This window comes from Syntrophomonas curvata (assembly GCF_052976825.1).
In genome coordinates this window covers 1,730,142-1,960,827 of sequence record NZ_CM129641.1, presented here as the reverse complement: position 1 = coordinate 1,960,827, position 230,686 = coordinate 1,730,142, and the positions used below count along the sequence as shown (strand labels likewise).

The following is a 230,686-nucleotide window of genomic DNA, read 5'->3' as shown; positions in this document are numbered from 1 at the left end:
GTTGATAAATGCTCTGGTGGTCATACTGGCTCCTATTCTGGCCTATACCAGTGAGGAGATTTATAGCCATCTGCGTAAGGAAAGCGGTCCGGTGAGCGTACAATTACTAGATTGGCCCGCATACCGGGAAGAGTATATTGACGAGGCTATTGGAACTCGCATAACCAGAGTGCTGGAAGTCAGGGAAGCCGTCACCAAATCCCTGGAAGAAGCTCGAACCAGGAAGGCAATTGGGCATTCCCTGGGCGCCAAGGTTACCATTTATGCCGACCCGGAATGGCTGAGCCTGCTTAAAACGATCGATGATTTGGAAAAGGTGTTTATTGTCTCCCAGGTCGAACTCAAAAACGAGAGTGAGCGTACCCGGAATGCTGTTTACCTCGAAGAATTACCGGGCATATGGGTAGACGTAGCCGCCGCCGCCGGTGAAAAATGCGAGCGCTGCTGGATCATTGAACCATCAGTCGGCGGCCATGACGGGCATACCAACCTCTGTGAGCGCTGCTCGCAGGTAGTGGCAAGATTATAAATAAAAGGCCGCTTAGGTGGCAGTATTGCAGCGGGGGCAATCCCGCTGCTTTATAAATGCAAATGATTAATAATTCTGCCATTTGGGATAATATATATAAGTTGAGGAGGGGATTGCAAACAGGAATAAGAGGTGTTGTTTTATGAACCCGTACAATCGTTTACTGGCCCGAAAACATGAACTCGAGGAGATGACCGCCACTCTGCAGGAGAGATTGATGACCCCCCTGGCGGAAACAACGGATGAACTCTCCCTTTATGACCAGCATCCCGGTGACATAGGTTCGGAAGTATATGAAAGGGAGAAAGATACCGGGATATTGGAATTGCTGGAGCTGGAAATGGAAAAGGTGAATGATGCTCTGCACCAATACCAGCAGGGTAAATACGGCATCTGCGAGGTTTGCGGACAGCCGATCGAACCAGCCCGACTGGAGAGAACCGTTAACACCACCCTCTGCGCCCACTGTGCTCAGGAGCGCCGGGACCGTTACCGCCGCCCGGCAGAGGAAGAGGCGCTTAGTGCCGGCGCCATGTCCGACCGGGGTGAGACCTTCCAGGTAGCCGGATACGAGTACTTTGAAACGGGCGACGGTTCATCGTCAGGCTAAAAGCGGATTTAAAAAATGACTGACTGAGACTGATGAATATAACTGCCTATAATGATTTGACAGGTTAAAACAAACCGGATAGAGGGAATCTGCCGGGTCTTGATAAACAGATTATTAAAGTATATATTGAATCTTAAGAATCGGAGAAAGCGAACTGCTAGTAACATAAAGGAGGGCAGCCGCAGTGAAAATAGGAATTTTCACGGATAGCTTCAAACCATACACCAGCGGTGTTGTCACTTCCATATGCACATTCAGGGAAGAACTTGAACGACGGGGGCATGATATCTACATCTTTGCTCCCAGTTATCCGGGCTATAATGAGAATGAAGATGGCGTATACCGGTATTACTCGGTTCCTTCCCCGACCAACCCTGATTATACTCTGGCCTTGCCTATTTTCCCGGGGATGAACAACCTGCTCAAAAGACTCGACTTGGATATCATTCATGTTCATTCTCCTTTTACCATGGGCAGAGTTGGCTTACATTATGCCCGCCGTTATGATATACCCATAGTGTTTACCTATCATACGCTTTATGACCAGTATGTGCATTACGTTCCCGTTGCTCAGGATCTGGCCCGTGACGTTACTATCAAATACAGCAAGCACTTTTGTAACCAATGTGACCATATAATTGTTCCCAGCCGGGAAGTGGAAGTCATTCTGGGCAACTACGACATCAAAACCGCACGCTCGGTTATACCTACCGGTGTTCCCATCGAAAAATTTAATAACGGTGATAATAAATGGCTGCGGAGCCACTATGACATCCCGGAACAAAACCGGATTCTGCTGTTTGTAGGCCGGCTGACCAAAGAAAAGAACCTTGATTTCCTGCTCAATGCCTTCAAAAACATACATGATGAGGCGCCGGATACCACCCTGGTTCTGACCGCGCAGGGACCGCTGGAGGGAGAGCTTAAAAAGCAGGCGCAGAACCTGGGCTTTTCCCTGGAGCAGGATGTGATTTTCACCGGCGCCCTGCCGTTTGATACCCTGGTAAACGTTTATTATTCGGCCGACCTTTTTGTTTTTTCGTCGGTAACCGAAACCCAGGGATTGGTTCTGATTGAAGCCATGGCGGCCGGTCTGCCGGTGGTGGCAGTAAAGGCTTACGGCGTTCGGGACATGGTTGACGACGGCATCAATGGCTATCTTGCTTCCTGCGATATTGAGCAGTTTGCAGCCGCTGTTTGCCGCTTGCTGCAGGACGAAAACACCCTGCGGAGATTCAGCCGCAATGCTCTACTGAAGGCCGATAGCCTATCATCCCACAACATGGCTAAACGGCTGGAAGAGGTCTACCTGCAGCTGGATATCAGACGCCGGCGCCGTCGTAACCGCATGAAAGAACTGATGAGCTGGTTTGGTTCTTAACCCCTGCCCATCAAAGGCCTGTCGCGGACAGGCCTAATATTTTTTCTGGGCTTATTACAATCATTGAGCTGTGGTAAATTATACTTATGCAAACCAACAGAGGAGAAATAAGATGAATAAACTACGCTTTATACTGGCAATTGCAATCGGCAAAATCCTGATACTGTTCAGCCGCTGGATAGGAAATCAGGGCAGCAACTTTCCCGGTAAAATGGCCCGCCGCGTTTATCCCGGCATATTGAGGGAACTGGCCGCCAGGATTACCGGCAGAATAATAATAGTAACCGGGACCAACGGAAAAACCACTACCAGCAATATGCTGGCCCAGATTATAAACCAGACTGGCGCCAGCCTGGTGCATAATCAGGCCGGAGCCAATATGATCCCCGGCATAACCACTGCATTTATTGCAGCCACCGGCATTACGGGTCAAAAACAGTTTGATTATGCCCTGCTGGAAACTGATGAGGCCAACGTTCCTTTATTATTAAAAGAAGTCAAGGCAGGACTTATCCTCATTACCAATTTCTTTCGCGACCAGCTTGACCGCTATGGTGAACTGGACTACACCGTTCAGGTTATCAGAGAGGCAGTAAAGGGCAGAGGAATAGATCTGATACTTAACGCTGATGACCCCCTGAGCGCACATTTTCAAGGCCTTACCGCAGTGCACTGCTGGTACTACGGCTTTGCTCCGGGCAGTTATGACAGTTATGAGAGCCGGGAGAGCCGGGAAGGAAGGTATTGTGTTATCTGTGGACAGGAATTGCAATATCAGCGTTACCATTATGCCCAATTGGGAAAATACTCCTGTCCGGGCTGCGGCAATCACAACCCCAGTCCGGATTTTACCGGCCATGGCCTGGTAATGCACCCCGCTATTGAGCTTATGGTAGATGATATGTTGCTGAGCAGTCCCTATCAGGGGTTTTATAATGCTTACAACATAGTTGCGGCCGTGTCTGCGGCCCGGCTCCTGGGTATTGAACCCCGGTATATTCAGAAAGCTATAGCCGATTTTAAACCCCGGGCCGGGCGCATGGAAAGCTTCACCGTCAATGGCCGGCCCAATATTTTAATTCTGGTCAAAAACCCGACCGGGCTGAACCAAAGCCTGGCTGCCGTAATGGAGAATCCCGCAGTTAAGCACCTGTTCTTTGCTCTTAACGACCAAGTCGCCGACGGAAGAGATATCTCCTGGATATGGGATGCCGACATCGAAGCCATAGAAACCGACCGTAAAATAAAGCAGATTGTTTGTTCAGGCATACGCAGCGGTGATATTGCCTTACGGATGAAATATGCGGGCTACCCTGCTGATCAGCTTATAATCAAGTCGAACCTAAAAGAGGGCATCGAGTACGTCACCAGCCTTGAAGGCGACGTCAGCTACATTCTGAGTACCTATACCGCCTTGTTTGAATGCCGCAAGATACTGCTGAGCCTGCAGAAACGCTCCGGAGCACCGGCGGGAAAAGTTCCCGTACGGGGATAGAACCAACCACAGGGAGGATAAAAATCATGGCCGATTATAAAATAGCTCATATGTATCCCGATTTGATGAACCTTTATGGTGACCAGGGCAACCTAACATGCCTGAAAAGGCGTTTGCAATGGTATGGTCACCGCTGTGTAATAAGTGATATTCCACTCAATGGACAACTGGACTACCAGGATATAGATATGCTCTTTATGGGAGGGGGCTCGGACCGGGAACAGGGATTGGTGTACCGGGATTTGTTCCGCCAAGCGGAGCGCCTGCAACAGGAAATTGAAAACGGACTGCCGGTATTATTCATCTGCGGCGCCTACCAGTTGCTGGGCAAGTCCTATATCGGAGCGGACGGAGAAACAATGGACGGCCTGGGGTTTTTCGATTTTTACACCCGGGGGGCGAAAGACCGGCTGATTGGCAATATAGTGATCAACAGCGCCATAACCGGCGAAGAAATCAGTATAGTAGGTTTTGAAAACCATGGGGGGCGTACTTATTTTCAGGATACCGAGCTCCGGCCGCTGGGCCGGGTGGTAAAAGGCTTTGGCAACAATGGGGAAGACGGATGCGAAGGCATCAGTTATAAGAATCTTATAGGCACCTACCTGCATGGGCCTTTACTGCCTAAAAACCCGTCTGTGGCGGACTTTTTCATTCAGGCGATGGCCAAGCGTAAAGGAATGGTTATTGACACTATCCTGGATGACGCCATAGAAAACTATGCCCACCGCCAAGTAAAAAAACAAATCCTCGGAGGATAGCGGCCTCCGCCTTTCCTATCTCAGCATGAATCGGCTATGGCAGGTATATATAGTATCCGTATGGGTAAATTATTAGGTATTAAGGGTTTAAAAGGAGTGTTTGCCATAAAAGCGGATACTTTAGCTGGTGCGGCAGCTTTTCCCGCCGAGAAGGTGACTGAGCGTCTGCAGGAAGTCCTATATTGCGGCAGCCCTGAGGTTGACCGGATTTTAAGCTACCTGCTGGATAACAGCGGTAAAATGCTGCGGCCCCGGATGGTTTATCTCAGCGGGTCATTATATCCCAACGATGGCGAAAGTCTTACGGACATTGCGGCAGCCGTTGAACTTATTCATATGGCTTCACTGGTTCACGACGATATTATTGATAATTCCCAGCTGCGCCGGGGCAAGCCCAGTGCCAACCAGCGCTGGGGCAACCAGGTCAGCGTATTGACCGGCGACTTCCTTTTTGCATCCGCCTTCAACCTAATCAGCCGGTGCCGCCAGCCCCTGATAATGGATAATCTGACCGATACCATAAAAATCATGTGTTCCGGTGAAATCAAGCAAATGGGGATGCTTTTCGACCTTAATCTCAGTGAAAACGATTACTATGATAAAACCTACCGCAAAACCGCCTGCCTTTTTGCTTCCAGTTGCAAGGTAGGGGCTATGCTCAGCCAGGCTTCGGAGAAGGAGATCATGACGCTGGAGCAATTCGGGCTGAACTTGGGCTATGCTTATCAGATAATCGACGACGTACTGGATTTCGTATCTGACAGCAGCCTTCTAGGCAAACCGGTGGCCAGTGATTTAAGGCAGGGGAATATTACCCTGCCGGTTATCCTGGCTCTAAAAGACGGCAGATATGGCGAAAAGTTAAGGGCGCTGCTGCAAAACAGCGTCAGCAGTCCCCGCAATCTCAAAGAGATGCAGGCAATATTCGAAGCGACCGGCGTCCTGCAGGAGTCGGTTCATCTATCCCGCCGCTATCTGGAATTGGGCTTGAATCTGCTGGAAGAATTTCCGCTCAATCCAGTAACAGAAGAAATAAAGCGTCTCAGCCGTTATCTGCTGGATGGATATTATCAAAAGCTTAATATGTCTGCGGCCCAACCCGTGCTGCTGGCATCGGCAGAAGACAGCCTATTTTCCAGCCTGCAATAATAAGCACTCTTAATGCCGTAAAGGGGGGGAGCCGCCTCCCGGCTTCCAAGAGGAGGTTAATGAATGGAAATACCGTACAGGCTTGGAACGGAGGATAATATCACAAATACTCCTCCGTCTTATTGCGGCAGACCTTCGGGTATTCTTTTCAACTACATCGTCCATACCCTGCCCCGGGTAAAAAAACTGCTGCATCGCTGGGAAACTGAAGCTTGCCGTTGCGAAGACCCCGAACTCAGGAAACAGGCCCTGGCCAGCCTGCAGCACAAGGCCTTCCATTGCCAGGGGGGAGCCGTATATTCGGTAAGCTGCGGGCAGCTAAAGGATACTACCCTGCGGCTCATAATTGCCTACCAGACCATTTGCGACTACCTGGATAACCTCTGTGACCGGGCTGGAAGTACCGACGAAAAGGCCTTTGAGCGCCTGCACCGTTCTCTATTTGATGCCCTTGCTCCAGGAAGCGAAAGCGGTGATTACTATGCCTTTTACCCCTACCGGGGCGATGGCGGATACCTTTTGAAATTGGTAAATGAATGCCGCTTTTGCATAGAACAGCTTCCCGCATATTCCGCGGTGTATCCTGAATTGATAACGCTGGCTCAATGGTATGCTGACTTACAGGTAAAAAAGCACCTGGCTCTTGACTGCCGCGAACAGGTGCTGCGGGAATGGGCCGAACAGAATCTGACTGCTTACCCGGGAGTGCTATGGCAGGAATTTGCCGCTGCCAGCGGTTCGACCCTGGCGGTTTTTGCACTCTTTGCCCTGGCAGCCAATGGGATTGCTGACCGGAAATCGAGGGATCAGATTTTGCAGGCTTATTTTCCATGGATTTGCGGGCTGCATATTCTACTCGACTACTACATTGACCAGGAGGAGGACCGCCGGGGAGGCGACCTCAACTTCACCTTCTACTACGCCAGCCGGGATGAGATGCTGAACCGTTTCCGGATATTTATAAACCAGTCCTGTGCGGCCGCCGCGCTCCTGCCATCAGCCGTCTTTGACGGTACGGTAGTCCAGGGTCTGCTGGCCATGTATCTGTCCGATAAAAAGGTTGAGGAACAGGGCCTGCAGCAGCAGGTCAACCTGCTGGTAAACGAAGCCGGGGCAGGTACCCGAAAGGTCCTCAACCTCTGTCGGCTGGTAAGAAGGACATTCCTGATCAGTTAGAGGGCAGGAGCGGCTGTGATATTTAAAAAACCGCCTTATTTTCCCTTCAGCTTTGTGTATACACCGTCAAGTCTGTTAAATTCCCTTTACAACCCCTATAATGATATATATCTAGCCCGGTCGCAGACTATAAAATTGAAATAATAGTAAAATATAGGCCGTGAAGCTACTGGGATCTATACTTAACCTCACTTTGCAATGGCTGCGGCAAAATAAGGGAGGGGTGTTTTATGGGATGCTGCTCTCAGGGATACCTGGAGAAAAATACTGAAGACGAACAGGCAGATTTAACGCTGCTGGACCGGGTCCTTAAAGAATATAAAAATCAGGCCGGCAGTTTGGTAACGGTTCTGCAGAAGACCCAGGAAATCTATGGCTACCTGCCTTTGTCGGCATTACGCCAAATTGCTTGTTACCTGCAGGTTAAACCAGCCCGGGTATATGGAGTAGCCACTTTCTATACCCAGTTTCGCCTTAACCCGGTGGGCAAACACCTTATATTGCTTTGCCAAGGGACCGCCTGCCATGTTAACGGCTCGGAACGGATAGAGACCGCGCTTTCCCGGGAACTTAAGATAAAACCCGGTGAGACCACTGCCGACGGACTGTTTACCTTGAGCAATGTGGCCTGTCTGGGCTGCTGCAGTCTGGCCCCGGTAATGATGATAGACGGGCAGGCCTATGGCCCCCTGACCACTGACCGGGCCGTAAGCGTTATAAAAGATATCAGGGCCCGGGAGCAGGAATCCGGAGAGGAGGGCGCAAAGGCATGAAGCTGCGTATAGGTCTGGGAAGCTGTGGTATAGCGGCAGGAGCTCTAAATGTAACCGATAGCCTGGAAGCCGAACTTGCTGCCCGGAGTATTAATATAGACATTCAGGCAACTGGTTGTATAGGCATGTGCCACAATGAGCCCTTGCTGGAAATCATTGAGGATGACGGTCAGATATTTACCTATGGTCACGTCAACCAGGAGAGCGTCAAGGAAATAGTGGCTGAGCATATCGCAGGCGGTACGCCGGTGGCAAAGTTGCTGGTACACAGCAGTGCTGAGCCCAACGGGTTTTTAAACGGGCAGTTAAGGGTAGCCTTGAGAAACTGTGGAATCATCAACCCTGAAAACATTGACGACTATGTAGAGCGCGGAGGATATCGGGCGCTGGATAAGGCAAAAGGCATGAGCCCGGAAGAGGTGATAGAGGAGGTAAAACAATCCGGGCTCAGAGGCCGGGGAGGAGCAGGTTTTCCCACCTGGTTCAAATGGGACGCGGCCAGGAACAATCCGGGAGAGGTCAAATACGTTATTTGCAATGCAGATGAAGGCGACCCCGGCGCCTTTATGGACCGCAGTCTGCTGGAAAGCGACCCCCACTCGGTGCTGGAAGGAATGGCTATCGCCGCTTACGCCATTGGCGCAACGGAAGGGATCGTCTATTGCCGGGCGGAATATCCGCTGGCTATCCACCGTCTGGATATAGCCATAAACCAGGCCCGGGAAAAAGGGTTGCTGGGCGAGTTCAATGTAAGTATTAAACAGGGCGCCGGGGCTTTTGTCTGCGGCGAAGAGACCGCCCTTATTGCCTCCCTGGAAGGGGAAAGGGGAATGCCCCGCCTGAAACCCCCCTTTCCGGCCGAATCCGGCTATTGGGGGCAGCCCAGCAATATAAACAATGTCGAGACCCTGGCCAATATTCCCTGGATTATGGCCCGCGGGGGCAAAGCCTTTGCCGCCTATGGAAGTGATAAAAGCAAAGGCACCAAGGTATTTGCCCTGGCCGGCAAAATAAAAAAAGGCGGTTTGGTTGAAGTACCTATGGGGCTTAGTTTAAGAGATGTGATTTATAAGATCGGCGGCGGTATCAAAGAGAACCGTGCCTTTAAAGCGGTGCAGCTGGGGGGGCCCTCGGGGGGATGTATCCCTGCCGGTTTACTGGACACCCCGGTAGATTATGAATCAATAACCGCCACCGGAGCTATCATGGGTTCAGGCGGCATGGTGGTAATGGACGAGAGCACCTGCATGGTGGACGTTGCCCGTTTCTTTCTGGATTTCACCCGTAAAGAAACCTGCGGCAAGTGCGTACAGTGCCGTATTGGCACCAAACGCATGCTGGAGGTGCTGGAACGCATTTGTAATGGCCGAGGGCGCCCGGGCGACCTGGAGCTCCTGGAGGATATTGCGCTGCAGGTTAAAGAAGGTTCATTATGCGGTCTGGGGCAGAGCGCCCCTAATCCGGTTCTGACCACCATAAAATATTTCCGGGATGAATACGAGGCTCATATTTATGATAAAAAATGTCCGGCTAAGCAATGTAAAGCCCTTATCGTTTATCGCATCGATTCTGACAAATGCAAGAGCTGCAGCCTCTGCGCCCAAAAATGCCCGGTCAACTGTATCAGCGGGGAGAAAAAACAGCCTTATGTAATTGACCGGGAGAGGTGCATAAAGTGCGGCAACTGTATGGAGGTATGCCCGGCCAGGTTCAGTGCGGTGGTACTGGAAAGTGGAGGAGTGAAACCGGCATGATAAGGATAAATATAGACGGCCGGGAAGTAAAGGCCCAAAAAGGCCGGACAATACTGGAAGCGGCGAGATCGCATGGCATTCATATACCTACCCTTTGTTATGATGAAAGGGTAAAAACCTATGGCGCTTGCGGCCTCTGTCTGGTTGAGATTGAAGGCAGCCCCAGACTCCTGAGGGCCTGTGCCACTGAGATCAGCTCCGGCATGATAATTAAGACCGATACCACCAGGATACGGGATTCACGCCGAATGACCCTGGAATTTCTTCTGTCTGACCACACCGGAGACTGCCAGGGGCCATGTCTCAAAGCCTGCCCGGCACATACCGATGTCCAGGGATATGTAGGCTTGATCGCCAACCGGCAGTACGAGGAAGCACTCAAACTGATTAAGGAGAAAATACCGCTGCCGGCCAGCATTGGCCGCGTGTGTCCCCACCCCTGTGAAACCGCCTGCCGTCGGCAACTGGTGGAAGAACCTATTGCCATCGCCGCCCTGAAATATTTTGCCGCCGATATTGACCTCAAAAGAAAAAATCCCTTTATTCCTGAAATTAAACCGGCCACCGGCAAAAAAGTCGCCGTAGTGGGCGCAGGCCCGGCGGGGCTGACAGCGGCCTACTATCTGGCTATAGAGGGCCACCAAATAAAAGTATATGACGCCATGCCCCAGGGTGGCGGCATGCTGCGGTACGGCATACCTGAATACCGTCTGCCCAAAGCTGTACTGGACCGGGAAATTGACCTTATTGGGCGGATGGGGGTAGACTTTGTTTACAATACTCGTATAGGAACTGATATCAGCCTGGAAGAGCTGGTCAAACGTAATGATGCAGTATTTCTAGGCATTGGGGCCTGGTCAAGCTCCGAGATGCGGGCTAAAGGTGAAGACCTGCCCGGCATTCTCGGAGGCATTGACTTTCTGCGGGAAGTTGCCCTTCATGGAGAAGTTCAAATCGGGGAAACGGTAGCTGTTGTCGGCGGCGGCAACACCGCTATGGATGCTGCCCGAACCGCGTCAAGGCTGGGGGCCCGAAAGGTGATGGTTCTCTACCGGCGTACCCGGGCAGAAATGCCCGCCGAGGAGATTGAAATAAAAGAGGCCGAAGAAGAGGGCATCGAACTCCGGTTCCTGGTCGCGCCGCTGGAGATACTGGCCCGGGACGGAAAAGCTTCCGCCATACGCCTGCAGAAGATGGAACTGGGTGAACCCGACGCTTCCGGGCGGCGCAGCCCGGTACCGGTACCCGGGGCTGAGGAAATAATAGAAGCAGACGCCATAATCAGCGCCATCGGCCAAAAGGTTAATCCTGAGGGACTAACCGGGCTGACCCTTAGCCGATGGGGGAGCATAGAAGTTGAACAAGACACCCTGGCTACTGATATTCCTGGTGTATTTGCCGGAGGCGATGGGGTTACCGGCCCTCAGATAGCCATAGACGCCGTTGCCCAGGGAGGCCGGGCCGCCCGGTCAATCAACCGCTACCTGAGCGGCAGCCTGGAGGTGCTTAAGGATAAATACACGGTGGAGCAGAAGGGATTGACACCGGCCGACTTTGCCGCCTGTCCCCGAGCGGCACGCGCCCCGATGGCGCATCTTGACCCGGAGGAGCGCCGCCGCAACTTCCGGGAGGTCAACCTGGGATTCAAGGAGGCGGAAGCTGCGGCTGAAGCCGGACGCTGCCTGGAATGCGGCTGCCAGGATTATTTTGAATGCCGCCTGTTGAAATACGCTGGCGATTACGAGGCAGAACCCCGGCGGATTGAAGGTGAGAAGCGCCCGGGCAAGCTTAAGGATACACATCCGTTTATCGGGCGAAACGCTGAAAAGTGCATACTATGCGGCCTTTGTGTAAGGGTATGTGATGAATTTATGGGGGTAACTGCTCTAGGACTGGTGCACCGGGGATTTGAAACCGTGATCCGGCCCGAATTCGATCTCCCCCTGCAGGAAACCTCGTGCATAAGCTGCGGCCAGTGTGTAGCTGTTTGCCCCACCGGAGCCTTAATGGAATCTTTCCCGGTTCCCAAAAAACCACCTTTGCAAATGCAGGAGACGTACAGTACCTGTTCATTCTGCAGTATGGGCTGTGAAGCGCAATTCTATAGCCGGGGCGATATCATATACAAGGCGCGACCTCCGATAGACGGCCTGCTTTGCCGCCAGGGACGTTTTGCCTTTGCGGCTTTCGCCCGAAACCGGATTGATAAACCGATGATAAAAGCAGACGGAAGGTTGTCAGAAACCACCTGGTCTGAAGCCTTAACGAAGGCCGCTCACCATAGCGGCCGTATAAAATACGGATATTCAGCTTCAGCCCTGGCAGTGTACGTTTCTCCAGCCTTCACTATGGAGGAAGCCGCTGCAGCTGCTGACTTTGCCCGCCTGGCTTTGGGGACGGACAAATTGGGCAGCACTACTCCGTACGCCCCACGGGGATTGGCCCGCATGCTGAACGGAAGAATTCTTACCGGCAACCTGGACGAATTGGCAGATACCGGGGTGATATTGTTAGTCGGTTCATTAAATCACAGTCAGGTGGGCGCGGTTAAAATCAGAGCCGCAGTTAAAGGAGGAGCCCGGCTGATGGTGATAAGCCCGGAACCAACCATGGTGGATGACCTGGCCGCAGTTATCATCAGGGAGACTGCAGAATATGATTTGCTAATTGATATTCTGGCCGCGGTGGTTAAAAATAATTTGGCGGCGGAGGACTTCATTGCCGGTTTTGTGGAGGGATACGACTGGTTCAAAAAGGGCCTGGTTACCAGAGAACCTGGAACCCGGGCGCAAGAAGCGGCAGAAGCTTTTGCCCGGGCCAAGAAAGCCATGATAGTGGTTGACGGCAGTGAGGTAAACGAGGCGGGAGTCGAACTGCTTGCAGACCTGGCTCTTATTACCGGCCGGATAGGCTCTCCCCACAGCGGCATGATCGCGATTACCCCGGGCAGCAACCATCTGGGCCTATGGAACCTGGGTGTCACCGGTTCCGCTGCTGAACTCGAAACTGGCCTGAAAGAGGGGGCTGTAAAGGGGCTCTTTATTTTGAATGAAGACCCGGTGGGGGCAGGTATAGTGGATAAAGAAGAGCTGAAACGGCTGGAATTGCTGGTGGTCGCAACTCCGTATATGAATCCAACCGCGGAGGCGGCTGATATAATACTTCCTTCCTCTGTTCCGGTGGAAAATGAGGGTACCTATATAAGTGCGGATGGAAAAATTAAAAGCCTGAATCGGGCCGTCAGCTTCCGATCAGGGCTCAGCAATCAGGAGATTATAAGGAACCTGGCAGCCAGCATGAAAACGATCCCGGATATTTCCCGGCAAAAGGAGATTGTCCGGGCGGTAACGAAATCCCAGAAAACACTGGAGCTAAGCGGGCCCAAGGCACTGCTGTCAATTCCCGCCCCAAAAAGTATTTTCGCCAAGGCTCCCGTCCCTGACCCCGCGCTAAGAGAGTTTTACGCAAGTTTGAATAAATAGGTAATTCAAGGGTCGATAGCAAAATCTTCCGAGTAAAATCTCCACTCCTTGTGATAAAATTTTAAGAAAACAAAGGAGGTTCACTATGGCCGATGTAATCGACTATCAAATCTTCGGGGATGACATGCAGATCGTGGAGATCGAATTGGACCCCGGTGAAGGGGTCAGGGCTGAAGCTGGCGCCATGATGTACATGGAGCAGGGTATTCAGATGCAAACCGGAACCGGGGGCGGAATGTTCAGAGGATTTAAGCGTATGATAAGCGGCGAGAGCTTTTTTATCACTACGTTTTTAAATAACGCCAACCGCAAACAAAAAGTGGCTTTTGGCGCACCCTACCCGGGTAAAGTTATTCCCCTGGATTTGCAAAAAATGGGGGGCGGCTTTATATGTCAAAAGGACTCGTTCCTCTGTGCCGCCCGGGGTACGGAAATAGAAATAGCCTTTTCCAAACGTATCGGTGCGGGCCTGTTCGGAGGTGAAGGCTTCATCCTGCAGAGACTGGAAGGCGATGGCATGACCTTCATCCACGCCGGCGGCACCCTAATCGAGAAGAACCTTTCCCATGGAGAGGTCCTTCGGGTGGATACCGGCTGTCTGGCTGCTTTTGCCCCCAGCGTCGACTATGATATTCAGTTTATCGGCGGATTCAAAAACGCTCTCTTCGGTGGCGAAGGATTGTTTATGGCCACCCTGACCGGTCCTGGCCTGGTCTATCTGGAAAGCCTTCCCTTATCCCGTCTGGCGGACCGCATCATTGCCGCCAGTGGTATCAGCAATACCGGCGAATCCCGCGGCGTAGGCGGAATAGGAGGCCGCATACTGGGCGATTTGCTAAGCGGAGATTAGAAATCACAAGAAGAGCGTTACCTGTTTATCCCCCGGCTGTTTGGTTGCCGGGGTTTTTTATTTGAACCAAGTTGTAATCATGATGTCACTATTACACAAAAGACGAACAAAGAGGTTACAAAACCATTACATATATTTATGCCCGGTCAATTATAAGAAAAATTTACTCCCTCCATGCCCGGTCGACCTTTGTACCGGTTCTGACGTGCTGCAACCAAAAGTTGGCACGTTTATTGCTTCAAAAATGTAGCAGAAGTTCTTTGAAAAAATATCTCCGAGGCTGTTGACCTAAGGCAAAAGCTATGGATAACAGGACGTTAAGGTTTATTTGGAAACGAATAAGCCTCCCGTTGCGGAAAGGGGAATTAGTTATAACAATAATGGCGAACTGTACTCTTTAGTCAGTCGCCTTCCAACCGGAGCTGAACTATGCCCTGCGCTGGTTTAGCTTCTTTCATAATGCTGGACTACGCCTTTCCGCTGGTGCAGCATTTTTTATTTCCTCATTAATCAGTTCCTATAACCTCAGTAATAAGTCCTCAAGGAGGTGGTATCAGATTCAGGATAATTACCGGGGTAAATATCTGTATTAAAGCAAAAGAGGATTAGAGAATTTGGAGGTGCATTATTGATGAAAAAAGTATGGGATGACAGCTACAAACTATTCATCGATGGAAAATGGATTGACGGTTCGGAAGGTAAGACCTTTAAGGCTTATTGCCCTGCCAATGGCGAATTCTTGGCCACCTGCGTAGACGCCGGCAAGGAAGATGTGGATATGGCGGTAAACGCGGCCTGGAAAGCATTTGCCGGCTGGAAGGATGTCAGCCCGCAAGAAAAATCTACAATCCTGTTAAAAATTGCCGACCTGATAGATGAGAACAAAGAAAAACTGGCTATGGTAGAGACCATGGATAATGGCAAACCCATCCGGGAGACCTTGAACATAGACGTACCTCTGGCATCTGACCACTTCCGTTACTTTGCCGGCGCCATCAGAACCGAAGAGGGCGAAGCGGTTATGATTGACAAGGACCATATGAGCATCATTCTGCGCGAACCTATCGGTGTGGTGGGACAAATCATCCCCTGGAACTTCCCCTTCCTGATGGCTGCCTGGAAAATAGCTCCGGCTCTGGCGGCAGGCGACTGTGTAGTAATCAAGCCGTCCTCAACCACTTCCCTCAGCATCCTCGAATTTGCCAAACTGCTGGAACAAGTCCTGCCTCCGGGTGTGGTAAATGTAGTAACCGGTAGAGGCTCCACCACCGGCAATTATATGCTGGAGCATCAGGGCTTTACCAAGCTGGCTTTTACCGGCTCTACCGAAGTAGGTTATCAAATTGCCGATGCGGCTGCCAAAAAGCTTATTCCGGCTACCCTGGAACTGGGCGGCAAATCAGCTAACATCTATTTCCCCGACTGCCCGTGGGACAAGGGCATTGAAGGCGTAGCCATGGGCATCCTCTTTAACCAGGGCCAGGTTTGCTGTGCCGGCTCCCGGGTATTTGTCCATGAAGACATTTACGACCGCTTCCTTGCCGATATGATTTCACTGTTCAGTAAAGTCAAGGTCGGCCTTCCCTGGGAACAGGATAGCATGATGGGATGTCAGGTTAACGAAGACCAGTTGCAAAAGATACTTAACTATGTTGAAATCGGTAAAAAAGAAGGTGCCCGCCTGGCCTACGGCGGAAAGAAATTAAACGACAATGGCCTGGACAAAGGCTGCTTCATGATGCCTACCATCCTGGCCGACGTTACCAACGACATGAGAGTGGCCCAGGAAGAAATATTCGGGCCGGTAGTATGCGTAATCAAGTTCAAAGACGAAGACGAAGTCATCAAGATGGCCAATGACAGCGAATATGGATTAGGCGGTGCAGTTTGGACCAAAGACATCAACCGGGCCCTGCGGGTAGCCCGAGCAGTACAAACCGGCCGTATGTGGGTAAACAACTACAATAACCTGCCGGCCCATGCTCCCTTTGGCGGATACAAAAAATCCGGAATTGGCCGCGAAACCCATAAGATGATGCTGGAACACTACAGCCAGAAAAAGAACATCTTCATAAGCCTCAGTGAAGCTAAACTAGGCCTGTACTAAAAAACCGGTCATCCCGGCTGGCTTTTCTTAAGTCAGCCGGGATAAATCCCCTGAACGGGTTGAATCAGGCAACGCGGAAAATTAAGGGGCTGTATATAATGAAGGTTATAATTGCAAGTAAAGACGACATGCGAGCCCGTGCCATGGCGGTTGAGTTGAACCGGCGTCTGGCGATCTATGGGGTGAAATCGGAACTCATAGAGAAACCCCTTTCTGCAGCTATCAAGCATGCCGATTTGGCTATCGTGCTGGGCGGAGATGGAACCATACTGAGAGTCGCCCATTGGCTGGCCGGGAAGGAAATTCCCATTCTGGGGGTAAATTTCGGCCGGGTAGGCTTTTTGAGCAGTATAGAACCGGAACAGTTATGGCCGGCTCTTGAATTATTAATTAAAGGCCGATACCAGGTAGAAGCAAGAACTATGCTTGCGGTCAGCGTTCAAAAAGGCAAGGACGTCCGCTTAATGGAACCGGCGCTGAATGACATGGTAATCAAGGTGATCAGCCCCCAGGTGATGGAAATAGAATTACGGATTAACAACAGCCCTGCGAAACACCTGCGGGGGGATGGAATAATATGTGCTACTCCAACCGGATCTACTGCCTATTCACTATCAGCCGGGGGGCCGGTAGTAGATGCAAGCCTCCCTGCGCTGCTGATAACCCCGATATGTACCCAGTTAAAATTATTGCCTCCCGTGGTGGTAAATGCAGACGCGCAGATTAATTGCAAAATTATCAGCCCTCATCCCGCCTGCCTGGCCGTCGACGGGGAAGTGAAAACAACCCTGGATAGAGGAGACAGAGTCAGAATATGCCAGGCTTCTGAAGCAGCACATATTATTCACATTGACCTGCAGCCGATAAGCAAGGATACTGGTAGTAACCTTGAAAATGTAGATAGCCTGCCTTCGCTATCGATTATATAAACAGGTCTTATCCCGCAACTGAAGAGGAAAGGGGAGGGTTAGCATAAATATGCTATGCAATTGTCACGACAAAAACCGGCTCCAGGATACAATAACCGATGATTCGGTTGATTTGAGCAAATCAGCTGACGTGCTGGGTACATACCGTGACCAGGCCGGCAGTCTGGTTACCGTCCTGCAAAAAGCGCAGGACATCTACGGGTACCTGCCGCTTACCGTACTACGCCATATAGCCCGGGAAATGAACCTGAAACCGGCCCGGGTGTACGGTGTAGCTACCTTCTACACCCAGTTTCGTTTAACCCCGGTAGGAAAATATGTAATCCTCTTGTGCCAGGGCACCGCCTGCCATGTAAACGGGTCGGAGAGGATAGAAGCCGCCCTGTGCCGGGAACTTAAAATAAAGCCGGGGGAAACCACCCCGGACGGATTATTTACCCTTACCAATGTAGCTTGTTTAGGGTGCTGCAGCCTTGCTCCGGTAATGATGATAAACGGGCAGGCCTACGGCCCGTTAACCCCGGATAAAGCTTTAAGCATAATAAAAGACCTGTATGCCGGTGAGAAACAGGTTGACCAGGGAGGCGAGCAATGATGAAAATACGCGTAGGTTTAGGCAGTTGCGGTATAGCCGCAGGAGCCCTGAAAACATTGGAGAGCCTTAAAGCGGAGCTTGCCCGCCATAACTTATCGGCAGATATACAGCAGACCGGCTGTATAGGTATGTGCCATAACGAACCGCTGGTTGACATAATCGATGACCAGGGACAAATATTTACCTATGGCAAAGTCGATGAGAAAAACATCAAAGAAATAATAACACAGCATGTTCAGGGAGGAACACCGGTAGAAAAATACCTGGTTAGCAGCCGGGAAAAACCCAATGACTTCCTGTCTGAACAGGTCAGAGTAGCCTTGAGAAACTGCGGCCTCATCGACCCGGAACAAATCGAGCACTACATGGAACGGGGAGGCTATAAAGCTCTGAATAAAGCCATAACCGCAATGAGCCCCGAAGAAATAACAGCAGAAATAAAAACATCAGGTTTAAGAGGCCGGGGAGGGGCAGGATTTCCCACCTGGTTCAAATGGAACGCTGCCCGCAACAACCCCGGGAAAATCAAATATATAGTCTGCAATGCCGACGAAGGCGACCCCGGAGCCTTTATGGACCGCAGCGTACTGGAGAGCGACCCGCATTCAGTTCTGGAAGGGATGACCATAGCCGGGTACGCCATCGGCGCAGCCGAAGGCATAATCTACTGCCGGGCTGAATACCCCCTGGCTATCCGGAGATTGGAAACCGCGATTGAACAGGCCCAAAATAAAGGATTGCTGGGTACCAAAATACTGGGCAGCGAATTCTCCTTCGACATCAGGATAAAACAGGGTGCCGGAGCATTTGTTTGCGGTGAAGAAACCGCTCTTATCGCCTCACTGGAGGGTGAGCGGGGAATGCCCCGGTTAAAACCCCCGTTCCCGGCCCAGTCCGGCTACTGGGGAAAACCTACCAATATCAACAACGTTGAGACCTTCGCCAATGTACCCTGGATAATAGCCGAAGGGGGTAAAGCCTTTGCCGCCATGGGAAGTGAAGCAAGCAAAGGGACCAAAGTATTTGCCCTGGCGGGAAAAATCAAAAGAGGCGGCCTGGTCGAAGTACCCATGGGACTAAGCCTGAGAGACGTAATATATAAAATCGGCGGCGGCATCAAAGAAGACCGCAGCTTTAAAGCCGTACAACTCGGGGGACCCTCCGGGGGCTGCATACCGGCGGCTTTACTTGATACCCCGGTAGAATATGAATCCATCACCCGCACCGGAGCCATAATGGGTTCGGGCGGCATGGTGGTAATGGATGAAACCACCTGTATGGTGGATGTGGCCCGGTTCTTTTTGGACTTCACCCAGAAGGAATCCTGCGGCAAATGCGTACAGTGCAGAATCGGTACCAAGCGCATGCTGGAAATACTGGAACGCATCTGTAACGGTGAGGGACAGCCGGGAGATATTGAGCTCTTACAGGAAATCGCCTTGAAAGTAGGGGAAGGCTCTCTCTGCGGCCTGGGCCAAAGCGCCCCCAACCCGGTGCTTACCACCATACGCTACTTCCGGGAGGAATATGAAGCCCATATTAATGATAAGAAATGCCCGGCCAAACAATGCAAAGCCCTCATAACTTACCGTATCGACCCCGAAAAATGCAAAAGCTGCAGCCTGTGCGCCAAAAAATGCCCGGTCAGCTGCATCAAGGGCGAAAAGAAAAAACCCTATGTCATTGACCAGGAGCAGTGCATAAAATGCGGCAACTGCATGGAAGTATGCCCAACTAAATTCAATGCGGTAACAGTTGAATAGGTGGGGAGGAGGGAGAAAAAAATGATAAACATAAACATTGACGGAAAAGAGATAAAGGGTTTTAAAGGGCAAACCATACTGGATGTAGCCCGGGCAAACAACATTGATATACCTACCCTGTGCTATGACGAACGGGTAAAAATATATGGCGGCTGCGGTTTGTGCGTAGTAGAAGCCGAAGGCAACCCTAAACTCCTACGGGCCTGCGCTGCCGAAATCGTTCCGGGCATGGTCATTAGCACCAATAACGAACGCATCCGGTCATCCCGCAAGATGACCTTGGAACTGCTGCTATCAGACCATATCGGAGACTGCCGCGGCCCCTGCATCAACGCCTGCCCGGCCCATACCGACTGCCAGGGCTATGTGGGCTTAATAGCCAATAAACAGTATCGGGAAGCAGTTAAACTAATTAAAGAGAAACTACCCCTTCCCGCCAGCCTGGGAAGAGTATGCCCTCACCCCTGTGAAACGGCCTGCCGCCGGCAGCTGGTAGAAGACCCGGTAGCTATTGCGGCCTTAAAATACTGGGTTGCCGACATAGACCTGAAGAGCGCTGATCCTTATATGCCGGAGATAAAACCGGCCACCGGCAAAAAAACAGCCATAGTAGGAGCCGGTCCGGCCGGGCTGACCGCCGCCTATTTTCTGGCTCAGGCCGGGCATAAAGTAAAAATATATGACGCTATGCCAGCAGGGGGAGGAATGCTGCGCTACGGCATCCCCGAATACCGTTTGCCCAAAGCCATACTGGACAAAGAAATAGAACTAATTGAACAGATGGGAGTAAAATTCAAATACAATACCCGCATCGGTACCGACATCAGCCTGGATTATTTAATGCAAAAAAACGATGCCGTCTTCGTAGGCATAGGTGCCTGGTTAAGCTCCGACATGCGGGCTAAAGGCGAAGACCTGCCCGGAGTACTGGGAGGCATAGATTTCTTAAGAGAAGTAGCCCGGCATGGCACGGTGGAAATAGGGGACACCGTAGCCGTAGTCGGCGGCGGCAACACCGCCATGGACGCTGCCCGCACCGCCGTAAGGCTGGGAGCTAAAAAGGTAATGGTCCTTTATCGCAGGACCCGAGCCGAAATGCCGGCGGAAGATATAGAGATAATCGAAGCCGAAGAAGAAGGCGTAGAATTCAGGTTCCTGGTAGCACCGATAGAGATACTGGATAGAGGCGGCAAAGCCGGAGCCATCCGCCTGCAGAAAATGCAGTTAGGCGAACCTGACTCCTCCGGCCGAAGAAGCCCGGTCCCCATCCCCGGAGCTGAAGAAACTATTGAAGCAGATACCATCATAAGCGCCATTGGCCAGAAAGTAGACCCCCGGGGCATGGAAAAACTGGGACTGAGCAAATGGGGTACCATTGACGTGGATGAAGACACCCTGGCTACCGACATCCCCAAAGTATTTGCCGGGGGAGACGGGGTAACCGGCCCGAAAATAGCCATTGATGCCGTGGCTCAGGGCGGAAAAGCCGCCCAGTCCATCATCCGCTACCTCAACGGAGAACCGATCAAGGTAAAAGAAAAATACCTGGCCGAGCAAAGCAACCTTACGGAAGAAGACTTTGCCTGTTATGAAAAAATTACCCGTATGCAGGTACCTCGCCTGGACCCTGAAGTAAGGCGCAGCAACTTCAGAGAAGTAAACCTTAAAATAGCCGAGGAAGACGTGGCGGCCGAAGCTAACCGCTGCCTGGAATGCGGCTGCAAAGACTACTTTGAATGCCGCTTGCTGAAATATGCCGGCAACTACGACGTAAGACCACAACGTATAAAAGGCGAACAACGCCGGAATAAACTGCAGGAAAAACATCCTTATATAGAAAGAAACTCCGAAAAATGCATACTCTGCGGACTATGTGCACGAATCTGTGATGAAGTCATGGGAGTAACCGCCCTGGGACTGGTTCATCGGGGCTTTGAGAGCATGGTTGCTCCGGAGTTCACCCTGCCCCTTGACCAGACCCCCTGCATCAGTTGCGGGCAGTGTGTAAGCGTATGTCCCACCGGAGCCCTGATGGAACACTACCCCATAACCAAGAATTTACCCATGGAATTAAAAGAAACCGAAAGCGTCTGCTCCTTCTGCAGTACCGGTTGTGAACCGGTAATTAACAGCAAAGGCAGTCTCATAGTGAGAAACGTACCTAAAAACGACGGTTTGCTCTGCCGCCAGGGCCGTTTCGGCTTTGAAGCCTTCAGTAAAGACCGCATCGACAAACCGATGGTGCGCCGCAACGGCACATTGGTAGAAGTAAGCTTCGAGGACGCTATAAAGATGGCGGCCAAAACGGCCCAGAGCATAAAAACCAGGCATTCCGGTTCATCACTGGCGGTATCGGTATCTCCGACTTATACCTTGGAAGAAGCCGCTGCCGCGGCAGGCTTCGCTAAACTGGCCCTGGACAGCAGAAACCTGGGCAGCTTTGCCCCTTATTCCACCCGCGGTCTGGCAAAGGTAATGGGAGGCCAAATCCCAGCCGCCGGTTTTGAGGAGATGGCTTCCACATCACTAATCCTGGCTGTCGGTTCATTTAATAACAGTCCCATAGCAGCGGTAAAAATCCGTCAGGCCGTACAGGCCGGAGCCCGGCTGATAGCCATAAGCTCCCGGGATACCCTGTATGGCAACCTGGCTGAACTTACAGTTAACCCGGGAAGCGGTACGGCTGTCTTAAAAGAAATACTGGCAGCAGCCGTCAACCATGGCCTGATCGCCGAAAACTCCAACCAGGAGCTGATTGCGGGCTATGACGACTTAAAGCAGGATTTAGCATCAAGTCAACCGGGAGAAGAAGCCGGAAGAATTGCTGAGCTGTTCATTTCGGCCCCAAAAGCCATGATTATGCTAGATGGCAGCGAGGTAACCGAGGCCGGTGCCCAATTATTGGCTGACCTGGCCCTGATTGCGGGTAAGATTGGGTCGCCTCGTAATGGTGTTATTATGGTAACACCGGGGGCAAACCACCTGGGATTATGGGAGGCAGGAATAACTGCCTCTGGTTATAAGCAGAAAGAAGCCTGGCAGCAGGGCGAGTTCAAAGGCCTGTTTATCTTTGGCGAAGATCCGGCAGGCACGGGTGCCATTACTTATGACGAACTGAAGCAACTGGAACTATTGGTTGTGACCAGTCCTTATATGACTAAAACGGCTCAACTGGCCGATGTAGTATTCCCCGGGTCCACCCCGGCGGAAGTGAATGGAGCCTATATCAGTGCCGACCATAAAATCAAAAAACTAGCGAAAGTCATCGACCCGTTATCAGGCTTAAACAATGAAGATATAATATTAAGCCTGGCCCAGGCTATGCAGGTAGATCTCAATACCCATATGCAAGAAACAGTTCACACTGCCATACAGAACCGCAAACAGGGACTTGACCTGGGGCGGGTAAGGCTTTCCCTGCCAGCCGGCAGCGAGTTCTTTAAACCCGTTTTAGAATAGAACCCGGTAAATTATATCCTGCCTCCGGCTTTTCATCATCGCCGGCGGCGGGTATAATCAGAAATGAACTATGGATTATATGGAGGTGGTACGGTGTCCCCCAATGCAGCAGAATCGGATTTATATCAGTCATGGAAAAAGTTTATTGAAAGCGGGGAGACCGGCGGTATCAACCCCGACATAGCCAAAGCCTGGAAAAGATGCGCTGCCTTCAGGGTAAATCCTTACGCCGGGCGTAGTGAATTTGTCCTGGAAAAGAGCAAATTGCGGGAAGTGCTGGAAAGCCACCATGAACTAATAGATTTGGCGCGTCCATTCATGAACAACCTGTATAAATTTGTGGCTGGCTCCGGTTTCATAGTTTTACTTTGCGATGAGCACGGATATATTATGGACACGGTAGGAGACCGGGATGTAAACGGTAATACCGACGAGCTCAATTTTAATATCGGTGCGCTCTGGACCGAGGAAGAGATAGGCAATAACGGAGTGGGCACTTCCCTGGTGCTGAGAAAACCCTTTCAGGTCTCCGGTGCTGAACACTACTGCCGAAAACACCATAAATGGACTTGCTCCGGCAGCCCCATCTTCAATGAGAATAATGAAATGATTGGTATCCTGGAAATGTCCGGACCGGTAGAAAAGACCCATCTGCATACCCTGGGCATGGTGGTGGCAGCAGCCGAAGCTATCGAGCACCAGATACAAGTGCATCGCCAAAACCGGGAACTGACCCTGCTCAACAATCGCATGAACAACATTATAAACAACGTGAGCGACGGGGTTGTAATCATTGATATCTTTGGCGAAATAACCCAAACCAATCCCGCCCTGGAACGCATATTGGACCGGAGCTTGGATTTATGCGGCAAAACCATAGAAAACCTATTTGAAAACACCTTGATAATACGTGACATGCTGGTGAGTGGAAAAGGATTTAAAGACGTGGAATTAACCATCCGTAACGGCATTACCTTGCCCTGTTTAGTTACCGGAGAAGTATTACGGGATGAGCAGGGGCATATAACCGGCGCTTCCATATTTATAGATACGATAAAGAATGTCCATAATTTAGTCAACCGTTTCAGCGGGGCGCAAGCAACCTTCCAATTCGAAGATATAATCGGAGACAGCAAGGAATTGATGGAAGCCATACGCCTTGGAACCCGGGCTGCCGTCTCCAACAGCAACGTATTACTGCAGGGTGACAGCGGGACCGGCAAAGAACTATTTGCCCAGGCCATTCACAACCGCAGTTCCCGGGCTAATTATCCCTTTGTCGCCATCAACTGCGGCGCTATACCCAGAGAACTTCTGGATAGCGAACTGTTTGGCTATGTTGAAGGCGCCTTCACCGGGGCCAAAAAAGGAGGACGCCCGGGAAAATTTGAAATGGCCTCCGGGGGAACATTGTTTCTTGATGAAATTGCCGACCTCCCCCTGGCCAAACAGGTGGCTCTGCTAAGAGTGCTGCAGGAGCGTAAAATAATGCGCATTGGAGGAGAGCGGGTAATACAGGTGGATGTACGTATTATCTGCGCCACCAATAAAAACCTGTTTGAAGAAGTCAAAAAAGGCCACTTCCGGCAGGATCTTTATTACCGCCTGAACGTTATATCTATAATCTTACCGCCCTTGAAAAACCGGCGGGGGGACATCCTCCTCCTACTCAACCATTTCCTGCACTCCTACAGCAAACGTATGGGCGTCCCGGCACCCGATGTTGACCAGCAGGTAATTCGTTGTCTGCAAAACTACAACTGGCCGGGTAATGTTCGTGAATTACAAAACGTGGTCGAGCGGATGCTGAATATTTCCGGCGGCGAAAAACTGACCCTGGAATATCTGCCTATGGAAGTAAGGCCACAGCCGGGTTATGCCAACCCGGTACCCAAGCATACTCCGGGACCGACCCTGGAAAAAGAACGAAAACGCATAAAAGAATTACAAGCGCAGCAGGAAACCGAAGAAATCGTGGCGCTGCTGGCTGAGTGCGGTGGAAACGTCAGCGAAGTAGCTCGTAAAATCGGTATATCACGCAATACCCTGTATCGGAAAATGCGTCAGTATAACATCATGCGCTAAAATCTTTTCCCCTAGAGCTCGGGGTCAGCCATATTATCGGAAAGTGCTCTCCCCAGCCATTTCTTCCGGCGGTAGACCACAACAAAGGACAACCCCCGCAGCAGCCAATCGCTCACAAAAAGCATCCACACGTAAGTTATGGGCACGTGCCAGATACGAATAAAAAGGTACATTACCGGCAAGCGATAGAGCCAGGTGAACACCGTACTTATTACCATAGGGGTGCGGGTATTGCCTGCTCCCTTCAAAATACCTCCAATTACTGAAGCCAGCGCTATTCCCGCCTGCTCGACAGCCGCGATGCGAATAAGTGAACCTGCTATAGCAATGATATCCTGGTCATTGGTGAAAAGCATAGCTATCTGGTAAGGCAGCAGGGCAAAGGCCAGGGCGAAAACCCCCATGAAGATAAGTGCAAACTCCACACTGCCCCGGGCCGCCTTCTGCAAAGCCACTTTATCCCGGGCTCCCACCGCCTGCCCTACCAGTGCCGTAGCTGCCACGGCAATACCAAATCCCGGCATAAATGAAATCGACTCCACCGTTATAGCCAACTCGTGCGAGGCGAAAGCCAGGGTACCGACATAGACAATCAAAAACATTGACACCAGATTAGCAGTAGTATAAAAAAACTGCTCGGCCAGGCTGGGTATGCCGAGGTGAAGGATACCGCGGTAGGTGGCAAAATTCACCTTAAAGACCGAAGCCAGATTGACCCGTAAACCGCTATTTCCCCGAAAAAGAAAAAACATTGCCAGGATAAACCCTACCCCGTGAGCCAGGGATGTAGCTACAGCGGCACCGGCTATCTCCATGCGGGGGAACCCCCACAGGCCATAGACCAGTGCAAAGTCTCCCGCCACATTGACCACATTTACCACCAGGGCAATGATCATAGGAATATCAGTCCGCCCCAGCCCCCGGAAAATCGAATGAGCCATATACAGCCCCAGAGCCAGGGGGGATATGGTAAAGACGATCACAAGGTAATCAAGAGCCTGGCGATAGACATCGGCTTCCACAGAAAAAAGCCCCAACATGGCAGGAGCGTACCTTAAACCCATGAAGGCCACAACAATCCCCATAACAATCGACAATAAAAAAGTATGCCCCGCCACTTCACTGGCATCTTCCATTCTCCCGGCGCCCTTCGCCTGAGCCACCAGGATAGCCGACCCGATCGCCAGCGCCTCCAGGAACAATATGATGGAAAAGAAAATCTCCGCTCCCAGCCCCACCGCCGCCAGCGGCGCAGCCCCCAGCCGGCCCACCACGGCAATATCCACCAGCCCGATCACCATATACATGATCATCTCAATCATAGCCGGCCCGGCGGTTTTAAAGATCCGGATCCGCAGCATGCGGTCTTTCAGAATCAGCATAATAGTACTCCTATAAATCAACAATTATCCCTATATTTTAGCCTATTTTGGTGAGGAGGGGAAGGAAGTGGAGTACATGGTTTTTTTATCGTAAAATCCGGATTAACGTATTTAGCCAAGCACTTTAATGCCACTGGCATTTACCAAGTTAAAAGCAGGATTATATGGAAAAATAACGAAGAGAGATATAAACGAAAAATTTGGCAAAAGAGAGTGAATAATGAGAATTTCATTGGTTTTTAATGCTGAAAAAGAAATAGTGCTGCCGATTCAGTATAATCATATAGTTCAGGGTTTCCTCTATAATAGCCTGTCTGACAAAAGCTACAGTAATTTTTTGCATCATACCGGTTATGAAATCGATAATAAAGTCTTTCGGCTTTTTACATTCTCACGTATTTTAGGGTCATTTCGAATAAACCGCACCACGGAAAAGATATCTTTTCTTCCCCCTGTACATATTGTTGTAGCCTCCCCCCTGGAACAATTTATTACCGACGTGGCCGAAACGCTTATAAAATCCGAGACCCTTTTTTTGGGGCAGAACATCCTGGAAATCGCCGGCATAAGCGTACACCGCGATATTCCTTTTTCCGACAGAATGCAGATTAAAATGCTGTCCCCCATGGTGGCGTATTCCACAGTTATGAAAGATGGTAAAAAGAGAACCGAATACTATTCACCATGGAACTCCGGATTTACTGCCATAGCCCGCCAAAATCTTCTGTTCAAATATCAGGTTTTATATGGAGAGCTTCCCAAAAATCAGGACTTTAAAATCATCCCCAACGGCAACCAGGAAAGAAAATTCAAAGTAGTGGCCAATTACAAGGGCACCATAATCGAAGGCTACAACGGGATCTACTGGCTTAAAGGCAACCCGGAACTGATACGGGTGGCTTACGAGACCGGTCTGGGAAGTAAGAACTCCCAGGGCTTCGGGTGCTGGGAGGTGGTGGGGTAGGAATCTGACGTATCAAAATTAGACAGGTGCTTTAAATTTGTTGGCATTAGTAATAAATTTTCATCATATTATTTAATTGCCTCAATTAAGGAATTGAAACTTATAAAAGGTAGTTGCTTTATTTACCACTCTAGTTTACCTTTTGAGGTTTACTTAGCACCTGTTTGAAAACAGGTGCTTTTTTACACATGCTGATACACCTAAATAAGGATTGTTAACAAAATTATCTGCTTCTCTTTTATCACAAATCGCTAACTAGGCGAATACTTTAGTACTAAAATCGCTTAAAACCTAACTACCTTATATAACAAAACACATGGAGAGGGAGAGAGCAGAGGTTAATGTTTATATTTATTGTGCATCGTGCTCGTGCACCGCCGCAGATATTACTGAAAAAGATAGGAGGTGATGAAATGCTTTCTTATAACCTTATTCGGATGGGTTCTATAGTGAGGCAGTCAAGTTTGGAGCCGGCAGAGTTTATAAAACTCATAAGTGATTGCGCCAATCCCAAGGCGAGGAATTTCCTGGCCAATGTGATAATCGTTGAAATTGATCAAACTGGCACGGAATCGAATATAGCTGTCTGGCCTTTTGAAGAATGCGGTGAGTATGTCGCAGGCGTAAAAAACAAACAGGTGTTTATGCCGGATGTAGTGAGAGCCTTGGCTTTTCCGTTTATTCTGCCCAGTGGCGGGAATCCGCTAAAGCCGCAGGGCAGGTATCCGGTGCCTAGTTATCTTGTCTATGATGCCCAGTTTAAGGATTTTGAAAAGAGTCCGGAAGCGATCGCGAAGTTCATTAACGGCAGGATATCCAGAACAATGGAAATAAACTTGGCGGAGAAAGAAATAACCAGCATTGCTTCATCATTGAATGCCATTCTCAAACAGAAGGATTTTTCTTCACAAGGGAAAAAGCTAGGTCTACTGGTATTAGCTGTTATTGACGCTAAAGGGAGTCCATATATTTATGTAAAAAAGGGCTATGAGATCAATGCTTTATTACCTATAGGCAGAAGCAGACTGTATGCGGACAAGGATATTGTTGCCGATGCGGAAAGGATACTACAATACTACTGGAGTTCCACTTTCCAGGAAGGCGCTGTGTGTGGCAAAAAAAACCAAGGAATATGCAGTATTTGCCATAGCTCAACAGAGGTAGTATCCGGATACAATAAGTCTTTATCCTGGCTGCCTACGACCTGGGGAGGTCCGCTGTCATTCGGCAATGACCAAAAACTGGTTGAAAGCATATCCCTGTGCAAAGAATGTTATGGCGATTTAACCGTGGGGGCAAGTTTATTCGGCAGATTATCCAAACTGGTGGATGCGAGTTTGTTGAAAGAAATCTTTTCGCCGGTAATATCAACATCAGCTAAAAATAAGAGCAGGAAAATTCAAGACAATATATATGGTAGCATGATAGCTCTGCCCTTATGGGATGAAATCCTGAAAGATGAAGATTCTAGAGATGATTGGGTAAGCGTCCTATACGAGTCATTAGATGAAAGCAGGTCTATAGGGAAAAAGAAATCCCACGCGTTTCTGCATATAAAAAATCTGACCGGGTTTATTGCTAAGGTTCCGGAGGAATGGATAAGTGAAGATTTCCGTCTGAATCTCCTATACTACTCCGGTGATCCTGGAAAATTGGATATTCACCTTCGAGCGATAATAGAGGATATACTTCCCTCCACTGCCCAAGAGCTCCAGGATTATCTTGAAAATATTGCTGGAGAGGCAGATGATGTGATGGCTGAATATACATTTTTAGGGGAACAGACCATCCAGTGGGAAAAGGAAAAGTTGCAGAGCCTGCCCTATATGCTTGCTTCCGCCTTTGGAGCGTCTTATGTTTGGACGAGCATGCAAAAGGCATTTAAACGGCAATATATCGACGACCGGCCGTTTGTGAAAAACTATGCTATTAGAATGAACCGGGAAGCCAAATTATTGCCAGACTCGATTTTTAATTTGCAGAAGGAGGGTGTGGAATATTACGCGATCAAAAGTTTTTTGCACAGGTATAATTCTGAATTGGCCGGGCAAAGGAGTGAAAATGACATGAAGAACGTTAAGGAACTAATTGCTTTAACCTGGGATGTGCCCGTAGAAGAATTGGCTTTTGATAATATTGATGAATTAGGATTCGCGGCAGGACAGGTGACAAAACATTTTGGTAACATTTACTATTACCACTATAACAAAAATAATAAAGATAAAACAAAAGAAAGCAGTATGGACAAAGATTTTATTAAACATCGTGTAATGACCTTTGGAAGCACCTTAACCCCTGATGTAATAAGGTACAGAGCATTGAGTAAAATGGAAGAATATAATAAAAAATTAAATTTAAAGGTACCGGACGATACTCTTGGAAGAGCCGCAGTCATATCTATGAACTTTATGAATTTTGATAATGAAATCAAACGAAATCGGGATAGATTTATGGCCGCTTTTTGGGCCGGGTATTCCCTAAGAAAGAAACCTAAAAAGGATAGCGATACTAATGATAAGCAAACAGAAAGTGAAGGAGGTAATATAAATGAATAGTGGAGAAGTGGTATTTGTTAAAAGCGTTAAAGATGGGATACCTAACCGTGACCCTTTGAATGATTCCGATGCGCGGCGTATTTTTGGCGAGGAAGATGGTCGGATATCTCTTTCGGATGTGAGTATCAAACGAGATATAAGAGATTATGTTATCGTAAAATATCCGGATGGAGGCGGTAATAAATTTATCTTTGTAAGAGAGGAAAGAACCCAAGAGGGCAAGTTGCTGAGTAGATCAAGCCTGGCCGAAAAAATCAAAGAGAGATCGGGAAGTAAGGCAGCTAAGATGCAGGAAGTGTTGACGGAGAAGGCTTTTGATGTCAGAACTTTCGGTATAGTATACAGCGTAAAAAAGGAGACCTTTAAACTGACCGGTCCGGTACAATTCGGCTGGGCCCACTCTCTTCACCCGGTAGCAACCCAATATGTGCAGGGTACGGTGATAATGCCTTCCAAAGATGCCAAAAATGTTGCTGAAGGGCAGGAGGCTGAGGAGGCCGGGCAGGGAACCATATGGACCAGTTATATTGTGCCTTTCGCCGTATTTGCGGTACCGGCTGTCATCAATGCCAATATAGCCAAAGAAACAAAGATGGATGAAGATGATGTGGAGCTTCTGCTGGAAGGTTTGTGGAACGGAACCAAACAGAGACAAGCTAGAGGCAGAGGTCTTCAGCAACCGCTGTTTTTGCTCCATGTTGAATATAAAGATCCGATGTTCAGGATAGGCTATTTGGAAGAAAGCATAAAACTTATGCCTTTGGCCGAAGATAGAGCGCCCAATAAACTGGAAGAGGTGACTCTGGATATAAGCGGGTTAACCGAATTACTGAAAAATCATGAGGAAATGATTAAGCGAGTGCGATATTGGGCTGACCCCAGGTTGAGTATAAAAGGGAGCCTGTATGGAGTAAAGGGCGGCGGTTGGTAGAAACTCTGGGCCGGAAAGAGGTGAGGATATGCAAGTATTAGTCTTTGACATACGCGGCTCGATGGCTCATTTTCGTATGCCGGATACTACTAATACCCATGCCAGTTATCCGTTCATACCGCCTACTACCGTAAGGGGGTTGGCGGGTTCGATATTAGGTTTACCCGATTTTACAGGGACGGCGTTGGTGGGGATAAGAATAATGAAGCCGGTAAAATCAACCATGCAGCAGATGTCGATGCTGGGTAAAGGCTGGTTGGGCAGCGACGTTTCATTCAACCGCCCTACCACGATTGAGTTGTTAGTTAACCCTCATTACAGAATATATTGGTCAGGCGATTATTTTAAAGAATTGAAAGAATGTTTGCAGGAAGGGAAAAGTTATTATCATACTTACCTGGGCAGTGCCTTTGCTTTAACTTTCCCCCAATATATAGGAACCTTCCTGTGTGAATCGATAGAAGATCAGCCAGAGATTGAGTGCAGCAGTATTGTTCCGATTAATAGCATTAAACGCTTGATAACTGTTCCTGGCAACCAGTATTCACGTATTGGTGGGGTGCATTACGAGTATCTGGGCGATCGTAATTTTGGCAGGACTTGTAGCGTGCTTTATGAACCATTAGGGCAAAGTATTTTACTCGACGCCAATACGGAATTGACCAATATAGAATCAAAATTCTGCCGATTGGAATCAGGTGAGAGCGTATGCCTGTGGTAGAATTCAGCCGATGCCGGGCCCGACCAGATATAGAAGGCCAAGTATGTCTGCTCAGTGACCATTTGGAGCAGGTAGCCGGAGCTTGGGGAAACAATGAGGATTCCTATAGCGAGAGGCTGTATTTCCTGGGCGGTCTTTGCCATGATGCTGTCAAGGCGAGAAAGCTATGGCAGGATAATATTACTGGTGAAGCCAGGCCGGTTCATGCTGTTCCAAGCGCGGTTATTTTCTCCTATTACGCTTTCCTGCTGCTGGAAAAATGGGAAGGAAAAATATACAGAGATGATAAAACTATACTGCATACTATTATTTTGCGGATAATCAGAGATATTTGCGATCATCATTCCAAACTTCGTGATATTGAACCGGATTGCCCCTGGCATGCTACTCCTAACAGTGAAATAGTTTTTAAAGACATGGATATAGAGGGCTTTCACCGATTCTTATGCCATTATTATACCGAATTTGTGGCTCAACCGGCCCCTTCCAGCGAACAACTACTTGAATGGAAAGAGGATTTTAAGAAGATATGGCATGGGTGGCAATCGAGCGCAATGTCGTTAAATGCCAAAAAACTAGCCAAATTAATGAACATTGATAAGGAGGCTGCCCAACGTTTACTGAGTTTTAGGGATAAAACGGCCTCTTTTATAACCGGAGACCGTTACGACGCAGGAAGAATCGGCATATCCGAAATTAATAAAGCAATGGCACAAAAAGCCATAACGGTTTTAGAGCAATACTGCCTAGAAACTGGTGAAAGGCAGATAAAAAAGAACCCTGATGCTCGGGAGATGGTTGAAAAACGGCAGGAAGCGCAAGCACAATCTTTGCAACAGTACAGAAATAATACTGATAAAAACCTATTTTCTTTGGCATTGGCAACCGGATTGGGAAAAACGCTTACCTCAATGCGTATTGCTCTGGAAGCATGCCGCAATGGTAAGTCTGCCAGAATAATTTATGTGGCTCCTTATATATCGATTTTATCGCAGGCAACCAACGAAATAATCGACTCTACAGAGTTGGAAGTGCTCCAGCATCACCATCTGTCAGTCCTGAATGCGGGTCAATTAAAGGATAATTTTGATGATAGAGACCTCTTGATTATGGAATCATGGCAGGCTCTGGTTGTTACCACTACCTTTAACCAGTTATTCAAAGCCCTGTTCCCTGAAAAAGCCCAGAATTTAATTCGGTTGCCGGCTATGCAGGACGCTTTTATAATCATTGATGAGCCACAGATTATCGACAGTCAGGTTTGGAACTTGTTTCTTGCGCAATTAGAGACAGCAGTGACCAAATACAATTGCAATGTTTTATTCATTTCAGCAACCTTGCCCCCGTTTGAATTCGGATTGCAGGAATTGCCCTATCCTCTATCGGTAAAAGTAGAGACGCCGGCTCGTTATATTATGAATTATTCAGACAATGTGTTTGATGAACAGGATGTAGCGCATTGCTTGGTTAATTCTGATAAGCAAAAAGTAGCTACGGTGTTAAACACGGTCAGAGATACCTGTGAGGTGTTTAAAAATGTCAAAGGCTTATTCGAAGAAAAAGGCGCTAAAATAGTTTTGCTGAATTCTTGGCTGGAAGCTATTAATGACCAGGATCTGGTTGATTCGGTATTTTTGGTAGTTTTAAACGGCTATATGACGCCTTTGCATAAGGAGTTTATAATCAATGCAGTAAATCATGCGCTTGATAATTATAAAAGTGTAGGAAGAATCATTGTTATTTCCACCCAGGTAATCGAAGCTGGAGTGAATATGAGCTTTGAAGAGGCCTTGCGGGCATTAGGAATTATGCCTTCGCATATACAGTTTGCCGGGCGTGTAAATCGTCATGGGGAAATGACGGATGTTATTGGCAAGATTAATATTGTCAATTTTAAACGGGGCGGGGAAACTGATTCGAGAAAATGGGTTTATTTATCTGAAAATGCCCGGGAAGAGACCGATAAATTAATGGAAAGATGTCATCCGTGGGATGAAAAAACATGTATAGGCTATTTAAAGGAATATTACATAAATACCTTTGACCGCAACCGAGAACAAGCACTGCTTGGCTATTACGAGCCGGTAGCTCGGGGAGAGTGGTCTTTATTTGCAGGTATTGAGCCTTTTGGCAAATCATATCAAACTTATCCTATTTTTATTCCCTGGCCGGATAAAGCAACAATGCTGAATACATTGGATTATTATGAAGCAAATCAGATTAGAAACAGTTCCATACAACGCATCTTATCGGTGATGGAATATTTTCAACTAGAGGATGTTGAGGATATATACGATATGTACTTAATGAAAGAGAAGATGGCAAAGCTTAATTTTGTTGAAAGGAAACAATTTATGGCCTTGATGGAACAGTTTGAGGTTCAAGTCGGAGAAAATCTAATACGGTTAGGGCAAGCAACAGGAAATAGTCCAATTACGAGATTATTGTATAAGGATTTGTATAGTTTAGAAACCGGGCTGGGACACCACGTTGGCGATGAAGATAGAGAATTAGATTTTTAAAAGGCTTAGCGGCCGCTTTTGCTGGAATTGGTATTGTTGTTTCATGATTTCCTGGACTTATTTGGGGGAGCACGTTATGGATTTTCAAGTTATCGGTACCTTCATCTGGTACTACTACATATGCAAAAGAGAAGTTTGGCTCATGGCTCATCAATTGGAGCCGGATCAGGATGACGAGAATATACGTATGGGTAAAATAATCGGGGAAAAGACTTATCCGCGCGATAAAAAGGAAATTGATCTGGGTAATGCCAAACTTGATTTAATGAGAACCGAAAAAGGAGAATTGATAGTGGGGGAGGTCAAGAAAAGCTCGCGTTTTAAAGAAAGCGCCACCAGGCAATTGCAGTTCTATTTATTGCAATTAAAAGAGATGGGTATAGAAGCCAAAGGAGAGCTGCTTTTTCCAGAAGAAAGAAATAAGCTGGAAGTATTGCTTGATGAGACTGCCGAAATAGAAATCCGGCGGATCATGAAAGATATACAAGCTATTGTGGCTTCGGACAGGCCGCCGGAAGTGGTCAAAATAAAGCATTGCCGTAAATGTGCGTATAGCGAATTTTGTTGGTCGTAAGAGGGTGATGTTTTGAAGAAGACTATTTATGTTTTTAATGATGGTGAGTTAAAACGAAAAGATAACACCCTGTTTTTTGAAACCGAAGCAGGCAAAAAGTATATCCCGGTAGAGGATACCAAGGAAATCGTGATATTCGGTGAAGTGACTTTAAACAAGCGTTTTTTGGAATTCATTACCCAGAAAGAGATAATACTACACTTCCTTAACAATTATGGCTATTACATCGGCTCCTACTATCCGAGGGAACACCTTAATTCCGGTTATATGATCCTAAGACAGGCAGAGCACTATGGCGATGAGGGAAAGAGGCTGGTGTTGGCTAAATGCTTTGTCCGGGGGGCGGCTGCCAATATGCTGGAGGTGCTCCGCTATTATGTTAATCGGGGAAAAGAACTGCAAAACCGGGTAGAATCTATCTCGAATCTCATGGACAAGATTGAGGATAGTAAAAATGTTGAAGAATTAATGGCTATAGAAGGCAATATTCGCGATCATTACTATCAAAGCTTTAACGCGATTATAGGCAAAGCTGAGTTCACATTTCAGGGCCGCAACCGGCGTCCGCCGCAGGATCGGATTAATGCCCTCATTAGTTATGGCAACACCATGGCGTATATAACCGTACTCAGCGAAATTTATAAGACTCATTTGGACCCGCGGATAGGCTATCTGCATACCACTAACTTTCGCAGGTTTACCCTTAACCTGGACGTAGCGGAAATATTTAAGCCTATTCTGGTGGATAGGGTTATTTTTACCATGCTGGCGCGAAACATGTTGCGTAGCACCCATTTTGAAAGTAAAGCCAATGGAATCTTGATGAATGAAAAAGGCAGGAGAATATTTGTAGAAGAATGGGAGAATAAGCTGCGTACTACCATAAAGCATCGTCAGTTAGGGCGAGAAGTATCGTATCGTCGCCTGATTCGCATGGAACTGTATAAGCTCGAAAAACATTTGATGGGGGAAAAAGAATTTGAACCATTTACTTCCCGCTGGTAGGAGGTGAGATTATGTTCGTAATCCTTGTCTATGATGTTGGAGAGAAAAGGGTAGGTAAGGTCTTGAAAACCGCACGAAAGCATTTGTATTGGGTGCAAAACTCGGTGCTGGAAGGGAATATAAACGAAAGTAGTTTTAAGCAATTAAAGATAGAACTGAATAAGATTATTGATGCAGATTATGATTCGGTTATATTTTATACTTTTCGAACTACTAAATATTCTGATCGTGAAATAATAGGGGTTAAAAAAGGCGGTGAAGATAACTTCTTCTAATAGAAAAAAGTGTCGTCTACCTACAGTAACGTCAAAAATCCCGGGCGGCGACGACATTGTAAATGAGGGCAACTTTGGTATTTATCCTGTTTTAGCATTTGAGTATAATACAAATAGGCAGATGGTATTTAGGCAGGCAATACCGATTTTTTTAGACCCAAACGGGTTTTTAGCGTACCTCTCAGGAATTGAAATGGTGAAGGGGGGCAATACGGGCAAGGTTCAGCTGGGGTTTTTAGCGTACCTCTCAGGAATTGAAATTTCCATGACCGAGCGTCTATTGGTTGACCAGCGTTGTTTTTAGCGTACCTCTCAGGAATTGAAATTGTCCATATCCAGTCTGATGTTTTTAGGTATTACTAGTTTTTAGCGTACCTCTCAGGAATTGAAATACTCTTTCTTTCCGGATGCCTCTTTCGCCGGTGGCGTTTTTAGCGTACCTCTCAGGAATTGAAATTCAAACTTGCCGCCATCTAAAAAATTACTCACCATGTTTTTAGCGTACCTCTCAGGAATTGAAATGTCCTCTTGTTGAGGGCTTTCTTTTTCTGTCGGTGGGTTTTTAGCGTACCTCTCAGGAATTGAAATTTTTGCTACCTGGTTGAAAATCTTCCGGCCGTATTGTTTTTAGCGTACCTCTCAGGAATTGAAATTTACTCATTACCCCTCACCCCCATATCCAGCGGCGGGTTTTTAGCGTACCTCTCAGGAATTGAAATTCATATCGCCGTATTTTTTTTCGAGCCCGGCCAGAGTTTTTAGCGTACCTCTCAGGAATTGAAATGTAACATCCGAAAGCCTTTGAGTAGCCGCTAGGATGTTTTTAGCGTACCTCTCAGGAATTGAAATATAAGTCTCTTACCTATATCGGGTCAAAACCATCCCTGTTTTTAGCGTACCTCTCAGGAATTGAAATTACTGCGGGGGTTGAAGGTCATGTACACACCATTCGTTTTTAGCGTACCTCTCAGGAATTGAAATCTAAAAACATAAAGCACAACCATAACGCAAAACAGTGTTTTTAGCGTACCTCTTAGGAATTGAAATCCCTGTTCCGGCCGGATTTCGGATACCCGCCGGCGGTTTTTAGCGTACCTCTCAGGAATTGAAATAGCCGACTGCAACGTGGATAGGGGAAAGCAAACCTTCGTTTTTAGCGTACCTCTCAGGAATTGAAATTGGAGTGAAACGACTTCCCAGAGCCGGGAGTTCCTGGTTTTTAGCGTACCTCTCAGGAATTGAAATTACGCGGGTAGCCTGGCCTCTGCCGGCCGAGGAGCTTGTTTTTAGCGTACCTCTCAGGAATTGAAATGCGTGCGCACTAAAGGGACTGTCTGCCCTTATCCCCGCCGTTTTTAGCGTACCTCTCAGGAATTGAAATGCGCGGTAAAGGAATTTGGGTGGCGTCCTACGCCAGGTTTTTAGCGTACCTCTCAGGAATTGAAATGATAAGGATATAGTTTTAGTTCGCAGACAACCAATAGTTTTTAGCGTACCTCCCAGGAATTGAAACTGAGGAGGCCAGCCCGGAGACCCTTGTGAAATGGAAAGGTTTTTAGCGTACCTATGAAGGATTGAAACTTTTTTCTATACCGTCTTGAAGAACACGAGAAAGTCTGCCCGAGCTGTAGGGGTGCCATGCATGAGATGAGTACTCAGGTCAGGCAAGAACTCAAGATTGTAGAAGGACGAATCCGTCACCTTCCCAGAGCAGCGCCTTCATACGGTCACGTTTCTTTCCACAGAAGAGGAAGAGACTTGCTGCGAAGGGATCCATTCCGAAGGTTTCTTTTACGATTGCAGCCAGACCGTCAATGGACTTTCGCATATCTGTATAGCCACAAACTATGTATATGTCCTGGGCCCTGGCAATATCGCCTAACATATGTTTTGCAGAGACTTTAATACGGCTTCTATGGTTGCTTGTGAGGTTCCTTCTGCAATGTCAATTGACGCAGAGCCTAGATGTATGGTTACTGCCGGATGAGCAGAACTTAAGCATTGCTGAAGATGAAGCTGCAAAGGTACAATCTCCTGTCTTATTGCAGGAGCTTTGCATTCGATGGGTTGGCAAGCTTTTAAACGAATTTTTCTCAGCCAGTAGTAGTATGATTTTATGTTAATGTTATTGTGGCTGCACCAGGCTTTGACTGTCATATTACTGGCCTGGCAGTCCTGAATGATTTTTGTCCACTGTATAAGACGGAATTCTGCTTTGCTCTCTGATACTATATCCATCTTGGGATTCCTCCTTAGTCTTTTTAGACTTTGTCGAATAACTCTAATAAGTCTAAAGACCTGCTGGGAGTATTATCCCATAGTGTAATCTAGGATAACAGGCACCTTGTTATTGAGCGCTTACCTATTACTAGCGTAAGAAAGGCAAATTCGGGGAGAGGAAATAGTATTCTCCAGAGGGGGGAGCTAAAGCCTGCTGTATGGAAATCCCGGCGATATCTGAAACTAGCGGAATAAAAATCATTTCAGCAAAACTGACACAGAGAAAACCCAGTACAATACTGACCATTGAAAGCCACAACGGCAGCTTACATATTAGAAAAAGCAGAATTACTATAACCGGAATAATGTAATTGAACGGCGCAACTGTGGTCGGAATAATTTGAACTTATCAAGTACAGGATTCATTCAGTTCTTTTAGACTTAATGCTCTCAAATAATTTGTTATCCACCAGACTTAGCCAATTCTTTAACTCGGTGGTATCCATACTGTAATAATCAGATAAAACGGCTATTGTGAGAGGTTTCCCATTTTCCAGACCAAATCTTTGTATAATGAGCTTTTGCTCCGATTCCTCCAAGGTGTTTAACACTTGAGTAAGGTCATTATTCGACAGGGATTTTATCAAAGTCAAAGTCACTTTAAAATCCCCGTCCTTTTCCTTATATAATGAAAACAGCATAGAAAGCAAAATAGAGGTCAATGTTGCTATTAAAACTATCTTTAAATTTGAACCTTCGGTTACAGCATAAGAATACGCCGTTACAATAATAATAAAAGGAGAAAAAATTAATAAGACGGTTTTGTTAATATACCACTTACCTAAATTATTAGCTTGTTTTGTAAATTTACACCATAAATAAGCAACCGGCAAGACTATAAGGTAATATATGGAAAATCTAAATCTCAAACCCGATAATTTCGTTAAGGTTACAAATATAAAAAGCAATGATATTACTATGAAGTTGAGTAACTTATTAGCCATAAAGCATATACCCTATTTGCATAGCAAAGATGAACTGGATAGCCTGTTTGCAATTCGCTGTGGTACTTGCTCTGACCGGAAAACCATTCGCATCCAGCCAGATGCATCTTTGAATTAAGTCCCCTTTTGTGCGCTCCATATCTTGATTGCCGCCTTTGATGAATGAACCCAACCACATCCACCAACAACTCCAATAGTTTTTCCCATATGCCCTTGTCCTGCCAGCTTCTAAATCGTTGAGCACAGTTCCCCGCCTGCCGTACTCTGGCGGCAAATCCTGCCACGGAGCACTGTACGCAAACCAAAAACAGCGTAAACATCGGATTATCTTTCACTATCCCCCATTGACCTTCTTGCTCCGACAAATGCAGTACTATCAGTACTTACCTGCATCAGATATATCATGTCGATGTAACAACTACTACATAATCATGGTGCTAAATAATATTGCCTCAGTATATGCGATTTACCATTGGTCAACTCGCACATTTAAGACCGATTCCCTAATTATTATACTAAATAATATGTTTATTTATAGTAATGTTACTTCTACTGATATAGTAATGTTACTTCTACTGAAGTAAAGTCAACGCCTTCTCCACCACTTGCTCCATTAGCGCTATCATCGTACATATCCGCAGTTGCCCAGGTAAATACGTCATACCAAGCCATTTCTGATTCAGTATAAGCAGTTATAGCGAAATAATAGGTCTTGCCAGCATATAAAGTTGGCATTAAAGTTTCTGATATATCACCACCAAAACTATTAGGCAAAACCGATAGTACATAGCCATTAGAATATATATTTGAGGTTGCCACCAATGAAACAAGTTGTCCTGTTGAGGGATTAACTTCATAGATATCAACATCAACAGATGTGTACGCATGAGTGTTAAGATTTCCAGATGTCATACCCGCTACTTGCATATAGCCATTATAGATGCCTTGAATGTTGACTAAAGCCTTGCTTGAACCAGAACCAGTAACTGGAACTACTAGACCGATTGAACTTATTGCATAACCTGAACCAATTCCACCGGGACATTGGTAATCACTTTTAGCATCTGCCCAACCCGTGCCATCCGTACCAAAATTTGCTTTGGTTCGGTTTGAAATATCAGAGGCGATAGAAAATCCCGCATTTGCACGAGTAAATATTTGGCTTGTACTAAATGTTTTGTTTGTACCAATATTTAAAGATTCCACTTTAGATTGCTTATCAAGTTGTATTTGTTTTCTCGAAATTAATTCTCCTATATTAGATTCCTTTTGCTTTGTTGCTTTTTGCATTTGAGCATCGGTAAGTGGTATCTCTAGGACTGCATCCGGATTTCTGTTAATATAATCAGATACTATCTCGTCCTTAAGTCTTTGCAGTTCAGCCTCACTAAGCTTTTGTATTATATCCGTACGTAGTTCATTGTAGTTTATAACGTGGTTTTCATCTGCAACTAATAACTCGTCCAGGTCAATGGTCTGATCCTCCATGGCTTGCGTTACCGGTGCTATCATAAGTGATAACATCAATACTAGTGCGAATAAAAAAGATACTTTGCTTTTTCTCACAGCTTTCACTCTCCTTTTCATTTTGGATTTAAAATGCTATTCTGTGATACTATGCTGAGAAAGAAAGTATTAACACAATCACCATATAAAGTCCTCATTCTGCATAGATGATTTATGTTCTACATCCTTCCTAAGTTTTCAGGTTACTAAAAACACCCTAAGTTACTCCGGTAGCTTCGGCTGATACCAGTGAAATAAGCATGCAGGCTGTACACCAGCGCTGGCTACGAATAATAAAAAGACAGACAGTACATTTAATATCTTTGATTTCATCATAATTTCCACCTCCTTCCAATATGTGATGATTACTTGTGATATATATACTAGACCGGAGATGAAAGTCAAGCCTTTTAAGCCGAATGGGTCGAAACCGGGTTCGAATGGGTTTTGTTACGATAATAGATTATCCAGAAACAAAAAAATAACCGGGGAAAACCCCGATTCTAGTAGCACTTTGTGGTAGTTTTTGTTGCTAACAATATTGATGTCTTAGCCGAATTTATTTATGCCTTTTTGGTTCACATGGAGAGATCAGATCCCGCGCAAGCGGAGGAGGCAGCTACATGAGAAAAGCCAGACAGACAACGCCTGAAGAACGCCTTGTAATCGTACAGGAATGCCTTTCTAATGATAAGAACTATGGGGCAATAGCATTAAAGTACAATTGTTCTGGAGGAAGCTGATGAATATTGCAGAGTCTTTGTGCCATACGGTACTCCACCAACATTTAGAGGAAAAGTGGAAAAAAATGCAATCAGTTATGACACCAGTCTATTTGCAAACGCAAATCAGGCAGTTCTTGACAATGTAAGCGCCTATAATGACATAAACGGCAGTGAAATCGGAATAAAGAATGGTGGTGGAACAATTAATGAAAGAAATGATGGATGGGCTCTCGTTACTTTACCTGGTGGCGAATCCGCTTTCTGGGTAAAAGAGAGCGCTTTATCGTTTGATTTTGACATGCAAATTGAGGACGTTGATCCTTACTAAGCTTAATATGGAAAAACTTTGAAAGGAATTAAGGATTATTAAAAAGAAATCATATGGACCCAGTGCAATAGTGGTATGAGTACTGGCGGCAGAGTCGGAAATATAAACACTTCAACATCTGGGCATGTGCTAATATTTATCCCTTGATTGCTCTGGATATGTTAGGGATTTAACGACTCATCATGGCACAGGTCAATTTGCCAATATTTCAACAGCCAAACTTAATCGATGGATACAATGGTTTTGGAACCTCCCCTAACGGAGACTAGCCAAAAATTTTGCTTGGCAGGTAATTCAAATTTTGTTATGATTCATTTTAAGCAAAGGGGAGTAACTGCAATAGACAGAGTCAACAGCACTGGTCGTAAGACCTGGCTCTGTCAGCCAATTCAAGGCTTAGTGAGACCTTTGCCTCTTATTTGGAGGCAAAGGTCTTTGTTGTTTACAATTAAATTTACTTCTAGGTGAATAAATTGGATTGGAGGATAAAGAGGGGTTTGGCTTTAGGTGGGATGAGAAATAAGGAAATGGGGGTAGTGCTGTTTGAGTTTTGCAGAGATATTTGTTGCGTTGTTCAGTATAGTAATTATTGATATTGTTCTGGGCGGCGATAACGCCATTCTCATTGCGCTGGCGAGTAAAAATCTGCCGGGAGAATTGCGCAAGAAGGCAATGTTTTGGGGTGTCGCAGGTGCGGTGGCGATTCGCGCACTCCTGGCTGCCGTAGCGCTGTATATACTGAAAATACCGCTGCTGCAATTAGCCGGGGGGGTATTGCTGGTCTGGATTGCTGTTAAGCTTCTGGTTGAGAAGCGAGAGGTGGAGTGTGATACTGCAAACAGCCTGATGGAGGCCATTAAAATTATTATCATGGCTGATGTAGTGATGGGGATTGATAATGTGCTGGCGATTGCTGGTGCCGCGCATGGCAGTGTATGGATGGTTATAATGGGCTTGCTCATTAGTGTACCCATCATTGTATGGGGCAGTAGTCTGCTGTTGAAATTTATGGATCGCTACCCGGCGATTATTTACTTAGGTGCGGCCGTATTAGCCTGGACCGCCGGAAAAATGATGGTCAGCGATAAAATCATAGCGGTAAAGCTGGCTGCGTTTATACCATACTACAGCATCACTATTCCTGTTCTTGTACTGGCAGGGGTGCTGGTTTTGGGGTATTTTAAGAACCGGATCAATCAGAATTCCTGTTAGATCACCACGCAGAATGCCAAGCGTGCCGCATACTTCAATTCCTGATAGGTAGGCTAAAAAACAGGTGTATGAAGAGATTGCGGCTTCATATATGAAATCCAGCCCCGAGAACAGTTAGGCAGATTATGCATATTATACTTATAAATCTATGAAGAGTGGTGTAGTATGTGAAAACCAAAAACGAATGGCGATGGAGAAATCCGTTGCCCCAAGGTAATACTTTACGCTCTGTAGCTTATGGTGATGGGCTTTTTGTGGCGGTGGGGCAGTTCGGAACGGTTATGAATTCCAGAGACGGAAGCAATTGGGTAAGCGCTACAACTTTCAGCACCAGTTACTTTACTGGTGTTTGCTTTGGAATCGGGCTTTTTGTAGCCGTGGGGGCAGAGGGCAGCATAATGACCTCGACCGACGGCAAGGTCTGGGAGGAGAGCAAATCGGGTACTTCAGCCTGGATTGATGCCATTACTTTTGGGGATGAAAAATTCGTAGCAGTAGGTCAGAGCGGGACCATACTGATTTCATCTGATGGAGTAAACTGGGCCGGCACATCGGTGGGGCAATACTGGATCAGTGCTGTAGCTTATGGCAACGGGATTTTTGTTGCTATTGCCAGCGGCAATACGGTTTTTACCTCCACTGATGGTCTGGAATGGGCTAGACAGGGGGCTCCGAGCTCCAGCCAACTTAATGCCATTGCTTATGGAGCCGGACTTTTTGTCGCAGTCGGCAGCAACGGAACCATTGTTACATCCGTGGATGGTAAGAAGTGGACGAATCGGGAAGCTCCTACCGGAGCTGCTCTGGAGGCTGTAACTTTTGGTTCAGAAAAGTTCGTGGCTGTAGGACACGGTACCCTTAAACCGGGAGTATATATAACATCACCGGACGGAATCAATTGGGCCGGAGGGCCTGATGCCGATTTGCAGAATGTATTGGCATTGGGTGCCGGTGACGAATTATTGGTAGCGGTTGGTAAAGGTGGAATCATTTTGACCTCTGGCAATGGGGAAGCCTGGTCGCTGCAAACCTCGGGAGATTATCATGATCTGAAGGCGGTTGGCTATGGCAACGGTGTCTTTGTAAGCGTCGGGAACGAAGGCAGCATCTTCAGTTCCCCTGATGGTGTTACCTGGAAAAGCAGAGCATCTGGAACTGACCAGGCGTTGTTTGGAGTACAATATGCTGCTGACCGGTTTATAGCTGTAGGTAATCAGGGCACCCTTCTGAGTTCGAAGGATGGGACTCAATGGACTCAACAAGAACTCCCGTTTACCAACCGGTTGTTTGCGGTTGCTTATGCCGGCGGTATTTTTGTTGTTGCTGGTGAAAAAGGGTTGATCCTCATTTCTGCCGATGGGATTGAATGGCAGGCGGTCAGTACCCCAACGGTAAACGACCTTTTCGGTATCACCTTCGGGAACGGAATTTTTGTGGCAGTCGGAAATTCAGGCACCGTACTGACCTCTCCGGATGGAAGGGAATGGACCCAGCAAGTGACTGCGGTTCCGGCCAACAGCATTCAAAGCATCAGCTATGGTCAGGGCCTTTTTGTTGCCGTTGGCAGCCTGGGCCTGATCCTGAATTCCGAAGATGGCAGGACCTGGAATGATGTTTCCTTATCCCTGCCCTTCGGATTGCAGTCCGTAATCTTTGTAGAACCTGATTTTCTGGCGGTAGGCAAAGAAGGTACTATATTGAATTCCTATGACGGGTGGCATTGGATTCCCGAGTATTCAGATACCCAGAATGACTTGTATGGCGTAGCTTATGGCGGCTCCTACGTGGCGTGCGGCGACTATGGCACTATACTGCAGACCTCCTGATAAGAGGGGAAGAAGCGAAGGGGCACAGGGGGACGGTTCAACCGTCCCCCTGTGCCTATGCGATTTTTCCACGCTTTTTTTGTCTCTCGCTTGATGACTTTTCACATACTCTGACGTACCCTGATTGCCCCTATCTTTTATTTACCATTTATGCTATTATTTCCTTGAAGGCGGAAGGGAGCTTTGGTATGCCTATACCGTTAGCTATTATAGTTTTATTACTACTTTTCGTTTCTTTCTTTTTTACAGGGCGCTTGTACGTGTTTGTTCTTCTATTCGTATATCATGCCTATGCTCACTTATCAAAACAAATAAAAAGCCCGGGGAAATGGCAAATAGACACCGCCATGTTACCGGTATATTTAATGGCTATTGCGTTCTTGGCATTCGTTTTACTGTTCTTCCCTTTTTTCCCACATAACTTTTCCAATATGATAAAGTTTTCATTATTCATGTTGGCGGTATGCGGCTACTTCTTTATTCTGTCTTTAAAAAAATCATAAAGGAGGGTGTAGAAGATGAAAAGAAAAATTTTTTCTATCTTAAATAGTACCTTGATCGGTATTTATCGTCTGGTGTCAAAAAAATTGACACCAGATTTTTAGTTATGGGACACCTGAGTCAGGGGACGGCAGCAGAGTGTGTGAAAAGTTATCAAGCGAGAAGCTTTTAAATCCTTATAGGATACTTAGCGGGTAGGGTAGAATTACGTATCTGTTGGATAATACACTTCTTGTATCTCTGTTTGGGGAAAGGCTTCGTTTATGGCTTCTGTAAAGCCTGTAAGGCCACCCCCCTGTGCCTCGGCAGAGCCCTTTGATTGGTTTGAATTGAGCCTCATGCTTACCGCTTTACCTCTGTACTATCTCTTAATACTTCCCACATGCCTTCATTTAGTAACCCTAATCTCCACAAGGCGATACCATTGAGATTGTAGCGCTTGGCTATCCCTATTTTAGTAGCGATGCTGGCATCAGTTTCGCTGGGGGCGGAAATGCCCAGTATTAATTTCTGAGCCGGGACTGAGGCGGCCGCCATTTTTACCGCCTGCTCTACCTGGTTTATGGGTTCGGGCTTAGAGCCGTAATCGTAGGCCATTATAATTATGCGGTCAGCGATCTTGCCCAAGGCCTGGTAGTCATAACCGGGATAAGCGCTGTTGGGGGCATGCAGGGTAAGAGTAAGCCGGCTGCCGCTTACCTTGAGTTCCTGGGAGAGCAGATTGATAAAGCTGGTAAATCGCTGCCGCACCTGTTTCAGCTGCTCCCCGCTGTCGTTGTAGCCCAGTCCCTCGAAATCAAGATTTACTCCGCGGTACTGCCGGGCTTCATCGCTTATAGCTTTAACTGCCCGGGACATAGCGTCGGGATTGCTGAGCAGATTCGAGATACTATTATCGGCATCAGTGACGTGGATCACCATTTCTGTTTGCAGGTTGTATTGCCGGGCCGCTTCCATTACTTTTTCCCACCCCTCCGGCTTTTGCCAGCCGGTTCTGCTTTGGGTGAGCAGATTCCCGTCTTGATCCAGGCTATACCATCCCAAGGCCAGTTCCGATAGGGCATCGGTATTACCGGGAGCCGAGGTAGGATAGGATTGCCCGAAGAGGTTGGTCCAACTGCTGGTTTCATTGTCACCCAGGGCATAAAAGCCTATTACCGTCATGGATTTAGAGGGCGAGATAATACTTACTTTTCTAAGCCCGGGGTTCCAATCGATCTGGCAATTGAAGGCTTCGCTGAAGAAGCGCAGAGGAATAAGGGTGCGTCCGGCCGTTATTTGTGGTGCCGCATCCAAAACGGTGGGAGTGTTGTTAAGATAGGCGGTTTGGTTGTCGACCTGCATGCGAACAGCATTTTTGCCGTCGCTGGCATTTACCGTACGGCTTTGATTATCCCATTCCACTGTTATGTTCATAGCTTCCGCTATCGCCCGGAAAGGAACCAGGGTGCGGTCGTTCTGAATCACCGGGCTGACATCAAGGTTTAAGGGCAAGCCGTCTATCAATACGGCGATGGTTTCCTGTCCTTGAACCGGAGCGGTCAAGGGTTGGCCGGCAATCAGGATAAATGCCAGGAACAGGGTGGAGAAGAGTCGTTTCATTATGTAAATACCTCCTGCCTTAGTTTTGCGTTGGATATGTGCATGCCTTGCGGTTGTTCTGTGTGGATGGGCTTGGGGAACCATATTTAGCATATCACGAATTGCCGGTTAAGGGGAGGGCTTTGACCTTTCTTGTGTTCTCTTCTTTTCTGACGTAAAATAGAACAGACTTTATGATTACCGAGGAGGTCTCCATGCGGTTTTGGTTGACAATGCTTCTGGTTTTAGTGATTGACCAATTGTCAAAACTATGGATAGTACATAGCTTTAATCCGGGGGAGAGCAGGGCAGTGTGGGATCAGGTCTTTTATCTGACTTATGTGCAGAACCAGGGAGCGGCTTTTGGCATGTTGCCGGGAAGGTCATGGTTATTCCTGATTGGCGCTCTGCTGGTTATTGTGGTTTTAATTATTTTTAACAGCAGATACCGCCAGCCGAATAGGATGCAGATTATTACCGGGCTTATTGTTGCCGGAGCCGTAGGCAACCTGCTGGATCGGGTGCGCCTGAATTATGTGGTGGATTTTTTTGACCTGGGCTGGTGGCCGGTATTCAATATTGCCGATATGGCTATTGTCTGCGGAGCCATATTGCTGGTTATAATGATGTTTCGTGATGAAAAAGGTGAGTTGATTGGCAGAGGTTGAGCTGATTATTGTTGAGGAAGAGATGGACGGGGAGCGGCTCGATGCTTTGGTAGCGGATCGGGTGGAGCAGCTGTCGCGTTCGGTGGTTAAGAATCTCATTGGTGAGGGTAAAGTGCTGGTGGACGGGGCTTCGCGCAAGGCCAGTTATCGCGTGCGCGAAGGTGAGGAAATCAGTGTCGAAATCCCGGAACCGCAGGTATTAAGAATCGAACCCCGGGACATCCCTCTGGAAATCATATACCAGGATGATGATCTGGCCGTCATAAATAAGCCCAAGGGACTGGTGGTGCATCCGGCGCACGGCAACTGGGACTATACCCTGGTAAATGCCCTTATGCACCATATCAGGGATTTGTCCGGCATAAACGGCCAGATCAGGCCTGGTATCGTGCATCGTCTGGACAAGGATACTTCCGGGGTAATGGTGGTGGCTAAGAATGATAGGGCCCACCGCAGCCTGGCTGAACAAATCAAGGAACACAGCATCAAAAGGGAGTACATTGCTTTAGTGCACGGTATGCTGAAAGAAAACCTGGGCACTATTGACGCACCCGTTGGCAGGAGCAGGACGGATCGCAAGAAGATGGCGGTAGTGGCCGACGGCCGGCCGGCTGTAAGTAGATATCAGGTGCTGGAACGTTTTAATAATTACAGCCTGGTAAAGGTTGAGCTTTTAACCGGCCGTACCCATCAGATCAGGGTGCATTTTGCCTACATCAAGCACCCGGTGGTGGGGGACCCCCTCTACGGTTCGGGAAAGAAGCATTTCCATCTGGATTCCCAGGCTCTGCATGCCCATCTGCTGGGTTTCATTCATCCCCGCAGCGGTGAGTATATGGAGTTTAGCACGCCGTTTCCCGAGTATTACAGCGAGATATTGGCTTACCTGCGTCAGCAGTCGAAAAGCTGTTAAAGCTTCAGGATCATATACAATATTTCTCCAACCGTTTACTTTTTGCAGGAATTAATAGTGCCGGGGTGTTTATGATAACGTGAAAACAGGCGCAATTTATAATATCCCGGCCTAATTTGTATACATTGAGTCCTGATTGACATCTCCCCTGAGATTGTTTAAAATCTACTGAGACCTTTAAGTTGGCCCCGAGAGGCTGGCAAGGATGAAACTTGACGTTTAGCCTGCTCTGGTTCGAAGGCCTGTGGCAGGCTTTTTTGCACCTGGTGTTAGGAGGATGGCTGTGCAGTTACGCGACAAGAATGTGATTATGGATGAGATGGCCATGAAGAGAGCCCTTACCCGCATAGCCCATGAGATTATCGAGAGAAATAAGGGTGTGGATAATGTCGCGGTAGTAGGCATCCGTCGGCGGGGAGGCCCTCTGGCCCAGAGACTGGCAGCCCGCATTCAGGAAATCGAGGGCGTAAACGTTCCCGTAGGCATACTTGACATTACCCTTTACCGGGACGATCTGACCACCCTCTCATCCCAGCCCCAGGTCCGCCGCACAGAAGTGGATTTTGATGTCAGCGGTATGAATGTAGTCCTGGTCGATGATGTTTTATACACCGGCCGCACTATACGAGCGGCCCTGGATGCGCTAATAGACCTGGGACGGCCGAAGTCAATTCAACTGGCTGTACTTATAGATAGAGGGCACCGGGAGTTGCCCATCAAGGCCGATTTTATCGGCAAGAATGTACCCACCTCACGTCAGGAAGTAATATCGGTCCAGGTTAAGGAGATTGATACCAAGGACGAGGTGGTCATACAAGAGATAATAGATACCTGATAGCAACCCTTTAATCCGGTCCCGTGAGGCTGGCAAGGGATAAGCTACCTGAAGCAGGCACGCCTTCCTTGCTGGATGCAAGGAAGGCTTTTTTAGTTTTAGTTTGAATCAGGGGGAGGCTTTATAGTGGGATTTGAACAAAAGAAGGATTTGCTGGGACTGCGGGAATTGAGCCGGGAAGATATTGAGCTCATCCTGGGTACGGCAATGCCCATGAAGGACATTATTAAGCGTGATATCAAGAAGGTTCCCACTCTGCGCGGAAAGGCCATGGTTACTGTTTTCTATGAGCCCAGTACTCGAACCCGCACCTCTTTTGAGATAGCCGGGAAATATCTCAGCGCCGATACGGTTAATCTGGCGGTAACTACCAGCAGTGTACAAAAAGGCGAAAGCCTGCGGGACACTATCAAGACCATCGAGGTTATGGGCTTTGACCTGATGGTGATGCGCCACGCTATGAGCGGCACTCCTCATTATGTAGCCCGCAATACCCGCATGAGAGTGATAAATGCCGGCGATGGGGCTAATGAGCATCCTACCCAGGCTCTGTTGGACATGTTCAGCATCAAGGAGAAAAAGGGCACCCTGGATAACCTGAAGGTTGCCATAGTGGGAGACATACTGCATAGCCGGGTGGCCCGTTCCAACATATATGGGCTCAGTAAATTTGGCTGCGAGGTACGGGTAGTGGGGCCGTCAACTCTGATACCGCCCGAGATAGAGAAAATGGGAGTAAAAAGCTATTACAGCCTGGATGAAGCTTTGCAAGGTGTGGATGTGATAAATGTGCTGCGTATTCAGAGAGAACGCCAGCAAGTCGGACTTTTTCCCTCTTTGGACGAATATGCCAACCTGTACATGCTGACTCCCCGGCATCTTTTGCGCGCCCGGGATGATGTTGTGGTGCTGCATCCCGGCCCTATGAACCGGGGCGTGGAGATTTCCAGCGATATAGCCGATGGTAATACGGCGGTCATAAATGAGCAGGTTACCAATGGGGTTGCGGTACGCATGGCGCTTCTGTTCTTGATGATGGGAGGTTCAAAAGATGAGATTGCTGATTAAGGGGGGCAGGGTGATAGACCCGGCCAACGGCCTGAATGCCGTTACGGATATCCTGGTGGAAGAGGGCCGGATTGCAGCGGCGGAAAAGGGGCTGGCTGACAGCGAAGCCCAGGTTATAAACGCCAAGAACAAGCTGGTTTGTCCGGGCTTTATTGATATGCACGTACATCTGCGGGAACCGGGCCAGGAGTACAAAGAGGATATAACCTCGGGTTCAAAGGCTGCCGCCGCCGGTGGTTTTACCACCGTCTGCTGCATGCCCAACACCGAGCCTGCCATCGATAATGCGGCCGTAGCCAGCTTTATTCGAGAAAGGGCCCGAAAGACCGGCCTGGTCAATGTTTTCCCCATCGGTGCTGTTACCCGGGGCCGGGAGGGCAATGAATTGAGCGAGATGGCCGAGCTGGTTGCAGCCGGATGTGTGGCGGTTTCCGACGATGGCAGGCCGGTCATGCGGGCGGATGTCATGCGTAATGCCCTGGAGTATGCCAAGATGTTCGGACTGCCGGTTCTGGCCCACAGTGAAGACTTGAACCTGTCAAGGGAAGGACAGATGCATGAAGGCTATTATTCCATAGTATACGGTCTTAAAGGGATACCTGCCGCTGCGGAGGAGGTCATGATCGCGCGCGATATAATGCTTGCCGATTTGACCGGCGGGCATCTGCATATCTGTCATATATCCACCCGGGGAGCGGTGGAACTGATCCGGGAAGCAAAGGAAAAGGGCATCGGGGTTACCTGTGAGGTTACTCCCCACCATCTGATCTTAAGTGACGAGGCGGTGGGCGGTTATGATGCCGATACCAAGGTGAGCCCGCCCCTGCGCTCGGAGGAGCATATTATGGCCTTAAGGGAGGCCCTGCAGGAAGGGGTTATTGACTGTATCGCCACTGATCACGCTCCCCACCACCGGGAGAGCAAGGATTGTGAATATGCCTTGGCTGCTCCCGGCATATCCGGACTGGAGACAGCGGTAGCTTTGATAATGGATAAACTGGTTGGGCCGGGAATACTTGATATAGAGCAGATGGTACGCCTGTATACCACCGGACCGGCGGAAATACTGGGGCTTGACCGGGGTACCTTGAGTCCGGGCAAGGTTGCGGACATAACCATTCTCGACCCCAGGGCGGTTAAGACGGTTGAACCAAATAAATTCTACAGCAAGGGCAAAAATACTCCGTTTAAAGGGATGCAGCTTAAAGGATGGCCCTGGATGACTATTCGGGGAGGGACGGTTGTAGCCCGCGAAGGCGAAATTTTTGGTAATACACCTTAGGAGATGATGGCAATGAGAGGCTATTTAGTTCTTGAAAACGGCAGGGTGTTTGGCGGCAAATTGCTGAACGACTGCCGCATGGCGAGCGGGGAAGTGGTCTTCAGCACCGCGATGATAAGCTACCAGGATATTATCACCGATCCTTCATATTATGGCCAGATAGTGGTAATGACCTATCCCCTGGTGGGAAATGTGGGATTCAATGAGAAAAGTTTTGCTTCCCAGACGGCTGCGGTTAAGGGCCTGGTACTGCGGGAAGCGACTGATTTTCCCAGTCATTATGAAATGGAATTTGACCTTATAACCTTCCTGAATAAGAGCGAGATTGCAGTGCTTACCGAAGTTGATACCCGGGCTCTGACCAGGGTTATACGTAATGAGGGAGCTATGGGGGGAGTTATTACCGATTGCTTGGATAAAAAGAAATGGCTGGTGAAAAAGGCACAAATGGCTGCAGAGGAATTGAAGGGTGATCTGGTTCGCTATGTGACCCGTCGCAATATCATGAAATTCGGCCGGGGCGGTAAAAAGGTGGTCATGATAGATTTGGGCACCAAAAGGGGGGTAATCGATTCCCTGGTCAGAAGAGGGTGTGAGGTTATGGCAGTGCCGGCTAAAGCAACGGCAGAAGAGATTCTGTATCTGAAGCCGGACGGAGTCCTGATCTCCGATGGTCCCGGAGATCCCCAGGCGATCCCTTACGCGGTGGAGACCTGCCGCTCCTTGCTGGACAAGAAACCGGTTTTCGGCATCGGGCTGGGCCATCAGGTAATTGCCCTGGCTCTGGGGGCCCGTGTTGACCGGCTGGACTTCGGGCATCGGGGAACCAATCATCCGGTCCGCCATTTTGATAACCGCCGGATATATATCACTACCCAGAACCACGGTTTCAGCATAGATGAAGCTTCGCTTGACAGTAATCTGGTTCAGATTACCATGAGAAGCCTTAATGACAATAGCATTGAAGGTATCAGACATCGTGAACTGCCGGTGTTTTCAGTGCAGTTTGACCCGGAAGGCTATCCCGGTTACAGTGAAACCGGATTTTTCCTCGATGATTTCGTGAATATGCTGCCATAAGGGTGTTCATATTAGCCGGATAAGAACAGGCCGGTTTAGAATTGAGTGCGTTACGGAGGAGATATTATGCCGTTGAACACGAGTTTGAAGAAGGTACTGGTTATCGGGTCGGGCCCGATTATCATCGGCCAGGCGGCTGAGTTTGATTATGCGGGTACCCAGGCCTGCCGGGCCATTAAGGATGAAGGCATTGAAGTAGTACTGCTGAACAGCAACCCGGCGACCATCATGACTGATATTAACATAGCCGACCATGTTTATATGGAACCGATAACGGTTGATGTGGTAAGAAAGATACTGGCCAGGGAAAAGCCGGATGGGATTATCGCCAACCTGGGCGGCCAGGTTGGGCTCAATATGGCCCTGGCCCTTAATCGGGAGGGAGTCTTGCAGGAAACCGGGATACCGGTGCTGGGCATGCCCCTGGAAGCTATTCACAAGGCTGAAGACCGGGAGGCTTTTAAAACCACCATGCAGCAATTGGGGCAGCCTATTCCAGAAAGCGATATAGTTCATTCGGTGGATGAAGCCCTGCGCTTTGCCGCTCAGGTGGGCTATCCCCTGATTGTAAGACCGGCCTATACCCTGGGTGGTACCGGCGGCGGCAATGCCGGCAGCGAAGAAGAACTGATAAGAATTGTTACCAAGGGCCTGAAGAGCAGCCCCATAAGGCAGGCCTTGATTGAGAGAAGTGTGGCGGGATACAAGGAAATAGAATTCGAGGTTATGCGTGACGCCAGTGACAATTGTATAACCATATGCAGCATGGAGAATATCGACCCGGTCGGCATTCATACCGGGGACAGCATAGTGGTGGCGCCGGCCCAAACCTTGACCGATGAGGAGTACCAGATGCTGCGTTCGGCTTCGATCAAGATTATCAGGGCTTTAAAGATTGCCGGGGGCTGTAATGTCCAGTTTGCCCTGGACCCTTTCAGCAAGAAGTACTATGTAATAGAAGTAAACCCGCGGGTAAGCCGCTCCAGCGCTCTGGCCTCCAAGGCCACCGGCTATCCTATCGCCAAGGTTACCACCAAGATTGCCCTGGGCTACGATCTGGACGAAATCCCCAATGCGGTCACCGGCAAAACCACGGCCTGCTTTGAGCCGGCTATTGATTATGTGGTGCTTAAGGTTCCGCGCTGGCCTTTTGACAAATTTGTTTTCGGGGATCGCCGCCTGGGGACCCAGATGAAGGCTACCGGCGAAGTAATGGCTATTGACCGCAGCTTTGAAGCGGCGTTTTTAAAATCGATCCGCTCTCTGGAGATTGGCCTTTTGGGATTGCGCTTGCCGGAATTATTGAGCTGCAGTGACCGGTCCCTGCGCGAACGCCTCAAGGAAGCTGATGACGAACGCATTTTTATAGTGGCCGAAGCCTTCAGCAGAGGCTTCTCCATTGAGGAGATATGGGATATTACCCGTATTGACCGCTATTTCCTGAAGAAAATCAAAAATATTATCGACTTTTCTTTAAGCCTTAAGTCCCGGGAACTGAACGGAGAAACATTGAAGGAAGCCAAAAAACTGGGATTTTCGGATAGCGAGATTGCTGTCATCAGAGGCTTAAAAGAGCAGGACATCCGCGAGCTCAGAAAAGACATGGGGATATTGCCGACCTACAAGCTGGTGGATACCTGTGCCGCTGAGTTTGATGCGGATACCCCGTATTTTTACTCCTGCTACGAAGAAGAGAATGAAGCGATGCATGACCCGCTGGCCCGCAAGGCCCTGGTTATCGGTTCAGGCCCGATCCGCATCGGCCAGGGAGTAGAGTTTGATTACTGTTCCGTTCACTGTGTTTGGGCACTTCGGGACGCAGGGATAAAAGCTATTATCGTAAACAATAATCCCGAAACCGTCAGCACTGACTTTGATACCTCCGATCGCCTCTATTTTGAGCCTCTGGTTTATGAAGATGTTATGAACATTATCGAAGAGGAGCAGCCGGAAGGGGTAATCGTCCAGTTTGGCGGGCAGACGGCCATAAATCTGGCCAACCCTTTAAATAAAGCGGGAGTCAATATTGTGGGAACTTCCAACGATAGTATCGACCAGGCCGAAGACCGGGAGCGTTTTGACTCCATGGTGGAGAAGCTTGGCATACCTCGCCCGCCGGGAAAGAGCGTATTTTCGGTTGAGGATGCGGTTGCCGCCGCTGCCGGTATCGGCTATCCGGTACTGGTGCGTCCCTCCTACGTGCTGGGAGGCCGGGCCATGGAGATTGTTTACAACGAGGAAGAAATCAGGCAATATATGAAGATGGCAGTCAAGATCAACCGGGACCACCCGGTGCTGGTGGATAAATACCTGCTGGGCAAGGAGATTGAAGTGGATGCCGTCTGTGATGGTCACGAGGTGCTGATACCTGGTATCATGCAGCACATCGAGAGGGCGGGGGTACACTCGGGAGACAGTATGGCAGTCTTCCCGGCCTATGATTTGAGCCGGACGATAAGGGATAAGGTTATCGACTATACCACCAGGCTGGCGCTGAAGCTGAAGGTTAAGGGATTAATAAATATCCAGTTTGTAGAATATGATAACGAGCTCTATGTGATAGAAGTAAACCCCCGCTCCAGCCGCACCATACCCTTTATCAGCAAGGTCACCGGTATCCCGATGGTTAAGCTGGCAACAGAAATAATATTAGGCCACAGTCTGGCCGATCATGGCTACCGGGGCGGTCTGCAGCCCCAGCCTGATTATTATGCGGTCAAGGTGCCGGTGTTCTCGTTTAACAAATTGGAACAGGTGGACATTACCCTGGGGCCGGAAATGAAATCCACCGGTGAAGTCATGGGTATTGACCGGTCTTTGAAAACCGCCCTCTATAAAGGACTTCTGGCAGCAGGGGTAGAAGTACCGGTAGAGGGTACCATCGTGGCAACTATTGCCGATAAGGACAAAGAAGAAGCCATACCCATTTTGAAGGCATTTGCCGGTATGGGATTTAAGCTGCTGGCAACGGAAGGAACTGCAGCCGCCCTCAGTAAGGCCGGGGTAGAAGTAGAGAGGGTAAACAAGTTCAAGGAAGGACACCCCAATATTGTTGACCTGATTCGCGACGGCAAGGTGGACTTTGTAGTCAACACCCTGACTCATGGCCGCAAACCCTTCAGTGATGGTTTTCATATCCGCCGGGCGGCGGTAGAGTTAAACGTACCTTGCCTGACTTCACTGGATACCTTGAAGGTTATGCAGGAAGTGATCCGGGAAGGGGAGCACATGGCTGCTATGGAGGTTAAATCTCTGCAGGACTACCTGGCAGAGTTCAAGGCCGCCAGATAAGTATGAATAGATTCAAGATCGGAGGATACTCATGCCTTTTGTAGAAAACGGACTGGTTGTGAGGCACATTCAGGTAAGCCGCAGTATGTACGAACTGGAGTTTATCGCACCTGCCATTGCACCGGATTGTGTACCGGGCCAATTTGTTCATATCCGCTCGGCGCTGGATAATAATCCGCTTTTGCGCAGACCGCTAAGTCTCTATGATGTGGATAAAAAGCTGGGCAGCATTACTCTGCTTTATAAAGTGGTTGGTAAAGGGACGAGTCTTTTGACCCGGATCCGCCCCAAGGAATATGTGGATGCCATGGGGCCTCTGGGACGCGGTTTTTCCCTGCTCTCTCCCCGTAGAACCGCTTTGCTGGTCGGGGGAGGGGTGGGTATAGCTCCTTTGGTTTACCTGGCCCGGGTTCTGCAGCAGCAGGGATCCAAGGTCAAGGTTATCCATGGGGTCGAGAGTCGCAGGGAACTGGTGGCTCTGGGAAAACTACGGGAAATCGGAGTCGAGTTTCTGCCTTCTACCATGGACGGCAGTGCCGGCTACAAGGGACTGGTTACCGATTTGCTGCTGAAAAAGGTCAACCCGGCTGATATTGATTTTGTTTACTGCTGCGGCCCGGAAAAAATGATGGCCCGGGTGAGCGAGATTGCCCGGCAGAATGGCATCGCCGGCGAAGTTTCGCTGGAGGAGTATATGGCCTGCGGGGTCGGCGCCTGCCTGGGCTGTGCCCGCAAGCTGAAAAGCAGTGATGCCCAGTATAAGAAGATATGCAAAGACGGGCCGGTCTTCGGGATGGAAGAAATTGAGTTTTAAAAAGCAAAAGAATGACCCCCGAGGCCATTCTTTTGTACGGTAAATTGCCTTAAATTTTTGCCAACATTATCAGTATAAACTACACTTTTTAACCCAGGGTTAGGGTTGTGTAAAGTTTTAGTTAAATCTAATGGAGGGGTTCTTTTGCGTAAGGAAGTGTTTATTCCTGATGAGGAACTGGATTTGTCGGTCAACCTGGGGGGCATCATGATGAAGAACCCGGTAGCGGTAGCTTCCGGCACTTTTGGCTACGGCAGCGAGTACGAGGGGTTTATTGATATAGCGGATATTGGTGCGGTTATCGTTAAGGGCACTACTTTGGAACCGCGCTGCGGCAATCTTCCGCCCCGCATATTTGAGACTCCCGCCGGAATGTTAAATGCCATCGGTCTGGAGAATCCCGGGGTAGAGGTTTTCCTGCAAGAATACCTGCCTTGTCTGCGGGATCTGGGAGTTACGGTTATTGCCAATATCGCCGGCAATACTATGGAAGAATACGCTCGTATGGCGGCGATGTTGGAGGGCAGCCAGGGGATAGCAGGTGTGGAAATGAATATTTCCTGTCCCAATGTGAAAGAGGGAGGACTGCAGTTTGGGGTAGATCCGGATATGGTTTATCAGGTGGTAAAAGCGGTCAAAGAAGAGACTTCCATTCCGGTTATGCCCAAGCTTTCGCCTAATGTAAGTGATATAGTGGCCATAGCCCAGGCCGCAGAAGCCGGAGGTGCCGACGTTCTGTCCATGATTAACACCTTGATGGGGATGGCCGTGGATGTAGAGAGAAGGAAACCGGTTCTGGGCAACATCTTCGGAGGTCTGTCGGGCCCGGCTATCAAGCCGGTCGCCCTGCGCATGATTTACCAGGTCTATAAGGCAGTTAAGCTGCCTATTCTGGGCGGAGGCGGAATAATGAATTATATAGATGCCCTGGAGTTCATTATGGTTGGGGCATCGGCGGTGTCAATCGGCACCGGCAATTTTGTTAACCCCTGCCTGGCCCGTGATTTGGTTCAGGATTTAAAAAGATATTTTATTGAACACAATATAAAAAGTATTGATGAACTGCGTGGAGCCGCGGCTCAATAATTGACAGTTGATTTTTTACCATATTAAGGACTAATATTGTTTTATGCGGCTTTTATAATCAATGCTAGGAGGAGGAAGAATAATTGCAGGCAAAGGATCGTATTATTCTGGCTCTGGACGTGGATAGCGAAGCCGAAGCGCTGGGATTTGTGCGTGAACTGACTCCCTATGTCGGCGCCTTCAAGGTGGGCATGCAGCTTTTTAACAGCAGTGGTCCTTCTATCGTAAGCAAAATTAATGACCTGGGAGGCAGGGTATTTGTTGACCTGAAGTTTCACGACATTCCCAACACGGTAGCGGCGGCCGGGCGGGTTATGACCAGGTTGAACTGCTATATGTTCAATGTCCATGCCGCTGGCGGCAGGGCAATGCTTGAAAGTGTCGCCGGCAGTGTGCAAGACGAAGCAGAACGCCTGGGCAGTCAAGCCCCTATTTTGCTGGCGGTTACAGTACTTACCAGCATTGGTCAGCAGGAACTGGAAGAGGAAATGTTCATTTCCGGGTCAAAAATTGAAGAAGTAGTAGTAAAATGGGCGCTTATGGCTAAGAATGCCGGAATTAATGGCGTGGTCTGTTCGCCCCGGGAAATAGAGGCCATAAGAGCCGCCTGCGGCAGTGATTTTAAGATTGTTACTCCCGGAATTCGTCCCGCTTGGTCGGAAAAGAACGACCAGGTAAGGGTAACCACCCCTGCTGACGCCCTTAGAATGGGGGCGGATTATATGGTGATCGGCCGACCTATCCTGAAGGCTGCTGATCCAATTGAGGCGGCTCAGATGATAATCGAAGAAATGGAGGCGTTATAATTTGCTTAAACCTGAAGAAGTGGTAAAAGTATTCTATGATTCGGGCGCTTTGATGGAAGGTCATTTTCTCCTTACTTCCGGCCTGCATAGCGACCAGTATATGCAGTGCGCCAAGGTATTGCAGTATCCCCGGTATACGGAAAAACTGGCCCGGGAGATGGCGGATAAATTCCGCGATGATAATATAGAACTGGTTATCGGCCCCGCCATGGGCGGAATAATTGTTGCTTATGAAGTAGCCCGGCAGCTTGATGTACCGGCCATATTTACCGAAAGACTGGACGGGGAAATGGTATTGAGAAGAGGCTTTCTGATGGATGCAGGACAGCGGGTTTTGGTGGTTGAGGATGTAGTGACCACCGGTGGTTCGGTCAGGGAAGTAATGAATGTGGTGGAGAAATTCGGCGCCCAGGTGGTAGGGGTCGGCGTACTGGTGGATAGAAGCAACGGTACGGTGGATTTTGGGGTGAAGCAGGAAGCGGTTCTGACCATGGATATTCGTGCCTGGGCAGCCGACGATTGCCCCCTTTGCGCTCGGGGCAAACTTCCGGTAGTCAAGCCTGGCAGCCGCGGTTAGGAGAGGGGTATGGCGTTGCGGGTCTTTCTGAATGGACAGGAGATGCAATTTGCCGAGGGCGGTTATGAATATGTTTTTTTAAAACCCTATACGCGTCACCGGCATGAAGTTATTAAACGGGAAAACGGGGAACTGACCATTCAACTATATGATAACGGGGTGCAGATCCGCACTCTGGTGACCCGGGAAGAAGCCGCCACCCTGATTAACCGGGATATTGCCATAGATACGGTAAACCACAAGGTTTACATATTGGAAAGCGACACTAAAGTCCGGAAAAACCCGGACGGTTCAGTAGAAATCCTATAGCGCCTGAGGGGTTATGGCCATGCCTTAAAAGAAGCAGCCATAACCCCTTCCTTTATTCAATTTTGGCCTCTCCCGGATTGGCCATGACGGTCCAGTAATTGTCGTAAATGACCATACCCGGTTTGGCGCCGGAGGGTTTGCGTACATGGGCCCGGAAGGTGTAATCAACCGCTACCTTGCTTGAGTTCTGGGCCTTGCTGAAATAGGCGGCCAGATTGGCGGCTTCCTCCAGGGTGCGGTCGGGGACCTGGCTTATGGATGAACAGGTTGAAGGCAATTTAACGATAACGTGGGTTCCCGGTATAGCTTGAGCATGCAGCCACAGGTCGTTTCCCCGGGCTTGTTTTAAGGTCAGGTTATCGTTCTGGCGGTTGTTTCTCCCCACCATAATCTCCAGGCCGTCGGAAGACATATATAGACGGGGCTCGCTGCGATACGGGCGCGTCTTGTCGCGGGACGGCTGCTTGATATAATTTTCCCTGGTCAGCTCCTCCAGCACCTCGTCCAATTCCATGGTACTTTCGGCCTCTCTTATTGCTACCAGAACCGATTCCAGGTAGTCGATTTCCTGCTGGTTCCTGGTCATCAAATCCTCCAGGTGCTTTAGGGCGGAGCGGCTTTTATTGTAGATCTTGAAATATCTCTGGGCATTCTGGATGGGGGTGTAGCGCGGATCCAGCTCTATAGCGACGGGTTCTCCGCTATAGAAATCTGCCAATACCGCTTTTTTATCTCCTTTTTTGAACTGGTAGGCATAAGAGGTCAGAAGTTCACCCCAGGTTTTGTACTTTTCGTTGTCATGGGCCCGGTTCAAGTCACCTTCCTGAAGCAACCTTTTACGATAAGCGCGGTCAAGATAAGATTTAATGATGCGGTTGATATTAGCCTTGCTGGATTCAAGCCGAATGGTATCCAGGCGTTGCTGGTAATAGGCGTCAACTCCATTATTAACCGACGGGTAAACCATGGTGCTGGGGTGGGCTGGCGGCAGGAAGGGCAGAGCTATTATAAATTCCCAGGGCTGCTGCTTCTTAAGGAGTATCCCTACTTCAGCCTGACCGCTGTCTACGGCATCAAGAATACGTTCGATCTGCTTGAAAACGGTGCTGAATTCATATTCTCCGCATTCTTCCACCGGCATATCGGGATTAATACCGCCAGTCATGCATAGCTCCCGGGCGGTAAAGGGGCTGATACCGCTGAGAACACTGAATAAGCAAGATGACAGGGAAGATTCGTTATCCTGCTGCCACATGCGCTGTACATATTCATCGTAGGAACAGATAAGCGGGTTGAGCTTGCCTTGGTCGGGCGGGCTGACATAGGTTTTGCCGGGCAAGACTTCCCGGTATGAACTAAGGTCGCTGCCGTATTTTTTAATGGCGTCAAGGATAACATTGTTTTCAGGATTGACCAGGATTATGTTGGAATGACGCCCCATAAACTCGCAGATTAAAACCCGGGTCTTCCATTCCCGAAAGTCATCCAGAGCTTCGATATATATATGTACTATGCGCTCAAAATCAAGCTGCTTGATTGCTTTGATTTTTCCGCCCTCCAGGTATTTGCGCAGCAGCATGCAAAAGGCCGGAGGGTGAGTGGGATTAGCTTTTTTCCGCTCACAGGTATGCATGCGGGCCCAGCGGGCATTGGCGGATATCAGCAAACGCAGGGCTTTACTGCCCGGAGCCCGTATGGAAAACATTATCTCGTCCTTTTCCGGTTGATATACCTTGTCTATGCGGGCGTCAGACAACTCGTGGTTTAATTCCTGGCATACGGCCCGGATAGCAAATCCGTCAAAAGGCATAAACGCACCTCCCTGAAAACGGCCCTGAAAGAGTAACAGCAAAAGTATAGCATTAGAACTCTGTCATGACAAACAGTACCAACGCCGGGGTAATTAAAATATATCAATTTTCCATGTTGCTCACATAATTAACGTTTGAAAAGTTAAAATAGGGGTAGACGTTTGGGGTGATTTATTAATGAATGGAAATGGCAGAGACGATAATGACAGTGTAAGCGGACTTTATAGGGGTGTTATCCAACAGGTGCTGGTTATTGAGAACTGCAAAAAGGAACTGGCATCCAAGATTCTGATGATTCGGGGTGACAGACGCTGGCAGTTGATTCAGGAATTTCTCCGGTATGATCTGGAAAAACATCTGCTGCTGGAACAGGCAGCGGTTATTGTTATTAATAATGGGGCTACAGAAATGATAGAGGATTTGGAAAAGCTATATCAGTTCAGCAGCGGGGAAGATCTGATCAGCAAGATAAGGCAGGAAGGGGCCCATATAGAGAATTTCATTAAAATAATTGAACGGGGAAGAAAGCATAAGAACTGGTTGAGCTTCACCGAGCGCCGGGTAATGCAGGAAATCGATAAATATGTCATCGAACAGGCCCGGGAATACAATAAGCTCTGACTGCAGCTATGTTGACTGTAATTGAAAAATATATAAACTATCATTTAGGAGATAAAGGGGAGGCAAAGTTTATGGCAGAAAAGATCAGAGTTATTATAACCGGTGCGCTGGGCAGGATGGGATTGGAAACGGCAAAAGCGATAGCCGGCGATGAGGATATGCAGTTGGTTGGTTTGGTAGACATAAGGGCCAAGGGGGAAAAGCTTTCCCAGTTGAGCGAGTTAAAAGAGTTGGATGTAAAGATTGAGAACGACCTGGATCGGGTGATTGAAAAAACCAGGCCCCAGGCTATGATTGACTTTACCAACCCCCAGGCGGTTTTTAATAACGCCCGTACCGCCCTCAAAAACAAAATCACCTGCGTTATAGGCACCACCGGGCTTAACGAAGTTGAACTGCGGCAGTTGGAGAAACTGGCCGTAGATAACCGGACTGGGCTGGCTATAATACCGAATTTTGCTATTGGCGCGGTTTTAATGATGAAATTTGCCCGGGAAGCGGCCCAGTATTTCCCTGACGTTGAGATAATTGAGCTGCATCATGACCAGAAAATGGACGCTCCTTCAGGAACAGCCATCAAGACGGCCGAACTGATTAACGAAAGTCGGAGCAGCCGGGCTCCGCGTAATATTAGGGAGTATGAAAAGATAGCCGGCTGCCGGGGCGGTAATGTTGACCAGGTAAGAATCCATAGTATCCGTCTGCCCGGTTTGATTGCCCATCAGGAAGTTATATTCGGCGGGGCCGGGCAGACCCTTAAAATCAGACATGACTCGATGGACCGGGCCGGTTTTATGCCCGGAGTGGTAATGGTGGTTAAAAAGATGATGAACCGGCCGGGATTGGTTTACGGCATGGAAAATCTGCTGTAATTTATCTCGGTTGGGGATGCCTGCCAGGAGACGGGGTTAGAGGTTGTCAAGGGACGGGGGTGACAGCCTCTAACCCCGTCTCCTATCATAAGATGCTGATAGCAACCCTTTCAGACAAGCACCACATTAATACCATGTACATATAATGCTATTAATTGTGGCCATAGTTTTTTTACAAGGAGGAATGAGGGGTGAGTTCTGCGCTTTCTGGAATAAAAATCGCGGTATTGGGAGGCGATGACCGGGAACTGATTTTAACCAATGAATTGGTCAAAATGGGGGCCACAGTAGTTGTAGCAGGATTCCCAAAAGATAAGGTAGGGCCCGGTGCGTTTGTGGTTTATACCGTGGAAGAGGCCTGCAAGGATGCCGAGGTAGTAATTTTGCCTCTGCCTGGAACCAGTACTGATGGCGTAATCAGAGCGGTGTATGCTGAAGGGAGCCTTAAGCTCACTGAAAAAGCCGTAGCCGGTATTGCCCAAAATGCTCTGGTGTTGATTGGCTCAGCCCGGCCGTTTCTGAAGGAGTGGGCTCTTACCTATGGGTTTAATCTCATCGAGGTTATTGATATGGATGAGATAGCCGTCTTAAACTCCATTCCCACTGCTGAAGGCGCGATTCAGATAGCAATGGAAGAAACCCGGATAACCATTCATGGAAGCCGAAGCTGTGTAGTCGGTTTTGGACGGGTAGGCATTACCCTGGCCCGAATATTAAAAGCTATGGGCTCGGATGTCACGGTAGTAGCCCGCAATCAGGGACAGTTGGCCCGGGCCTATGAAATGGGCTGTAAAAGAGCTGACTTTTCCGGCCTGCGTGAAATAATGAATGATGCTGATATTGTATTTAATACGGTTCCGGCCATGGTTATCGACAGGGAAACATTAAAATATGCGAACTCCAATGTTCTTATAATTGACCTGGCCAGTCAGCCGGGGGGAACTGATTTTGAGGCTGCCAACGATTATGGTCTTAAGGCCATACTTGCCCCGGGGTTGCCGGGCAAGGTTGCCCCGGTATATGCCGGCAAGATTTTAGCCGATGTTATTCCGCGCCTGATTATAAGTGAATTAACCCGGCTGGACACAGGCTTGCTTTTTGCTTGAAGGGAGGTGTATAGTTTGCAGGAAATTAAAAGCCGGTTAAGGGGTGTCAAGGTCGGGGTTGTACTTACCGGCTCCCACTGTACAGTGGATGCAGTTATTCCCCAGATAAGGGGCCTTAAAAGCGAGGGGGCGGAGATATTGCCGGTGCTCTCCTTTACCGTCAATGAAACTGATAACCGTTTTTATCAGGTTAGCGACCTCAAAAACGAGATTAATGGAATATGTGACAAACCAATAATCAGCACCATTGTTGGGGCTGAGCCCATCGGCCCGCAAAAGCTTTTGGATGTGGTAGTGGTTGCTCCGGCTACCGGAAACACTATAGCCAAACTGGCTACGGGAATAGTTGATACGCCGGCATTGATGGCTATCAAAGCCCATCTGCGCAATCAAAGACCGGTGGTCATAGCCATTTCCACTAATGATGCTCTGGGTATTAACGCAAGAAACATCGGACTTTTAATTAATATGAAACATATATACTTTGTTCCCTTCAGACAGGACGATCCGGTCAATAAAGCCAATTCCCTGGTAGCCTGTATGGATAAATTGCTGGATACGGTAGTTTGCGCTCTGCAGGGGAAACAACTGCAGCCGGTGCTGTTAGGGCCGGCCTGAAAAGCAGTCCCCGGGTCGACTCGCCTTTGTGGCGGCTGCATTATTAAATCCCTGGTTTCTTGAGTATTAAAAGGGCTAGTGCTAAAATAAAGACCAGATATTTTTACAGGAGGTAGTAGCTGTGGCAGAGGGAGTAAAGTTAGCGATAGTTGGGGCGACCGGTGCTGTTGGCCAGGAGATGTTAAAAGTTCTGGAGGAACGCCGGCTTAAAATAAAGGAATTACTGTGTTTGGCCGATCCCCGTGAAGCAGGAACTAAAGTTAAATTTGCCGGGGATGAACTGACGGTCAGGGCTGCCGATGATAAAGCGTTTAAATGGGCCGATGTGGCCATGTTTGCGGTTGGAACTGATGTCAGCCGACAGTTGATCCCGCAGGCGGTAAAAAATAATTGTGTTGCTATAGACAACAGCTATGCTTTTCGTCTGGAAAAGGATGTGCCTCTGGTAGTGCCCGAGGTTAATCCGGAAGATGTAAAGTGGCACCAGGGCATCATTGCCAATCCCAATTGCTCTACCATAATTATGGTAGTAGCAATTAACCCTATTCATCAGGCGGCAGGTTTAAAACGGGTAATAGTATCAACCTACCAAGCTGTTTCCGGAGCGGGAAAAGCGGGACTGGATGAGCTGGATCAGCACATAAATGCCCATATGAATGGCTTGGAGCCTAAAATGAACGTCTTTCAGCATCCGATAGCGTTTAACCTCATACCGCACATAGATGTATTTGTGGATGAAAACTATACCCGCGAGGAAATGAAGATGGTCTGGGAAACCCAGAAAATAATGCATGCCCCCCAACTCAGAATTGCAGCTACGGCAGTGAGAGTGCCGGTATACAGAAGCCATTCCGAAGCGATAAACCTGGAAACGGAAAAACCCCTGTCAGTGGCGGAAGCCCGTGAGATTCTATCCCGTGCTCCGGGGGTTGTTATACAGGATGACCCGCAGAACAACAGTTATCCCATGCCTCTCTATTCATCCCACCGGGATGAGGTATTTGTAGGCAGAATACGCCGTGATATATCGACCGGCAATGGCCTGATCATATGGGTGGCAGCCGACCAGATCAGAAAGGGCGCGGCTACCAATGCTGTTCAGATCGCCCAGCTCATTACTGAGAAAAACCTTTACTGAGAAGGTGTATATATATTGAAGATAGCGGTACAGAAGTTCGGGGGAACTTCTCTTACCACCCCGGAGTTAAGGTCAAAGGTCTGCAATATCATTAACTCCGCCATCACTTCAGGGCAAAAGGTAGTAGTTGTGGTATCGGCTATCGGCAGGGAAAACGACCCCTATGCGACCGACACCTTTATAAATCTGGTCAAGGAAACTAACCCGCAGCCAATGGCTCGGGAAATGGACTTGATTATGTCCTGCGGTGAGATAATATCGGGAGTATTATTAGCCAATCAGCTCTCGGCTGCGGGTTTGCCTTCCAGGTTTCTTACCGGCGAACAGGCGGGGGTGGTGACCGACGGAAATTTCGGCAATGCCCATGTTTTATACGTAAATTCCCGCAATATCACAGACTGTCTCGAGAAGGGCATTACCCCGGTGGTCGCCGGCTTCCAGGGAGTAAGCGAAAATGGGGAACTAACTACGCTGGGGCGGGGAGGAAGTGATACCACTGCCAGTGCCCTGGGGGTAGCGCTGAATGCAGAGATCATTGATATTTTTACCGATGTGGAAGGTATTATGACCGCAGACCCCCGCATAGTAAACAATGCCCGCCTGCTTGACGCCATAAGCTATAATGAGATATGCCAGTTGGCTCGGGAAGGCGCCAAGGTGGTTCATCCCCGGGCAATAGAAATTGCCATGCAGGGAAATGTGCCCCTTAGGGTAAGGTCTACCTGGCTGGATAGCCCGGGCACCCTGATCAGCAACCAGGTCTATGACAATGGGAATGGTATGCGGATGATTAAAGACCAGCTGATAACAGGTATCAGCTATACTTCCAGCTTGACGCAGATTAAAATAGAAGGTAACGCTAATAATGGCATCGCCCAGTTGGAGCTGAAGGTTTTTGAGAGCCTGGCCCATGCCGGTATAAGTGTTGATTTTATAAATGTGCAGCTGGACCGTATTCTTTTTACGATTCAAAGTGACCAGGCAGATAAGGCCATGCAGGTTCTCACCGGGATTGGCATAAAACCGCAAATGGAAATGAATTGCGCCAAGGTTGCCGTGGTGGGGGCGGCTATGACTGGAATTCCGGGTGTTATGGCCAGCGTAGTGGCAGCCCTTAACCAGCAGGAGATCGTGATATTGCAATCTGGAGACTCATACACCAATATCTGGTGTCTGATTCAGCAGCAAGATTTAAATCGGGCGGTAAATGCTCTCCATGAGAAGTTTGGACTGGGTAGATAGGATTTAATAAAATGAAGTGGCGGTGATAAAATGACGGTTCCCAGGCTGTTGACGGCGATGATAACTCCCTATGACGGAGATTTGCAGGTAGATTACGCCAAAGCGGCGGAATTGGCCGAATATCTGGTGAATAATGGCACCCAGGGCATTGTGGTCAGTGGGACTACCGGTGAAGCCCCGGCCTTATCCGATGAGGAAAAACTGCGTCTTTTTGCAGCCGTAAAAGGAAAAATGGGAAAGCGTGTTCCGGTATGGGCCGGGACCGGCTCCAATGATACCAGGCATACCGTCGAGCTAAGCCGTGAGGCGGAAAGAACAGGCGTAGACGGCATCATGCTGGTATGCCCTTATTACAACAAACCCAGCCAGGAAGGCTTATATCGGCATTTCAGGCAGATCGCGGAAGCAGTTGCCTTACCCATACTGCTGTACAACATCCCGGGCCGGACCGGCATAAACTTGCTGCCGGAGACGGTAGTCCGGTTGGCTGAGATAGACAACATTGCGGCTATTAAAGAGGCTAGCGGTAATTTGGATCAGGTATCCGCCTTGATCAATATGCTCCCGGACGACATGCTGGTATACTCCGGTGATGATTCTCTCACCTTGCCTATGATGGCTTTGGGGGCACAAGGGATAGTAAGCATTGCCTCTCATTTAATAGGCAAGCAGATGCGGGAAATGATCGATGCCTTTTTAAATGGCGACGTCAAGCGAGCCGCCGACCTACATAAACAGTTTTTTCCCATATTTAAGGGGTTGTTTATCACATCCAATCCTGTGCCCCTGAAAGAGGCTTTGAACCAGCTGGGGCTGAATGTAGGCGGTTTAAGGCTGCCGCTGGCTGATGCCGACGCAAGTGAGAAAAAAATTATCAGGGAATTATTGCTGGCGGCAAAACTGTTGCCGGAAGCATAATTATAAAATGTAATCAAGGATAGGTCAGCAAGCCTATCCTTGATTATTTACATAATCGGCCCGCATGCCGCAATTAGATAAAGTTGTATATAAGTTCTGTATCGGCTATAATAAGCGAAGTGGTTGTGTTCGGACGTTATAAAAACTGAATAAAGGAGGTGTTAGGGTGTCGGATGCTGATTCCCGTATTCAGATTATTTCCCTGGGCGGCTTAGGGGAAATAGGAAAGAACATGACGGTTATCCGATATCAGGATTGTATTCTGGTCATTGACGCTGGCTTGATGTTTCCTGAAGAGGAATTACTGGGAATAGATGTCGTTATTCCTGATATTACGTATCTATTTGAAAACAAGGATAAAGTTAAAGCAGTACTATTGACTCACGGGCATGAAGATCATGTCGGCGCCCTTCCTTATCTGTTGAAAGAGATGGATGTTCCCGTATATGGGAGCAGACTGACTCTGGGTATTGTGGAAGGCAAATTGAAGGAACATGACCTCAGCGATAAGAATTTGCATATTGTTAAACCCCGGGACATCCTGAAACTCGGCCCGTTTGAAGTGGAGTTTCTAAGGGTAAGCCATAGCATTCCGGATGCTATGGGTATAGCAGTCCACAGCCCCTTGGGAATAATTCTGCACACCGGGGATATTAAGCTGGATCAAACCCCGGTCGACGGGCAGGTAGTGGATTTCAGAAAACTGGCCGAGATCGGGGAAAAAGGCGTTTTAGTAATGATGGGCGACAGCACCAATGCTGATAAGCCTGGTTTCACCATGTCGGAAAGGGTGGTAGGTAACACCTTTGACGACCTTTTTGGCAAATGCGAAGGCAGAATAATCGTTACCACCTTTGCTTCCAACGTTCACCGGATTCAGCAGGTTATTTGCACCGCCCAGAAATATGGGCGCAAAGTATCGGTAGTTGGCCGCAGTATGGTAAATAATGTGAAGATATCAAGCGAGCTGGGATATATGGATATCCCCGAAGGGATACTCATCGATATGGAGGACATCAACCATTATCCACCGGATCAGGTGGTCATTGTCACCACCGGTTCCCAGGGTGAACCCATGTCGGCTTTGACCCGCATGGCTACTGCCGACCATCGCTGGGTGGGCATTGAGCCGGGGGACACGGTCATAATCTCTGCCACTCCTATTCCGGGCAATGAAAAACTGGTGGCCAAAACGGTCGATCTCTTGTTCCGCCAGGGGGCGGAGGTTATTTACGAAAAAACCATGGGAGTCCATGTGTCGGGCCATGCTTCCCAGGAAGAGCTTAAGATACTTCTTAATTTGATCAAGCCCAGATATTTTATTCCGGTACACGGAGAGTATCGCCATCTGATGAAGCATGCCAAATTGGCGGAGAGCCTGGGAATACCGCGTTCCCGGATATTTGTCGCCGAGAATGGGCAAATAATCGAGGTGGGTAAAAAGAAGGCCAGTATATCCGGTAAGGTAACGGCCGGCAAGATTCTGGTTGATGGCCTGGGGGTCGGAGATGTGGGCAATATAGTGCTCCGCGACCGTAAACAGTTATCCCAGGATGGCATTATGATTGTAGTGGTGACCATCAACAAGGATGGCGGAGACGTAGTTGCCGGCCCGGATATAGTCACCCGGGGATTTGTTTACGTGAGGGAGTCCGAGCAATTGATTGAGGATGCCAAGGATAAAGTGCGGGAAGCCCTGGATGTTTGCGCTAAAAAGCATATAACCGAGTGGGCGGTTATAAAAGCTCAGATAAGAGAGCGGCTGGGAAAGCATCTGTTTGAAAAAACCGGCCGCAGACCGATGATATTACCGATAATTATGGAAGTCTAGCCTTAAAGGATCGCGCCACCCGGTTAAAAACCGGGTGGTTTTTTAATGGCTTGCCGTATTTATTTTCCCGGCCAGGGTAATTCTAAATAAAAAGAACGGAAGGGAGCGGCATTATTATGACGCAGGATAATAGCGGGGAAGCAAACCAGGAACAGAAATTAGACAATATTAAAGAATTGGGGCAGACCGACCTGCCTTCTTTTAAAAGCGATATCCATTGCCTCACTATTGCAGGGCAGGTTGAAGGCCACATGGTCCTGCCTCCGCAGAATAAAACCACCAAGTATGAGCATATCATACCGCAGCTATTGGCGGTGGAGGAGAACCCCCAGATAAAAGGCTTGCTGGTGGTGCTGAATACGGTTGGCGGAGATGTGGAGGCGGGCCTGGCACTGGCGGAGATGATCTCCAGCTTATCCAAGCCTACGGTGTCGATAGTACTGGGCGGCGGCCATTCCATTGGCTCCAGTATAGCCGTTAGTACCGATTTCAGCTTTATTGCGCCTTCGGCGACCATGACGATTCACCCGATACGCCTCACTGGCCTGGTGATCGGCGTTCCCCAGACTTATGAATACTTGGATAAAATGCAGGATCGGGTGGTTAAATTCGTAGTTGAGCATTCGCGGGTAACCGAGCAGAAATTTCGGGAATTGATGTTTAGAACCGGAGACCTGGCCCGGGATATTGGAACCGTACTGGTAGGCAAGGATGCGGTTGATTGCGGCCTGATTGATGCTGTCGGTGGACTCAGGGATGCGGTTAATAAGATTCATGAATTAAAAGACAACAAAGGGGGATTGATGCAATGATCGTATATGTGCCCGACCCTCTGGAAGCTTTCACCCCAAAAGAAACCCTGCCCCGGATACGAATCAAGCTGGAATCAGGCGGGCATCTGAACGCCGAATGTCTGGGATTTGACCAAGTGAGGGTATTAAGCCTGGACAGCACCGATCCTATGGACTTTGTAAACCGGCAATATCAGCCGGGCAGCATAATCGAGCTAAAACCCGGCTTATAGCGTTAGAACAAGGATCGCGTGATGATTCCGACCATATGTCACAGTGAACAAGGTTGTTGAACCGCTTTTACAGATGTCTTCAGCCCTTCCGTCACTGTGGCATATGCGTTTGTTAATAGGTATGTTTCAGCGGTCCTATGCTATAATTTAGAAAGTACTTTTGGGGAGATGAGATATTTGACGTTATTTCATTCTGTATTGTTGGGTGCGGTTCAAGGCCTCACTGAATTTCTGCCGGTAAGCAGTTCCGGTCATCTGGTTATTTTTCAGCACATTCTGGGGGTTCAGGAATCCCCCCTAACCTTTGACGTGATGCTTCACATGGGCACCCTGCTGGCGGTATTCGTAGCCTTCTGGGATGATATTGTGGAAATCCTGAAAAGGCCTTTTACCCGTCTGACTTATTTAATAATAGTCGGCTGCATTCCCGCCGCCCTGGCCGGTTATCTGGTGGCGCCACTGATTGAAAAGGCCTTCGAATCACTGTTGGTGGTTGGATTGGGGCTGATCTTTACCGGATTTGTGCTCCGCTTTTCCGAAAAATGGTCCCGGCAAAGCATCGGCTTAAAGGATATACCTAATACCAGCTACAAAGATGCTATTTTCATAGGCTTGTTGCAGGCCCTGGCTATCATACCGGGTATTTCCCGTTCCGGCTCCACTATCGCTGCCGGGCTTTTCGCCGGTATGGAACGGGAATTGGCGGCACGTTTTTCCTTTTTATTATCTATACCGGTTATAATAGGAGCAGGTATTTTTGAATTGTCTGACGTCAGTGCCGGCAGTCTGGGGCAAAATCTGCCGTCCTACCTGGGAGGCACCCTGGTTGCTGCGTTGTTCGGCTATCTGGCTATTAAAATTGTTTTAAGGCTGGTACGCCATGGCCGGTTATCCGTATTTTCCTATTATTGCTGGGCTGCAGCCCTGCTTACCCTGGGCTATAATTTTCTTATCTAAATCATTGACCATTTATTCACAAACAGGATGAAGGAATATATGGATGACGGGCGAAGTAATGTTTATGTGAAAAATGTAATTCATTTCCTGTAATAATAGATAGAGAGGTAGATAGTTTGGGGAATAAGAAAAATCCCGTTGCCAAAAAGGTTAACTCCAATAAGAGGGACAAACCCCACCCCTCCAGTGCCGGTAATAAAAAAGACGCCGGCTCGTCAAAAGCGCAGGATAAATTCTCCGGCCTTAAAGCGGAGATTGTTTCAATTGTTTTATTCATGCTGGCCTTGTTTACATATATCTGCGTCAGTCGAGGTGCGGGCTTACCAGGGAATGAGCAATTTATCGGGCTATTGGGTGCAGGCATTATGAAGGGGCTGGAGTGGCTGCTGGGAGATGCGGCCTTGATTGCTTCATTCTTCCTGCTGCTTTGGTCCATACATATTGGAGTCTTAAAACAATACTGGTCTTCCCGTATGTGGGGAGTCAGCTTACTGGCCCTGGCAGCCTTGGTGGGGATCAGCGCCTATCATATTCCGGAAGGGCTTAATGCCCTGGAAGCTGGTTCCAAGGGTATGGGCGGAGGATATGTGGGCGGAGGCCTGGCTTATGTTTTAATCAGGCTGCTGGGAAAGGTCGGCGCCGTAATTTTCATGGTTCTTGGCGTTATAGTCGCCCTGGTTCAGATTATCAATAAGCCGGTGGGAGAGATTATCAGCATTGCGGCTATGGGATCAAAAAGGATCTGGGAAAAGGCCTATCCGTTATTCTTTGAAGAAGAGGAAGCCGAACCGATTAAATCTTCCCTCAAGCGTGAACCGGTAATAATAAGCAGCCATGAAGAAGCCCGTCTGCCATTTGAAGAGGTATATCTGGAACCGGATGTTTTGTCAGAAACGGCGGCAGTGAAAGAGGAGGTCAAGCAGGAGGCAAAGCCTGAGGAGAAAAAAAGCGGCTTAAGGCTGGTAATCACACCTGAGGAGGACAATGAACCCGAGTACCAGAAACCTCCGCTGGACATACTCAGCAATGTCAGCAGCGAGAGAAATATTGACAAGAAGAATATCAAGGAGAGCATATCGGTACTGGAGGAGACATTTTCTAATTTCGGTATCGGGGTCAAGGTTAATCAAGTAAGCTGCGGCCCGTCGGTGACCAGGTATGAATTGTCCCCGGCACCGGGAGTGAAAATCAGCCGAATCATAAGCCTGGCTGATGATCTGCAGTTAAATCTGGCCGCTCCCGGTATCAGAATGGAAGCCCCCATTCCCGGCAAGTCAGCTATCGGTATAGAAGTTCCTAACGGCAAAATCCTGAGTGTGGGTTTAAAGAACCTTATATCCTCGTCTGCATTTACCAGGCTTAACAGCCCTCTGGCCTTCGCGCTGGGTGAAGACATTGCCGGTAATACCGTGGTGGCCCGTCTAAATGATATGCCTCATTTATTAATTGCCGGGTCTACGGGCTCGGGAAAGAGTGTATGCCTGAACAGTATTATTATGAGCTTTTTATATAATACGACACCTTCAGAGATGAAAATGGTATTTATAGACCCCAAGATGGTTGAACTGACCGTATATAACGGAATTCCTCACCTGCTTACCCCGGTAGTCACTGACCCGCGCAAGGCTTCAGTCGTATTGCGCTGGATGGTCAGCGAGATGGAGAAGCGCTACAAGCTTTTCGCTGAAAGCGGGGTGCGGGATATTCAGAGATATAATCAGTCATCCCGGGAGAAATTACCCTTCATTGTGATCGTTATTGACGAATTGGCTGATCTGATGATGGTGGCGCCGGTGGAAGTGGAGGATTCCATCTGCCGTCTGGCTCAGATGGCGCGGGCCGCCGGCATGCATCTGATTGTAGCCACCCAGCGCCCATCGGTGGATGTAGTTACGGGAGTTATCAAGGCCAATATACCGTCCCGGATTGCTTTTGCGGTATCGTCCCAGGCTGACTCGAGAACCATCCTGGATGGAGCCGGGGCGGAAAAACTGCTGGGAAAAGGCGACATGCTGTTTTTCCCGGTGGGGGCAGTAAAACCATATCGTATCCAGGGAGCATTCGTATCCGATAACGATATTGAAGCTACAGTTAATTTTATCAAGCAGCAGTACATTGGCTGCGAACAGCAGGAGCCCCCGCACGATCTGGAAATTTCTTTGCAGGAAGCGGAGCAGGATTGGGGCGATGACCTGTTCTGGGAAGCGGTGGCGGTATTTGTAGACAGTAAAAAGGCTTCAGTCTCCCTGTTGCAGCGGAGATTGCGGATTGGTTATGCCCGGGCGGCACGTCTGGTAGATTTAATGGAAGAACGAGGTATTGTATCCGAACTGGACAATAACAAAAGAGAAATTCTTATAAACAGCGAGCAGTTGGAAAAGCTATACGCTAAAAATAAACTATGTTAGTATGATCATGTATACTGAATTCAGGTGCACGCCTTATTTTCACCTTATGTAATCAGGGTAAGTGCATAAATTAAGGGAGAAACCAATGAGGCTTACCTTACGGGAAAAGGAATTATATGAGGTTTTGAAGAGAGAGCCTTTGATATCTCAGGATGAACTGTCCAGGCGGTTTGGGATTACCCGCTCTTCAGTTGCCGTACATATATCCAATCTGATGAAAAAAGGCGTGATACTAGGCAAGGGTTATGTTTTTAATGAAGCGGCATCGGCCGTAGTTATTGGTGAAAGCTGTATTAATATAGAAGTGCGGGGGGAAAATGAGAAAACTGCTATAGATATTATTTATGGCGGTTTTGCTCTCGAATTCAGTAGAGCCTTGGCTAACTATGGCGTTAATGTTAAAGTAATAACTGTAACTGGCAATGATGATATAGGCAATGAAATAATTAGCAGGCTCAGGGAAAGGGAGATAGATACCGGCAGTATTTATCGCCATTTGAAGCTGAGGAGTTGCCGGCGGGTATCATTGAACCATGTTTTGGCATATGAGGAGACCTATACCTGGAAAGAGTATGAGAAGGCTTTGGCTCTAAAGGAATGGATAGCAGTCAATTGTGAATGGTTATGCATTGATCCGCTATTTCAGAAAAACATTTTAAGCCACCTGACAGGTAAGGATGAAGAAAAACTTCCGTATTTATCTACATACAGGGTCATGCAATACCCGGAGGAAGTACCCGAATTCCTGCGGGATTATTCCATTCTGGTTCTGGGTGCGGGCACTGATCAACTTGAGTATTATGTCGATAAAATTAGATCCTGGGTGTCCAATCAAAACTGGGTTATAACTGACGGTGTTAGCCGGGTAGTATTTTTTCAAAATCAGAAAGCAATAGACGTATTATTGCTGCCCAACCAAAGCTTTAATATTGGGGATCGGCTACCGTTTTTACTGGCAGGTTTAATTTATGGGCTATCCAGCGGTTACCCGTTAAGACAAGCAATCAGGATGGGCATTGGCGCAGCAGCTGGTGAGTGAATATTATAATGGCTTGAAGGGTTGGGAAAGAAATGGACTTCGGTCAAAAACTTAAAGAAACCCGGAATATGAAAGGCTATTCCCTGGACTATATAGAAGAAGAAACCAAGATTCGCAAGCTGTATATTAACGCTCTGGAGCAGGAGAATTTCAAGATACTCCCTCCCAAGGTATATGCTACCGGCTTTGTTCGCAGGTATTCAAAATTTCTGGATTTGGATTCCGATGCCATGGTGGAAGAATTTCAAAGTCTGGCTTATGCAGACGAGCCGCTTATAGAGGAACCGGAATTAAAGAAAAGGGAAGTAAAGGTTGATTTTCATATACCTTATCGCAATATTCTGGCAGGGATCGTTTTTTTAATTATTGCTATCTGGGCAGGTAAATTCGTACTGGGTTATATCAATCAGCAGGCCAGGGTTCCGGAGCCGCAGGGACCTACTCCCCCGCGGGTGGAAGAGCCGGTGAAAGGAAATCGGCCAGATAAACCGGAGCCGGAAATAAAACCGGAAAAGGCAGTGCTTTTAATCCAAGCCCGTCAGGATTGCTGGCTTACGGTTGCCGTCGACGGCGAATCAGTTTTTACCAGAACTCTTAAAGCCGGAGAAAGCCAGGAGTTTGAAGGCAAGGAATCGATTTATATTAAGGCCGGTAATGCCGGAGGCATAGATATTACCTATAACGGTAAAAAAGTAGAGCCGATAGGTCGAAACTGGGAAGTTAAAGAAAAAGAATTTAGAGTTAAGTCATAGCTGGAATAGGGGTAGTACCAGTGAATGTGGGATTTATAAGTCTGGGATGCTGCAAAAACCGGGTGGATACAGAGATTATGATGGCGCTGGTGAGCAGCGCGGGGCACAAAATAGTCAATATTTTGGAACGAGCTGATGCGGTAATCATAAATACCTGTGGCTTTATTCAATCGGCTAATGAGGAGAGTATTCAGACTATACTGAAGACGGCTGAATTAAAAAGCGGGGGAATGCTTAAGTACCTTGTGGCTGCGGGATGCCTGGCTCAGAGGTACGGCCAAGCATTATTCGACGAGATGCCTGAACTGGATGCGGTTATAGGCATCTCCTCTTTTGCCGCCATAAATGATGTCCTGGCTGCACTGGAAAACGGCGAACGCTGCTTAAACGTTGGTCCGCCACCGGAAACCTTTGTGGAAAAGGGTCCCCGGATTATTTCCACCCCGCCAGGTTCGGCTTACTTAAAGATAGTTGAAGGATGCAACAATCACTGCAGCTACTGTGCTATACCTTCCATCAGGGGCAAACTTCGATCCCGGCCAATACCCGAAGTGGTAGGGGAAGCTGCTCTGCTGGCAGAACAGGGGAGCAAGGAACTGGTTCTGGTAGCCCAGGATACGGCGAACTACGGCTATGATTTGGACGGGCAGTTCCTGTTGCCCCAGCTCCTCAAAGAACTGCACGACATTGATGGCATTGCTTGGATAAGGTTGTTGTACTTGCATCCTGCCCATATAAATGATGCTGTCATTGATAGCATAGCATCGTTGGACAGGGTGGTCCCTTATCTTGATATACCTATTCAGCACGCTTCCTCTTCAGTACTGAAAAGAATGAACCGTAAGCATGACTATGAGTATCTGGAGCGGCTTATAAATAAATTAAGGCAGCGAATAGAGGGGTTGGTTCTGAGGACTACAGTTATGCTGGGATTCCCCGGTGAGACCGAGGAGGAGTTTGGGGAACTCTATCATTATGTGGAAAAAAGTGAGTTTGACTGGCTGGGCGCTTTCAGCTTTGCCCCGGAAGAGGGAACTGTGGCGGCAAGCCTGCCGGCACAGATAGATGAAGACCTCAAGAACTACAGGCTGAATGCCATACTGGGGCTGCAGAAAAAAATAACCCGCCAGAAGAATATCGCCCGCATTGGCCGTAATGAAAAAATACTGGTATCAGGGCAGTTATCTTCCAACCTTTATACTGGAAGAGGTTATTTTCAAGCCCCGGAGGTGGACGGCATCACCCTTATTAAGAGCCGCAAAAAACTGCCCAAGGGGGAATTCGCCCCGGTCAGGCTGGCCGGAGTTAGAAATTATGATATGATTGGAGAACTCATTGATGAACCTGCCCAATAAGCTTACCGTTCTGAGGATAATACTGATACCCGTATTTGTGGTTTTACTTTTAGTCAATATACCTTATGGGGATTACCTGGCTGCAGCCATATTTATCACCGCGGCGCTTACAGATAGCCTGGACGGCTATCTGGCCCGGCGCTGGAAGCAGGTAACCCGGCTCGGCATAATACTGGACCCTTTGGCTGATAAGCTGTTGATTACCGCAGCTTTGATCAGCCTGGTAGAGTTGGGAAGAATCCCGGGCTGGATAGCTATTGTTATACTGGGGCGTGAATTTGCGGTTTCCGGGTTAAGAGCAGTAAAGGCCGGAGACGGGATCGTTATACCAGCCAGCATATTGGGCAAGCTTAAAACCTTAACCCAGGTAATAGCCGTATTATTCATAATTCTTGAAAACGCCTACCGCTCTGTAACTACCCTGCCGGTTGGGCGCTGGGCAATGTATATTGCGGTTCTGATCACAATCGTATCCGGAGTAGAGTACTTTTATCGTTTCCGTACCGAATTCGGTTAATTACCCCGGACTTTTAAAGGGTTTTAGTTCTGCTTGCCTGTAGGGCCTGTGGCTTTAAAGGCGATGACGGGTTGGAAAAAGCCCGGAAAGAGCCGGGGGTCATTGCAGACCCCCGTAATTATGTTTAGGCTGATATCGGACAGGGAGGTTTTTTATGTGACCTTATGCTTACAACATTGACCATAAGCTTCCGCAGTTCTTCATTATAATCTTCCAGCGAGAGACGATAGTCGGTTTCGACAGTACCATGAATACTGTCGAATCCTTCCAGGTAGGCTGTGATCCAATCATAGCTTATCGCTTCCCGTTGTTCCTGACAAAAAAGATTTTGCCATTCTTCATTGGTTTCCTCCAGAGACAGAGGCTCAACCATAGAATCCAGTTCGAGGTAGTCCAGATAACGCTTGAACCAATCTGAATAGACATCATTCATGTTAGCGGCTCCGTTCATGTTATCACCTCTCTTCCTTTGTGAATGAAACAACAATCACATATTCTTATGTACTATTATAGCAGCTGTTACAGACAAATAAAGATTAATTATGACAAACATCGGTTTTTAGTGTCAAATTACCAAATTTTATTCGCAGTCTGCTACCTGGTCCTATGATATAATGACCGGGAGGAGGTTGTAGAAATATGATGAAAAACAATGAAATTAAAATATTACGCCTGATAATCACCATAATCGTTGCTTTGGGCATCCTCCTGGGCGGCTACAACCTTTACCAGAAATATATGGTAGAAAAGCCATTGAATGAAAAATTGTTGCATATGGAAGAAGTAAACAAGGTAGACGTCAATAAAGTTAATAAGTTATATTCCATCCAAGTCCGTCTGGGCAAGGTAGAGAATATCCAGAAAAGCTATGCCGACATAGATTCGATTATAGACAGCAGTATTAAGGGCAATTACGCCATTGAGATCAAGGATGGCAGAAACCAGAGACTGGGCAAGTTTTTTGATGATTTGCAGCCTGCGCTTTACCAGGGTCTGGCCCAAAAAGAGTTTTTATGGCTGGCTGAACAATTGGAGCAGCGGAGCCAGAGCCAGAATATAAAATCACAGTTGCGGGTTGATAATAAGCGGGTATATTTACAGCTGGAGGATGGTGATTCTTATCTTTACAGCATAATCGAACATACGGCTGGAGCGGAGCAGGAGCCAGGAAGGGGTAGGGATAATTGATTGAGGTTGTTTTAGGTTTGGGTCTGGCATCATTAATATTTTTAATCATAATCGGAGTTAATGTGATACCTCTGGTGTTAGTTGCGATGCTGCTGGCTTTCTTTTATTTTTTTATGCAGAACCAGGGTTATGTTAAATTCACGGAATTGGGCAAGGGCGCCACTCAAAATTCCCGGGTTGGCTTTGATGACATCGGGGGGCAGGAAACGGCTGTAAACGAGCTTAAGGAAGCCCTGCAGTTCATTGTAAAGCCGGAAGAGATATTTCATATGGGGATTAGACCGCTGCGAGGAGTATTGCTGGTCGGCCCCCCGGGAACGGGCAAAACGCTAATGGCCAAAGCTGCGGCCAGTTATACCGGTTCAGCTTTTATGGCTGCCTCCGGCAGCGAGTTTATTGAAGTCTATGCCGGCGTAGGTGCCAAACGGATACGGAAATTGTTTAGTGACGCCAGAAAAAGAGCGCAAAACGAAAAAAAACGCAGTGCTATTATATTTATTGACGAGCTGGATATCCTGGGTGCTAAAAGGGGTTCTCACAGCAGCCATATGGAATATGACCAGACCCTTAATCAATTACTGGTAGAGATGGATGGGATAAGCAGCGGCAGTGAGCCCTATGTGCTGCTGGTAGGCGCCACCAACCGGGCTGACATGCTGGATCCGGCTCTGCTGCGTCCGGGTCGGTTCGACCGGCAGGTACAGGTGGGTTTGCCCGATAAAGTGGGGCGCAAAAAAATACTGGAGATTCATACCCGTAATAAACCAGTGAATGATATAGCGATATTGGATGAAATTGCCCGGGCGACCTTTGGCTTTTCCGGAGCTCATCTGGAAAGTCTGGCCAACGAAGCAGCCATACTGGCGCTGCGGGAAGAGGCTACCAAGATTGATAGCCGGCATTTTAGAGAAGCCATTGATAAAGTGATCATGGGTGAAAAATTAGACCGCAGGCCTTCGCCGGAGGAAATGGAAAGGGTCAGCATCCATGAAAGCGGGCATGCTCTGGTCAGTGAAATGCTGGAACCGGGTTCGGTCTCTTCACTGACCATCATTCCCAGGGGGAAAGCGCTGGGATTTATGCGCAAATCCCCTCAGGATGACCAGTATTTATACACCCGGGAACAGATGGAAAAACAGATAATGGTTATGCTGGCCGGGGCCGTGGCGGAGGAAATAAAGTTTGGCAATCGCAGTACCGGAGCCAGAAGTGATTTTAACCAGGCCTGGAAATTGTCCCGGGAAATTGTAGAGGCCGGATTGTCTTCACTGGGTATTATAAGCGGTGATGATGTTCCCGGTGAAACCCTTTACCGGGAATGCCATAAAATTATCAGCAATTTGGAGGAAGCTACCCTGGAGCTGTTAGGCAAAATGGAAAGGTCTCTCCTGAATCTGGCCCGATCCATGGTGGAGGAGGAGACTATTGACCGGGAACGTTTCCTGCAGTTTGTCTGTAAGCCAAAACCACAGGCTATACAGATTTGCACTCTCTATGGGGCACGCCCTTAGATTACAGTTAAACGCTCACATAGTCCGCAGTTCTAGCTTTTAACTATATATAAACCTTGTTGATCTATTTTCTTATGTGATTGCGGACTGTAAATATCTATAAAGCGAGGCCGGGCATTGCCGATGCCCGGCCTTTTTGTCGGGGCTGAACCTGAACCCGGACGCTTCTTCTGTCACACGCCTCAAGATATGAATAAAAATGCAGCAAGTTTCGATATATAGATGAAGGAAATGCTTATACTAAAAGGGTAAGGAGATGAAAGAAGTGTATAAGGCATGTATAATATCAACGGGAACTGAGCTGTTGCTGGGCTCAACCGTAGACAGCAACTCCCTTTTCCTATCGCAGAAGCTAAGCGATCTGGGGCTTCGGGTTATTTCCCGGTATACGGTCGGCGATAATCGGGAACAGATTCATAATGCCTTTAAAAATGGCCTGGAAATGGCCGATCTGGTCATTGCCAGCGGAGGCTTGGGGCCCACTTTGGATGATTTGACTAAAGAAGTGGCCTGTGAGGTTGCAGGCTGCGAAATGCAGCTGGTAGAGGAAGAAGTCCTGCGCTTGAAGGAATTTTTTGCCCGGCGCAGACGGGATATGCCCCAGGAAAATTTAAAGCAGGCCATGTTTCCGCCGGAGGCCGTAATCCTAAGGAATTTAAGAGGAACCGCGCCGGGGATGTATCTCAGGAAAGACGCCAAGGTGCTGGTTTTGTTGCCCGGTCCGCCCCGGGAAATGCAGGCCATGTACCTGGACGAAGTAGAATCCTTGCTTAAGCAGGATCTGGCTCTGGACGAAAAGCTTTCGGCCAGCAGGACCATAAAGGTTATTGGTCCCGGTGAATCCCAGGCAGATGAAATGCTGGCTGATGTTATAAATGATCCCCGGGGCTGCAGCCTGGCTTTGCTGGCCCAAGACGGGGAGGTTCACATCAAGGTCACGGCTGAAGGCGAGAATGCCCAACACAGCCGGCAGATATTAAAAGCAATAACCCATCGGATTGAAGCTAAAATGGGTAAATATGTTTTTGGTTATGATGAAGATACTTTGACCGGGGTAGTAGGGGAATTACTGGCCGGCTCGGGTAAGGCCCTGGCTCTGGCCGAATCCTGTACCGGCGGGCTATTGGCCGGGATGATTACGGAAATACCGGGGAGTTCGGGCTATTTTTGGGGTTCAGTGACTTCCTACAGTAATGAAGCCAAAGTAAAACTACTGGGGGTGAAACCGGATACGCTTGACCGCTACGGAGCAGTCAGCCGGGAAACGGCCGAAGAGATGGCCCGGGGAATACTTGAACTGTCGGGGGCGGATTACAGTTTGGCTGTTACCGGTATTGCCGGGCCTGATGGCGGAAACCAGGATAAACCGGTGGGTCTGGTATATATAGCTCTGGCTGATAAAAACCGTGTTACAGTTAAAGAAATGCATTTTACCGGTGCCCGGGAAGCTATTCGCAGCCTATCAGCCAGAACCGCCCTGGATTTGTTAAGAAGGCAATTACAGATATAATATTCGGAGGCAGCATATGAGAGTTTTTATTGCTATAACCGTACCTGAAGAAATTAAACAGCAAGCACTGCAGGTTAAGGAGGAACTGGTTAAGTTCAGACCCGATATCAAGTGGGTTGAATATGGAAATTACCATATTACGCTTAAATTTTTGGGCGAGGTCGATAGTCAGCTTAATGATATCAAGGCCAGACTGTTTCAGGCAGCTCAGGCCTGCCCGCCGTTTAAGCTCGTCACTTCTGAAATCGGATTCTTCCCTGGCCGCAGCCGGCCCCGGGTTGTATGGATGGGGGTTAAGGGGGAACTGGAAAAGGCTCGATTTTTAGGGGAGCGAGTTGATACATACCTTAACGAACTGGGTTTTGAAGCTGAGAGGAAACGCAGTTTTCACCTTACTCTGGGAAGAATACGTTCGGAAAAGGAAATAGAGAAAATTCTAGCCCAAACGGGCATCATCAACAACCGGCTGAAGAGATATGACTTCACCATAAGCGAGTTCAGCTTGATGGAAAGCCGCCTCTCCTCCACTGGCCCGGAATATTCGGTTTTGGAAAAATACAGACTGGAAGGATAATGGCTAAGAGGGCAGGTTTACTGCTTTGGCAAGCTTGTTTTTGCTTGCTAAATTATGGATAATAATGATTGACATTTAGAAAGGGTATATATTATCATAGATTCTAAAGAGGCGAACATATGTTTGAGGAGGGGCAAAATGGATAATAATCAGCTGAACCAGGGCAGGATAGACGCTTTAAATAACGCTATCAAGGGTATTGAAAGGCAATTTGGCAAGGGATCGATAATGAAATTGGGCGAAGCGGCGGCCATGAATGTTGAGGTCATATCTACCGGTTGTCTTTCCCTTGACCTGGCTCTGGGAGTAGGTGGTTTGCCCCGGGGCAGAGTCATAGAGATATTTGGACCGGAATCATCCGGTAAAACTACGGTAGCTCTGCATGCCATAGCCCAGGCTCAGAGTGAAGGGGGCATGGCAGCCTTTATTGATGCGGAACATGCCTTGGATCCGCTCTATGCCCGTAAGCTTGGGGTGGATATTAATAATTTGCTGGTATCCCAGCCGGATTCCGGTGAGCAGGCCCTGGAGATTGCAGAGGCCCTGGTCAGAAGCGGGGCCATAGATGTTATAGTAATCGACTCGGTGGCAGCATTGGTTCCCAGAGCTGAGCTGGAGGGGGATATGGGCGACGTCCATGTGGGACTGCAGGCGCGCTTGATGTCCCAGGCTTTACGGAAGTTAACCGCCCATATCAGTAAATCCCGGGCCTGCACCATATTCATCAACCAGATCCGTGAGAAGGTGGGCGTAGTATATGGTAATCCGGAAACCACGACGGGGGGACGGGCCTTAAAATTTTACTCATCGGTGAGAATAGAAGTAAAAAAAGCCGATGCTATAAAACAGGGAACAGATATTATCGGTAACCGCACCCGGGCCAAGGTGGTTAAGAATAAGGTAGCGCCACCGTTTAAAACGGCAGAGTTTGATATTATGTATGGCTACGGTATTTCCCGCGAAGGAGATTTGCTGGATATAGCGGCTGAGAAGGAAATTATTCAGAAGAGCGGCTCGTGGTATTCCTATGAAGGGGAGAGAATGGGACAGGGCCGGGAAAATGCCAAAGAATACCTGAAAAACAACGGTGAATTCACCCGTATGCTGGAAAACAGGATCAAGGAAATGGAAAAGGCCAGGCTGCTGGCTGCCAACCATACGGAGGAATCTTGACACTATTAGGTAAAGTAACTAAAATTGATATATAACTCTGTTAAAGAAGTAATCCTGGTGATTGAACCATATAGACTACTGTTAGTGTTTTTCCAGTGAATGGATAATGCGATAGTGGGGATATATGCAAAAAGCATATACTCTTTCATTTGGAGATATACGTTGGTTGTCTGTTGGGTTAAGGTGAGCAAGTAGACTTACCGTGTGTTGCGAGCGATTTAATAATGCTCAAAAAATGTGGCAATAGAAGATTTTGCCACACTAAAAGCGGCATGCTTCATTACAGGATTCTTCTTAAAAACCGGGTTTGTACTCGGTTTTTTTTGTTTATGGTATTCACGACATAAAATAATTTAGTGAGAAGGGGGTGAAAACATCACACTTGGAAGTTTCATAATTATAACGCTTTCTTTGGCTGTGGGTCTGGCGGCAGGGTATTATGGCCGCAGGCTTATTGCCGAAAGCAGAATCGGCGCTGCTGAAGAAGAGGCGTCACGTCTGGTCGAAGAAGCCTCCAAAGAAGCCGAAGCCCGGAAAAAGGAAATTCTTCTGGAAGGAAAGGAAGAAATTCACCGCAATCGGCAGGATGCGGAAAAGGATATCCGTGATCGCCGTCGGGAACTGGATCGTGTTGAAAGACGCATAATTCAAAAGGAAGAGATGCTGGACAAGAAGTCGGAAAACATGGAGAGAAAAGAACAGGCTCTGCATGATAAAGAAAGGGATTTGGAGAAGACTCAGCAGGATCTGCAGCTTATTCTCACCCAGCAACTCAAGGAATTAGAACGGTTATCCGGTTTAACTTCAGAGGAAGCCAAAGAATTGTTGTTATATAATGTTGAGCAACAAATCCGCAAAGAAACCGCAGTAATGATAAAGAGTATAGAGACGGAAGCGAAAGAAGAGGCTAATAAACGAGCCAAAAACATTGTTTCACTGGCGATTCAAAAATGCGCTGCCGATGTAGTTTCTGAAACCACGGTTTCGGTAGTGGCATTACCCAATGATGAGATGAAGGGAAGAATAATCGGCCGGGAGGGCCGTAACATTCGCACATTCGAAACCTTAACCGGTGTAGATCTGATAATTGATGACACACCTGAAGCGGTAATTCTTTCATCTTTTGACCCTATACGCCGGGAGGTGGCCAGAGTTGCACTGGGCAATCTGGTATCGGACGGGCGTATCCACCCTGCTCGTATTGAGGAGATGGTTGAGAAGGCTCAGAAGGAGATTGAGCAGGAGATAAGGGAAGTGGGAGAACAGGCGGCTTTTGAGGTGGGAGTACACGGGCTGCATCCGGAATTGATAAAGTTGCTGGGAAGGCTCAAATACCGTACCAGCTATGGGCAAAACGTACTCAGACATTCGGTGGAAGTGGCTCACCTGGCTGGAGTTATGGCATCAGAGCTTGATGTAGACGTAGCCTTGGCCAAAAGGGGCGGTCTGCTCCATGACATAGGCAAAGCGGTTGACCATGAGGTGTCAGGTCCGCATATAGAGATTGGTGTAGATCTGGCTAAAAAGTATCGTGAAAGCAAGGAAGTAATAAATGCCATAGCTGCCCACCATGGAGATATTGAGCCGGAGCACATCGAGTCCGTGCTGGTGCAGGCGGCCGATGCCATTTCAGCTTCGCGCCCGGGAGCTCGACGGGAGACTTTGGAAGCCTATATTAAGCGTCTGGAGAAGCTGGAAGCGATTGCTGATTCCTTTGACGGAGTAGAAAAGTCGTTTGCTATTCAGGCCGGCAGGGAAGTCAGAATAATTGTAAAACCTGAAGAGATTGACGACCTGCATTCGATCAATTTGGCCCGTGATATTGCCCGCAGAGTAGAGGACGACCTTGATTATCCGGGACAGATTAAAGTGGTGGTTATCCGCGAAATGCGGTCAGTTGAATTCGCTAAATAATGAATAGTATTAAAAAGCAGGGCAGCAGCCCTGCTTTTGCTTTTGGGTGTTAATTTTTGCATATCGGGCACAGGAGGAATTTGGGCCTGGCTTGAAGAAATGTTTATTATTGATTTTTTAAGGGGAAGATGCTTAATGAATGAAACCGGCCTGGAAATATTTTTGAATGTATCCGTCAACTTTCCCGAAATTAACATTGTCAAATACGAATATAATAACGATTTACTTATTATTGAAGTAGTATTGACCAGGGAAATTGACAGTACTCAGAAGGAAAGCTTTATCAGCAAAGCCCAGCAACATATCAATGCATTACATACACTAAACCGAAGTAAACCCGAAACTTTAAGTATCAGATTTAAAAGTGTGGGCGGACTGACCTTTTTGCGCCTTTACCGGGATGCTCAAACCCTGGGCGGAAAAGAAATTAATTTGTTTATGACTTTATTGGGAGAAGAGTTTTATGATTGCTTGCTGGATGAAGGCAATAGTACAGCCAGGCCTTCTTTCCGAAGGCAGGTCGAAAAGGATTTGCTGAAAAAGCTGGGTGCCAGTTCAAACACGGATTATCTTTTTGCTTATCGGGATCACGGTAAGCTATGTATGTTTAACAGGTAAATTGGAGGACATTGGCTTTGAATATACTAATAATTGCCGATATCGTAGGCAGGCCGGGCAGAAAGGCGATAAAGACCTTATTACCCCAACTGCAAAAGGAAAATAACATAGATTTCATTATTGCCAATGCGGAGAATGCTGCCGGCGGAAGAGGCTTAAACCGTCAGGTGATGAACGAGCTGCTGGGGAGCGGCATCGATGTCTTAACTATGGGCAACCATGTCTGGGATAATAAAGATATCTACGGCTTTATCGACGATGAATTTCGCCTGATAAGGCCGCTCAACTTTCCTCCCTATTGTCCGGGCCAGGGATATCATATTTACACCGGCGGCATCGGTAAAAAAATAGCAGTTATAAATGCGATGGGCCGTGTCTTTCTGCCGGCTCTGGATTGCCCTTTCCGAACCGTGGAAGAGGTGTTGAAGGAAATCCGGGAAGAATGTGATATTATAATAATAGATATTCATGCCGAGGCAACTTCGGAGAAATTAGCCCTGGCTTATTATTTTGACGGCAAAGTTACGGCAGTGGTCGGAACCCATACCCACATCCAGACTGCGGATGAGCGGATTATGCCCGGCGGCACCGCCTATATTACCGATTTGGGCATGACCGGTCCCACAGAATCCATTTTAGGTATGGATAAAGATATGGTTATAAAAAAGATAATCTATCAGCGGCCGGTGCGGCTGGAAGTTGCCGGCGGCTCAGCCCAGCTGCAGGGGGTTGTCTTAAAAATAGATGAGGCAACCAATAAAGTTCTAAGAATCAATCGGGTCAGCCTGTCGACAGATGCTTAAAGTGCTGTCGAACCGGCCGGGAGATTTCCTCAAGATTGGCATTTTCCAAAAAATATGAAAAATTATCCAAAAGAGTTTACCAAAAAGAAGGAATTACCATATCAACTTAGAATATACATTTAGGAGAGCAGCCGATCTAATAATAATCTAATCTTGAGGGAGGTTATTTTATGGAGGTATTAAAGGTTTCAGCCAAGTCCAGTCCAAATTCAGTTGCAGGAGCACTTGCAGGTGTTCTTAGGGAAAAAGGAGCTGCAGAAATACAAGCTATAGGTGCGGGCGCAATTAATCAGGCCATTAAAGCAATCGCTATTGCCCGAGGATTTGTTGCTCCCAGCGGGATGGATCTGATATGTATACCGGCTTTTACGGATATAATTATAGATGGAGAGGAAAGGACAGCCATCAAGTTAATCATTGAGCCCCGTTAAAGTTTGGGCTGGCAGCGGAAAACCTTTGTTGGAGTATAAAAACCTGCTTGGTGTAAAAGCAGGTTTTTTTATGGAGGCAGATATGAGAATAGTTGATCTTCATTGTGATACCATTTCGTCCATCCAAAAAAGCGGTGAGACATTGCTGCGTAATAGCCGCCACTTTGATGCTGCGCGTGCCCGGCAGGCAGGAGTCGGGCTGCAGTTTTTTGCGCTCTTTGCCCCGCCCGCCGGCATGAATGAAGCATTGCGGCAGATACTAAAACAGGTATATAAGTATCATGATGAAATGAGCCGGCACCAGGAGCTTTTACATCCGGTATTATGCTATGAGGATATAATCCGGGCTGATGAGAGCAATAAGATTGGCTGTCTGCTGCACTTGGAAGGTGCGGATGCGCTGGGAGCCGATGTGGAAATCCTTTATCTCCTGCAGCGATTGGGATTGCGCAGCCTGGGCCTTACCTGGAACAACCGCAATCTTCTGGCGGATGGGGTAGGGGAAGACCCCGGAGCCGGAGGAATCAGTAAAAAAGGCCGGGAAGTAATCCGTTTGCTGGATCAGCTGGGAATAATTCTGGACTTGTCCCATGTATCCATGCGCAGCTTTTACGATGCCCTGGAGATTTACCCCCAACCGGTACTGGTCAGCCATGCCAATGCCCGGGCTCTCTGTAACCACCCCAGAAATCTGGATGATAAACAGTTAAAAGCACTGGCTGACAACGGAGGAGTAGTTGGCGTCAACCAGGTACCCGATTTTATTAAAGCAGACTCAAATCCCAGTATGGGTGATCTTCTTGACCATCTGGCATATATAGCCGGGCTGATTGGGGCAGAACATGTGGCGCTGGGGTCAGATTTCGATGGTGATGACGCTCTACTGATGCAAGGGGTGGAGGAGTACGGCAGATGGCCTGATTTACTGGCATCCAGGGGCTTCACCGGCAGCGAAATCGCCATGATTCTGCGGGAAAATGCCTTAAGGGTCATCAGGGCGGTATTGTAAGGGTTAATATTTAAACAGGAAAGCTTACGGCGGAAAGGCAATATATGATTGACGGATACGATCTGCATGTTCATACTACGGCTTCGGACGGCGCCTTAACCCCCTATGAGGTGATAGACGCAGCAAGCAGTATCGGACTCAAAGGCATAGCCCTGACCGACCATGATACGGCAGCCGGCCTGGAGCCGGCCCGGAGGTATTTGGAACGTAACCCTGGTTTAAGGTTGGAACTTATCCCCGGCATTGAATTAAACACTGAAGCCGGAGATGAGGAAGTCCATATTCTGGGGTATTTTATCGACCCTGAAAATGCAGCTTTAAATCAACATTTACGGGATATTCGAACATCACGGCATGACCGGGCCTTAAAAATAGTAGACCGTCTGCAGCAGGCCGGGCTGGCAATCAGCTTTGACCAGGTACAAAAGCTGACCCGGGGAGAGTCTATGGGAAGGCCGCATATCGCCCGGGCCTTGATTGAAAACGGTTATGTCAATTCTATTGAAGAAGCATTTGATAAATATATCGGGCGAGGAAGACCTGGTTTCGTTCCCCGCTATAAATTTTTACCGGCAGAAGCGGTAGAATTGATAAAAGGTGCCGGCGGTATTGCCGTACTGGCTCATCCGGGGTTGCTTAAAGTGCCGGAAAAGATTATTGAAATAATAAAACTGGGAATAGAAGGGCTGGAGGTATATTACCCGGAGCATAGCGGGGAGCAGCAGCAGGAATTGGCAATTTTGGCCGGGCAATACAAGCTTTTGATAACCGGCGGTTCTGACTTCCATGGACCGGCCAGTCAAGAAAGCCGGGCCGGTTTGGGTTCCAGCATTATTTCCAGCGAACTGCTGGCGTGCATGCGTTTGCATCTAAGCTCAAGGCCAAAATTTAATCGAGCTGTCCCGGGAACCTGATTATCCCTGTAAGCTGCACCCTTAAATAACGACCCGAGAGAACAACAGTTTCCTCATAAAGAGTTATTATCCCATAATAATCAAAAAAATATTAAGCCTTGAGAAGGATTTCTCCTTAACTTTGTAGAACATACCAATTATTTGGTAAAGTTTTGCGGAGGGTAGGGAGATAATGAAGAAAATTGTTGCGGTAATGTTTTTGGCTTTTTTATTTCTGCAAACCACCAGTAGCGATCTTATGGCCCAGGAACTCCAATATCAGGTTAAAGCGGGCGACTGCTTATGGACTATAGCTCAAAGTCATGGTATTAGTATAGACTATCTCAGGAAAGTCAATAATCTGCAGTCTGATTCCATTCAAATCGGCGACATGCTAAACGTAGGAAACGGTAATCCCGCCATGGCGACTCCCTCCCGGGGAACGGAAACTGGTCTGGAGGCTGGCTGTTATACGGTTAAAGCCGGCGACAGCCTTTATCAAATTGCTTTAAACCATGGAATTACAGTGGAGATGCTGAAACAAACCAATAATTTATCTTCAACTATGATATACCCGGGTCAGAAACTATTAATCAGTATCAGGCAAGCCGTACCTTCAAGGGCCGGAACCATTGTCAGCGCGGACCTGGTGCTGGCCAAAGCGGCCGAGCACCTGGGTACGCCCTATAAATATGGCGGGCAAGGGCCGGGAGGTTTTGATTGCTCCGGGTTTGTCAGTTACATATTCGGCCAGTTTGGCTATAAACTGCCCCATAACGCAGCGGGCCAGGCAAATCTGGGCATTGCGGTAAATAAGGATGAGCTTTTGCCCGGAGACCTGGTATTTTTCGACGGTAATACCTCTCACATTAATCATGTCGGTATCTATTCGGGCAACGCACAATTTATTCATTCCAGTTCACCCCGAAGCGGGGGAGTCATATATTCATCACTCAATGAAGCATACTATGCAAGCGGATATGTATCCGCCCGCAGAATCATACGCTAACTCAATTGGGGGTATAAAGGTGGAAGACAATTTTTTTGGCATTCCCTCTACCGTTTTTGGCAGCCAAGAGTGGATGGAACTAGAAAAAAATGAATTCGAGCTTGGTCCCGAACAGTTGCTGCAAGCAATAACCAGCAAGAAAACTTGGTCCAACCAGGAAATATTGTGGGTCTTAAAGCGGTTGATCTATTACTACGGGAAAAAGGACGCGCTCTTGAAAAAGGCTCCGCCCGAGCGGTTGATGCTCAATATGGTGGATGTACTGAGGGCCTTTTATGTTATTTTCGATATATCCGATCCGGAACTGGATGAAAACCTGCGCAGTTATGTCTGTACCAAACTTACTGATGCTGCTTGGGGAATTAGCTCCCCCACCCGGGAGTACCTGTACAAAATAAAATAAATTGGCCACTTCTCTGGAATACCATTATAAAAAGAAATTGCCTGAGGAGGAATTTAAAAGCAGGTGTCGAAACTATAGGGGGGGGAGTGTACTTTCCAGTAGTGTTGGGGGGATATGATGGTGACAACAGGCAGCCGTGAACAGAATATCCGTCGCGTTATTGAGATGGAAGACAGGATATGCCAATGCCTACGGTGCCCATCACTGGTAAGGTGTCTAAGGAAGCCATCCATGGGAAAAGGTGAACTGGAACCCGAGGGGATGCTGATTTTTGAGTACGATAATAACTTTACCAGGGATATCAACAAGGTGATTACCTTGCGGAATTTGATTAAAGCCGAACTGAAATTGGATAAGGTCTATCACACCTTTATGGTCAGATGCCAGCCCAAAGCCTGTGCCTCGCGCCAGAGTGTCAACTGCTATGGTGAAGGCAAATGGATTACCAAGGATTATGTCTGCCTGCTCAGTGGAAGAAACTGTGATGGCATCCCTGTAAAACCAGGCACCGGAGAAATAATCTCCTGCTTGCCTTTCTTACTGGAGGAAATCGAAATTCTTCACCCCGGCTATTTAATTTTATTTGGAGAACGGGTAGCAGAATTTGTCCTCAAAGCATACGGCATTTATAATAGCATTGAAGTAAAGCAGTGCTATCAATATGAACAGATGACATTCCTCACTACTGTCGAAGAGGGTAATTTTCGGCAGGAACACTGCAAGGATCTCGCTAGCTTTTTAAGCAAATAACCATGCCACATCATATGAAGCGCTAATCTCATCTAATTTTACACTAACGACATATCCTGCTGTTTCCCTGATTTCATAGAAGCCTTTGGGAATTTTATTTCATTACCGAATTAACCGAGTAAGAGAGTTATTGCTTTACTTTCGTTACTGCCTATTTCCTGAATTGTAGATAAATCTGGATAAAAAGTGTTTATATGCAATATGGATAAGAATATCCGGACGGGGGGTGATGCAACCAGTCTGCACTTTGGATAACAATTGGGGAAAGGAGTGAGCTTGATGAGTAATGACAATCTTAACAAAACGTTTGCCATGCTGGAAAGTTCCACTGAAAAACTATGGGATATGTGGTTGGTGACATTGGGCAGTATGTCATGGTCGCAGGAACAAATCGAGAATATGGGGCGCAAATACCTGGAGCAGCGTCAGATGGCCAGAGAAGAGGCCAACAAGGTAATCGAGGAGCTAACTAATCAGGCTAAAAAGAATCAGCAGCAAATGCAGAAAATGATACAGGAAGCAGTAAGCAATGCATTTGATAACATTGAGATTCCTACTTTTAATTATATAGACCAACTATCCCAAAAAGTGGATGAGTTGTCTAAAAAGGTAGATAATCTTTAGATGCTCAAGGAACGACGGTAGCGGTTATGGCCCCCGGGGGTCATAACCGCGTTGTATTATAAAAGTCTCGATAGGAGGGTGCAAGGATAATGCCGGAAGACAGCAAGGCCAAACGGAAACAGGCAGATGCAGGGGAAAGAATAAGCATGCCGGATTTTGTCGAACTATGGAAGGAATTATATTTTCAAGCCGAGGAATCATGGGCCAACGCCACTAAAGAGTTTATAGGAAGCAAAAATTTCATCGGGATTCTGGATGAAATCAGGGATCAGTACCTGTCTTTCCATAAAATATCCCAGCAGAATACCGATCAGTATTTTGAAGCCAATCCGCTTCCCTCCAAAAAAGATATTGCCAGGATAGCTGAATTAATTATTGGGCTTGAAGATAAAGTGGATGATTTCGATCTGCATTTCTCCAATAATATTACCATGATAACCAACAGCCTGGTAAAGCTGGTGGATTATCAGGAGGTTCTGAAACAGGAGATAGCAGCATTAAAACGGGAAAATTCCAGTCTCAATAAAAAACTGGAGACCGTAAATAAAAGGCTGAACACTTTGGTTAAGTCACAGATTGGTGTGAAAGAAGCTGCCGCCGCAGAGGATAAAAAGCCGAAAACCCCTGGCAGGAGCAAGAAAAAAGACAGCTTGGATTAATTGTATGTGGGGGTGGTTTAATGATAGAGCATATTTATAGCGAACTGAAAATTGGAGACAAGGGTTACATCGAGAAAACCATTACCGAAACCGATGTCTATCTTTATGCCGGAATAACCGGTGATTTTAGCTGGCTTCATGTCAATGAGGTCAGGGCCAAGAGAGGGCATTTTAAAACCCGGGTGGTACACGGCATGCTGCTGATCGGCCTTATTTCCAACGTGGTAGGCAACCGTATGCCCGGTGCCGGTACCATTTATGAAACTCAGAATATTGACTTTTTAAGAGCCTGTTACATCAATGACACCATCAGAGCTCAGACCGAGGTTATTGAAAAGCTGCCCCGGGGGAGAGTGAAGCTAAGAACCTGTTGCTACAACCAGTATGATGAGGTGATTCTGGATGGAAGAGCTATTGTAATTCCACCACGCGAACATATTATTGAACAGACCTTAAAACAAATCAGTGAGGGGTAAAAAAATGAGGAAAAAATCTCTTTTATTAAGTGGCAGTGCCGATGAATTGGGAGAGCAGTTGCAGGAAAGCTATGACCGCATTATGGAAAGCACCCGCCGATGGGCGGAAATAATCAGTTTCGACCCTGATCCCCAAACCGGGATGACTCCCAAGGATATAGTCTGGCGGAAGAATAAATCCACCCTCTACCGCTACTGCAGCAGCAATCCCATCAGGCGCCGAACCCCGGTATTAATTTTGTATGCATTGATTAACAAGGCCTATATACTGGATCTTACTCCGGGTATGAGCCTGGTTGAACATCTGGTCGATGCCGGTTTTGACGTATATATGCTCGAATGGGGGGATTTTGAATGGGAGGATCGCCATTTAACTTTTGCGGATTTAGTATTCGATTACATAGCCCATGCGGTTCATAAGGTTTGCCAGTTTTCGCGCTGTGACGAACTGAGCCTTGTCGGCTACTGTATGGGTGGAACTATGGCAGCTATGTACGCCTCGCTGTTCAAGTTCCCCCGGATTAGAAACATGATTTTTCTGGCTGCCCCCTTTGATTTTGAAGATGCCGGCATATCGTCCCGGTGGCTTAAATCAGGTCATTTTGATGCCGATAAAATAGCGGATACCTTTGAACTGGTTCCCCGGGATTTTATTGATTACGGAGTCAAACTCCTGAATCCGGTAAACAATTTCTGGGGTACCTACACCAGGTTGTGGAAGGTAATAGATGAGGGAATGTCAGTAAAATCATGGAAGGTGCTGAACAAATGGGTGAACGACAACACCAACTTTCCGGGAGGGGCCTACCGGCAGTGGATTCGGGACATGTATCAGGAGAACCTGCTGGTCAAGGGAGGCATCAACCTTCGGGGCCAGAAAGTGGATTTAGGGGATGTTGAGTCGGCCATACTGGTACTGGCGGGAGAAAAGGACCATATTGTATTACCTCACCAGGCGAGAGCGGCTGTGGACTGTATGGGCTCCCAGGATAAGAGCTATTATGAATTTCCCATAGGGCATGGAGGGTTGGTTTTCGGCGGCATTGCCAAAAACCGTGTGTTCCCCCTTATCAGCCAATGGTTGGGCGATAGATCCTGACCGAAAGGAATAAGTTGACAGAGAACAGGGGATGGGCTTTGGCCTGTCCCCTGTTCTTTTAACGCTGCTAATTGAATAAAGATGGTCAAAAAGGGCAAGTGGAGGCTGTAAAATGATCAACCCCCTTTGGTATCAAAAAAGCCAGGCTGAGATTCTGGAGCAGCTTAATACCAGTGCGGAAAACGGTCTCAACAGCAAAACCGTACAGCAAAGAAGCGGCGAACCCCCCAATGTGATTGAGGAAGGTCCCGGAACCAGTCCTTTGTCAATATTCTTCAAACAGTTTACCGATACCATGGTGATCGTTCTTCTTGGTGCCACTGTTGTTTCCGGAATAATTGGAGCGATGGCTGATGCCATTACTATAATGGCGATTGTAATACTTAATGCCGTTCTGGGTTTCATCCAGGAATACCGGGCGGAACGTTCCCTGGAAGAAATAAAAAAACTGGCTTCCCCTTTTGCCCGGGTACTCAGAAATGGGAAAAAGCTTAGTATTCCCACCCGGGAACTGCTGACCGGAGATATCGTCTTAATCGAAGCCGGGGATAGGATACCGGCAGATTTAAGGTTATTGGAAAGCAGCAGCCTGGAAATTGATGAAGCATCCCTGACCGGTGAATCCGTTCCCATAACCAAAGACCCATGGGCTGCGCTTTCCGGGGAAACACCTCTGGCGGAAGTTGCCAATATGGCCTTTATGGGAACCGGCGTAACCCGAGGGCGGGGGAAGGCCGTGGTGGTTGCCACCGGTATGGATACCGTCATGGGGGAAATAGCCCGCATGATGAAAAATGAGAAAGAGGATCTGACTCCCCTGCAGGTTAAGCTGGGTCAACTGGGCAAATACCTGGTCATAGTCTGTCTCCTGGTCTGCACTCTGGTTACCCTTATGGGCATATACCGGGGAGAACAGGTACTGACTATGTTTTTAGCGGGTATAAGTCTGGCGGTGGCAGCCATACCTGAAGGCCTGCCTGCTATTGTGACTATTGTTTTGGCTCTGGGAGTACAGCGGATGGCACAGCGAAACGCTATTATCCGCAGATTGCCGGCGGTTGAGACCCTGGGCTGCACTACGGTTATCTGTTCGGATAAAACCGGAACCCTCACCCAGAACAAAATGACGGTGAAAAAGATGGCGACCCTGGATCATACCATAATGGTGGAAGGTGAGGGCTATAATCCGACCGGACGATTTATCCTGGGCAAAAAGGATATTGATCCGGGAGAAGATAAGGCTGCCGGCATTTTGCTGGAAGTTGCCGCTAATTGCAATAATTCCAGCCTGGAGAAGCAAAAGGGAGGGTACCGGATAAGCGGCGACCCTACTGAAGGAGCTCTTCGGGTTTTAGCCGCCAAAGCCGGATTTAACCCGGAGTATGCCCGCCTGCACGAAATACCGTTTGATTCCGAGCGTAAGCTGATGAGTGTCGTTATTGACAGGCACGGTGAACCGGTTCTGTTGGTCAAAGGCGCCCTGGAAGTGATTATTGCCCGGTGCACCAGTGTCATGGAGGGCGGCAAAGTAACCGTTTTTACGTCCCGGCACCGCAATTACCTTAATCAACTGCAAGAGGAATGGGCTAACCAGGCATTGCGGGTACTGGGCTTTGCCTGTAAAAAATTATCAAGCAGTGAGCTTGCCGCTCCCGATGAAGGGAAATGGGAAAACAAACTGGTTTTGGTAGGGATTTGCGGTATGATTGACCCTCCAAGGACCGGAGTCAAAGATTCGGTTCGGGTTTCCCGCCAAGCTGGAATCGTACCTCTGATGATTACCGGCGACCATCCGGTGACCGCCAGGGCCATCGCGGCCGAGATCGGCATTGCGCCGGAAGAACAGGTAATTGCCGGGCCCGAGATTGATCAGATGAGCGACGAGGAGCTTTATCGCGGGGCAATAAAAAAACGGGTGTTCGCCCGGGTATCGCCCCAGCACAAGAATCGAATCGTGAAGGTATTGAAGAAGCATGGTCACGTTGTGGCTATGACCGGTGACGGGGTTAATGACGCACCGGCATTAAAGGCGGCTGATATTGGTGTAGCTATGGGCATTACCGGCACTGAAGTCAGTCGTGAGGCATCAGCCATGATTTTGGCCGATGACAATTTTTCCACCATCGTCAATGCAGTTTATGAAGGCCGGGCGATATATGATAATATAAGGAAGTTCATTCGCTATTTGCTGGGATGCAACATTGGTGAAGTTTTGGTAATGTTTACGGCATCATTGCTGGGTATGCCGCTTCCGTTGCTGCCGATTCAGATTCTATGGATTAACCTGGTTACCGATGGCCTGCCGGCCATGGCTCTGGGGCTGGAACCGCCGGAGCCGGGCATAATGCAAAGAAAACCGCGGCCTCGGGATGAGGACATATTTGCCCGGGGACTGGGAAGAATCATACTGGGACGGGGAATATATATCGCCTTTGTTGCCCTGCTGGCTTTTGCAGTTGGCATGACGGTCAGCCGCATGAACGGAGTGCAGGATCTCGGCATGGCTCGAACCATGGCTTTAACTACCCTGGTATTGGCACAGCTGTTCTATGTTTTCGAGTGCCGTTCCGAAAGGTTTTCACCATTTGAGTTGGGTTTTTTCACCAATCGTTTTCTGGTAGGGGCGGTGCTCTGCTCAGTTTTTATGCAGGTCTTGACCATATACTGGCCGGTTTTGCAAAATATTTTCAAGACCGTGCCCCTTGACGGCTGGCAGTGGTTATTGATTCTGTTTATAAGCGGTTTTCGGCTGCTGGGAAAATTTATTCTGTATACCTGGCAGAGGCTTTTCCTTTCAGGTTTTGAATATGGTAAAATTAATGCTTAGCAGGACTTTTAGTTTATTACCACTATAATCAGGGGCAAACCGCCAAAGCAATGGTTACGCCAAGCATAGGGAAGTATTATTAGAATAGCCTTAAGTTTGAATGATAAGGCTAAACCCAGTAGAGGCTGTAAAATAAATAGGCATGAAGAAAGGTAGAGTTCAACCATGGTAAAGAGTATGACCGGTTTTGGCCGGGGTCAGGTGAATGCGATGGGCTACCAGGTTAATTGCGAAATCAAGGGTGTCAATCATCGCTATTTTGACCCATTTATTCGGATATCCAGGCGTTATAGCTCACTGGAAGAGCGCATTAAAGAAGAATTGAGAAAGTATGTCAGCCGGGGCAGGTTGGAAATCAACATTAATATTGAGAAAACCGGAGAATCGAGAAGGAATATCAAGGTTGACAAAGATTTGGCGATAGCTTATTATAACTATTTGAAAGAAATAGCAGAAAAACTAAATATTTCGCAGGAAATCCGCATAATTGACGTTTTCCGTTTGCCCGAGGTGTTCGGCCTGGAAGACGAAGAGGAAAATTTGGAAACAGTCTGGGCAGTTCTTAAGCAATCGGTGGATCAGGCGGTAGAATGTCTGGTGGATATGCGGATAAAGGAAGGTATTAACCTTGCTGAGGATATCCGGACCCGGAACCGGATGATTTCAGGGATGGTTGAACGGCTGGAGGCCCGGTCACCGGAAGTCAGCCGCGAATATGGCGAACGCCTGAGATGCCGGATAGCAGAGTTTATGGAGCAGGATGGGATAGATGAACAGAGGCTGCTGCAGGAGATAGCCATATTTGCCGATAAATCCAGTGTAACCGAAGAGATCGTAAGACTAAAAAGTCACACCGATCACTTGGAAGAATTGATGCAAGCCCAAGATTCGGTTGGACGCAAATCTGATTTCCTGGTGCAGGAGATGTTTCGCGAGATTAATACGATAGCCTCCAAGGCCAATGATCTGGAAATGAATCGGATAGTTGTCGATGCTAAGGCTGAGTTGGAGAAAATAAGGGAGCAATTACAAAATATTGAGTAACAGGAGGTGAACCCGGTTTATCCGGTATATCTATGGACATTAAATTAGTGAATATTGGTTTTGGGAATATAGTCGCTGCCAACCGGATAGTTGCTATTGTTAGTCCGGAATCGGCGCCAATCAAAAGGATCATTCAGGAAGCCAGGGAAAAAGGAGTATTGATAGACGCTACCTATGGGCGCAGAACCCGGGCCGTTATTATATCGGACAGCGCTCATGTAATTTTGTCTGCAGTTCAACCCGAAACCGTAGCCAATCGTTTAACCTCAAAAGATTCTAGTGATGACGTCTAATTACGAAAGCTGGTAATCCGATGACCCGCAAAGGTATCCTTTTTGTAATATCGGGTCCCTCCGGAGTAGGAAAAGGGACCATAAAAGATGCTGTGCTCAGGAAAATAAATGATGTGCAATTATCAATTTCAGCTACCACCCGGGAACCACGTACAGGAGAAGTAGACGGCAGGGATTATTTTTTTATAGGTTCATCCGCTTTTAAGCAGTTGATAGACCAAGACTTATTATTGGAATGGGCTAATGTATATAATAATCTCTATGGTACCCCGCGTCAGTTTGTAGACCGGAATATTAACCAAGGCAGAGATGTAATGCTCGAAATTGATATTCAGGGAGCCCTTCAGGTAAAGGAGAAGATGCCGGAAGGGGTATTTATATTTATAGCTCCTCCAAGCTTGGAAGAACTTGCCTGCCGGCTTATAACCCGGGGAAAAGATGCCGCCGATAGTATAGAATTGCGTTTGGCCGCCTGTAAATGGGAAATGGAACAGGTAAAACATTATGATTACCGGGTATTAAATCAGGACTTGGACACTGCGGTAGATATGGTGAGTTCTATTATTATTGCAGAACGCTGTAAAATCAAGAATTTAAATATGGGGTGTGATATGATTGATTCCTCCTTCAACCAAGGATTTAATGGGAGTGGCCAATAGCAAATATGCAGTAGTAGTTGCAGTTGCCCGCAGGGCCCGAAAGCTTTCCGAAGACAAGAAAAATAACGAGAACTACCGCCTTTCTACGGTGGTTACCTCAGCCCTGGATGAGATTATGAGCGGCAAAATCGTAATTGTGGAGGGCACAGAAAAACCAGAGGAGGTTTAATATGGCTAAGACCGTTGGTATAGGAATAACGGGAGGTATTGCCGCCTATAAAATTGCCGAACTGGTAAGCATGCTAAAAAAAGACGACCTCGATGTTATAGTTATAATGACGGCAGCAGCTACCGAATTCATAACCCCCTTAACCTTCAGAACCCTTTCCGGACGTGAAGTGCTGGTAGACCTCTGGGATGATTCCCGGGAATGGAAAGTTCAACATATAGGGGTTGCAGAACAGCTGGATATGTTGGTTGTTGCCCCGGCTACCGCCAACTTTATTGCCAAAGCCGCCCATGGCATTGCCGATGATCTCCTTTCTACGGTTGTCTTGGCCAATACCTCGCCTTTGCTGGTAGTCCCTGCCATGAACCATAATATGTATAAGAATCAGGCGGTTCAGGATAACATCAGAACATTGAAAGAATACGGCTATAAAGTCATGGAGCCGGACAGCGGCGCTCTGGCCTGTGGTGTAAGCGGCCAGGGAAGGCTGCCGGAGATAGGCAGTATATATAATGAAATCAAGAAAATGCTGTATCCCCTGCAGGATTTACGCGGCAAACGTATCATGGTCAATGCCGGAACAACCTGTGAGGATATTGACCCGGTACGATTTATTGCCAACCGCGGGACGGGGAAAATGGGCATAGCCATAGCCGAAAATGCGGTTGACCGCGGTGCTGACGTTATCCTGGTATGCGGCAATTCCCCGTTGGAAACGCCGGCGGGAGTCAAATTCGTCCCCGTCTGGGGGGCCGAGGAAATGTGCGAGGCCATGCTGAAATATCAGCCGGCCTGCGATATTATAATTGGAGCAGCAGCCGTAGGTGATTTCCGGATTAAGGATATGGCCGAGCAGAAGTTAAAGAAGTCGGACAATCAATCCGAAGAATTAACCCTTACTCTGGTGGGGACCCCGGATATTTTAAAAACCCTGGGTAAGAATAAACCGGGCAATCAAATTATGGTCGGTTTTGCCGCCGAAACCGAAAATATAATAGCCAATGCGCAAAAGAAATTAGAGAGTAAAAACCTGGATTTTATTGTTGCCAATGACGTTACTATGGAAGGCGCCGGTTTCGCCAGCGACACCAATATAGTAACCTTTATCAGCCGCAGCGGCGAGATAGAATCTCTACCCAAGATGAGCAAGCAGGATGTGGCCGCAGCCATATTGGACAAGGTGGTCAAACTGCTGTAAATAAAATATGAGGAGTTGAGGGAAATGGCAAGAAACCTGTTCACCTCGGAGTCGGTTACTGAAGGCCATCCGGACAAGATAGCCGATCAGATTTCTGATTCAGTGCTCGACGCTATTCTGGAACAAGACCCTATGGGTAGGGTAGCCTGTGAAACTATGGTAACTACCGGCTTAGTTCTGGTTTCAGGCGAGATAACTACCAACTGCTATGTAGATATACCGCGCATCGTGCGTAATACTATAAAAGAAATCGGCTATACCAGGGCTAAATACGGCTTTGATTGTGAAACCTGTGCGGTCATTACCTCATTGGACGAACAATCCGGTGACATTGCCATGGGTGTCAACCAGGCTTACGAAGCTAAAAAAGGAGAAATGTCGGAGGCGGAATTGCAAGCCATAGGGGCTGGTGACCAGGGAATGATGTTCGGGTATGCCAGCAATGAAACCGATACCCTGATGCCTATGCCCATATATCTGGCTCACAAAATGGCATATCGCCTGGCTCAAGTGCGTAAAAGCGCGCTTGTTGATTATCTTCGTCCTGACGGCAAGACTCAGGTTACCATAGAGTATGAGAATAACAAGCCTTTAAGAGTAGATACCGTAGTCGTTTCCACCCAGCATCATCCCGATATCGACCGGGCCACGCTGGAACGGGACATAATCGAGCAGGTTATCAAAGCCAGTATCCCCGAGAATATGCTCGACAGCTCGACCCGTTATTTCATCAATCCTACCGGCAGGTTTGTGGTGGGCGGCCCCCAGGGAGACTGCGGCTTAACCGGCAGAAAGATTATTGTCGATACATATGGCGGTATGGCCCGGCATGGCGGGGGAGCCTTTTCCGGCAAAGACCCCACCAAAGTCGATCGTTCGGCATCATACGCCGCCCGCTACGTAGCTAAAAACCTGGTAGCTGCAGGGGTTGCCGACCGTTGTGAAATTCAGGTAGCCTATGCCATCGGGGTAGCCAAGCCTCTTTCAATCCGGGTGGACACCTTTGGTACCGGTAAACTGAGCGATGACAAAATCATTGCGTTGATTAACCGTAATTTTGATCTGCGTCCCGCAGCCATTATCAGGGATCTTGATTTAAGAAGGCCGATATACAGGAAAACTGCGGCCTACGGACATTTTGGCCGTCAGGATCCTGGGTTCAGTTGGGAAAAAACCGATCGGGCTGAGCAAATACGGATGCAGGCAGGATTATAGCTGACATAGTCTGTAAAACGGGGAGACAGGGAAAAAAACGGGATTAAAATCCACATATCATGAAACGATTAAAGGCGGGATATCCCGCCTTTATGTCCTGGTTAAAGCAAAGCTGTATGAGGGGAGAGAGAAAAGTGAGATATGCCCGGGTCCTGGTCAATAGGCCGGCAAGATCTCTGGATAACTATTTTACTTATCATATACCCCAAAGGTTGAACGATGAAATAGAATTCGGCAAACGAGTGCTGGTGGAACTGGGGAGAAAAAAAGTAGAAGGATTCATAATTGATGAAGATGCCCCGGCGCCGGATATGGATACTAAACCTATTTTATCGGTATTGGATCGTGAAGCGGTGCTTAATCCGGATCTTTATGAACTGGCCCGCTGGCTGGCAGAAACCTGCATGTGTCCGCTATCCCTTGCCATCAACGCTATGATCCCACGCAAGCTCAGTAAAAAGAGCGGCCGGGTCGTGGTTGCGCAGATGGACGGGGAGAGCTGGTCCCAATACCTGGCCGGGGACAATGGCAATAATCATGCGGTATTGCTGGAAACCTTATTTGAACGTGGTGACATGGATTACCGGGAAGCTTTAAAATATGCTTCGGCTGATGAACTGGCGGTTTTGCATGAAAAAGGGCTGCTCCATATAAGCGGGGCTTACATCGATTACCGGAAAAGCAGGGATGAGCATACATATGTACTTGGCGATGCTTTCAATGAAAAACAATTAGAAATTTTAAAACGCAGGGCTCCCCGTCAGGCACAAGCAATGCAATTATTGCTGGAGCAGCAATCGGTCTCCAGCCGGCAGCTTGCTGAAATAGCTCCGGCTTCCAGCATCAAATCGCTCTTGAGCCGGGGATATATAAAGAGAGAACGATTGTGCCCAGTAAAAGAGGTCCGGGCGCCTCGCTTAAACCAGGAACAGAGGCAGGTGCTGGCCGCCATTGACCATGCCCTGGCTTTGGCCCCGGAACAGGAGATACTCCTTTACGGAGTTACCGGAAGCGGAAAAACCGAGGTATATATAAGAGCGGCCTTAAGCTGTATAGAGCGGGGCAGAAAAGTGATAATGCTCATACCTGAGATCGCATTGACCCGTCACCTGCTGGAACTGTTCACCGATCGCATACCGGAAATGGCCGTTCTGCACAGTAAAATGTCGCCCGGGGAAAGATATGAAGAATGGAAACGTATAAAAAACGGGCAGGTAAATCTGGTAATGGGTACCCGCTCAGCTATTTTTGCCCCCCTGGATAATATCGGCCTGATTATTATGGATGAAGAGCAGGAATATACTTATAAGCAGGAACAGCAGCCGCGTTATCATTCCCGTGATGTTGCCCGGGAGAGAGTGCGCAGGAGCGGGGCCCTTTTGCTGCTGGGAAGTGCTACTCCGGCGGTGGAAACCTATTACCGCTCTGAATGTGGTGAGAGCACCAGGTTGGATATATCAGGCCGCGCTGGCGATGCGACGTTGCCCCGGATATACATTGAAGACATGAGAAAGGCGGCTAGAAAAGCCGGGAGTCCCATTGTCTCCCCCTTACTGGAAGAAAAAATAAAAAACACCCTGGAGCGGAAGGAACAATCCATACTGTTCCTTAACCGCAGAGGCTTTTCCCCCTATACCATCTGCAGAAGCTGCGGGCATACTCTGGCCTGTCCTAATTGTTCCGTAGGGTTAAATTATCATAAAGACCAAAATACTTATCTATGTCATTACTGCGGCATAAATATTGATAAGCCGGAAGCGTGCCCGGCCTGCGGCAGCAGTTATATGCAACAAACGGGTTACGGCACCCAGAAGGTGGAAGAAGATGTCAGGTTACTGTTCCCTGGGGCTCGGATTGCCCGCTTGGATCTGGACAGTTCCAGCAACAAAGGGGTTCAGGACCGGATCCTGCAGGCCATGAAAAAAAATGAGATCGACATTCTGATCGGCACCCAGATGGTAGCCAAAGGGCTCGATTTTGCGGGGGTTTCCCTGGTAGGAGTGCTCGATGCCGACGGTATGCTGAATCTGCCTGATTTTCGCTCCGGGGAAAGGTGCTTTCAACTGATTGTTCAGGCAGCAGGCAGAGCAGGGCGTGGGGCTGTGGGCGGGGAAGTAGTAATTCAGACTTATAATCCTGATAACCAGCTGATTGCAGTAGCGGCCCGGCAGGATTACAATCAGTTTTACCGTGAAGAAATAAAATGGCGCCAGCTCCTCAACTACCCGCCGTTTAGCCATATATTACGTATAGTCAGCGTTTCTGCAGAAGAATCGCTTGCCCGCAGGCTGGCCGATATGATAATGTTATATATTAATGAAATAACCGACGCCCAGGAAGATAACATCATGGTTTTAGGCCCGGCGCCGTGTCCTTTGTACCGTATCCGGAACCGCATACGCTATCAGCTTATAGTTAAGTCGGAAAATATGTTATTATTAAATAGCATTGGCACTAATATTGCTAGTAAGGAATGGCATAAACAAGTGAGGCTGGAAATAGACCTCAATCCTTTGATCAGTATGTAAGGAGGACCTAAATGGCAGTATATCAGGTTTTAACCACTCCGAACGAAGTGCTGCGGACTAAAGCGGCGCCGATTAAGACTGTTAATGCCGGCGTAATAAGGCTTATGGATAACATGCGCGATACCCTCTATGCGTTTGATGGAGTAGGCCTTGCCGCCCCCCAGATAGGAGTCTCGAAACGGATTATAGTGGTTGACACCGGGGATAATCTTATTGAACTCATCAATCCGGAAATAGTGTCTCAGGAGGGGGAGCAGACCGGCAGCGAGGGTTGTCTCAGTATTCCGGGGACCGTAGGTTTAGTTAAACGCTATAACCAGGTTACGGTTAAAGGCCTTAACCGGGAAGGCAAAGAAATCTTCTATGAGGGAGAAAAGCTGCTGGCTCGGGCCCTGCAGCACGAAATAGACCATCTGGATGGAATCTTGTTTATAGACCGGGCCAGTGAAGTGAGAAAAGAGGATTCCGGTCGGAGGGACAGAGTTTGAACATAGTATTTATGGGAACTTCTGATTTTGCCGTTCCGTCCTTGGAGCGTTTAATAGCATCGCCTCACCACGTAGCAGGGGTAATAACCCAGCCTGACCGCGTAAGGGGCCGGGGTAAAAAGATAGGGTTTTCACCGGTAAAGGAAGTGGCTTTAAAACACGGTATTGCCGTCAGTCAGCCGGAGAAGATAAAGGCCGATTCCGCTATTGAGCAGGTTAAAGCCTGGCAGCCGGATATGATTGCGGTCGTATCCTATGGGCAGATAATTCCTCGCCGGCTTATTGATTATCCCCGGTATGGCTGTGTTAATGTCCATGCTTCCCTATTGCCCAGATATCGCGGGGCAGCTCCGATCCAACGGTCATTGATGAATGGGGAAAATCTAAGCGGAGTTACTACCATGTATATGGATGAAGGTCTGGATACCGGGGATATAATTTTGCAGCTGCCGGTTTCTATCGAGGACAGCTATGACCATGGTCAGCTCAAGGCGATACTGGCTGCCAAGGGGGCCGGCCTGCTGATGGAAACCATCGAGCAAATTGCCTGCGGCACTGCTCCCAGGTTAAGCCAGGATAATAACCAGGCTGACTATGCCCAGCGAATCAAGGCGGAGGATGAAATAATCGACTGGTCCCATCCTGCCGTTGCCATACACCACCAGATACGGGCTTTAAGTCCGACTCCCGGTGCATGGTTTTGGATGGACGGATATAAAGTGAAAGTTTTTAAAAGCCGGGTAACAGATGCCGTGGAAAGCGGGGTGGTTGCCCAGGTAGTGGCGCTTGACGGCGATGGTTTCAGGGTGCAGTGCGGCAAGGGGATATTGGAAATACTGGAAGTCCAAAAGGAAGGGAAAAAACGCATAGCGGCCCGCGATTTTCTGCGCGGCTATAAACTCAAGCCCGGTACCGTGCTTGCTCATCCGGAGGGATGATATTTGAACACCAAGAAAAGAATATACATAGGCCTTCTGGCAGCCAGTCTTATGATAATACTGCTTATAGCGATTCTAGTATATTATCTGATGAGCAACAAAGACATAATCCTCAGCCAAGTATTATTGATCAGTCTTACGGTAATGGCTGCTATTTTGTTTACGATATTGCTGTTCGGTATTATATCAATTGTAATAATTATAATCAGGGCGAGAACCATACCGTCCTTGGAAACCCTGGGCCAAAGGGTGAACGAACTGCTGTTTCCCCTGGCTTTGTTTACCGGCCGGCTGTTTGGTATCAGCCGAGAAAAAATACTGCAATCATATATAGCCGTAAATAACCATCTGGTAGGATTGAAGGAGCTTCGCCTCCAGGGGGATCAGATATTAATTCTCGCTCCCCACTGTTTGCAGGATGCAGAGTGTCCTCATAAGATAACCATGGATATAAGGAACTGTAAAGGCTGCGGAAAATGCGACATTGCCAGCCTAAAAAAACTGGCTGAAGACAATCACGCAGTACTGAGGGTGGCAACCGGCGGTACTCTGGCCCGCAAAGTTGTAATCGACACCCGGCCCCGGGGGGTGATAGCCATAGCCTGTGAAAGGGATTTATCGCTGGGGATTCATGATATGGGGAGCATACCCGTATTAGGGGTTTTGAATTGCCGCCCCAATGGCCCCTGTTTTAATACCGGGGTAAACCTGGAAGAGGTTGAAAACGCTCTGCTGAGCATTACGAAGGAGGATGGAAAAGATGCTTAGTTATTTGCTCTTTGTTTTACCGGCACTGATATTGTCAATTTATGCGCAGTTCAAGGTCAAATCCACGTTCAATCGCTTTTCCCAGGTGAGGTCAGCCCGCGGTATCAGCGGCGCTGAAGTAGCCAACACCTTATTGCGCAGAAACGGGATGAGCGCCAGCGTCAATGTTGAACCTGTAAGCGGCAGCCTTTCCGATCACTACGACCCGACCACCCGCAAAGTAAGGCTGTCGGAAACAGTTTATGGGAACAACTCCATTGCTGCCATTGGGGTAGCCGCTCACGAAGTAGGCCATGCCATTCAGCACCATCAGAGATATGGACCTTTGGAATTAAGGCATAAGATTGTTCCTGTAACCAATTTTGCCTCCAATGCCTCTTTCCCGATACTGTTGCTGGGTTTTTTCCTGCAAAGCGTCGACCTGATAATGGTAGGGGTACTGCTGTTTTCCGCTGTGGTTCTTTTTCACATAGTCACCCTGCCGGTGGAGTTAAACGCTTCCCGCCGAGCGGTAGTCCAATTGAGCGAATCGGGATTGATCAGCAGCGGCGAAGTGCCCATGGTAAAGAAGGTGCTGGGAGCGGCTGCTTTTACCTATCTGGCAGCAACATTGTCGGCTATTGCGACCCTGCTTTATTACCTGACCATGTTTGCCGGCGGTGATGAATAAACAGCGGGAGGATTTGCATGGGCAAGAAAGACACTGCCGGAGAGATTAATCCGACCAGAAATCTGGCAGTACAACTTGTATATGAGGTAACGGAAAATAAAGCCTTTGCTAATCTGGCATTAAACAAAGCCCTGCGCCGTTCCGGATTATCGGCTGCAGACCGGAGCCTGTTGACCGAGCTGGTTAATGGCACCGTACGCATGCTGAAGCACCTGGACTGGGTGTTAAATCTCTTTTTAAGACAAGAACTGGCCCGGCAGAACCCTTGGCTGAGAACCATATTGCGGGTTTCCGCCTACCAGATTCTGTTTATGAACCGGATTCCCCATTTTGCCCTGGTCAACGATGCGGTGGAAATCACACGCAAGCGTTGCAATGACGGGTTGGCCCGGGTGGCTAACGCTGTACTCCGCAACCTGATCAGACAAAGGAACGGTATAAAATATCCACCTGCAGACAGCCGGGAATACCTGGCTGTTTATTACTCCCATCCCCAGGAAATGGTGAGCTACCTGCTGGAACATTTTACCCGGGAAGAAACGGTCCGGATATTGTCTTATAACAACCGACCGGCCCGACTGGATCTAAGGGTGAACCGGCTTAAAACGGAGCGGGATCTGCTGCTCAAGGAACTGGAAAAAGAAGGCCTGGCGGGTCGGGCCAGCCCCAATCTGCCCCGGAGTATCAGAGTTGACTCGGTGGAAAGGCCGCTGGAAGAATTGCCGGCCTACAAAGAGGGCTGTTTTTATGTCCAGAACGAAGCCGCTATGCTGGCCGCCATTATTTTGAATCCGCAACCGGACGAAACCGTTCTTGACCTCTGCTGCGGGGTGGGGGGGAAGACCACCCATCTGGGCGAGTTAATGGGGAACAGCGGCTCGATCAGGGCCTATGACAGCTATGCCCGCAAGATAAACATTCTGAAAGAAAACTGTGCCCGGCTGGGTATTGACATAGTAGAGGCGCAAGCTCAGGATATAATGGCGATAGACTCCGGTATCAAGGGGCAGAAGATTTTGCTGGATGCACCCTGCTCCGGAACCGGGGTTCTGAACCGGCGCTCTGATGCCAGGTGGAACAAAGACCGCAGCCAAATGGAGATGCTTAACCGGATACAATATGCGTTGCTGACCAGAGCGGCTGCTTTACTAAACCCGGGAGGTCATTTACTCTATTCAACCTGCTCCATCCGCAGGGAGGAAAACGAAAGATTGATTGAGGCGTTTTTGGAGCAAGCTGATGATTTTGCTTTAGAAGGCTTTAACCAGCAATTATCATTTTTCCCGCTGGATGAATCGGATAAGGAGAAGGCAGCACGGGGGATGCTGACCCTTATACCGGGCAAGTACGATGTTGATGGTATGTTTTACGCTCTACTGAGGAGGAAATAAATTACCGGTCATGAACATGAAAGAAAAAACCGAACTTTTGGGTATGGGAATAAGCGAATTGGAAGAGTTTATGGCTGCCATTGGCGAACCTGGATTCCGCGGCCGCCAGATCTACAAATGGATTTATACCAAAGCGGTAAACTCTTTTTATGAAATGAGTGACTTATCCCGTGATTTGCGCAATCGCTTGGATGATATAGCCCAGGTATCGATTCCACGGGTATTGAAACAACGGGTAGCGACCGACGGCACCCGTAAATTTCTAATGGAGCTGGAGGATAAAAAACGCATAGAAAGTGTTGTCATTCCGCATAACCAGAAAAAGGACAGCAAATATACCTTGTGTATATCTACCCAAGTTGGCTGTCCGGTAGGTTGTGCATTCTGTGCTACGGGAAATTCCGGCTTCCAGCGCAACCTTAAGGCTTACGAAATGGTCGGGCAGGTTCTGGGTTCAGAGCGGGAATTGGGCAAAAGGCTCAAATCCAGGGAAGGCGGCCTGATAAGCAACGTGGTTTATATGGGGATGGGCGAGCCTATGTTAAACTACGATGAAGTAATAAAGTCTATCCGCATTCTGAATGACCCTAAAGGCATCAATATCGGTCAAAGACACATTACCGTCTCCACCTCCGGAGATATAAAGGGCATCAGCCGGCTGGCGCAGGAAAACCTGCAGGTTACGCTGGCGGTTTCATTACATGCCTGCAATAATGAACTGCGTGACCGGCTTGTACCCCTGAACCGTAGATATCCCCTGGAAAAGCTCCGCCTGGCTCTGGAACAGTATCAACGGCTTACCAATCGTCGGGTTACTTTTGAATATCTGCTGCTGCAAGGGGTGAATGACAGCGCGGAAGATGCGCGAAGTTTGGTTAAATTGGTTAAACCTTTACTAGTCAATATAAACCTAATTCCCTATAATGAAGTTGAGGGTTTGCCCTTCTCCAAGCCTTCTCCGGAAAGGGTTATCCAGTTTTATAATTATCTTGTCGAGGCGGGGGTTAATGTCACCGTCAGGGAAGAAAAAGGTGCGGATATTGAAGCTGCCTGCGGGCAGTTGCGGGCCGAATATAAGCGCTAGCGCAGATTGTCATTCTCAAAGGATTCAAGCGTTAAGCTTATTTATTGCAACTTAGTTATTCTAGTGTTAGAGGGGTCTATATGGAATTTGCTGTTATTTCGGATACGGGTCTGTTAAGAAAGCAGAATGAGGATCACTACCTGGCAATGGAGCCGTACGGCCTTTTTGCTGTTTGTGACGGCATGGGCGGACATAAAGGCGGAGAGATAGCCTCCAGGCTGGCGGTTGATTGTATAAGGCAATACATGGTAAACGAGGTCGGTGATAATGACATCGATAGCCCTATAGCGGTAATAAATTCTGCCATCCATAAAGCCAACCGTCTGATATGGTCGGAAGGCCAGGATAATCAGGAATGGCACGAAATGGGTACTACTATTACCGCTGCGCTGGTCGGGAAAAAACAGCTGTCCGTTGCCAATGTGGGTGACAGCAGCCTATATATATGCCGCAAGGGAGAACTGAAAAAGCTGACCCGCGACCATACCTTGGCCGAACAGATGGTCAGTGACGGACTGATCAAGCAGGAAGAAAAAAGAAACAGTGCCTATAATCATATACTGACCAGAGCCCTGGGTGTACAGCAGGAAGTACAGATAGACAACTTTGAATCCAGGTTATATACCGGTGATATTATTTTGCTGTGCAGCGACGGCCTGAGCGATATGCTGGATGAGAATGAAATTGCAGCTATACTGCAGCCCGACGGCAGCGTACAGAAAGTAGCCCGCCAACTCCTGGACGCTGCTCTGGGAAAAGGCGGGTTTGACAATATTACTATCATACTTCTGCGCATTAATTAGGAGGTAAGTAATTTGGAGGCAACGGTTTTAAGTGATCGTTACGAATTACTGGAGAAGATTGGCGAAGGCGGCATGTCTTATGTTTATAGGGCCCGCTGCCGGATATTGGATCGTATAGTTGCTATTAAAATATTAAAGGAAGAGTTTTCCGGTGATCTTGCTTTCGTGGGTAAATTTAAAACCGAGGCGATGGCCGCCGCTCGTCTCTCGCATCCCAATATAGTCAATATCTACGATGTAGGTCAGCACGATGATATATATTACATTGTTATGGAATATGTGGAAGGCAAGACCCTGAAACAGATCATTGCCGAACAGGCTCCGCTGGGAGTTGAACGGGCTGTTGACATAGCGGTAATGATCTGCGACGGTATCGGGCACGCCCATGAAAAAGGTATAATTCACCGGGATATCAAGCCTCATAACATACTTATTACCAAAAGCGGGATGGTAAAGGTAGCCGACTTTGGCATAGCCCAGGCAATAAGCAAAAAAACCATAACCTTCGGGGGCAATATAGTAGGTTCAGTTCACTATATATCACCTGAACAAGCCAAGGGGGAACCGATTTCTCCGGCTACCGATATATATTCCCTCGGATGTGTGCTATATGAAATGCTTACCGGTAAAATACCTTTCGATGCTGAGAGCCCGGTAACGGTCGCCCTTAAGCATATTCACGACGAAGCCGTTCCTCCCCGGCAGATTAACGACAAGGTTCCGGCGGGACTGGAGGCAATAATATGCCAGGCGATGGAAAAATTACCGGCCAGAAGATTTCAATCGGCGGAGCAGTTGCGTAACTCTCTTTTAAATATGGGCGGTGGTTATTCCAGCTACAAGGCGGGGAATCCTAGGAAAAGCGACACTATAGTAATGCCGCCGATTTCCGGCGAAGGGACGGATGGAAACTTGAAGAAGAGGAAAATGCGAAAAACCGGTGTTATCATAATTGCCATTGCATTATTGGGACTGTTCTCAGGCATGGTATTTATGGTGGGAGGAAATCTTTTCGGTAAGGAAGTCGTGGTTCCTGACCTCGTGGGCAAGAATATAAACGAAGCCAATGAAGAGCTGACTAGGATGAAATTGAGCCTGAGCGTGAAAGAGGAGAAGCAATTCAGCGATACCTATGAAAAGGATGAGGTAATGTACCAGGAGCCGGGTAAAGGGGAAAAAGTAAAAGAAGGCCGTAAAATATATGTCATCTTGAGCAAAGGCTCGGAAAAGATAGTAGTCCCCCAGGTCGAGAACCGGAAACTGAGCGAGGCGGAAATAATCTTACGCAATGAAGGTTTTGAGATTGGGAGCGTCGAGCCGATTTTTGACGATAAGTTCGAAGAAGGATATATTATTTCGCAAGATCCTGAAGGGGGAAGCAAGGTCCCTAAAAACAGCAAGATTAATCTCATGGTGAGCAAGGGTAAAACTCCAGCCAAGATAGCCATGCCTGATTTACTGGGCCGAACTCTGGAAGAGGCGCAGAAAATACTTCAGGATAGCAAACTCGTGCTGGGAGATACCAAAAGACAGGACAGCAACGAGTATTACAGCAATCAGGTTATGGAGCAGGATACCGCTGAAGGGGTCATGGTTGAGGAAGGAACCACGGTCAAACTGGTGATAAGCAAGGGGCCGGGTCCGCTGCCCCAGACCAGAGTGGTCGACTTTACCCTGCCTCAGGAAAGCGATTACTACAAAGTGGAAGTCATATTGCGTGACGCCAAAGGGGAAAGAAGGATTTATAATGAGTTCCATCAGGCAGGAGAGACAGTTAACATCGGGGTCAACTATTTTGGCAGCGCCAGTGTGGAAATACAGCTTAACGGCAAACCCTTTAGGGTCAAAAAATTATAAAGGGCTGGAGGAAGTGAATGAAGGATGAAAGGGTAGGAGGCCTGGTTCTAAAGAACTATGGCGGCTTCTACTATGTGCAGGATAGCCAAAAAGTAGTCTATGAGTGCAAACTGCGCGGAAAAGTAAAAAAACAGGTACTGAGCGGAGATAGAGTCCTCATTACCTCACTTGGCAACCAATGCGGGATACTGGAAAGTATTTTACCGCGTCGCAATGAATTAGTTCGTCCGCGGGTGGCTAATGCCGACCTTCTGCTTATTGTCATGGCTAATGACAAACCTGCGCCCAGCTTGGTTCTGCTGGACGGTTTGCTGGTAAACGCTTATTTTAATAATCTCATCCCTTATATTATCATCAATAAAAAAGATCTGCCGGAAGATTCCCGGGCCGCTATGATCGGACAATACTATCCCCGCAGCGGATTTAACGTTATTCGCACGTCGGTTCATACCGGATGTGGCATCGACGAACTGAGAGCGGTGATAAAGGAGCGTATTGCGGTTATGGCCGGTCCCTCAGGCAGCGGAAAATCGAGCCTTCTAAATAGCCTGGTGGCTGGTGCCGGTATCAGGACCCAGGAGGTCAGCAACAAGATTGGCAGGGGAAGGCATACCACCAGGCATGTAGAACTGTACCCCCTGGGCAGTGGGGGATGGATTGCTGACACGCCGGGATTCAGTGTCTTGAATACACCTGACATGGAGAGCCACAGACTGGCTGACTATTATCCGGATTTCCAGAACTATACCTGCGGATGCAAATTCGGGGATTGTCTGCACTACCGGGAAACTGACTGCGGCGTAAAAGACGCCGTTACCGATGGGCGTGTAGCTCAGTTCCGATATCAGAACTATATAGCTATACTGGAAAAGTTAATTCAAAATGAGAGGTGCTACAGTTGACTTTAATTGCCCCGTCTATCCTTTCCGCTAATTTTGCCCGGCTGGGGGCAGAGATCAAGACAGTCGAAAAGGCGGGTGCCGATTGGCTGCATATCGACGTAATGGATGGCCATTTTGTACCTAATATTACTATCGGCCCCCAGGTGGTGGCAGATATCCGGCCGGAGAGCAGCCTGCTGCTGGATGTGCATCTGATGATAGAACATCCGGAGATATTAATACCCGAGTTTGCCAAAGCCGGTGCGGATATTGTAACGGTTCACGCCGAAGCCTGCACCCATCTGCATCGGGTAGTTCATCAGATCAAAGAATTGGGGGTTAAGGCTGGAGTAGCATTAAATCCGGCTACATCATTAACCTGGGTGGAAGATGTCATAAGTGACATAGACCTTCTGCTCCTAATGACTGTTAATCCAGGTTTTGGAGGACAGAAATTTATTCCCTCGACTATAAAAAAGATTTATCGCGCCCGGCAACTGCTGGACGAAAACAGGCATTCGGCTTACCTGCAGGTGGATGGGGGAATAAACGCAGAAAGTGCTGAAGACGTGGTAAATGCGGGAGCCGAAGTGCTTGTAGCCGGCTCCTATATATTCAAATCGGGCGTCCCCGAAGCTGCAGTTGCAACCCTGAAGGGCATCGGCGCCGGTCTTGACCGATAGCGCGACTAGTGCTACTATAATAAAAAATCAATAAGGTTTTAGCTTTCTTCGGGGGATGGGTGAAATTCCCTATCGGCGGTAGAGCCCGCAAGCCGTAAAGGCATGATCCGGTGAAACTCCGGGGCCGACAGTAAAAGTCTGGATGGGAGAAGATAAGCTGTAATGTACTGTGCTATTATACAGTATATTGCTGCCGTTCGCCCTAACCCGATAACTTATCGGGTTATTTCATTTTTATCGGGGTAGGAAATTTACTATGAATAACGTTCGAGACATAAAGTACATGCAAAGAGCCTTGGATCTTGCCGCCCGGGCCCAGGGCAGAACCAGTCCCAACCCGATGGTAGGCGCCGTAGTAGTAAAAGGCGATGAGATCATAGGTGAAGGCTACCACCACAAGGCCGGTACCGCCCACGCTGAAGTCATTGCCCTCAATGCGGCAGGAGAAGATGCCAGAGGTGCAACGTTATATGTAACCCTGGAGCCCTGCAGCCATTATGGGAGAACTCCACCCTGTGCCGACGCTGTTGCAGCGGCAGGAATCAAAAGAGCGGTAATTGCTTGCTTGGACCCTAACCCGCTGGTTTCCGGGAAGGGGTTAAAGATTATGGAGGAAGCAGGCATTGAAACCATCAACGGGGTGCTGCAGGAACCAGCCGAGCGGCTGAATGAAGCGTTTTTTAAATATATCCGGTTTAAAACGCCTTTTATTATCCTTAAAGTGGCCATGACCCTGGATGGTAAAATTGCTACCGGCGCCGGTGATTCCCGCTGGATTAGTTCAGAGGCATCACGTCATTACGTGCATCAATTGCGCAACACCTGTGATGCAATCATGGTTGGCATAGGTACGGTCTTAAAGGACGACCCCATGCTCAACACCCGGTTGGATGAACCAGATGCCAAAGACCCTGTCCGGGTTATAATCGACAGCCGGCTGGATTTGCCTTTGCAGAGCAAAATTGTCAGGAGTGCCAAAGAGCAGCGAACTATTGTATTCTGCCACCAGCAGGCTGATCGGGATAAAACGGAACTGCTGAAGCAAAACTCCATAGAAATAATTCCGATAGCAGGGAACAGGGAAAAACTCTGCCTGGAAGAAGCCTTTAAGGCATTGGGGGAAATAGGTATTATGAGCCTCCTGGCGGAAGGTGGAGGCGAAATCAACGGTTATCTGGTTGAAAAAGGCCTGATTGACAAACTGTATTGCTTTATAGCCCCCAAATTGGTGGGCGGCAGGGAAGCCCCCACTCCGGTGGGGGGGAAAGGGATACCGGTACTGAATAATGCCTTGCCCGTAAAATCAATGGAGATTACGCGCCTTGAAGACGACATCCTGATTACCGGCTATCTTTAAATAGAAAATTGTTGTTAGCGATCTGCTGGCGGTCAACATTTATAAAACAGAAGGTGATATTATCTTTACCGGAATAGTTGAAGAAATGGGAAGCGTGAAGGGCGTCAAGCGTGGTGCGCGGTCTTTTCAAATCAGTGTAAACGCCCGGCGGGTTCTGGATGATGTTAAACTGGGCGACAGTATCGCGGTTAATGGGGTATGCCTGACCGTAACCGCTTACGACGGGCAACATTTCACCGCCGACGTTATGCCGGAGACCATGGACAAAACCGCTTTGAAGCATCTGAAAGCCGGTGAACCCGTCAATCTGGAACGGGCTTTAAGGTTGGGCGACCGTATGGGCGGCCATATTGTACAGGGGCACGTTGATGCCGTGGGAGCGATAAAGGGTAAGGAAAAAAGAGATATTGCCATAGTTTACGCCATCAAGGCGCCGGTGGAAGTATTACGCTACACTGTACCCAAAGGTTCGATTACCGTTGATGGTGTCAGTCTGACCGTTATAGATGTTCTGGCCGACAGCTTTACTGTTTCTTTAATACCCCACACTGCCGGACAGACCGTATTGGGTTTAAAAGAGCCCGGTGATTATGTCAACCTGGAAAGCGATATTCTGGGGAGGTATATAGAAAAACTGTTAAAGACTGATGGCGCCGGCGCAAAAAGCAATCTTGATATGGGTTTCCTGGCCGAAAATGGATTCATATAGGGAGGTAGTTGCAATGTTTAATACTATTGAAGAAGCAATTAAAGACATCCAGAAAGGCAAAATGATAATCATAGTAGATGATGAAGACCGGGAAAATGAAGGGGATGTGGTAGTAGCAGCAGAAAAGGCTAATCCTGAGATTATAAACTTTATGGCTACCCATGCCAAAGGCCTTATATGTATGCCTATGACCGGTGAAAGACTCGACCAGCTCGAAATTCAGCCCATGGTACAGAAAAATACCGACAATCATGAAACCGCTTTTACGGTATCGGTTGACCATAAATCGACCAGCACCGGGATTTCAGCCTTTGAGCGGGCGGCTACGGTAGCTGCTCTGATAGCCCCAACCAGCGAACCGGCCGATTTCAGGCGGCCCGGGCATATCTTCCCCCTGCGCTACAAGGAAGGGGGAGTTCTAAGGAGAACCGGCCATACTGAGGGCTCGATAGACCTGGCCAAGCTGGCCGGACTGTATCCGGCGTCGGTAATCTGTGAAATCATGAATGAAGACGGCTCCATGGCCCGGGTTCCCCAACTGATGGAGTTTGCCGACAAACATGGGATCAAGATTATAACCATTGCCGACCTTATTGAGTATCGGCGCCGTGCTGAAAAACTGGTGGTCCGGGTGGACGATGCCCGCTTGCCCACTATGTATGGAGACTTCACGGCCGTGGCCTATGAATCCATGTTGGATGGCAAAGGGCACATAGCCCTGGTAAAAGGGGTATGGGAGCCGGACGAACCTATTCTGGTACGGGTGCATTCCGAATGCCTTACCGGTGATGTTTTCGGCTCCAGTCGCTGTGACTGCGGTGAACAACTGGCCGCTGCCATGAGCATGATTGAAAAGGAAGGTAAGGGAGTCCTCCTCTACATGCGCCAGGAAGGCAGAGGTATCGGCCTGGTTAACAAGATCAGAGCCTATAAGCTGCAAGACAACGGGCGGGATACGGTGGAAGCCAATATCGAGCTGGGCTTTCCGGCCGATTTGCGGGATTACGGGATAGGCGCCCAGATACTGGTTGACCTCGGGATCAAGAAAATGCGGCTGATGACCAATAACCCGAAAAAAATCCGGGGACTGGAAGGCTACGGACTGGAAGTGACGGAAAGGGTGCCTATTGAGATAGACAGCAAGGCTGAAAACCGCAGATATTTAACCACCAAAAAGGAAAAAATGGGGCATTTGCTGGCTCATTTATAATCAATACGGGTTGAATTATTTATGGAGGTGCAGATAATGAGTAAAGTATATGAAGGCAAGCTATTAGGAGACAATCAACGGTTTGCCATAGTTGTTTCGCGTTTCAATGAGTTTATAACCCATAAGCTGCTATCCGGCTGTATCGATACCCTTACCCGTCATAACGTAAACCCCGATAACATTGAAGTAGCCTGGGTGCCAGGGGCTTTTGAAATGCCCCTGGCAGCTCAGAAAATGACTGCCCGGGGTCATGATGCCGTCATCTGTCTGGGCGCCGTAATCCGTGGTGCAACTCCCCATTTTGAATATGTCTCGGCTGAGGTGACCAAGGGGATTGCCCAGGTGGGTTTAAGCAGCGGAATACCTGTTGTTTACGGAGTGATAACGGCCGATACCATAGAGCAGGCGATTGAAAGAGCCGGCACCAAGGCTGGCAACAAGGGGACGGATGCAGCCCTGACCGCAATCGAAATGGTAAACCTCTTAAGACAGCTGGACAACAAATAGATGCAGATGCGGGAAATAGCCTGAAAAAATTTAAAATAGCTGCCTGTTATGCCAGGCAGCTATTTTAGTATGGCCGTTATTAGAATGCAAGTACGCAGGCGGGATAATTGTCTTTCAGGAATTTGGCTATTTCCTCACTCTGCAGGGCTTTACCCAGTTTTCCGATGCGGGGATCATTCTTGTCTTCCGGTCTTACCACCAGGATATTGGCAAAAGGAGAATCTCCTGGCTCTACAAACAATGCTCCCATGGGATCGAGACCGGCATCCAGAGCATAGTTGGTGTTAATGCAGCAGACAGCAGCATCTTCAAGCACCCGGGGAAGGGTGGCGGCATCGGCCATGGTTATTTTCAACTCTTTTGGATTTTCCAGAATATCCTGCTGGGTAGCGGTAACACCGGCACCTTCCTTTAGTTTAATCAGGCCGGCTGACTGCAGTACCATCAATGCCCGTCCACTGTTGCTGGGGTCGTTGGGGATACCTACTTGAGCCTTATTGGGGAGTTTATCCAGACTGTCCAATTTCTTGGAATAAATACGCATGGGTTCGGTGTGTATCTTAACCGTCCAGGTTAAATCAGAACCAGTTTCTTTATTGTAATCCTCCAGATAGGGTATGTGCTGGAAGAAGTTGGCATCGATCTGTCCGTCTTTTAAGGCCGGGTTAAGCTGAGAGTATTCGGTAAAGTCCTTAATAACCATATCTACTCCCTGCTCCGCCAGTTTGGTTTTCACCATCTTGAGCATAGCCGTATGCGGTTCGCCGATAGCCCCCACCACCAGTTTATCAGCAGCAGCTTTATCGCCATTTTGAGCCGGCGCTTTGGTCTGTTCCTTACCGCACCCCGCGGCCAGGCCCAGGGCCAGAATTAAGCATGATATCAAAATCAGGGAAAAAATCTTCTTCATCTATACTACCTCCTTTTAGCAACTACTCGGTTTGATAGCCTGGTACCCAGCATTTGAATCAGCTGGACCAGTATAATAAGTACAATAACGGTTATCCACATAACCCCGGTCTTGTAACGCATGAAACCATGATAATAAGCCAGGGTCCCCAATCCACCTCCTCCCAGTACTCCTGCCATGGCGGAATACCCTACCAGATTAATGGCAGTTATGGCTACCCCCAGGACGACAGACGGAATTGCCTCGGGGATAAGAACCTTGCGGATAATCTGCCAGGTGTTGGCTCCCATGGACAGGGCAGCTTCTATTAAACCCCAATCAATCTCTTTCAGAGAGGTTTCAACCAGCCGGGCAACAAAAGGAATAGCGGCAATCGACAGAGGTACGATGGAGGCAACGGTGCCGATGGACGTTCCCACAATAATCCGGGTCAGGGGTATAACCAGAATAAGCAGGATAATAAAGGGAATGGAACGAAATGCGTTTACTATAGTTCCCAATGTCTCATTCAGTCTTTGATTTTCCAGGATATGTCCCTTCTCCGTGGTAACCAAAATAACAGCTAGAGGCAGGCCAACAATATAGCTGACCGCCGTGGAGATCAGCACCATGTATATGGTCTCCCAGGTAGCAAGCAGCAATGCTCCCGGTACCCAGGCATTCTCCCCCAGAGTTGAATCCAAAAATGCATTTATATCAACGACCATAATAGCCTCAATCATTTTGCAACACCTCAATTTCCAAACCATTTTGCTTCAAGAAATCCATAGCCTGGTTGACGAGCTCCTGGGCTCCGATTAATTCCAGGGTAAGGTTGCCAAAAGGAGTGTCCTTGACCCGGTCTATATTACCATAAAGGATATTGGCCTTGATATTAAATTTCTGCAGCATAGCAGACATCACCGGTTCACCGGCTGAAGCCCCGATAAAAGATACCCGGATAAGCCGGCTGACGGTCTGACCGTTGTCGATAAAGGAACGATGGAGGATTTCTTCGGGTATCTCTTTATTGATAATGGTATTGATGAAACTTCGCGATGTGGGGGTGCCGGGATTGGAAAAGATGCTCAGGACATCTCCCACTTCCACGATCCTGCTATTATCGATTACTGCCACCCGGTCACAGGCTTCTTTAATAACATTCATATCGTGGGTTATGAGCAGGATGGTAAGCCCCAGCTGACGATTGATGTCCTTCAGCAGCTTCAGTATGGAACGGGTAGTCTGGGGATCCAGAGCTGAAGTGGCTTCATCCGATAATAAAAGAATAGGATCATTGGCCAGGGCACGAGCTATCCCTACCCGTTGTTTTTGTCCGCCGCTGAGCTGTTCCGGGTAAACCCGGGCTTTGTCCGCCAGGCCGACCAGCTCCAGCAGTTCTTTTACCTTTTTACGGGCTTCTTCCTGGGAAACGCCGGCAATTTCCAGGGGGAACATGATATTGTCAAAAACGTTACGGGAGGAAAGAAGATTAAAATGTTGAAATATCATGCCGATTTTCTGCCGCAGCAGGCGCAGTTCCTGCCGGTTCATAGCGGTCACATCACGGCCGTCAATAAGAATGGCGCCTGCGGTAGGTTCCTCCAATTTGTTAATGCAGCGAATGAGAGTACTCTTTCCGGCACCGCTCAGACCGATGATACCAAAAATTTCACCTTTCTTAACCGACAGGGTGACATCTTTCAGGGCTAGAACTTCATTGCCGCCTCCACTATATACTTTGCTAAGGTTACTGATTTGAATCAAGTTAACTGGCCTCCCTGTATAAAATAAAAAGCCTCTTTGTCCGGTACAAAGAGGCAAGATAATCCTGTTTATCTTCCTCTTATCTGCCAGATAAAATATCTGCAGGAATTAGCACCTCGCCCTGAAGGCAGGTTGCCGGGCTTCATCGGGCCAGTCCCTCAGCCGCTCTGGATAAGAGATATTAGACTAAACTAGAGATATTTTACACCCCCGCTCTAATAAGGTCAACCGCAGCAGGAGCGTAAAAACAGGCTACTGTACTTCTCTTTGTATTATTATGCGATCAACTTTATTATGGCGGATTTTAAAGGTCACGCTGTTTTCCCGGTTTTTTCCGTAAACCATATCAAAATAATTACTGCCGTCGGTATTTTTGATCAAGGTGTAGTCTTTGCCATACTGGGCTTCGACCAGCTTATAGTCGTCCCCGGCAGCCGCTCCCCGGGGACTTGGCAGTTCCGGACCGTCTATATGCAATTTAATCAATATATTTTCGTCTTCGCTGAAGGTCAGCAGGCAATCGGGATTGTCGGGTCTGAATATAGTACTCATACCCAGGCTTTTTCCCCGGGGGTATATCCGGACGGCCTCATCCCAGGTGGATCTGCCTAAGGTCAATATCCCATTCCCGGTATTAACTTTATAATCCTCTTCCGATAGCAAGGTGTCCCGCTCAGGACAGATTATCTCCACCCGGGGATGGCGGCCGGATACATAAAAGCCAAAAGCAAAAACTATAAGAACAATTGCAATAACACAAACAGTGCCCTTTTTAGCCACCTTCACCCTTCTCCCGCAGTTAATTGCACTCTTCTTTATTGTAGTGTTTAAAGTGCAGACATGCAATTAGTGCAGATGTAAAAGTAAGTTTATCGTCGATTCTGGTAAGTATTATAATAAGTGTGCCGGGAGCTGTCGGGTTTGCTTGAAGCTGATGCATAACAGGGATTTCCGGCTGCCAGAATGGAGGTGCAAATGGAGGGGCAAATTTTTTGGGGGGACAAGCGTTACCATAGTCTTAATTACCACCTGCAGCATAAATTGGGAGGGAAGGTTTTTAAGATACCGCTGGATGCCGGCTTCACATGTCCCAATCGGGACGGCAGGCTGTCCCGCAACGGCTGTTTATTTTGCAGCGCCCAAGGGTCGGGAGATTTTGCCGGGCGGCGAGGGCAGCAGTTGACGGAGCAGTTTAACGAGGTTAAACCGGCAATGCATGCCAAATGGCCCCGGGGTAAGTATATTGCCTACTTTCAAGCCTTTACCAATACCTATGCGCCGGTAGAGCGGTTACGGGATTTATACTATAGCGCCCTGGGGCAGGAGGGGGTAGTGGGGTTGGCTATAGCCACCCGTCCTGATTGTCTGCCGGATGCAGTCCTGGATTTGCTGCAGGAAATAAATGAGAAGACCTATCTTTGGGTGGAACTGGGGCTGCAGTCGATTCATGCCCGGAGTATGCAAATGCTAAACCTTCAGTACACTTATAAAGATTTTTGCAAGGCTCTGCTGCGGTTGCAGCGGCGGGGGATAGAAACCTGTGCCCACATTATACTTGGGCTCCCTTATGAGAGCGAGCCCGAAATGACGATGACCGGAAGAACCATTGCCGACTTGCCCCTGCAGGGAGTGAAGCTTCACCTGCTGCATATTATGAAGGGGACCCCGCTGGCTGCTATTTATCAGCAGAATCCTTTCCCGGTCATGGAAAAGGAACAATATATTGATCTGGTGGTCGATATTTTGGAAATTCTTCCCCCGGAAATGATAATCCATCGCCTTACCGGGGACAGTCCCAGAGCTTTGCTGATAGCACCCCAGTGGAGCCTGAAGAAGTGGGAAGTGCTCAATGGCATAGACCATTGCCTGCAGGAACGCAATACCTGGCAGGGAAAATATTACATCGGCAATAAAAGCACTAAAAACCGGTAGCCATGTTACATACATTTTTCTCAAATGTCCTTGACAGCGGTAATAAACATATATATAATAATTCTTGCTGAGAGCAATAAACCTAGAAAATGCGGTAGTGGCGGAATCGGCAGACGCGCTAGATTCAGGTTCTAGTCTGTGTACGCAGGTGGAGGTTCAAGTCCTCTCTACCGCACCATAGTTAACGACAGGGAGTTTAAAAGAACTCCCTTTTTCAATTTCTGCCCATCTTAACCGAGGTTTCATGGCTCTGGGCAACAGGTATTCAATCATGGTACAATACCCTATATCTTGAATAATATTAGGAGGGTGCATGATGGGAAAGTATAAGCTGAGCCGTGAGGATTCGGTATTAGTCATTATTGACTTGCAGGAAAAGCTTATGAGTGCCATGAAGGATAAAGATAAGGTATATAAAAACACCAATCTTCTGCTCAGTACGGCCAGGGAGTTTGGCATACCGGTAGTATTGAGTGAGCAGTATCCCCGCGGTCTGGGGCCAACAGTTGCTGAAATCAAAGAAAATTTACCCCAAGATTATATTTACCTGGAAAAGCAGAGTTTTTCTTTGTGCGGGGCGGGCATGTATGAGATAATGACCAGGCTGCAGAAAAAATCGGTCATGGTCTGCGGCAGCGAAACCCACATTTGCGTTTTTCAAACCGCCAGGGACCTGGTGGAAGCAGGTTATGATGTTCATCTGGTCAGGGATGCGGTGTGTTCCCGCTTTGACGAAAATTATAACAACAGTCTGGCCCTGATGGCGGAGCTGGGAGCTGTGGTTACCAATACGGAGACGGTTGTGTTTGATTTACTGGAGTGTGCAGGAACGCCGCATTTTAAGGCCATATCACCTTTAATAAAATAGATAGCCAATCCCCGGCCATATCCCTTATAATAAATATTAGCAGAGATGTAAAATAGTACCGGGCGGAACCCGGGATTACGGGGGGAGATATAATGGCATATGGTGATTGGCTATTATTAAAGCGGGAAGACAATATCGCCACCATCACACTGAATCATCCGCAGACATTGAATCTGGTAAACTGGCAATTACTGGAGGAATTGGATGAAATCCAGGGAGTAATTGAAAAGGACGAATCAACACGGGCGGTTATAATTAATGCCAATGGCGACCATTTCTCTGCAGGCATCGACCTTAAGGTTCTACTGGATGTAAACTCCCAGTTTGTTATGAAAAACCTTACCTGGCTGCAGAAGGTCTATAGCCGCTGGCAGGAGTGGCCTGTTCCGGTTATCGCAGCGATACATGGTCTTTGCTATGGTTCGGCGGTTGAACTGATTCTGGGATGTGACATTCGCATTGCCGCCGAAGACTGCCGGTTAGCCATTCCGGAAGTACGTTTTGGCCTTTCCCCGGATATGGGCGGAACTACCCGTTTGACCAAATTAATAGGGGCAGGGCAGGCTAAAAGGTTGATTATGGGCTGTGAAGAAGTAGGTGCGCGGGAGGCTTGCCGGATTGGCCTGGTGGAAATAGTGGTTAAAAGAGAAGAACTGATGGAAAGAGCCCTTAAATTGGCCCGAAGAATGACGAATCTGCCTCCAGCGGCTATGGCTCTGGCTAAAAAAGGGATTAACCTGGCGGCCGATAGCAGTGTTGCTGCCGGCCTGCTGTTTGAACAGGCACAGTCCGCCTTCTGTTGCGGAACTGTGGATCAAAATGAAGCCATTGCCGCCTTCTTTGAGAAACGAAAACCGGAATTTAAGGGTTATTGATTTAAAAGCGAAAAGCGGGAATGCTTCCCGCTTTTCGCTTTTATTGCAGTCTATTTGGTTGACGACAGTTGCAGATTCGTTGATATCAGGCTCAGTTCTTCGGGCGGAAGTTTGGCGCTTATGGTCAGCAGGAACTTCTGATTGTTAAATTCAAGTTCATAAGAAATGGTGTTGGTTGCTGCCAGTGCGGCAGCATTACTTTGGGATTTTGCCTGTTCCCCGGTCTGGACGCCAAAGCCTCCCGCCGGTTGTTCTTCCATAGGCAGAGTGGCGCCTTTCCCTGATTCTAATCCGGATTTATCGGCGGCCGCGGGCGCTACCTCATCCCTTATATAGCCCCGGCTGTAGGTGGATGCGACCGGCTGCCGCAGCGGCAACTGGGCGATATTGATAATAAGCTGCTCTTCGTTCTTTGCGCTGCCGAAGGTATAGGTAGAGGAACCGGCAGCATCAATCCTGTTTAATAACACATAAGAAGCAGGGAGGTTGACCGGTTGTACTGGTATTACCTCTAGTGCTGCAGTTGTATCTGCCTTTATCAAGTTTAAATCCTGAGTTTGGCTATCTTCACTGTTGGAAACAGTAACTGAATGGGTTCCGTAATTACTATTGATTTTACCGGTAGGGGAGGAAGAAGATTCCTCTTGTTCATTTTTTAAGCTGGCATCGTTAGCTGCTTCTTTGCTTGCTTCTCCTGACCATCGTGCTCCTGCAGGCAACTTCAGATTTTCATTGCCTAATTTGCCTGAAATAATAGTCTCGTGGGTAGCTTGGGGAGGCGCCTGTTTCCGGTCAGCTATCTGCATAAAATCACTATTTTTAACCATGGCGGGGACATAAAGCACTAATAAAAGAATCGCTCCCATAGCTGCCAAGCCAATTAACCGCCGCGACCACCTGTTGCGGTTTGGGGAATGAGGATAAACCGTACCCGGATTAGCCTGAATAGCAGCACAGGCAATCTGGTTCATGACCCGATCTGTGAAATCATCGGGCAACCCAGGGATTTCCCACTGTTCATGCAAAATACTGCTTTCCAGCAGACTCTCATCCACGATTTTACTGCACACCGGGCATTCAACGAGATGCTCTTCGATTTGAGCTTGCTGTTCGGGGTTAAGAATATTGTCACAATAGTCATAAAGATATTTATCTACTTGCCGGCAGTTCATATTCCAACCCCCTTTCATTCCAGCGCTTTTCTACAATTTTACGCAAAGCCTTGCGTGCCCGGTGAACCTTGACTTCGATGTTTTCTTTGCTTACTCCCAGTACTTCGGCAATTTCCTGATTATTCAAATCCATCTGGTAGCGCAATATCACAACCGCCCGATAGCTTTCCGGCAGTTCATTGATAGCCTCAAAGATAAAGTGTTTCAACTCTTCTCTTTCGAACACCAGCTGGGGGTCACCTGTATGCGCCGTATAGTAATCCTCATAGGCTTTGCCATAGGCTTCGTCGAAATCAAGAGTCACTACTTTCTTCTTTTTGCGCAGGGCACTAATACTGGCGTTGGTAGCTATACGATAAATCCAGGGAGCAAATTTTTTGTTACTGTCAAACTGGTATAGTTTTTGATAAACATTAACAAACACGTCTTGCGTGATATCCTCTGCTTCCTGATACTGACCAATCATCCGGTATACTATACTAAAAACTGGCTTTTTATAACGATTAACCAATTCCTCAAAAGCTGATATATCCCCACCCAGACTTTGAAGGGCAAGCGATTCGTCGCTTATCAACTTTAATCAGCTCCCCACTGCTGTCACTATTAATTACGTAAACAGCTTAAATTACCTTTCACCTATCCCTTGATAGTATGATCCCCTCTTATGTCTACACATAATATAACAGATGAAAGGGATTTGTGGTAGCCGGTTGCAGTTTACCACGCTGTTCATAAGAAAAGGTATTCAGGTGAACATCCTGGCGATTTTTGAAAGCAGGCTTGATATTAAGATATCAAAAATGTATATAATAAGCTTAATCATTAGAGTATGGAAAGGAGAGACATCATGTCTGATCAATGCAAGACCTGTTCTTCCAGTGCAGGCTGTTCCATTGACCCCGCCGATTGCGGTACCGCGGCAGAAAAAAGCTTACTGGGATCGCTCAATGATATAAAGAATGTCATTGTAGTTATGAGCGGTAAAGGAGGGGTTGGGAAATCATCGGTTACCGGCCTGATTGCTTCCAGTCTGGCTAAACAGGGGAAAAAAGTAGGGGTACTGGATGCCGATATAACTGGTCCCAGCCAACCAAAAGCATTTGGCATAAAAGACTACCGATTGACCGGATCAGATTTTGGCATCATACCAGCTACCAGCAAGCTGGGCATAAAAATAATTTCTATTAATTTCTTTCTCCCCAATGAAGACGACCCGGTTATATGGAGGGGGCCTATGCTGGCAGGGGCCGTTAAACAATTCTGGGAAGAAGTAGACTGGCGTGACCTGGATTATCTGGTAGTCGACCTGCCTCCGGGAACCGGCGACGTACCTCTCACTGTGATGCAGACCCTCCCGGTAAATGGCATCGTAATTGTATCTTCACCGCAGGAACTGGCTTTTATGGTGGTTAAAAAGACCATAAAGATGACCCGGAAGATGAATATTCCAATTTTGGGCCTGGTAGAGAACATGAGCTGTGCCCTGTGTCCGCAATGCGGAGAAAAAGTCGAGTTGTTTGGTAAAAGTCAGGGCGAAAAGGTGTCTGCAGAAAGTGGTATAGAATTTTTGGGAGGCTTGCCCTGGGACATAGAACTCAACACGCTGGTTGATGAGGGTAAAATAGAAGAGTATGCTGCTCCTGCTATGGAACAAATAGTAAAAAAAATCACCGGGCAGCTTGATTAAATCCAAGCCAAGCGGGGATTGCCGGAAGGCAGTACGGGTTTAAATTAATCCCGTACCACAGTTTTTCCAATAGCTCCGTGTTTACCAACCGTCATATGCTGCCTTTAGTAAAATATAGAAAGCATTACAAAAAGGGCTGCGAAATAATAAAAATATTGTATATAATGTATATAGACTAAAAAACCATATTTGCGGGATGGTTTTCACGGCGGAGATTGGAGGTATGATAAGCAATGGCAACTAAACTATTCATGGAAATAAAGAATTTACTCGCTGATCTGGCTTCAACCTTGATTCTAGGAAAGAATAAAGATGCCGCAAATCTGGCCTTGATATTATCAGAAAAGAGCAAAGCGCTGGCAGAAGAACTGGCCAAGTAAAGCTGGAAAACACAAAAAGATGCACTGAGCGAATCTTAGTGCATCTTTTTTGTTCCGGCTTTGAGAGGCTCCGTTTGCGGCTGATATCCTGCGGCTATTATTGAAAAACCCTGGCTTCAACCTCATTAGGCTCCTGTCCCATATGATGCAGCCTGTTTATAGCAGGCCCTTCGATAATATCGCCCTCATAAGTGAAACGGGAACCGTGGCAGGGGCAGTCCCAGGATCTTTCCCCGTCATTCCACTGCAATTCGCAGCCCAAATGGGTGCATGTGGTGTCTATGATGTGCTGCTTATTCTGCTCATCACTGTAGACGCCTATCCTCTCTCCTGCTTCTCCTATAATCTGAGCTTCTCCGGCTTTGACTTTTATTTCCTCGGGCATGCTGAAGCCTTCAAGTTTACCGGCTGCGAAGCTTTTGGCCACACCAACATTCTGCCAGACAAAGGTTTTAAGACCGGAAAGGCTTAACCTGAACGGGTTATAGACCTGTGCCCAGGGGCTGTGGCCTTGGGTGATTAAATCCTTAAGTATCATAGCGGCCGCAGTCCCCCCGGAGATACCCCATTTACCGAATCCGGTTGCCAGATAGAGGTTAGGGCTGCGAGGGGTCAAGTTGCCTATATAAGGTACTCCGTCAATGGTCATGCAGTCTTGAGTGGACCAGCGATAAAGGATATCCTGCACTTCAAAGGTGCTTCTGCCGAAGTCAATCAGGTTCTGATAGTGTACATTGGTATCGTTTCCATAGCCGGTCTTGTGGTGCTCGCCGGCCAGCAGCACCATTTCACCGCCTTCATGGTTCTGGGAGCGCAGTGAACGGGCAGGTTCCTCAGCATTTATATACATGCCTTCCGGAAATTTTTCCTTGATTTTTACCGCCACAATATATGACTTTTCTTGATAAATACGGGAAAAATACAGACCTCCGCCGTCAAAGAAGGGATAGTGTGAAGCGATGATTATTTTTTCGGCCTTGACTTTATTACCGTTTCGGGTAATGACCAGAGGCGAACCGTTATCATCCGTATTTGCAGCCTCAGTCTGTTCGAATATATGGCTGCCTTGGCCGGGAATTCTCTCGGCCAAGGCCTTCAGGTACTTAAGGGGATGAAACTGGGCTTGATTATCAAAGCGCTCAGCCGCCCTGATTTGGAAGGGCAGGGGCGTTTTCTCCAGATAGGAGACTTTGATGCCCAAGGATGAGGCAGCTTCCACTTCATCCTGAATATCCTGCACGTACCTTTCCGACTGGGTATAGACATAAGCCGGACGCCAGCCGAAATCACAGTCAATATTAGCTTCTTTTACGGTATCGGCAATCAATTGGATAGCCTTTTGGTTTGATTCAGCATACTGCCCAGACAGCTCCTCGCCCAGTTGTTTTTTCAAGCGGGCGTAGATTAAACCATGCTGGGAAGTAATCTTAGCCGTACTGTGACCGGTCGTACCTTGCAATATCCTGTCGGCTTCGATAACCGCCACTTTTACCCCTTGGTTTTTCAATAGATAGGCTGAGGTTATGCCTACAATACCGCCCCCGATTATTGCTACATCTGTCTCCACGTCTTCTTTCAGCTCAGGAAAATTGGTCTGAGCTGTAGATTCGATCCAGTAAGGACTGGGCGCTTCTTTAAATTCCTGCTTATTGTTCAAACATCCACCTGCTTTCGCTTTAAACCTTTACAGCTTTATTATGTGCAGTCCCAGCGCCGACTATATTCCCATTTATAGCCAGATGAACCCGAATCTGTGCTTTGTTCCGGCTTTTGCATGTCAATCAGCCGTGCAGCGTTATCTGCAAGAGTTGTGACTTCTGTTTTTATATTGACAGTAAAACAGGCCCCGCTATAATTAACAGTAGACAAGTAAACTACTAAATTAGTAAAGACGGAGGATCAATTATGAAAATACCAACCGCGTTAAAGCATAAGCCGGTTATAGTATCTGAAAATTATGAGAATGTTGACGGCAGGTATGCCTATAATACCGACGCCAAGGGTCTTTCATTAGGGTTGGCGCAGTGGAATGACCGGGGCAAGGTCGATATATCCGCCAAAGTTTGGAGATATACCGGTGAAAAATGGTCGCGGCAGTCTGAAGAACTGCCATTGCACCGCGTACTCGATCTGGCTATCCTGGTTTGCAGGGCGAAACTGCATTTTCAAGAAGCTTACCGTTATGAAAATTTATATGATGAGGAAAAGCCGGTTATAGACCGGGTAGGTTTACAGGGGGACGCCATGACCGTAGCCGTATGTACCGACAATGAGAAAATCAACGAGGATATACAGTTATTCCGTCAGGCGCTCAGTAATGATGATGAACTGATAGGGGAGCGTCTGCGTACTTTAGCCAGGATTTTAAGAGAGATGGGGTATTAATGTATTATGGATGCAAGTCGAAAAAAAGAACTGATAGCACAGTATAAACTGACCAAAAAACCGATGGGATTATTTATTATCCGCTGCAAAGTAAACGGCAAGTGCTATATTGAAGGAACCCAGGATCTAAGAGGCAGGATTAATGGTACTAAAGCCAGGCTGGCAGGTGGTTTCCACCCTAATCGCGAGTTGCAGAAGGAATGGCAGGATTTTGGCTCTGAGAATTTCACCCTCGAAATTCTGGATTATCTTGAATATGACAAGGATGAAACTAAGACCGACTATAAAGATGATCTGGATTTATTAAAAATGATTTGGGAAGAAAGGCTGTCCAAGGAAGATATGCGGTTTTACAAAAAACGATTATGATGGTCAATACAGGATCACCCGGCGCCGGACTCAAGCCCCGGCTTAATTTATTAGCTGTCAGTTGATTTTAAATAAAAATGAAGGCATTATAAGATAGAACGGCGAAGTAATAAACGGCCAATTCTAAAGTTGTGATAATTTCGGTTTGTGATTCCAGTAATTTTTACCGTATTATATTTGAAGCAGGAGACAGCATATGCAAACTAAGAAAGTATTCTGGGGAGAACTGGCTCTTATAGCGGGTATAACCATAGTGAGCATGGGTATTACTCTGATGATTAAAAGCGATTTTGGCATAACTCCAGTCGCCTCATTACCCTTTGTTTTGAGCAAGATTATTACCTTGCTTTCTTTCGGTACGTGGAATTATTTATTGCAGATAGTAGCGATAATATTGCTGGTGGTCTTAACCAGAAATATCAAAACAGGCTATTATGTATCTGTATTCATTGTAATAGGCTTCGGCTATATGCTGGATCTTTTTGAATACCTGTCGGGATATCTTCCCGTTACTTTGCCATTGCAGGTAGTCTATTATATTCTGGGATTTCTAGGCATAGCCTTTGGCGTAGGCATGCTGATCAAAAGCTGCATGCCGATTTTGCCCTTTGAAGCGTTTGTCCGGGATGTTTCCAGCCACTTTGACCTTTCCGTAAAATTAGTGAAAACCAGTTTTGATTTATTCTGCGTCATCATGGCGATAATATTGGGAATGACATTTCTAGGCAATATAGAAGGCATTGGACTTGGTACGTTAATATGTGCCTTATTAACTGGAAAATTCGTTGCTCTGTTTGGTCAGCGCCTGGACAGCAGGTATTGCTTCCGACCGGCAATAAAGCTGTCGGGACATTCGTAAAATCATTACGGCTTCCGCGGAAGCTTAATCCCGGAGTAGATTCAGCTTGAGAGCTTTGGCAAGCCGGCCAGCAGTACGGCATATAACCAATCTTCGGCACAATCCGGATTCCGTCTGCTGGAATCAAGGTACCGCTGGACCTTCCTGTAGAATTTACCGATTAAGAACTTAAAACTATGTGTATTATATGAAAGCACGCAGAGGCTAAACATGTTTCCCTAACCGGGACCAGTTGCGTGCCGCCGCAAAGAAAGGGAGATGAGGCTATGGCTGCAAATATATTGGTGGTTGATGACGAGCAGGCCATTGCGGATCTGGTAGACCTCTACCTGAAAAATGAAGATTATAACGTTTTCAAATTTTATAATGGTCAGGACGCTCTAAACTGTATCGAAAAAGAAAAAATAGATCTGGCTATTTTAGATGTAATGCTTCCCGATGGAGACGGTTTTTCCATCTGCCAGCGCATCCGCGAAAAGCATACCTTCCCGGTTATTATGCTGACCGCCAAGGAGGAAGAGATCGATAAGATCACCGGGCTTACGTTAGGCGCGGATGACTATGTCACCAAGCCTTTCCGTCCATTGGAGCTGGTTGCCCGGGTAAAGGCGCAGCTGCGGAGGTTTACCCGGTACAACTCTGCGGAGCCGCCCCAGGAAGAACGGCTGATTGCGTTTTCCGGTCTGATCCTGGACCGGGACAGTCATGAATGTATGCTCAACGAAAAACCCTTATCCCTTACCCCCACGGAATTTTCTCTTCTCTGGGTGCTGGCTTCCAACCGGGGGCGGGTAGTCAGTTCCGAGGAGTTATTCCGCGAAGTTTGGGGCGATAAATACTTTAGCAACAGCAATAATACGGTAATGGTCCATATCCGGCATTTGCGGGAAAAGATGCACGATTCCGCCGAACATCCCAAATATATCAAAACCGTATGGGGAGTTGGCTATAAAATTGAAAAAAACTGATAAAAAATTCGGAAGAAAATTGACTGCGAGTATTCTGGCACAGTTTGTTATAACGGTTCTGATATTTACCGCCGCCTTAACTGTAGCGGTATTGATGGCGTTTACCATTGGTCACAGCATTGTATGGTATGAAGGACCGGTGTACTGGTTTGCCAAAACGATTGCTGAATGGTTGTATGTTATTGTTCCCCTTGTCTGGATTGCGGGGGTTATATTTATTCTGTATCATTACTGGAGCAAAACCATCGGTTATATTGAAAAAGTAGTGGAGGAAAGCGGAACTCTTACGCGGCCGGGTGAAGATCTCATCCAGCTTCCCGCCGCTTTAAAGGAAGTCGAGGACAGGATGAACCAGATAAAATACGATATTTTGCGCAGTGAGCGGGTGGCCGAAGCGGCGGAACAAAGGAAGAACGATCTGATCGTGTATCTTGCCCATGATCTGAAAACGCCGCTGACCTCCGTTATCGGTTACCTGAGCCTATTGGATGAGGCGCCGGACATGCCCCCGGAGCAGAAAGCAAAATACATCGGGATAACTCTGGAAAAGGCTTACCGGTTAGAGCAGCTTATCAATGAATTTTTTGAAATCACCAGATTTAATCTTCAGACCATCGTTTTGAATAAGGAAAAAATTAATTTACCGTATATGCTCCGGCAGATGGCCGATGAATTCTATCCCATGCTAACACCGCAAGGGAAACGGGTGGTTGTCAATGCCCCGTATGGCCTCACTTTATGGGGGGATGCAGACAAGCTGGCCCGTGTGTTTAATAACATACTTAAGAATGCGATAGCCTACAGCTATGACGACAGCGTCATTGACATTTCCGCAAACCAGCAGGAAGAAAATGTGGCCATCACTTTTACTAATCAGGGCAACCCCATTCCTCCTCAAAAGCTGGACACCATCTTTGACAAGTTCTATCGCCTGGACATTTCCCGCTCCAGTAAAACCGGCGGGGTGGGACTGGGACTGGCGATAGCCAAAGAAATTGTCACCGCCCACAATGGCAGCATTTCAGTTCACAGTGACAATGCTCAGACTGTTTTTACGGTCATCCTGCCGCCATCACCATAAGGAAATCTTAAGTTTTTGATAAACGGGAATTAAAACACCACCCCTGCTTTTGTGGTTTATTAAAGCATAAAAGGAGGAGGATCTTATGCGCTCGAAAAGGAAGCCCAGATACGGAAGAATCTGTATCCTGGTTCTGTCAATAGCGCTGCTGGCAACCGGTGCCTGCAGAACTATTGGTCATCTGCAAACTCTTATTATGGGCAGACCGTCCGTTGGCATCACCCCGTTATCGGGTTTGGAGTCCTTGCCGCCGGATATCGAGGAACCAATTTGCCTGGATGTCTCAAGTGGAGAGCTTTATAGTCCGTATGTTATATTGATTCGTCTGCAGGATCAAAGAATTGCTTTTGAAACCCGGAGCGAGGAAAGAATCTATCCGGCTTCACTTACCAAAATCATGGCGGCAATAGTAGCAATTGAAAATATTTCTGACCTGCAAAAGCCGGTTGTTATGCCGGAAAAGATATTTCCGGACTTATATGCCGTCGGCGCTTCAATGGCCGGATTTTTACCTGGTGAAGAAGTTCCTGCCATTGATCTGCTGTATGGAGCGATTTTGCCTTCCGGAGCTGATGCTGCCATCGGACTTGCCCTTGGCATCTCGGATTCGGAAAGTGATTTTGTGAAGCTGATGAACGAAAAGGCAAAGCAGCTGGGCATGAAAGATACTCATTTTACCAATGTATGCGGACTCCACGATACCGATCATTATAGCACAGTAAAAGATATGGCCGCGTTGCTTCAGTATGCTTTGAAAAATGATACTTTCCGCCAGGTTTTCACTTCTGTGCGCCATTCCACTGCCCCTACCAACCTGCACCCCGATGGAATCACTTTTTATAGCACTATGGTCAGAGAAATGGATTCCCTGGAATTTGACGGAGGAACGATCCTCGGAGGCAAAACCGGCTATACCGGCGAATCCGGGCTGTGCCTGGCCAGCCTGGCTGATAAAAACGGAACCGAATACATCCTGGTTACCGCCGGAGCCGCCGGCAATCACAAGACGAAACCGTATCATATTATTGATGCATTGAGGATTTATGGCAAGTATTTAAAGAAATAAGACATCCTTAATGAAACCTTAAGATATTAATAAGCAGGTATTAAAACCAGGCCTATCCTGTTTCGGTAGAATGAAAAAGCCGGAATCGGATAGGCTTTAATATTTTCAGAAAAGAGGTTGCGGGCATGGAAAACAAAAAAGTGGCGGTTCTGTTTGGCGGCTGTTCCAGCGAGTATAATATTTCTCTTCAATCCGCCTATTCTGTTATCACCCATCTGAATACGGAACTCTACGACATTATTCCAGTCGGAATCACCCGGCAGGGGAACTGGCTGAGATATTATGGCTCCCCGGAGAAAATTCCGGACAATACCTGGACGGATAGCGGCGAGTGTATTGCGGCTGTCATTTCACCCGACCGCAGTACTCATGGGCTGCTGGAGTTTCATGATGACAAGGTTATTACCACCAGAATTGATGTGGCATTCCCCGTCCTGCATGGAAAAAACGGCGAGGACGGAACCCTGCAGGGCTTGTTGACCATGGCCGGCATCCCTTTTGTGGGATGCGGCGCCTTAAGCTCGGCCATGTGCATGGACAAGGATATCGCCCATAAAATGGCGGGACTGGCCGGAATAAAAACACCGGCGTCTATCGTTTTGGATCAAAAAACGGCGGAGGAAGAACTGCTGCCCCTTACCGGCGGGCTTAACTGTCCGTTATTTGTAAAGCCGGTCAATGCCGGTTCTTCTTTGGGCATTACCAAGGTAATGAGTAAAAAGGAACTGCCGGATGCGGTCAGGACTGCTTTGGACCATGACCGCAGAGTCATTGTTGAGGAAGCCGTTGAGGGGTTTGAGGTCGGGTGTGCAATTTTAGGCAACGAAAGCCTGACCATCGGGGAGGTCGATGAGATTGAACTAAACCGGGGCTTCTTCGATTATACCGAAAAATATACCCTGAAAACCTCTGCCATTCATATGCCGGCCCGTATTGACCGGGATACCGCCCAACGCATAAAGCAAACCGCGGCGGTGATCTACAAAGCCCTGCACTGTTCCGGCTGCGCCCGGGTTGATATGTTTCTGACCCCGGAGCAGGAAATCATTTTCAATGAGGTCAACACCATCCCCGGTTTTACTTCCCATAGCCGCTACCCCAGTATGCTGAAGGGCATCGGGCTTACCTTCGAACAGATTGTGGACAGGTTAATAAGGCTGGCGATGGAACCATGAAAACACTGACGTTGGATGCGAAAGACATCGGCAAAGGCAATCTGATCCTTGTGAACCCCTCCCATCCCGTCCGGAATGCGCCTGGGAAGGAGACGCTGGTACCTGTCCATTCCGGTTATCGGGATGTTTTACTGGAACAACAGACGGCCAAGATGCTGGCAGAGGTGTTCAGTTTATTGGACTGTTATCATCAAATTATTCCGGTCAGCGGGTATCGCACCCTGCAGGAGCAAGAAAGCATATATGCCGACTCCATAAGGGCAAACGGTGAAGATTTCACCCTGCAGTTCGTTGCCGCTCCTGATTGCAGCGAACACCAGACCGGACTGGCCGTTGACCTGGCGGAAAACAAGCCGGATATCGACTTTATTCGTCCGCACTTTCCCTATACCGGCATTTGCCAGACCTTCAGAGAAAAGGCAATCCGGTACGGCTTTATTGAGCGCTATAAATCCGGTCGGGAGGCCATCACCAAAATCGCGCATGAGCCCTGGCATTTCCGCTATATCGGTTATCCCCATTCCGAACTGGTCGAAAAAGTTGATTTAACCCTGGAGGAATACATTGCCTGGCTAAAACAATTTCCCTATGCGGGGCCGCACCTTCAAGGACGGTTTCGCGGCCGGGATATCGAAATCTTCTATGTTCCGGCAACGCATTCCGGGCCTGCCGCGATTGCGATCCCTGATCAGGCCCCCTATCAGGTATCCGGCAATAACGAGGACGGTTTTATTGTCACCCTATGGAGGAAGCTATGAAGCCAAAGGCAAGAAATGCCGGTATCGATTATTTTCGCTTAATCGCCGCCTTCCTGGTGGTAGCGGTTCATACCTCGCCGCTGACCTCCGTCGATGGAACGGCAGATTTCGTTCTTACCCGGATTGTCGCCCGGGTTGCGGTGCCATTCTTTTTTATGGTCTCGGGTTTTTTCCTTTTGCCCGGATATATGAATGGACAGGATACGGGGCCGGGCAAATTATATAAATTTTTGCAAAAGACCGCTATGCTCTACGGAATCACGATTTTACTATATCTGCCCATCAATTTGTACGCCGGATATTTTCAGACGCAATTGCTGCTGCCCAATCTGATAAAGGATATTGTCTTTGACGGCACCTTTTATCACCTGTGGTATTTCCCTGCGGCGATAACGGGAGCAACGCTTGTCTGTTTGCTGCTTAAAAAGTTTAGATACGAGCATGTATTTCAGATTACTTTGCTTCTCTATTTAATCGGATTATTTGGCGACAGCTACTATGGGATTACAGAACAAATATACTTCCTTAAATCCTTCTACGACGTAATTTTCCTGTTCTGCGACTACACCCGCAACGGCCTGTTCTTTGCCCCCGTTTTCTTTATGCTGGGCGGGATAATCGCGGGGCAAAGTCGTCCTTATCCGGCTAAGGAATGCTGGCTGGGCTTATCGGTATCATTGGCCTTGATGCTGGCCGAAGGTTTATGCCTGCATGGCTTTGACCTGCAGCGCCATGACAGCATGTATTTTATGCTTTTGCCCTGTATGTTCTTTCTCTTTCAGAGCCTGCTTTTGTGGAAGAGTCAGGGCAATAAGAGCCTGCGGGATATTTCGGTGATTATCTATCTGATTCACCCGTTCATGATTGTGCTGGTTCGCGGTTTGGCGAAAGCAATACAATTACAGGAAATTATGGTGGGCAACAGTGTGGTTCATTATCTGGCGGTGGCAGTTTGCTCCGCTATAGCCGCTATTGTAATTACCGTGGCTTTAGAAAGAAAGGGGCAAGGGGAATGGCTCTGAATCAGACCCGGAGGGAAAGAGCATGGGCCGAAATTAATTTAACCAACTTAAGGCATAATGTGAGAGCCTTGGGCGAGATACTTCCGGCCGGGTGTGAACTGATGGCGGTTGTGAAGGCCGATGCCTATGGACATGGTGATGTGGAGGTAGCAGCCAGCCTGAATCAAATCGGGGTCAGCTCCTTCGCGGTTGCCACTATAGACGAAGGTATCCGCTTGCGCACCCATGGAATAAAAGGCGACATACTGATTTTAGGTTATACCCTGCCGGAGAGAGCCGCGGAACTGGTCCGTCATCATTTGACCCAGACGCTAATCGATTATGACCATGCCCGACAACTCAATGCCTTCGGAAAACCAATACCGGTTCACATCAAAATCGATACCGGCATGCATCGCCTGGGTGAAAGCTGCAACAAGACGGCCGAGATTGATAAAATCCTGCGATCACCCAATTTAGAGGTCCGCGGTATTTTTACCCATCTATGTGCGGCAGACAGCGCCCAAACGGATGATATCGAATTCACTAAAAAACAAATCCATAAATTTTACGCACTCCTGGATCAGCTCCGGCAGCTTGGACATACTTTGCCCAAAGTCCATATCCAAAGCAGCTATGGGGTTTTAAACTATCCCGAACTGCAATGTGATTATGCCAGGATTGGAATTGCACTGTATGGCGCCTTAAGCTCGCCGGATGATAGAACCAAACTACAGCTGGATTTACGCCCGGTTTTGGCTTTGAAAGCGAAGGTGACGCTCATCAGGACAATTACCGCCGGAGAAAGTGTCGGTTATGGCCGTCGGTTTACAGCACTAAGGGATACGCGCGTTGCCGCAATCTCCATCGGCTATGCGGATGGACTGCCCCGAAACCTCTCCTGTGAAAAGGCCTGCGTCCTGATCCGCGGTTGCCGGGCGCCAATCATTGGCCGGATTTGCATGGATCAGCTTACGGTTGATATCACCGATATCCCGATGGCGGAACGGGGTGACATTGCCACCTTGATTGGTAAAGATGGCTGCGAGATAATTACCGCAGAACAGGCAGCGGCAAACGCCGGAACCATTGCCAATGAACTGCTGAGCCGGTTAGGCGACCGCTTAGAAAGAATAATTCTCTAAACCTGTTGACAAAAGAGTATAGCATATATACACTAATTATATGCTGATTAAAGATGGTGAAAATAAAAACAGAATAAGCTATACGCTTTTGCGGGTAGTATGGAAGCTTTTCGAGGTTGACAAGAAGACCCGCAATTATGGTACTGACGAACAGCTGTTTGAAGCGGAGATTCACATGATTAAATCCATTAAGGAGAATGAGGGCGTTCATGTAACCGGCCTCGCCGAATTACTTGAGGTGACGAAGGGGGCGGTTTCCCAGATCGTAATGAGGCTTGAGAAAAAAGGAATGGTTATAAAGGACAAAGATGACAACAACCAATCAAGGCTTGTTTTGAGATTAACCCCTAAGGGCGAAACAGCTTACGTTAATCACGAAAAGCTTCATCAGGAATTCGACGACCTTGTCAGCGCAATCTTAAAGGAGGCGTCTCGGGAAAACATAGCGTTCCTTACCGATTTTTTAGACTTGCTTGAAGATAAGATTGATGATTATAAAAAAGGTTAAGGGGAATGTATTTTTTTGCCCAGAGTGTATAGATGCTAAACACTACGCCGCTTCTATGCTTGACCGATATTTTTTTTACGATAAGAGTATAGCATCTATACATAACGATAATTTCCCTACAAGGGGGCAATGGAATGAATAATGATGGGAAAATAAAAATGATGGGAGATGAAAAAATCCCCAAGGTGCTGCTGAATTTAGGATTGCCCACTATGATAGGCATGATGGTCAGCGCCTTCTATAATATAGTTGATGCGTATTTTGTCGGGGGGCTTGGAACCAGTCAAATGGGTGCGGTATCCGTTACCTTCCCGATAGGTCAGATTATTGTCGGATTGGGCATGACTTTTGGAAGCGGGGCAGCTTCCTACATATCCCGCCTTTTGGGAGAAGGAGACGAAAAACAGGCTGATAAGACTGCTTCAACAGCACTGTTTAGCAGTTTGTTGGCAGGAGTAATTACAATCATTACGGTAGTGTGCTTCCTTGACAGCATATTGCTTTATCTCGGCGCCACCGAAACAATACTTCCCTATGCCAGAGCGTATGCGATGATCTACATTGCCGGCTCCATCTTGACTGTCTTCAATGTCGCAATGAACAACATTATAACCTCCGAGGGCGCGGCCAAGTTTACCATGGTTTCAATGCTGATCGGCGGAGGCCTGAACGTAATTTTGGCTCCAGCTTTCATTTATGCTCTGGGGTGGGGAATACGGGGCGCCGCTGTTGCTACGGTTGTAGCCCAAGCTTCTACCTCGCTTTTCTATGCATGGTATATTTCAGCCGGGAAGGGATATTTAAGGTTTTCTCTCCGCGATTTTTCCGTTGACAAAACGATCTATTCACAAATATTCAAAGTGGGGATTCCGATTCTCGCTTTTCAACTATTGGCTAGCGCCTCAATAGGATTGACCAATACGGCAGCCAGCAACTATGGCGATCCGGCTGTAGCAGCCATGGGAATCGTAATCCGCATATCGGCTCTGGGGACATTTGTTGTGTTCGGCTATATGAAAGGATTCCAGCCAGTCGCCGGATATAATTATGGAGCGAAAAACTACGACAGATTAAATGAAGCAACCCGGGTTTCTCTCAAATGGGCAACGTGGTTTTGCGGCGTCATGGCACTGGTGATGATTATGTTTCCCGGCGCCATTGTTTCACTGTTCAGCAAAAATGATGCTATGGTGATTGACGTTGGCAGCAGGGCTTTGAGAGCCAACGGAATAATGTTTGTTTCCTTTGGCTTTCAGATGGTGTACGGAACACTTTTTTTAGCCCTCGGCAAAGCAAAAGAAGGAGGAATACTCAGTATAAGCCGGCAGGGAATATTCTTTATTCCGGCTATTCTTATTCTTCCCCACATAGTCGGCCTGAATGGGGTTGTCTACTCCCAAGCGATTGCCGATCTGCTTACGGTTATCCTTACGGCAGTATTGGCCGTAAAGCTTAAGAAAGAACTTATAGGCGCTGCAGGGCTGACAGCATGAGATGGAAAGCATGGAAACTATGCTTAAGACTATATTTCGTCAACTGCAAAATCTGCATTACATAAAGCGACAGAGCAAAAAGCTCCTAATTATGACACGATTTTCCTCCGGGTTGGGTTATTATAACAGTAGCAGCCAAATATCGCGAGGAAAAAAGGTAATTAGCTTGATGAACGATCATATTGAGTCGAACCCAATCAAAGCACCTGGCCTAAAAACAGGAAAAGCACAGCCGGTATCGGGCGAAGGAGAACGAATACGGGTTATGGCAAAGGCCATGGAAAACTCGCCCCATCCCTTTTTGATCGGAGACAGCGATGGGCGGATTATTCATTTTAATCAGGCATTATGCCAGTTGACCGGATTTAGTGAAACTGAACTGCGCTCGATGAATTGGTATGCCGACCTGATCCCCATGGAACGGGGAGACCAGCCGGCGACAATGATAAAGCAGGCGGATAGAGGCGAAAAAGCCTGGCGGCGCTGTGAACGAGAATATTGTTGCCGCAACGGTTCCAGGGTACCGGGAGAAATATGCCTTTCCCCCTATCAGGACCAGGACGGGGTGGTTTCATATTATATATTTATAAATGATTTGAGTGATAAAAGCCTGGCCCTGCAGCGATTGCGTCAAAGTGAAATCGCCCTGCGCCAGATGTCTGAGCACATGTTGGATATGTACAAGAAAGTAGATGCCAATGGACTTATACAATATATGAGCCCCTCTCACAAGAATATTCTGGGCTATGACCCGGACAGCCTGTTGGGAACCCTGGTTTTCGACTTGGTGCACCCGGAAGACAGGGCCTGGATAGCCGCCCTGTTTTACGAGCATTTGCAAAAGCGTCTGCCGGCCCGGGCCGAGTATCGCTGCCGGCATGCCGAGGGGCATTACCTCTACCTGGAAACCATCGGCAACTGGCTTTGGGAAGGGGATGAGGTTACGGCCATGATAATGGTCAGCCGTGACGTCAGCGATCGCAAACAGGCCGAGCGGGCCCTGCTCCAGTCGGAAGATAAATTTTCCAAGGTTTTTTTGTACAACCCGGATATGATCAGCATCTGTAGCTTGAAAGAAGGCAGGTACATCGACGTGAACCCGGCTTATACGCTGCTCACCGGTTATGAAAGCGACGAGGTTATCGGGCGTACGGTGACGGACTTGGGAATCTGGGTGGATATCCCTGAAAGAGAACGCCTGATTCAGGTATTAAGAGAGCATGGGTGTGTACGCGGGGTTGAAGCCAAATTCAGAATAAAGTCCGGAGAAATAATTACCGGCCTCGTTTCCATGGCGATAATCGAAATGCAGGGACAGGAAAATCTGCTGATTATAGTAAAGAATATCACCGAACGCAAATGCTTTGAGGAAGCATTGCGTTTATCCGAAGAACGTTTTTTTAAAGCCTTTAACGCCAACCCCTTGCTGATGATCATCAGTTCTTTCGAAGATGGGCGGATCATTGACGTAAACCAGAGCTTTTGCCGGATTTCCGGCTATAGCCGGGATGAAGTGCTGGGGCGCAGCGCTCTGGAAATGGGCATATGGCAGGACCCGCGGGACAGGATGAGAATGAAGCAGACCATCAGCGAACAGGGATCGGCTATTGAACAGGAATGCCGCTTCGTCACCAAATCGGGAGAACTGTTTCTGGGGCTATATTCGGCAGAAAGGATCGAAATCAGGGGGGAAACCTGCCTGCTCAGCATAGTGACGGATTTAGGAGAACGCAGGCGAATAGAAAGGGAAATAACCCGCCTGGACCGTATGAATCTGGTAGGACAAATGGCTGCCAGCATCGGTCATGAAATCAGAAATCCGATGACTACGGTACGGGGTTTTCTGCAGTTGTTGATGGACAAGGCCGACTACGGCGCAGATCGGGAAATATTTGAATTGATGATAGGAGAAATGGACAGGGCCAATCTGATAATCAAAGAATACCTGTCTCTGGCCAAAGACAAGCTTATTCAGCCGGAACTCAGAAACATCAACGCCATAATATCCAATATGTATCCCCTATTCCAGGCTGACGCCATGGCCCAGGACAAAAATATTGACATCAGGTTGGAAAAGGTGCCCGATCTGCTTCTGGATGACAAAGAAATCCGTCAGCTAATGCTGAACCTGGTTCGGAACGGTCTGGAAGCCATGGAAGCGGGCGGAAACCTGACTATCAAGACCTTTTTCCATGACCAGTACGTTGTGCTGTCGATCCGGGACCAGGGGCAGGGCATGAGCGGCGTGGTACTGGAAAAGCTGGGCACTCCCTTCTTTACCACCAAGGAAGACGGAACTGGTCTGGGCCTGGCGGTTTGTTACGGCATAGCCAGGCGGCATGGAGCGGAAATTGAAATAGATACCAGCCCATCAGGCACCAGCTTCAACATCAAGTTTTTATTGCCCTGCATGACAACAGCAAATCAAATGGCTTTTTAGCGAGGTCTACCGGTTATCGTTAGGGCGCTGGGCGATAAAAAGGGGTTTTAAGAAAAATAAAATCTGACAAAGGAGTTGTTCCCTTATGTTTATGCGAACCGATGCCGATTTCTACTCGCAAAAAACCAGATGCGCCGCCTGGCTGTACCGGCCGGAAGGAGTGGATAACCCCCCCGTTATTATTATGGCGCATGGCTTTGCGGCTGAAAGGGCCTTCCGTCTGCCGGCATTTGCCGAATACTTCGCCGGTCACGGGCTGGCTGTGCTTTTGTTTGATTACCGTTGTTTCGGTGACAGCGACGGCACACCCCGCAATCTGGTGTCATGCCGCCGCCACTTGCAGGATTGGCAGGCTGCCATCGATCATGTCAGTGAACTGGAAGGGGTCGACAGGCAGCGTATTGCCCTATGGGGCAGTTCTTTCAGCGGAGGTCATGTTCTTGTTGCTGCGGCCAATAATCCGGAAATTTCCGCAGTGGTCTCCCAGGTTCCTTTTGTGGATGGAGTTTCTTCAACCATGAGCCGGGGGCCGGGTTTTATGTTGCGGGCCAGCGGGCATGGCTTAAGGGATTTTATCCGTTGCCTCTTCGGAAGGCCGCCGCACTATGTTCCGGTAGTGGGCGAGCCCGGCACTTTTGCCGTAATGAATACACCCGAATCAATGCCCGGCTATACGCGTATGAAGCCGCCGGGTTCAAACTGGCAAAACCGTTGCCCGGCCCGGATATTGCCTCTGTCCATGTTTTACCGGCCGATAACCAGGGCCGCCGGGGTGAAGTGTCCCGTGCTTCTGATCATGGCGGAACAGGACTCGCTGATTCCCCGCCGCAAGGTTGAACAAACGGCGTCCCGGCTGTCTTCGGCGGAATTGCTTAGATTAACCGGCGGCCACTTTGAGGTCTATTTTGACCAGTGCTTCGAATATGCGGTGGAGAAGGAACTTGCTTTTCTAACCGAGCACCTGGGGGCGCAATAGAAAAGACACTGTATCGAAGCTGCAGGCAGCAGTGTATGCGGAGAGGTCACGAGCGGCAAACCTAGCAAAAAACGTAATTTAAACCGCTCCCGGTTGTGCCCTGGTTGCAGGCCGGCTTATTGGGACAAGCGGCCAAAAGCTAATACCGAAATTATATGGCATTGTTTTTGACATGCTTGTCTGCTTGATATAACTGACCGAATGCAGTGCCAATCAATATCAAGAGCGCTCCCACTAATTGGATTGCCATTAATTTTTCGTTTAGGAGTACTGCGGAAAATAATAAAGCGGAAACCGGGTCAATATAGCTTAATAAGGCAATTGTCTGTCCGGAAAGTTCTTGCAGGGAAGAAAAGTATAAATAGCAAGCTATTCCGGTATGAAACAGTCCTACTGTTACCAGCAAAAACATGTCTGACCTGCTTATAAAACCCCCTATGCCTTCATGGGTAAGCAAAACATAGATCGTCATGACCAATGCCGCTATAACCAACTGAGATAATGTGCTTTCCAACCCGGATAAATTTCTAATAAATTTGTTTAGCATCATCAATGCGGCATATAGGAAGGCAGAAACGATTCCGCAGGTCAGGCCGAGAGCGGGGTTGGCGCCTCCGATTCCCATGCCGTTCACTATAACCATTCCCAGGACAGCAGCACCAATTCCTGCCGTCTTACCCAATGTCAGTTTCTCTTTCAATACTATTGGCGAGAGCAGAAGCACAACAATAGGCGCACAATAATATATCAGCGTAGCGGCACTGACCGTTGTGTATTGATATGCTTCAAATAAAAACGCCCAGCTACCGCCTAAAACAAAACCAGACGCTGCAAGTATAGGCAGATTTGGCAGTATGTTTTTTATATTAATCGGTTGCTGGCGTAGCAACAGGACTGCAAAAAGAAATAGACTACCGATTACGGTACGTATTAATACGATGACGGCACTGGGCAGGCTAATGGCTTTTATGAACAAACCGATACTGCCAAATATGAGCATCGCTATAATAAACATTAGTTGTGCTTTCCCTTTAACCATAGCTGTTCCTTCCCACATGAATCCATCAATTATATAAATTATTGGATGAAAGAACAAGGGGTGCTGGTAAAAAAATGTCGTTAATCAGTGATAATGTCATGGTATAACTCTTCAGGGAAAATGTCATCCCCCAGAAAAGATATAATGGGAGGATGAAATTAGAAATGAGCAAACAAGAAGCAAGAAAAATAACTATCATCGAAGAACTGTTGGCAGGCCGGTTTACAAATAAGCAGGCTGCAGAGCTTTTAGACCTCAGTGTAAGACAAGTACAGCGGATGAAAGCGGAGGCATCCGCAAATGGGGTTATAAGTATTTTGCATAAGAATAGAGGACGGAAACCGGCTAATGCATTGGATCCTGAAGTTGCTGAAAAAATCTGCCGAATTTATCAAACGGAGTTGTCCGGATATAATTTTTGTCATGCTACCGATGTGCTTGCTGAAGATAAAGATATTTTTGTTTCGGTAAGCACTGTCTCAAGGTATCTTAGGGCCAGTGGTATTCGCTCTCCAAAGGCCAAGCGCAGACCCAAGAAACATCGTTCCAGAAATGCCCGGGAGCGCGAGGGTGAAATGATTCAGATGGATGCTTCCAGCTTTGATTGGCTTGGCAATGGTTCCTACTTGCACCTGCACGGTGCGGTTGACGATGCCACTGGTCGTATCCTGGCTCTTCATTTCGAAAAGGAAGAAACCTTTGAAGGTTATTGTGAACTGATGTTTCAGATGAATCAGAATGGGCACCTGCCAAGAGAAATCTACACTGATGGCAGAACCGTTTTTGTTTATAACAGCAAAAAGAAAAAGGAATTAACCCTTGAAGAAGAATTGGCCGGCAAAGTGGAAAAGCAGACTAACTTTGCCAGAGCCCTTAAAGAACTCAACATCCTGTTAATCATTGCCCGGTCTGCTCAGGCTAAAGGTGGTATTGAAAGGCTCTGGGAGACTTTACAGGACCGTTTGGCGAAAGATATGCAGCGTAAAGGAATTTCTTCTATCGAACAGGCTAATGATTTCCTAAAGCATTATATTCCCTACTACAACCGTAAATTCGCCGTCCAGGCTGCCAGCCCGGAAAAGGCCTATTTGCCTAAGCAAGATATGTCTGCATTGCAGTTGATTTTTGCCAAGCATGTAACAAGAAAAATCGATTCAGGGCTTTCCTTTTCCTTTGAGAACCATAAATACCGTCTGCCTGCCAAGGTGGAAAATATAAAAGTCCCTGCATCCCCTCATGATACGATTACTGTAGCAACCAGTAAGCATATCGGAATGCAGGTCCTTTACAAAGGCCTCGTTATTAAACCCGAATTGCTCAAAACTCAGCCCAAGGAAAGTATAGTACAAATACCTCAGCAGGACAATTCCTTGAATAGCCTGCCGGCTCAGCCCAAAATCAAGCCAAAGAACAAATCACCTTGGTTCGCATATAGTGAAATCTTCTATTCTAAGAGCCGCAGCAGGGATGACATTTCTGCTGCTGAGTTATCTAGGTAAAGGGGTGACATTTTCCCTGACCATTGACAGGGGTGCTGGTAAAAAACCTTATATGAAGGCAGGTGAGGAACACACGGCAAAAAGACCGGGGCTCAATCAGAAGAAAAACCGTTACGTGAATCCGTGGCTCACTTTCCCAGCAGGCGCTGCAGTATGCGCTTAAATAGTGGCTTACGGATCGTAGTTTTTTGAACCTGTATGGTTTCTGGGATTATAGGTTTAGCAATTACCGGGGCTGGGCTGGTCTGCTCGACAGGATGCAGAGTATTGGCCTTTTTGGCCGGTTGATAATCCCTTTTTGCCTGGTTCGGACGATTTCTATGCTCGTTATGATGCTGCTGGGGCTTGGCGTGGGAATGTTTTCTTTGACTTCCTCCTGCATATGGAGGCGGATTTGGCACCCGCGGCTTGCTCGCCAGGGCATTCGCCTTTATCCATATATCAATTGCAGCACGGTTTTCGCTGAAAAAGGCCTCCGATGGGAATTCAGCTTCAGCAATCAGAGATCCGATGTGCTCTTCTATCTCATATAAGCTCATAATGTCTTCACCGGTAACCAAGGTAATAGCACGGCCTACGTTCCCGGCCCTGCCGGTACGTCCGATTCTATGTACGTAGCCGTCTTTCTCCAATGGTACGTCATAATTGATAACCAGGGCCAAGCCGTCTATTTGAATACCACGGGCTGCCACATCTGTAGCTACCAGCAAATGAAAGTCGCCCTGCTTGAATTGCTGTATGGTTCTCAGCCGTTTAGCCTGGGGAATATCGCCATGCAGCGCCTGGGATGCATACCCCTTTCGGTATAAAAAGCCCTGAACCTTATTGACTGTGCTTCGTTTGTTGCAGAAAATCAAACAGCTTTCCGGCCGTTCCATCATCAGCAGGCGGTTCAGCTTCATATTTTTTTCGTTATTTGCTACCCGGTAGTATAGTTGCTGGGTGGTATCCACTGTCTTGGTCGGTGATGCAATCTCAATCGTCTGGGGATGCTTCATATATTGCCGGCATACCTTATGGATTTCATCAGGTATGGTTGCGGAACAAAGGAGAGTCACTCTGTCTTGGGGCAGGTTACGGATAATTCGCACCACCTGGTCAAGAAAACCCATGTCCAGCATCCTGTCCGCTTCATCCAATACTAAAAAGCGTACGTATCTGGTATCCAGATTTTTGTGGCAGATATGATCATATACCCGGCCGGGTGTACCGGTCACAATAGAGGCGCCCTTATTCAGAGCCGAGATTTCGGCATTGATATTATGTTGCCCGAATACCGCCGTTGTCCTGTGCCGGAGGTGTTTTGCCATCTGTTTAAGATCATTGTCCACCTGGACGGCCAATTCGCGGGTTGGTGTGAGAATCAGACCCTGGGGACCAGGCGCCTGGGGATTTATCAGTTGCAGCATAGGAACGCCAAAAACTGCGGTCTTGCCGCTGCCGGTTTTAGACATTATGATTAAATCTTCCTGTTGCAAAATATGGGGAATTGCCCTGCTTTGAACCTCTGTAGGTGTCTCGAAGCCCATTTCTGCTATGGCCCTTAAAATGGGAGGGGAAATACCCAGATCACTAAATGTGCTTTTCATTATTATCTTCTTTCATTAATTGCAAGTATACCAATTATATCATTTTTTCAGATTAATTTGTACACGAGAGAAATTCCGGGAAGCTGCCGTAGCTTGAACAGGGGAATAAAGCGGTTGAGCCTGATAGCGCTTTGCCAGGCCGGATCAAAGCCCGCCGCTTTATGCACCCTCCGCATACTGTATAATTAAAAGGTGATTTTTATCCTGCTTTAAAGACAAAATGTAAGAATTTCTTAAGAAATGCATCCGGTTTTTTGTTAGAAGCCTGGCTTAAAGTATGCTCTAGGCTGAAGGGTTAACCGAATATTCAGACAGGAGGTGGTGGATATGGGAAAACAGCGGGTACTGGTGGCGGATGATGACCGTGAGATCGTCAATGCGATTGCCATAAACCTGCAAAATGAGGGATATGAGGCGGTTTGCGCTTATGATGGGCTGCAGGCTCTGGAGATTATCGGCAGCCAGGTGATCCATCTGATCATACTGGATGTTATGATGCCCCGGCTGGACGGTCTTTCTACTACCCTGAAAATCCGGGATGAAAAAAATATACCTATTATTATTTTATCGGCCAAATCCGAAGATACCGATAAAATACTGGGTTTGTCGATGGGGGCCGATGACTACGTTGCCAAGCCGTTCAATAATATGGAGCTTATGGCCCGGGTAAAATCACATTTGAGGCGCTATCTGACCCTGGGGGATTTTAACCTGCAGGCCAAACCGAACCTCTTGATAGCAGGCGGGCTGTGTTTCGACCCGGAAAGTCATACCCTGACCCTTGACGGCGAGCCGGTAAAGCTTACGGCGACGGAGACCAAGATCATTGAGCTTTTGATGCGCTCACCCGGGCGCATCTTTCCCGCCGAGGAGATTTATGAACGGGTTTGGGAAGAGACGGCCTACGGGGTGGAAAATACGGTTATGGTTCACATACGCCGCATCCGGGAAAAGATTGAGATTAACCCGAAAGAGCCGAAATACTTAAAGGTGGTATGGGGAATTGGATATAAAATTGAAAAAATCTAGACCTTTTGCGGCTTGGCTCTGTTTCTTCCTGGGGGTAAACCTGGCTATGCTGCTGATCTTTACCGGCCTGGCCGCGGTAATAGGCAACAGCGAGAATTTCGAGAATTTAAAAGCTCCTTATGTTGACTATCAGGATACGGTATTTTTCAAAGAGAAGACGGAAAACTATTTTAACAGCCTGTTCGGACTGGTAACCGACCCCGGCCAGGATGAAAGCCTTTTTGGAGAAACCGCAGATTCCCGGCTGGCCCGTGAAGGCAACAATCTTAAGTATTATGCGGCTGATATGAATACCGGCCGGAAGGTCCAAAATATCGGCGAGCTTTCTCTCTCTGACTCCGGCATGCCGAACTTGCCTGAAGGCTACCCATACGTCTGGTATTATGACGGGCAAAAGGTTCGGGTTTTTGAAGACGGCCAGCCGCTTGATATCTGGCGCCTGGACAGCGGTTACCAAAGTATAGTTCCCAGACTCAGGGGATTTCCGGAGTCACCATCCACCCGGATAGTCCTGGCGGTAAGGGAAACTTTGCAGCCCAACCCCTACAGCTATTCCTCCTACTATACCGAGAAACAATTCCTCCGCATTATGGGCTGGGTCTATGCGGTTCTGGGAGTGCTGAGCCTGGCATTTTTAGCCTACGCCATTATAAAACGCCGGGACAAGCGTGAATTTGACAAGCTTTTGGCCTCCTGGTCGGGTCGGCTCTGGCTGGAAATAAAGATATTGTTATCCGCTCCGGCCCTGGCTATAATGCTGTTTGGCCTCGGCGGTTCTTGCATTAACCGCTCTTTGAATTGGAGTTATGTCCCCCAAACGGTATTGACCATTACTGCCTTGAGCGGTGTTTTCCTCTTGGGATGCTGGTGGTTTTACCTTATGCTCCTTGACTTTAAAAATAACCGGAGCGGGTTTTTTTCCCGCAACTTAATAAATTACGTGATCCGACGGTATCAGCAATATGGAAGCAAGTATTCCTGGCAAAAGTCGATGATAAAAAGGGTTTACCTGCTGGTGGCAGCGGAAGCGGTTATGGCGCTTATGTCAGTATTCTTCCTGTTGATCGCTGTCAGCGGCGATGGAGGAGCATTTTTGATCGCCTTGCTGATAGCGGCAGCGGGCATCTATCTGATTTATCGCTATCTGCAACGCTATACCCGGACCATAAACGATTGGGGAAAGCTTACCGATCATATCGAGCAAATGAAAAACGGGGATATGGCTGCCCGGCTGGAACTTGAGCCGACTGATGACATGTACCGTACGGCTCAGAATCTAAATTCCATTCAGGAGGGAATGAGTACGGCGGTTGCTGAGAAGATGAAATCGGAGCGCATGAAAATTGAGCTGATTACCAATGTGTCTCACGACTTAAAGACTCCTCTGACCTCGATTATCAGCTATGTTGATTTACTGACCAAAGAGGAGGGGCTGCCCGGGCATGTCAACGATTATGTGAAAATCCTGGCCCAGAAATCGGAACGTCTGAAAAACCTGATCCAGGATTTGTTCGACCTGTCCAAGGCAAGCAGTGACAACATTTCTCTGGATATGGAGCAGATCGATTTAACCCGGCTGCTCAATCAGACCCTGGCGGACATGGAAGAGCAGATTGATGCCTCCGGTCTTACTTTCCGCACCAATATACCTGATGAACCTGTAAATATTCTGGGTGACGGCCAGAAGCTATACCGGGTTTGGGAAAACCTGATTACCAACACCTTGAAATATTCTCTGCCCGGTTCCCGGGTTTTCATTGATATTGCTGCAAATGATAAAGACGTGCGGGCAACCATAAAAAACACGGCCAATTATGAAATGAACTTCACTGCAGAAGAAATCCTGCAGCGCTTTGTCAGGGGCGATGAATCCCGCACTACGGAGGGGTCGGGGTTAGGATTGGCAATCGCCCGGAGTTTCACCCAGATTAGCGGAGGTCAGTTTCAGATCATGATTGATGGCGACTTGTTCAAGGTGGAGCTAAGCTTCCAAACCGTTTAAAACTGTCGTGGGAGAGCAAGGTACCGCCTTTGCGAAGACCTGATATAATTAATCTGCATAATTGAATAGTATTTATGCTATTATTATACTGCGTTGCAAAAATGAGTGGATTCAATCTAGAGAAGGTAACTCATCAATGAAAAAATATTTTCTCTATATAGTTCTCACCAGAACTAACACCGTAATTTCCAAAGCTATCCAATGGGTTAAGAAGGATGAGTATACTCATGCGGCTATTGCTTTGGATGAAGAACTCAATTATATGTACAGCTTTGGCAGAAAGTACAGCTATTTTCCGTTTATCGGCAGATTTAAACAGGAAAACTTCAATACCGGGCTGTATAAGTTCAATAAAGGTTTACCGGTTATGATAATGGAACTGGAAGTGTCGGGGCAGCAGTATGAGGATGCCAAACGTCTGCTGGACCAATTCATTGCCAATAGCCGGTTATATAAATATAACTACAAGGGATTGCTGCATTGTTTGTTCAATAAGTCGGCCAGTTGCGATCATAGATTCCTATGCTCCGAGTTTGTGTATTATATTCTGAAGGAAAGCGGTGTCATTGATCTTGAAATTCCTGGAAATCTGGTTAGACCGCAAAGCTTGCTGAAATTGGAGAGCAGAATAGTCTATAAAGGAACTATCAGGAATCTGCATTATCAGAAAAGGCATGCTCCTTACGGTTTGGAGGATGACTATGACAATACCGGTTAAAGGCTTTAGCTTTTGCCAGCTATAAAATGGCTGCAATGATTTCAATGATTTAATAATGGTGCAAATCCAATATGAACTAGGGAGGGGCTGATTTCCTCCCTTTTATTTTGACCTTATGCTAAAGGGAAGGAAAGCGGACGTAAATGAATACGTACTTATCTAAAGAAGCTTAAAAAACGATGCAGAATTATTAAGGCTGGTTTTGGAGAAAAGTCTACAGCTAAAAAGGAGGCAGCATGAGTCCGAGATTAAAAAAGCAAGTGCTATGTCTAACGGTGGTCCTGATGCTGGCACTGATGTCCGGCTGCCAGGGAACCGCCGGGACCCCAAACAACAACCCCGAACCTCAACCGCCCGTTGACCGGGATAAGAATGGTCCCCCAACCGGCGACCATAATAACCCGGATGGGGAGAATGACGGAAAGGGCCGGGAAAGCGAAAGCGCAAGGCTGCTGCAGCAGATAAGGCAATTGGCTGCAGCGGGAAAGGTCCCCGGTTGTGATTACGCGGTTAAAACCAACTGTATTGAAGATGTGGAACAGGAGTGGGGCAAACCCGTCCAAACCGACTATGTTGCTGAAGCCAAGGGCAGTTTTGCCAGTTATCCCAATCACGATGTAGTATTTGGTTTTAATAAAGGGGCCCAGATTTTTGACATCAGATCCTACGATAAACAATTGAAGGCCATCCGGCTGTCTGATTTGAAGAAGCTCTATGGAAAACCGGATTTGTCCCGCAGCTATAAGGGAGAGGACATTATTGGCTATGTAGTCAGTGAGGAATTCAAGATCAGATTTGTTTTTCCTGCCGCCAATAAGCAGAATCCCGACCCGCAACTGGATCACATTTCGGTGTTCTATCCCCGCGGTACGGTCAATGAAATGGCGGATGATCCGGGTGTGGAATGGTAGACTATATCGGACATGCCCTGGGTGTACGCCTTTAGTATGGAGGGCTGGCCGGATGATCAAGTTGCGGGAAACTGGAAGCGCCGGCTGCCGCTGCAGAGGTTATGAGCCCTTAGCTGTTTAGAAGTGACCGGTCAAGTAAGCTTTACGGGCAAGATAAAGGCATGGGGATTATCCTCATGCCTTTTTTACAAGGGTAAATGGTTAACCACAAAAATCAGGTAAAAAACAAATGTTGACCGGATAAATATAACTACGGGGTTATTCTGACAATTTTGCCTGCCCCCGCTTGAGCTGGCCATGATTCCAGAACAATGCCCGGATAAGATATCCATATCTGTAGTTCGTCCCCTGCTTTCAGGTCGCTTTCCGCCAGCAGCTTGTTCTTTGCGTCGGTAATTATGGTCGCCGGTGTTACAGCAAAATAAAACTTGCCCGGTTGGTTCGAATAACCGCCTAAAATGCCTTCTGCCAGTATGGAACCGGGATCGCTGCTGATAATTGTGGCTGTCCCGAAAGGCTTTAGGAAATATTCTACTGTATCCATTCTGCTTCCGTCTTTGGGGCTGGTCGTAAAGACTCTTATTGCTTCAGCCTCGCTTAAATCAGCGTCAACCGAGAAAGTGAAATCACCCCACTGCGGGGCTCCGGCGGAGGCGGTGGCAAAACCGTCAAACAATACCCGGTTGTTGTTATCGATCACTTCATAATTCAAAGTCGCTTCCCATACCCTGGCTTTTCCGGCAACAGTCAAACGCTGGGGTGACCATATAAAATTGTTTATCTTAATATTGGCAGCGCCGGGCTCAACTGACCGGTCAATTTCCACCGATATTTTTCTTTCGGCCGGTAACCAGTTGACCTCAGCGTTAAGGGATTCTCCTATGAACCTTAGAGGCACCAAGGTACGGTTCCCAATAATGCGGGCTGGTGCTTCCAGTTCCGCTTTTTGCCCATTGACATAGGCTTCCGGTTCACCGATGGTAAGCTTGATATGGCAATCATTTTTACTGACTATTACCTGGTTTTGCTGTTCCAGCCACTCAACCTCCGCCCCCAGGCTCTCGGCCAGAGCCCGAAGCGGTACCATGGTTCTGTCCTTTTCGATCACTGGCGCCACATCATATTCGATTTTTTCCCCATTGACCAATATAGTTAGGTCTGACCCCCCGGCTGCCTGCGCTTGTTCGGGTGACGGCCGGTCAGTCGGCAATGCTCCCAAGGTTGCGCCGGCCAGGGCAAAGGTTAAGCAAAGGGCCAGGATAAGGATTTTGACGGGCTTGATTTTTTTCATGAACATGACCTCCTTCATTTCTTGAATTAACACTATTACGCCTGTAACCGATTTTTCTTGCTTGCCGCCGCAGGACGAGGGAGCATGTTTGGCCTTATATCTTTCGTTCGGCTTAAGCAGGAATAATGATGTTTTTATAGAATATAACTGAGTAACCTAGTTGACGGGGGGTCTGCGTTTGAGAAAAGATTTTCGGATTCCCAAGGCGATATTGAGGTTACGCAATTTAGTCGATAAACAAGCCGATGTCTTATTCACCCTGGACGCTAGCGGTAAATTTACTTATGCTAATAAATGTTGCTGCCAGGTTTTCGGCTGTACCGCCGCCGAGCTCAAGCAGATGAGTATTTATGACCTGCTGCATATCAGAAGCCAAAAAACCTTTCAGCATAATCTGGCCAGGCACTTTGCCGGAGAGATGATCCTGCCTTATGAAATCAGCGTCGTCAGCCGTGACGGTGAAGTAATCCCTCTGGAGTTTAACGCAGCCAAAACCGAATATACCGATGGCTATCAGGAAATTATTGTTACCGCCCGTGATATAAGCGAGAAAATAAAAGTGCGCAACCAGCTTCGCTACATCAGTGAGCATGATGTTCTGAGCGGTTTATATAACCGCGGCTTTTTTGAACGGGAAATCATGCGCGTGGATTCGGAAGGAATAGTTCCGGTTGGCGTTATCATATGTGATGTGAACGGTTTGAAGCTTATTAACGATACCCTGGGACATGCTCAGGGCGACCGCCTGATCCAATACCTGGGTTTAGTCTTAAAAGCAGTTTCAAACCCCAACTGTACGGCAGCCAGAATCGGCGGAGACGAATTTGCCCTCATCATGCCGGGGGCAGACGAAGGCCTGGTTGAATCCAATAAAAAAACCATCAGGAACATGATTGCCCAAATCAATAAAAACGAAGAGGGATTGTATCTCAGCGTAGCCGTAGGAAGCTACATTCGCTATTCAGGCGAGCAGCCTATGGACATTGCGATTCGCAATGCCGATAACGCTATGTACCGAACCAAGCTTTTCGAGCAGATGAGCGCCCGCCACAACATCCTGCGCACACTTGAATCAACCTTAAGTGTAAGGGATCATATGACTGAAGAACATGCCGAGCGCATGAAGGAGATGGCTATAGGGTTTGGAAGGTTGATAGATGTAGGCGCCGATGATTTGGAAGTATTGGCTTTGCTGGCGGTTACGCATGATATTGGGAAAATCGGGGTCCCCGACGAGGTTCTGTTCAAGCGCGGACCTTTGGATGATTATGAATGGGAAGTCATGCGCAGTCACAGCGAAATCGGTTATCGCATCGCCCTGGAATCAAAAGTACTTGCCAGTGTTGCCGATTATATACTGCACCACCATGAACACTGGGACGGTAACGGCTATCCCCTGCAGCTGAAGGGCAATGATATTCCCCTGGTATGCAGAATACTGGCCATCGTTGACGCCTACGACGCCATGATTAATGATCGCCCGTATCGCCATGCCTTATCGCCGGATCAAGCTGTGCGGGAATTGATTAACGACCGGGGAAAGAGATTCCAGCCGCTATTGGTAGACAAATTTATCATGTACCTGGAGTTGATGCAGGGCCTGGACATAAGCGGCGGAAAAATAATGTAGAGCAAAAGTATAACCAGGGAAGAACAAGGTAATATTACAATAGTGAACTTAGGGAGCAGGATAAATAACTATTGATTATATTATAATTTGTTGTTATTATCCTACTATGCTGGAATGCTGACATGGGGTATACGTATATATAAGGAGGATTCGAAAAAATGGCAAATGATGCCCGGGTTATGGTGGAAATTTTACAGGGTACGCATGCTCCCACCGGCGGCGGTTGAAGCGGGTGTGCTTCGGCGGGTAGTTGTGGATCAACTACAGATTACGCAGACCTGAGTGAAAAGCTGGCGGATGAGCTTAAGGCTGATTATGGAGATAAGGTTGCGGTAAAATACATTGACATTGATAAGACCGGCCTTAAAGACTATCCCGTTGTAAACCAGGTTCTGCAAATGGGCTATCCTTATCCCATCACCCTTATCAATGGAGAGCCCAAGTTTGCCGGGGGGATTATGACGCCTGAAATCAAGACTGTTATCGACGAACTTCTGAAATAGGGAAGTTTAAATAGGGTATAAGAGAGGAGGGCTTAGGCTCTCCTCTTTCTATACTTAAAGGAAAAAAGATATAATATATACACCATACACCAAGGGAGGCGGAGCGATGCAAGCAGACTGCGATGACTGCAACCAATATTTCATCATCACCTACGGCTGTCAAATGAATGTCCGGGACTCGGAAATTATCGCCGGTTTACTTGAAGGTATGGGTTATACGGCTGCGCAATCATTGGATGATGCTGGTATAATAGTATTCAACACCTGCAGTGTACGTCACTCGGCCGAGAACAAAGTCTACGGCAAACTGGGCGAGGTATTGGCAGTGAAGCGGAAACGGCCGGAAACCCTGGTCGCTTTCGGGGGCTGCATGGCACAACTGCCGGAGGTGCGGCAGAAGCTTAAGAAATCCGGGGTGGACGTGGTTTTCGGAACCCATAATATACACGAACTGCCTTACCTGGTGGAACAGGCCCGGAATGGCCGCAAGGAAGTTATTCAGGTATGGGAGCAGGAAGGAGTGGTGGTGGAACCCCTTCCGTCACAGCGTCATTCCGGCTTGAGTGCCTTTGTCAATATTATGTACGGCTGCAATAATTTCTGCACCTATTGCATAGTTCCTTATACCCGGGGCCGGGAACGGAGCCGGAGACCGGAGGATATCATAGAGGAGATCAAGGAAATAGCAGACCAGGGCTACCGGGAAGTAACCCTGCTGGGCCAGAATGTTAACTCCTACGGAAAAGGCCTGGAACAGGAGGTCGATTTTGCCGACCTGCTGGAAATGACTTCGGCTGTGGCCGGTATTGAACGGATACGTTTTACCACCTCTCACCCCAAGGATATGTCAGACAAGCTTATTGACAGTATAGCGGGAACAGCCAAAGTTTGCGAGCACGTGCACGTGCCGCTGCAGGCTGGCAGCAATGATGTCCTGCGTCGCATGAATCGGCGCTACACCAGGGAACGTTATCTGGAACTGACTTCGAAAATCCGCCGGCGCATACCCGGGGCAGCAATCACCAGCGACTTGATCGTAGGCTTTCCGGGTGAAAGCGAGAGGGATTTTCTGGATACCCTGGATATGGTGGAAAGAGTACGTTTTGAGGCGGCCTTTACCTTTATGTACTCGGTGCGCAGCGGTACCCGGGCGGCGGATTTACCTGACCAGGTAAGCCAGGATATAAAAAAGGAGCGGCTGCAGCGTTTGAATGCAGTCCAGTATCAGATCGCCCGGGAGATAAACCAGACCATGGAGGGGACTATTAAGGAGGTGCTGGTGGAGGGGCCAAGCAAAACCAATCCGGATAAACTTGCTTCCCGTACCAGAAGTAATCATATCGTTATATTTTCTGGTTCAAAAGGCTTAATCGGGCAGTTAATAAATGTTAGAATAACAGAAGCAAAAACTTTCTCTTTATTAGGGGAAACGGTTTAAAAACAAGGCAGGGGGATATTGATTTGAATACTGAAGAAATAATTAAAATTGCCTTTGAGTTAGGGAATGCCATTGCCCAATCCGCAGAAATGATTAATCTGAAGAATCAACAGGCGGGATTGATGGGCAAAAAGGAAGCCTATGAGCTAATCATGCGTTACCAGGAGGCCAAGACCCAGATAGATCACAAGTTGATGGATGGTCTCATGGTAACCCAGCAGGAAGAGAACCACCTGGATATAATGGAGCAACAAATCAGCAGCCATCCCGACATTCAAAACCTGCTGGCGGCCCAGGAGCAACTGGAGAATCTGATGCAGGCCGTATACTTTGCTATAAACCAGGCCGTAAGCGGTGATTGCTCATCCGGCTGTGATTCCTGCGGAGGACATTGCCAGATGTAAACGACACGGTAAAATATATGCTCTTTGGGAAGGCTTGCGATGACAAGTCTTTCTTTTTAGCCGGTGCAATTACTAGGAAGACTAGGGGGAGTTGCGGTCTTGTCTCAATATACGCCTATGATACAACAATATCTGGATGTTAAGCGGCAGCACCAGGATGCTATTCTTTTCTTTCGCCTGGGCGACTTCTACGAAATGTTTTTCCAGGACGCCGAGCTGGCCTCCCGTGAGCTGGACATAGTATTGACCGCCCGTGATGGGGGAAACGAGAAAGTACCGATGTGCGGTATACCTTATCATGCGGTGAACAACTACCTCTCCCGTCTGATTAACCGGGGCTACAAAGTAGCCATCTGTGAACAGGTGGAAGATCCGCGGGATGCCAAAGGAATTGTGAAAAGGGAAGTCATTCGCATCGTAACCCCGGGTACGGTCATAGAAGATACCATGCTGGAAGAAAATAAAAACAATTATCTGGCGGCTATCGTAGAAGAGAGAGAACTGACCGGGTTTGCCTATATCGACATCTCCACCGGGGAATTCAAAGTCTGCGAGATCAGCCAGCCGGGAGTTGCCAACCGTTTGGAGAATGAGCTGCAGCGCCTGGCTCCGGCCGAATGTCTGCTGGCCGAGTATGACAGCTTTACCCGGGAATACCTGGACAACCCCAACGGAAGCAATATGGCGATAAGCGCTATTAATGAAAAGGCCCTGCGGCTGGACAGCGCCCTGGAGATACTTTTGGAGCATTTCCAGGCAAGCTCGCTGCAGGGGTTTGGCCTAACCGGCTATTCCGCCGGCATCAAAGCCGCCGCCGCCATAATAGTTTTTCTCCGGGATACCCAGAAGGGAGTGCTTAAACATATTCGTACCCTGGGGGTATACAGTAACGACAATTATATGGAAATGGATCATACCACCCGGCGCAATCTGGAACTGAGCGCTACTATGCGGGAAGGGCGCCGGGAAGGGTCGTTGCTCGGGGTGTTGGACCGGTGCCATACGGCCATGGGCAAGAGGAGTTTAAAAAAATGGCTGGAACAGCCTTTGAAAAACATAGATGAAATCAATGCGCGGCTGGATGCGGTACAGGAACTTAGGGACAATCTGGCCCTAAGGGGCGAATTAAAGGAGGTCTTAGCGGGAATATATGATATGGAAAGGCTGGCTGCCAGAATCGGTGGCGGAATTGCCAGTCCCCGTGATTTGCTGGCCCTGAAATACTCCATTAAAGCGCTTAACCAAATCAAGGACCTGGATTTATCCGGTTCGGCACTCCTGGTCCAAATCGCCGCACTGGATTATCTCAGCGATATTTACACCATTATTGAGCAGTCTATTGACGAAGAAGCGTCGGCGGCAATAAGGGAAGGCAACATAATTAAAAAAGGTTTCCGTCAGGAAATAGATGAATTGAAGCAATTATCCCGGGACGGTTCCCAATGGTTAATAGACTTCGAAAGCAGGGAAAAGCAGAGGACAGGGATAAAATATTTAAAGGTGGGCTACAACAAGGTTTTCGGTTATTACATAGAAATCACCCGGCCTAACCTGCACCTGGTTCCACCCGAGTATGTGCGCAAGCAGACCCTGGTCAATACCGAAAGGTTCATCAGCGACGATTTAAAGCAGTACGAGGAAAAGATACTGGGGGCCCGGGAGAGGCTGTTTGCTTTGGAACAGCAGGTTTTCATCGAGATACGGGACAGGCTGAGCCAGCACCTGGAAAGAATCCAGCAAAGCGCCGCAGCTATTGCGGGGCTTGATGTACTGGTATCGCTGGCCGAAGTGGCCTATCTTAACAACTACCAGCGCCCCCTGGTGGATGACAGCAGGGTAATTGAAATCAAAGCGGGACGGCATCCGGTGGTGGAAAAAAGCCTTAAGGATACCCGCTTTATACCCAACGATCTGAAGCTGAACGGCAGTGATAAACGTTTTGCCATCATTACCGGGCCCAACATGGGGGGCAAAAGCACCTATATGCGGCAGGCGGCCCTGTTGGTTATCATGGCCCAGATGGGTTCCTTCGTACCTGCCGACCATGCCCATATCGGTATAGCGGACAAGGTCTTCACCCGGGTAGGGGCTTCTGATGATCTGGCTGCGGGGCACAGCACCTTTATGGTGGAAATGGTGGAAGTGGCTAATATTTTAAACAATGCCGGCGCCAACAGCCTCGTTGTCCTGGATGAGATTGGCCGTGGCACCAGCACCTATGACGGGCTCAGCATTGCCCGGGCGGTAAGTGAGTTTATCCATGAGAAAATTGGTGCCCGAACCCTCTTCGCCACTCATTATCATGAGTTGACTACGTTAAGCGACGAGTTTGAAGGCATCTTCAACCTTTCCGTTTCCGTTATGGAAAGCGGTGAAAGGGTGGTATTCTTAAAAAAGGTGCTTCCGGGCAAGGCCGACCGCAGTTACGGAGTACATGTGGCAGCATTGGCCGGGGTTCCCGAGGCGGTCATAAAAAGAGCGCAAGTAGTTTTAGCCGGTCTGGAAAGGACACCGCCGGGCAAGCCGGAATCCATGGTGCAGCTGCAGTTGTTTGAAGAGGAAAACCCGCTGCAGGCGGAGCTGCAGCAACTGGATTTGGACAGCTTAAGCCCGCGGGAAGCCTTGGCATTACTTTACCGCTGGAAAGCCCGTGTAGTTTAAGGATTCAAGGATATGGGCTTTTTGCTCACTTTGACTCATTACTTTGGAGGTGAGGAAGCATGTTGATTGGAATTGATGTGGGTGGCACGTATACCGACGGGGTGGTGTTTGACCGGGGGGAGATTATTGCCGTCACCAAAGTTCCCACCGATGACAGGGATATCAAAGCCAGCGTCCTGCAGGTGCTGGACCGGCTTTTGGAACAGCAGCCGGCGGATGAGATTTCCCGCATAGTGCTGAGCACAACCGTAGTAACCAATTTACTGGCCACCGGAAGCGGGGAAAGAACGGCCGTACTGCTTATACCCGGCTATGGACTTCCGGCTGACGCCTATGGCATAAGTGAGGATACCTTTTTCCTTAAAGGCGCTACCGATTTCCGGGGCCGGGAGATAGAACCGATCGATAAAGGAGAACTGGCCGAGGCGGGCCGGCAAATAAGCTCAGCCGGGATAAAACGGGTGGCCGTTGCCGCTAAATTCAGCAATCGCAATGACAGCCTGGAAGCAAAGACTGCAGCCTATTTAAAAGAGAATTTTCCTGAAATAGATGTTTTTTTGGGCTCTAAAACATCAGGCAAGCTGAATTTCCCCCGGCGGGCAACTACTGCCTATTATACCGCTTTAACCAGCCGGGAATGGAATGGCTTTGTGGATGCGACCGAGGAGGCTCTGGCGGAAAGAGGCCTGCAGTGCGAGGTTCACATCCTCAAGGCGGACGGAGGTACGCTGTCACTGGATGTATCCCGCAGTATGCCCTGTGAAACGGTTTTTTCCGGGCCGGCAGCCAGTACTATGGGGGCTCTGGCAGTCAGCGGGGATAAAGCAAACTCAGTTGTGCTGGATATCGGCGGTACTACTACCGATATTGCCCTTATAATAGATGGGCTGCCTCTCTACGCCTCCAAGGGCGCCAGCATCAATCGACGCTACACCCATATTGATGCTTTTGCGGTTCGTTCAATAGCCTTGGGCGGCGATAGCAGCATCAAAGCAAATAGCGGCCGGGTGGAGGTGGAATCCTCCCGCCGGGACGCAGCCGCCTGTTTTGGCGGTGCTGCGGCCACCGTCACCGACGCCTTCAACTGTAAATTTAATCTGCATATAGGCGACCCCAGCCTATCGGCAGGCGCCCTCCGGGAACTGGCTGACCGGGCCGGGATGGATCCGGAAGAGCTGGGGGCGGCGGTAGTAGATACCGTGATCGGGCGTTTGCGTGATTCTATTCAGGCTATGTTTAAGGAATGGGAAAACGAACCGGCTTATAAAGTCTGGGAGGTAATCAATAAACGTAAGTTTACCCTGGATAAAATTATCGGCATCGGGGCGGCATCCCGGGCCATTGTACCCGAACTGGCTCGGGTTATGAAGATAGAGCCCTATATCCACCGCTATTCCGATGTTGCCAATGCTCTGGGGGCGGCGGTGGCCCGGCCGACCTTGAGCGTGAGCTTGCATGCCGATACCCAGACCCGGCAGTATAACCTGGATCCCGGCGGGGTGAAAGGCAGCCTGGATAATGCCGGAAAGTTTCAAATGGAAGATGCCCGGCAAATGGCCCGCAGATACCTGGAACAAATCGGATCGGAGCGCGGCATGAGTAGTTATGTTAAAGAGACAAGCTTTTTCATGGAAGAGCAATTCAACATGATCAGGGGCTGGGACGGCACCGGCAAGCTGTTTGATGTGGGGATACAGGTTGCTCCTGGTTTTGTTGAGGAATTCAAGGGGGTGAAAGCATGAAACCGACCGGGATTTTATTCTTTCCGGCTTTTGATTGGGCCATAACCCCAACCCATCCGGAAAGGGAAGAGCGTCTGCTTTATACCCGGGATCAGATTTTCGAAGAAGGGATAATGGATTTGCCCCAGATTAAGGAGTACCAGCCCGGATTGGCTGCGCACAGGGATATTGCCCGGGTGCATTTCTGTATACCCGATGTTGCCGCCCAGATAACCGAAGCTCATTTGGTGTCTGCCGGCTCAGCCCTGGTACTGGCCGATGCCTTTATGCAGGGCGAAATTAAGAATGGGTTTGCCATTGTTCGTCCCCCGGGGCATCATTCCATGAGTGTCAGCCACGGCAACCGGGGATTTTGCAATATCAATAACGAAGCCATCATGATAGAATACCTGCGCCGGAAATACGGGATCAGGAGGGTGGCCATCGTTGACACCGATGTCCATCACGGCGACGGCACCCAGGAGATTTACTATAATGACCCGGATGTCCTGTTTGTTTCCTTCCATCAGGATGGCCGCACCCTGTATCCGGGGTCCGGTTTTATGGAAGAACTGGGTGGGCCTCTGGCTTACGGTACTACCATAAATCTGCCCCTGGCGCCGCGTACCACCGATACCGGCATACTATACGCCCTGGATAACTTGATCATGCCGCTGCTGGAAGAATTTAAACCGGATTTAATAGTAAATTCAGCCGGCCAGGACAATCACTACAGCGACCCGCTGGCCGACATGCGCTTCAGTGCCCAGGGTTATGCCCGTTTAAATTCCAGGCTGGCTCCGGACATAGCTGTTCTGGAAGGGGGCTATTCCGTGGAAACGGCTTTACCCTATGTTAATATGGGCCTGATTATGGCTATGGCCGGAATAGATTTCACCAATTTACGCGAACCTGATTATGTCCCGGAAAGGATGAAAGAACCGCCGGGCAATCTGGAATACATTCAAAAGATGGTTAAACAGCAGCTGGCCGCTTTTCGCCGGCGGGAGGAAGTAATAGCCCGCAACCGCGGAACTAAAGAGCGTTTCCAAAGTATTCACAAACAGATATTTTATGATACCGATTATATTCATGAGGAACAGAGTATAAAGCTGCGTTTATGTTCTGACTGCGCCGGCTTCAGGTTGATCGAGTCTACCGCCCAGCACCGCAACGGCCGGTATTATCGGGTATACTGCATATCCATACCGATAAATGCCTGCCCCGCTTGTCATGCCGAAGCCCGTTCCTGCTACGGAGATTTATCCGGCAATGACCGTTATGATTTTGTCTATTTACAGGATCGCATCAATGATGAATATCGCAGCATTGATAATAATAAAGACCTGGAGAAGGTATTATAAATGACGATAAAGGCCCTGGATGAGAACCTTATCAATAAGATAGCCGCCGGCGAAGTTATTGAACGGCCGGCCTCAGTGGTTAAGGAATTGATTGAAAATTCCATTGATGCCGGAGCGACAGCGATTATCGTTAATATCGGCCAAGGCGGAACTGATAAAATTGAAGTTGAGGATAACGGAGAAGGCTTGAGCCGGGAGGATGTGCCGCTGGCGTTTCAACGCCATGCCACCAGTAAAATCGAATGCGACGAGGATCTTTTCAACATATCCACCATGGGCTTTCGGGGGGAAGCCTTGCCCAGTATTGCTTCGGTATCCCGAATTGAGCTTTTCAGTAAAAAGAAGGCCGGTGAAGGGGTTTTTGCCCGTCTGGAAGGGGGAAGCTTCCTTAAACTGGAGAACCGTGCCAGTCCCGACGGCACCAGGATAATTGTCAGGGATTTATTCTTCAATACTCCAGCCCGGCGCAATTTTCTAAAATCCCCGGTCAGCGAGGGCGGGCATATTTACGAACTGCTCTGCAAATATGCCTTGGCCCGTCCTGATATATCCTTCAGCTTCAGCAATGATAAAAAAAGCTTTTTTAAAACCCCGGGCAACGGCAGCCTGAAAGATGCGGTTATGACCATCTACGGCCGGGATTTTACCCGCTATATGATAGAAGCAGACTACAGTGGAGAGGAGTACGGTGTCCAGGGGCTGATATCCACCCCCGAGCTCAGGCGCTTGAACCGGAAAAACCAGATATTCTTTATCAATCACCGCCCGGTGCGCAGTGTGCTGCTTTTTAAAGCCATAGACCAGGCTTATCAGGGACGTTTGCTTTCCCGGGAGCAGCCGGCGGTCATATTGTCCATAACCGTACCTGCGGCCAGCGTAGACGTAAATGTCCATCCCCAGAAAAACGAAGTACGCTTTAAGGACGAAAAAACCGTGTTTCGCACCGTCCATGCCGTAGTGAAAGATTGTCTGGAACAGGTGGATTATCGGCCTTTAAACAATTACCCGTTTTCAGACCGGAGCGGATCAAGCGGTTTCCTCCAAAAATCTGGGCCGCGGGAGTGGCAGGAAAGTGCAATGGAGTTTAAATATACTGAAACGCCGGTCAACCATTCAGGACCGCCCCAGGTTGACATTAAGCCGGCAGCGGCCCCAAGAGCCTTTCAGCCGGAAGCAGGGGAATGCAAGATTATTGGTCAGTGCCTCGATTCGTATATTTTGCTGGAAAAGGATGGCGCACTCTATCTGGTCGATCAGCATGCAGCCCATGAGAGGATTATTTACAACCGGTTGAAAGAAGCTTACGCTGCCGGTAAGGAAATCGCCCAGGTGCTGGCAGTGCCGTTGCCGATTGAGCTTTCCGGCCGCCAGATAAGCATGATTGAGCAGAATAAGGAATACTTTTTGCAATTGGGATTGGATCTGGATGTCATTGCCCCTGATTCTGTGCTGTTGCGGTCGGCTCCGCCCTGGATGATAGGACAGGAGCTGGAAATCATTAACGAACTGCTGGAGATCGGGCAGGATAGTTCCCTGCCTGATCTAAAAGACGAATTAATCAAGACCATGGCCTGTAAAAAGGCGGTCAAAGCCGGAGATGGATTATTAGTGCAAGAAATGGAAACAATTATAAAAGACTTGTTCAGTACCGAACCTTATAAAAACTGCCCTCATGGCAGACCAACCCTGATAAGGATGAGCCATACTGAGCTGGATCGGTTATTCAAGAGGTAAAGATGCATATAATCGCTACTACAGCCCAGTCGGGAATAAAAGATTTCAGTTATTTTAACGAGTTTCTGCAGGACAGCGGCTTCCCTTTGGTGGCAAGGGGGAAACAAAGCTTGGATGATTTAATCCGCACCCATCATGCTGATGCGGTGGTAGTGTGCTACTGCCAAGGACCGGTATTATACCATGATAAGGAAAAGTTTTTCTTTCACCCCAGCATGGCTAAAAACCGTTTGGCTGCCTACCGTAAAAACGGAACTGCTGATCCTTTTGCCAGCGCCTGCCGGCTTAAAGCGGATGATGAGGTGCTGGATTGCACCCTGGGCCTGGGTGCGGACGCCATTGTAGCTGCTTATTTTACCCCCGCCGGCAGGGTGGTTGGGGTGGAATCCTCCCCCGCTATCGCCCAGGTGGTGAAATGGGGTATGAAACATTATGACTCATCCATGAGCTGGCTGAATGAAGCCATAGAACGGATCGAAGTCGTTAATAGCGAGCATTATGAATATTTACAGGGGCTGGACAGCGGAAGCTTTGACATAGTCTATTTTGACCCCATGTTCAGGAGACCGCTGTTAAAAAGCCAGGCTATATCGCCTTTACGGGCCTTGGCCGATCACCGGCCCCTGGATAAAGCCGCGGTCAAAGAAGCCTGCCGGGTAGCCCGTAAACGAGTGGTGATAAAGGAACTGGCTGCAGGCACCGAACTGCAGCGCCTGGGTTGTGAAGCCGTTATCGGCGGCAAGCACCGTAAAATAGCTTTCGGGGTAATTGAACACAGATTAAGATAGATTTAAAAAACCACTACGTTATAACTATCAAGGTTTTTTACTTAACTATTAAGCTGAATTTTTGGAGTTGATGGCTTGGATAAGCTGGTAGCTATAGTCGGGCCCACGGCGGTGGGAAAAACAAAGATTGCGTTTGAGCTGGCGCAAAGGTTTAAGGCCGAGATTATTTCCTGTGATTCCATGCAGATTTACCGGGGGATGGATATTGGAACGGCTAAAGCCGGCGCAGAGGAACGGCAGGCGGTGGTTCATCATCTGATTGATGTGGTCGATCCGGATGAAGATTTCAGTGTGGCACAGTTTCAAGAACAGGCCCAGGAAATAATAATAAAGCTGAATCAGCAGGACCGTTTACCTTTTCTGGTAGGAGGAACCGGTCTCTATTACCAGTCCGTAGTTGATGATTATACTTTCTATCCCATGGAATCACGGCAGGAGATCAGGCAGCAGTGGCAGGCCATTATTGAAGATAAAGGATTGGATTACGCCTACGCCTATTTGCAGTCTATTGACCCCCGGTATGCCGACTTGATCAGTGCCCACGACAAAAAGCGTATAGTACGGGCGATTGAAGTATACCAGCTTACGGGCCAAGCATTTTCTGCCCTGCAGGGCAAATCCCTGCAGGCCTATGACCTGACTGCGGTGGGCTTATATCTGGAACGGGAAGAACTATACCGCCGCATCGATCTCAGAGTAGATGAGATGCTGGCCCATGGTCTGGTAGATGAGGTTATGGCGCTAAAAGAAAAGGGATACGGGCTGCATTATAACTCCATGCAAGCCTTGGGCTACAAACAGGTATTATACTATCTGGATGGTTTCCTGAGCAGAAGGGAAATGGTAAATGAGATTAAGAAAGAGACCCGCCGCTATGCCAAAAGGCAGTATACCTGGTTTAAGAGGGACAGCCGGATACAATGGATAAATATCAGCGATTACAGCGATAAGACGCACCTGTTTGAAAAAATTTCATCTCTTATTGAAGGAAGATTATCAGCAGTGTAGAATCATATTTAGTAACTTGCATATTAATCGAATGGAGGTTTAAACCTTAATGAGCAAGAATCAAATGAATTTGCAGGATGCTTTTCTAAATCAGGTCAGAAAGGAGAAGACTCCCGTGACCATTTTTCTGGTTAACGGGTTTCAGATAAAAGGTATGGTAAAGGGATTCGATAATTTTACGGTTATAGTGGAGTTGGATCAAAAACAGCAACTGGTATACAAGCATGCTATTTCTACGGTAGCGCCGCTTAAACCTATCGGTATGCTTAATCTGGATACCCGCAGCGAGGACGATTAGACCGGCAGATGTTTATAGATTTATATGGATATCACCACTTTTGTCTGTTTATCATATAATAGTCAAGAACAGATGGGAGTGGTTATTTTATGCAGATATCCATGCGTTTTTCACCCCCGGAAAACAGCACCGCACCAGCCAAGTCAGAGATAAGACCCGCAGTGTTCCCGGCAACTGATGCATTCAAAGAATTGGAGAAGTTGATAGGCCTCCAGGAAGTAAAAAAAACCCTGGCTGAAGTAGCAGCCTTTACTCTGATCCAGGAGAAACGCAAACAACAACAACTCAAGGCAGATGGCACCATGCTGCATATGGTGTTTAAAGGCAATCCCGGAACCGGAAAAACCACCGTAGCCCGAATCCTGGGCCGGGTATTTAATGAAATGGGCGTACTCAGCCGGGGACATCTGATGGAAGTGGAGAGAGCCGACCTGGTAGGAGAATATATCGGCCATACCGCCATGAAGACCAAGGAGATGCTGAAAAAGGCCATGGGAGGCATCCTCTTTGTAGACGAAGCCTACACCCTTTCCCAGGGAGGGGATAAGGACTTCGGCAAGGAAGCGGTAGCAACCCTGGTAAAAGCGATGGAGGACTCCCGGGATAATCTGGTGGTAATACTGGCCGGGTACTCCCTGGAGATGGAGCGCTTCTTAACCTCCAATCCCGGCTTGCGTTCCCGCTTTCCCATTCAGATAGATTTTGCCGATTATGATTGCGAGGAACTTTTCCAGATCGCATTGCAGATATACGGCCGGCGCGACTATGAGCTCAGCAGCCGGGCCCGTTGGAAGCTGCGGGAAAGGTTGGCTCAATTTGCCCGCAACCACCACCCCCATAGCGGAAATGCCCGCTATGTCCGTAATCTGGTGGAAAAATCGATTCGCTTGCAGGCCCTGCGGATTATTGATAAAGAACCGATAACCCGGCGGGATTTGGTTACCATTGAGGATGATGACTTGCCGGAACCAGCTTTATTAAGGAATTAAGGCGGCCGCCTTAATGAAATTGCCGGGCAAATATATTATAATGCTTAAGTGGGAACGCAGGGAAGCGACAGGTGGCGGTTCTCTTGTCGTCCGAGCCGCCCCCCGCTGATACCCATATTCATTTGAAAGCGGTGGAATATTGCAATCTATACGTATTATACGGGAAGCGGAAAAGAAGCTGGCGGAGCGTTTTCGGGAATTGGAGGAAATCGCCTACCTTAATCAGATTAAAGTGGTACAAGCCTTTAGAAAACATCACATACGCGACAGCCATTTCAGCCCTTCTTCCGGTTATGGCTACGGCGACGTCGGGCGCGAACGACTGGAAAACATATTCGCCGAGGCCTTTAAGGGGGAGGATGCCCTGGTACGGCCCCAGATCGTTTCCGGCACCCATGCCATTGCCTCTTGCCTGTTCGGACTGCTTAAACCCGGCAACAGCTTGATTTCCCTCAGTGGCCGGCCCTATGATACCATGGCCAATATCATCGGGCGGGATACCGGTACCCGGGGCAGTCTGGTTGACCGGGGCGTTAATTACCGGGAAATAGCCCTTAATGACAATGGCAGCCCAGATTATGAGGCCATCGCCCGGGCGGTTGATCAAAAAACCACCATGGCGTTTATCCAACGCTCGCGGGGCTATAGCCTGCGGCCGGCCTTACCGATGGAGCAAATAGATAAAATGGTACGATTGGTGAAAGATAAATGCCCGACCGCCATAGTTATGATTGACAATTGTTACGGGGAGTTTGTGGAATCAAGCGAACCTTTGGAACATGGCGCCGATATCATAGCCGGGTCATTGATAAAAAATCCGGGCGGGGGACTTGCCCCTGCCGGCGGATATATCACGGGGCGAAAAGATCTGGTGGAGATGATCGCCTGCCACCTGACCGCGCCTGGCCTGGGCAAGGAAATGGGAGCCGGGCTGGTTAATAAACGCAGCTTCTTTCAAGGCTTTTTCCTGGCTCCCCATGTAGTTTTGCAGGCGCTTAAATCAGCTGTACTGCTGGCTTTTGTTTTTGAACAGTACGGTTATGAAGTGTCTCCCCGCTGGGATGAGCCCCGGGCAGATATCGTCCAGGCTGTTCTGTTGCAGGACCCGGACGAAGTTTTGCGTTTCTGCCAGCTGGTACAGAACTATTCTCCGGTGGACAGCGACCTTAGCCTGGAGTACGGTGAAATGCCGGGTTACAGTGATAAAATAGTCATGGCGGCAGGTACCTTTATTCAAGGTTCCTCCATTGAACTGTCCTGTGATGCACCATTGCGCAAACCTTACGGTATTTACCTGCAGGGGGGATTAAGCTATGAGCACTGTCGTTTTGTAATCCAAAATCTGATTGATAATCTTCTGCTCTAAGCCGATTTTAATTTATCCTGTTTATGCTTTATACTTATACTAATCTTTATAAGAGGGTGGTTTTTTTGAGCGCCGATACGATTGCTCTGATTCTGGCTTTGATTTTTATTCTTCTGGGTCTGGCCGGAACCGTAATACCTTTGCTGCCGGGTATTCCGCTGATATTTATCACTATTGCCGCCTACGGCTGGCATGAGGGGTTTCAGGTAATTAATGCCCGGTTCCTGGTTGTCATGGCAGCCCTTACCATACTCTCGTTGCTGGTGGATTACCTTTCTACCGCTCTTGGCGCCAGCTATTTCGGCTCCAGCAAAAGCGGGGTTTGGGGGGCAATAATCGGCACCTTCCTGGGATTGCTGATATTTGCGCCGGTCGGAATATTCCTGGGTCCCTGGCTGGGAGCCAGTATAGGAGAATATATTGCCTGCCAGGATCTCAACAAGGCGATGAAAAGTGGAATTGGTACCGTTATCGGCCTGTTCTCGGGAATTGTATTCAACCTGATCCTGGCACTGGTTATGCTGGTTACCTTCCTGATCAAGGTTTTTTAAGGTTGGGCAAAGGATGAATAGTGAGGTAATAATTTCAGAGCTGTTGCTGCTCTGGACGGAGGTTAAATGATGGATAAAGACTCGATTATGCTTAAGGTCAGGGAAGAAGACGTAAGGATTATCAGGCTGCAGTTTACCGACATCCTGGGGGTTATGAAAAGTATTTCCATAACCGCCGATCAACTGGAAAAGGCGCTGGATGGGGAATTGATGTTTGACGGTTCGTCTATAGAGGGCTTTGTCAGGATTGAAGAATCCGACATGTACCTTAAGCCGGACCCGGAAACCTTTCTCATCCTTCCCTGGGCCAATCCCAGCTTCAGGGGTAAAACTGCCCGGATAATATGCGATATATTCGATTCCAATAACCAACCCTTTATCGGCTCACCCCGCTATGCTCTGAAAAAAGTGCTGGCCGAGGCGGCTGAAATGGGTTTTTCCATGTTTGTCGGGCCGGAACCGGAATTTTTCCTGTTCCATATGGATGAAAACGGGCAGCCCACCCTGCAGACCCATGATAAGGCGAGTTATTTTGATTTGCCCCCGGTGGATAAAGGAGAAGAGGCCCGCCGGGATATGGTGGAAACCCTGCAGAGTATCGGCTTTGAAATCGAAGCGGCTCACCACGAGGTGGCGCCGGGACAGCATGAGATCGATTTTAAATATAAGGACGCCTTGAAGACGGCCGACAGTATAATGACCTTTCGCATAGTGGTTCGGACCGTAGCCCAGAAACACGGGCTGCATGCCACATTTATGCCCAAACCGATATATGGAATCGCCGGCTCGGGCATGCATTTGCACATATCTCTTTTTAAAGACTCCCAAAATATTTTTTCTGACCCCCAGAGCCCGGACGGTCTCAGCTTGGTATGCAAACAATTCATAGCCGGGGTGCTGAAACATTCCCGGGCTATTTCCGCCATTACCAGCCCCACGGTTAATTCCTATAAGCGCCTGGTGCCAGGTTACGAAGCCCCGGTATATATCGCCTGGTCCCACCGCAACCGCAGTCCGCTGATTCGTATTCCCTCCCGTCGGGGTATAGGCAGCCGTGTGGAAATCCGCAATCCCGACCCCAGCTGCAACCCTTATCTGGGGCTGGCGGTTATACTGAAGGCGGGCCTGGAGGGCATAAAAAACGGGCTGCAGCCACCGGCGCCGGTAGAACAGAATATCTACGAAATGGATTTGGCTACCCGCAAGCAGAATCATATTGAATCCCTGCCGGAAAATCTTTATGAGGCCGTGAATGAGTTGGAAAAGGATGAGGTAATAAAGGAAGCTTTGGGAGAACATATCTGCTCCCGCTTCGTTCTGGCCAAGATACGGGAGTGGGAGAGTTATAGTTCCCGGGTATACGACTGGGAAATAGAGCACTACCTGGAAAAATTCTAAGATATCCTGGGCTGCTTCTTATCCTTGCTGAATCGAGGAGGGGAGATACTCAAGCTCTTTGTCCTCGCAGTCCATAAAAAAGGCTGCCCTGTTAAAACGAAACCCGGTAAAAGATGAAATATTGACCTACCAGGTAAATGTTATAGGATTTACTCGGTAGGTCGGAATGGAGTAAATGAGGAGCGATCAGCTTTGCGCTGCCGCCCGCAGGGCAATATTGAAAGTATCCCGTAAATCAGCATTATTGAAAATGACGTACAAGGGGCGGATATAGGTCATGGACTCAATGGCGTAGATATTATCGAGACGGTTATTGGCCATTATATATTCTTTAACTCCCCGGTCAAAAACCCCTAAATCAACCTCATCCCTGCTGATGGCCGTTAATAAAGCCTCGGCGTTAGGGTAGGTTTTTTTGATTTCCCCCTTAAGGGCGTCAATTTCCGCACCGTTGGTATAGCCCTCAATTACGCCGAGGCTTAATCCTGATTCCTCTATTTCGCCATAGCTGTTGATCTTCAAGGCGGGATGGGAAGTGACCACTTCCGTTACGGCATTGCGAAAAAGGTCGGAAAAATAAAAACGCTTTTTGCGTTCAGGGGTATCCTGAACCTGAAATGCCGCTTCCAGTTCACCCTTATCCAACTCCGATAGTATTACTTCCCAATCCTTGATTACTACGTCAGCCGTCAATCCGATACCCTGGAACAGGGTTGTGATTTTTTCATAATCCTGGCCGGTTATAGTTCCATCGGGTAAATAATATTGATAAGGGGGAAAAGGATCTGCTCCGACCCTGATTCTATTCGGCTCCATTATATGCCCCTCCTCGCTGATAGATGCCCGGCGTATGCCCTTTAAGGGCATACGCCGGATCATGACTGCTATTTGCCTAATTTCGCGGCCAAAGCTTTCAAGGTCGGTTCGATAAAGACTCCCTGATCGAGAATCTTCACATCGTCCAGGAACACGGTGCATTCCATGCAGATCCCGTCAATGTGGCTCTTGGCCTCCCGCGGAGCCCCTCCCGAATAGTTGGAACCCTGATGGCCAAACCCCCACTCGGTGCTTCCCCAAACCCGTTCGTCTTCAGTGGTGGTGCCTTCCAGTTTGGCATTGGGGTTGCATCCGTAGCAGACGTGGGCGGCTATATACATATTGGGATCATCTAATTTCTTATAGTATGCCCTAAGAATATCGGCCTGTTTGCCCCCTTGGATTTCCTGGATTCCGCCCTTTTCCACCACATATATTACCGGTTCGGTTAAAAAGCCCAACTCGGCATCACCGCCGCCGCTGATGGTTCCGTCGAAAGCGATAACCCCGTTAATGCTCTCCTCCACCGGTGCCCATCCGATCTGTCCCAGCAGGAAATGCGCGCCCGGCTGGTCATATATGATTTCATTGTTTACCGGCCGCTGGGGATCCATCAGGAAGCTGACATCGGTACCGGCGGCATTGGTGATTCTTACCTTTATCGCCTTTTTGGTCATAGCGGTAAGGGTATCCTGGAATTCTTTCTGGGCATCGATATCCACCTGACCGATACAACGCACAATCCGGTCTATTCCCAAGCCTCCCAGCATTATCTGCCTGGTTCGGCCGTTATTAACCGCCTTATCCCAAATGGGGGAGTAAAGCAGCCACTGGTCATTCATTTCGATCCAGACATCGGTTTTATCGGCACAGGCAATCAGCGGTTCCGGTAAATAAGGCATAGTCAGGGCGCCGTATCCTTTGGGGGTGGAGTGCCAGGCCAGCATAACCTTGGCTCCGAGCATTTCGGATACTTTGGCAATTTCTTCAGCCACCCGGAAATCCGCCTTGGAATCAATGGTAATCAGAACACTTTCACCTTTCCTTACCTTGACCTGATCGTGCATCAGTTTGTAAGCCGCTTGTGACAGTTCCAGATCTAAATAACTGGGCATTTGTAATCTACCTCCTTATAATTTTCATAATCTGAACATTTAGCGATTCTTCTGCCCATAAAATAGGCTTGCTTGACCCCGACCGGAATTCCATTCAATTTAAACACAGACCCGGCGCTGCCTGAACCGATAACTTTACTCGAAAGTAGCGGCTTTTTTAAACTCGACAACGGGGGTTTTGGTAACTGCTCCGTATAGCTTCATGCCCAAATAATATACGATGCCGGCCACCAGCAAAGAATTTATGGAAGGAATACCGGTCTGGACAAAATAACCGACCAGAAAACCGCAAACCCAGCTAAAAATGGCGATGGGATTCCATATTTCGGTTTCGGGCGGCAACCCGTTGTCATTCATCCGGCTTGCATCCAATTCTCTGCGGTTACGTTTTAATATAAAATAATCAATGACCATGATCCCAACCACCGGCGGTATGGCTACTCCCAACAAAACCAGGAAGCCGATGAACTTGTCCACAATGCCGATAGCGGAGAGAAAAGACCCGAGCAGTCCCAGCACAATTGTCATCCATACCCGGCTTACTCGCTTCCCGGATACGATATTGAGAGCGTTAGTCAGTCCCAAACTGGATGAGTATAGATTAATATCATTGATCTTAAGGGTGGAGAAAATTACGATAGCAGCGCCCAGCCAGCCGGATAAGGTGATCATGATAGTGATGATATCCGAAGATTTTGCCGCATGAGCCATCAATATGGCTATCAGGCAGATACCTAATTCGCCGACAAAAGTGCTGATCATCGTCATCCAGAACACATCCATGCCTTTGTTTAGGAATCTGGCAATATCGGGCGTAGTCGCAACGCCTACTACAAAACCGCCCGTTACCATAGTGGTAGCGACTCCGAAAGGCAGGAGAGGACCAGGCGCCGGCGATGCTACAAGGGCGCCGAGGGGTTGCCCTGAAAGCATGTGGAAGGCAGCTATTCCTACCGCAAACAAAAATAGGGGCAAAGCAATATTGGCCGTCCAGCTTAAGAATTTAAAGCCGTAGGCAACAATAGCAATCAGAGCTATACCGGTTATCATCGACCATATGGGCACGCTGAACCATCCCGTTGCCTGGTGCATGCCTATAGCTGTAATCCCGTTTTGTACCCCAAACCATCCCGTCAGTGAAATTGCCACTATAAGACCAATAAGAAACGAGCCGATTTTTCCAAAGCCTGCCCAGCGGGTTAAAAGACTGGTGGACATACCTTCTTTAGCCGCCATGATACCTACGGCCAAACCAATGCCCTCTAAAATCACGCTGCCCCAGAATACAGCCCAAAACGCGTCCCAGAATTTCATGCCAAATCCCAGCGTGGCGCCTAATAACAGCTGCGAGGTGCAAGCAAAGTAGCCAAGCCTTACCACCGTTACCCGCCACATTGCCCTGCGATCTTCCGGCGCTACCCGAACCACGGAATAATCATCATGATTAGCCACAGGCAAAACCTCCTTGTTTCATTTCTTTGGACTACAGCAAACATATTTTTTCCATAATCACGAATAATTAAATCGAACCGCTTAATCCCGAATTCCGTTATTCCGCCTAATACTGTTAAGGATCCTACCCTGCCTGAAACAATTGGTTTTCCATCACCTCTTTGCAGCCGGTCAACCGTTAAAAGGTTGCCGGCTTGTTTCATACCCGCCAGCCGCTTAAGCTTCATTCCAAAGTCAACTAATGATAGCACCCGGCCCAAGGTTTTGTCAGCGTTCCCGGAAACATAAAAATGGTCATTATATGTGCAGACGCACATATAATGACCATTTTTATCCCAGTAGTCTTAGTCTTAAATTACTTACAGATTTCCATTGCCATGAGGAAATTAAGTAAATGCGGCATCTCAAAAGGAGAATAACCGTATATTTCAATGATTTTGTTTTTACGTTGCAGCATGGTATTGCGGTGAACGTACAGCTTTTGAGCCACAGCGCTGATATTGCCGTTGAATGCCAATAATTGATAAAGACTTTCCGTAAGGTTGGAATGATGTATTTCATCATAGTCTTTCAATGGTGCCAATAGGCACTTGCACATATCTACCGCTTCTTGTTCTTCGCGGATGATACGCAATTTATGCAAAAACCATATATCTTTATAAAATATAATTTTGTTTTCCCCGTAGTGCTCTCTACCCAGTATTGCCGCCTGGAAGGCCTGATTATAGGCATTGGGAATGTCCCTGACATTATCAAAATAGTTGCTTATCCCTAGAGAAATCGAAATGATCTGCTCTCTATGGAACAAGACCATTATTTTGCTGCTGATTTCCTGTAAATCCAGTGAATCATCAGTATTGGCAAGAAAAACAATCACCGTATCACTGCGGAAGGTTACGTTATTATCGTGATCGTACTGATATAAAATTTTAGTGAGGTAGGGCAGAATGACGGTTTTTATATAATCCGCCGTTTCCCGCTTTTCCCCTGATTTCATTATCGTCTGCAATAAATTGATATTGATCAGGATGATGCTGTTTTTACGGGCAATATCCAACCCGGCTTCTTTCCCTCGTTTTACTGCCATTTCTTCGGAGGAAAAATTCCATACCAGTAAGTCTCCTAAATATTCCTGCAGATACTTTTCTTTCACATCCAGCATTTTATGTCTCCGGCTGAAAAGCAGTTTACAGGATACGGAAAGCTGATTAAGCAGATCCAGCGATGTTTTACTTACATAATTGGAACCGCCGCTCAATACGATAAAACCGAAAAAGTTCTTTTGCGAGCGGATTAAAGAAATAAGCAGCCTTTTTTCTCCCACTTCTATAATGGTAAATCCTGTGGAAGAGCAGGCATCTATGATATCGTTAAAATGCTCTTTTAAATAAGTCGATTCATATTCAACCTGGGCGGGATTTTTATCGGAATATATTTTTTCGCAGTAAATATCGTAATAAGAAATCTTCCGTTTTTCTTTGCGGGAAACCTTTTTGAAAACGTTGTCCATATCGTCTTCGTTGATTATCAAATCCAAAAAGTCAGCGCGTATATTGAAATAATCATTTGAGGCCGGTATGGTCCGGTCATCTTTATTCAACTCATTGATGATGGGAGTTAATATTTCGATATAAGAGCTTTCCGGTTTGGCAATAATCAACGGGAAATGGTACTCGTTGCATAAGTCTATAATTCCCGGATCCATTTCTTTGATCCATAAATCAATATGGCAAACTACCAGACCGCAGCAGCCGCAGTTTGCCAGGGTGCGGATCACTACTTTTTGCATTTCCACATTATCTTTAATCGCGTAAAAAGCAGTAATATACATCTGATTCTTAATAACCCAACGGGCTATTCCCGGTTCCGCAACCTCCATAACACTGATGCTCTCGATGACATTGTCCAGCCGGTCTTGACCGGCAACCACTCTGGCCCCGGCAAGAGCGCTGGTTTTTAATGCTTCTCTTATGGTTAACTGCATTTTTACCCCCTCGTTATTGCTTTTTAATACAAAGCGTCAATTGCCAATAGGGCAAAAACATAAATCTTTACAGCGGCCAGCATATCAGGAATGGAAATACATTCATCAGGCATATGCTCGTTGCCCCGGCCGTCGGCAAACGGCAGCCGGCGATGGGGAAAATGCGGACCGAAGCAGACCGAGTTCGGAATTTTACGGGCATAGGTGGCTGCCGGATCGGTATAAGGGACTTCCTTATCACCGCTGATCTCATTATAAATATCGGTAAGTATTTCAACCGCCGGCTGCTGCGGATCAAAAAAGCCCGGAGGGTTTAAGGCAGTCTTTTCTACGGTAAATCCAACGCCGGCGACTTTATCGGTCAGACGTCGGATAACCTCTTCTCCTTGGGCGCAGATAGGGTAGCGGATATTGAAATTGACCCGCAAGGCGCCGGTGCTTTGGGAGGACAGAATGCCGGCAATATGAGTAAGCTTGCCGGAATATTCGTCTTCCATGGCAATGTTGAGACCTTCACCATAATAATCGCTTAAGAAGGATGCGATCTGGGAAAGCACTCCGGAGTCTTCCGGGGTCATAAAGGGAGCCCCGGCCAGCTTATGGCAGAGCAGATAAATGGCATTGACCGAACCTTCAGGAGCAGCGGCATGGCTGGATTTGCCCCGGGCAGTGATACGGACATACTCTCCTTCCGCCTGGACCAGAAGGCTGCTGCCGGCCAAGTACTCCCGGGCTTGTTCATAGGCAGCATTTTTCACCAGCAAGCTGGCCTGGTCGGCAACTACATTGGATACGCTGCCTCCCTCGGCCGCGGCTATATTGCCGTTTAAAGCCGGAGAAACGATGTCGGCGGTTAAAATGCCTTTTTCACCGTAGGAGACCGGAAACTGCCCGTCGGCAATCAACGAAAAGACCGGCAGTTTTTCCGTATGTTCGAGGTAATACATGATATCCGACATACTTTGTTCCTCCTCGCAGCCCATGACCAGATGCAGACTATGTTTCAGAGGGATACCCAGTTCTTTTATACAAGCCATGGCATACATGACCATAACCAAGGGCCCCTTATCGTCTTTGACCCCCCGGCCGATGAGATATTCGCCTTGCCGGGTACATTGGAAAGGCGGGTAATTCCAGCTGTTGCCTGCCGGGACCACATCCAGATGAGTAAAAAAGCCGATTTCTTCATCACCTTCACCCAGGTATAATGAACCATAATAATACCGGTGATTTTCAGCAGCGAAACCCAGATTTTCACCGATGGCCAAAGCAGTATCCAGAGCTGCGGCGCAAGCTGCGCCATAGGGTTTACCGGGTTCGGCCTCGCCGCTGACGCTCGGAATCGCTACCAGAGTACTGATGTGATCAATGATTTCCTGCTCCCGTGCGTGTAAAAATGCCTCAATCTGAGCTGATAAAGCGGTTTTATCCATAGAAGCAATCATTCCTTTCATTATGTGAGGGTGAAACAAGCGGCTGGTATTGCACGTGGATCTCCCAATGAATTCAGATGACTGTCAGCAGCGGGCTGCTGGGGTGAATGCCCCCGGTTTTAGATATCCGATATCAGAATAGGCAGGAATTTGTCTTTTTCCGTCACAGTATACCACAAATATTGCAACATTAAACCGGTTCGGTTAAAAACCGTTGCTTTTTGATGCGATAGATAATTTGCGAAAGTACAATTCCCGTTACCAGCGGTATCCTGGTCGTAGAAAAAGGCAACAGAGCCGCCCCCTTTGAAGGGGCAGCCGTAAGAAAAAGGCGATTGGCGGAACTTCGATGCGCTTTAAGGCGCGGTTGGCAGCCTACGGGCAAGTGCATGCCACCGGTTTCCGGTGGTCACGGATTTTTTGCTTCCTTGTCGCATGCCGTCTTTTTGGGGGACGCTTACATCCGGCGTAACAAACCGGAAACCTTGCCTGCTATTTGCACTTTGTCAACTATGATGGGCTGCAGCGCATTATTTTCGGGTCTCAATTCAATATAACCATCCCTGCGGTAATATCTTTTCACGGTAGCTTCATCATCCAGAATCGCTACTATTATTTCGCCATTGGCAGCATCAGCCTGCTGCTTTACGATAAGAAAATCACCGTCCATTATCCCGGCCTCGATCATGCTTTCTCCTTTTACCCGCAGTATATAATGGGTACCTTGGCCGATAAAGTCGGTCGGAATCGGAAGGTAATTCTCGATATTCTGTTCTGCTAAAATGGGCGTACCGGCAGCAACATTGCCAACCACCGGCAAAGCCAGGGTCTGACTGATCAGTTCGGTATCAGCAGACATATCTATGGGAATAATAGCCCGGGGTTTGGCGGGATCTCTTTTGAGCCACCCTTTCTCCTCCAGTTGCAGCAAGTGGGAATGAACGGTGGAACTGGACTTTAATCCTACTGCTTCACCGATTTCCCGAACTGAAGGGGGATAACCGTCGTGGCGGATCTTGTCTTTAATATAGTCTAATATCATCTTCTGTCTGGCAGACAGTTTCCTGTTGTTGTTCATTAATCAACCTCCCCGAAAAATGTACTAGGCTTATCTGTTATGACCAGATTATACCATAATAAATTCAAAAAAACACATGTTCGGTCGTTTTGTTTGCGGCTCTGCTGCCATGGCGAAAACTGTCCCGGTAAGGTATGCCCGCGATAAAAGACCGGCCTTTATGGGATATTGGGCTGGCAGATTCCGCTCTCCCTATAGATTTCTGAAGGTTGGAAGATTGCATAATTATGTCAAAGATAGTGTTAAACATGATATACTGGACTAACTAACAGAACAACTGAAAGGGGAGAATAGACGATGGGGACAGCAATCTTTAAACAGAAAAATGCTCTTTACGCACTGGTGGCAGTTGCCAGCTGCGGCCTGATATCAGCAGAACAACTTGACGGACTTAACCGTCTGGTTCAAGCAGCAAACGTGAATGTCCTTAAAATGACTGCCAGACAAACCCTGATTTTACTTGCTGAAGAGGATGAGATTGCTAACCTGACCGCTGGGCTGGAGCGTATAGGTTTTAAAATTGGTGTCTTTAACAATGCGGTGCGCAATGTAAAGGCCTGTTCCGGCAATGACGATCTCTGTCCCCGGGCGGTGGGCGATGCTTTGGGGCTGGGTATAGCTATACAGGAGAAGTACTACGGGCAGCAGGCGCCTCACGATTTTAAGATTGCCGCGGCCGGGTGCTCCCGGGGTTGCACTGACCCGCTTTGTGCGGATTTTGGCGTTATGTGCAAAAACAGCGGCAGTTTTGATATCTATATCGGCGGCAAGGGCAGCGGACGTAAACCCCTGCATGGGCAGATGCTGGTGTCGGGTGTAAGCTATGACCAGGTGTTTGCCAGTCTGGAATTCGTCCTTGATCGCTACCGGGAACTGGCTTCAGGTAAGGAAAGACTGCACCACACCATTGAACGGGTGGGTATGGATAAGTTTGCACCACCTCTGGGAAGTCATGAGGCAGCAGCCGCGGTTGATGAGGATTTTCTCAATATGCTTAACAGCGAGGGGGCGGTCAAATGATTAATGATGATAATATCCTTAATTTTAATGATATTAAGAACATACTCAAGGATATCTGCTCCGCCTGCCCTCTGGAAGGAAGCAGCGAATGTGTAAAGAGTAAATGTCTCACCGGGTTTTCCACTATTGTGGTGGAATTTTACCGGAGCAAAGGCAAGCTGAACATACCGGGAGCGGAAGGGTTGATACCGCGGGACGATTTTAAGGTCTACGACCGGGATTTAATAGCTTCCTCTATCGGCGAAACCTGTAAACTCTGCCGTCAGTGCCGGGATAATCACAGTGACGATTGTGTAATATCCCTGGTCCGTAACAGCATGGAAACAGCATTCTGGGGTGATGCCATACCCTACCCGGGCAATATCCTGCAATACCTGCAGATGGTCAGAGAAAAAGACTCCGAGCTGGCTGATTATATTATGGCCAGTTACCGGCGTAAATCTGCGGCCGGTGCTTAATCCATGAAAACCATACTTTCAACCCCGGTGGAGTTCAATCTGGTAAACCTGCTGTTGAATTTATCGCGCAGCCTGGATTTCTCCAACTCGGGCATTATGAACCATCACCGTAAAGTGGCCTTTATTGCTTTACGACTGGGACACCGGGCCGGCCTGTCCGATCAGGCATTGATGGAGCTGTACAAGGCATCCATCATTCATGATATTGGGGCTGTGAATTATCAGGATAAGCTTATGCTTACCAGTTTCGATATTGCCAATCCCTGGCCTCATTGTAAGCGGGGGAGCAATTTTGTGGCAGGGATACCGGAGCTGGCCTCAACCGCTCCTATAATCTACTCCCATCATGATTACTGGCAAGGCGGTAATCCTTCCGGTCTAAGCGGAAGCGGTATACCTGCAGCCAGCCGTATAATCCACCTGGCTGACCGGATAGCTGTAATGGTAAACCACGACAGCTATATCTTGCAGCAGGCTAAAGAGGTTTTATACCGGATCGAGAACCTTTCCGGCCGGGTTTTTGACCCGGATTTGACCGACCTCTTTATTAACCTGAGCAAGCAGGAGAGCTTCTGGTTGGATCTGGTTTCGCCCTGGATTGACGACTGTATGCTGGAGCTGATCCCCTCCTCCTTAGTAAATGTGAAGCGGGAGAACCTCCTGACGGTAGCCCGGCTCTTTGCCCAGGTGGTTGACATGAGGAGCAGCTTCACCTATCGCCATTCATTCTATGTTGCTCAGATATGCCGGGTTCTGGCCGTAAAAGCCGGTTTATCCAATGATGACGCTTATCTGCTGGAGGTGGCTGGCTTGCTTCATGATTTGGGAAAGCTGGCGGTACCGGAGCATCTTATTGAGAAGCCTGGTCGGCTCACGGCTGCCGAGTTTGACGTTATTAAACAGCATAGTTATTATACCTACCGGCTCCTGAGTCCGGTTTTGCCCGGACAGAAAGTGCCGTCCTGGGCGGCTTGTCATCATGAACGCCTGGATGGCAGCGGCTATCCTTTCAAAATGACTGCCGGCCAGCTGGATCTGCCCGCCCGCATAGTTGCGGTGGCGGACATTTTTACCGCCCTGAGGGAAGACCGTCCCTATCGCCGCGGTATGAGCTATGGGGAAATACGGGGGATACTTAACCGGCAGGCCAAAGGCGGGGGACTGGATGCAGACGTAGTAGCCATGCTGCATGACCGCCGGCAGGAATTGGATGAATTGTGGTCTTCCTTGTCCTGAGTTTTTACTTCGATTTGCTCATCTGGGCCTGGGCTGGGGCTGCCAGAAGCAGTCGGGGCCCAGGTTTTCAAGGCTGGAGACGATTCGTTGCCGGGCGCCCGGGTGCATCTCCTCCATACGGTCAAAAAGCTCTGCCACTTCCTGCCTTTTGGTCAGCCCATCGGCAGGGCAGCGGTTTTTTACCGGGTTGAGCCCCATTGATTCTATAAACAGGCGTATGTCTCGTTCTTCCACATATATAAGGGGCCTGATCATGGTGATATCCATCCGGCTCAAATAAGTCGAAGGTTTAAAAACATTGAAGCGGCTTTCATAGAGGATTGACATGAAGAGGGTGTGTACCACATCATCCAGATGGTGACCCAGAGCAAGCTTATTGCAATTATGCCTTTTAGCCACCCGGTTCAATGCTCCCCGACGCAGGTTGGAGCAGAGGGCGCAAGGATTTTTCTCCTGCCGGGTTTGGAACACCACTCGCCCGATGTTGGTTTTCTCGGTGATTAATTCCAGGTCCAGCGATTGGCAAAATTCCACCAGCGTTTCTATGTCGTTATCCCATCCCAGGTCAACATAGACCGGTACTATATCAAAGAGCAGAGGAGTATGCTGCTTGAGCAAATCCAAAAAATACAGCATGGCAAAGCTGTCTTTGCCTCCGGACAGAGCCACTGCAATCCGGTCTCCATTTTCAATCAGCCTGTAGTTCAGATTGGCATCCCGGACCCTGCGAAAAATGATCTTAATCCTGCGGTTGCTCATAAAATTCCTCACCCGTCACGTATTGTTGCGTACTAATCCCCGTAGCCGGCAGGGCCGACACTTTGATCAGCTCGTATATATTGAGTATATCCATACTTTTCGGTAAAAAGCAAAAACAATAGGAAATGTCAGCAGGAGGCCTTATAGCTCTATCCCTTAAACAACAGGCGGGAGGAACCTTCCTCCCGCCTGGTTGTTCTTACCGCGAGTTAATCAATGGTAAATTCCCAGCAGCAATGCCAATTGGATGGCACGGGGTCCGGCGGGCAGCCAACGCAACGAGTCTTTATGCGGGGGTCTACGGTTTCAGCGAACTTGCTGTACTCGACCATTCCTACCGGCTTGCAGGGGAAGAAATCCATCTGTTTTTTCTCCCTGGCAGCCTGAACCCGGCAGGAATTCATACTGAAAATCAAGGTTTTTTCATCTGGCCGCTGAATCTCCTGCTCATTAAGAAAAGCATACATCCGGTAACGCAAGCACTCGCCCAGTGCATCCAGTCCACCACCCGGCTGCAGGTCGAGCATTTCCATAATACGGCGGGCTTCCAGTACCGTTTGCTTCTCCCAGGCCTGAATGTCGTTCATAATGGCTGCATCCATGCCGTGGTTTTTCTCTACTGCCTGGAACCAGAGCCCGTCATGCGACAACCAGCGTTTGGCAAAATCTATTGCCAGTTCCTTCCATCTGTTCTCCGGTACATAATCAAACTTCACTTGCATATCCCTCCGATACCTTAATTAATCCCTAACCCCCCTAAATCTATTTCTATCGACTTTTAAAAAATTACTGCTTAGGCCGTAAGGCTTTGCTGTAACCTGCACTAACAAGTTCCACCGGATGAACCACTTGGCAATCCCAATGGTGGCGCTTGATACCGTAGCGCAATTGCATGCTGCAACTGGGACAGCAGGTAGCAATTGCGCCGGCCCCGGTTTCCATAGCGTTGTCCATTTTACGGTCAAGTATTTTCATAGACAGGTCGTAATGGGTAACGCTGTAGGTTCCTGACCCGCCGCAGCAGCGGTTGGCTTCCGCCATCTCCACGAATTCCACCCCGGGAATGCGGCGCAGCAATTCCCGGGGCTGCTCTTTTATCCCTTGGGCATTGGCCAGGTGACAGGGGTCATGGTAGGTGACCCGGGTTTTCTTTTCCTCTGCCCACTCCGGCAGTTTGATATCGATAACCTCAATTAAAAACTTGGTTAAATCCATGACTTTATCGGCGAAAGCAAATGCTGCATCTTCAATCTTCAGTCCCCCTAACAGGAATTCCATGTTTTTACGGGATAGAGCGGAGGTGCAGGAAGCGCAGTCACTTATAATATAATCGAATTTGTATGAATTGAATATCTGTACATTATGGGCAGCCAAGAGGCGGGCGGTGTCCGTTTTACCGTTGGCTACGTGAGGCAGACCGCAGCATTTCATATCCTGGGGTATAACTACGTCACAGCCGTTGCGGGTAAGAACATCCACTGTGGCCAGAGCTGCAGCGGGATTGAGAATATCAGTTCCGCAACCCAGGAAATAACCTACGGTGTATTTCTTCTCACCCTGAGCCGGGTTGACTTTTTTCAGGCGGCTGCGGGCCGGCCGCGAAGGAATACTGCTCATTATCCCTTCGGCTTTAGGCAAGTCTCCGGGCAGTATCCGGGTTAGGCCGGTATTGCGGGCAAAAGTCTGCAGACCCAGCTTTTGCATGCCGCCCATAATTTTAGTTGACGCCCTCAATAATCCGGGTTTGGTCCACATGGTATCAAAAATCAATTCCTTGGCCAGACTGGGATTTTGTTCGTATATATAGGAGCGGGCGGCGGCATTAAGTTCGTGTATATCTATACCTGAGGGACAGTTCACACTGCAGGTCTCACATAGTAAGCAATTGCTTAATCGTTCATAGACTTCCTGCCGGGGGTCTACTTTACCGTCCCGCAGCATCTGCACCATGAAGACGTGTCCCCGGGGGGCGGCAGTTTCGTTTCTTATTTCTGCAAATACCGGGCAGACACTGCGGCACTTGCCACAGCGTACGCATTTCATTATCTGTTCTTTTACCGGAGGCAAATTCCTGAAATCCATAGCACCCCCTCCTTTCATCATAAGACTAGATCAGCTTGCCGGGATTCATATGATGGCCAGGGTCAAACGCCTTTTTAATCTCTTTCATATAATGCAGGGCGGGGCCATGCTCCAGCTCGGCATATTTGCGTCTGACCGCGCCTACCCCGTGTTCGCCGGTGGTGGTGCCTTCCAGTTCTATCGCCAGCAGGTGAATATCATTGACCAGTTGCAGCACCTTTTCCACCTCTTCCGGGTTCTCGGGATTGATAACCGGCGCCGTATGCACGTTACCGTCACCTATATGGCCGTAGTTGACCACTTTGATTCCATATTTTTCACCCAGTGCCCTTATGGCCCGCAGGGTATCGGCAACCTTAGCCAGGGGGACACTGATGTCCTCGCCGGCAAAAACCCGGGTACCATCCTTTCTGACCCGGGCAGCGGCGGTTGCGGTTACGCTTCTGCCTTCCCAGAGCTCGGCCATACGTTTTTCTTCGGTGGCCCATTCCACCGTGCGAGCACGTTTGCCGGCCACTTCTTTTATGAGGCTGCCCTCATAGTCTACGGAAGGGGGATTGCCGTCGACCTCGAAAAGCAGTATGGCTTCGGCATCCGGTAAATTTATCTGCGGTTTGAATTGGTTTACCGCCTGAATAGCTGAACTGTCCAGTATTTCGATACCCGACGGAAGAACCCCGGCCTGATAGACATCCAGTACGGTTGCCGGAGCATCGTCCAGGTTATCAAAAACTGCCATGGCGATACCACGTGCTTTAGGTCGGGGCCAGCAGCGCAGGCGAATCTTGGTGATAACCCCGAGTACCCCTTCCGAGCCCACCATTAATTTGGTCAGGTTAAGTCCGGAAACGTTTTTAATGCAGCGGGCTTTCATACCGCCGGTTATAATTATCTCGCCGTTGGGGAGGACTACTTCCAGTCCCAGTATATATTGTTCGGTACAGCCGTATTTGACGGCCCGCAAGCCGCTGGCATTATTAGCTACCATTCCTCCCACGGTACACATCTGGCTGCTGCCGGGGTCGGGAGGGAAAAACAGATTATATTGGGCCAGTTCCTGGTTCAAACGCGCATGTATGACACCCGGCCTGATTATTACCTGCATATTGCGGGCATCGATTTCCAGGATTTCATCCCAGGTGGAAAGGTCAAGTACGATACCGCCGTTTAAGGCCACACATCCTCCGGTTTCTCCGGTACCGGCCCCCCGGGGTATGACATCGATATTATTTTCGAAGGCAAATTTCATAATTTTTTGAATCTCTTCCGTTGAGCGCGGCATTGCCACCGCCCAGGGATCAGCCGGTTCCATTTTGGTTAAAAACGAGCTGTCATAGGAATAGTACATTAAGTCCAGATCTTCAAATAAGACCCTATCCTTGCCCAGCATAGCTATAAGTTGTTTCTGTACCGCTGCTTTTTCCACACGCAGTCCCCCTTGATCAATAAAAAGAGTGTTATCATAAAATCATTGCTTATTATATCACAATGCCATGGGTGGGGATTATAAATCTGCAATACTTACGGTATAATTTAAACATTGACCGGCATTCACGTATGGCGGACCTTCCGCTTTCTGAGCGCTGGTTCATCACCAGACTGACAGAAAGAGATGAATATGCATGCTGAATAAATTTGCCTATGGTGATGCCTGCCTGGATGTAGAGATTCCCGAACATAATGTTGCGGCTTGTTTAAAATCGGCAGAAGCCGCATCCGACGGGTCAAACCGGGATATTATCAGGCAGGCACTGGAAAATCCCTGCGGCAGCAGCCGCATCTCCGCCATAGTAAAAGCGAAATCGGCTCAAAGCGCAGTAATTGTGGTAAACGATATAACCCGCCCGACACCGTATAAGTACATCCTGCCTCCGCTGCTTAAGGAAATTGAAGCAGCCGGCATTGTCCGGCAAAACATAAAAATGGTAGTAGCTCTGGGTATCCACCGTCCTCACAGTGAAGCCGAAAACAAGGCGATTTTCGGCGAAGGTATATGCAGCAGATACACCATTCAAAATCATGATTGTGATAATAACCTCGCGTCTATAGGACAATTGAGCAATGGCATGGAATTAATTATCAACCGCACGGTAGCTGAGGCTGACCTGCTTATAACCACCGGGGTAGTGGGGCTGCATTATTTTGCCGGTTATTCCGGAGGCAGAAAATCTATTTTGCCGGGAGTGGCTGCCCGCTCGGTGATAGAAAAAAACCACCAGATGATGAGTGACCCCCGGGCTTGTCTGGGCAATTATGAAAACAATCCAGTCAGCGATCTGATGCTGGAGGCAGCGCGTCTGGCCGGGGTGGATTTTATTCTGAATGTGGTCACGGCCGGAAAGGACAAGATAGCCTTTGCCGCCGCCGGCGACGTTTATCAAGCCTGGCTGGCAGCGGTGCAATACTGCGAAAAAATGAGTGTCGTAACCATTCCCGAACCGGCGGATATAGTAATCGCCTCCTGTGGAGGCTATCCCAAGGATATCAATATGTACCAGGCTCAGAAAGCATTGGAGGCCGCATCTCCGGCAGTTAAGGAAGGCGGAACCATATTGCTGCTGGCCGAATGCAGGGAGGGGCTGGGGGAGGCATCCTTTGCCCGCTGGCTAAATGACGCCGCCAGTCCCAAGGATATCGAGCAGCGTTTTTTTAACTCATTTGAGCTGGGGGGACATAAGGCTTATGCCCTATGCCGGACCTTGCGCCGGGCTGACGTCTTGCTCTACAGCGCGCTTGCGGATGAAACCGTAAGAAAGATGTTTATTACCCCGATTCATGATCTCCAGACTGCTGTCGATCAATTGCGGCTTAAATACGGTTCTCGGGCGCGTATGGTCCTTATGCCGGAAGCTCCGCGCATTGCCGTTAAAGTCAGGCCGTTTGAATAAACATATACTTTAGCCAATACAATGTAAGTATATAAGTATTAGAAAAGGCATATCGAGCCTTTTCTGCGGAATTTTAAAGGAGAAGACTTATGTACTCGGAAATATTAAACTTTTTGCCGGCTGACCGCTTGCTTTTTCATGAAGAAATGAAAAAGCATACTACTTTTAAAATCGGGGGACCAGCCGATATAATGGTATTGCCGCGTGATGAAGAGGATGTTCGTATCCTGATGGCATTTTGTCAGCAGAGGGATATTCCCGTGTTTGTCTTTGGCATGGGAAGCAATCTGCTGGTCAGAGACGGCGGTATTCGAGGTATAGTAATAAAACTGGGAGACAACCTGGACGCGGTGGAGGTAATGGGAGAGGAGATACAGGCCCAAGCGGGGGTCAAACTCTCCACCCTGGCCCGAATCGCGTCTTTTCACGCTTTGAGCGGATTGGAATTTGCTGAGGGCATACCCGGCAGTCTGGGAGGCGCCCTGGCAATGAACGCCGGCGCCTACAACGGAGAGATGCAGGCCATAGTAATGGAGGCCACTGCTATTGGGCCTGATGGCAGCCTGAAAACCTTTCAGGCCGATGAAATGGAGTTCAATTACCGCCACAGCGTTTTTCAAACCAATGGCTATTTTGTTCTGTCGGCGCGTTTACAACTGGTTTATGATGAGCGGGATGAAATAGAAAGGCGCATGCAGGAATTTGCCCGGCGGCGGGAAGAAAAACAACCCCTGGACAAACCCAGTGCGGGAAGCACCTTTAAACGCCCCCAGGGTTTTTATGTCGGACCTATGCTGGAGGAGTTGGGACTAAAAGGCTACGGTATCGGCGGCGCCCAGGTATCCGGGAAACATGCGGGGTTTATTATTAATACCGGCAATGCCACTGCCAGTGACGTTCTGCAATTAATCGGCCATATCCAGCAAAAGGCCAGAGAACGCTTTGGCGTGGACCTGCAAACAGAAATTCGGGTTGTGGGTGAAGAATAGGTGATATCAATATGAAAGTGGTACTCAGCACCTTAAACAGTAAATTCATTCACTCCTCTTTAGCCCTGGCCTACCTGGAAACTGCCTGTTGCGGCAGGGAGTGGGAAGTGGAAGTTATTGAGTTTACCATTAACGAAAGAATGGACAATGTCATGGCGTCCATATACCTGAGCCAGCCGGATGTACTCTGTTTTTCCTGCTATATCTGGAATATCGAGCATATACTGTTGTTGTGCCGGGATCTTAAAGAGGTGTCTCCCCACTGCGTTATAGTGTTGGGGGGACCTGAAGTATCCTACGATGCCGGACAGGTTCTGTCGGAGAATCCCGCCATAGACTATATCGTACGCGGTGAAGGTGAAATTGCCCTGCCGGAATTGCTGGAGCAAATTATACGCGGGGGACCGGTAGCAGAAATTAAAGGCATAAGCTACCGCCGGCATGATCGGGTGCATGAAAATCCCTCCCGGGAGCTGATCGCCGATCTTAATAGTTTGACCTCGCCATTTAAAAGAGACTTTTCTGATTACCGGGACAGGATTGTCTACTACGAGAGCTCGCGGGGATGTCCTTTTAACTGCTCCTATTGCCTTTCTTCTGGAGTAAAAGGGGTTCGCTATTTTTCCATGGATAGAGTAAAAGAGGAATTGCGGCGCCTATTGGACTACAGACTGCGGGAACTAAAGTTTGTGGACCGTACCTTCAACTCCGACGAAATCCGGGCCCAGGAAATAATGCAGTTTATTATCGACCAAAAGCCGGAAACCAAGGTTCACCTGGAGATTTGTGCTGAGATTATATCGCAGGGCTTTATGGATTTTCTCAGGCAGGTTCCTCCAGGTCTGTTCAATTTCGAAATCGGGGTACAGTCCACCTGCCCGCAAACCCTGCGGGCAGTCAGGCGCTATCATAACTGGGAGCGCTTGCAAGCAAACATTTTGCGACTGCAGTCCTTTGACAACATCCGCCTCCATTTGGATCTCATAGCCGGCCTGCCGTTGGAGAGCTACAGCCGCTTTCAGCAGTCATTCAATGATGTATACCGTCTGCAGCCGGATATGCTGCAATTAGGTTTTCTGAAATTGCTCAAGGGTTCGGATATATATCGTGACCGGAGCCGCTACGAGTACCGCTTCCAATCCCGGGCCCCGTACCAGGTTTTGTCCCACAGCCAAATTGCTTACGGTGAAATAATTGAACTGGGTCAGGTGGCGGATGTGTTAAACCGCTATTACAATAACGGTATTGTGCCGAATACTTTGGACTATGCCACCAACCGCATTTATCAGGGCGACGCCTTTATGTTTTTTGAGGACTTGGCCCGGTTCCGGAGGGAAAATAATCTGTTCGGCCTCGGCCATCGGCGGGAAAGGGAATACGATATACTACTGGAATTCTTTAATGATAAACACCCGGGTCATGGCTTGGAGTGCAACGAACTGATCAAATACGATTTTCTGGCCTGCAACCTGCCCCATCGTTTCCCCGCAGCAGTAAAGCGTATAAACCCCGCTGACAGCAGAGAACGGTTAAATGCCTGCCTCCGCACCGGTGCGTTGCTTGAGCAAATCCCCGAATCGGTTCGGGGCTCCCGGCGGGAGATGGTCAAACACCTGCATCTGGAGTACTTCGCCCTTGATCCCCTTGATTTAAATAAAGGCAAACAGTGCTTGCCTTTATTGTTTGTTTATCATCCGACAGCAAAGAAAGCGATTAGCGTACTTCCACTCGCCGGGTTGCCCCCGACCCCAGGATGGAAACACATATAAAGGCGACTGCCGGGTAGCATCTGTGTGCCCTGGGATATGTCCGTCAGAATTTGTTTTCCGGTCCGATGGGAAATAATCAAAGGTTTTTTGTCAAAGATAATTGCATTATTAAGTAAGTTAGGGTAAATTGGGGGAACAGGTAATTAATTAACCGCTTTATCATATAGAATTCAGGGGAGAGTTGAATGCCTCATAACAGTATTATAGCCCGGGAAGGGTGGCCTTATATAGGCCTGTTTGCCGTACTGACCGTAATATTAGCAATTTCCCCCTACAGGTATTACCTGCCGCTGCCCTTAGCGCTGGCTGTTTTTACCACCTATTTTTTCCGCAATCCTGAGCGGATTACCCCCCAAGAGGAAGGACTTATTCTTGCACCTGCGGACGGAAAGATAATAGCGGTTAACGAAGTCTGGGAAAATGAGTATTTTAAAGCCGATTGCATCCGGGTAAGTATATTCCTGAGCCTGTTCAATGTCCATGTAAACCGGATACCGTTGGGTGGAAAGGTTGAATGGCTGTATCGTTCCGGCAGTACCTACCTGCCTGCATACAGAAGCGGCGCTGCTGCTACTAACGTCTCCAATACGGTCGGTATTCTTTCCGCTTATGGTAAAATCATGGTGGTTCAAATAACCGGTATGATTGCGAGGAGGATTGTTTGCTGGCTGCAGCCCGGAGATACGGTTGCAGCCGGGGAAAGATTCGGCCTGATAAAATTTGGCTCCTGCACCCAATTGTACTTACCTGCAGAGGCGGAAATCCTGGTGGCACCGGGTGATAAAGTAAAGGGAGGGGAAACTATCATTGGCAGATTTAGTAACTAAGCGGTTTGCCAATTTCATAACCCTTTTGAATATCGTTTTTGGCTCCACTTCCATTATTTATACCATGAGTAAGGATTACAAGGCGGCAGCGCTGCTAATATTAATGGCAGCGTTGATGGACGGCTTGGACGGCAAGGTGGCGCGCCGTCTCCAGACCAGTTCTGATTTAGGCCGGGAACTTGATTCCCTCTGCGACATGGTTTCCTTTGGCGTAGCTCCGGCGGTACTGCTTTATTCCCAGGTGCTGCTCGATCCCTACAATCATCTGGGACTGTTGATTGCTTTACTGTTTATAATATGCGGCGCCTATCGTCTGGCCCGCTTTAACGCATTAAACCTGAGCGGCTATTTTTTGGGATTGCCGATAACAATCGCAGGTGGAATATTGGCACTATTGTCGTTAGCCGCCGGTTATCTGCACCCGTTTGCCGTACTCATGCTTTTGCCGGTCTTAAGCCTTTTCATGATAAGCACCGTGCGTATACCTAAGTTTTAAGCTCGTTGCTTAAATAATTAGCATTTTTTTAACAGGGGTACCGGCACGGTATTAGGCATGTCTCTAATTCTGCCATATATCTCCATATATCATCACCTCAAGGCAAAATAAGAAAAAAATCAACAAAACATGTTAGATTCGACAAATATTGTCATTATCTCTGAAGGATATGTTACTATTACTGCCTAATAGAGCATGTAATACTATGTTCGCGGGGGTGGTATTATGGAACACGCACACGCAATGCAAGCAGTACCACAAAAAATTGCAGTGCTGCAGCAGGAGGTTAAACATTTAAACAGTATTATTGAATCCTATAAGCAACGGGAGAAGACAACCTGGAGAAGCTGGGATTCAATTCGCCAGATTGCTGATTGCGCGCCGGCATTGATATATATCCTGCAGGATAACCGTTTACGTTATGTTAACTCCACCTTTGTCAACGTAACCGGATATACCAGGGAAGAATGTCTTAACATGAATGCCTGGGATTTTATCCACCCCGATTACCGTGAAGTGACCAGTACCAAAAACCTGGCCCGATTAAAAGGCGAAAATATTCCGCCATACGAGACTATCATCCTTACCAAAAGGGGCTGTTCTTACTGGGGGTACTTATCCTCGGATGTAATAGATTTTGACGGTGAACCAGCCGCGATTGGAATAATTCAAGATATCAGTGAACGTAAGCAATTTGAGGAAGCCCTGCTGGCTTCGGAAGCCAAATTTGCCAAGGTTTTTACTGCCAGCCCGGAATTAATCGTTATCTCCACCTTGGACGGCTTGTACCTGGATGTCAATGAACGATTTACCGCCATAACCGGATATGACCGGATAGAAGCGATTGGAAAAACCTCGGATGAACTCAATATCTGGGTTAATCCGGAAGAAAGGGCTTTAATGAAGAGGCTGATTCTCATTAACGGCTGGATACGCAACCTGGAGGTAAGGATTCGGACTAAAGATGGCAATGAAAGGATTGGCCTGCTTTCTGCTGATACCATAGATATTAACGGACAGGAATGTGTAATCAATATATTGAATGATATAACCGAGCATAAGCATTTATCCCACCAGATTGCCCGCCTGGATCGCTTGAATCTGGTGGGGGAAATAGCTGCCAGCATTGGCCATGAAATGAGAAACCCGATGACCAGTGTGCGTGGGTTTTTACAGATGTTCATGGCAGAAGCGCAACTATTGCCATATCATGAGTACTTTGCCCTGATGATTGAGGAATTGGATCGTGCCAACCAGATAATCAGTGAATTCCTCTCCCTGGCTAAAAATAAGACCATATCCCTGCAGCCGGATAATCTTAAGCGAATAGTGCAGGCTCTGGCTCCATTGATGGCAGCCGACACCATAAAACAGGATAAGCACCTCAGACTTGCATTGCAGAATGTTCCCGAAATTTTGCTGGACGAAAAGGAGATACGGCAGTTGATCCTTAATCTGGTGCGTAACGCCCTGGAGGCTATGGAGCCGGGTAAAACAGTTACCATTTACACCTATACCGAAGAGGAAGATGTAATCCTGGAGGTATCGGATCAGGGAAGCGGTATCGAACTGGAAATCATCGATAAAATTGACGCTCCGTTTTTCACCACCAAAGAACAGGGAACGGGCTTGGGCTTACCTGTATGCCACAGCATTGCCGCCCGTCACAACGCCAGCATAGAAGTTAAAACCAGCAGCCAGGGAACCAGTTTTATTGTCCGCTTTTCCACTCATGATGATTATGGCTTTAACAATTTGGTCTTAAGAGGCCTGTAAAAAACCAACCTCCTTTATCCCGCCCGGGTTCAGCAATTTCGGTTCCTGTCCCTTCTCTGTTATAATTAATAAAATCGCTGTCAATAGAGAGGAATATCCATGAAAATAGATCAAAGATCCGGCATCTTACGCTTTTTTACCGTCGTAAAGCTGTTTATAGATATATTCTGGGCGTTTTATTCCTTGAAAATTAAGCGGCTGTGGCATAGACCGTCATGGGCAGAGGAAAAACGGCGGCAACTCTATATTACTCAGGCCCGCTACTTCCGGGAGACAGCCGTCAGGCTGGGTGGATTGCTGATCAAGCTGGGACAGTTCTTCAGCACCCGGGTTGACATTCTTCCCCGCGCATCTATTGATGAATTGACCGGCTTGCAGGATGAAGTTCCGGCTGTTGCTTTTACTGCCATCCGGGAGGTTATTGAGGAAGAATTCAGCCGCCCGCTGGAGCAAGTATTCAAAACCTTTGATTTCCACCCGCTGGCCTCAGCTTCTTTGGGACAGGTTCACCGGGCTGTTCTGCATGATGATGGGCAAGTTGCGGTCAAGATACAAAGGCCTGGTATCAACGAACTGGTAGACATTGATTTACGAGCCTTACACCGTGTAATAAGCTTGGTCAAAAAATTTACCGACTGGAACCAACTGATTGATTTTGATGCCATCTTTGTTGAATTTAAGGAGACCCTGGAGGCTGAACTTGATTATGTTCAGGAGGGGCACAACGCCGAGACCATTGCCGAGAACAGCAAGGATGATAAGCAGCTCATAATTCCCGCCATATATTGGGATTATACCACCCGCCGGGTACTGACCATGGAATATCTGCAGGGCATCAAAGTAACCGACCATAAACTTTTGCAGCAGTACGGGATCGACCGCCAGGCCGTGGCCTCCAAGTTGCTGCACACCTATGTCAAACAAATCCTGATTGACGGTTTCTACCATGCCGACCCTCATCCCGGCAACCTGTTTGTGACCCGGGAGTCTCAACTTATAATGGTTGACTTTGGTATGACCGGCAGTATAACAACCAGTCTGCGGGAAACGCTGGTAGAATTGGTCTTTGCCCTGGTCAACCGGGATTATGAGCGGGTAACCCGATATCTTAAAGAGCTGGGATTCATACGTTTTGATTATGACAATCAAGCCCTTAACCGGGCTATCAGTATTTTCCTGGAGGAAATGGTGGGCAAAGGCCAAGACCTGTCTCAGCTCGACTTACAGGCCTTGCTGCACGACCTGGAGACCTTGCTCTATGAACAACCGTTTCAGGTTCCTGCCAATTTTACCTTCCTGGGTCGAGCTCTGGGTACCCTCTATGGCATTTGCATTGATTTGGATCCCGGCATAAGCTTTATTGATGTGGCTAAACCCTATGTGGAGGCGATTGCCCCGGAGAAAAGCAGCGTGTTCCGTATCATAAAGGAGCGCTCAACTCTTATCGCCAATGCTTTCCTGGACATTCCTCCTTTGATGGAAAGGGCTTTGCGCCGAGTCGACCGGGGTGAATTCAATTTAACCATGCCTTTGCAAAATATAAACGATGCTGTTATTCAGAATACCCGTGCCACCAGGTCGCTGGCCTGGTCGATTGTTCTGGGCTTCTCCCTCCTCACGGGAGCCTTCCTGCTGGTCAACGGTAAAGAGACTATGGCTGCCTGCGCCCTTGTCTTTTCTCTTATCGTTTTTATGCTGCTGTTGAGAGGAAATCGCCCGCCTTCCCGTAAAAGGGCCCCCCATCCACCAGTAATGATAAAAAGAGGGAAATAATCAACCCCGTATTTACCGCTTTTTCTTCATCAACTATCCCCGGCAAATAAAATTTTGTTGTTGACCGGGGTAAGGATTTGAATATACAATAACATATGAACAATTATTCATATGAGCATATGTAGGAGGGATTAAATGGCAGGGAGCAAGCAGGGCCTACCTTTTTGCAGTATCAATACCGTCCACGACGAGATAGTGGAACGGGTCAGGGAAGAGATGCCGGCGGAAGAAAAGCTCTATGATCTGGCTGAGCTTTTCAAGGTGTTTGGGGATACTACCCGGGTGAAAATCCTCTATGCCCTTTTTGCCGCTGAGATGTGCGTATGTGATATCGCCGCCCTATTGAACATGTCCCAATCGGCTATTTCCCATCAACTCAGGGTGCTGAAACAGTCCCGCTTGGTGAAATTTCGCCGGCAGGGTAAAGTTGTTTACTACAGCCTGGATGATGAACATATAAAGCAGATATTTGATCAGGGTTTGATGCATATTAGCGAACTCTGATTATCGATACCCATTGGGGGACCAACCTTCAAGGTGCAGGTTGGCCGCGAAATGCATCTATGCCTTCATAACCGACTATTTTGAAAGGGGGTATTGGCAATGAATAACGCAGTCACCCGGGAACTGATCCTGGAAGGCTTGGACTGCGCCAACTGCGCAGCCATGATTGAGAGCCGGGTTAATGAGCTGGACGGCGTTAATGCCGCTTCCCTGAATTTCATGACCCAAACCTTAAAGATTGAGATGGAATCCCCCGGTCTGGTCGATGATGTACTGGGTCAGACACGGCATATAGTCAACACTTTGGAGCCTCACGTGGTAATAGGCGCCAAAGACGGCGCCACAGCACACCATAAGATGGGTTTAAGCATAGATTATAACGAGTTAATAGCTATTATTGCTGCTTCCGCACTTTTAGCCCTGGCCCTGATCGTCGGTTTTCCCGCTCATGTGGAATTAGCCCTTTTCCTGCTCAGCTACCTGCTGGCAGGCAGTCCCATATTATACCGGGCGGGCCGGAACATAGTCCGGGGGCAGGTGTTTGATGAAAATTTTCTTATGGCTCTCGCCACCCTCGCCGCACTTGCTATAAAGCAGTACCCTGAGGCAGTGGCGGTAATGGTGTTCTACCGGGTTGGTGAGTTTTTGCAGGGATTGGCCGTAGACCGCTCCCGGCAGTCAATCGGCAGTCTCATGGATATAAGGCCGGATCATGCCAACCTCGTGCGCAATGGTATTATCGAACCGGTGGTACCGCAAGCAGTTGACCGGGGAGATATTATAATGATTAAGCCCGGGGAAAGAGTCCCTCTGGACGGGCAGATTATTGAAGGCGCTTCCTCCCTGGATACCTCAGCCTTGACGGGTGAATCCCTGCCCCGTTATCTGGAGCGGGGAGATGAAATAATGGCCGGGTTTCTTAATATTGATGGGCTTTTAAAGGTTGAAGTAACCCGTTGCTATAAGGAATCTGCGGTTAGCCGCATCCTTGATCTGGTGGAAAATGCCGCCAGCCGCAAGGCTCCGACCGAAAATTTCATTACCCGTTTTTCGGCCTATTATACTCCGGCGGTGGTAGCTGCGGCTCTGGCGTTGGCCCTGATTCCGCCCTTTATTCTTAATGCCGGTTCACCACGGGATTGGATATACCGCGCTCTGATATTTCTGGTGATATCCTGTCCCTGTGCCCTGGTAATATCTGTACCGATGGCTTTCTTTGCCGGTATAGGGACGGCATCCCGATATGGTATTCTGGTAAAAGGGAGTAATTATCTGGAAGCATTGAACTATGCCGACAGCATTGTATTCGACAAGACGGGCACCCTGACTACCGGAAAATTCAAAGTAGCTGATATTAAAACCCGGGAGGGAATTACCCCTCAAGAGCTTTTGTTTTACGCGGCCATGGCTGAGCGATATTCCAATCACCCCCTGGCTATCTCGATTCGAGAAGCCTATCATGGCCGCATCGACGAAAAACAGATAGAGGACTATCAGGAGATACCCGGTCATGGGATAAAAGCCAAAATTATGGGAAAAGAGGTACTGGCCGGTAATATCAGGCTTATGCAAAAGGAGAATATCACCTGTCCGTTTAATGCTGCCGGAACTCTGGCGCACGTTATTCTAGACGGTGCCTATGCCGGTTATATAGAACTGGCCGACCAGCTTAAGCCTGGCATCCCCCAGACCCTAAACAAATTGAAAACTATGGGTATTAAAAAACTGATTATGCTGACCGGGGACAAGGAGGATGCGGCCAGTAAAATAGCGGCCGGTTTGCAGCTGGATGAGGTTTATTCGGAGCTGTTGCCTGAGGACAAAGTAAGGCAAATGGAGCTGCTTGAGGGGGGAAAATCCTCTGCCCGGGAACGGCTGGTATTTGTCGGCGACGGTATTAACGACGCACCGGTATTGGCCCGCTCGGATTTGGGGGTAGCCATGGGAGGCCTGGGTTCTGATGCAGCTATTGAGGCGGCTGATATTGTCATAATGAACGATGACCCGGCCAGCCTGACCCAGGCAATCAATATAGCCCGAAGTACTCATTCCATCGTAATTCAGAATATTGTTTTTGCACTGGTAGTAAAAGCCATGGTGCTCATACTTGGCGCTTGGGGGCTGGCAACCATGTGGCAGGCAGTTTTTGCCGACGTGGGCGTAACCATAATGGCGGTGTTAAACTCACTGCGGATCATGCAAAAGAAGTATTAATCCCATCTTGACAGAACATGTGTTTGCATATAATATGGAAACAGAACAATTGTTCGCTATCATGCGGGGCAAGGAAGGTGCATACATGTTTGCGGGATTTGATAAAGGGGAGTTTATTCAAATGGCACTAGGTGCCGTGTTTATGCTGGGTTTGGGCTATGCCTTCACCTTTGCCGTTTTGCTGCTCTTTTAAACCGGAAACGGGGACAAAAAGTCCCCGTTTCTCTGCGCACCCGGTATTTTTTCATTATATAATGATATTTGTGATAAAATGCATATATAAGTTTGATTTACCATATTATGTGGTATTTATCTGCGCTTTAAGATTTACATAGCGAAGAGGAGTTGGGCTGGTGTTCCTGCGCTCTTTGAAATATTGGGGCTCCCATATCCCGTTGATTGGGTTTGTAATAATGCTGGTCGCTGTACCGGTCGGTTTCTGCGAAGCCTGGTTATGGCAGAACTATGTTTTGCACCCTGGCAACTTCCCACTATTCAAAAATTTATTTTCCTCTGCTGCAGCCAGTATCGAGTTTATTATCGCTGTGCTTAAACTCCTGCTGGGTGTTTTTGCGGTTGGCTCCATACTGTACGCCCTGCACCTTTCACCTCGGGGTAACCTGGCTAAGCTGATACCATCCCTGCGGGCCGGCATCAGGAAATGGTTCCGTATTCTCGCCCTAATTGTTCCGATCGGCATTTTGGCTTGGGCGCCGTATACAGTGCAAAAAATACAGGCCGGTAATTTTATATGGTTCAGCGTTCTTTGGGGAATTGCAGTCACCCTGTACTTCCTGGTAAAATACCCCCTGGCACTGCCGTTGTTAATCAATGAAAACGAAGGCATATTAGCATCCATGCGCAAGGGAGCCAGATTATCCCGAGGCATCAGAGCGGAAATACTGCTGGTGGTATTCAGTATTATTCTTTTGGCCGAGGTAATATGTCTGGTTCTTAGCTATCTGTTGCTGCCCAGGCTAACCGGGGCTCAGGGGACGCTGGAATTGGCCTTTATCAGTACAGCTACATATATTATTCGCTGGTTTTTATATTCGCCGGTGCTGATCGTTGTTTATGCTTACTACCGGGAGCAGCTTGCCCTTTATGTACGGTCGTACCTGCTGGCTTAACCATAACAGACACCGGACTACATCAGTACTGAAAAGGAAAATTCCGAAACTTTGGCAGTGTAGGGGAGAAAAATGAAGGAAGATACTGCTGCCCGAAAAGATAAAGATTATTTCAACTGCGGCTTATGCCAGAGCAGGTATTTTCCTTTACACCCGGGTGATGTTCTCTGCCCGGAGTGTGAAAGCAGGGTAAAAGATAGCAGTGACTGGATAACCGGGGTTTTTTATTTGTATCAGGATAGTGATTTTGAATCCTTGATGCTGCTTATTCCCCTGATAAGGAAACAGTTAAGGATGCGGGCGGAAGAATTATGTCACCTGGCTTTGGAAGCTTACCGGAACGATAATCTGACTCAGGCCGGCTCTTTATGGCAAGAGGCGCGCCGCTACGATCCTAAAAATATTCAGGCCGCCTTTAATCTGGCCTATATACAGTGGAAAAACGGTGAAATAGAATATGCCGATTTTATTTCCAGCCTATGCGGTTTGGAGAATATCTGCTTTGACTATGGCGAATATCATGAGTTCATAACCAGAATTGAATACGCCATGAGCCGGTCCGATGATATCGAGGCCTGGCTGCCATTGGCTGATGGCAAATCTTTGGCTGGAAGTAAAGCATTAAGGAAGCAGGCTCCCGAACTGGCCAAAACCATTCCCGCTCACCGGGGGCGAATTAGTGCCGCCAGTTTTTCCTCTGACAGCAATTACTTATTAACTGCAGGTTATGACGGACAGCTTTCACTCTGGGATGTTAACACCGGCAGGGAACTGCAGCGCTTTACCTTTAAACATGCCCAGATTACCGCTGCCTGTCTGACTCCGGACGGGTTTCAAGTTCTTGCTGCGACTGACGACTACACCCTGCATCTTCTAGACCTGAATACTGGTCAAACCATACGCCAGTTCAGAGGCCATAGAGCCTTGCCGGTCTGGGTGGGGGTAACGCCTTACGGGAGAATGGCACTGTCCGGAAGCTGGGACGGCGCCATCGGCTTCTGGAATCTCCAAAATTCCCGGCCTATGAATCTTTACCGCGCCAATACCGGCCCTATCAACAGCATGTGGATGTCTGGCGATGGAATGTGTTTATTGCTGACCGGTCTGAAAAAGGAATTCCGGATGCTTGACTTGAGTGGTGAAATGAACCATCGCTGGCTGGGATTACCTGACCGCTGGCCTTTTTCAATATGCTCTACTGATGATAAGCGCTATGTACTGTGCGGCAACACCGACGGCAGCATTAATCTCTGGAACCTTAACTCAGGCAGGTGCCTGAAAACGCTCTTTGGTCACCGGGGAACAGTCAACTGTTTGACCATGAGCAGCGACTCCGGTCATGCCATCTCGGCCGGTATTGACCGGACCGTACGCATCTGGGATCTTAATAAAGGGACTGAAACATCTCAGCTAAATGAGCAGGGCAGGCAGGTCAAATGCCTTGGATTTGCCGGGAGCAATCATCTGTTCTTTACTGCCGGAGACGATGGCCGGGTTAGACTTTGGGCCTTTAGCTAGAATATCTTCCCGGACCGTACATCGTCTATTCCGTGGCAATGCCCTTATTTATTACATAGCGCAATATTTTAACATCGTCGGCAACAACCCTGACTGAACCGCCTGCCCGTTTGATTTTTTCCATTATTTCAATAAATTCATTTAGAAGAAAGTAGTCATAGATGGAAGCGGAACCAAAATTGAGAACCATCCGCAACGGTTTTACGCCCAGGAAAGCCTGTATGGTGTTTTCGAGTTCAGTTATCTTCGGCGGTTCAAAGTTTTGACCGATATTTATGGTAAACGTTCCTTGGTTGTTTTCAATCGTAAACGCTTCTTTCAGGTCGCCATTATATGGTCGGCTGCTAAAACCTGCACCGGACTTTTCCGCCGCCGCCATTGCAGGTTGGGCTGGCGGTAGTAAGTTTGATAGTACGGCATCAACCGAGGCAATTACCTTATCGGGTGAAAAGGGCTTTATAATATAATGCCTGGCACCATTTTCAATGGCAGCCATTACCATGCTCTTCTGGTCAATAGCGCTTACCATGATTATGGCCGCCTCAGGATAATCGCCCACAATCTTCTTTACCGCTACCACGCCATCCATCAGGGGCATGGTAATATCCATGGTAATCAAATCAGGTTTGTGGCTTTCATATTCCCGGTAAGCCTGTAAGCCATTTTCCGCCTCGGCCACAATTTCGTGCCCGGCCCGGGTCAATATGGCTTTTAGGTTGCGCCTGACTATGGTCGAATCATCAACAATAAGAATTTTTGCCATCTGGGTATCCCCCTTAATAATCTGCCCGTTGTCTGTGACAGTATTGATTATACAACGGTGCCGTCTCCGGTAAATTACTAGGGCGCCTTAAAAATATTTCTAGAAATCGCCTGGCATTCCTTCTTATTGTATAATTTTAGTAAGCTGCGCTGATGGTTTACAGCTAGTCGTGCAGACTGATAGAAGGTTTTATCTATATCGGGCCGAATATAAGATGTGCAGGAGCGATTTTACCATGATAAAGTCGGAAAGGGCGAGCTTAGATGGATAATTGCAATCTTACCGCTGAAACATGTTCTATCATCCATTGCGACCTGGATGCTTTTTATGCTTCGGTAGAACAGAGGGAAAATCCTTCCCTCCAGGGAAAACCGGTTGTAGTTGGAGGGGACCCCAGATCCCGCGGGGTAGTGGCCACCTGCTCCTATGAGGCTCGCAGGTATGGGGTTAAATCGGCCATGCCTCTGGCCCAAGCGCAACGACTTTGCCCTCACGCGGTATTCCTGCCGGTTGCCAGGCAACGCTATCAGGAGGCTTCACGCCAGGTTTTCGCCATAATGGCCGACTATACTCCGATGATGGAAATCCTGTCTATTGACGAAGCATTCCTTGATGTTGCTTCATCATTATCCCTATTCGGCACTCCGGAAGGTATCGGCCGTACTATCAAAAAAAGGGTAGAAAAGGAACTGAACCTGAAGATATCGGTAGGCATTTCCTATAACAAATTTTTGGCTAAACTGGCTTCACAGCTGGATAAGCCGGACGGCTTCCGCGTAATTAAAGCTGACGAAGCCCTGGCTCTGCTGCGTCCGCTGCCGGTACAACACCTGTGGGGAGTAGGGGAGAAGACCGGGCGGGAACTTGACAGATTAGGCCTCTACCATATCGGCGATATTCAAGACTTGCCGGAAGGCTGGCTGGCAGATAAAATAGGTTCGGCGGGGAAGCTATTCTGGGAACTGGCCCGAGGTATCGACCCCAGGCCGGTAACCCCCGGGCGGCAGAGAAAGTCGCTGGGAAGAGAAGTAACCTTTGCCGCAGACACTGCCGATATAAATTACCTTAAGGATTTACTCAACCGCTTTGCTGCGGAATTGTGCGGGAAATTGCGCCAGAATGGCTTGGACACATCGACCGTTACGGTAAAGATCAAGTACAATAATTTTGCCGCCATCAGCCGCAGCAGGACTATAAGCCCCGGTAATTCAGACATGTTGATAGGGGAAACGGCAACAGATATTTTGCAGGATGCTTACCACGGCTATCCGCCGTTACGTCTGATCGGCCTTTCTCTGGGCAGATTGACCCCAGCCCCGGCACTGGAACAGGGCAGTCTTTTTGCCAATGATTCGGCTGGGCCTGATGACAATGAAATCGACCGGGTTATGGACGGCATTCGCCAACGATTCGGCTCCGAGGTAATTGGCAGGGCTAATACACTGACCTGGAAAAAGCATAGACCCCCAAACCTATAGATCGGGTGGTTGGAGACCCTTGCATTTCAAGGGCCTCCAACCTTGCTTCTTAACCCAGCTTAAAATGCTGGGTTATTTCTTTTAGTTGCCGGGCCAGGCTATCCATTTCTTTACTGATGCCCACAATATTGTTTACCGCCGCCAATTGACTCTGGCTAACGGCAGTCACCTCTTCTGCCGAGGCCGCCGATTGCTCCGTAACGGCTGATATATTGCCGATGGCCTGAATAATCTCATCGGCAGATGCCAATAGCTCTTCAAAAGTTGATGATAAATCCTGGATGGAATTGTCTATTTCTACCGAGCCGCTTTCTATTTCCCTGAACTCAGCAATACTTTCGGCCAGTGACTTTCCTTGTTCAATTACCAGTTCTTCCACACGGTTCACTTCAACCACTACTCGTTGCACCTGACCCAGAACCTCATTTATAATCGCACCTATGTTCAAAGTGGCGGAACCGGTTTCTTCAGCCAGCTTCCGTACCTCTTCCGCCACCACGGCAAATCCCCGCCCGGCGTCTCCAGCCCGGGCCGCTTCTATTGCGGCATTAAGGGCCAATAAATTGGTTTGGTCGGCAATATTGGTTATAACGGTTATTATTTCTCCTATCTGCCTGGTCTTCTCGCTTAAATCGTTAATCACCACAGATACGTTATTGGTGTCTTCCACCGTTTTATCCATATTATCCTTCTGCTGCAGCATGAGCCTGGTTACTTTCTTTACTATAGCCTGGAAGCTTACCGATTTTTCTGAAATTTTTTCCGTATTGCTACCTACAGTCTGCATGGCAATCCCGACCTGATGGGCCAAATCACTGGTACGTTGAGCATCTTCGGCCTGGGATGAAGCCGCCCGCGCCACTTCTTCAGCGCTGACGCTTACCTGCTCTGATGCCCTGCCGGTGTTCTCGGCCGTAACCAGCAGGTTGTTGGCGACACCAGCCAGCTTCTGTGAGCCTTTAATAATCCGCCCGACTACAATTTTCAGACTCTCGTTCATTTCTCCCAGGGAATTCACCAGCAACCCGATTTCAGAGCGGTCATTACTGGCAATACTGTTACTCAGGTCACCCTTCGCCAGCCTGGTTGTGATTTCGGTCATCTCTTTAAACGGCTGGGTAAGCTTGCCGCTTATAAACCAGATAACTACCAGCAACAGCAATACCGTGAGCAAGCTCGCCATTATTGTGCCCTGAAGCATCTTTCTCAAAGGTTGGTTTACCTCTTTTTCCGGGACGGTAACGGCCAATGACCATCCGGTTGATTCTACCGGGTCATAGGCCATGTATTTGTCCACCCCGTCGAATTTGTAGGCTGTTACTCCGCTTTCCATAGCCGTCATTTTAGCAGCCGGGTTTTTTAAGCTGTCACCCAGATCAGCCAGCTTTTTTTTAAGAATGTACTGCTTGTCCGGATAAGCTACAAATGTGCCGGTCTTGTCAATCATATAGGCATAACCGGTCTGCCCGACCTTTATTTGGCCGACTATTTCCACCAGCTTTTCTGCCTTGATAGTGGCAGCCATAACGCCTGCCACCTGATTGTCCCGGTAAATCGGCACTGCTACCGGCATAGCCAGATTACCGGTGGCCCTGGAAAACACAGCAGTACCCACATTAGCCTGGCCGGATATGGCAGCTTTAAAATAGTCCCGGTCACTGAGATTCAAGCCTTCTTGTCTTCCGGTATCGCCAATAACCGAACCGTCGGGGTAGATAATGTATAGATTTTCCTTCTCATCTGACATTAAGGGAGCCAATGCAGCAGGAACTCTGGCTGGGTCAAGGTTGTTTACTGCATCCAGCTTGGATATTGTCTCCAGTTCATTGTACTTTCCCCCCACCCATTGGTTAATCTCATTACCGGCGGATACCGCCACTTTCTGGCACTCATACAGGATCTGCCGGTCAAGTATTGCCTTGCTGTTGAAATATGATACCGCACCTTGTCCGATAGAAGCGAGAAAGCAGGCAATCAAAACCCAAATCAGAAGCCGAAATCTCACGGAATGCGTAAATTTCAACGAACATACCCCCATTATTAACTTTTATAACGGGAATTTCGACACATTCTATAAAATTCCTTTATTCCTGTCGGAGTATTTCCGGCCAAACAGGAATGATTAAGATTCCTGTTTTTTTACAGCAAAAGCTTTAAGGCAGATACTTGAATCTGGTGCAATATCATAAATGTCATGCCAGCGGCTTCCGTTATCACTGATAAATCCCTGCCCAGGGTTAGAACGGGCCTTGCTGCTTATGCCTTCCATCTTTATTTCGCAGGGCACCGGATAATTATATCCTGGGGTGGTAAGTTTAACCACGATGGAGAAGATTTCTCCTTGGCTTACGGTGATAGGACTGGAAAAATTCCTCGCATAGTAAGACGGCTCATCGGCAGTGCCTTTAACCGTTTTGACCAATTTGCCGCTTCTGGGTTTTGCGGCTCCAACATTGGTATATAAATAAACCGAATACCTGGAAGCGGGCGAGGCGGCATACAAAGAAAATCCGTTTATAGCCATACGGGCATCTGCTTTAAAAATGTTTGCCATCCAGGCAGTATCAGACTGAAAACCATAGCCGGCTATCCAACCCAGGGGATCGTACTGCAGTATCAGTTGTGAGGTTTTGGGGGACTCAGCTTTATAAAATAAAGCATTTTCAACCCCGATCCACAAATCATGATAGGAAATATAGAAATAACCCTGATCGCCCCAATTTTTCCCCCAGCTATTTTTGACGATAAAAGCTCCGTCACCGGGGGGAATGCTCTTAAATTTCTTCCGGCTGTAGTTATCGTCCCAACCAGCCAGGGTAACGGCGTGATTAGGGAATCCCTCCGGGGCGTAATAAGCAGCGGTCTGTTCATTAAAATAAACCTCATCATAGGCCATAGCGCTAAACACCGCTCCGTAGTTCATTATTGCCGTTTTAATATTGGTGTTGTCGGTGGGACTTTTTCTGGAGGGGATAAAGATAACCCTTTTCAAATGCTTTTTGGTGGCAAAAACCTTGCAATTACCCTCAAGGGGGTCGTAGGGATCGTCTTTTTCCCGAACCGGTCCACTCCATCGTGCCAGATAGGCGGTGGACATCCATTGGTTCCCCCCGCCGTCAAAGGAGCGGTCAAAACCTTCGGGGCATGACTCAGCCAGCAGATTCTTCATATTATTCTCGGAAAAATCCCATTCCTCCTCGGGCAACAGGCAAGACTCCATTGAGCCGCAGGTGGCAAAAGCCCAGCAGGTTCCGGCTGGCCCCTGGTCTTTGACTCCGGTCATTCTTCCCTGAGAGCGCAAATCAAAACTGGCGGGCAATGCCTCGGCTCTATACCCCAGAAATATTTTCTTCCCGCCAAGATGAGACAGATCAAGTGGATGAGGGATATAGCCTTCTTTGCTTATCGGCTTCTGGCTGATGTTTAATCCAGTTCTGGCTTCTTGTATATATTTAGTGAAATTTGGGCTGACCGGGGAACGGAGCGGATGGCGGTTAAATATTTTCAATCTATCTCCCCCAAGGATTTATTAAGCTGCTGCTAAAATATATGAAAAAAATAGCCTTAAGGTACTGGCAATTGTTGGGGTGGGTTAAAGACCTCCATAAAATGGTGCAAGATGCAATAATGGATGTTGGTGGGGGTTATTACATTATATTGGCATGATGTTATTTAAACTATAAAATGTTCATTTATAATCGGATATGTATAATATGTTAATATATTAATACTTATCTCATTAGGAATGGGGGTGTATTAGGCAATAATAATTGACCGGAGATTGTCCGATAACCCTTATTTTTTCATTGCGTCACCATTATTCAACGGATTAATATCCTTAATTCATTATCTTAAGGTGAGGTGAATTGCTGATGGAACCCGGTGTTCGAGATGGGAAAGAGTTCTGCTCGAAAGCTAAAAATCCATTGATTAGGGAAATAGCCCTTGATGCCTGGAACCGGTGTTACAAGTTGGGTACTGACCCTAAAAATCTGCTTTTTACTTTTTTGTCACCTGACGATTTGCAACTCAGAATAGAGGATGATAATGAATTGTTGTTGGCGGCTGATAGCTTTTTAGACAATCTTTCTGTAAGTTTATGGGAAATACCCCATGTCATTGCTCTAGGCGATAGAGACGGATGGGTAATTAAGATTGCGGGTAATCCGGATGATTTCGGTGGGAGCGATTCCGGTTTTTGTACCGGGGTCAACTGGTCAGAAAAATATGTGGGAAATAATGGTATCGGCACGGTTCTGTCCGTATCGGAACCGGTTCTAATTTGCGGAGCAGAACATTTTGGACATATTTACCGCTCCTTTACCTCTATGGGCGTACCGATCAGGAACAGCAGAAATGAAGTAATCGGAGTTATTGATTTAATTGTCAAGCACGCTTCCCCGGGCCTGATTCCTATGCTCCTGTCCTGCGCCGAGGCGGTCGAAAAAAATTATATTAATTCTACAAACCTGGCAGCTAAGCTGCAGCAGGTGGATAAGTTGCTGATTACAGGCAGTCTTCTGTCTACCACTATTCATGATTTGAAAAATCCCCTGACTATCATCCGGGGATTTGCCCAACTGGGAGAAATGAGCGCAGCTACGGAGCAACGCAATTATTTTCAGCAGATAGTCTCAGAAGTGGATGGTCTGTTATCAATGCTCAATAATCTGGTTGGCATTCTGGGACAGGAACATTACCAGGAAGTATATCCGGGAGATATTATCAAATCTATCCTGACGGATATAAAACCGCTAGCAAAATTATTAAGGATAAGCCTGGAATGTTCAGTAAAAAATCAGGCTAAAGTCAATTTACACATCGAACTGTTTAAACGGGCGATACACAATCTTTTGAAAAACGCTGCGCAGGCTATGCCTGATGGAGGAGGAATTCAGATTGAAATAAATATGATTGAAGACAAGGTGCTGATAAGAATAAGTGATACCGGTTCAGGCATACCAAGCGATATTAAGGATAATATATTCAAGCCTTTCGTTCACGGTTCTAAAAGCGGGAACGGCCTGGGGCTTTATATGGTTTACTATGTGTTTAACCGGCTCCATGGAGGCCGGGTCTGGTATGAAAGTCAGACCGATGCCGGAACTTCATTTTTCATAGAGCTGCCGGCGGCCACGGATAACAGCGCCGGCGGTAAAGAGGGGAGTTTATTTTCACTGAAAATGGTTTAGGGAGGGTAGACCCTCCCTAAACCATTTTTTCCTATCGTGCGAATACATGTTGACCGATTCTGGTTACTATAGTTCTGGTCCATACCCATTTATTAGTTGCAGTAGCCGGATTCCAATAATACAAGGCTTCTCCGGTTGGATCCCAGCCGCGTAAAGCTGCCTGAACCGCCTGGTAAGATGAATTGTCAGGCTGGAGGTAAAACTGGCCGTCATCTACAGCGGTAAAAGCCCCCGGCTCAAATATTACTTCCCCGATGTTTTTCCCGAATTGATTTGAGTCCACCCGGTTCAATACCACCGCAGCTACAGCCACCTGACCTTCAAATGGTTCACCCCTGGCTTCGCCGTAAACCAGACAGGCCAAAGCTTCTATATCCTGGTTGGAATATGGTATAACCCCGCGGGAAGGAGCGGCAGTTCTCCTCGGGGAAGGAGGCTGACCGACTTGTTCGATTACCGCATTGGCGGTTTCCTGCCCAACCACGCCATCAACTGCCAGACCGTTGTTTCTCTGAAAGTCCCTGACCATCTGCATGGTTTCCCAGCCATAAATGCCATCAACTTGTCCCACGGCATAGCCCAGGTAACCCAGGTTTTTTTGTAGTTGTTTTACGTCATACCCCTGTATGCCTAAATTAAGCATTCTATCTCCCAGGTAAGCTTCGGTCTTTACGGGTGCCAGCAGGATAGTGGACATAGACAGCAAGATTACCATAAATGCTGCCGTAACCTTCTTTTTTAACATTGATTCCACCCCTGTGATTATTTTGTTTTAGTTTACCCGTATACTAATGACTCTAACAAAGCGTCAATTCGGGCTATACAAGCCTTCATCCGGCTTGAGCGCCGATGTATAGGGATATCAGCTTAAGAATAGCCTTTATGTCGGTAGTCCAAGGGCAGGAGATGGTCATACCATATTATTTCTCAATAACCAGCATCAGCTTGGATAAATAACGATGCATAATGCCGGGCTGCTATTTAGCCGCATAAAGGATGATAAAAAGGCAACGAAAAAACGGTTTCCGTCTAGAGCGGAGGAAACCGTTTTTAGTCTCTATTGAATTATCAATAAGCAATAGCAGTTACGGATTTAAACTCCTGACCAGGGCATAGGCAACCTCTGCCCGAGTCACGGTTTGTTTACTATTGAAGTCTGCTGATGAAGGTATCAGTCCCAAGCCGTTAATTAAAGCTGCGTACCCCAGGTTGGATTTGTTTATACTGGGATCGCCCGGGTACGGGTTGACAAAAATATCTGCGTTTTGGGCCACCCGCTCCAATCCCATACTGCGAACCAGTACCCGGCTCATGTAGTCGCGGGAAAGAGGAGCATGGGCATCAACCTGCTCTTTGACCCACCCACGCTGCTGGCAAATATTTATTACCCGGGCATCTTCCCCCTGGTCGGTGTTGCCGATTCCATCCCTGACGCCCAGCAGGGTGCGCAGGAAGGCAATCGTATTGATTGTTCCGTCCGGGCGGAACTGCTGACCATAATCAGCCATAAGGCCGGCCGAACCGATCAAGCTTATTTCTTTTTCAGCAAAATGTCCTTTTATATCGTTGAAAGAGCGTGGGCCGGGTTTCTCCGATAAAGGGGTGCCTCCGGCGTCCAGCGCAGCTTTGCTGATGGCATCAATCATGGCGAGATCTTTTTGTGCTGCAGCCGCTAAAGGTTTGTATACCAGTGACAGCCGGGGTTTGCTGTTCTCCCGATAAATCCCGGTGTAGCAAAGGGTGAGGGGAGCAGCCTGGAGAAAAACTTTATTGCCTTCCTCCACTGATATTGCCTGGTCTGCCGGCGGAAAATCATATTCTGACCAGTTGAGGTCATAGCCAACTACCCTTTTATCCTGGCTGGATACCGTGATGCTGACGCCTTGTTGGGGGAAAGGTACGTTGTTTACCAGACGGGTGTAGCTAAAGTCCCACTGGGATTGACTTTCTTTTTCCAGCGGCAGTATCGGAGGGCGTGATCCTGACTGCTCATCAAGCTTTACCTGACCCGCCAGCTTAGGCTCTATTTTACGGAGAAAACTGTCGGCAACGGCAAATGCAGCCTCTTTGGTTAATTCCGAATTTACCGGTTGTTCATCACTGGATTGATGAAATGCGTATATTTTGCCGTTTAAGGCATCTACCCGGGCCCAGAGATTGTAGTCCCTTGCTTCTTCTTTACCGGTTGCGGGCCTATTCCAATTCAGATTCCATATCCTGCGTTCCTGGTTTTGCCAATCCCGCTCCAGACTGGCATTGCTGAGTACCGCATCAGCCGGAATAGCAATCCATTTTTTTACCCGGGCAGTAGCTTCGTCCTGTCCGATAAAGCGGCTGTTTTTCTCCAGTTCTTTTATCTCCTCCGGACTTAGGCGGGGGGCAGAATCTGCGGCACCCATGCCTCCGGCTGACATTTTCATATTTTCGTAACGCTCTGTATTTTCTTCCCATTGGCCGTTTTTAAGTACCAGGGGTTCTCCCGTGATTGCATTGATGGCACCATTGGAGGGATGATTGATAATATATACCAGGCGGGGTTTATCTTTGATTTTACTGCCATAGGCTCTCACTTCCCGAGGCGCTTTGTACTCCAGACGCAGCATTTTTTCGTTTTGAAAAACCTTTGATGCCTCTTCCCGGGATATGGCTTTGCCGACTTCCTCCAGCGGAACATCCAACCAATCCAGACTATAGCTTCTGACCTCCCCGGTCTGGCTGTCTATTTCCATCCGAACACCGTTACCGAGGACGGGAATACCGTTTTCATAGCGTTCCCAGACAAAATTGCAACTGTGCCGGGCATATCCATTCAAGTAGATAAGACTGGGCTCTTTTATGCAACGCAGTGAAGCAGCCTTTTTAGGCAGCAACCGCTTTAGCTGGTTATCGGCAATCCGGCCGGCTTCGGCTTCTGACAGTGCTTTGCCGGTTTCGTCGGCCGGCTTCTCCGGCCGCCATAGGTTCATGTTAATACATTCACCGCTGTCGGCATCGATTGATACCTCCAGGCTGCCGGCCTCAGGTTCGCGGGCCTGCCAGCGCAATACCCATGATTTGCCCTGTATGTTGCTGATAAATTGGGAGTTGAATTCGGTATAGGACGGAGGAACGGGGAAAAGCTCTTTAGCTGTCTGGATAGCTTGCTCCAGGCTGACGGCTGGGTTGTCTGCCAGCAGGGGATGGGGCAGAAAAGTAGTGAAAAACGTTATCAGCAAGAGGGTAGTCCAAAATTGTTTAAGTCTCCAACGCATGTCTTGTTGCTCTCCTTTCAATGCTTAAAATCCATTTTCCATTCATACGCCGGTTGCAGGGTAAAACTATCACCCCCGGCCATAATGTGGAATGCGGAATTTAGCTGTCAAAGCTGGAGAGGGAGATTCATTGAAGGCATTTATTTAAACTGTATTCAAAACGTCTGTCGTCTTCGGCGGTGCGTTTTTTGGGGCCTTTGGTTCTACCGCCCGCTCGCCGCAACTTGGCTTTAATTTCTCTTTCTTCCAACAGGAAATCCATGGTGTCAGCCTTATATATGAGCCCTGCAGGACTCAGCGCCTGGGCTCCTTTACCCATTACCATGGCTGCCAGTCCCCAGTCCTGGGTTACGACAACATCCCCGGCTTCGGTCAGATTGATTATTTTTAAATCAGCTTCCTGTGAAGCGTTGCCCACCACTACATGGTAATCAGACTCAATATTATGATCAAAACTGGCTACGGTCCAGACTGGGATATCATATTTAGGTGCTGTCCTAAAGCAAATCTGCAGAACCGACCTGGGGCAAGCGTCAGCATCAACCAATATCTTTGTTGCCATGTCTCGGGTTTAAGAACTCCTTTCCGTCCAATCAACGTGTACTGTAGTGGAAGAAGTATAGAGCTTCCGATTTATGTTTTCCTGGACTAGTTCGGCAATATCATGTGCTTTTATCAGAGAAAGCTCCTTGTCTACTTCAATGTGAACAACCACTACCTTGTTGGCTCCGTAATCATGCACGCTTATATCATGGGTAGCTATAACACCGGGTATGGCAAGAGCTAAACGGTTAATCTCCTGCACCTGCCCGGGATCATTCTCACCAATCAGTTTTGAGCAGGAATCCGTGAAGATTTCAACCCCGGTCCAAATAATAAGGCCTGATACGCAAAAGCCCAGTACGGCATCTACCCAGTAATATCCGAACCTGGATGCCAGTATGGCCACCGCTACCAGAATTGATGCTATGGCATCGGTACGATGGTGCCAGGCATCGGCGATAAGGGTAGAGGATGAGATTCTCTCACCCAAGTCGATAGAAAAGCGGGACATAAGCTCCTTAAACATGCCGGCCAGCAGCATTACTATAACCACAAAATAGCTGCCCGCCACCGGAGTGTTGCCAACTAAACGCTTATACGAATCTAGTCCGAACTTTACACCTACTGCGGCCAGCAGAAGAGAAATGATTAATGTAGCGATAAACTCGATTCGACCATGCCCATGGGGATGTTCATTATCCGCCGGAAGCGCTGCCAGTTTAAAACCGGCGATAACTACGATGGAAGTTAAAACGTCGGAAGCGGTGTGCACGGCATCCGCAATAAGGGAAATACTGTTAACCATCATCCCCAGCACCGCTTTGATAATCGCCAGCACCAAATTACCTACTATACTGAACCATGCTTCCAGGTAAGCTACCTTTTTACGATGGTCAGGATTATCAATGCTGCCCTGGAGAGGCACCTCTTTAAGAGTCTTACTGAGCATGAAGTTTGAAAAAGAAAGGGTCAAGCGATCCAATATTAACACTCCCTGTAAAAATGTTGCCCATAAAGTTAAAAAATTACCGTTAGACTGTTATTTTCATAATAGTCCCACGGTAATTCCGCTGCCCCGCAGGGCCCGGCTAAAAGCCTGACATAGTTATTAGTTTATTGATATTTATTTTACCAAAAAATATACATCTTTGGCAAGATAAATTAGAAATATCTCACGCTTTTCGGTAATAGAAGAGGCGACCGCTTTCCAATTGGTACTCCACCTGATTTTTTAAGATAAGAAAGCTAAGCATAGCTGCCATGGTAGAAGATAGAAAAAAATATTCCCTGAAATCCGGGCACAGGTCTTTCAGTATGATGATCTCTTCCAGCAATTCCTCCCGACTGTGGGGTTGTTCCAGCAGCTCGAGGGAAATATTAAGATAGTCGTCCAGGTTGCTGCGGTTAAGCCTGACCAGATTTTCGATCTCCTCCTTTTCATAAACCTGTTCGCCATGGCCCAGAACAAAGTAGTCATAATTCAACGCAGGTATTTTATCCAAGGTCTCATACTGTGCTTCAATATCGAATAAAAAAGGGAATGAATATTTACCAATATTTTCGCGGCTAAACAGGGCATCACCCAGATAGCCGACCCGATCCCGGGTGCCGATTCCGACCTGTCCCGGGGCGTGACCATTCAGGCTGAAAACCTCAAACTTTTCGTCGTTTATCCTTATTATACCCTCGGTGACGGTATTATCCGGTACTATGCTTTTATCCCTCACGAAACCATGGCTTAACTGTTCCGGTGGCTTACCCCCGTAGATGTAAAGGGGAAATAAAAAAGCGTTTTCAATGAACAGCTGTGCGCTCCGGGAAGCAAAAAAGACGCTTCCGGGGTACTTTTCTTTTAAATAGGCATTTCCGCCGCAATGATCCATATGGGAGTGGGTATTAATTACGTATTTTATTTTAAAACCGTCAACCTCCAGGTTTTCCTGTATTTTACGAGCGGCCTGGTTGCTGTCGCCGCTATCTGTTATCAGTGAATATTTGTCTTTGAACAGGAAAGCTCCGGTATTGGTAGAGCCTGGGATATAGAAGCTATTCCCATTAATGCGAATAAGACTCATAGCTGCCTCCGCAAGAACAATAAAAATAAGGACAAGGCCTGTGACTGATGAACTTTACTTTAATTATAACCATAATGCACAGTTTAGGCTCTATCCATCCGAATTATTTATTCCGGAACTATTGTTGCAACCGGCCCCATTGCCTAAAATAAGGCTGGCAGCCCTAAAGAGTAATTCTGAATCTTTGAGTTATAATGTAATAAGGTAAACTAACTTTATCCTAATTGTTGAATCAATTAAAGCTTTAGTAAAGGCGGTTGGCGTTTTGAACTACCTATTAGGGATTGATGCAGGCGGTACATTTATCGATTACCTGCTGGTAAATGATGCAGGCGGACATACCAGCTATAAAAGCCTGGCCCGGCCTGATCTATCTGATTACGGTATTATTGCCGGCCTGGCGGAAATGGCTGACTATATGGGCCAGGACTTAAATCGGCTGCTGGCTGAGGTCGGTCTTGTTGTGCATGGTACCACGGTCGCGACCAACGCCGTTTTAACCAGGAATGGATCGGCGACCGCCCTGCTGACTACCGAAGGGTTGATTGACCTGCTGGAAATGCGTCAGGGAGTCAGAGATGATTTATACAACAATCACTGCGAATCCCCTCCGCCGCTGGTAGAAAGGTGGTTCCGCCTGCCGGTCAGGGAACGGATCGACTACCAGGGTAACGTGCTCAGACCCCTGGATCAAGCCTTTTTGCGGCAACTGCTGCACTTGCTAGCCAGGACCGAAGTCGAATCGGTAGCTGTAGTATTGGCACACAGCTATGTCAATCCGCTGCACGAGATGCAAGTGGCTGCGCTGCTCAACGAGGAACTGCCCCAGGTGCATGTTAGCCTGAGCCATCGGGTTTTACCCCGGGTTCATATGTACCGCAGAGTTAGCACTACGGTATTGGATGCTTATGTAGCGCCCATTCTGGAGCGTTATTTGCAAGGATTGCAGGAGAAATTGCAATCATCGGGCTTTAAAGGTGATTTGCTCATTATGCAGTCCAATGGCGGTACGGTTACCGTGGATAAAGCCCTGGAGCTTCCGGTGATGAGCCTGCTGTCAGGACCGGCAGCAGGCCCGGGAATGGTGAGGTGCCTGGGGCAGGAAATTGAAAGCGCCGATGCTGTTATAATGGATATGGGCGGTACCAGCTTCGACGTATCCCTGCTGCGGGGCGGAAATCCTGGCATGACTGACGGCAGTATGGTAGCCGGCCTGTATTACGGTTTGCCCGTGATTGATATCCACACTATCGGTGCAGGTGGGGGGAGCATTGCCCGGGTTGACAGTGGCGGTCTTCTCCATGTAGGACCGGAAAGTGCCGGGGCCAAGCCAGGACCAGCCTGCTATGGGCTGGGTGGAAGAGACGCTACCTGTACCGATGCTGATTTAACTCTGGGCTTGATTAATCCTGAGTATTTTCTGGGGGGCAGATTGAAGCTCAATACCCAGGCAGCCCGGCAGGCCATATACGAAAACGTGGCCCTGCCGCTACATACCGACATAGATACTGCTGCCTTGGGTATATATAAAATGGTTAATACCGAGATGGCCTCCGGCATTAAGGAAATAACCCTGGAAAAAGGTTTGGATCCCCGGGAAATGACCATGGTGGTAGGCGGGGGAGCAGGCGCTTTGCATGCTGCTTATGTCGCCCGCGAGCTGGGCATCGGCAGGTTATTGATATCACGTGAATCTTCGGTCATGTGCGCGGTGGGTATGCTCTGCTGCAACTATCGGCGCGACTATTACCGCCATAGCTATTGCCTTATTGCTGATATGCAATGGCAAACCATGCAGAACACTTATGAAAATTTATGGTCGGAAGCCAAGAGCCAGGCTCCCAATGTAAGGGGTTTGAATCTGACCCATAAATCAGTGTTTATGCGTTATTATGGGCAACACCATGAAATTGCGGTGGAAATAACCGAATTCGACATGCTGGACAGTAGTGTACTGAGCAGGCTTTTTCACAACCAGCATTATAATCTGTATGGATATGACCTTTCTGAACATGATACCATGATAGAGATAATCGGATTATCAATAGTGGTGCAGGGGGAACCGCGTCAGGCCTCATGCATGGAATGCATAACCGGTAATTGCGGAAGGCCCGTTCTTAAAGGAAGCCGTCGGGCTTGCCTGGAGGAAGCCGGTTTTTTCATGGAGATTCCGGTTTATGATGGCGACGATATGTCCATAGGCTCAAATCTGGCGGGTCCCGCCCTGGTGGAACAGCGTCATTCCACCATTGTGGTACCGTCTGGCTTTGCTCTGTTCTGTGAAGGCAGGTGCTTTGTCATGAAGCAGCTATAGGCCTTCTCCCGGTTCAATCTAGCAGTGAATTGGAGGCATTAAACCGTCATGGATCCTATTTCCGCAGCATTAATGCAAAAAAAACTAAAATCCATTACCCGGCAGATGGCCATGGCCATGATGTATAGCTGCCGTTCGCTTAACCTCAGTGAAGCCCGTGATTTCTGCACCGGCATCTACGGCGCCGACGGAGGAATATGGGAGCAAAGTGAGTTTATCCCCATAATGGCTTACACTGTCCCCTCCTCGATTAAAGCCATTGCCCAATATTATTGCGACGACCTTCACCCCGGCGATGTGATCATGCACAATGACCCCTTTACCGGGGGCAACCAGGCTTCTGATGTTAAAATCGTAAAGCCTGTCTTCTGGGAAGACAAGCTCGTCTGCTTTGCTGCCATTAATGCCCACCAGGCCGATGTGGGCGGTGCCGTACCAGGTGGGTATAACCCCGGGGCCAGGGAAATATGGCAGGAAGCGCTGCGTATAACCCCGGTTAAGATCTACGAACGGGGGCGGCTGCGCCGCGATATCTGGGATTTAATCTTTGCCAACATCCGTCTGCCGATTGTCAAAGAAGATATCCAGCCCATGGTAGGAGCCTGCCAGCTTGCCTGCCAAGGGTTGGAGCAACTGATGGCAGCACTGGGTATAAATACATTTCAGACTAATCTGAACTACCTGTTTGATTCATCTGAGATCTCAATCAAAGAAAAAATCGCTGCTATACCCGCCGGTGAATACAAAGCATCTCATCCTGTCTTTGACGATGGGGTTGATCCCGGGCGGGTTATGCATATCAACCTTAAGCTGTCGGTAGGACATGATTCGATTCATTTTGATTATACCGGCACAACTGAACAAACTCCGGGTTATGTAAATGCTCCCTGTGCCGTTACCCTTTCCGGCTCGCTTTTAGCCCTGCTGATGTGCCTTAAAGATATTTTTCCCAAAAACCAGGGCATGATGAGGGCATTAAGCTTCACGGTCCCCCGGGGTAGTATACTAAACCCGGAGTTCCCTGCTGCTACCGGCTTCGGCAATCATTTGACCGACCAGATCGGAGCCGTAGTAATGAAGGCTCTGTTTCAGGCTGTACCTGAGCGGGTTACTGCCGGATGGAACCCGCTTTTGTGCGTTATGTTGTCCGGTTACGATTCTAAACGCAAGCGTCGTTTTGCCGACATGTTGATCAATGCCTGCAAGGGCGGCAGCGGCGCCACCCAGGGCCACGACGGATGGTCGCATTTAGGTCTGATCGGCGGCGGAGGAGGGATTACTGCTCAGGACCCGGAGCTCTTTGAAATGGAAAATCCGGTTACTTTCCACCGCTTTGAACTGGCCCGGGACTCTGCCGGAGCAGGCCAATACCGAGGAGGTTTAGGCGTCGAAACATTACTGGAAGTTACTGAGGATAATATATACGCCAATATATTCGGCGACGGCTTAAATGAAGAAGCTGCCGCTTTCGGACTGGCCGGCGGCGGTCAAGGAAGCACCAATATGATCGATATTACCTTGCCTTCCGGTGAAATAATAAAACCCGCCAGCAAAGATTTGGTGGGCCCCTTGCCGCGGGGAACGGTTTTTCACCAATTGGCCGGCGGCGGGGGAGGGTATGGCCCCCCCTCCAAACGCAGTCTGAAACAGGTGGAATACGATCTGAAAGCCGGCTATATAAGTAAAGATACAGCGGCCCGGCTCTATGCTCTGGAGATTCTGTAAACCGAACGGGAGGGATGGCAATGAGTAAAAAAGCGTCAGAAATACGCAATGTCAGCGGCCAAATTGTTGAAGACTTGCTCGACTCCATACTGAGGGGCGAATTAAAACTGGGCTCGAAGCTTCCGCCGGAAGTAACAATGGCAGAAGAATATGGAGTAAGCCGGCCAACGGTGCGCAATGCTCTTATGACTCTTGAAAATGAACACATCCTGGAGGCGAAAAAGGGGGCTCATGGCGGATGGTACGTATGCAACAAAAACGTTAACCAAGTAGCAACCTATTTGGGACGCTATCTTTCCCTTTCCCTAAACAGCAACCGGATTAACAGCTCTCACCTGATGGAGATACGTTCCATGATTGAGGTGAAAGGAAGCGGTCTGGCCGCATTGCGCCGTACCGCAGAGGATATCCAGGCTATCGCCGCAGCTCTGCCCACAGGGGAGTACTTGAGCGATTACGAGTATCACAGCCAGGATATTGAGTTTCACCGCCGGGTAGCGGAGGCCACCCATAACCCGATGCTGATCATTACCGTTCAGGCTACAACCATGGCACAGGAGCTATATGCCATGACCACCCCCGCACCGGAAGTTCTCCGCCAGGAACTGAACCATACCTTAATGAATATTTATCAAGCCATCGTGCAGCAGGACGTAAAAAAAGCCGAAGAAGCCATGGAAATACACCTTGGCTACTATAAAAGGATGACTGCCGACATTCACTTCGATATATAATAATCCGGCTTACAGGCTTCATCAGCATATCATAAATCAGGGAGATGAATTATCACATCTCCCTCCTTTTTTTCATAAATGTCAATGCAGTTTACATTTGGTGGTAAACATGTTTACATATTGCAGTTTATTGTCGAAATCATAGTGATTTATGCTTAGAATTAAATTGTACAGGTCATCGCATTAACAAAGGAGGTGAAGCCATGCTGGACAGACTGCTGCATCTTTTCGAGGATGCCGACTCCGGGGAGCAGGTAAATCTTAAGGTCTGGAATCATCTCTGTCTTAATATCCGCAGCGGCAAAAAATTATGCCGGGCTTGTGAAGATAGCTGTCCAGTGCAAGGTATAAAACAGACCGGCAAGGAAGTGCAAATATCGGATTGTATTTCCTGTGGCCTTTGTGCAGTAGCTTGTCCGACTGGAGTTCTGGATCAGTTGTGGGGCGGTTTCGTCCGGGTCATTAATGTCAGTCGTGACCGGCGCCCTTATATATGGTTGACCTGCCACCGGGCGGCCCCGATTAATGATGCGGTGCGTTTGAATTGCCTGGGCGAATTAACCCCGGAACTGGTTTTCTACTTGCTTTGCCAGGGGAGCCGAAAGGTAAATATTCTTTACCAGCCGGAGCTATGCCAGGACTGCCGATGCCAAACCGGCCGGAGCAACTGGATTAATACCCTGGAGAAACTGGGCTGCATTTATCCCGCCGACACCGATTGTCTGCAGGTCTATTGCGACCTGCCGGAAAACACCCCGGAGACGAAATTATCCGTAGACTACAGCCGTAGAGGAATGCTGCGCGCATTAAGCGGAGAAGCCCGCCGGATAATGGATGAACTACTGAGTCAACAACCGGAAGAACACTCATATCACAGATTTTCCCAGAGCCTGTCCCTGCGGAGAAAGTTATTCCGCTACGTAATATCTCATCTGGAACCGGAGAAAGTTAAATTGATGGAACCGGGATATTTACGCCATCCGGAAATTGATGAAAGATGTACTTTTTGCGGCAGTTGTTCCATCCTTTGCGCGTCGGGAGCCATGAAAATGGAAAAATCAGAAACCGGTATAAGTCTGACTGTTGACCCGACGGCCTGTAATATGTGTGGCTTATGTGCCGCCACCTGTCCGGCTCAGGCAATAAAAGTAGACTGGACCATACCCAATGACGGCCCGGCACACAGAATCTCCCTGGCTCAGGGGGAACTGAAAACCTGCACATTGTGCCACCAGAGTTACCTGGCTAATATCAGTCAAAACCAGACAATCTGCCCCGGATGCATAACCAGCCAATGCAAACCTAAGCTTATCTGGCCGGAAATCCCTTAATAATTTGCAGGAGGTGCTCTCAAGTGGGGATAAAACTAACCAGAAGAAATTTCGTCAAGGCCTCAGCCGCTACTGCAGCCTTGACCTACGGAGCCAGCCAGTTTACCAACGTTTTTGAACCTGCTTCGGCTAAAGCCGCCGTTGCTGAAGAAGGTGTCAAGCTGGTTCGTACTGCCTGTGCTCCCAACTGTGTTAACAGTTGCGGACATTTAGTTCACGTTAAGGACAATAGAATAATCAAAGTTGAACCCGCTGATTTTCCTGATAACCGGTACAAGAGGATATGCCTCAAGGGTATTTCGAACGCCATGCAGCGAACCTACTCTCCCGATCGGGTCAAGTATCCCATGATGCGGGTAGGAAAGCGGGGCGAGGGCAAGTGGAAGCGGATTTCCTGGGATGAAGCCTACGACTATATTGCGGACAAGATTAAGAGTATGCAGGCCCAATACGGTGACGGAGCTATGGCCTGGATGAGCATGACCGGAGACTACGGTGTTTTTGGCCAGTTAATCTCCCACCGTATAGCCAATGTTATGAAGGGTACCATACTCACCAATTTGGGTATCATGGGCGACCTGGCCTCCAATATTGGATTTTTCCCAGCCACCGGCATGCTGCAGGATGCCCACCCCTGGCCTGATTTGATGAATTGCAAACTGAATATTCTCTTTGCCTGCAACTATGCCGAGACCTCATTAAACGATACCCGCTTTATCTGGGATGCCATGGAAAACGGCATGAAGCTGATTGTTGTCGACCCTCGTTTTTCCAACACCGCCTCCAAGGCGGATCAATGGATTGCATTGCGTCCCGGCACCGATGCTGCCATGATGCTGGGCATGGCCAACGTAATTCTGAGCAAAAACCTGCATGACCGGCAGTTCCTGGCTCAAAACACCAACGGAACTTTCCTGGTGCGCACCGATAATGGCAGATTTCTAAAGGCAAAAGACATTAACGGCGGCACTGCCGAAGAGTTTATGGTAATTGACGCACTCACCGGCGCTGTCCGGGTGCGGAGCGATGCCGGTGCAGCCCTATCGGGCAAGGTTACCGTATCCCTGGCCGACGGCAGTAAAGCCGAATGCCGCACCGCCTGGGATCTGATTGAAGATTACATCAAGCAATGGCCGGTGCAAAAGGCCAGCGAGGTATGCGAAGTTCCAGCCGATGTAATAACCAAACTGGCCGTGGAATATGCTACCACCCATCCGGCCGCGATCCGTATCAGCCAGGGCTCCAACCGCTACTGGCAGGGCCATCAGGGATTTAGAAACGCCATCCTGCTTGGAGCCATGTGCGGAAACCATGGTAAAAAGGGCGGGGGAGTATCCTGGGCGGGCGGAACCCTGTTTAAAACTATTGCCGCAACTCCGCCATGCTGGTTGAATCCTCGTCTGGATGAGGGCTATCAGGAGAAGAATGTGGTTGGCAGCCATATGTTTGAAGACCTTCCCCGGGATAAGCCCTATCCGATCAGAGGAATCTGGTTCAACCATTATAATTACGGGACCCAGATGCCTAATTATAACCTATTTATCAAGGAAATTGCTCCCCGTCTGGAACTGATTGTAGTGAATGAGCAGTTGATGAACGATGCCACCACCTATGCCGACGTGGTTCTTCCGGCCTGCTCCTGGTATGAACAGGAAGGGGAACTGGTAGCCGCCTGGTCCAATTATTACTTCCAGCTGCGCAAACAGTGCATCAAGCCTATGTGGGAAGCCAAACAGGATCATACCATTTATGCTGAAATCTCGGAACGTATGGGATACGGCAAGTACTGGGGAACGGTTGCGGACAGTGTCAACGAAGTTATCGACAATTTCCTGGAAGACCGGCTGCGTGATATCAATAAAAAAGAACTGTGGGAGACTGGTGTGACCCGGGCACTGTACTCGGATGATTTCATACCATTTGCCGACCAGAAATACTTTACTCCGTCCGGCAAGCTGGAAATTTATCTGGACTACCTGCACGATTTGGGCGAGTCTCTGCCGGTCTATGTGGAACCGCTGGAGAGCAACCGCAAACCCAAGGCTAAAAAATATCCGCTTACCTTTATGAACGTGCATAGTGTCTTCACCGTCCATTCCCAGCATGCCACCCTGCCCTGGATCAAGGAGGTCAACCCGGAACCGCGGGTCGATATCAGCCGGGAGGATGCCAATCAGCGGGGCATAAGGGACGGAGATACGGTGAAGGTCTTCAACGACCGCGGTCATGTGGTTCTTAAAGCCCGGGTCATGGAAGGAATCAAACCGGGGTGTGTCAATATCTATGAAGGTTACTGGAAGAAACAGTTTAAGGACGGACATCTTCCCTCTCTGACCCATATGGAGTTGAACCCGGTGCACGATGCCGTATTTGAAAGCAATTATGCTCCATACGACAACCTGGTTGAAATTGAAAAGGTGTGAAAAGGGGGGAATAGCAGATGAGTAAAAAATATGCTCTGATCATAGACACCAAAAGATGCGTGGGTTGCCGTACCTGTACGGTGGCATGCAAAATGGAAAACAATGTGCCTCTGGGCATAGCCCGTATGCGGGTGTTCAACCCCGAAGGCAATTTGCACTTCGATAAGCCAGTCGGGGTTTACCCCAACCTAAAAATGTATTGGACTCCGGTGCCCTGCCAGCATTGCGATAACGCTCCCTGCATTAAGGCCTGTCCTTCGGGGGCAATGCATAAAAGAGAAGATGGCATTGTCGATTTGGATAAAAGCAAGTGCATAGGCTGTCAGTACTGTACCTGGGTGTGTCCTTATAATGTCCCCCAATTTGATGCTGAGGCCGGCGTCAGCGATAAATGCAACATGTGCGCGCAGCGTCTGGACCAGGGCGAAGAACCTATGTGCGTACTATGCTGTCCGGCACGAGCCATTAAGTTTGGGGATTTGAACAATCCCAATTCCGAAGTAGCTGAACTAATCAACAAACGCAGCAGCAAGGTTTTGTTACCGGAACAGGGTACCAACCCGACGACCCAATATCTATTCTAAGGAGGGACGACAATGCATATACCATACAGCCTGGCAACCAGTTACCTTCTTTTAGGGACTTCTATTGGATTGGTGATATGGTTTGCGGCAGGAAGATTTATAGACCGGGATCATAACTACAAGGTCTTATCCCGTATACTCTTAACTGCAGCTATACTGGCGGTTCTGGGAGTAATCTTTGCTACCCTCCATCTGGGCCATATGGAAAGGTTTATGAACCTGGTGGCCAATCCCTCATCCTGGCTCTCCCGGGAGGGATTATTCGCCGGTGCATTTACCGCCTGTACCGTGCTTTATTTCCTTTTAATCAAGAAATCCGGAATGGAAGCCGTCAAGAAACTGGACCCGTTGCTTTACCTGGCCGTACTGGCCGGTGTGGGCACCTTTATCTGCATGGGCATGATCTATGCTTCGGTACAGGCGATTCCAGCCTGGAATACTACCATGGTAGTATTGATTGACATCTTTTCCGGGCTGCTGCTGGGCGGATTCTTGTTTCTGGTGTTGGCAGGCAAAGAACTGCCCGGCAACATTATAAAACCTATTACCACCGCTATATTCTTAGTCCTGGTGGTAAGCCTGATAGTCAATATTGCTTATGATGCCCAGGTCAGGATGGCCTTGTCTGCGCTGTCGGCCCAGGGGGTAGCGGTTCCGTCTCTGATGCTGATTACTTTGATTAGACTGGTAATCGGTTTGTTGGTTCCGGTCTACCTGCTTGCCAAAGGTTTTAAAGCAAAATCAGGGCTGCTTGCATCAACATTTTCAATTGCTCTGGCCTGTGTACTGATAGGTGAGGTAACTGCTAAAATCATGCACTTTCTAACCGCAGTCAAGGGCCCGCTTTTCTAATCGCAAGGGGGGAAAGTAATGTCCAATCAGAGTCGCTACGAATTATTAGCCTTGGCTTTGTCATATCCGCATCCCGAACTGGTTGCTGCCATTGAACAGGGCCGGTATGATAAAGAATTCGGCCAAACCGCACCGCTGCCGGTGAACCTGGAAGAATTGGAGGTGGAGTACTGCCGGTTGTTCGTCGGCCCCGGCCATGTTGAAGTCCCTCCCTATGAATCGGTATACCGTGAGCACGATATTAAAATGCAGAAGGGATTGGTAATGGGCCCGCCGGCGGCGGCAGTAAGCAAAATGTATCAGGAGGCCGGGTTGCAGCTGGCCCGGGGATTCCATGATATGCCCGATCATATTGCGGCAGAAACATGGTTCCTGGCTTATCTGGAAGCAATGAGCAATAGTGCTGACGGACTGGACTTTTTGCAGCGAAAGCAACAATTCATACATCGGCACCTGGGACATTGGGCGGCAGCCTTTGCCGAAGCGGTGCAAAGAGCCAGCCGCCATGCCTGGTATATATATGTCAGTAAACTGCTGGCTGAAACTATTGAAGCAGAAGCGGGCAGAACCCTCTACAGCTAAAACGGGAGCTTGCAGTTTGCCTGGGAAGGAACGGGTCCTGCTCTTAAGGGCAGGGCTCGTTCAACCGGGGATGGCAATGCCTGGGGAATATCAAGACGGTCAGGTTGTTGACAAGGTTTTCTCAAAAAGGAGGGAGACAGGCAATGCAGTCGATCAGGGTAGAAGATGCGGTAGGGGCTGTTCTATGCCATGATATTACCAAAATTGTACCCGGCGGATTTAAAGGACCAGCTTTTAAAAAAGGCCACGTTATAAATGAAGCTGACATACCTGAGCTACTAAAGTTGGGAAAGGAGCATATTTTCGTCTGGGAAGCTCATGACAGCCAGGTGCATGAGGACGAAGCCGCAATAAGATTGGCAAATGCCGTTAAAGGGCAGGGCATAAGCCTGACCGAGCCCAAAGAGGGGAAGGTTAATCTTCTGGCCGATTATGACGGCATGAGCCTGATTAACGAAGGACTTTTGATTGAAATTAACATGATAGAGGAAATTGCGGTAGCGACCCGCAATAATCGCAGGCCGGTTAAAAAGGGTGATGTTATAGCAGGGGTTAGAGTAATTCCGCTTCTGATTGAAGAGCAGAAGCTGCAGCTCATCGAACGAATGGGCCGAAATAACGAAATCGCCGCGGTCAGGCCATTCCGCCCGTTAAAAGCGGGCATTGTCACCACCGGCAGCGAGGTGTTCCATAACCGCATCGAAGATAGATTCAGCCCAGTGGTTAAAGCCAAAATCGAGTCCTATGGATGCGAGGTCATCAAACAGCTGGTTGTCCCTGATAATCCCGTAGAAATAACCCGAGCCATAGATTGGTTGATTAACCGGGGGGCAGAGTTGGTTTTAACTACCGGCGGAATGTCGATTGATCCTGATGATGTCACTCCTGCTGCAATCAGGGCAACCGGCGCTGATATTGTAAGCTACGGCGCACCCGTACTGCCGGGGGCGATGATGATGGTTGCCTACCTGGGCAATATACCTATCCTGGGATTGCCCGGCTGTGTAATGTATCATAAAACTACGGTTTTTGACCTGATTATTCCTTCCGTACTCAGCGGAGAAAAAATAAGTAAAGGAATGCTGGCCCGGTTAGGGTTGGGGGGACTATGCCTGTACTGTGATGTTTGCCGTTACCCGGATTGTTCCTTTGGAACCGGTGCATAAGGAGGCGAATGCCGTGAGAGAAAACCTGCTATTGGAAGAAGCCCAGGAAGTTCTGTTGAATCAGGCCCGACCGTTGGGAAAAACTCTGGTGCCGCTGATGGAGGCATTTGGCAGGGTTGTTGGCCAAGATATAAGAGCGTGCGACAATGTTCCCCCTTTCAATAAATCGCCCCTGGATGGATACGCATTACGGTCCCATGATACCAGGAAAGCGAGTCCGCTCAATCCTGTCAGATTGACAGTGCGGGAAGAGGTACGGGCTGGTTGTATGCCCGGGCAGGAGGTTGTTCCCGGGACAGCGATCAAAGTCATGACTGGTGCTCCTTTGCCTGCCGGAGCAGATGCGGTAATAAAATACGAGGACGTTAAAGAAGGCGAGAATTGCCTAGAGGTTTACCAGCCCCTGAAAGCCGGCGGTAATATTATCCAGGCCGGCGACGACATCACTCAGGGAGAATTGGTAGCCCCTCAGGGCAGTCTTGTTAGTCCCGCCCTAGCCGGATTGCTGGCCAGTCTGGGTTTATCTCGGATACCTGTATTTTCTCAAATCAGGGCAGCTATTGTCTCTACCGGCGATGAGCTTATGACACCCTTTGAACCGCTGGTCCCAGGCAAGATTTATAACAGCAGCCTGTATAGCCTGGAGGCACGTTGCCGGGAGCTGGGTGCTTTGCCGGTAATCCTGGGGAATGTGCCAGATAGGGTTGAAGCGGTAGCTGCCTGTCTGCAACAGGGATTGGCAACGGCTGACATTGTTATAAGCACCGGAGGCGTATCCGTAGGGGACTATGATGTTGTACAGGATGCCCTGTCAGAATTGGGGGCGGAAATAATTTTCTGGAAAATAAAAATGAAGCCCGGTTCTCCGCTGATAGCGGCGCTAAAAGATAATAAGATCATAATTGGACTATCGGGAAACCCTGCGGCAGCTATGGTAACCTTTGATCTTGTGGCAGTGCCCGTACTTAAAAAAATGATGGGGCAAAATCAGCTTCTGCCCGGTAAAACCAAAGCGGTCTTCCTGGACCGCTTTGACAAGCCCAGCCCCGAGAGGAGGTTCTTGCGAGCGCGGCTGCACCGGCGGAATGGCATGGATTTTGTCAGACTTACCGGCGAGCAGGGGAATGGGGTGCTGAAGTCCCTGGTTGCCTGCAATGTTTTAATAGATGTCCCGGCCGGCAGCGGCCCGTTAAAAACCGGCCAGCAGGTTAATGCTTATATTACAGGTAATATCAACGAATCATATCAGCAAGATTTCCGTAGCAGCCTTATGAGAATTGCCTACTGAACCTCCATGGCCGCAGGCCATATCCCAAGGCTCCCGCAGGGTACAAGCACACAGTTCAGGGACGGGATTGGGTTTATACCTGGCACCGAGGGTGCAAATCCTTCTAATCTCAGGAGAGGTTTCCAAATCATCAGTATATTGGGGAACCTCTCCTCTGTCTTCTATTTTACAAAACCTCCACTTCCATTTTTATCCGCACTTCCTGCTCCGGAAACTGGCCGATAAAGCTTAATATGTTGCTTACCATGCTGATTGTTCCCACCGTATCCAAAGAGAAATGCAGTTTGTTGTTGGTTGCATCATCGCTTTCAATAGCCCCGTAAGCTGTTCCCTCAGCCATATGATTAGGCGCTTCTTTCTTATTATTATTTTTAGGCTTGGGCTGATTTTTGGAACCGCCTTTGCGAGCCAAGGGCAGGTCAACTTCATGCGCGATTTGGTAAAAGAGGGGACGGGTAATGCCCCATTGCTCCATTATCTCTTTAACGCTATGTTCAGCCCTTATTTCCATCAGGTACTCCCGCTTGTGGTCGCTGGACAGCTTACTAAATTCGGAAAAAGAAATCAATTCAACATCCTCCCGGCAATTGTATATTTTGCTAAAATAATCTCCTATTCATACCATATTTATACATTGCATAAATAGGGCAGAATAATTATCTTCCGATTTTAAAGGATTTGCCGTATATGTCTTGAAATACTTCAGGATAGCAATTCAGGAGGGAATAAAGTGATGGGCATAACAGTTGTTACCGACAGTACTTCCTATATAAACGCAGAATCACAGCAAGAATTGGATATAAGTGTGATTCCGCTTACGGTTCACTTTACTGATGAATCGTTCAAAGAAACCGAAGTAGATTATGCATATTTTTACAATAAGATTGAGAGAACCGGTATCATCCCTACATCCTCCCAGCCTACACCAGGCGAAATATACCAGGTTTTTAAACGGATACTTTCTCGAGGTGATGATATTGTAGCTGTTTTTATATCATCAGCAATGAGTGGTACTTATAATACCGCTATGAACATCAAGCATCAGCTCTTAGACGAATTCTCCGGCGCCAAAATTGAAATCCTGGATTCGCGCACCAATTGCATGGCTTTAGGGCTGCAGGTGCTGGAAGCGGCACGGGCGGCCAAAGCCGGTAAAACCCTGGAGAAGGTTGTACATGCTGCCCAGCATACACGGGATCGGGTTCGCTTCTACTTTGTCCCGGAGACCCTTGAGTATTTGAAAAAAGGTGGGCGTATCGGAACCGCATCGGCTTTGTTGGGTTCGATATTAAATATACGCCCCATTTTGACGGTAGACATGAAAAAAGGCATGACTCATTTACTGCATAAAGCCCGCGGTACATCCGCCGCTCTTAAACGAATGACGGAGCTGATGGAAGAAGATATCAAAAAATATGGCCTTAAGGAAATAGCAGTGCACCATATAAACGCCCCGGAAAAGGCTCATCAATTGCGGCAAACCTTGCAGGAGCGCTACGGTCTGCCGGTCAGCATACATTCCATCGGCCCGGTGATAGGTCTGCATACCGGGTTGGGGACAGTCGGCTTTGTCTATTGCACTGAACGCTGAAAGCAGGCTTTTACCGGTCCCAAGAGCCACTGGAGATGACGGCCGTGCCGCCGTCATCTCCAGTGGCTGATCTGTGGTTTTAACCGATGCCGCGTTTCTCATATCCGGTCTTTTGGGGGGCGGGGGCCGTAGAATTGATAATAGCAGCATTGGATACGCCCGTTATACAGTTTGCGCCTGCGGTCTGCCGTTCGGCCGTATAAGCTTTCAAATCGCTGGTGGGCCGTAAGTACATAAACAGACCAACTATCCAGAACTCTGAAAACTCCACCCATTTGCCTATATAATTCCTCTACCGTTGCCTTGTCTTCCAAGCGCTCCCCGTAAGGAGGATTGCAGATAATGCAGCCATACTTATCATGACTGCTCACAGCCGAAACCGGCATTGCCTGAAAATGTATATGTTCTTCCACCCCGGCCTGGCGGGCGTGATAACGGGCCAGGCTCAACACTTCCTTGTCTATGTCGGTTCCGCGAATAGACAGCTTCTTTTCCCGCTTAATTCGGTCACGAGCTTCACTTCGGGCCAATTGCCAATACTTTTTAGGTATCAGCGGCCATTTTTCTGCCGCAAACTCCCGATTTGAGCCCGGAGCTATATTAAGTCCTATCAGGGCAGCCTCAATGGGAATAGTACCGGAACCGCAAAAGGGATCCAGCAGCAACCGGTCATTATCCCAGTAACTTAAATCAATCAAGGCAGCGGCCAAAGTTTCCTTCAGTGGCGCGGGAGCACTTAACCTGCGATATCCTCTCTTGTGCAGACCAGCGCCGCTGGTATCGACCGTAAGGGTCGCAATATCTTTCAACAAAGCTACTTCAATTGTATAGCGGGCACCAGTCTCAGGAAACCATTGCAGCCGGTAGCGCTCTTTCATCTTCTCGACAACCGCCTTTTTCACAATAGCCTGGCAATCCGATACACTAAATAGTTGCGACTTGATTGATTTCCCTTCAACCGGGAAATTGCCATCCTCAGGTATCAAGTCAGCCCAGGGCAGAGCCCGGGTGTTCTGAAACAGTTCCTCAAAGGAACGGGCAGGAAATTCACCCATTTTGACCAGAATCCGATCGGCGCACCTTAACCATAAATTGAGCCGGGGGATAGCTTCCAGGTCTGCCCGGATAGTTACTCCGCCATTTTCCACTGTAAGGTCGTCATAGCCCAGCCGCTTGACCTCGCGGGCTACGACAGCTTCCAATCCAAAACCGGCCGTGGCAATCAATTCAATTTCTTCTTTCATTCCGTTCACCTGTCGTTAGCATATTGTAAATCAAGGTACAGCTAAATCATATTGTACCAGAAATCATTATTGAATACCTGCCTGGCGCCATCTTGGGGGAAGCCGTCTTTACCCGGCTGCCGTGATTCTGGCCATATAATCTGCAAGCCGTAGAAACCAGGCGCTTGCGGCCGGCTTTCCCGGGCTGTTATAAGCTCGCGGAATCAATTGGCTCCTGCATAACTAATTACATTAATTTTCAATTATTTAATATATTTACTATAATATAGTGTATATAAATATATCTGGTTTGGGGTGAGTCGATTAATGATGGACAATCAAGTGCAGATACGCCAAATATCCAGATCCTACTCCAGGTCTACGATTTTTTGGTGCGCATTTCTTGCTGCCCCTTTCGGTTTGCTTAATTCATGGCTATTGGGTTTAACCGAGCCGAAGGAATGGATCATTCAATACCTGGGAGGGGCATTGGGGGGACTTCTGGTAGGATTCCTGGCTACATTAATCAACAAAAAAAGATTTTTTATTCCCATTGCTTCAATGGTGGAGTATTTGAACGGAATTGAGCAAGGGTGCCTGGATGCCCGGCTTAAGGGCCTGGATTATGGGGTTTTGGATACTATAAGGATGGCGTTCGATAAGATGGGGGGTGGCATCACCACCCTTATGCTTACCACCCAGAAAAGGATCTCTGAAACGGAAAAGGTCAGGGGGGAAATGCTCGCCCAGGTAAATAACGCTAATATAACCGCCCATGAGGTTGCTTCGGCAATGCTGGAAATAGCTGGCGGCTGCAGTGACCAGGCCGAAGTAGTGCGGAAAATTGTTTTTGAAGTCAAAAGTATTGCGCAACTGGCTGAACCGATGGCCAACGGCAGTGATGAAACTGCTAGGAATCTGCAATCAGTTGGGGCTAT

The 230,686-nt window shown here is 48.2% G+C and carries 200 protein-coding genes, 1 tRNA gene, 3 pseudogenes, 1 CRISPR repeat array and 3 riboswitches (2 of these 208 only partly in view); of the genes and pseudogenes, 164 read left to right on the top strand and 40 right to left on the bottom strand.

The genetic code is table 11. From position 1 onward, the window contains the following. The 17 genes from ileS to ACU70B_RS08635 form a co-directional block, all read left to right on the top strand. Positions 1–529: the 3' end of an isoleucine--tRNA ligase gene (gene ileS, locus ACU70B_RS08715; protein WP_447183178.1), read on the top strand. Its footprint begins 2,249 nt before the window's first position; only the last 529 of its 2,778 coding nucleotides appear in the window; the start codon falls outside the window, past its left edge; its stop codon occupies positions 527–529. A 142-nt stretch (positions 530–671) separates the two neighbouring features. After that, the gene (locus ACU70B_RS08710; RefSeq protein ID WP_447183177.1) at positions 672–1,139 is read left to right on the top strand and encodes a TraR/DksA C4-type zinc finger protein; all 468 of its coding nucleotides are present in this window, start codon (positions 672–674) and stop codon (positions 1,137–1,139) included. A gap of 184 nt (positions 1,140–1,323) precedes the next feature. Continuing rightward, complete coding sequence (locus ACU70B_RS08705) at positions 1,324–2,520, top strand: glycosyltransferase family 4 protein (protein WP_447183176.1); 1,197 nt, start codon at positions 1,324–1,326, stop codon at positions 2,518–2,520. Between the two features lie 112 nt (positions 2,521–2,632). Further along, complete coding sequence (locus ACU70B_RS08700) at positions 2,633–4,015, top strand: MurT ligase domain-containing protein (protein ID WP_447183175.1); 1,383 nt, start codon at positions 2,633–2,635, stop codon at positions 4,013–4,015. 26 nt (positions 4,016–4,041) lie between these two features. Continuing rightward, positions 4,042–4,776: a type 1 glutamine amidotransferase gene (locus ACU70B_RS08695; protein ID WP_447183174.1), complete on the top strand. Its 735-nt coding sequence runs from the start codon at positions 4,042–4,044 to the stop codon at positions 4,774–4,776. A gap of 36 nt (positions 4,777–4,812) precedes the next feature. Continuing rightward, on the top strand, positions 4,813–5,925 hold the full coding sequence (locus tag ACU70B_RS08690; RefSeq protein WP_447183173.1) for a polyprenyl synthetase family protein: 1,113 nt from the start codon (positions 4,813–4,815) through the stop codon (positions 5,923–5,925). 63 nt (positions 5,926–5,988) lie between these two features. Further along, the gene (locus ACU70B_RS08685) at positions 5,989–7,101 is read left to right on the top strand and encodes a tetraprenyl-beta-curcumene synthase family protein (protein WP_447183172.1); all 1,113 of its coding nucleotides are present in this window, start codon (positions 5,989–5,991) and stop codon (positions 7,099–7,101) included. A 230-nt stretch (positions 7,102–7,331) separates the two neighbouring features. After that, positions 7,332–7,874: an NADH-quinone oxidoreductase subunit NuoE gene (gene nuoE, locus ACU70B_RS08680; protein WP_447183171.1), complete on the top strand. Its 543-nt coding sequence runs from the start codon at positions 7,332–7,334 to the stop codon at positions 7,872–7,874. After that, positions 7,871–9,628, top strand: coding sequence for an NADH-ubiquinone oxidoreductase-F iron-sulfur binding region domain-containing protein (locus ACU70B_RS08675; RefSeq protein WP_447183170.1), 1,758 nt, complete (start codon positions 7,871–7,873; stop codon positions 9,626–9,628). The genes nuoE (ACU70B_RS08680) and ACU70B_RS08675 overlap by 4 nt, the downstream gene beginning before the upstream one ends. After that, entirely contained in the window at positions 9,625–13,110 is a 3,486-nt protein-coding gene (locus ACU70B_RS08670; protein ID WP_447183169.1) for an FAD-dependent oxidoreductase, read from the top strand. Before ACU70B_RS08675 ends, ACU70B_RS08670 begins: the two co-directional genes overlap by 4 nt. An 85-nt stretch (positions 13,111–13,195) precedes the next feature. Beyond that, a complete protein-coding gene (locus tag ACU70B_RS08665) occupies positions 13,196–13,960 on the top strand; it encodes a TIGR00266 family protein (RefSeq protein ID WP_447183168.1) in 765 nt (254 codons plus the stop codon). A 260-nt stretch (positions 13,961–14,220) separates the two neighbouring features. Continuing rightward, positions 14,221–14,339, top strand: a riboswitch (molybdenum cofactor riboswitch). A gap of 252 nt (positions 14,340–14,591) precedes the next feature. Further along, the gene (locus ACU70B_RS08660; protein ID WP_447183167.1) at positions 14,592–16,067 is read left to right on the top strand and encodes an aldehyde dehydrogenase family protein; all 1,476 of its coding nucleotides are present in this window, start codon (positions 14,592–14,594) and stop codon (positions 16,065–16,067) included. 98 nt (positions 16,068–16,165) lie between these two features. Continuing rightward, positions 16,166–16,996 (top strand): NAD(+)/NADH kinase, encoded by an 831-nt coding sequence (locus tag ACU70B_RS08655; RefSeq protein ID WP_447183166.1) that lies wholly within the window; start codon positions 16,166–16,168, stop codon positions 16,994–16,996. Positions 16,997–17,045: 49 nt separating this feature from the next. Continuing rightward, positions 17,046–17,591, top strand: a complete 546-nt coding sequence (gene nuoE / locus ACU70B_RS08650; protein WP_447183165.1) for an NADH-quinone oxidoreductase subunit NuoE — start codon at positions 17,046–17,048, stop codon at positions 17,589–17,591. Continuing rightward, positions 17,591–19,354 carry an NADH-ubiquinone oxidoreductase-F iron-sulfur binding region domain-containing protein gene (locus ACU70B_RS08645; RefSeq protein ID WP_447185737.1) on the top strand — a complete coding sequence of 588 codons (1,764 nt, stop codon included), beginning with the start codon at positions 17,591–17,593 and terminating at the stop codon, positions 19,352–19,354. Before nuoE (ACU70B_RS08650) ends, ACU70B_RS08645 begins: the two co-directional genes overlap by 1 nt. A 21-nt stretch (positions 19,355–19,375) precedes the next feature. Continuing rightward, the gene (locus ACU70B_RS08640; RefSeq protein WP_447183164.1) at positions 19,376–22,813 is read left to right on the top strand and encodes an FAD-dependent oxidoreductase; all 3,438 of its coding nucleotides are present in this window, start codon (positions 19,376–19,378) and stop codon (positions 22,811–22,813) included. 63 nt (positions 22,814–22,876) lie between these two features. After that, complete coding sequence (locus ACU70B_RS08635) at positions 22,877–24,898, top strand: sigma-54-dependent Fis family transcriptional regulator (protein ID WP_447183163.1); 2,022 nt, start codon at positions 22,877–22,879, stop codon at positions 24,896–24,898. An 11-nt stretch (positions 24,899–24,909) separates the two neighbouring features. On the opposite strand, the gene ACU70B_RS08630 is transcribed toward ACU70B_RS08635, so the two are convergent. Next, positions 24,910–26,280, bottom strand: a complete 1,371-nt coding sequence (locus tag ACU70B_RS08630; protein WP_447183162.1) for an MATE family efflux transporter — start codon at positions 26,278–26,280, stop codon at positions 24,910–24,912. A 220-nt stretch (positions 26,281–26,500) separates the two neighbouring features. Between ACU70B_RS08630 and cas6 the strand changes: the two genes are divergently transcribed. The 9 genes and pseudogenes from cas6 to ACU70B_RS08585 all read left to right on the top strand — a co-directional run. Next, positions 26,501–27,244, top strand: a complete 744-nt coding sequence (gene cas6 / locus ACU70B_RS08625) for a CRISPR-associated endoribonuclease Cas6 (RefSeq protein ID WP_447183161.1) — start codon at positions 26,501–26,503, stop codon at positions 27,242–27,244. A gap of 536 nt (positions 27,245–27,780) precedes the next feature. Further along, positions 27,781–29,799 carry a hypothetical protein gene (locus ACU70B_RS08620; RefSeq protein ID WP_447183160.1) on the top strand — a complete coding sequence of 673 codons (2,019 nt, stop codon included), beginning with the start codon at positions 27,781–27,783 and terminating at the stop codon, positions 29,797–29,799. Next, positions 29,792–30,730 (top strand): CRISPR-associated protein, encoded by a 939-nt coding sequence (locus ACU70B_RS08615; protein ID WP_447183159.1) that lies wholly within the window; start codon positions 29,792–29,794, stop codon positions 30,728–30,730. Before ACU70B_RS08620 ends, ACU70B_RS08615 begins: the two co-directional genes overlap by 8 nt. Positions 30,731–30,758: 28 nt before the next feature. Then, positions 30,759–31,451 (top strand): CRISPR-associated protein Cas5, encoded by a 693-nt coding sequence (cas5, locus tag ACU70B_RS08610; protein ID WP_447183158.1) that lies wholly within the window; start codon positions 30,759–30,761, stop codon positions 31,449–31,451. Between the two features lie 311 nt (positions 31,452–31,762). Next, entirely contained in the window at positions 31,763–33,973 is a 2,211-nt protein-coding gene (locus ACU70B_RS08605) for a CRISPR-associated helicase/endonuclease Cas3 (protein ID WP_447183157.1), read from the top strand. Positions 33,974–34,049: 76 nt separating this feature from the next. After that, the gene (gene cas4 / locus ACU70B_RS08600) at positions 34,050–34,547 is read left to right on the top strand and encodes a CRISPR-associated protein Cas4 (protein ID WP_447183156.1); all 498 of its coding nucleotides are present in this window, start codon (positions 34,050–34,052) and stop codon (positions 34,545–34,547) included. Between the two features lie 12 nt (positions 34,548–34,559). Further along, a complete protein-coding gene (gene cas1b / locus ACU70B_RS08595) occupies positions 34,560–35,552 on the top strand; it encodes a type I-B CRISPR-associated endonuclease Cas1b (RefSeq protein ID WP_447183155.1) in 993 nt (330 codons plus the stop codon). Between the two features lie 11 nt (positions 35,553–35,563). Beyond that, positions 35,564–35,827 (top strand): CRISPR-associated endonuclease Cas2, encoded by a 264-nt coding sequence (gene cas2 / locus ACU70B_RS08590; RefSeq protein ID WP_447183154.1) that lies wholly within the window; start codon positions 35,564–35,566, stop codon positions 35,825–35,827. 165 nt (positions 35,828–35,992) lie between these two features. Beyond that, positions 35,993–37,408: direct repeats of the CRISPR family, unit length 30 nt; unit sequence GTTTTTAGCGTACCTCTCAGGAATTGAAAT. Between the two features lie 39 nt (positions 37,409–37,447). Next, positions 37,448–37,513 (top strand): annotated as a pseudogene (locus ACU70B_RS08585) (hypothetical protein); the annotation flags it as partial. Here the strand turns inward: ACU70B_RS08585 and tnpB are convergent. From tnpB to ACU70B_RS08555, 6 genes are all read right to left on the bottom strand, one after another. Next, complete coding sequence (gene tnpB, locus ACU70B_RS08580) at positions 37,500–37,712, bottom strand: IS66 family insertion sequence element accessory protein TnpB (protein ID WP_447183153.1); 213 nt, start codon at positions 37,710–37,712, stop codon at positions 37,500–37,502. The pseudogene ACU70B_RS08585 and the gene tnpB overlap by 14 nt on opposite strands. Then, positions 37,706–38,065: an IS66 family insertion sequence element accessory protein TnpA gene (tnpA, locus tag ACU70B_RS08575; RefSeq protein ID WP_447183152.1), complete on the bottom strand. Its 360-nt coding sequence runs from the start codon at positions 38,063–38,065 to the stop codon at positions 37,706–37,708. The genes tnpB and tnpA overlap by 7 nt, the downstream gene beginning before the upstream one ends. A 404-nt stretch (positions 38,066–38,469) precedes the next feature. Beyond that, entirely contained in the window at positions 38,470–39,051 is a 582-nt protein-coding gene (locus tag ACU70B_RS08570; protein WP_447183151.1) for a hypothetical protein, read from the bottom strand. Next, on the bottom strand, positions 39,044–39,295 hold the full coding sequence (locus tag ACU70B_RS08565) for a hypothetical protein (RefSeq protein ID WP_447183150.1): 252 nt from the start codon (positions 39,293–39,295) through the stop codon (positions 39,044–39,046). Before ACU70B_RS08565 ends, ACU70B_RS08570 begins: the two co-directional genes overlap by 8 nt. Before the next feature lie 305 nt (positions 39,296–39,600). Further along, entirely contained in the window at positions 39,601–40,617 is a 1,017-nt protein-coding gene (locus tag ACU70B_RS08560) for a hypothetical protein (RefSeq protein WP_447183149.1), read from the bottom strand. A gap of 162 nt (positions 40,618–40,779) precedes the next feature. Next, on the bottom strand, positions 40,780–40,890 hold the full coding sequence (locus ACU70B_RS08555) for a cyclic lactone autoinducer peptide (protein WP_447185736.1): 111 nt from the start codon (positions 40,888–40,890) through the stop codon (positions 40,780–40,782). Positions 40,891–41,180: 290 nt separating this feature from the next. Here ACU70B_RS08555 and ACU70B_RS15070 point away from each other — a divergent pair, with 290 nt between their 5' ends. From ACU70B_RS15070 to ACU70B_RS08540, 4 genes are all read left to right on the top strand, one after another. Further along, a complete protein-coding gene (locus ACU70B_RS15070) occupies positions 41,181–41,300 on the top strand; it encodes a transposase (RefSeq protein ID WP_514393148.1) in 120 nt (39 codons plus the stop codon). Between the two features lie 19 nt (positions 41,301–41,319). Next, positions 41,320–41,610, top strand: coding sequence for a hypothetical protein (locus ACU70B_RS08550; protein ID WP_447183148.1), 291 nt, complete (start codon positions 41,320–41,322; stop codon positions 41,608–41,610). A gap of 543 nt (positions 41,611–42,153) precedes the next feature. Beyond that, a complete protein-coding gene (locus tag ACU70B_RS08545; RefSeq protein WP_447183147.1) occupies positions 42,154–42,822 on the top strand; it encodes a TerC family protein in 669 nt (222 codons plus the stop codon). Positions 42,823–42,989: 167 nt separating this feature from the next. Beyond that, complete coding sequence (locus ACU70B_RS08540; RefSeq protein ID WP_447183146.1) at positions 42,990–44,648, top strand: WD40/YVTN/BNR-like repeat-containing protein; 1,659 nt, start codon at positions 42,990–42,992, stop codon at positions 44,646–44,648. Positions 44,649–45,491: 843 nt separating this feature from the next. Here the strand turns inward: ACU70B_RS08540 and ACU70B_RS08535 are convergent. Beyond that, the gene (locus ACU70B_RS08535) at positions 45,492–46,751 is read right to left on the bottom strand and encodes a stalk domain-containing protein (protein WP_447183145.1); all 1,260 of its coding nucleotides are present in this window, start codon (positions 46,749–46,751) and stop codon (positions 45,492–45,494) included. Between the two features lie 194 nt (positions 46,752–46,945). Here ACU70B_RS08535 and lspA point away from each other — a divergent pair, with 194 nt between their 5' ends. The 12 genes from lspA (at position 46,946) to ACU70B_RS08475 (ending at position 59,459) form a co-directional block, all read left to right on the top strand. Beyond that, the gene (gene lspA / locus ACU70B_RS08530) at positions 46,946–47,398 is read left to right on the top strand and encodes a signal peptidase II (protein ID WP_447183144.1); all 453 of its coding nucleotides are present in this window, start codon (positions 46,946–46,948) and stop codon (positions 47,396–47,398) included. A gap of 22 nt (positions 47,399–47,420) precedes the next feature. Then, positions 47,421–48,311, top strand: a complete 891-nt coding sequence (locus ACU70B_RS08525; protein ID WP_447185735.1) for an RluA family pseudouridine synthase — start codon at positions 47,421–47,423, stop codon at positions 48,309–48,311. A gap of 283 nt (positions 48,312–48,594) precedes the next feature. Continuing rightward, positions 48,595–49,146, top strand: coding sequence for a bifunctional pyr operon transcriptional regulator/uracil phosphoribosyltransferase PyrR (gene pyrR, locus ACU70B_RS08520; protein ID WP_447183143.1), 552 nt, complete (start codon positions 48,595–48,597; stop codon positions 49,144–49,146). A 126-nt stretch (positions 49,147–49,272) separates the two neighbouring features. Next, entirely contained in the window at positions 49,273–50,214 is a 942-nt protein-coding gene (locus ACU70B_RS08515; RefSeq protein ID WP_447183142.1) for an aspartate carbamoyltransferase catalytic subunit, read from the top strand. Continuing rightward, positions 50,198–51,496: a dihydroorotase gene (locus ACU70B_RS08510; RefSeq protein WP_447183141.1), complete on the top strand. Its 1,299-nt coding sequence runs from the start codon at positions 50,198–50,200 to the stop codon at positions 51,494–51,496. Before ACU70B_RS08515 ends, ACU70B_RS08510 begins: the two co-directional genes overlap by 17 nt. A gap of 12 nt (positions 51,497–51,508) precedes the next feature. Beyond that, a complete protein-coding gene (carA, locus tag ACU70B_RS08505) occupies positions 51,509–52,576 on the top strand; it encodes a glutamine-hydrolyzing carbamoyl-phosphate synthase small subunit (protein WP_447183140.1) in 1,068 nt (355 codons plus the stop codon). A 66-nt stretch (positions 52,577–52,642) separates the two neighbouring features. Continuing rightward, entirely contained in the window at positions 52,643–55,867 is a 3,225-nt protein-coding gene (carB, locus tag ACU70B_RS08500) for a carbamoyl-phosphate synthase large subunit (RefSeq protein ID WP_447183139.1), read from the top strand. Between the two features lie 31 nt (positions 55,868–55,898). Beyond that, on the top strand, positions 55,899–56,681 hold the full coding sequence (locus ACU70B_RS08495) for a dihydroorotate dehydrogenase electron transfer subunit (RefSeq protein WP_447183138.1): 783 nt from the start codon (positions 55,899–55,901) through the stop codon (positions 56,679–56,681). Positions 56,682–56,825: 144 nt separating this feature from the next. Further along, positions 56,826–57,767, top strand: a complete 942-nt coding sequence (locus ACU70B_RS08490; protein ID WP_447183137.1) for a dihydroorotate dehydrogenase — start codon at positions 56,826–56,828, stop codon at positions 57,765–57,767. Between the two features lie 83 nt (positions 57,768–57,850). Continuing rightward, entirely contained in the window at positions 57,851–58,573 is a 723-nt protein-coding gene (pyrF, locus tag ACU70B_RS08485) for an orotidine-5'-phosphate decarboxylase (RefSeq protein WP_447183136.1), read from the top strand. Position 58,574: 1 nt separating this feature from the next. After that, positions 58,575–59,150, top strand: coding sequence for an orotate phosphoribosyltransferase (pyrE, locus tag ACU70B_RS08480; RefSeq protein ID WP_447183135.1), 576 nt, complete (start codon positions 58,575–58,577; stop codon positions 59,148–59,150). A gap of 9 nt (positions 59,151–59,159) precedes the next feature. Continuing rightward, positions 59,160–59,459 (top strand): hypothetical protein, encoded by a 300-nt coding sequence (locus ACU70B_RS08475; protein ID WP_447183134.1) that lies wholly within the window; start codon positions 59,160–59,162, stop codon positions 59,457–59,459. 52 nt (positions 59,460–59,511) lie between these two features. Here the strand turns inward: ACU70B_RS08475 and ACU70B_RS08470 are convergent, their stop codons facing one another. Next, positions 59,512–61,269 carry an Rqc2 family fibronectin-binding protein gene (locus ACU70B_RS08470; protein ID WP_447183133.1) on the bottom strand — a complete coding sequence of 586 codons (1,758 nt, stop codon included), beginning with the start codon at positions 61,267–61,269 and terminating at the stop codon, positions 59,512–59,514. A 178-nt stretch (positions 61,270–61,447) separates the two neighbouring features. Here ACU70B_RS08470 and ACU70B_RS08465 point away from each other — a divergent pair, with 178 nt between their 5' ends. The 16 genes from ACU70B_RS08465 to pgsA all read left to right on the top strand — a co-directional run bounded on the left by ACU70B_RS08465 (position 61,448) and on the right by pgsA (position 77,668). Then, positions 61,448–61,891, top strand: a complete 444-nt coding sequence (locus tag ACU70B_RS08465) for a hypothetical protein (protein ID WP_447183132.1) — start codon at positions 61,448–61,450, stop codon at positions 61,889–61,891. A gap of 71 nt (positions 61,892–61,962) precedes the next feature. Continuing rightward, positions 61,963–62,763, top strand: a complete 801-nt coding sequence (gene dapB / locus ACU70B_RS08460; protein WP_447183131.1) for a 4-hydroxy-tetrahydrodipicolinate reductase — start codon at positions 61,963–61,965, stop codon at positions 62,761–62,763. Positions 62,764–62,954: 191 nt separating this feature from the next. After that, entirely contained in the window at positions 62,955–63,869 is a 915-nt protein-coding gene (gene dpsA / locus ACU70B_RS08455) for a dipicolinate synthase subunit DpsA (RefSeq protein WP_447183130.1), read from the top strand. A 15-nt stretch (positions 63,870–63,884) separates the two neighbouring features. Beyond that, a complete protein-coding gene (locus ACU70B_RS08450) occupies positions 63,885–64,487 on the top strand; it encodes a dipicolinate synthase subunit B (RefSeq protein WP_447183129.1) in 603 nt (200 codons plus the stop codon). 121 nt (positions 64,488–64,608) lie between these two features. Further along, complete coding sequence (locus ACU70B_RS08445; protein ID WP_447183128.1) at positions 64,609–65,625, top strand: aspartate-semialdehyde dehydrogenase; 1,017 nt, start codon at positions 64,609–64,611, stop codon at positions 65,623–65,625. A 15-nt stretch (positions 65,626–65,640) separates the two neighbouring features. Continuing rightward, the gene (gene dapG / locus ACU70B_RS08440) at positions 65,641–66,867 is read left to right on the top strand and encodes an aspartate kinase (protein WP_447183127.1); all 1,227 of its coding nucleotides are present in this window, start codon (positions 65,641–65,643) and stop codon (positions 66,865–66,867) included. 30 nt (positions 66,868–66,897) lie between these two features. After that, complete coding sequence (dapA, locus tag ACU70B_RS08435) at positions 66,898–67,785, top strand: 4-hydroxy-tetrahydrodipicolinate synthase (protein WP_447183126.1); 888 nt, start codon at positions 66,898–66,900, stop codon at positions 67,783–67,785. A 166-nt stretch (positions 67,786–67,951) separates the two neighbouring features. Beyond that, entirely contained in the window at positions 67,952–69,616 is a 1,665-nt protein-coding gene (locus ACU70B_RS08430) for a ribonuclease J (protein ID WP_447183125.1), read from the top strand. A gap of 116 nt (positions 69,617–69,732) precedes the next feature. Continuing rightward, positions 69,733–70,428, top strand: a complete 696-nt coding sequence (locus tag ACU70B_RS08425) for a ClpP family protease (protein ID WP_447183124.1) — start codon at positions 69,733–69,735, stop codon at positions 70,426–70,428. After that, entirely contained in the window at positions 70,425–70,640 is a 216-nt protein-coding gene (locus tag ACU70B_RS08420; RefSeq protein ID WP_447183123.1) for a YlzJ-like family protein, read from the top strand. Before ACU70B_RS08425 ends, ACU70B_RS08420 begins: the two co-directional genes overlap by 4 nt. 177 nt (positions 70,641–70,817) lie before the next feature. After that, the gene (uppP, locus tag ACU70B_RS08415) at positions 70,818–71,597 is read left to right on the top strand and encodes an undecaprenyl-diphosphatase UppP (RefSeq protein ID WP_447183122.1); all 780 of its coding nucleotides are present in this window, start codon (positions 70,818–70,820) and stop codon (positions 71,595–71,597) included. Positions 71,598–71,713: 116 nt separating this feature from the next. Beyond that, the gene (locus ACU70B_RS08410) at positions 71,714–74,005 is read left to right on the top strand and encodes an FtsK/SpoIIIE family DNA translocase (RefSeq protein ID WP_447183121.1); all 2,292 of its coding nucleotides are present in this window, start codon (positions 71,714–71,716) and stop codon (positions 74,003–74,005) included. A gap of 85 nt (positions 74,006–74,090) precedes the next feature. Continuing rightward, positions 74,091–75,044 carry a PfkB family carbohydrate kinase gene (locus tag ACU70B_RS08405; protein ID WP_447183120.1) on the top strand — a complete coding sequence of 318 codons (954 nt, stop codon included), beginning with the start codon at positions 74,091–74,093 and terminating at the stop codon, positions 75,042–75,044. A 32-nt stretch (positions 75,045–75,076) separates the two neighbouring features. After that, a complete protein-coding gene (locus tag ACU70B_RS08400) occupies positions 75,077–75,796 on the top strand; it encodes a helix-turn-helix domain-containing protein (protein ID WP_447183119.1) in 720 nt (239 codons plus the stop codon). Positions 75,797–75,816: 20 nt separating this feature from the next. Next, positions 75,817–77,151: a 30S ribosomal protein S12 methylthiotransferase RimO gene (gene rimO / locus ACU70B_RS08395; protein WP_447183118.1), complete on the top strand. Its 1,335-nt coding sequence runs from the start codon at positions 75,817–75,819 to the stop codon at positions 77,149–77,151. Then, on the top strand, positions 77,135–77,668 hold the full coding sequence (pgsA, locus tag ACU70B_RS08390) for a CDP-diacylglycerol--glycerol-3-phosphate 3-phosphatidyltransferase (protein WP_447183117.1): 534 nt from the start codon (positions 77,135–77,137) through the stop codon (positions 77,666–77,668). Before rimO ends, pgsA begins: the two co-directional genes overlap by 17 nt. A gap of 124 nt (positions 77,669–77,792) precedes the next feature. Here the strand turns inward: pgsA and ACU70B_RS08385 are convergent, their stop codons facing one another. Continuing rightward, entirely contained in the window at positions 77,793–78,119 is a 327-nt protein-coding gene (locus ACU70B_RS08385; RefSeq protein ID WP_447183116.1) for a hypothetical protein, read from the bottom strand. A 188-nt stretch (positions 78,120–78,307) separates the two neighbouring features. Here ACU70B_RS08385 and ACU70B_RS08380 point away from each other — a divergent pair, with 188 nt between their 5' ends. The 40 genes from ACU70B_RS08380 to ribH all read left to right on the top strand — a co-directional run bounded on the left by ACU70B_RS08380 (position 78,308) and on the right by ribH (position 117,591). After that, a complete protein-coding gene (locus tag ACU70B_RS08380; RefSeq protein WP_447183115.1) occupies positions 78,308–78,856 on the top strand; it encodes a hypothetical protein in 549 nt (182 codons plus the stop codon). Beyond that, positions 78,853–80,367, top strand: a complete 1,515-nt coding sequence (locus ACU70B_RS08375; protein ID WP_447183114.1) for an AAA family ATPase — start codon at positions 78,853–78,855, stop codon at positions 80,365–80,367. The genes ACU70B_RS08380 and ACU70B_RS08375 overlap by 4 nt, the downstream gene beginning before the upstream one ends. A 256-nt stretch (positions 80,368–80,623) precedes the next feature. Next, positions 80,624–81,877, top strand: coding sequence for a competence/damage-inducible protein A (locus ACU70B_RS08370; RefSeq protein ID WP_447183113.1), 1,254 nt, complete (start codon positions 80,624–80,626; stop codon positions 81,875–81,877). A gap of 16 nt (positions 81,878–81,893) precedes the next feature. After that, the gene (gene thpR, locus ACU70B_RS08365; RefSeq protein WP_447183112.1) at positions 81,894–82,451 is read left to right on the top strand and encodes an RNA 2',3'-cyclic phosphodiesterase; all 558 of its coding nucleotides are present in this window, start codon (positions 81,894–81,896) and stop codon (positions 82,449–82,451) included. Positions 82,452–82,589: 138 nt separating this feature from the next. Beyond that, positions 82,590–83,624, top strand: a complete 1,035-nt coding sequence (gene recA, locus ACU70B_RS08360; protein WP_447183111.1) for a recombinase RecA — start codon at positions 82,590–82,592, stop codon at positions 83,622–83,624. 375 nt (positions 83,625–83,999) lie between these two features. Continuing rightward, a complete protein-coding gene (gene rny / locus ACU70B_RS08355) occupies positions 84,000–85,538 on the top strand; it encodes a ribonuclease Y (protein ID WP_447185734.1) in 1,539 nt (512 codons plus the stop codon). Between the two features lie 135 nt (positions 85,539–85,673). Then, complete coding sequence (locus ACU70B_RS08350; RefSeq protein ID WP_447183110.1) at positions 85,674–86,156, top strand: hypothetical protein; 483 nt, start codon at positions 85,674–85,676, stop codon at positions 86,154–86,156. A 17-nt stretch (positions 86,157–86,173) separates the two neighbouring features. Next, entirely contained in the window at positions 86,174–86,959 is a 786-nt protein-coding gene (locus tag ACU70B_RS08345) for a TIGR00282 family metallophosphoesterase (protein WP_447183109.1), read from the top strand. Positions 86,960–87,129: 170 nt separating this feature from the next. Continuing rightward, positions 87,130–87,390, top strand: a complete 261-nt coding sequence (locus ACU70B_RS08340; RefSeq protein ID WP_447183108.1) for a stage V sporulation protein S — start codon at positions 87,130–87,132, stop codon at positions 87,388–87,390. Between the two features lie 70 nt (positions 87,391–87,460). After that, positions 87,461–88,399, top strand: coding sequence for a dipeptidase (locus tag ACU70B_RS08335; RefSeq protein ID WP_447183107.1), 939 nt, complete (start codon positions 87,461–87,463; stop codon positions 88,397–88,399). 44 nt (positions 88,400–88,443) lie between these two features. Next, complete coding sequence (locus ACU70B_RS08330; RefSeq protein WP_447183106.1) at positions 88,444–89,313, top strand: PHP domain-containing protein; 870 nt, start codon at positions 88,444–88,446, stop codon at positions 89,311–89,313. Between the two features lie 172 nt (positions 89,314–89,485). Beyond that, positions 89,486–90,301, top strand: a complete 816-nt coding sequence (locus ACU70B_RS08325) for a C40 family peptidase (protein WP_447183105.1) — start codon at positions 89,486–89,488, stop codon at positions 90,299–90,301. A 19-nt stretch (positions 90,302–90,320) separates the two neighbouring features. Further along, entirely contained in the window at positions 90,321–90,704 is a 384-nt protein-coding gene (locus ACU70B_RS08320; RefSeq protein ID WP_447183104.1) for a hypothetical protein, read from the top strand. A 231-nt stretch (positions 90,705–90,935) separates the two neighbouring features. Continuing rightward, complete coding sequence (locus tag ACU70B_RS08315; RefSeq protein ID WP_447183103.1) at positions 90,936–91,454, top strand: uracil-DNA glycosylase family protein; 519 nt, start codon at positions 90,936–90,938, stop codon at positions 91,452–91,454. A gap of 279 nt (positions 91,455–91,733) precedes the next feature. Further along, positions 91,734–92,078, top strand: coding sequence for a phasin family protein (locus tag ACU70B_RS08310; protein ID WP_447183102.1), 345 nt, complete (start codon positions 91,734–91,736; stop codon positions 92,076–92,078). An 89-nt stretch (positions 92,079–92,167) separates the two neighbouring features. Beyond that, positions 92,168–92,737, top strand: a complete 570-nt coding sequence (locus tag ACU70B_RS08305; RefSeq protein WP_447183101.1) for a hypothetical protein — start codon at positions 92,168–92,170, stop codon at positions 92,735–92,737. A 20-nt stretch (positions 92,738–92,757) separates the two neighbouring features. Continuing rightward, on the top strand, positions 92,758–93,213 hold the full coding sequence (locus ACU70B_RS08300) for a MaoC family dehydratase (protein ID WP_447183100.1): 456 nt from the start codon (positions 92,758–92,760) through the stop codon (positions 93,211–93,213). 4 nt (positions 93,214–93,217) lie between these two features. Then, positions 93,218–94,312 (top strand): alpha/beta fold hydrolase, encoded by a 1,095-nt coding sequence (locus ACU70B_RS08295; RefSeq protein WP_447183099.1) that lies wholly within the window; start codon positions 93,218–93,220, stop codon positions 94,310–94,312. Between the two features lie 112 nt (positions 94,313–94,424). Continuing rightward, on the top strand, positions 94,425–97,139 hold the full coding sequence (locus ACU70B_RS08290; protein ID WP_447183098.1) for a calcium-translocating P-type ATPase, SERCA-type: 2,715 nt from the start codon (positions 94,425–94,427) through the stop codon (positions 97,137–97,139). A gap of 165 nt (positions 97,140–97,304) precedes the next feature. Continuing rightward, complete coding sequence (locus ACU70B_RS08285; RefSeq protein ID WP_447183097.1) at positions 97,305–98,183, top strand: YicC/YloC family endoribonuclease; 879 nt, start codon at positions 97,305–97,307, stop codon at positions 98,181–98,183. Between the two features lie 32 nt (positions 98,184–98,215). Further along, on the top strand, positions 98,216–98,476 hold the full coding sequence (gene remA / locus ACU70B_RS08280) for an extracellular matrix/biofilm regulator RemA (protein WP_447183096.1): 261 nt from the start codon (positions 98,216–98,218) through the stop codon (positions 98,474–98,476). A 20-nt stretch (positions 98,477–98,496) separates the two neighbouring features. After that, positions 98,497–99,135, top strand: a complete 639-nt coding sequence (gmk, locus tag ACU70B_RS08275; RefSeq protein WP_447183095.1) for a guanylate kinase — start codon at positions 98,497–98,499, stop codon at positions 99,133–99,135. Continuing rightward, positions 99,119–99,304 (top strand): DNA-directed RNA polymerase subunit omega, encoded by a 186-nt coding sequence (locus ACU70B_RS08270; RefSeq protein WP_447183094.1) that lies wholly within the window; start codon positions 99,119–99,121, stop codon positions 99,302–99,304. The genes gmk and ACU70B_RS08270 overlap by 17 nt, the downstream gene beginning before the upstream one ends. 1 nt (position 99,305) lies before the next feature. Continuing rightward, positions 99,306–100,502, top strand: coding sequence for a bifunctional phosphopantothenoylcysteine decarboxylase/phosphopantothenate--cysteine ligase CoaBC (coaBC, locus tag ACU70B_RS08265; protein ID WP_447183093.1), 1,197 nt, complete (start codon positions 99,306–99,308; stop codon positions 100,500–100,502). 24 nt (positions 100,503–100,526) lie between these two features. Continuing rightward, positions 100,527–101,717 (top strand): methionine adenosyltransferase, encoded by a 1,191-nt coding sequence (gene metK / locus ACU70B_RS08260; protein ID WP_447183092.1) that lies wholly within the window; start codon positions 100,527–100,529, stop codon positions 101,715–101,717. Between the two features lie 134 nt (positions 101,718–101,851). Then, the gene (gene priA / locus ACU70B_RS08255) at positions 101,852–104,245 is read left to right on the top strand and encodes a replication restart helicase PriA (protein WP_447183091.1); all 2,394 of its coding nucleotides are present in this window, start codon (positions 101,852–101,854) and stop codon (positions 104,243–104,245) included. A gap of 11 nt (positions 104,246–104,256) precedes the next feature. Beyond that, positions 104,257–104,733 (top strand): peptide deformylase, encoded by a 477-nt coding sequence (gene def / locus ACU70B_RS08250; RefSeq protein WP_447183090.1) that lies wholly within the window; start codon positions 104,257–104,259, stop codon positions 104,731–104,733. Continuing rightward, the gene (fmt, locus tag ACU70B_RS08245) at positions 104,730–105,671 is read left to right on the top strand and encodes a methionyl-tRNA formyltransferase (protein ID WP_447183089.1); all 942 of its coding nucleotides are present in this window, start codon (positions 104,730–104,732) and stop codon (positions 105,669–105,671) included. Before def ends, fmt begins: the two co-directional genes overlap by 4 nt. Before the next feature lie 3 nt (positions 105,672–105,674). Further along, a complete protein-coding gene (locus ACU70B_RS08240; protein WP_447183088.1) occupies positions 105,675–106,439 on the top strand; it encodes a DUF116 domain-containing protein in 765 nt (254 codons plus the stop codon). Continuing rightward, positions 106,432–107,109, top strand: a complete 678-nt coding sequence (locus ACU70B_RS08235) for a zinc metallopeptidase (RefSeq protein ID WP_447183087.1) — start codon at positions 106,432–106,434, stop codon at positions 107,107–107,109. Before ACU70B_RS08240 ends, ACU70B_RS08235 begins: the two co-directional genes overlap by 8 nt. Before the next feature lie 17 nt (positions 107,110–107,126). Then, positions 107,127–108,500, top strand: coding sequence for a 16S rRNA (cytosine(967)-C(5))-methyltransferase RsmB (rsmB, locus tag ACU70B_RS08230; RefSeq protein WP_447183086.1), 1,374 nt, complete (start codon positions 107,127–107,129; stop codon positions 108,498–108,500). 16 nt (positions 108,501–108,516) lie between these two features. After that, positions 108,517–109,584: a dual-specificity RNA methyltransferase RlmN gene (rlmN, locus tag ACU70B_RS08225; RefSeq protein WP_447183085.1), complete on the top strand. Its 1,068-nt coding sequence runs from the start codon at positions 108,517–108,519 to the stop codon at positions 109,582–109,584. 80 nt (positions 109,585–109,664) lie between these two features. After that, complete coding sequence (locus tag ACU70B_RS08220) at positions 109,665–110,387, top strand: Stp1/IreP family PP2C-type Ser/Thr phosphatase (protein WP_447183084.1); 723 nt, start codon at positions 109,665–109,667, stop codon at positions 110,385–110,387. A gap of 12 nt (positions 110,388–110,399) precedes the next feature. Further along, complete coding sequence (gene pknB / locus ACU70B_RS08215; protein WP_447183083.1) at positions 110,400–112,244, top strand: Stk1 family PASTA domain-containing Ser/Thr kinase; 1,845 nt, start codon at positions 110,400–110,402, stop codon at positions 112,242–112,244. 17 nt (positions 112,245–112,261) lie between these two features. Continuing rightward, a complete protein-coding gene (rsgA, locus tag ACU70B_RS08210; protein ID WP_447183082.1) occupies positions 112,262–113,146 on the top strand; it encodes a ribosome small subunit-dependent GTPase A in 885 nt (294 codons plus the stop codon). After that, positions 113,143–113,808: a ribulose-phosphate 3-epimerase gene (gene rpe, locus ACU70B_RS08205; protein ID WP_447183081.1), complete on the top strand. Its 666-nt coding sequence runs from the start codon at positions 113,143–113,145 to the stop codon at positions 113,806–113,808. Before rsgA ends, rpe begins: the two co-directional genes overlap by 4 nt. A 40-nt stretch (positions 113,809–113,848) precedes the next feature. Next, positions 113,849–113,966: riboswitch (FMN riboswitch) on the top strand. 98 nt (positions 113,967–114,064) lie between these two features. Continuing rightward, on the top strand, positions 114,065–115,165 hold the full coding sequence (gene ribD / locus ACU70B_RS08200; protein WP_447183080.1) for a bifunctional diaminohydroxyphosphoribosylaminopyrimidine deaminase/5-amino-6-(5-phosphoribosylamino)uracil reductase RibD: 1,101 nt from the start codon (positions 114,065–114,067) through the stop codon (positions 115,163–115,165). 7 nt (positions 115,166–115,172) lie between these two features. Further along, complete coding sequence (locus ACU70B_RS08195) at positions 115,173–115,874, top strand: riboflavin synthase (RefSeq protein WP_514393154.1); 702 nt, start codon at positions 115,173–115,175, stop codon at positions 115,872–115,874. A 13-nt stretch (positions 115,875–115,887) separates the two neighbouring features. After that, positions 115,888–117,084: a bifunctional 3,4-dihydroxy-2-butanone-4-phosphate synthase/GTP cyclohydrolase II gene (locus ACU70B_RS08190; RefSeq protein ID WP_447183079.1), complete on the top strand. Its 1,197-nt coding sequence runs from the start codon at positions 115,888–115,890 to the stop codon at positions 117,082–117,084. A gap of 36 nt (positions 117,085–117,120) precedes the next feature. Further along, positions 117,121–117,591: a 6,7-dimethyl-8-ribityllumazine synthase gene (ribH, locus tag ACU70B_RS08185; protein WP_447183078.1), complete on the top strand. Its 471-nt coding sequence runs from the start codon at positions 117,121–117,123 to the stop codon at positions 117,589–117,591. Between the two features lie 79 nt (positions 117,592–117,670). Here the strand turns inward: ribH and ACU70B_RS08180 are convergent, their stop codons facing one another. The 4 genes from ACU70B_RS08180 to ACU70B_RS08165 all read right to left on the bottom strand — a co-directional run bounded on the left by ACU70B_RS08180 (position 117,671) and on the right by ACU70B_RS08165 (position 121,027). After that, a complete protein-coding gene (locus ACU70B_RS08180) occupies positions 117,671–118,501 on the bottom strand; it encodes a MetQ/NlpA family ABC transporter substrate-binding protein (protein WP_447183077.1) in 831 nt (276 codons plus the stop codon). 5 nt (positions 118,502–118,506) lie between these two features. Continuing rightward, entirely contained in the window at positions 118,507–119,220 is a 714-nt protein-coding gene (locus ACU70B_RS08175) for a methionine ABC transporter permease (protein ID WP_447185732.1), read from the bottom strand. Then, a complete protein-coding gene (locus tag ACU70B_RS08170) occupies positions 119,216–120,247 on the bottom strand; it encodes a methionine ABC transporter ATP-binding protein (protein WP_447183076.1) in 1,032 nt (343 codons plus the stop codon). Before ACU70B_RS08170 ends, ACU70B_RS08175 begins: the two co-directional genes overlap by 5 nt. A gap of 76 nt (positions 120,248–120,323) precedes the next feature. Then, a riboswitch (SAM riboswitch) is annotated at positions 120,324–120,425 on the bottom strand. A 74-nt stretch (positions 120,426–120,499) separates the two neighbouring features. After that, the gene (locus ACU70B_RS08165; RefSeq protein ID WP_447183075.1) at positions 120,500–121,027 is read right to left on the bottom strand and encodes a hypothetical protein; all 528 of its coding nucleotides are present in this window, start codon (positions 121,025–121,027) and stop codon (positions 120,500–120,502) included. A 195-nt stretch (positions 121,028–121,222) separates the two neighbouring features. Here ACU70B_RS08165 and mnmL point away from each other — a divergent pair, with 195 nt between their 5' ends. From mnmL to ACU70B_RS08145, 4 genes are all read left to right on the top strand, one after another. Further along, positions 121,223–122,179 carry a tRNA modification radical SAM protein MnmL/YtqA gene (gene mnmL / locus ACU70B_RS08160; protein WP_447183074.1) on the top strand — a complete coding sequence of 319 codons (957 nt, stop codon included), beginning with the start codon at positions 121,223–121,225 and terminating at the stop codon, positions 122,177–122,179. A 91-nt stretch (positions 122,180–122,270) separates the two neighbouring features. Further along, positions 122,271–122,357 (top strand) — tRNA-Leu (locus tag ACU70B_RS08155). Between the two features lie 135 nt (positions 122,358–122,492). Then, positions 122,493–123,047: a hydrolase gene (locus ACU70B_RS08150; RefSeq protein WP_447183073.1), complete on the top strand. Its 555-nt coding sequence runs from the start codon at positions 122,493–122,495 to the stop codon at positions 123,045–123,047. A gap of 92 nt (positions 123,048–123,139) precedes the next feature. Continuing rightward, positions 123,140–123,922, top strand: coding sequence for an enoyl-CoA hydratase/isomerase family protein (locus tag ACU70B_RS08145; protein ID WP_447183072.1), 783 nt, complete (start codon positions 123,140–123,142; stop codon positions 123,920–123,922). A 50-nt stretch (positions 123,923–123,972) separates the two neighbouring features. Here the strand turns inward: ACU70B_RS08145 and ACU70B_RS08140 are convergent, their stop codons facing one another. Continuing rightward, positions 123,973–125,094: an anti-sigma factor family protein gene (locus tag ACU70B_RS08140; protein WP_447183071.1), complete on the bottom strand. Its 1,122-nt coding sequence runs from the start codon at positions 125,092–125,094 to the stop codon at positions 123,973–123,975. Continuing rightward, positions 125,072–125,668, bottom strand: coding sequence for an RNA polymerase sigma factor (locus ACU70B_RS08135; protein ID WP_447183070.1), 597 nt, complete (start codon positions 125,666–125,668; stop codon positions 125,072–125,074). The genes ACU70B_RS08140 and ACU70B_RS08135 overlap by 23 nt, the downstream gene beginning before the upstream one ends. Before the next feature lie 273 nt (positions 125,669–125,941). On the opposite strand from ACU70B_RS08135, the gene ACU70B_RS08130 reads away from it, so the two are divergent. Then, positions 125,942–126,781: an Mrp/NBP35 family ATP-binding protein gene (locus ACU70B_RS08130; protein WP_447183069.1), complete on the top strand. Its 840-nt coding sequence runs from the start codon at positions 125,942–125,944 to the stop codon at positions 126,779–126,781. 233 nt (positions 126,782–127,014) lie between these two features. Further along, positions 127,015–127,161 (top strand): hypothetical protein, encoded by a 147-nt coding sequence (locus ACU70B_RS08125; protein WP_447183068.1) that lies wholly within the window; start codon positions 127,015–127,017, stop codon positions 127,159–127,161. A gap of 97 nt (positions 127,162–127,258) precedes the next feature. On the opposite strand, the gene ACU70B_RS08120 is transcribed toward ACU70B_RS08125, so the two are convergent. Further along, positions 127,259–128,818 carry an FAD-dependent oxidoreductase gene (locus ACU70B_RS08120; RefSeq protein WP_447183067.1) on the bottom strand — a complete coding sequence of 520 codons (1,560 nt, stop codon included), beginning with the start codon at positions 128,816–128,818 and terminating at the stop codon, positions 127,259–127,261. A gap of 248 nt (positions 128,819–129,066) precedes the next feature. Here ACU70B_RS08120 and ACU70B_RS08115 point away from each other — a divergent pair, with 248 nt between their 5' ends. The 13 genes and pseudogenes from ACU70B_RS08115 to ACU70B_RS08055 all read left to right on the top strand — a co-directional run bounded on the left by ACU70B_RS08115 (position 129,067) and on the right by ACU70B_RS08055 (position 143,385). Beyond that, positions 129,067–129,546, top strand: coding sequence for a DUF6530 family protein (locus ACU70B_RS08115; RefSeq protein WP_447183066.1), 480 nt, complete (start codon positions 129,067–129,069; stop codon positions 129,544–129,546). A gap of 6 nt (positions 129,547–129,552) precedes the next feature. Then, positions 129,553–129,915 carry a GIY-YIG nuclease family protein gene (locus tag ACU70B_RS08110; RefSeq protein ID WP_447183065.1) on the top strand — a complete coding sequence of 121 codons (363 nt, stop codon included), beginning with the start codon at positions 129,553–129,555 and terminating at the stop codon, positions 129,913–129,915. Positions 129,916–130,111: 196 nt separating this feature from the next. Next, positions 130,112–130,774: a DUF6198 family protein gene (locus ACU70B_RS08105; protein ID WP_447183064.1), complete on the top strand. Its 663-nt coding sequence runs from the start codon at positions 130,112–130,114 to the stop codon at positions 130,772–130,774. Positions 130,775–131,040: 266 nt separating this feature from the next. Continuing rightward, complete coding sequence (gene vanR / locus ACU70B_RS08100; RefSeq protein WP_447183063.1) at positions 131,041–131,742, top strand: VanR-ABDEGLN family response regulator transcription factor; 702 nt, start codon at positions 131,041–131,043, stop codon at positions 131,740–131,742. Continuing rightward, positions 131,717–132,823, top strand: coding sequence for a sensor histidine kinase (locus ACU70B_RS08095; protein WP_447183062.1), 1,107 nt, complete (start codon positions 131,717–131,719; stop codon positions 132,821–132,823). The genes vanR and ACU70B_RS08095 overlap by 26 nt, the downstream gene beginning before the upstream one ends. A gap of 85 nt (positions 132,824–132,908) precedes the next feature. After that, positions 132,909–133,889, top strand: a complete 981-nt coding sequence (locus tag ACU70B_RS08090; RefSeq protein ID WP_447183061.1) for a D-alanyl-D-alanine carboxypeptidase family protein — start codon at positions 132,909–132,911, stop codon at positions 133,887–133,889. 125 nt (positions 133,890–134,014) lie between these two features. Continuing rightward, positions 134,015–135,064: a D-alanine--D-serine ligase VanG gene (gene vanG / locus ACU70B_RS08085; protein WP_447183060.1), complete on the top strand. Its 1,050-nt coding sequence runs from the start codon at positions 134,015–134,017 to the stop codon at positions 135,062–135,064. Beyond that, the gene (locus tag ACU70B_RS08080; protein ID WP_447183059.1) at positions 135,061–135,822 is read left to right on the top strand and encodes a D-alanyl-D-alanine carboxypeptidase family protein; all 762 of its coding nucleotides are present in this window, start codon (positions 135,061–135,063) and stop codon (positions 135,820–135,822) included. Before vanG ends, ACU70B_RS08080 begins: the two co-directional genes overlap by 4 nt. Continuing rightward, a pseudogene (vanT, locus tag ACU70B_RS08075) lies at positions 135,819–137,968 on the top strand (serine racemase VanT catalytic subunit). The gene ACU70B_RS08080 and the pseudogene vanT overlap by 4 nt, the downstream one beginning before the upstream one ends. A 40-nt stretch (positions 137,969–138,008) precedes the next feature. After that, positions 138,009–138,476, top strand: coding sequence for a MarR family winged helix-turn-helix transcriptional regulator (locus tag ACU70B_RS08070; protein ID WP_447183058.1), 468 nt, complete (start codon positions 138,009–138,011; stop codon positions 138,474–138,476). A gap of 134 nt (positions 138,477–138,610) precedes the next feature. Then, complete coding sequence (locus ACU70B_RS08065; protein WP_447183057.1) at positions 138,611–139,969, top strand: MATE family efflux transporter; 1,359 nt, start codon at positions 138,611–138,613, stop codon at positions 139,967–139,969. A 265-nt stretch (positions 139,970–140,234) separates the two neighbouring features. After that, the gene (locus ACU70B_RS08060) at positions 140,235–142,409 is read left to right on the top strand and encodes a PAS domain-containing protein (RefSeq protein WP_447183056.1); all 2,175 of its coding nucleotides are present in this window, start codon (positions 140,235–140,237) and stop codon (positions 142,407–142,409) included. Positions 142,410–142,494: 85 nt separating this feature from the next. Continuing rightward, positions 142,495–143,385, top strand: coding sequence for an alpha/beta hydrolase (locus tag ACU70B_RS08055; RefSeq protein WP_447183055.1), 891 nt, complete (start codon positions 142,495–142,497; stop codon positions 143,383–143,385). Positions 143,386–143,536: 151 nt separating this feature from the next. Here ACU70B_RS08055 and ACU70B_RS08050 read toward each other — a convergent pair whose 3' ends face one another. Further along, positions 143,537–144,424 (bottom strand): DMT family transporter, encoded by an 888-nt coding sequence (locus tag ACU70B_RS08050; protein ID WP_447183054.1) that lies wholly within the window; start codon positions 144,422–144,424, stop codon positions 143,537–143,539. Positions 144,425–144,588: 164 nt separating this feature from the next. Between ACU70B_RS08050 and ACU70B_RS08045 the strand changes: the two genes are divergently transcribed. Continuing rightward, positions 144,589–145,923: an ISNCY family transposase gene (locus ACU70B_RS08045; protein ID WP_447183053.1), complete on the top strand. Its 1,335-nt coding sequence runs from the start codon at positions 144,589–144,591 to the stop codon at positions 145,921–145,923. Positions 145,924–146,051: 128 nt separating this feature from the next. On the opposite strand, the gene ACU70B_RS08040 is transcribed toward ACU70B_RS08045, so the two are convergent. Beyond that, a complete protein-coding gene (locus ACU70B_RS08040) occupies positions 146,052–147,512 on the bottom strand; it encodes a DEAD/DEAH box helicase (RefSeq protein WP_447183052.1) in 1,461 nt (486 codons plus the stop codon). Positions 147,513–147,839: 327 nt separating this feature from the next. On the opposite strand from ACU70B_RS08040, the gene ACU70B_RS08035 reads away from it, so the two are divergent. The 4 genes from ACU70B_RS08035 (at position 147,840) to ACU70B_RS08020 (ending at position 152,172) form a co-directional block, all read left to right on the top strand. After that, positions 147,840–148,541, top strand: coding sequence for a response regulator transcription factor (locus ACU70B_RS08035; protein WP_447183051.1), 702 nt, complete (start codon positions 147,840–147,842; stop codon positions 148,539–148,541). Next, complete coding sequence (locus ACU70B_RS08030) at positions 148,516–150,543, top strand: sensor histidine kinase (protein WP_447183050.1); 2,028 nt, start codon at positions 148,516–148,518, stop codon at positions 150,541–150,543. The genes ACU70B_RS08035 and ACU70B_RS08030 overlap by 26 nt, the downstream gene beginning before the upstream one ends. Positions 150,544–150,679: 136 nt before the next feature. Then, complete coding sequence (locus tag ACU70B_RS08025; protein ID WP_447183049.1) at positions 150,680–151,261, top strand: hypothetical protein; 582 nt, start codon at positions 150,680–150,682, stop codon at positions 151,259–151,261. A 236-nt stretch (positions 151,262–151,497) separates the two neighbouring features. Continuing rightward, complete coding sequence (locus tag ACU70B_RS08020) at positions 151,498–152,172, top strand: YjgB family protein (protein WP_447183048.1); 675 nt, start codon at positions 151,498–151,500, stop codon at positions 152,170–152,172. 250 nt (positions 152,173–152,422) lie between these two features. Here ACU70B_RS08020 and ACU70B_RS08015 read toward each other — a convergent pair whose 3' ends face one another. Next, positions 152,423–153,463 carry a stalk domain-containing protein gene (locus ACU70B_RS08015; RefSeq protein WP_447183047.1) on the bottom strand — a complete coding sequence of 347 codons (1,041 nt, stop codon included), beginning with the start codon at positions 153,461–153,463 and terminating at the stop codon, positions 152,423–152,425. Positions 153,464–153,641: 178 nt separating this feature from the next. On the opposite strand from ACU70B_RS08015, the gene ACU70B_RS08010 reads away from it, so the two are divergent. The 14 genes from ACU70B_RS08010 to glnA all read left to right on the top strand — a co-directional run bounded on the left by ACU70B_RS08010 (position 153,642) and on the right by glnA (position 171,316). Next, complete coding sequence (locus ACU70B_RS08010) at positions 153,642–155,093, top strand: sensor domain-containing diguanylate cyclase/phosphohydrolase (RefSeq protein WP_447183046.1); 1,452 nt, start codon at positions 153,642–153,644, stop codon at positions 155,091–155,093. 609 nt (positions 155,094–155,702) lie between these two features. Next, a complete protein-coding gene (gene miaB / locus ACU70B_RS08005) occupies positions 155,703–157,034 on the top strand; it encodes a tRNA (N6-isopentenyl adenosine(37)-C2)-methylthiotransferase MiaB (protein ID WP_447183045.1) in 1,332 nt (443 codons plus the stop codon). A gap of 23 nt (positions 157,035–157,057) precedes the next feature. Continuing rightward, positions 157,058–157,438, top strand: a complete 381-nt coding sequence (locus ACU70B_RS08000) for a YlbF/YmcA family competence regulator (RefSeq protein WP_447183044.1) — start codon at positions 157,058–157,060, stop codon at positions 157,436–157,438. A 99-nt stretch (positions 157,439–157,537) separates the two neighbouring features. After that, positions 157,538–160,099: a DNA mismatch repair protein MutS gene (mutS, locus tag ACU70B_RS07995; RefSeq protein WP_447183043.1), complete on the top strand. Its 2,562-nt coding sequence runs from the start codon at positions 157,538–157,540 to the stop codon at positions 160,097–160,099. A 59-nt stretch (positions 160,100–160,158) separates the two neighbouring features. Then, positions 160,159–161,841, top strand: a complete 1,683-nt coding sequence (locus ACU70B_RS07990) for a hydantoinase/oxoprolinase family protein (RefSeq protein ID WP_447183042.1) — start codon at positions 160,159–160,161, stop codon at positions 161,839–161,841. Next, a complete protein-coding gene (locus tag ACU70B_RS07985) occupies positions 161,838–163,184 on the top strand; it encodes a histone deacetylase family protein (protein WP_447183041.1) in 1,347 nt (448 codons plus the stop codon). Before ACU70B_RS07990 ends, ACU70B_RS07985 begins: the two co-directional genes overlap by 4 nt. Then, on the top strand, positions 163,185–164,918 hold the full coding sequence (mutL, locus tag ACU70B_RS07980) for a DNA mismatch repair endonuclease MutL (RefSeq protein ID WP_447183040.1): 1,734 nt from the start codon (positions 163,185–163,187) through the stop codon (positions 164,916–164,918). It begins immediately after the preceding gene. 2 nt (positions 164,919–164,920) lie between these two features. Then, positions 164,921–165,706, top strand: a complete 786-nt coding sequence (locus ACU70B_RS07975; protein WP_447183039.1) for a class I SAM-dependent methyltransferase — start codon at positions 164,921–164,923, stop codon at positions 165,704–165,706. A gap of 75 nt (positions 165,707–165,781) precedes the next feature. Beyond that, positions 165,782–166,714, top strand: a complete 933-nt coding sequence (gene miaA / locus ACU70B_RS07970; protein ID WP_447183038.1) for a tRNA (adenosine(37)-N6)-dimethylallyltransferase MiaA — start codon at positions 165,782–165,784, stop codon at positions 166,712–166,714. 49 nt (positions 166,715–166,763) lie between these two features. Then, positions 166,764–167,012, top strand: a complete 249-nt coding sequence (hfq, locus tag ACU70B_RS07965) for an RNA chaperone Hfq (RefSeq protein ID WP_447183037.1) — start codon at positions 166,764–166,766, stop codon at positions 167,010–167,012. Between the two features lie 89 nt (positions 167,013–167,101). After that, the gene (locus tag ACU70B_RS07960) at positions 167,102–168,001 is read left to right on the top strand and encodes an AAA family ATPase (protein ID WP_447183036.1); all 900 of its coding nucleotides are present in this window, start codon (positions 167,102–167,104) and stop codon (positions 167,999–168,001) included. Between the two features lie 139 nt (positions 168,002–168,140). After that, positions 168,141–169,367 carry a methionine gamma-lyase family protein gene (locus ACU70B_RS07955; RefSeq protein WP_447183035.1) on the top strand — a complete coding sequence of 409 codons (1,227 nt, stop codon included), beginning with the start codon at positions 168,141–168,143 and terminating at the stop codon, positions 169,365–169,367. 65 nt (positions 169,368–169,432) lie between these two features. Next, entirely contained in the window at positions 169,433–169,918 is a 486-nt protein-coding gene (locus tag ACU70B_RS07950; protein WP_447183034.1) for a DUF456 domain-containing protein, read from the top strand. Between the two features lie 69 nt (positions 169,919–169,987). Further along, positions 169,988–171,316, top strand: a complete 1,329-nt coding sequence (gene glnA, locus ACU70B_RS07945; protein ID WP_447185731.1) for a type I glutamate--ammonia ligase — start codon at positions 169,988–169,990, stop codon at positions 171,314–171,316. Between the two features lie 186 nt (positions 171,317–171,502). Here glnA and ACU70B_RS07940 read toward each other — a convergent pair whose 3' ends face one another. From ACU70B_RS07940 to lexA, 6 genes are all read right to left on the bottom strand, one after another. Further along, entirely contained in the window at positions 171,503–172,132 is a 630-nt protein-coding gene (locus tag ACU70B_RS07940; RefSeq protein WP_447183033.1) for a substrate-binding periplasmic protein, read from the bottom strand. 68 nt (positions 172,133–172,200) lie between these two features. Beyond that, on the bottom strand, positions 172,201–173,247 hold the full coding sequence (locus ACU70B_RS07935) for a 2,5-dihydroxypyridine 5,6-dioxygenase NicX family protein (RefSeq protein WP_447183032.1): 1,047 nt from the start codon (positions 173,245–173,247) through the stop codon (positions 172,201–172,203). A gap of 135 nt (positions 173,248–173,382) precedes the next feature. Next, the gene (locus ACU70B_RS07930) at positions 173,383–174,699 is read right to left on the bottom strand and encodes a purine-cytosine permease family protein (RefSeq protein ID WP_447183031.1); all 1,317 of its coding nucleotides are present in this window, start codon (positions 174,697–174,699) and stop codon (positions 173,383–173,385) included. A 355-nt stretch (positions 174,700–175,054) separates the two neighbouring features. Further along, positions 175,055–176,683 (bottom strand): PucR family transcriptional regulator, encoded by a 1,629-nt coding sequence (locus ACU70B_RS07925; RefSeq protein ID WP_447183030.1) that lies wholly within the window; start codon positions 176,681–176,683, stop codon positions 175,055–175,057. Between the two features lie 23 nt (positions 176,684–176,706). Further along, complete coding sequence (locus ACU70B_RS07920) at positions 176,707–178,116, bottom strand: Sapep family Mn(2+)-dependent dipeptidase (protein WP_447183029.1); 1,410 nt, start codon at positions 178,114–178,116, stop codon at positions 176,707–176,709. 457 nt (positions 178,117–178,573) lie between these two features. After that, positions 178,574–179,194, bottom strand: coding sequence for a transcriptional repressor LexA (lexA, locus tag ACU70B_RS07915; protein WP_447183028.1), 621 nt, complete (start codon positions 179,192–179,194; stop codon positions 178,574–178,576). Positions 179,195–179,491: 297 nt separating this feature from the next. Here lexA and ACU70B_RS07910 point away from each other — a divergent pair, with 297 nt between their 5' ends. From ACU70B_RS07910 to ACU70B_RS07900, 3 genes are read left to right on the top strand one after another with little or no spacing between them, the layout of a single operon-like run. Further along, positions 179,492–180,214 carry a ferredoxin-like domain-containing protein gene (locus ACU70B_RS07910; RefSeq protein WP_447183027.1) on the top strand — a complete coding sequence of 241 codons (723 nt, stop codon included), beginning with the start codon at positions 179,492–179,494 and terminating at the stop codon, positions 180,212–180,214. Then, positions 180,211–180,672 carry a hypothetical protein gene (locus tag ACU70B_RS07905; protein ID WP_447183026.1) on the top strand — a complete coding sequence of 154 codons (462 nt, stop codon included), beginning with the start codon at positions 180,211–180,213 and terminating at the stop codon, positions 180,670–180,672. The genes ACU70B_RS07910 and ACU70B_RS07905 overlap by 4 nt, the downstream gene beginning before the upstream one ends. Positions 180,673–180,675: 3 nt before the next feature. Next, a complete protein-coding gene (locus ACU70B_RS07900) occupies positions 180,676–181,908 on the top strand; it encodes an HD-GYP domain-containing protein (RefSeq protein WP_447183025.1) in 1,233 nt (410 codons plus the stop codon). An 18-nt stretch (positions 181,909–181,926) separates the two neighbouring features. Here ACU70B_RS07900 and ACU70B_RS07895 read toward each other — a convergent pair whose 3' ends face one another. The 4 genes from ACU70B_RS07895 to ACU70B_RS07880 all read right to left on the bottom strand — a co-directional run bounded on the left by ACU70B_RS07895 (position 181,927) and on the right by ACU70B_RS07880 (position 186,139). Next, on the bottom strand, positions 181,927–182,667 hold the full coding sequence (locus tag ACU70B_RS07895; protein ID WP_447183024.1) for a tRNA 2-thiocytidine biosynthesis TtcA family protein: 741 nt from the start codon (positions 182,665–182,667) through the stop codon (positions 181,927–181,929). A 209-nt stretch (positions 182,668–182,876) separates the two neighbouring features. After that, positions 182,877–183,383: a DUF6125 family protein gene (locus tag ACU70B_RS07890; protein ID WP_447183023.1), complete on the bottom strand. Its 507-nt coding sequence runs from the start codon at positions 183,381–183,383 to the stop codon at positions 182,877–182,879. Positions 183,384–183,453: 70 nt separating this feature from the next. Beyond that, entirely contained in the window at positions 183,454–184,749 is a 1,296-nt protein-coding gene (locus tag ACU70B_RS07885) for a (Fe-S)-binding protein (RefSeq protein WP_447183022.1), read from the bottom strand. 25 nt (positions 184,750–184,774) lie between these two features. Further along, on the bottom strand, positions 184,775–186,139 hold the full coding sequence (locus tag ACU70B_RS07880) for an FAD-binding oxidoreductase (RefSeq protein WP_447185730.1): 1,365 nt from the start codon (positions 186,137–186,139) through the stop codon (positions 184,775–184,777). Positions 186,140–186,371: 232 nt separating this feature from the next. On the opposite strand from ACU70B_RS07880, the gene larAH6 reads away from it, so the two are divergent. The 11 genes from larAH6 (at position 186,372) to ACU70B_RS07825 (ending at position 200,633) form a co-directional block, all read left to right on the top strand. Further along, positions 186,372–187,637: a nickel-dependent malate racemase, LarAH6 family gene (gene larAH6, locus ACU70B_RS07875; RefSeq protein ID WP_447183021.1), complete on the top strand. Its 1,266-nt coding sequence runs from the start codon at positions 186,372–186,374 to the stop codon at positions 187,635–187,637. An 89-nt stretch (positions 187,638–187,726) separates the two neighbouring features. Continuing rightward, complete coding sequence (gene murB / locus ACU70B_RS07870; protein ID WP_447183020.1) at positions 187,727–188,626, top strand: UDP-N-acetylmuramate dehydrogenase; 900 nt, start codon at positions 187,727–187,729, stop codon at positions 188,624–188,626. Positions 188,627–188,637: 11 nt separating this feature from the next. Then, positions 188,638–190,395, top strand: a complete 1,758-nt coding sequence (locus ACU70B_RS07865) for a B12-binding domain-containing radical SAM protein (RefSeq protein ID WP_447183019.1) — start codon at positions 188,638–188,640, stop codon at positions 190,393–190,395. Positions 190,396–190,580: 185 nt separating this feature from the next. Next, positions 190,581–191,222 carry a phosphatidylserine decarboxylase family protein gene (locus tag ACU70B_RS07860; RefSeq protein ID WP_447183018.1) on the top strand — a complete coding sequence of 214 codons (642 nt, stop codon included), beginning with the start codon at positions 190,581–190,583 and terminating at the stop codon, positions 191,220–191,222. Further along, positions 191,203–191,718, top strand: coding sequence for a CDP-diacylglycerol--serine O-phosphatidyltransferase (gene pssA, locus ACU70B_RS07855; RefSeq protein ID WP_447183017.1), 516 nt, complete (start codon positions 191,203–191,205; stop codon positions 191,716–191,718). Before ACU70B_RS07860 ends, pssA begins: the two co-directional genes overlap by 20 nt. 225 nt (positions 191,719–191,943) lie before the next feature. Beyond that, entirely contained in the window at positions 191,944–193,494 is a 1,551-nt protein-coding gene (locus tag ACU70B_RS07850; RefSeq protein ID WP_447183016.1) for a PAS domain S-box protein, read from the top strand. Positions 193,495–193,593: 99 nt separating this feature from the next. After that, positions 193,594–195,267, top strand: coding sequence for an ABC1 kinase family protein (locus ACU70B_RS07845; protein ID WP_447183015.1), 1,674 nt, complete (start codon positions 193,594–193,596; stop codon positions 195,265–195,267). Positions 195,268–195,402: 135 nt separating this feature from the next. Beyond that, entirely contained in the window at positions 195,403–195,771 is a 369-nt protein-coding gene (locus tag ACU70B_RS07840) for an ArsR/SmtB family transcription factor (RefSeq protein ID WP_447183014.1), read from the top strand. 99 nt (positions 195,772–195,870) lie between these two features. Beyond that, positions 195,871–197,985, top strand: a complete 2,115-nt coding sequence (locus ACU70B_RS07835; protein ID WP_447183013.1) for a heavy metal translocating P-type ATPase — start codon at positions 195,871–195,873, stop codon at positions 197,983–197,985. 353 nt (positions 197,986–198,338) lie between these two features. Then, complete coding sequence (locus tag ACU70B_RS07830) at positions 198,339–199,115, top strand: hypothetical protein (RefSeq protein WP_447183012.1); 777 nt, start codon at positions 198,339–198,341, stop codon at positions 199,113–199,115. A 72-nt stretch (positions 199,116–199,187) separates the two neighbouring features. Next, positions 199,188–200,633, top strand: coding sequence for a hypothetical protein (locus ACU70B_RS07825; protein ID WP_447183011.1), 1,446 nt, complete (start codon positions 199,188–199,190; stop codon positions 200,631–200,633). Between the two features lie 409 nt (positions 200,634–201,042). Here ACU70B_RS07825 and ACU70B_RS07820 read toward each other — a convergent pair. Beyond that, positions 201,043–201,396, bottom strand: a pseudogene (locus tag ACU70B_RS07820) (response regulator); the annotation flags it as partial. 263 nt (positions 201,397–201,659) lie between these two features. Between ACU70B_RS07820 and dinB the strand changes: the two are divergent. Next, a complete protein-coding gene (gene dinB, locus ACU70B_RS07815; protein ID WP_447183010.1) occupies positions 201,660–202,874 on the top strand; it encodes a DNA polymerase IV in 1,215 nt (404 codons plus the stop codon). Between the two features lie 49 nt (positions 202,875–202,923). On the opposite strand, the gene ACU70B_RS07810 is transcribed toward dinB, so the two are convergent. Further along, on the bottom strand, positions 202,924–204,897 hold the full coding sequence (locus ACU70B_RS07810; protein ID WP_447183009.1) for a methyl-accepting chemotaxis protein: 1,974 nt from the start codon (positions 204,895–204,897) through the stop codon (positions 202,924–202,926). Positions 204,898–204,996: 99 nt separating this feature from the next. Further along, the gene (locus ACU70B_RS07805; RefSeq protein ID WP_447183008.1) at positions 204,997–206,382 is read right to left on the bottom strand and encodes a C1 family peptidase; all 1,386 of its coding nucleotides are present in this window, start codon (positions 206,380–206,382) and stop codon (positions 204,997–204,999) included. 364 nt (positions 206,383–206,746) lie between these two features. Between ACU70B_RS07805 and ACU70B_RS07800 the strand changes: the two genes are divergently transcribed. Next, complete coding sequence (locus ACU70B_RS07800) at positions 206,747–208,066, top strand: sensor histidine kinase (RefSeq protein WP_447183007.1); 1,320 nt, start codon at positions 206,747–206,749, stop codon at positions 208,064–208,066. Between the two features lie 31 nt (positions 208,067–208,097). Here the strand turns inward: ACU70B_RS07800 and sleB are convergent, their stop codons facing one another. The 5 genes from sleB to ACU70B_RS07775 all read right to left on the bottom strand — a co-directional run bounded on the left by sleB (position 208,098) and on the right by ACU70B_RS07775 (position 213,935). Then, on the bottom strand, positions 208,098–208,811 hold the full coding sequence (gene sleB / locus ACU70B_RS07795; protein WP_447183006.1) for a spore cortex-lytic enzyme: 714 nt from the start codon (positions 208,809–208,811) through the stop codon (positions 208,098–208,100). Between the two features lie 340 nt (positions 208,812–209,151). Then, the gene (locus ACU70B_RS07790; protein WP_447183005.1) at positions 209,152–211,317 is read right to left on the bottom strand and encodes a YcdB/YcdC domain-containing protein; all 2,166 of its coding nucleotides are present in this window, start codon (positions 211,315–211,317) and stop codon (positions 209,152–209,154) included. A gap of 127 nt (positions 211,318–211,444) precedes the next feature. Continuing rightward, complete coding sequence (locus ACU70B_RS07785) at positions 211,445–211,879, bottom strand: YaiI/YqxD family protein (RefSeq protein WP_447183004.1); 435 nt, start codon at positions 211,877–211,879, stop codon at positions 211,445–211,447. Positions 211,880–211,888: 9 nt separating this feature from the next. Continuing rightward, on the bottom strand, positions 211,889–212,842 hold the full coding sequence (locus tag ACU70B_RS07780; RefSeq protein ID WP_447183003.1) for a cation diffusion facilitator family transporter: 954 nt from the start codon (positions 212,840–212,842) through the stop codon (positions 211,889–211,891). Between the two features lie 190 nt (positions 212,843–213,032). Continuing rightward, the gene (locus ACU70B_RS07775) at positions 213,033–213,935 is read right to left on the bottom strand and encodes an MBL fold metallo-hydrolase (protein WP_447183002.1); all 903 of its coding nucleotides are present in this window, start codon (positions 213,933–213,935) and stop codon (positions 213,033–213,035) included. A gap of 265 nt (positions 213,936–214,200) precedes the next feature. On the opposite strand from ACU70B_RS07775, the gene ACU70B_RS07770 reads away from it, so the two are divergent. The 10 genes from ACU70B_RS07770 to ACU70B_RS07725 all read left to right on the top strand — a co-directional run bounded on the left by ACU70B_RS07770 (position 214,201) and on the right by ACU70B_RS07725 (position 226,934). Next, positions 214,201–216,249 carry a hydantoinase/oxoprolinase family protein gene (locus ACU70B_RS07770; RefSeq protein WP_447183001.1) on the top strand — a complete coding sequence of 683 codons (2,049 nt, stop codon included), beginning with the start codon at positions 214,201–214,203 and terminating at the stop codon, positions 216,247–216,249. A 48-nt stretch (positions 216,250–216,297) separates the two neighbouring features. Beyond that, a complete protein-coding gene (locus ACU70B_RS07765; protein WP_447183000.1) occupies positions 216,298–217,974 on the top strand; it encodes a hydantoinase B/oxoprolinase family protein in 1,677 nt (558 codons plus the stop codon). Positions 217,975–217,994: 20 nt separating this feature from the next. After that, a complete protein-coding gene (locus ACU70B_RS07760) occupies positions 217,995–218,708 on the top strand; it encodes a FadR/GntR family transcriptional regulator (protein WP_447182999.1) in 714 nt (237 codons plus the stop codon). 203 nt (positions 218,709–218,911) lie between these two features. Beyond that, positions 218,912–220,039: an ATP-binding protein gene (locus tag ACU70B_RS07755; RefSeq protein WP_447182998.1), complete on the top strand. Its 1,128-nt coding sequence runs from the start codon at positions 218,912–218,914 to the stop codon at positions 220,037–220,039. Between the two features lie 23 nt (positions 220,040–220,062). Continuing rightward, a complete protein-coding gene (locus ACU70B_RS07750) occupies positions 220,063–222,462 on the top strand; it encodes a molybdopterin-dependent oxidoreductase (RefSeq protein ID WP_447182997.1) in 2,400 nt (799 codons plus the stop codon). 17 nt (positions 222,463–222,479) lie between these two features. Then, a complete protein-coding gene (locus ACU70B_RS07745; RefSeq protein WP_447182996.1) occupies positions 222,480–223,046 on the top strand; it encodes a 4Fe-4S dicluster domain-containing protein in 567 nt (188 codons plus the stop codon). 12 nt (positions 223,047–223,058) lie between these two features. Continuing rightward, complete coding sequence (locus tag ACU70B_RS07740; protein WP_447182995.1) at positions 223,059–223,898, top strand: dimethyl sulfoxide reductase anchor subunit family protein; 840 nt, start codon at positions 223,059–223,061, stop codon at positions 223,896–223,898. A gap of 18 nt (positions 223,899–223,916) precedes the next feature. Further along, positions 223,917–224,480: a TorD/DmsD family molecular chaperone gene (locus tag ACU70B_RS07735; RefSeq protein ID WP_447182994.1), complete on the top strand. Its 564-nt coding sequence runs from the start codon at positions 223,917–223,919 to the stop codon at positions 224,478–224,480. A gap of 143 nt (positions 224,481–224,623) precedes the next feature. Then, positions 224,624–225,646 (top strand): molybdopterin-binding protein, encoded by a 1,023-nt coding sequence (locus ACU70B_RS07730; protein WP_447182993.1) that lies wholly within the window; start codon positions 224,624–224,626, stop codon positions 225,644–225,646. A 13-nt stretch (positions 225,647–225,659) separates the two neighbouring features. Further along, the gene (locus ACU70B_RS07725; RefSeq protein ID WP_447182992.1) at positions 225,660–226,934 is read left to right on the top strand and encodes a molybdopterin molybdotransferase MoeA; all 1,275 of its coding nucleotides are present in this window, start codon (positions 225,660–225,662) and stop codon (positions 226,932–226,934) included. Positions 226,935–227,100: 166 nt separating this feature from the next. Here ACU70B_RS07725 and ACU70B_RS07720 read toward each other — a convergent pair whose 3' ends face one another. Continuing rightward, the gene (locus ACU70B_RS07720) at positions 227,101–227,502 is read right to left on the bottom strand and encodes a hypothetical protein (protein ID WP_447182991.1); all 402 of its coding nucleotides are present in this window, start codon (positions 227,500–227,502) and stop codon (positions 227,101–227,103) included. Positions 227,503–227,667: 165 nt separating this feature from the next. Here ACU70B_RS07720 and fakB point away from each other — a divergent pair, with 165 nt between their 5' ends. Beyond that, positions 227,668–228,525 (top strand): fatty acid kinase binding subunit FakB, encoded by an 858-nt coding sequence (fakB, locus tag ACU70B_RS07715; RefSeq protein WP_447185729.1) that lies wholly within the window; start codon positions 227,668–227,670, stop codon positions 228,523–228,525. 98 nt (positions 228,526–228,623) lie between these two features. Here fakB and ACU70B_RS07710 read toward each other — a convergent pair whose 3' ends face one another. Further along, positions 228,624–229,769 (bottom strand): THUMP domain-containing class I SAM-dependent RNA methyltransferase, encoded by a 1,146-nt coding sequence (locus ACU70B_RS07710; protein ID WP_447182990.1) that lies wholly within the window; start codon positions 229,767–229,769, stop codon positions 228,624–228,626. Between the two features lie 306 nt (positions 229,770–230,075). On the opposite strand from ACU70B_RS07710, the gene ACU70B_RS07705 reads away from it, so the two are divergent. Beyond that, positions 230,076–230,686, top strand: partial view of a methyl-accepting chemotaxis protein gene (locus ACU70B_RS07705; protein ID WP_447182989.1) — the 5' portion only. It continues 694 nt past the right edge of the window; the window shows 611 of its 1,305 coding nt (coding positions 1–611); its start codon is at positions 230,076–230,078; the stop codon falls past the right edge of the window.

What these genes read in the sequence shown, in the direction of transcription:
- ACU70B_RS08710 (WP_447183177.1), top strand. Translation starts at nt 672, where the DNA reads ATGAACCCGTACAATCGTTTACTGGCCCGAAAACATGAACTCGAGGAG.
- ACU70B_RS08700 (WP_447183175.1), top strand. Translation starts at nt 2,633, where the DNA reads ATGAATAAACTACGCTTTATACTGGCAATTGCAATCGGCAAAATCCTG.
- ACU70B_RS08695 (WP_447183174.1), top strand. Translation starts at nt 4,042, where the DNA reads ATGGCCGATTATAAAATAGCTCATATGTATCCCGATTTGATGAACCTT.
- ACU70B_RS08690 (WP_447183173.1), top strand. Translation starts at nt 4,813, where the DNA reads ATGGCAGGTATATATAGTATCCGTATGGGTAAATTATTAGGTATTAAG.
- ACU70B_RS08685 (WP_447183172.1), top strand. Translation starts at nt 5,989, where the DNA reads ATGGAAATACCGTACAGGCTTGGAACGGAGGATAATATCACAAATACT.
- nuoE (WP_447183171.1), top strand. Translation starts at nt 7,332, where the DNA reads ATGGGATGCTGCTCTCAGGGATACCTGGAGAAAAATACTGAAGACGAA.
- ACU70B_RS08675 (WP_447183170.1), top strand. Translation starts at nt 7,871, where the DNA reads ATGAAGCTGCGTATAGGTCTGGGAAGCTGTGGTATAGCGGCAGGAGCT.
- ACU70B_RS08670 (WP_447183169.1), top strand. Translation starts at nt 9,625, where the DNA reads ATGATAAGGATAAATATAGACGGCCGGGAAGTAAAGGCCCAAAAAGGC.
- ACU70B_RS08665 (WP_447183168.1), top strand. Translation starts at nt 13,196, where the DNA reads ATGGCCGATGTAATCGACTATCAAATCTTCGGGGATGACATGCAGATC.
- ACU70B_RS08660 (WP_447183167.1), top strand. Translation starts at nt 14,592, where the DNA reads ATGAAAAAAGTATGGGATGACAGCTACAAACTATTCATCGATGGAAAA.
- ACU70B_RS08655 (WP_447183166.1), top strand. Translation starts at nt 16,166, where the DNA reads ATGAAGGTTATAATTGCAAGTAAAGACGACATGCGAGCCCGTGCCATG.
- nuoE (WP_447183165.1), top strand. Translation starts at nt 17,046, where the DNA reads ATGCTATGCAATTGTCACGACAAAAACCGGCTCCAGGATACAATAACC.
- ACU70B_RS08645 (WP_447185737.1), top strand. Translation starts at nt 17,591, where the DNA reads ATGAAAATACGCGTAGGTTTAGGCAGTTGCGGTATAGCCGCAGGAGCC.
- ACU70B_RS08640 (WP_447183164.1), top strand. Translation starts at nt 19,376, where the DNA reads ATGATAAACATAAACATTGACGGAAAAGAGATAAAGGGTTTTAAAGGG.
- ACU70B_RS08635 (WP_447183163.1), top strand. Translation starts at nt 22,877, where the DNA reads ATGAACTATGGATTATATGGAGGTGGTACGGTGTCCCCCAATGCAGCA.
- ACU70B_RS08630 (WP_447183162.1), bottom strand. Translation starts at nt 26,280, where the DNA reads ATGCTGATTCTGAAAGACCGCATGCTGCGGATCCGGATCTTTAAAACC.
- cas6 (WP_447183161.1), top strand. Translation starts at nt 26,501, where the DNA reads ATGAGAATTTCATTGGTTTTTAATGCTGAAAAAGAAATAGTGCTGCCG.
- ACU70B_RS08615 (WP_447183159.1), top strand. Translation starts at nt 29,792, where the DNA reads ATGAATAGTGGAGAAGTGGTATTTGTTAAAAGCGTTAAAGATGGGATA.
- cas5 (WP_447183158.1), top strand. Translation starts at nt 30,759, where the DNA reads ATGCAAGTATTAGTCTTTGACATACGCGGCTCGATGGCTCATTTTCGT.
- cas4 (WP_447183156.1), top strand. Translation starts at nt 34,050, where the DNA reads ATGGATTTTCAAGTTATCGGTACCTTCATCTGGTACTACTACATATGC.
- cas2 (WP_447183154.1), top strand. Translation starts at nt 35,564, where the DNA reads ATGTTCGTAATCCTTGTCTATGATGTTGGAGAGAAAAGGGTAGGTAAG.
- tnpB (WP_447183153.1), bottom strand. Translation starts at nt 37,712, where the DNA reads ATGTTAGGCGATATTGCCAGGGCCCAGGACATATACATAGTTTGTGGC.
- tnpA (WP_447183152.1), bottom strand. Translation starts at nt 38,065, where the DNA reads ATGGATATAGTATCAGAGAGCAAAGCAGAATTCCGTCTTATACAGTGG.
- ACU70B_RS08570 (WP_447183151.1), bottom strand. Translation starts at nt 39,051, where the DNA reads ATGGCTAATAAGTTACTCAACTTCATAGTAATATCATTGCTTTTTATA.
- ACU70B_RS08555 (WP_447185736.1), bottom strand. Translation starts at nt 40,890, where the DNA reads ATGAAATCAAAGATATTAAATGTACTGTCTGTCTTTTTATTATTCGTA.
- ACU70B_RS15070 (WP_514393148.1), top strand. Translation starts at nt 41,181, where the DNA reads ATGAGAAAAGCCAGACAGACAACGCCTGAAGAACGCCTTGTAATCGTA.
- ACU70B_RS08535 (WP_447183145.1), bottom strand. Translation starts at nt 46,751, where the DNA reads ATGAAACGACTCTTCTCCACCCTGTTCCTGGCATTTATCCTGATTGCC.
- lspA (WP_447183144.1), top strand. Translation starts at nt 46,946, where the DNA reads ATGCGGTTTTGGTTGACAATGCTTCTGGTTTTAGTGATTGACCAATTG.
- ACU70B_RS08525 (WP_447185735.1), top strand. Translation starts at nt 47,421, where the DNA reads ATGGACGGGGAGCGGCTCGATGCTTTGGTAGCGGATCGGGTGGAGCAG.
- ACU70B_RS08510 (WP_447183141.1), top strand. Translation starts at nt 50,198, where the DNA reads ATGAGATTGCTGATTAAGGGGGGCAGGGTGATAGACCCGGCCAACGGC.
- carA (WP_447183140.1), top strand. Translation starts at nt 51,509, where the DNA reads ATGAGAGGCTATTTAGTTCTTGAAAACGGCAGGGTGTTTGGCGGCAAA.
- carB (WP_447183139.1), top strand. Translation starts at nt 52,643, where the DNA reads ATGCCGTTGAACACGAGTTTGAAGAAGGTACTGGTTATCGGGTCGGGC.
- ACU70B_RS08495 (WP_447183138.1), top strand. Translation starts at nt 55,899, where the DNA reads ATGCCTTTTGTAGAAAACGGACTGGTTGTGAGGCACATTCAGGTAAGC.
- ACU70B_RS08475 (WP_447183134.1), top strand. Translation starts at nt 59,160, where the DNA reads ATGGCGTTGCGGGTCTTTCTGAATGGACAGGAGATGCAATTTGCCGAG.
- ACU70B_RS08470 (WP_447183133.1), bottom strand. Translation starts at nt 61,269, where the DNA reads ATGCCTTTTGACGGATTTGCTATCCGGGCCGTATGCCAGGAATTAAAC.
- ACU70B_RS08465 (WP_447183132.1), top strand. Translation starts at nt 61,448, where the DNA reads ATGAATGGAAATGGCAGAGACGATAATGACAGTGTAAGCGGACTTTAT.
- dapB (WP_447183131.1), top strand. Translation starts at nt 61,963, where the DNA reads ATGGCAGAAAAGATCAGAGTTATTATAACCGGTGCGCTGGGCAGGATG.
- dapA (WP_447183126.1), top strand. Translation starts at nt 66,898, where the DNA reads ATGACGGTTCCCAGGCTGTTGACGGCGATGATAACTCCCTATGACGGA.
- ACU70B_RS08425 (WP_447183124.1), top strand. Translation starts at nt 69,733, where the DNA reads ATGACGCAGGATAATAGCGGGGAAGCAAACCAGGAACAGAAATTAGAC.
- ACU70B_RS08420 (WP_447183123.1), top strand. Translation starts at nt 70,425, where the DNA reads ATGATCGTATATGTGCCCGACCCTCTGGAAGCTTTCACCCCAAAAGAA.
- ACU70B_RS08405 (WP_447183120.1), top strand. Translation starts at nt 74,091, where the DNA reads ATGAGGCTTACCTTACGGGAAAAGGAATTATATGAGGTTTTGAAGAGA.
- ACU70B_RS08400 (WP_447183119.1), top strand. Translation starts at nt 75,077, where the DNA reads ATGGACTTCGGTCAAAAACTTAAAGAAACCCGGAATATGAAAGGCTAT.
- pgsA (WP_447183117.1), top strand. Translation starts at nt 77,135, where the DNA reads ATGAACCTGCCCAATAAGCTTACCGTTCTGAGGATAATACTGATACCC.
- ACU70B_RS08385 (WP_447183116.1), bottom strand. Translation starts at nt 78,119, where the DNA reads ATGAACGGAGCCGCTAACATGAATGATGTCTATTCAGATTGGTTCAAG.
- ACU70B_RS08380 (WP_447183115.1), top strand. Translation starts at nt 78,308, where the DNA reads ATGATGAAAAACAATGAAATTAAAATATTACGCCTGATAATCACCATA.
- ACU70B_RS08370 (WP_447183113.1), top strand. Translation starts at nt 80,624, where the DNA reads ATGAAAGAAGTGTATAAGGCATGTATAATATCAACGGGAACTGAGCTG.
- thpR (WP_447183112.1), top strand. Translation starts at nt 81,894, where the DNA reads ATGAGAGTTTTTATTGCTATAACCGTACCTGAAGAAATTAAACAGCAA.
- recA (WP_447183111.1), top strand. Translation starts at nt 82,590, where the DNA reads ATGGATAATAATCAGCTGAACCAGGGCAGGATAGACGCTTTAAATAAC.
- ACU70B_RS08350 (WP_447183110.1), top strand. Translation starts at nt 85,674, where the DNA reads ATGAATGAAACCGGCCTGGAAATATTTTTGAATGTATCCGTCAACTTT.
- ACU70B_RS08340 (WP_447183108.1), top strand. Translation starts at nt 87,130, where the DNA reads ATGGAGGTATTAAAGGTTTCAGCCAAGTCCAGTCCAAATTCAGTTGCA.
- ACU70B_RS08335 (WP_447183107.1), top strand. Translation starts at nt 87,461, where the DNA reads ATGGAGGCAGATATGAGAATAGTTGATCTTCATTGTGATACCATTTCG.
- ACU70B_RS08330 (WP_447183106.1), top strand. Translation starts at nt 88,444, where the DNA reads ATGATTGACGGATACGATCTGCATGTTCATACTACGGCTTCGGACGGC.
- ACU70B_RS08325 (WP_447183105.1), top strand. Translation starts at nt 89,486, where the DNA reads ATGAAGAAAATTGTTGCGGTAATGTTTTTGGCTTTTTTATTTCTGCAA.
- ACU70B_RS08315 (WP_447183103.1), top strand. Translation starts at nt 90,936, where the DNA reads ATGGGAAAAGGTGAACTGGAACCCGAGGGGATGCTGATTTTTGAGTAC.
- ACU70B_RS08310 (WP_447183102.1), top strand. Translation starts at nt 91,734, where the DNA reads ATGAGTAATGACAATCTTAACAAAACGTTTGCCATGCTGGAAAGTTCC.
- ACU70B_RS08305 (WP_447183101.1), top strand. Translation starts at nt 92,168, where the DNA reads ATGCCGGAAGACAGCAAGGCCAAACGGAAACAGGCAGATGCAGGGGAA.
- ACU70B_RS08300 (WP_447183100.1), top strand. Translation starts at nt 92,758, where the DNA reads ATGATAGAGCATATTTATAGCGAACTGAAAATTGGAGACAAGGGTTAC.
- ACU70B_RS08295 (WP_447183099.1), top strand. Translation starts at nt 93,218, where the DNA reads ATGAGGAAAAAATCTCTTTTATTAAGTGGCAGTGCCGATGAATTGGGA.
- ACU70B_RS08290 (WP_447183098.1), top strand. Translation starts at nt 94,425, where the DNA reads ATGATCAACCCCCTTTGGTATCAAAAAAGCCAGGCTGAGATTCTGGAG.
- ACU70B_RS08285 (WP_447183097.1), top strand. Translation starts at nt 97,305, where the DNA reads ATGGTAAAGAGTATGACCGGTTTTGGCCGGGGTCAGGTGAATGCGATG.
- remA (WP_447183096.1), top strand. Translation starts at nt 98,216, where the DNA reads ATGGACATTAAATTAGTGAATATTGGTTTTGGGAATATAGTCGCTGCC.
- gmk (WP_447183095.1), top strand. Translation starts at nt 98,497, where the DNA reads ATGACCCGCAAAGGTATCCTTTTTGTAATATCGGGTCCCTCCGGAGTA.
- ACU70B_RS08270 (WP_447183094.1), top strand. Translation starts at nt 99,119, where the DNA reads ATGGGAGTGGCCAATAGCAAATATGCAGTAGTAGTTGCAGTTGCCCGC.
- coaBC (WP_447183093.1), top strand. Translation starts at nt 99,306, where the DNA reads ATGGCTAAGACCGTTGGTATAGGAATAACGGGAGGTATTGCCGCCTAT.
- metK (WP_447183092.1), top strand. Translation starts at nt 100,527, where the DNA reads ATGGCAAGAAACCTGTTCACCTCGGAGTCGGTTACTGAAGGCCATCCG.
- def (WP_447183090.1), top strand. Translation starts at nt 104,257, where the DNA reads ATGGCAGTATATCAGGTTTTAACCACTCCGAACGAAGTGCTGCGGACT.
- ACU70B_RS08235 (WP_447183087.1), top strand. Translation starts at nt 106,432, where the DNA reads ATGCTTAGTTATTTGCTCTTTGTTTTACCGGCACTGATATTGTCAATT.
- rsmB (WP_447183086.1), top strand. Translation starts at nt 107,127, where the DNA reads ATGGGCAAGAAAGACACTGCCGGAGAGATTAATCCGACCAGAAATCTG.
- rlmN (WP_447183085.1), top strand. Translation starts at nt 108,517, where the DNA reads ATGAAAGAAAAAACCGAACTTTTGGGTATGGGAATAAGCGAATTGGAA.
- ACU70B_RS08220 (WP_447183084.1), top strand. Translation starts at nt 109,665, where the DNA reads ATGGAATTTGCTGTTATTTCGGATACGGGTCTGTTAAGAAAGCAGAAT.
- rsgA (WP_447183082.1), top strand. Translation starts at nt 112,262, where the DNA reads ATGAAGGATGAAAGGGTAGGAGGCCTGGTTCTAAAGAACTATGGCGGC.
- ribD (WP_447183080.1), top strand. Translation starts at nt 114,065, where the DNA reads ATGAATAACGTTCGAGACATAAAGTACATGCAAAGAGCCTTGGATCTT.
- ACU70B_RS08190 (WP_447183079.1), top strand. Translation starts at nt 115,888, where the DNA reads ATGTTTAATACTATTGAAGAAGCAATTAAAGACATCCAGAAAGGCAAA.
- ribH (WP_447183078.1), top strand. Translation starts at nt 117,121, where the DNA reads ATGAGTAAAGTATATGAAGGCAAGCTATTAGGAGACAATCAACGGTTT.
- ACU70B_RS08180 (WP_447183077.1), bottom strand. Translation starts at nt 118,501, where the DNA reads ATGAAGAAGATTTTTTCCCTGATTTTGATATCATGCTTAATTCTGGCC.
- mnmL (WP_447183074.1), top strand. Translation starts at nt 121,223, where the DNA reads ATGGAGGGGCAAATTTTTTGGGGGGACAAGCGTTACCATAGTCTTAAT.
- ACU70B_RS08150 (WP_447183073.1), top strand. Translation starts at nt 122,493, where the DNA reads ATGATGGGAAAGTATAAGCTGAGCCGTGAGGATTCGGTATTAGTCATT.
- ACU70B_RS08145 (WP_447183072.1), top strand. Translation starts at nt 123,140, where the DNA reads ATGGCATATGGTGATTGGCTATTATTAAAGCGGGAAGACAATATCGCC.
- ACU70B_RS08140 (WP_447183071.1), bottom strand. Translation starts at nt 125,094, where the DNA reads ATGAACTGCCGGCAAGTAGATAAATATCTTTATGACTATTGTGACAAT.
- ACU70B_RS08130 (WP_447183069.1), top strand. Translation starts at nt 125,942, where the DNA reads ATGTCTGATCAATGCAAGACCTGTTCTTCCAGTGCAGGCTGTTCCATT.
- ACU70B_RS08125 (WP_447183068.1), top strand. Translation starts at nt 127,015, where the DNA reads ATGGCAACTAAACTATTCATGGAAATAAAGAATTTACTCGCTGATCTG.
- ACU70B_RS08115 (WP_447183066.1), top strand. Translation starts at nt 129,067, where the DNA reads ATGAAAATACCAACCGCGTTAAAGCATAAGCCGGTTATAGTATCTGAA.
- ACU70B_RS08110 (WP_447183065.1), top strand. Translation starts at nt 129,553, where the DNA reads ATGGATGCAAGTCGAAAAAAAGAACTGATAGCACAGTATAAACTGACC.
- ACU70B_RS08105 (WP_447183064.1), top strand. Translation starts at nt 130,112, where the DNA reads ATGCAAACTAAGAAAGTATTCTGGGGAGAACTGGCTCTTATAGCGGGT.
- vanR (WP_447183063.1), top strand. Translation starts at nt 131,041, where the DNA reads ATGGCTGCAAATATATTGGTGGTTGATGACGAGCAGGCCATTGCGGAT.
- ACU70B_RS08090 (WP_447183061.1), top strand. Translation starts at nt 132,909, where the DNA reads ATGCGCTCGAAAAGGAAGCCCAGATACGGAAGAATCTGTATCCTGGTT.
- vanG (WP_447183060.1), top strand. Translation starts at nt 134,015, where the DNA reads ATGGAAAACAAAAAAGTGGCGGTTCTGTTTGGCGGCTGTTCCAGCGAG.
- ACU70B_RS08080 (WP_447183059.1), top strand. Translation starts at nt 135,061, where the DNA reads ATGAAAACACTGACGTTGGATGCGAAAGACATCGGCAAAGGCAATCTG.
- ACU70B_RS08070 (WP_447183058.1), top strand. Translation starts at nt 138,009, where the DNA reads ATGCTGATTAAAGATGGTGAAAATAAAAACAGAATAAGCTATACGCTT.
- ACU70B_RS08065 (WP_447183057.1), top strand. Translation starts at nt 138,611, where the DNA reads ATGAATAATGATGGGAAAATAAAAATGATGGGAGATGAAAAAATCCCC.
- ACU70B_RS08060 (WP_447183056.1), top strand. Translation starts at nt 140,235, where the DNA reads ATGGCAAAGGCCATGGAAAACTCGCCCCATCCCTTTTTGATCGGAGAC.
- ACU70B_RS08055 (WP_447183055.1), top strand. Translation starts at nt 142,495, where the DNA reads ATGTTTATGCGAACCGATGCCGATTTCTACTCGCAAAAAACCAGATGC.
- ACU70B_RS08050 (WP_447183054.1), bottom strand. Translation starts at nt 144,424, where the DNA reads ATGGTTAAAGGGAAAGCACAACTAATGTTTATTATAGCGATGCTCATA.
- ACU70B_RS08045 (WP_447183053.1), top strand. Translation starts at nt 144,589, where the DNA reads ATGAGCAAACAAGAAGCAAGAAAAATAACTATCATCGAAGAACTGTTG.
- ACU70B_RS08040 (WP_447183052.1), bottom strand. Translation starts at nt 147,512, where the DNA reads ATGAAAAGCACATTTAGTGATCTGGGTATTTCCCCTCCCATTTTAAGG.
- ACU70B_RS08035 (WP_447183051.1), top strand. Translation starts at nt 147,840, where the DNA reads ATGGGAAAACAGCGGGTACTGGTGGCGGATGATGACCGTGAGATCGTC.
- ACU70B_RS08025 (WP_447183049.1), top strand. Translation starts at nt 150,680, where the DNA reads ATGAAAAAATATTTTCTCTATATAGTTCTCACCAGAACTAACACCGTA.
- ACU70B_RS08020 (WP_447183048.1), top strand. Translation starts at nt 151,498, where the DNA reads ATGAGTCCGAGATTAAAAAAGCAAGTGCTATGTCTAACGGTGGTCCTG.
- ACU70B_RS08015 (WP_447183047.1), bottom strand. Translation starts at nt 153,463, where the DNA reads ATGAAAAAAATCAAGCCCGTCAAAATCCTTATCCTGGCCCTTTGCTTA.
- miaB (WP_447183045.1), top strand. Translation starts at nt 155,703, where the DNA reads ATGCAAGCAGACTGCGATGACTGCAACCAATATTTCATCATCACCTAC.
- ACU70B_RS07990 (WP_447183042.1), top strand. Translation starts at nt 160,159, where the DNA reads ATGTTGATTGGAATTGATGTGGGTGGCACGTATACCGACGGGGTGGTG.
- ACU70B_RS07985 (WP_447183041.1), top strand. Translation starts at nt 161,838, where the DNA reads ATGAAACCGACCGGGATTTTATTCTTTCCGGCTTTTGATTGGGCCATA.
- mutL (WP_447183040.1), top strand. Translation starts at nt 163,185, where the DNA reads ATGACGATAAAGGCCCTGGATGAGAACCTTATCAATAAGATAGCCGCC.
- ACU70B_RS07975 (WP_447183039.1), top strand. Translation starts at nt 164,921, where the DNA reads ATGCATATAATCGCTACTACAGCCCAGTCGGGAATAAAAGATTTCAGT.
- hfq (WP_447183037.1), top strand. Translation starts at nt 166,764, where the DNA reads ATGAGCAAGAATCAAATGAATTTGCAGGATGCTTTTCTAAATCAGGTC.
- ACU70B_RS07960 (WP_447183036.1), top strand. Translation starts at nt 167,102, where the DNA reads ATGCAGATATCCATGCGTTTTTCACCCCCGGAAAACAGCACCGCACCA.
- glnA (WP_447185731.1), top strand. Translation starts at nt 169,988, where the DNA reads ATGGATAAAGACTCGATTATGCTTAAGGTCAGGGAAGAAGACGTAAGG.
- ACU70B_RS07940 (WP_447183033.1), bottom strand. Translation starts at nt 172,132, where the DNA reads ATGGAGCCGAATAGAATCAGGGTCGGAGCAGATCCTTTTCCCCCTTAT.
- ACU70B_RS07935 (WP_447183032.1), bottom strand. Translation starts at nt 173,247, where the DNA reads ATGCCCAGTTATTTAGATCTGGAACTGTCACAAGCGGCTTACAAACTG.
- ACU70B_RS07925 (WP_447183030.1), bottom strand. Translation starts at nt 176,683, where the DNA reads ATGCAGTTAACCATAAGAGAAGCATTAAAAACCAGCGCTCTTGCCGGG.
- ACU70B_RS07920 (WP_447183029.1), bottom strand. Translation starts at nt 178,116, where the DNA reads ATGGATAAAACCGCTTTATCAGCTCAGATTGAGGCATTTTTACACGCA.
- lexA (WP_447183028.1), bottom strand. Translation starts at nt 179,194, where the DNA reads ATGAACAACAACAGGAAACTGTCTGCCAGACAGAAGATGATATTAGAC.
- ACU70B_RS07910 (WP_447183027.1), top strand. Translation starts at nt 179,492, where the DNA reads ATGGGGACAGCAATCTTTAAACAGAAAAATGCTCTTTACGCACTGGTG.
- ACU70B_RS07905 (WP_447183026.1), top strand. Translation starts at nt 180,211, where the DNA reads ATGATTAATGATGATAATATCCTTAATTTTAATGATATTAAGAACATA.
- ACU70B_RS07900 (WP_447183025.1), top strand. Translation starts at nt 180,676, where the DNA reads ATGAAAACCATACTTTCAACCCCGGTGGAGTTCAATCTGGTAAACCTG.
- ACU70B_RS07895 (WP_447183024.1), bottom strand. Translation starts at nt 182,667, where the DNA reads ATGAGCAACCGCAGGATTAAGATCATTTTTCGCAGGGTCCGGGATGCC.
- ACU70B_RS07885 (WP_447183022.1), bottom strand. Translation starts at nt 184,749, where the DNA reads ATGGATTTCAGGAATTTGCCTCCGGTAAAAGAACAGATAATGAAATGC.
- ACU70B_RS07880 (WP_447185730.1), bottom strand. Translation starts at nt 186,139, where the DNA reads ATGCTGGGCAAGGATAGGGTCTTATTTGAAGATCTGGACTTAATGTAC.
- larAH6 (WP_447183021.1), top strand. Translation starts at nt 186,372, where the DNA reads ATGCTGAATAAATTTGCCTATGGTGATGCCTGCCTGGATGTAGAGATT.
- murB (WP_447183020.1), top strand. Translation starts at nt 187,727, where the DNA reads ATGTACTCGGAAATATTAAACTTTTTGCCGGCTGACCGCTTGCTTTTT.
- ACU70B_RS07865 (WP_447183019.1), top strand. Translation starts at nt 188,638, where the DNA reads ATGAAAGTGGTACTCAGCACCTTAAACAGTAAATTCATTCACTCCTCT.
- ACU70B_RS07860 (WP_447183018.1), top strand. Translation starts at nt 190,581, where the DNA reads ATGCCTCATAACAGTATTATAGCCCGGGAAGGGTGGCCTTATATAGGC.
- ACU70B_RS07850 (WP_447183016.1), top strand. Translation starts at nt 191,944, where the DNA reads ATGGAACACGCACACGCAATGCAAGCAGTACCACAAAAAATTGCAGTG.
- ACU70B_RS07845 (WP_447183015.1), top strand. Translation starts at nt 193,594, where the DNA reads ATGAAAATAGATCAAAGATCCGGCATCTTACGCTTTTTTACCGTCGTA.
- ACU70B_RS07840 (WP_447183014.1), top strand. Translation starts at nt 195,403, where the DNA reads ATGGCAGGGAGCAAGCAGGGCCTACCTTTTTGCAGTATCAATACCGTC.
- ACU70B_RS07835 (WP_447183013.1), top strand. Translation starts at nt 195,871, where the DNA reads ATGAATAACGCAGTCACCCGGGAACTGATCCTGGAAGGCTTGGACTGC.
- ACU70B_RS07825 (WP_447183011.1), top strand. Translation starts at nt 199,188, where the DNA reads ATGAAGGAAGATACTGCTGCCCGAAAAGATAAAGATTATTTCAACTGC.
- dinB (WP_447183010.1), top strand. Translation starts at nt 201,660, where the DNA reads ATGGATAATTGCAATCTTACCGCTGAAACATGTTCTATCATCCATTGC.
- ACU70B_RS07800 (WP_447183007.1), top strand. Translation starts at nt 206,747, where the DNA reads ATGGAACCCGGTGTTCGAGATGGGAAAGAGTTCTGCTCGAAAGCTAAA.
- sleB (WP_447183006.1), bottom strand. Translation starts at nt 208,811, where the DNA reads ATGTTAAAAAAGAAGGTTACGGCAGCATTTATGGTAATCTTGCTGTCT.
- ACU70B_RS07790 (WP_447183005.1), bottom strand. Translation starts at nt 211,317, where the DNA reads ATGCGTTGGAGACTTAAACAATTTTGGACTACCCTCTTGCTGATAACG.
- ACU70B_RS07785 (WP_447183004.1), bottom strand. Translation starts at nt 211,879, where the DNA reads ATGGCAACAAAGATATTGGTTGATGCTGACGCTTGCCCCAGGTCGGTT.
- ACU70B_RS07775 (WP_447183002.1), bottom strand. Translation starts at nt 213,935, where the DNA reads ATGAGTCTTATTCGCATTAATGGGAATAGCTTCTATATCCCAGGCTCT.
- ACU70B_RS07765 (WP_447183000.1), top strand. Translation starts at nt 216,298, where the DNA reads ATGGATCCTATTTCCGCAGCATTAATGCAAAAAAAACTAAAATCCATT.
- ACU70B_RS07760 (WP_447182999.1), top strand. Translation starts at nt 217,995, where the DNA reads ATGAGTAAAAAAGCGTCAGAAATACGCAATGTCAGCGGCCAAATTGTT.
- ACU70B_RS07755 (WP_447182998.1), top strand. Translation starts at nt 218,912, where the DNA reads ATGCTGGACAGACTGCTGCATCTTTTCGAGGATGCCGACTCCGGGGAG.
- ACU70B_RS07745 (WP_447182996.1), top strand. Translation starts at nt 222,480, where the DNA reads ATGAGTAAAAAATATGCTCTGATCATAGACACCAAAAGATGCGTGGGT.
- ACU70B_RS07740 (WP_447182995.1), top strand. Translation starts at nt 223,059, where the DNA reads ATGCATATACCATACAGCCTGGCAACCAGTTACCTTCTTTTAGGGACT.
- ACU70B_RS07735 (WP_447182994.1), top strand. Translation starts at nt 223,917, where the DNA reads ATGTCCAATCAGAGTCGCTACGAATTATTAGCCTTGGCTTTGTCATAT.
- ACU70B_RS07730 (WP_447182993.1), top strand. Translation starts at nt 224,624, where the DNA reads ATGCAGTCGATCAGGGTAGAAGATGCGGTAGGGGCTGTTCTATGCCAT.
- fakB (WP_447185729.1), top strand. Translation starts at nt 227,668, where the DNA reads ATGGGCATAACAGTTGTTACCGACAGTACTTCCTATATAAACGCAGAA.
- ACU70B_RS07710 (WP_447182990.1), bottom strand. Translation starts at nt 229,769, where the DNA reads ATGAAAGAAGAAATTGAATTGATTGCCACGGCCGGTTTTGGATTGGAA.